General features: G+C 72.8%; 216 protein-coding genes, 2 tRNA genes and 1 pseudogene (1 of these 219 cut by a window edge). 115 read left to right on the forward strand and 104 right to left on the reverse strand.

The window, feature by feature from the left end; translation table 11 throughout:
• The first annotated feature begins 133 nt into the window (after positions 1 to 133).
• From ABD948_RS02420 to ABD948_RS02430, 3 genes are read left to right on the forward strand one after another with little or no spacing between them, the layout of a single operon-like run.
• Positions 134 to 346, forward strand: a complete 213-nt coding sequence (locus ABD948_RS02420; RefSeq protein ID WP_345262454.1) for a DUF4244 domain-containing protein — start codon at positions 134 to 136, stop codon at positions 344 to 346.
• Between the two features lie 47 nt (positions 347 to 393).
• The gene (locus tag ABD948_RS02425; protein WP_345262455.1) at positions 394 to 735 is read left to right on the forward strand and encodes a TadE family type IV pilus minor pilin; all 342 of its coding nucleotides are present in this window, start codon (positions 394 to 396) and stop codon (positions 733 to 735) included.
• The gene (locus ABD948_RS02430) at positions 732 to 1,088 is read left to right on the forward strand and encodes an Rv3654c family TadE-like protein (RefSeq protein ID WP_345262456.1); all 357 of its coding nucleotides are present in this window, start codon (positions 732 to 734) and stop codon (positions 1,086 to 1,088) included. Before ABD948_RS02425 ends, ABD948_RS02430 begins: the two co-directional genes overlap by 4 nt.
• 15 nt (positions 1,089 to 1,103) lie before the next feature.
• Here the strand turns inward: ABD948_RS02430 and ABD948_RS02435 are convergent, their stop codons facing one another.
• Positions 1,104 to 1,412: a hypothetical protein gene (locus ABD948_RS02435; RefSeq protein WP_345262457.1), complete on the reverse strand. Its 309-nt coding sequence runs from the start codon at positions 1,410 to 1,412 to the stop codon at positions 1,104 to 1,106.
• Between the two features lie 9 nt (positions 1,413 to 1,421).
• Positions 1,422 to 3,773: a DEAD/DEAH box helicase gene (locus ABD948_RS02440; protein WP_345262458.1), complete on the reverse strand. Its 2,352-nt coding sequence runs from the start codon at positions 3,771 to 3,773 to the stop codon at positions 1,422 to 1,424.
• A 190-nt stretch (positions 3,774 to 3,963) separates the two neighbouring features.
• On the opposite strand from ABD948_RS02440, the gene ABD948_RS02445 reads away from it, so the two are divergent.
• From ABD948_RS02445 to ABD948_RS02455, 3 genes are all read left to right on the forward strand, one after another.
• Positions 3,964 to 4,293: an anti-sigma factor antagonist gene (locus ABD948_RS02445; RefSeq protein WP_345262459.1), complete on the forward strand. Its 330-nt coding sequence runs from the start codon at positions 3,964 to 3,966 to the stop codon at positions 4,291 to 4,293.
• Between the two features lie 234 nt (positions 4,294 to 4,527).
• Positions 4,528 to 6,918 (forward strand): sodium-translocating pyrophosphatase, encoded by a 2,391-nt coding sequence (locus ABD948_RS02450; protein ID WP_345262460.1) that lies wholly within the window; start codon positions 4,528 to 4,530, stop codon positions 6,916 to 6,918.
• A gap of 80 nt (positions 6,919 to 6,998) precedes the next feature.
• Entirely contained in the window at positions 6,999 to 8,504 is a 1,506-nt protein-coding gene (locus ABD948_RS02455) for a DUF7059 domain-containing protein (RefSeq protein WP_345262461.1), read from the forward strand.
• Here the strand turns inward: ABD948_RS02455 and ABD948_RS02460 are convergent.
• Together ABD948_RS02460 and ABD948_RS02465 are read right to left on the reverse strand one after the other, a co-directional pair.
• On the reverse strand, positions 8,476 to 9,774 hold the full coding sequence (locus ABD948_RS02460) for an Ig-like domain repeat protein (RefSeq protein WP_345262462.1): 1,299 nt from the start codon (positions 9,772 to 9,774) through the stop codon (positions 8,476 to 8,478). The genes ABD948_RS02455 and ABD948_RS02460 overlap by 29 nt on opposite strands.
• 106 nt (positions 9,775 to 9,880) lie before the next feature.
• Complete coding sequence (locus ABD948_RS02465; protein ID WP_345262463.1) at positions 9,881 to 11,152, reverse strand: carboxypeptidase regulatory-like domain-containing protein; 1,272 nt, start codon at positions 11,150 to 11,152, stop codon at positions 9,881 to 9,883.
• A 192-nt stretch (positions 11,153 to 11,344) separates the two neighbouring features.
• On the opposite strand from ABD948_RS02465, the gene ABD948_RS02470 reads away from it, so the two are divergent.
• The 5 genes from ABD948_RS02470 (at position 11,345) to ABD948_RS02490 (ending at position 18,784) form a co-directional block, all read left to right on the forward strand.
• Positions 11,345 to 12,343 carry a DUF2510 domain-containing protein gene (locus ABD948_RS02470; RefSeq protein ID WP_345262464.1) on the forward strand — a complete coding sequence of 333 codons (999 nt, stop codon included), beginning with the start codon at positions 11,345 to 11,347 and terminating at the stop codon, positions 12,341 to 12,343.
• A 159-nt stretch (positions 12,344 to 12,502) separates the two neighbouring features.
• Positions 12,503 to 15,238, forward strand: a complete 2,736-nt coding sequence (gene topA / locus ABD948_RS02475; RefSeq protein WP_345262465.1) for a type I DNA topoisomerase — start codon at positions 12,503 to 12,505, stop codon at positions 15,236 to 15,238.
• Positions 15,239 to 15,321: 83 nt separating this feature from the next.
• The gene (gene tmk / locus ABD948_RS02480) at positions 15,322 to 15,981 is read left to right on the forward strand and encodes a dTMP kinase (RefSeq protein ID WP_345262466.1); all 660 of its coding nucleotides are present in this window, start codon (positions 15,322 to 15,324) and stop codon (positions 15,979 to 15,981) included.
• A gap of 35 nt (positions 15,982 to 16,016) precedes the next feature.
• Entirely contained in the window at positions 16,017 to 17,192 is a 1,176-nt protein-coding gene (locus ABD948_RS02485) for a DNA polymerase III subunit delta' (protein ID WP_345262467.1), read from the forward strand.
• Positions 17,189 to 18,784: an alpha/beta hydrolase gene (locus tag ABD948_RS02490; protein ID WP_345262468.1), complete on the forward strand. Its 1,596-nt coding sequence runs from the start codon at positions 17,189 to 17,191 to the stop codon at positions 18,782 to 18,784. Before ABD948_RS02485 ends, ABD948_RS02490 begins: the two co-directional genes overlap by 4 nt.
• Positions 18,785 to 18,821: 37 nt before the next feature.
• On the opposite strand, the gene ABD948_RS02495 is transcribed toward ABD948_RS02490, so the two are convergent.
• Positions 18,822 to 19,520: a GAF and ANTAR domain-containing protein gene (locus tag ABD948_RS02495; RefSeq protein WP_345262469.1), complete on the reverse strand. Its 699-nt coding sequence runs from the start codon at positions 19,518 to 19,520 to the stop codon at positions 18,822 to 18,824.
• A 99-nt stretch (positions 19,521 to 19,619) separates the two neighbouring features.
• Entirely contained in the window at positions 19,620 to 20,504 is an 885-nt protein-coding gene (locus ABD948_RS02500; RefSeq protein ID WP_345262470.1) for a sigma-70 family RNA polymerase sigma factor, read from the reverse strand.
• Between the two features lie 329 nt (positions 20,505 to 20,833).
• Between ABD948_RS02500 and ABD948_RS02505 the strand changes: the two genes are divergently transcribed.
• The 3 genes from ABD948_RS02505 to ABD948_RS02515 all read left to right on the forward strand — a co-directional run bounded on the left by ABD948_RS02505 (position 20,834) and on the right by ABD948_RS02515 (position 25,107).
• Positions 20,834 to 22,738: a SpoIIE family protein phosphatase gene (locus ABD948_RS02505; protein WP_345262471.1), complete on the forward strand. Its 1,905-nt coding sequence runs from the start codon at positions 20,834 to 20,836 to the stop codon at positions 22,736 to 22,738.
• Positions 22,739 to 22,854: 116 nt separating this feature from the next.
• Positions 22,855 to 24,420 (forward strand): DHA2 family efflux MFS transporter permease subunit, encoded by a 1,566-nt coding sequence (locus ABD948_RS02510; RefSeq protein ID WP_345262472.1) that lies wholly within the window; start codon positions 22,855 to 22,857, stop codon positions 24,418 to 24,420.
• Positions 24,421 to 24,438: 18 nt separating this feature from the next.
• Complete coding sequence (locus tag ABD948_RS02515; protein ID WP_345262473.1) at positions 24,439 to 25,107, forward strand: TetR/AcrR family transcriptional regulator; 669 nt, start codon at positions 24,439 to 24,441, stop codon at positions 25,105 to 25,107.
• Here ABD948_RS02515 and ABD948_RS02520 read toward each other — a convergent pair.
• Positions 25,097 to 26,008 carry a LysR family transcriptional regulator gene (locus tag ABD948_RS02520; protein WP_345262474.1) on the reverse strand — a complete coding sequence of 304 codons (912 nt, stop codon included), beginning with the start codon at positions 26,006 to 26,008 and terminating at the stop codon, positions 25,097 to 25,099. The two genes, ABD948_RS02515 and ABD948_RS02520, sit on opposite strands and share 11 nt — an antisense overlap.
• 119 nt (positions 26,009 to 26,127) lie before the next feature.
• On the opposite strand from ABD948_RS02520, the gene ABD948_RS02525 reads away from it, so the two are divergent.
• From ABD948_RS02525 to ABD948_RS02535, 3 genes are all read left to right on the forward strand, one after another.
• On the forward strand, positions 26,128 to 26,325 hold the full coding sequence (locus ABD948_RS02525; RefSeq protein WP_345262475.1) for a hypothetical protein: 198 nt from the start codon (positions 26,128 to 26,130) through the stop codon (positions 26,323 to 26,325).
• A 134-nt stretch (positions 26,326 to 26,459) separates the two neighbouring features.
• Entirely contained in the window at positions 26,460 to 27,860 is a 1,401-nt protein-coding gene (locus ABD948_RS02530) for an APC family permease (RefSeq protein ID WP_345262476.1), read from the forward strand.
• Positions 27,861 to 27,915: 55 nt separating this feature from the next.
• On the forward strand, positions 27,916 to 28,365 hold the full coding sequence (locus ABD948_RS02535; RefSeq protein ID WP_345262477.1) for a universal stress protein: 450 nt from the start codon (positions 27,916 to 27,918) through the stop codon (positions 28,363 to 28,365).
• A 36-nt stretch (positions 28,366 to 28,401) separates the two neighbouring features.
• On the opposite strand, the gene ABD948_RS02540 is transcribed toward ABD948_RS02535, so the two are convergent.
• Positions 28,402 to 29,640 (reverse strand): glucose-1-phosphate adenylyltransferase family protein, encoded by a 1,239-nt coding sequence (locus ABD948_RS02540; protein WP_345262478.1) that lies wholly within the window; start codon positions 29,638 to 29,640, stop codon positions 28,402 to 28,404.
• Positions 29,641 to 29,755: 115 nt separating this feature from the next.
• On the opposite strand from ABD948_RS02540, the gene ABD948_RS02545 reads away from it, so the two are divergent.
• The 7 genes from ABD948_RS02545 (at position 29,756) to ABD948_RS02575 (ending at position 36,046) form a co-directional block, all read left to right on the forward strand.
• Positions 29,756 to 29,828 (forward strand) — tRNA-Thr (locus tag ABD948_RS02545).
• Between the two features lie 354 nt (positions 29,829 to 30,182).
• The gene (locus ABD948_RS02550) at positions 30,183 to 30,734 is read left to right on the forward strand and encodes a TRAP transporter small permease (protein WP_345262479.1); all 552 of its coding nucleotides are present in this window, start codon (positions 30,183 to 30,185) and stop codon (positions 30,732 to 30,734) included.
• Positions 30,731 to 32,272 (forward strand): TRAP transporter large permease, encoded by a 1,542-nt coding sequence (locus ABD948_RS02555; RefSeq protein ID WP_345262480.1) that lies wholly within the window; start codon positions 30,731 to 30,733, stop codon positions 32,270 to 32,272. Before ABD948_RS02550 ends, ABD948_RS02555 begins: the two co-directional genes overlap by 4 nt.
• Positions 32,273 to 32,274: 2 nt before the next feature.
• Complete coding sequence (locus ABD948_RS02560; protein WP_345262481.1) at positions 32,275 to 32,658, forward strand: nuclear transport factor 2 family protein; 384 nt, start codon at positions 32,275 to 32,277, stop codon at positions 32,656 to 32,658.
• Positions 32,659 to 32,748: 90 nt separating this feature from the next.
• Entirely contained in the window at positions 32,749 to 34,014 is a 1,266-nt protein-coding gene (gene dctP / locus ABD948_RS02565) for a TRAP transporter substrate-binding protein DctP (RefSeq protein ID WP_345262482.1), read from the forward strand.
• A 110-nt stretch (positions 34,015 to 34,124) separates the two neighbouring features.
• Entirely contained in the window at positions 34,125 to 34,601 is a 477-nt protein-coding gene (locus ABD948_RS02570) for a nuclear transport factor 2 family protein (protein ID WP_345262483.1), read from the forward strand.
• The gene (locus ABD948_RS02575; protein WP_345262484.1) at positions 34,598 to 36,046 is read left to right on the forward strand and encodes an aldehyde dehydrogenase; all 1,449 of its coding nucleotides are present in this window, start codon (positions 34,598 to 34,600) and stop codon (positions 36,044 to 36,046) included. Before ABD948_RS02570 ends, ABD948_RS02575 begins: the two co-directional genes overlap by 4 nt.
• A gap of 70 nt (positions 36,047 to 36,116) precedes the next feature.
• On the opposite strand, the gene ABD948_RS02580 is transcribed toward ABD948_RS02575, so the two are convergent.
• On the reverse strand, positions 36,117 to 37,196 hold the full coding sequence (locus ABD948_RS02580; RefSeq protein WP_345262485.1) for a zinc-binding dehydrogenase: 1,080 nt from the start codon (positions 37,194 to 37,196) through the stop codon (positions 36,117 to 36,119).
• Positions 37,197 to 37,291: 95 nt separating this feature from the next.
• On the opposite strand from ABD948_RS02580, the gene ABD948_RS02585 reads away from it, so the two are divergent.
• The 8 genes from ABD948_RS02585 (at position 37,292) to ABD948_RS02620 (ending at position 45,195) form a co-directional block, all read left to right on the forward strand.
• A complete protein-coding gene (locus ABD948_RS02585; RefSeq protein WP_345262486.1) occupies positions 37,292 to 38,095 on the forward strand; it encodes an enoyl-CoA hydratase/isomerase family protein in 804 nt (267 codons plus the stop codon).
• The gene (locus ABD948_RS02590; RefSeq protein ID WP_345262487.1) at positions 38,092 to 39,774 is read left to right on the forward strand and encodes an AMP-binding protein; all 1,683 of its coding nucleotides are present in this window, start codon (positions 38,092 to 38,094) and stop codon (positions 39,772 to 39,774) included. The genes ABD948_RS02585 and ABD948_RS02590 overlap by 4 nt, the downstream gene beginning before the upstream one ends.
• Positions 39,775 to 40,656, forward strand: coding sequence for an HpcH/HpaI aldolase/citrate lyase family protein (locus ABD948_RS02595; RefSeq protein ID WP_345262488.1), 882 nt, complete (start codon positions 39,775 to 39,777; stop codon positions 40,654 to 40,656). It abuts the gene before it with no gap.
• A 1-nt stretch (position 40,657) separates the two neighbouring features.
• Positions 40,658 to 41,692: an alcohol dehydrogenase catalytic domain-containing protein gene (locus tag ABD948_RS02600; RefSeq protein WP_345262489.1), complete on the forward strand. Its 1,035-nt coding sequence runs from the start codon at positions 40,658 to 40,660 to the stop codon at positions 41,690 to 41,692.
• Positions 41,689 to 42,429, forward strand: coding sequence for an SDR family NAD(P)-dependent oxidoreductase (locus tag ABD948_RS02605; RefSeq protein WP_345262490.1), 741 nt, complete (start codon positions 41,689 to 41,691; stop codon positions 42,427 to 42,429). Before ABD948_RS02600 ends, ABD948_RS02605 begins: the two co-directional genes overlap by 4 nt.
• A 69-nt stretch (positions 42,430 to 42,498) precedes the next feature.
• Positions 42,499 to 43,506, forward strand: coding sequence for an LLM class flavin-dependent oxidoreductase (locus ABD948_RS02610; RefSeq protein ID WP_345262491.1), 1,008 nt, complete (start codon positions 42,499 to 42,501; stop codon positions 43,504 to 43,506).
• Between the two features lie 47 nt (positions 43,507 to 43,553).
• Positions 43,554 to 44,720, forward strand: a complete 1,167-nt coding sequence (locus tag ABD948_RS02615) for an acyl-CoA dehydrogenase family protein (RefSeq protein WP_345262492.1) — start codon at positions 43,554 to 43,556, stop codon at positions 44,718 to 44,720.
• 1 nt (position 44,721) lies between these two features.
• Positions 44,722 to 45,195 carry a MaoC family dehydratase gene (locus ABD948_RS02620; RefSeq protein WP_345262493.1) on the forward strand — a complete coding sequence of 158 codons (474 nt, stop codon included), beginning with the start codon at positions 44,722 to 44,724 and terminating at the stop codon, positions 45,193 to 45,195.
• 102 nt (positions 45,196 to 45,297) lie between these two features.
• Here the strand turns inward: ABD948_RS02620 and ABD948_RS02625 are convergent, their stop codons facing one another.
• From ABD948_RS02625 to ABD948_RS02640, 4 genes are all read right to left on the reverse strand, one after another.
• Positions 45,298 to 45,735, reverse strand: coding sequence for a universal stress protein (locus ABD948_RS02625; RefSeq protein ID WP_345262494.1), 438 nt, complete (start codon positions 45,733 to 45,735; stop codon positions 45,298 to 45,300).
• A 36-nt stretch (positions 45,736 to 45,771) separates the two neighbouring features.
• Positions 45,772 to 46,548 (reverse strand): crotonase/enoyl-CoA hydratase family protein, encoded by a 777-nt coding sequence (locus tag ABD948_RS02630; protein ID WP_345262495.1) that lies wholly within the window; start codon positions 46,546 to 46,548, stop codon positions 45,772 to 45,774.
• The gene (locus ABD948_RS02635) at positions 46,545 to 47,303 is read right to left on the reverse strand and encodes an SDR family NAD(P)-dependent oxidoreductase (RefSeq protein ID WP_345262496.1); all 759 of its coding nucleotides are present in this window, start codon (positions 47,301 to 47,303) and stop codon (positions 46,545 to 46,547) included. The genes ABD948_RS02630 and ABD948_RS02635 overlap by 4 nt, the downstream gene beginning before the upstream one ends.
• Before the next feature lie 64 nt (positions 47,304 to 47,367).
• On the reverse strand, positions 47,368 to 48,549 hold the full coding sequence (locus tag ABD948_RS02640) for a thiolase family protein (protein WP_345262497.1): 1,182 nt from the start codon (positions 48,547 to 48,549) through the stop codon (positions 47,368 to 47,370).
• A 106-nt stretch (positions 48,550 to 48,655) separates the two neighbouring features.
• Between ABD948_RS02640 and ABD948_RS02645 the strand changes: the two genes are divergently transcribed.
• From ABD948_RS02645 to ABD948_RS02660, 4 genes are read left to right on the forward strand one after another with little or no spacing between them, the layout of a single operon-like run.
• On the forward strand, positions 48,656 to 49,831 hold the full coding sequence (locus tag ABD948_RS02645) for an acyl-CoA dehydrogenase family protein (protein WP_345262498.1): 1,176 nt from the start codon (positions 48,656 to 48,658) through the stop codon (positions 49,829 to 49,831).
• A gap of 30 nt (positions 49,832 to 49,861) precedes the next feature.
• Positions 49,862 to 50,992, forward strand: a complete 1,131-nt coding sequence (locus ABD948_RS02650; protein WP_345262499.1) for an acyl-CoA dehydrogenase family protein — start codon at positions 49,862 to 49,864, stop codon at positions 50,990 to 50,992.
• Complete coding sequence (locus ABD948_RS02655; RefSeq protein ID WP_345262500.1) at positions 50,992 to 51,741, forward strand: SDR family NAD(P)-dependent oxidoreductase; 750 nt, start codon at positions 50,992 to 50,994, stop codon at positions 51,739 to 51,741. The genes ABD948_RS02650 and ABD948_RS02655 overlap by 1 nt, the downstream gene beginning before the upstream one ends.
• A gap of 19 nt (positions 51,742 to 51,760) precedes the next feature.
• Positions 51,761 to 52,561 (forward strand): amidohydrolase family protein, encoded by an 801-nt coding sequence (locus ABD948_RS02660; protein WP_345262501.1) that lies wholly within the window; start codon positions 51,761 to 51,763, stop codon positions 52,559 to 52,561.
• A gap of 36 nt (positions 52,562 to 52,597) precedes the next feature.
• On the opposite strand, the gene ABD948_RS02665 is transcribed toward ABD948_RS02660, so the two are convergent.
• From ABD948_RS02665 to ABD948_RS02680, 4 genes are read right to left on the reverse strand one after another with little or no spacing between them, the layout of a single operon-like run.
• Entirely contained in the window at positions 52,598 to 53,332 is a 735-nt protein-coding gene (locus tag ABD948_RS02665; RefSeq protein WP_345262502.1) for a FadR/GntR family transcriptional regulator, read from the reverse strand.
• A gap of 52 nt (positions 53,333 to 53,384) precedes the next feature.
• Complete coding sequence (locus ABD948_RS02670; RefSeq protein WP_345262503.1) at positions 53,385 to 54,368, reverse strand: alpha/beta hydrolase; 984 nt, start codon at positions 54,366 to 54,368, stop codon at positions 53,385 to 53,387.
• A complete protein-coding gene (locus ABD948_RS02675) occupies positions 54,365 to 55,576 on the reverse strand; it encodes a CaiB/BaiF CoA transferase family protein (RefSeq protein WP_345262504.1) in 1,212 nt (403 codons plus the stop codon). The genes ABD948_RS02670 and ABD948_RS02675 overlap by 4 nt, the downstream gene beginning before the upstream one ends.
• 12 nt (positions 55,577 to 55,588) lie before the next feature.
• The gene (locus ABD948_RS02680) at positions 55,589 to 57,211 is read right to left on the reverse strand and encodes a flavin-containing monooxygenase (RefSeq protein WP_345262505.1); all 1,623 of its coding nucleotides are present in this window, start codon (positions 57,209 to 57,211) and stop codon (positions 55,589 to 55,591) included.
• A gap of 494 nt (positions 57,212 to 57,705) precedes the next feature.
• Here ABD948_RS02680 and ABD948_RS02685 point away from each other — a divergent pair, with 494 nt between their 5' ends.
• Genes ABD948_RS02685 through ABD948_RS02695 form a run of 3 tightly spaced genes read left to right on the forward strand, consistent with a single transcriptional unit; the run spans position 57,706 to position 60,858 of the window.
• A complete protein-coding gene (locus ABD948_RS02685) occupies positions 57,706 to 59,052 on the forward strand; it encodes an NAD-dependent succinate-semialdehyde dehydrogenase (protein ID WP_345262506.1) in 1,347 nt (448 codons plus the stop codon).
• A gap of 13 nt (positions 59,053 to 59,065) precedes the next feature.
• Positions 59,066 to 60,232 (forward strand): alpha-hydroxy-acid oxidizing protein, encoded by a 1,167-nt coding sequence (locus ABD948_RS02690; protein ID WP_345262507.1) that lies wholly within the window; start codon positions 59,066 to 59,068, stop codon positions 60,230 to 60,232.
• A gap of 53 nt (positions 60,233 to 60,285) precedes the next feature.
• Positions 60,286 to 60,858, forward strand: a complete 573-nt coding sequence (locus ABD948_RS02695) for a hypothetical protein (protein ID WP_345262508.1) — start codon at positions 60,286 to 60,288, stop codon at positions 60,856 to 60,858.
• 16 nt (positions 60,859 to 60,874) lie between these two features.
• On the opposite strand, the gene ABD948_RS02700 is transcribed toward ABD948_RS02695, so the two are convergent.
• A complete protein-coding gene (locus tag ABD948_RS02700; protein ID WP_345262509.1) occupies positions 60,875 to 61,288 on the reverse strand; it encodes a PaaI family thioesterase in 414 nt (137 codons plus the stop codon).
• A gap of 81 nt (positions 61,289 to 61,369) precedes the next feature.
• On the opposite strand from ABD948_RS02700, the gene ABD948_RS02705 reads away from it, so the two are divergent.
• Positions 61,370 to 62,161, forward strand: a complete 792-nt coding sequence (locus ABD948_RS02705; protein WP_345262510.1) for a hypothetical protein — start codon at positions 61,370 to 61,372, stop codon at positions 62,159 to 62,161.
• A gap of 40 nt (positions 62,162 to 62,201) precedes the next feature.
• Entirely contained in the window at positions 62,202 to 62,681 is a 480-nt protein-coding gene (locus ABD948_RS02710) for an SRPBCC family protein (protein WP_345262511.1), read from the forward strand.
• A gap of 22 nt (positions 62,682 to 62,703) precedes the next feature.
• Here the strand turns inward: ABD948_RS02710 and ABD948_RS02715 are convergent, their stop codons facing one another.
• Complete coding sequence (locus tag ABD948_RS02715; RefSeq protein WP_345262512.1) at positions 62,704 to 63,270, reverse strand: TetR/AcrR family transcriptional regulator; 567 nt, start codon at positions 63,268 to 63,270, stop codon at positions 62,704 to 62,706.
• Between the two features lie 61 nt (positions 63,271 to 63,331).
• On the opposite strand from ABD948_RS02715, the gene ABD948_RS02720 reads away from it, so the two are divergent.
• Together ABD948_RS02720 and ABD948_RS02725 are read left to right on the forward strand one after the other, a co-directional pair.
• Complete coding sequence (locus tag ABD948_RS02720; RefSeq protein WP_345262513.1) at positions 63,332 to 64,381, forward strand: NAD(P)-dependent alcohol dehydrogenase; 1,050 nt, start codon at positions 63,332 to 63,334, stop codon at positions 64,379 to 64,381.
• A 61-nt stretch (positions 64,382 to 64,442) separates the two neighbouring features.
• Complete coding sequence (locus tag ABD948_RS02725) at positions 64,443 to 65,804, forward strand: flavin monoamine oxidase family protein (protein ID WP_345262514.1); 1,362 nt, start codon at positions 64,443 to 64,445, stop codon at positions 65,802 to 65,804.
• 15 nt (positions 65,805 to 65,819) lie between these two features.
• Here ABD948_RS02725 and ABD948_RS02730 read toward each other — a convergent pair whose 3' ends face one another.
• Positions 65,820 to 66,593, reverse strand: a complete 774-nt coding sequence (locus ABD948_RS02730; protein WP_345264445.1) for a dienelactone hydrolase family protein — start codon at positions 66,591 to 66,593, stop codon at positions 65,820 to 65,822.
• Between ABD948_RS02730 and ABD948_RS02735 the strand changes: the two genes are divergently transcribed.
• The 3 genes from ABD948_RS02735 to ABD948_RS02745 all read left to right on the forward strand — a co-directional run bounded on the left by ABD948_RS02735 (position 66,486) and on the right by ABD948_RS02745 (position 68,980).
• Positions 66,486 to 67,106, forward strand: a complete 621-nt coding sequence (locus ABD948_RS02735; protein ID WP_345262515.1) for a helix-turn-helix domain-containing protein — start codon at positions 66,486 to 66,488, stop codon at positions 67,104 to 67,106. The genes ABD948_RS02730 and ABD948_RS02735 overlap by 108 nt on opposite strands.
• A gap of 183 nt (positions 67,107 to 67,289) precedes the next feature.
• The gene (locus ABD948_RS02740) at positions 67,290 to 68,432 is read left to right on the forward strand and encodes a glycosyltransferase family 4 protein (RefSeq protein WP_345262516.1); all 1,143 of its coding nucleotides are present in this window, start codon (positions 67,290 to 67,292) and stop codon (positions 68,430 to 68,432) included.
• On the forward strand, positions 68,429 to 68,980 hold the full coding sequence (locus ABD948_RS02745; protein WP_345262517.1) for a DUF305 domain-containing protein: 552 nt from the start codon (positions 68,429 to 68,431) through the stop codon (positions 68,978 to 68,980). The genes ABD948_RS02740 and ABD948_RS02745 overlap by 4 nt, the downstream gene beginning before the upstream one ends.
• Here ABD948_RS02745 and ABD948_RS02750 read toward each other — a convergent pair.
• From ABD948_RS02750 to ABD948_RS02770, 5 genes are all read right to left on the reverse strand, one after another.
• Entirely contained in the window at positions 68,928 to 70,238 is a 1,311-nt protein-coding gene (locus ABD948_RS02750) for a GAF domain-containing sensor histidine kinase (RefSeq protein ID WP_345262518.1), read from the reverse strand. The two genes, ABD948_RS02745 and ABD948_RS02750, sit on opposite strands and share 53 nt — an antisense overlap.
• On the reverse strand, positions 70,235 to 71,368 hold the full coding sequence (locus tag ABD948_RS02755) for a fatty acid desaturase family protein (protein ID WP_345262519.1): 1,134 nt from the start codon (positions 71,366 to 71,368) through the stop codon (positions 70,235 to 70,237). The genes ABD948_RS02750 and ABD948_RS02755 overlap by 4 nt, the downstream gene beginning before the upstream one ends.
• Positions 71,369 to 71,559: 191 nt before the next feature.
• A complete protein-coding gene (locus ABD948_RS02760) occupies positions 71,560 to 72,318 on the reverse strand; it encodes a GAF and ANTAR domain-containing protein (protein ID WP_345262520.1) in 759 nt (252 codons plus the stop codon).
• On the reverse strand, positions 72,315 to 73,079 hold the full coding sequence (locus ABD948_RS02765) for a GAF and ANTAR domain-containing protein (RefSeq protein ID WP_345262521.1): 765 nt from the start codon (positions 73,077 to 73,079) through the stop codon (positions 72,315 to 72,317). Before ABD948_RS02765 ends, ABD948_RS02760 begins: the two co-directional genes overlap by 4 nt.
• A 134-nt stretch (positions 73,080 to 73,213) precedes the next feature.
• The gene (locus tag ABD948_RS02770; RefSeq protein ID WP_345262522.1) at positions 73,214 to 73,930 is read right to left on the reverse strand and encodes a thermonuclease family protein; all 717 of its coding nucleotides are present in this window, start codon (positions 73,928 to 73,930) and stop codon (positions 73,214 to 73,216) included.
• A 133-nt stretch (positions 73,931 to 74,063) separates the two neighbouring features.
• Here ABD948_RS02770 and ABD948_RS02775 point away from each other — a divergent pair, with 133 nt between their 5' ends.
• Positions 74,064 to 75,371, forward strand: coding sequence for an aspartate aminotransferase family protein (locus ABD948_RS02775; protein WP_345262523.1), 1,308 nt, complete (start codon positions 74,064 to 74,066; stop codon positions 75,369 to 75,371).
• A gap of 27 nt (positions 75,372 to 75,398) precedes the next feature.
• On the opposite strand, the gene ABD948_RS02780 is transcribed toward ABD948_RS02775, so the two are convergent.
• On the reverse strand, positions 75,399 to 76,451 hold the full coding sequence (locus ABD948_RS02780) for an LLM class F420-dependent oxidoreductase (protein ID WP_345262524.1): 1,053 nt from the start codon (positions 76,449 to 76,451) through the stop codon (positions 75,399 to 75,401).
• Positions 76,452 to 76,629: 178 nt separating this feature from the next.
• Between ABD948_RS02780 and ABD948_RS02785 the strand changes: the two genes are divergently transcribed.
• The 3 genes from ABD948_RS02785 to ABD948_RS02795 are packed head-to-tail and all read left to right on the forward strand — an operon-like array spanning position 76,630 to position 78,541.
• Positions 76,630 to 77,472, forward strand: a complete 843-nt coding sequence (locus ABD948_RS02785) for a 3-hydroxybutyryl-CoA dehydrogenase (protein ID WP_345264447.1) — start codon at positions 76,630 to 76,632, stop codon at positions 77,470 to 77,472.
• A gap of 54 nt (positions 77,473 to 77,526) precedes the next feature.
• Complete coding sequence (locus ABD948_RS02790; RefSeq protein ID WP_345262525.1) at positions 77,527 to 77,946, forward strand: VOC family protein; 420 nt, start codon at positions 77,527 to 77,529, stop codon at positions 77,944 to 77,946.
• 58 nt (positions 77,947 to 78,004) lie between these two features.
• Positions 78,005 to 78,541 (forward strand): DUF3995 domain-containing protein, encoded by a 537-nt coding sequence (locus tag ABD948_RS02795; protein ID WP_345262526.1) that lies wholly within the window; start codon positions 78,005 to 78,007, stop codon positions 78,539 to 78,541.
• On the opposite strand, the gene ABD948_RS02800 is transcribed toward ABD948_RS02795, so the two are convergent.
• The 5 genes from ABD948_RS02800 to ABD948_RS02820 all read right to left on the reverse strand — a co-directional run bounded on the left by ABD948_RS02800 (position 78,495) and on the right by ABD948_RS02820 (position 84,385).
• Positions 78,495 to 80,672, reverse strand: a complete 2,178-nt coding sequence (locus ABD948_RS02800; protein WP_345262527.1) for an MMPL family transporter — start codon at positions 80,670 to 80,672, stop codon at positions 78,495 to 78,497. The two genes, ABD948_RS02795 and ABD948_RS02800, sit on opposite strands and share 47 nt — an antisense overlap.
• Positions 80,673 to 80,783: 111 nt before the next feature.
• A complete protein-coding gene (locus tag ABD948_RS02805) occupies positions 80,784 to 81,644 on the reverse strand; it encodes a helix-turn-helix transcriptional regulator (protein WP_345262528.1) in 861 nt (286 codons plus the stop codon).
• Positions 81,641 to 82,609 carry an SDR family oxidoreductase gene (locus tag ABD948_RS02810; protein ID WP_345262529.1) on the reverse strand — a complete coding sequence of 323 codons (969 nt, stop codon included), beginning with the start codon at positions 82,607 to 82,609 and terminating at the stop codon, positions 81,641 to 81,643. The genes ABD948_RS02805 and ABD948_RS02810 overlap by 4 nt, the downstream gene beginning before the upstream one ends.
• Before the next feature lie 141 nt (positions 82,610 to 82,750).
• Positions 82,751 to 83,896 carry an NAD(P)-binding domain-containing protein gene (locus ABD948_RS02815; RefSeq protein ID WP_345262530.1) on the reverse strand — a complete coding sequence of 382 codons (1,146 nt, stop codon included), beginning with the start codon at positions 83,894 to 83,896 and terminating at the stop codon, positions 82,751 to 82,753.
• Between the two features lie 126 nt (positions 83,897 to 84,022).
• Complete coding sequence (locus tag ABD948_RS02820) at positions 84,023 to 84,385, reverse strand: winged helix-turn-helix transcriptional regulator (RefSeq protein WP_345262531.1); 363 nt, start codon at positions 84,383 to 84,385, stop codon at positions 84,023 to 84,025.
• A 116-nt stretch (positions 84,386 to 84,501) separates the two neighbouring features.
• Between ABD948_RS02820 and ABD948_RS02825 the strand changes: the two genes are divergently transcribed.
• The 3 genes from ABD948_RS02825 (at position 84,502) to ABD948_RS02835 (ending at position 86,004) form a co-directional block, all read left to right on the forward strand.
• Complete coding sequence (locus tag ABD948_RS02825) at positions 84,502 to 85,161, forward strand: FMN-dependent NADH-azoreductase (RefSeq protein ID WP_345262532.1); 660 nt, start codon at positions 84,502 to 84,504, stop codon at positions 85,159 to 85,161.
• 95 nt (positions 85,162 to 85,256) lie between these two features.
• The gene (locus ABD948_RS02830; protein ID WP_345262533.1) at positions 85,257 to 85,469 is read left to right on the forward strand and encodes a hypothetical protein; all 213 of its coding nucleotides are present in this window, start codon (positions 85,257 to 85,259) and stop codon (positions 85,467 to 85,469) included.
• A gap of 7 nt (positions 85,470 to 85,476) precedes the next feature.
• Positions 85,477 to 86,004, forward strand: coding sequence for a metallophosphoesterase family protein (locus tag ABD948_RS02835; RefSeq protein ID WP_345262534.1), 528 nt, complete (start codon positions 85,477 to 85,479; stop codon positions 86,002 to 86,004).
• Here ABD948_RS02835 and ABD948_RS02840 read toward each other — a convergent pair.
• Entirely contained in the window at positions 85,991 to 86,551 is a 561-nt protein-coding gene (locus ABD948_RS02840) for a PGPGW domain-containing protein (protein ID WP_345262535.1), read from the reverse strand. The two genes, ABD948_RS02835 and ABD948_RS02840, sit on opposite strands and share 14 nt — an antisense overlap.
• Positions 86,548 to 87,261, reverse strand: coding sequence for a SanA/YdcF family protein (locus ABD948_RS02845; protein ID WP_345262536.1), 714 nt, complete (start codon positions 87,259 to 87,261; stop codon positions 86,548 to 86,550). The genes ABD948_RS02840 and ABD948_RS02845 overlap by 4 nt, the downstream gene beginning before the upstream one ends.
• Before the next feature lie 205 nt (positions 87,262 to 87,466).
• Here ABD948_RS02845 and ABD948_RS02850 point away from each other — a divergent pair, with 205 nt between their 5' ends.
• Entirely contained in the window at positions 87,467 to 89,194 is a 1,728-nt protein-coding gene (locus ABD948_RS02850) for a DEAD/DEAH box helicase (RefSeq protein ID WP_345262537.1), read from the forward strand.
• A 120-nt stretch (positions 89,195 to 89,314) separates the two neighbouring features.
• Here ABD948_RS02850 and ABD948_RS02855 read toward each other — a convergent pair whose 3' ends face one another.
• Both ABD948_RS02855 and ABD948_RS02860 read right to left on the reverse strand, forming a co-directional pair.
• Positions 89,315 to 90,283, reverse strand: coding sequence for an MsnO8 family LLM class oxidoreductase (locus ABD948_RS02855; RefSeq protein ID WP_345262538.1), 969 nt, complete (start codon positions 90,281 to 90,283; stop codon positions 89,315 to 89,317).
• Between the two features lie 45 nt (positions 90,284 to 90,328).
• The gene (locus tag ABD948_RS02860; protein ID WP_345262539.1) at positions 90,329 to 90,838 is read right to left on the reverse strand and encodes a MarR family winged helix-turn-helix transcriptional regulator; all 510 of its coding nucleotides are present in this window, start codon (positions 90,836 to 90,838) and stop codon (positions 90,329 to 90,331) included.
• Between the two features lie 95 nt (positions 90,839 to 90,933).
• Here ABD948_RS02860 and ABD948_RS02865 point away from each other — a divergent pair, with 95 nt between their 5' ends.
• Together ABD948_RS02865 and ABD948_RS02870 are read left to right on the forward strand one after the other, a co-directional pair.
• Entirely contained in the window at positions 90,934 to 91,362 is a 429-nt protein-coding gene (locus ABD948_RS02865; protein ID WP_345262540.1) for a Rid family hydrolase, read from the forward strand.
• Between the two features lie 9 nt (positions 91,363 to 91,371).
• Positions 91,372 to 92,034, forward strand: a complete 663-nt coding sequence (locus ABD948_RS02870; RefSeq protein ID WP_345262541.1) for an NAD(P)H-binding protein — start codon at positions 91,372 to 91,374, stop codon at positions 92,032 to 92,034.
• A 442-nt stretch (positions 92,035 to 92,476) separates the two neighbouring features.
• Here the strand turns inward: ABD948_RS02870 and ABD948_RS02875 are convergent, their stop codons facing one another.
• Positions 92,477 to 95,335: an ATP-binding protein gene (locus tag ABD948_RS02875; protein WP_345262542.1), complete on the reverse strand. Its 2,859-nt coding sequence runs from the start codon at positions 95,333 to 95,335 to the stop codon at positions 92,477 to 92,479.
• Between the two features lie 131 nt (positions 95,336 to 95,466).
• On the reverse strand, positions 95,467 to 95,811 hold the full coding sequence (locus ABD948_RS02880) for a hypothetical protein (protein ID WP_345262543.1): 345 nt from the start codon (positions 95,809 to 95,811) through the stop codon (positions 95,467 to 95,469).
• Between the two features lie 548 nt (positions 95,812 to 96,359).
• Here ABD948_RS02880 and ABD948_RS02885 point away from each other — a divergent pair.
• A complete protein-coding gene (locus ABD948_RS02885) occupies positions 96,360 to 97,037 on the forward strand; it encodes a GOLPH3/VPS74 family protein (protein WP_345262544.1) in 678 nt (225 codons plus the stop codon).
• Positions 97,038 to 97,106: 69 nt separating this feature from the next.
• Here the strand turns inward: ABD948_RS02885 and ABD948_RS02890 are convergent, their stop codons facing one another.
• Complete coding sequence (locus ABD948_RS02890; RefSeq protein ID WP_345262545.1) at positions 97,107 to 99,395, reverse strand: catalase; 2,289 nt, start codon at positions 99,393 to 99,395, stop codon at positions 97,107 to 97,109.
• A gap of 147 nt (positions 99,396 to 99,542) precedes the next feature.
• Here ABD948_RS02890 and ABD948_RS02895 point away from each other — a divergent pair, with 147 nt between their 5' ends.
• Positions 99,543 to 100,154: a TetR/AcrR family transcriptional regulator gene (locus ABD948_RS02895; protein ID WP_345262546.1), complete on the forward strand. Its 612-nt coding sequence runs from the start codon at positions 99,543 to 99,545 to the stop codon at positions 100,152 to 100,154.
• A complete protein-coding gene (locus ABD948_RS02900; protein ID WP_345262547.1) occupies positions 100,151 to 101,317 on the forward strand; it encodes an SGNH/GDSL hydrolase family protein in 1,167 nt (388 codons plus the stop codon). The genes ABD948_RS02895 and ABD948_RS02900 overlap by 4 nt, the downstream gene beginning before the upstream one ends.
• Positions 101,318 to 101,347: 30 nt before the next feature.
• Here ABD948_RS02900 and ABD948_RS02905 read toward each other — a convergent pair whose 3' ends face one another.
• Positions 101,348 to 101,833: an Asp23/Gls24 family envelope stress response protein gene (locus ABD948_RS02905; RefSeq protein WP_345262548.1), complete on the reverse strand. Its 486-nt coding sequence runs from the start codon at positions 101,831 to 101,833 to the stop codon at positions 101,348 to 101,350.
• Complete coding sequence (locus ABD948_RS02910; protein WP_345262549.1) at positions 101,824 to 102,429, reverse strand: RNA polymerase sigma factor; 606 nt, start codon at positions 102,427 to 102,429, stop codon at positions 101,824 to 101,826. Before ABD948_RS02910 ends, ABD948_RS02905 begins: the two co-directional genes overlap by 10 nt.
• 345 nt (positions 102,430 to 102,774) lie before the next feature.
• On the opposite strand from ABD948_RS02910, the gene ABD948_RS02915 reads away from it, so the two are divergent.
• From ABD948_RS02915 to ABD948_RS02950, 8 genes are all read left to right on the forward strand, one after another.
• Positions 102,775 to 103,230: an Asp23/Gls24 family envelope stress response protein gene (locus ABD948_RS02915; RefSeq protein ID WP_345262550.1), complete on the forward strand. Its 456-nt coding sequence runs from the start codon at positions 102,775 to 102,777 to the stop codon at positions 103,228 to 103,230.
• A gap of 5 nt (positions 103,231 to 103,235) precedes the next feature.
• Positions 103,236 to 103,625 carry an Asp23/Gls24 family envelope stress response protein gene (locus ABD948_RS02920; RefSeq protein ID WP_345262551.1) on the forward strand — a complete coding sequence of 130 codons (390 nt, stop codon included), beginning with the start codon at positions 103,236 to 103,238 and terminating at the stop codon, positions 103,623 to 103,625.
• A complete protein-coding gene (locus ABD948_RS02925) occupies positions 103,622 to 103,909 on the forward strand; it encodes a hypothetical protein (RefSeq protein ID WP_345262552.1) in 288 nt (95 codons plus the stop codon). Before ABD948_RS02920 ends, ABD948_RS02925 begins: the two co-directional genes overlap by 4 nt.
• 22 nt (positions 103,910 to 103,931) lie before the next feature.
• A complete protein-coding gene (locus ABD948_RS02930; RefSeq protein WP_345262553.1) occupies positions 103,932 to 104,108 on the forward strand; it encodes a DUF2273 domain-containing protein in 177 nt (58 codons plus the stop codon).
• Positions 104,101 to 104,511: an Asp23/Gls24 family envelope stress response protein gene (locus tag ABD948_RS02935; RefSeq protein ID WP_345262554.1), complete on the forward strand. Its 411-nt coding sequence runs from the start codon at positions 104,101 to 104,103 to the stop codon at positions 104,509 to 104,511. Before ABD948_RS02930 ends, ABD948_RS02935 begins: the two co-directional genes overlap by 8 nt.
• Positions 104,508 to 105,068: a DUF6286 domain-containing protein gene (locus ABD948_RS02940; RefSeq protein WP_345262555.1), complete on the forward strand. Its 561-nt coding sequence runs from the start codon at positions 104,508 to 104,510 to the stop codon at positions 105,066 to 105,068. Before ABD948_RS02935 ends, ABD948_RS02940 begins: the two co-directional genes overlap by 4 nt.
• Positions 105,065 to 105,649 carry a hypothetical protein gene (locus ABD948_RS02945; protein WP_345262556.1) on the forward strand — a complete coding sequence of 195 codons (585 nt, stop codon included), beginning with the start codon at positions 105,065 to 105,067 and terminating at the stop codon, positions 105,647 to 105,649. Before ABD948_RS02940 ends, ABD948_RS02945 begins: the two co-directional genes overlap by 4 nt.
• 81 nt (positions 105,650 to 105,730) lie before the next feature.
• Positions 105,731 to 105,904 (forward strand): CsbD family protein, encoded by a 174-nt coding sequence (locus tag ABD948_RS02950; RefSeq protein WP_345262557.1) that lies wholly within the window; start codon positions 105,731 to 105,733, stop codon positions 105,902 to 105,904.
• A gap of 248 nt (positions 105,905 to 106,152) precedes the next feature.
• Here ABD948_RS02950 and ilvA read toward each other — a convergent pair whose 3' ends face one another.
• Positions 106,153 to 107,388, reverse strand: a complete 1,236-nt coding sequence (ilvA, locus tag ABD948_RS02955) for a threonine ammonia-lyase IlvA (protein ID WP_345262558.1) — start codon at positions 107,386 to 107,388, stop codon at positions 106,153 to 106,155.
• Positions 107,389 to 107,432: 44 nt separating this feature from the next.
• On the opposite strand from ilvA, the gene ABD948_RS02960 reads away from it, so the two are divergent.
• Positions 107,433 to 107,750: a Dabb family protein gene (locus ABD948_RS02960; protein ID WP_345262559.1), complete on the forward strand. Its 318-nt coding sequence runs from the start codon at positions 107,433 to 107,435 to the stop codon at positions 107,748 to 107,750.
• A gap of 27 nt (positions 107,751 to 107,777) precedes the next feature.
• Here the strand turns inward: ABD948_RS02960 and ABD948_RS02965 are convergent, their stop codons facing one another.
• The 7 genes from ABD948_RS02965 to ABD948_RS02995 all read right to left on the reverse strand — a co-directional run bounded on the left by ABD948_RS02965 (position 107,778) and on the right by ABD948_RS02995 (position 117,820).
• Entirely contained in the window at positions 107,778 to 108,068 is a 291-nt protein-coding gene (locus ABD948_RS02965; protein ID WP_345262560.1) for a YiaA/YiaB family inner membrane protein, read from the reverse strand.
• 43 nt (positions 108,069 to 108,111) lie between these two features.
• Positions 108,112 to 110,259, reverse strand: a complete 2,148-nt coding sequence (locus tag ABD948_RS02970; RefSeq protein ID WP_345262561.1) for an ATP-binding protein — start codon at positions 110,257 to 110,259, stop codon at positions 108,112 to 108,114.
• A gap of 127 nt (positions 110,260 to 110,386) precedes the next feature.
• Positions 110,387 to 111,709, reverse strand: coding sequence for a GAF domain-containing sensor histidine kinase (locus ABD948_RS02975; protein ID WP_345262562.1), 1,323 nt, complete (start codon positions 111,707 to 111,709; stop codon positions 110,387 to 110,389).
• A 109-nt stretch (positions 111,710 to 111,818) separates the two neighbouring features.
• Entirely contained in the window at positions 111,819 to 112,562 is a 744-nt protein-coding gene (locus ABD948_RS02980; RefSeq protein WP_345262563.1) for a helical backbone metal receptor, read from the reverse strand.
• A gap of 102 nt (positions 112,563 to 112,664) precedes the next feature.
• Positions 112,665 to 115,946 carry a fused isobutyryl-CoA mutase/GTPase IcmF gene (gene icmF, locus ABD948_RS02985; RefSeq protein WP_345262564.1) on the reverse strand — a complete coding sequence of 1,094 codons (3,282 nt, stop codon included), beginning with the start codon at positions 115,944 to 115,946 and terminating at the stop codon, positions 112,665 to 112,667.
• Positions 115,947 to 116,050: 104 nt separating this feature from the next.
• Positions 116,051 to 116,839, reverse strand: coding sequence for a thioesterase family protein (locus ABD948_RS02990; RefSeq protein ID WP_345262565.1), 789 nt, complete (start codon positions 116,837 to 116,839; stop codon positions 116,051 to 116,053).
• Positions 116,840 to 116,929: 90 nt separating this feature from the next.
• Complete coding sequence (locus tag ABD948_RS02995) at positions 116,930 to 117,820, reverse strand: alpha/beta fold hydrolase (protein ID WP_345262566.1); 891 nt, start codon at positions 117,818 to 117,820, stop codon at positions 116,930 to 116,932.
• Positions 117,821 to 117,955: 135 nt separating this feature from the next.
• On the opposite strand from ABD948_RS02995, the gene lon reads away from it, so the two are divergent.
• On the forward strand, positions 117,956 to 120,346 hold the full coding sequence (gene lon / locus ABD948_RS03000) for an endopeptidase La (RefSeq protein WP_345262567.1): 2,391 nt from the start codon (positions 117,956 to 117,958) through the stop codon (positions 120,344 to 120,346).
• A gap of 20 nt (positions 120,347 to 120,366) precedes the next feature.
• On the opposite strand, the gene ABD948_RS03005 is transcribed toward lon, so the two are convergent.
• The 10 genes from ABD948_RS03005 to ABD948_RS03050 form a co-directional block, all read right to left on the reverse strand.
• Positions 120,367 to 120,768 carry a carboxymuconolactone decarboxylase family protein gene (locus ABD948_RS03005; protein WP_345262568.1) on the reverse strand — a complete coding sequence of 134 codons (402 nt, stop codon included), beginning with the start codon at positions 120,766 to 120,768 and terminating at the stop codon, positions 120,367 to 120,369.
• Positions 120,765 to 121,601, reverse strand: coding sequence for an NAD(P)-dependent oxidoreductase (locus ABD948_RS03010; RefSeq protein WP_345262569.1), 837 nt, complete (start codon positions 121,599 to 121,601; stop codon positions 120,765 to 120,767). The genes ABD948_RS03005 and ABD948_RS03010 overlap by 4 nt, the downstream gene beginning before the upstream one ends.
• On the reverse strand, positions 121,598 to 122,347 hold the full coding sequence (locus ABD948_RS03015) for an SDR family oxidoreductase (RefSeq protein WP_345262570.1): 750 nt from the start codon (positions 122,345 to 122,347) through the stop codon (positions 121,598 to 121,600). Before ABD948_RS03015 ends, ABD948_RS03010 begins: the two co-directional genes overlap by 4 nt.
• A gap of 35 nt (positions 122,348 to 122,382) precedes the next feature.
• A complete protein-coding gene (locus ABD948_RS03020) occupies positions 122,383 to 123,843 on the reverse strand; it encodes an aldehyde dehydrogenase (protein ID WP_345262571.1) in 1,461 nt (486 codons plus the stop codon).
• Positions 123,840 to 124,496 carry a hypothetical protein gene (locus ABD948_RS03025; protein WP_345262572.1) on the reverse strand — a complete coding sequence of 219 codons (657 nt, stop codon included), beginning with the start codon at positions 124,494 to 124,496 and terminating at the stop codon, positions 123,840 to 123,842. Before ABD948_RS03025 ends, ABD948_RS03020 begins: the two co-directional genes overlap by 4 nt.
• Entirely contained in the window at positions 124,489 to 124,698 is a 210-nt protein-coding gene (locus ABD948_RS03030) for a ferredoxin (RefSeq protein ID WP_345262573.1), read from the reverse strand. Before ABD948_RS03030 ends, ABD948_RS03025 begins: the two co-directional genes overlap by 8 nt.
• A complete protein-coding gene (locus tag ABD948_RS03035) occupies positions 124,698 to 126,077 on the reverse strand; it encodes a cytochrome P450 (protein WP_345262574.1) in 1,380 nt (459 codons plus the stop codon). The genes ABD948_RS03030 and ABD948_RS03035 overlap by 1 nt, the downstream gene beginning before the upstream one ends.
• Positions 126,074 to 126,865 carry an SDR family oxidoreductase gene (locus ABD948_RS03040; RefSeq protein ID WP_345262575.1) on the reverse strand — a complete coding sequence of 264 codons (792 nt, stop codon included), beginning with the start codon at positions 126,863 to 126,865 and terminating at the stop codon, positions 126,074 to 126,076. The genes ABD948_RS03035 and ABD948_RS03040 overlap by 4 nt, the downstream gene beginning before the upstream one ends.
• Positions 126,862 to 128,103: a cytochrome P450 gene (locus ABD948_RS03045; protein ID WP_345262576.1), complete on the reverse strand. Its 1,242-nt coding sequence runs from the start codon at positions 128,101 to 128,103 to the stop codon at positions 126,862 to 126,864. The genes ABD948_RS03040 and ABD948_RS03045 overlap by 4 nt, the downstream gene beginning before the upstream one ends.
• A 67-nt stretch (positions 128,104 to 128,170) precedes the next feature.
• On the reverse strand, positions 128,171 to 128,761 hold the full coding sequence (locus tag ABD948_RS03050) for a TetR/AcrR family transcriptional regulator (protein ID WP_345262577.1): 591 nt from the start codon (positions 128,759 to 128,761) through the stop codon (positions 128,171 to 128,173).
• Between the two features lie 111 nt (positions 128,762 to 128,872).
• Between ABD948_RS03050 and ABD948_RS03055 the strand changes: the two genes are divergently transcribed.
• Positions 128,873 to 129,430, forward strand: a complete 558-nt coding sequence (locus ABD948_RS03055) for a GNAT family N-acetyltransferase (RefSeq protein WP_345262578.1) — start codon at positions 128,873 to 128,875, stop codon at positions 129,428 to 129,430.
• Between the two features lie 45 nt (positions 129,431 to 129,475).
• On the opposite strand, the gene ABD948_RS03060 is transcribed toward ABD948_RS03055, so the two are convergent.
• The gene (locus ABD948_RS03060) at positions 129,476 to 130,252 is read right to left on the reverse strand and encodes a hypothetical protein (protein ID WP_345262579.1); all 777 of its coding nucleotides are present in this window, start codon (positions 130,250 to 130,252) and stop codon (positions 129,476 to 129,478) included.
• A gap of 78 nt (positions 130,253 to 130,330) precedes the next feature.
• Here ABD948_RS03060 and ABD948_RS03065 point away from each other — a divergent pair, with 78 nt between their 5' ends.
• Positions 130,331 to 131,503 carry a zinc-binding dehydrogenase gene (locus ABD948_RS03065; RefSeq protein WP_345262580.1) on the forward strand — a complete coding sequence of 391 codons (1,173 nt, stop codon included), beginning with the start codon at positions 130,331 to 130,333 and terminating at the stop codon, positions 131,501 to 131,503.
• 42 nt (positions 131,504 to 131,545) lie between these two features.
• Entirely contained in the window at positions 131,546 to 132,364 is an 819-nt protein-coding gene (locus tag ABD948_RS03070) for a crotonase/enoyl-CoA hydratase family protein (protein ID WP_345262581.1), read from the forward strand.
• A 251-nt stretch (positions 132,365 to 132,615) separates the two neighbouring features.
• Here the strand turns inward: ABD948_RS03070 and ABD948_RS03075 are convergent, their stop codons facing one another.
• Positions 132,616 to 132,819, reverse strand: a complete 204-nt coding sequence (locus ABD948_RS03075; protein ID WP_345262582.1) for a hypothetical protein — start codon at positions 132,817 to 132,819, stop codon at positions 132,616 to 132,618.
• 235 nt (positions 132,820 to 133,054) lie between these two features.
• Between ABD948_RS03075 and ABD948_RS03080 the strand changes: the two genes are divergently transcribed.
• Positions 133,055 to 133,864: a sigma-70 family RNA polymerase sigma factor gene (locus ABD948_RS03080; protein WP_345262583.1), complete on the forward strand. Its 810-nt coding sequence runs from the start codon at positions 133,055 to 133,057 to the stop codon at positions 133,862 to 133,864.
• A gap of 171 nt (positions 133,865 to 134,035) precedes the next feature.
• Here ABD948_RS03080 and ABD948_RS03085 read toward each other — a convergent pair whose 3' ends face one another.
• Positions 134,036 to 134,311, reverse strand: a complete 276-nt coding sequence (locus ABD948_RS03085) for a hypothetical protein (RefSeq protein WP_345262584.1) — start codon at positions 134,309 to 134,311, stop codon at positions 134,036 to 134,038.
• Positions 134,312 to 134,401: 90 nt separating this feature from the next.
• Between ABD948_RS03085 and ABD948_RS03090 the strand changes: the two genes are divergently transcribed.
• The gene (locus ABD948_RS03090) at positions 134,402 to 135,517 is read left to right on the forward strand and encodes a MerR family transcriptional regulator (protein WP_345262585.1); all 1,116 of its coding nucleotides are present in this window, start codon (positions 134,402 to 134,404) and stop codon (positions 135,515 to 135,517) included.
• A 42-nt stretch (positions 135,518 to 135,559) separates the two neighbouring features.
• Here ABD948_RS03090 and ABD948_RS03095 read toward each other — a convergent pair whose 3' ends face one another.
• From ABD948_RS03095 to ABD948_RS03105, 3 genes are all read right to left on the reverse strand, one after another.
• Positions 135,560 to 135,958: a sigma-70 family RNA polymerase sigma factor gene (locus tag ABD948_RS03095; protein WP_345262586.1), complete on the reverse strand. Its 399-nt coding sequence runs from the start codon at positions 135,956 to 135,958 to the stop codon at positions 135,560 to 135,562.
• A 221-nt stretch (positions 135,959 to 136,179) separates the two neighbouring features.
• On the reverse strand, positions 136,180 to 136,887 hold the full coding sequence (locus ABD948_RS03100; RefSeq protein ID WP_345262587.1) for a GAF and ANTAR domain-containing protein: 708 nt from the start codon (positions 136,885 to 136,887) through the stop codon (positions 136,180 to 136,182).
• 116 nt (positions 136,888 to 137,003) lie between these two features.
• Positions 137,004 to 138,428, reverse strand: a complete 1,425-nt coding sequence (locus ABD948_RS03105; protein ID WP_345262588.1) for an FAD-dependent oxidoreductase — start codon at positions 138,426 to 138,428, stop codon at positions 137,004 to 137,006.
• Positions 138,429 to 138,663: 235 nt separating this feature from the next.
• Here ABD948_RS03105 and ABD948_RS03110 point away from each other — a divergent pair, with 235 nt between their 5' ends.
• Complete coding sequence (locus tag ABD948_RS03110; RefSeq protein WP_345262589.1) at positions 138,664 to 139,398, forward strand: HAD family hydrolase; 735 nt, start codon at positions 138,664 to 138,666, stop codon at positions 139,396 to 139,398.
• Positions 139,399 to 139,517: 119 nt separating this feature from the next.
• Positions 139,518 to 140,285, forward strand: coding sequence for a GAF and ANTAR domain-containing protein (locus ABD948_RS03115; RefSeq protein ID WP_345262590.1), 768 nt, complete (start codon positions 139,518 to 139,520; stop codon positions 140,283 to 140,285).
• On the opposite strand, the gene ABD948_RS03120 is transcribed toward ABD948_RS03115, so the two are convergent.
• From ABD948_RS03120 to ABD948_RS03135, 4 genes are read right to left on the reverse strand one after another with little or no spacing between them, the layout of a single operon-like run.
• Positions 140,219 to 141,115 carry a glycosyltransferase family 2 protein gene (locus tag ABD948_RS03120; protein ID WP_345262591.1) on the reverse strand — a complete coding sequence of 299 codons (897 nt, stop codon included), beginning with the start codon at positions 141,113 to 141,115 and terminating at the stop codon, positions 140,219 to 140,221. The genes ABD948_RS03115 and ABD948_RS03120 overlap by 67 nt on opposite strands.
• Positions 141,112 to 142,179 (reverse strand): glycosyltransferase, encoded by a 1,068-nt coding sequence (locus ABD948_RS03125; protein WP_345262592.1) that lies wholly within the window; start codon positions 142,177 to 142,179, stop codon positions 141,112 to 141,114. Before ABD948_RS03125 ends, ABD948_RS03120 begins: the two co-directional genes overlap by 4 nt.
• The gene (locus tag ABD948_RS03130; protein WP_345262593.1) at positions 142,176 to 143,279 is read right to left on the reverse strand and encodes a glycosyltransferase family 4 protein; all 1,104 of its coding nucleotides are present in this window, start codon (positions 143,277 to 143,279) and stop codon (positions 142,176 to 142,178) included. The genes ABD948_RS03125 and ABD948_RS03130 overlap by 4 nt, the downstream gene beginning before the upstream one ends.
• Positions 143,276 to 144,397, reverse strand: a complete 1,122-nt coding sequence (locus ABD948_RS03135; protein ID WP_345262594.1) for a glycosyltransferase family protein — start codon at positions 144,395 to 144,397, stop codon at positions 143,276 to 143,278. Before ABD948_RS03135 ends, ABD948_RS03130 begins: the two co-directional genes overlap by 4 nt.
• Positions 144,398 to 144,572: 175 nt before the next feature.
• Here ABD948_RS03135 and ABD948_RS03140 point away from each other — a divergent pair, with 175 nt between their 5' ends.
• On the forward strand, positions 144,573 to 145,337 hold the full coding sequence (locus tag ABD948_RS03140; RefSeq protein WP_345262595.1) for a GAF and ANTAR domain-containing protein: 765 nt from the start codon (positions 144,573 to 144,575) through the stop codon (positions 145,335 to 145,337).
• Here the strand turns inward: ABD948_RS03140 and ABD948_RS03145 are convergent.
• The 6 genes from ABD948_RS03145 to ABD948_RS03170 all read right to left on the reverse strand — a co-directional run bounded on the left by ABD948_RS03145 (position 145,320) and on the right by ABD948_RS03170 (position 150,576).
• Complete coding sequence (locus ABD948_RS03145; RefSeq protein ID WP_345262596.1) at positions 145,320 to 146,258, reverse strand: sigma-70 family RNA polymerase sigma factor; 939 nt, start codon at positions 146,256 to 146,258, stop codon at positions 145,320 to 145,322. The two genes, ABD948_RS03140 and ABD948_RS03145, sit on opposite strands and share 18 nt — an antisense overlap.
• A gap of 275 nt (positions 146,259 to 146,533) precedes the next feature.
• Entirely contained in the window at positions 146,534 to 147,730 is a 1,197-nt protein-coding gene (locus tag ABD948_RS03150) for an alcohol dehydrogenase catalytic domain-containing protein (protein ID WP_345262597.1), read from the reverse strand.
• The gene (locus ABD948_RS03155) at positions 147,727 to 148,836 is read right to left on the reverse strand and encodes a YihY/virulence factor BrkB family protein (RefSeq protein ID WP_345262598.1); all 1,110 of its coding nucleotides are present in this window, start codon (positions 148,834 to 148,836) and stop codon (positions 147,727 to 147,729) included. Before ABD948_RS03155 ends, ABD948_RS03150 begins: the two co-directional genes overlap by 4 nt.
• The gene (locus ABD948_RS03160; RefSeq protein ID WP_345262599.1) at positions 148,833 to 149,438 is read right to left on the reverse strand and encodes a DUF3618 domain-containing protein; all 606 of its coding nucleotides are present in this window, start codon (positions 149,436 to 149,438) and stop codon (positions 148,833 to 148,835) included. The genes ABD948_RS03155 and ABD948_RS03160 overlap by 4 nt, the downstream gene beginning before the upstream one ends.
• Positions 149,435 to 149,857 carry a phage holin family protein gene (locus ABD948_RS03165; RefSeq protein ID WP_345262600.1) on the reverse strand — a complete coding sequence of 141 codons (423 nt, stop codon included), beginning with the start codon at positions 149,855 to 149,857 and terminating at the stop codon, positions 149,435 to 149,437. The genes ABD948_RS03160 and ABD948_RS03165 overlap by 4 nt, the downstream gene beginning before the upstream one ends.
• A complete protein-coding gene (locus ABD948_RS03170) occupies positions 149,854 to 150,576 on the reverse strand; it encodes a hypothetical protein (RefSeq protein ID WP_345262601.1) in 723 nt (240 codons plus the stop codon). The genes ABD948_RS03165 and ABD948_RS03170 overlap by 4 nt, the downstream gene beginning before the upstream one ends.
• Before the next feature lie 126 nt (positions 150,577 to 150,702).
• Between ABD948_RS03170 and ABD948_RS03175 the strand changes: the two genes are divergently transcribed.
• Genes ABD948_RS03175 through ABD948_RS03195 form a run of 5 tightly spaced genes read left to right on the forward strand, consistent with a single transcriptional unit; the run spans position 150,703 to position 153,508 of the window.
• The gene (locus ABD948_RS03175; RefSeq protein WP_345262602.1) at positions 150,703 to 151,413 is read left to right on the forward strand and encodes a helix-turn-helix transcriptional regulator; all 711 of its coding nucleotides are present in this window, start codon (positions 150,703 to 150,705) and stop codon (positions 151,411 to 151,413) included.
• A gap of 55 nt (positions 151,414 to 151,468) precedes the next feature.
• A complete protein-coding gene (locus ABD948_RS03180) occupies positions 151,469 to 152,359 on the forward strand; it encodes a hypothetical protein (RefSeq protein ID WP_345262603.1) in 891 nt (296 codons plus the stop codon).
• Between the two features lie 35 nt (positions 152,360 to 152,394).
• A complete protein-coding gene (locus ABD948_RS03185) occupies positions 152,395 to 152,562 on the forward strand; it encodes a hypothetical protein (RefSeq protein ID WP_345262604.1) in 168 nt (55 codons plus the stop codon).
• Positions 152,559 to 152,717, forward strand: a complete 159-nt coding sequence (locus ABD948_RS03190; RefSeq protein ID WP_345262605.1) for an SDR family NAD(P)-dependent oxidoreductase — start codon at positions 152,559 to 152,561, stop codon at positions 152,715 to 152,717. Before ABD948_RS03185 ends, ABD948_RS03190 begins: the two co-directional genes overlap by 4 nt.
• The gene (locus tag ABD948_RS03195) at positions 152,714 to 153,508 is read left to right on the forward strand and encodes an SDR family NAD(P)-dependent oxidoreductase (protein WP_345262606.1); all 795 of its coding nucleotides are present in this window, start codon (positions 152,714 to 152,716) and stop codon (positions 153,506 to 153,508) included. Before ABD948_RS03190 ends, ABD948_RS03195 begins: the two co-directional genes overlap by 4 nt.
• A gap of 409 nt (positions 153,509 to 153,917) precedes the next feature.
• On the opposite strand, the gene ABD948_RS03200 is transcribed toward ABD948_RS03195, so the two are convergent.
• Entirely contained in the window at positions 153,918 to 155,429 is a 1,512-nt protein-coding gene (locus ABD948_RS03200; RefSeq protein WP_345262607.1) for a SulP family inorganic anion transporter, read from the reverse strand.
• 69 nt (positions 155,430 to 155,498) lie between these two features.
• On the opposite strand from ABD948_RS03200, the gene ABD948_RS03205 reads away from it, so the two are divergent.
• From ABD948_RS03205 to ABD948_RS03220, 4 genes are all read left to right on the forward strand, one after another.
• A complete protein-coding gene (locus ABD948_RS03205; protein ID WP_345262608.1) occupies positions 155,499 to 155,882 on the forward strand; it encodes a MerR family transcriptional regulator in 384 nt (127 codons plus the stop codon).
• A 73-nt stretch (positions 155,883 to 155,955) separates the two neighbouring features.
• Complete coding sequence (locus tag ABD948_RS03210) at positions 155,956 to 157,542, forward strand: peptide chain release factor 3 (RefSeq protein WP_345262609.1); 1,587 nt, start codon at positions 155,956 to 155,958, stop codon at positions 157,540 to 157,542.
• A gap of 466 nt (positions 157,543 to 158,008) precedes the next feature.
• Positions 158,009 to 159,271 carry an alpha/beta hydrolase gene (locus tag ABD948_RS03215; protein ID WP_345262610.1) on the forward strand — a complete coding sequence of 421 codons (1,263 nt, stop codon included), beginning with the start codon at positions 158,009 to 158,011 and terminating at the stop codon, positions 159,269 to 159,271.
• Positions 159,268 to 161,775 (forward strand): hypothetical protein, encoded by a 2,508-nt coding sequence (locus ABD948_RS03220; protein WP_345262611.1) that lies wholly within the window; start codon positions 159,268 to 159,270, stop codon positions 161,773 to 161,775. Before ABD948_RS03215 ends, ABD948_RS03220 begins: the two co-directional genes overlap by 4 nt.
• A 643-nt stretch (positions 161,776 to 162,418) precedes the next feature.
• Here the strand turns inward: ABD948_RS03220 and ABD948_RS03225 are convergent.
• The 3 genes from ABD948_RS03225 to ABD948_RS03235 all read right to left on the reverse strand — a co-directional run bounded on the left by ABD948_RS03225 (position 162,419) and on the right by ABD948_RS03235 (position 166,973).
• Positions 162,419 to 163,642 (reverse strand): McrC family protein, encoded by a 1,224-nt coding sequence (locus ABD948_RS03225; RefSeq protein WP_345262612.1) that lies wholly within the window; start codon positions 163,640 to 163,642, stop codon positions 162,419 to 162,421.
• Between the two features lie 49 nt (positions 163,643 to 163,691).
• The gene (locus ABD948_RS03230) at positions 163,692 to 166,049 is read right to left on the reverse strand and encodes an MrcB family domain-containing protein (RefSeq protein WP_345262613.1); all 2,358 of its coding nucleotides are present in this window, start codon (positions 166,047 to 166,049) and stop codon (positions 163,692 to 163,694) included.
• Positions 166,050 to 166,751: 702 nt separating this feature from the next.
• Positions 166,752 to 166,973, reverse strand: coding sequence for a helix-turn-helix domain-containing protein (locus tag ABD948_RS03235; protein WP_345262614.1), 222 nt, complete (start codon positions 166,971 to 166,973; stop codon positions 166,752 to 166,754).
• 134 nt (positions 166,974 to 167,107) lie between these two features.
• Here ABD948_RS03235 and ABD948_RS03240 point away from each other — a divergent pair, with 134 nt between their 5' ends.
• Both ABD948_RS03240 and ABD948_RS22100 read left to right on the forward strand, forming a co-directional pair.
• A complete protein-coding gene (locus ABD948_RS03240) occupies positions 167,108 to 167,671 on the forward strand; it encodes a hypothetical protein (protein WP_345262615.1) in 564 nt (187 codons plus the stop codon).
• Positions 167,672 to 167,802: 131 nt separating this feature from the next.
• Positions 167,803 to 168,759: pseudogene (locus ABD948_RS22100) on the forward strand (site-specific integrase); the annotation flags it as partial.
• A gap of 202 nt (positions 168,760 to 168,961) precedes the next feature.
• Here the strand turns inward: ABD948_RS22100 and ABD948_RS03255 are convergent.
• Positions 168,962 to 169,037, reverse strand: a tRNA-Lys gene (locus tag ABD948_RS03255).
• Between the two features lie 300 nt (positions 169,038 to 169,337).
• On the opposite strand from ABD948_RS03255, the gene ABD948_RS03260 reads away from it, so the two are divergent.
• The 6 genes from ABD948_RS03260 (at position 169,338) to ABD948_RS03285 (ending at position 173,029) form a co-directional block, all read left to right on the forward strand.
• Positions 169,338 to 169,541, forward strand: coding sequence for a cold-shock protein (locus ABD948_RS03260; protein WP_028650227.1), 204 nt, complete (start codon positions 169,338 to 169,340; stop codon positions 169,539 to 169,541).
• A gap of 272 nt (positions 169,542 to 169,813) precedes the next feature.
• On the forward strand, positions 169,814 to 169,987 hold the full coding sequence (locus ABD948_RS03265; protein WP_345262618.1) for a hypothetical protein: 174 nt from the start codon (positions 169,814 to 169,816) through the stop codon (positions 169,985 to 169,987).
• A gap of 109 nt (positions 169,988 to 170,096) precedes the next feature.
• The gene (locus ABD948_RS03270) at positions 170,097 to 170,399 is read left to right on the forward strand and encodes a metal-sensitive transcriptional regulator (RefSeq protein ID WP_345262619.1); all 303 of its coding nucleotides are present in this window, start codon (positions 170,097 to 170,099) and stop codon (positions 170,397 to 170,399) included.
• A gap of 37 nt (positions 170,400 to 170,436) precedes the next feature.
• Positions 170,437 to 170,643, forward strand: coding sequence for a heavy-metal-associated domain-containing protein (locus ABD948_RS03275; RefSeq protein WP_345262620.1), 207 nt, complete (start codon positions 170,437 to 170,439; stop codon positions 170,641 to 170,643).
• Complete coding sequence (locus tag ABD948_RS03280; RefSeq protein WP_345262621.1) at positions 170,640 to 170,795, forward strand: hypothetical protein; 156 nt, start codon at positions 170,640 to 170,642, stop codon at positions 170,793 to 170,795. The genes ABD948_RS03275 and ABD948_RS03280 overlap by 4 nt, the downstream gene beginning before the upstream one ends.
• Positions 170,792 to 173,029: a heavy metal translocating P-type ATPase gene (locus tag ABD948_RS03285; RefSeq protein WP_345262622.1), complete on the forward strand. Its 2,238-nt coding sequence runs from the start codon at positions 170,792 to 170,794 to the stop codon at positions 173,027 to 173,029. Before ABD948_RS03280 ends, ABD948_RS03285 begins: the two co-directional genes overlap by 4 nt.
• A gap of 95 nt (positions 173,030 to 173,124) precedes the next feature.
• On the opposite strand, the gene ABD948_RS03290 is transcribed toward ABD948_RS03285, so the two are convergent.
• Positions 173,125 to 174,207: a hypothetical protein gene (locus tag ABD948_RS03290; RefSeq protein ID WP_345262623.1), complete on the reverse strand. Its 1,083-nt coding sequence runs from the start codon at positions 174,205 to 174,207 to the stop codon at positions 173,125 to 173,127.
• A 57-nt stretch (positions 174,208 to 174,264) separates the two neighbouring features.
• Here ABD948_RS03290 and ABD948_RS03295 point away from each other — a divergent pair, with 57 nt between their 5' ends.
• The 5 genes from ABD948_RS03295 (at position 174,265) to pstB (ending at position 179,108) form a co-directional block, all read left to right on the forward strand.
• Positions 174,265 to 175,143: an NUDIX hydrolase gene (locus ABD948_RS03295; protein WP_345262624.1), complete on the forward strand. Its 879-nt coding sequence runs from the start codon at positions 174,265 to 174,267 to the stop codon at positions 175,141 to 175,143.
• Between the two features lie 198 nt (positions 175,144 to 175,341).
• Positions 175,342 to 176,316 (forward strand): PstS family phosphate ABC transporter substrate-binding protein, encoded by a 975-nt coding sequence (locus ABD948_RS03300; protein ID WP_345262625.1) that lies wholly within the window; start codon positions 175,342 to 175,344, stop codon positions 176,314 to 176,316.
• 47 nt (positions 176,317 to 176,363) lie between these two features.
• Entirely contained in the window at positions 176,364 to 177,290 is a 927-nt protein-coding gene (gene pstC / locus ABD948_RS03305; RefSeq protein WP_345262626.1) for a phosphate ABC transporter permease subunit PstC, read from the forward strand.
• 1 nt (position 177,291) lies between these two features.
• Entirely contained in the window at positions 177,292 to 178,206 is a 915-nt protein-coding gene (gene pstA / locus ABD948_RS03310; protein ID WP_345262627.1) for a phosphate ABC transporter permease PstA, read from the forward strand.
• 131 nt (positions 178,207 to 178,337) lie between these two features.
• Complete coding sequence (gene pstB, locus ABD948_RS03315) at positions 178,338 to 179,108, forward strand: phosphate ABC transporter ATP-binding protein PstB (protein WP_345264449.1); 771 nt, start codon at positions 178,338 to 178,340, stop codon at positions 179,106 to 179,108.
• A 359-nt stretch (positions 179,109 to 179,467) separates the two neighbouring features.
• Here pstB and ABD948_RS03320 read toward each other — a convergent pair whose 3' ends face one another.
• From ABD948_RS03320 to ABD948_RS03330, 3 genes are all read right to left on the reverse strand, one after another.
• On the reverse strand, positions 179,468 to 180,469 hold the full coding sequence (locus ABD948_RS03320; protein ID WP_345262628.1) for an inorganic phosphate transporter: 1,002 nt from the start codon (positions 180,467 to 180,469) through the stop codon (positions 179,468 to 179,470).
• A 6-nt stretch (positions 180,470 to 180,475) separates the two neighbouring features.
• Positions 180,476 to 181,093, reverse strand: a complete 618-nt coding sequence (locus ABD948_RS03325) for a DUF47 domain-containing protein (protein WP_345262629.1) — start codon at positions 181,091 to 181,093, stop codon at positions 180,476 to 180,478.
• 85 nt (positions 181,094 to 181,178) lie between these two features.
• The gene (locus tag ABD948_RS03330) at positions 181,179 to 183,344 is read right to left on the reverse strand and encodes an RNA degradosome polyphosphate kinase (protein ID WP_345262630.1); all 2,166 of its coding nucleotides are present in this window, start codon (positions 183,342 to 183,344) and stop codon (positions 181,179 to 181,181) included.
• Positions 183,345 to 183,419: 75 nt separating this feature from the next.
• Here ABD948_RS03330 and ABD948_RS03335 point away from each other — a divergent pair, with 75 nt between their 5' ends.
• Positions 183,420 to 184,472, forward strand: coding sequence for an alpha/beta hydrolase (locus tag ABD948_RS03335; RefSeq protein WP_345262631.1), 1,053 nt, complete (start codon positions 183,420 to 183,422; stop codon positions 184,470 to 184,472).
• 40 nt (positions 184,473 to 184,512) lie between these two features.
• Here ABD948_RS03335 and ABD948_RS03340 read toward each other — a convergent pair whose 3' ends face one another.
• Genes ABD948_RS03340 through ABD948_RS03355 form a run of 4 tightly spaced genes read right to left on the reverse strand, consistent with a single transcriptional unit; the run spans position 184,513 to position 187,363 of the window.
• Positions 184,513 to 184,920, reverse strand: coding sequence for a hypothetical protein (locus ABD948_RS03340; protein ID WP_345262632.1), 408 nt, complete (start codon positions 184,918 to 184,920; stop codon positions 184,513 to 184,515).
• Entirely contained in the window at positions 184,917 to 186,353 is a 1,437-nt protein-coding gene (locus ABD948_RS03345; RefSeq protein ID WP_345262633.1) for a hypothetical protein, read from the reverse strand. Before ABD948_RS03345 ends, ABD948_RS03340 begins: the two co-directional genes overlap by 4 nt.
• Positions 186,350 to 186,943, reverse strand: a complete 594-nt coding sequence (locus ABD948_RS03350) for a DUF3558 family protein (RefSeq protein WP_345262635.1) — start codon at positions 186,941 to 186,943, stop codon at positions 186,350 to 186,352. The genes ABD948_RS03345 and ABD948_RS03350 overlap by 4 nt, the downstream gene beginning before the upstream one ends.
• Before the next feature lie 60 nt (positions 186,944 to 187,003).
• The gene (locus ABD948_RS03355; RefSeq protein WP_345262637.1) at positions 187,004 to 187,363 is read right to left on the reverse strand and encodes a DsrE family protein; all 360 of its coding nucleotides are present in this window, start codon (positions 187,361 to 187,363) and stop codon (positions 187,004 to 187,006) included.
• A 205-nt stretch (positions 187,364 to 187,568) separates the two neighbouring features.
• Between ABD948_RS03355 and ABD948_RS03360 the strand changes: the two genes are divergently transcribed.
• The 4 genes from ABD948_RS03360 to ABD948_RS03375 are packed head-to-tail and all read left to right on the forward strand — an operon-like array spanning position 187,569 to position 190,043.
• The gene (locus ABD948_RS03360) at positions 187,569 to 188,063 is read left to right on the forward strand and encodes a heme-binding beta-barrel domain-containing protein (RefSeq protein WP_345262638.1); all 495 of its coding nucleotides are present in this window, start codon (positions 187,569 to 187,571) and stop codon (positions 188,061 to 188,063) included.
• A gap of 18 nt (positions 188,064 to 188,081) precedes the next feature.
• Entirely contained in the window at positions 188,082 to 188,549 is a 468-nt protein-coding gene (locus ABD948_RS03365) for a Fur family transcriptional regulator (RefSeq protein WP_345262640.1), read from the forward strand.
• Between the two features lie 31 nt (positions 188,550 to 188,580).
• Positions 188,581 to 189,555, forward strand: coding sequence for a CAF17-like 4Fe-4S cluster assembly/insertion protein YgfZ (gene ygfZ, locus ABD948_RS03370; RefSeq protein ID WP_345262642.1), 975 nt, complete (start codon positions 188,581 to 188,583; stop codon positions 189,553 to 189,555).
• The gene (locus tag ABD948_RS03375; RefSeq protein ID WP_345262644.1) at positions 189,552 to 190,043 is read left to right on the forward strand and encodes a thioredoxin family protein; all 492 of its coding nucleotides are present in this window, start codon (positions 189,552 to 189,554) and stop codon (positions 190,041 to 190,043) included. Before ygfZ ends, ABD948_RS03375 begins: the two co-directional genes overlap by 4 nt.
• A 64-nt stretch (positions 190,044 to 190,107) precedes the next feature.
• Here the strand turns inward: ABD948_RS03375 and ABD948_RS03380 are convergent, their stop codons facing one another.
• The 4 genes from ABD948_RS03380 to ABD948_RS03395 all read right to left on the reverse strand — a co-directional run bounded on the left by ABD948_RS03380 (position 190,108) and on the right by ABD948_RS03395 (position 199,740).
• Positions 190,108 to 194,079, reverse strand: coding sequence for a coiled-coil domain-containing protein (locus ABD948_RS03380; protein WP_345262646.1), 3,972 nt, complete (start codon positions 194,077 to 194,079; stop codon positions 190,108 to 190,110).
• Positions 194,080 to 194,460: 381 nt separating this feature from the next.
• Positions 194,461 to 198,000 (reverse strand): hypothetical protein, encoded by a 3,540-nt coding sequence (locus ABD948_RS03385; protein ID WP_345262648.1) that lies wholly within the window; start codon positions 197,998 to 198,000, stop codon positions 194,461 to 194,463.
• Positions 198,001 to 198,064: 64 nt separating this feature from the next.
• Positions 198,065 to 198,946 carry a mycothiol synthase gene (mshD, locus tag ABD948_RS03390; RefSeq protein WP_345262649.1) on the reverse strand — a complete coding sequence of 294 codons (882 nt, stop codon included), beginning with the start codon at positions 198,944 to 198,946 and terminating at the stop codon, positions 198,065 to 198,067.
• Positions 198,947 to 198,993: 47 nt separating this feature from the next.
• The gene (locus ABD948_RS03395) at positions 198,994 to 199,740 is read right to left on the reverse strand and encodes a response regulator transcription factor (RefSeq protein ID WP_345262651.1); all 747 of its coding nucleotides are present in this window, start codon (positions 199,738 to 199,740) and stop codon (positions 198,994 to 198,996) included.
• Positions 199,741 to 199,820: 80 nt separating this feature from the next.
• Between ABD948_RS03395 and ABD948_RS03400 the strand changes: the two genes are divergently transcribed.
• Positions 199,821 to 200,123 (forward strand): MoaD/ThiS family protein, encoded by a 303-nt coding sequence (locus ABD948_RS03400; RefSeq protein WP_345262653.1) that lies wholly within the window; start codon positions 199,821 to 199,823, stop codon positions 200,121 to 200,123.
• A gap of 9 nt (positions 200,124 to 200,132) precedes the next feature.
• Here ABD948_RS03400 and ABD948_RS03405 read toward each other — a convergent pair whose 3' ends face one another.
• A complete protein-coding gene (locus ABD948_RS03405; RefSeq protein WP_345262655.1) occupies positions 200,133 to 201,404 on the reverse strand; it encodes an oligosaccharide flippase family protein in 1,272 nt (423 codons plus the stop codon).
• A gap of 338 nt (positions 201,405 to 201,742) precedes the next feature.
• Here ABD948_RS03405 and ABD948_RS03410 point away from each other — a divergent pair, with 338 nt between their 5' ends.
• The 5 genes from ABD948_RS03410 to ABD948_RS03430 are packed head-to-tail and all read left to right on the forward strand — an operon-like array spanning position 201,743 to position 206,615.
• Positions 201,743 to 203,092 carry an O-antigen ligase family protein gene (locus ABD948_RS03410; RefSeq protein ID WP_345262657.1) on the forward strand — a complete coding sequence of 450 codons (1,350 nt, stop codon included), beginning with the start codon at positions 201,743 to 201,745 and terminating at the stop codon, positions 203,090 to 203,092.
• The gene (locus ABD948_RS03415) at positions 203,089 to 203,901 is read left to right on the forward strand and encodes an FkbM family methyltransferase (RefSeq protein WP_345262659.1); all 813 of its coding nucleotides are present in this window, start codon (positions 203,089 to 203,091) and stop codon (positions 203,899 to 203,901) included. Before ABD948_RS03410 ends, ABD948_RS03415 begins: the two co-directional genes overlap by 4 nt.
• 6 nt (positions 203,902 to 203,907) lie before the next feature.
• The gene (locus tag ABD948_RS03420; RefSeq protein WP_345262661.1) at positions 203,908 to 205,137 is read left to right on the forward strand and encodes a glycosyltransferase family 61 protein; all 1,230 of its coding nucleotides are present in this window, start codon (positions 203,908 to 203,910) and stop codon (positions 205,135 to 205,137) included.
• Positions 205,134 to 205,883, forward strand: coding sequence for an FkbM family methyltransferase (locus tag ABD948_RS03425; RefSeq protein WP_345262663.1), 750 nt, complete (start codon positions 205,134 to 205,136; stop codon positions 205,881 to 205,883). Before ABD948_RS03420 ends, ABD948_RS03425 begins: the two co-directional genes overlap by 4 nt.
• Positions 205,884 to 205,886: 3 nt before the next feature.
• Complete coding sequence (locus tag ABD948_RS03430) at positions 205,887 to 206,615, forward strand: O-methyltransferase (protein WP_345262665.1); 729 nt, start codon at positions 205,887 to 205,889, stop codon at positions 206,613 to 206,615.
• A gap of 252 nt (positions 206,616 to 206,867) precedes the next feature.
• Here the strand turns inward: ABD948_RS03430 and ABD948_RS03435 are convergent, their stop codons facing one another.
• Genes ABD948_RS03435 through ABD948_RS03450 form a run of 4 tightly spaced genes read right to left on the reverse strand, consistent with a single transcriptional unit; the run spans position 206,868 to position 210,517 of the window.
• Positions 206,868 to 207,608, reverse strand: coding sequence for a sugar transferase (locus ABD948_RS03435; protein ID WP_345262667.1), 741 nt, complete (start codon positions 207,606 to 207,608; stop codon positions 206,868 to 206,870).
• A 5-nt stretch (positions 207,609 to 207,613) separates the two neighbouring features.
• Positions 207,614 to 208,330 (reverse strand): hypothetical protein, encoded by a 717-nt coding sequence (locus ABD948_RS03440; RefSeq protein ID WP_345262669.1) that lies wholly within the window; start codon positions 208,328 to 208,330, stop codon positions 207,614 to 207,616.
• 2 nt (positions 208,331 to 208,332) lie between these two features.
• Entirely contained in the window at positions 208,333 to 209,520 is a 1,188-nt protein-coding gene (locus ABD948_RS03445; protein WP_345262671.1) for a glycosyltransferase family 4 protein, read from the reverse strand.
• A gap of 13 nt (positions 209,521 to 209,533) precedes the next feature.
• Positions 209,534 to 210,517: an NAD-dependent epimerase/dehydratase family protein gene (locus ABD948_RS03450; RefSeq protein ID WP_345262673.1), complete on the reverse strand. Its 984-nt coding sequence runs from the start codon at positions 210,515 to 210,517 to the stop codon at positions 209,534 to 209,536.
• 193 nt (positions 210,518 to 210,710) lie between these two features.
• On the opposite strand from ABD948_RS03450, the gene gmd reads away from it, so the two are divergent.
• Complete coding sequence (gene gmd / locus ABD948_RS03455) at positions 210,711 to 211,685, forward strand: GDP-mannose 4,6-dehydratase (protein WP_345262675.1); 975 nt, start codon at positions 210,711 to 210,713, stop codon at positions 211,683 to 211,685.
• A 267-nt stretch (positions 211,686 to 211,952) separates the two neighbouring features.
• On the forward strand, positions 211,953 to 212,906 hold the full coding sequence (locus ABD948_RS03460; RefSeq protein ID WP_345262677.1) for a hypothetical protein: 954 nt from the start codon (positions 211,953 to 211,955) through the stop codon (positions 212,904 to 212,906).
• Between the two features lie 91 nt (positions 212,907 to 212,997).
• On the opposite strand, the gene ABD948_RS03465 is transcribed toward ABD948_RS03460, so the two are convergent.
• Positions 212,998 to 213,708 (reverse strand): FkbM family methyltransferase, encoded by a 711-nt coding sequence (locus ABD948_RS03465; RefSeq protein ID WP_345262679.1) that lies wholly within the window; start codon positions 213,706 to 213,708, stop codon positions 212,998 to 213,000.
• 134 nt (positions 213,709 to 213,842) lie between these two features.
• On the opposite strand from ABD948_RS03465, the gene ABD948_RS03470 reads away from it, so the two are divergent.
• The 3 genes from ABD948_RS03470 (at position 213,843) to ABD948_RS03480 (ending at position 216,881) form a co-directional block, all read left to right on the forward strand.
• Positions 213,843 to 214,988, forward strand: a complete 1,146-nt coding sequence (locus tag ABD948_RS03470; protein ID WP_345262681.1) for a glycosyltransferase family 4 protein — start codon at positions 213,843 to 213,845, stop codon at positions 214,986 to 214,988.
• 82 nt (positions 214,989 to 215,070) lie between these two features.
• Positions 215,071 to 216,219 (forward strand): glycosyltransferase family protein, encoded by a 1,149-nt coding sequence (locus tag ABD948_RS03475; RefSeq protein ID WP_345262683.1) that lies wholly within the window; start codon positions 215,071 to 215,073, stop codon positions 216,217 to 216,219.
• Entirely contained in the window at positions 216,216 to 216,881 is a 666-nt protein-coding gene (locus ABD948_RS03480; protein ID WP_345262685.1) for a class I SAM-dependent methyltransferase, read from the forward strand. Before ABD948_RS03475 ends, ABD948_RS03480 begins: the two co-directional genes overlap by 4 nt.
• Before the next feature lie 208 nt (positions 216,882 to 217,089).
• Here ABD948_RS03480 and ABD948_RS03485 read toward each other — a convergent pair whose 3' ends face one another.
• The 7 genes from ABD948_RS03485 to ABD948_RS03515 all read right to left on the reverse strand — a co-directional run.
• Positions 217,090 to 218,085 carry a class I SAM-dependent methyltransferase gene (locus ABD948_RS03485; RefSeq protein ID WP_345262687.1) on the reverse strand — a complete coding sequence of 332 codons (996 nt, stop codon included), beginning with the start codon at positions 218,083 to 218,085 and terminating at the stop codon, positions 217,090 to 217,092.
• Positions 218,082 to 218,846 (reverse strand): 3-oxoacyl-ACP reductase FabG, encoded by a 765-nt coding sequence (gene fabG, locus ABD948_RS03490; protein ID WP_345262689.1) that lies wholly within the window; start codon positions 218,844 to 218,846, stop codon positions 218,082 to 218,084. Before fabG ends, ABD948_RS03485 begins: the two co-directional genes overlap by 4 nt.
• Positions 218,843 to 220,228, reverse strand: coding sequence for a class I adenylate-forming enzyme family protein (locus ABD948_RS03495; RefSeq protein ID WP_345262691.1), 1,386 nt, complete (start codon positions 220,226 to 220,228; stop codon positions 218,843 to 218,845). The genes fabG and ABD948_RS03495 overlap by 4 nt, the downstream gene beginning before the upstream one ends.
• Positions 220,225 to 220,845, reverse strand: coding sequence for a serine O-acetyltransferase (locus tag ABD948_RS03500; protein ID WP_345262693.1), 621 nt, complete (start codon positions 220,843 to 220,845; stop codon positions 220,225 to 220,227). Before ABD948_RS03500 ends, ABD948_RS03495 begins: the two co-directional genes overlap by 4 nt.
• Positions 220,842 to 221,669: an SAM-dependent methyltransferase gene (locus ABD948_RS03505; RefSeq protein ID WP_345262695.1), complete on the reverse strand. Its 828-nt coding sequence runs from the start codon at positions 221,667 to 221,669 to the stop codon at positions 220,842 to 220,844. The genes ABD948_RS03500 and ABD948_RS03505 overlap by 4 nt, the downstream gene beginning before the upstream one ends.
• Before the next feature lies 1 nt (position 221,670).
• Positions 221,671 to 221,946 (reverse strand): acyl carrier protein, encoded by a 276-nt coding sequence (locus ABD948_RS03510; protein WP_345262697.1) that lies wholly within the window; start codon positions 221,944 to 221,946, stop codon positions 221,671 to 221,673.
• Between the two features lie 107 nt (positions 221,947 to 222,053).
• Positions 222,054 to 222,819, reverse strand: partial view of an SGNH/GDSL hydrolase family protein gene (locus ABD948_RS03515; RefSeq protein ID WP_345262699.1) — the 3' portion only. The gene runs 116 nt beyond the window's last position; only the last 766 of its 882 coding nucleotides appear in the window; the start codon falls outside the window, past its right edge; it ends in the stop codon at positions 222,054 to 222,056.

Raw genomic sequence — 222,819 nt, forward strand, 5'->3', positions numbered from 1 at the left:
CGCTCCACGTCCACAGGCGCAGGTGGCGTCCGGTCCCCTCCACAGGCGGCGGCGACGCGCGTGCACGGCGGCGCGGCCGGTCGCAGGCTGGCCGTCGACGGTCCGCACCAGGCGGCCGCGGGGAGGAGACACCATGAGGAACCACGACGCACGTACCGCCGTCGTCCGCCGCACGCGACGCGCGGCGGACGACGAGCGAGGCATCACCACCGCCGAGTACGCGGTGGGCACGGCAGCCGGGGCGGGCCTGGCCGGCCTGCTCTACACGCTGCTCACCGGCGGCTTCGGCGACAAGCTGCTCAAGACGCTCTTCGACCACGTGCTCGGCCTGCTGGGCATCGGGTGAGCCGACGCCGCCCGTCGGCCCGGGGAGGCCGAGGCAGCCGGGGTGCCGTGACCGCCGAGCTGGCCATGGGGCTGCCGCTGCTGGTGGCGCTCACGGTCGGCCTGGTCTGGCTGCTCGCCGTCGGCATCGCGCAGATCCGGGTGCTCGACGCTGCGCGCGAGACGGCGCGAGCCGTCGCCCGGGGCGACGACACCGGTGCCGCGGTGGCGGTGGGTCGGCGGGTGGCGCCGGCGGGCGGCGAGGTGGTGGTGAGCATCGAGGGTGAGCAGGCCGTCGCGGTGGCCAGCGGGGAGGTGACCGGCCCGGGCGGGCTGTTCGCCTTCCTGCCGGCGGTCACCGTGCGCGGTGAGGCCGTCGCGGTGATGGAGGAGAACGGAGGAGGGCCGTGAACGGCCGGCCGGAGCGTCCCGAGCGCGGGGCGGCCACGGTGCTGGTGCTGGCCTTCGCCGGGGTGCTGGTGCTGGTGGGGGCCGCGTGCGCCGTCGTCGCGGCGCTGCTGCTGGCGCACCGCACGGCCCAGGCAGCGGCCGACCTGGCGGCGCTGGCGGCGGCGCAGGCCCTGGCCGAGGGCGGGGATGCCTGCGGTCAGGCGGGCTCCGTGGCCAGGCGCCACGGGGCCGAGCTGGTCGACTGCCGGCCCGCGGGCGCCGAGGTGCGGCTCACGGTCGTGGTGGAGGGCCCGCGGTGGCTCGGGCAGACCGGCGACGGTGTCGCCGAGGCACGGGCCGGGCCGCAGCCCTGAGCCGGGCCGGGGTCGTCAGATGCGCGGACCCTCGTCGTCGTGGTCGCGCCGCCGCTCGGCCTCGACGCGCTCCAGCTTCTCGGAGAGCTCGGTCAGCTGGTCGCGCTCGCGGCGCTTGCGCAGGGTGCGGCCGGCGCCCTTGCGGGCGACCACCGCGCCGAGCAGCACGGCCACCCCGGCACCGAGGCCGAGCAGGAAGAAGGTGGTCGCCGAGAGGTCGATCCCGAGGATCTCGAGCCGACCGGCGCTCACCTCAGCGGTGAGGAGCGCGGCGAGCACCACCAGGGCACCGGCGAGGAGGAGGAGCAGACCCAGCAGCAGCATGCGGGGAATCTACTCCGCGCCGGGCCCGGGTGGCGCGTCTTCCAGCAGCACGTCGAGCAGGCGCAGTGCGGCCGCCTTGTCGAGCGGCTCGTTCTGGTTGCCGCACTTGGGCGACTGCACGCACGAGGGGCAGCCGGTGGCACAGGTGCAGGAGGCGATCGTCTCGCGGGTGGCGCGCCACCACTCCTCGGCGGCGCGGTATCCCCGCTCGGCGAAGCCGGCACCGCCCGGGTGGCCGTCGTGCACGAAGACCGTCAGCAGCCCGGTGTCGGGGTGGCGGGCCGTGGAGACGCCGCCGATGTCCCACCGGTCGCAGGTGGCCACCAGCGGCAGCAGCCCGATGGCGCAGTGCTCGGCGGCATGCGCCGCGCCGGGCAGGTCCTCGGTGGCCAGCCCGGCGGCGCTGAGCGCCTCGTCGGGGACCGTCCACCAGACGGCGGTGGTGCGCAGGGTCTGCGCCGGCAGGTCGAGCGGGTGCTCGCCCACCACCTCGCCGCCCGGTTGGCGGCGCACCAGGTAGCCCACCACCTGGGTGCTCACCTCGACCTCCCCCAGGGAGAGTCGGCACGGTCCCCAGGAGCGGTGCTCTCGCTCACCGGCGATCGTGATGTCGGTGACCTCGCGGGCCGAGGTGGTGATGGCCAGGCGGCTGCGACGGAGCACGGCCACGCGCTCCTCGAGGTCGAGCTGCTCGACCAACCACGTCTCGCCGCGGTGGGTGTAGACCGCCCCCTCGTGCGCGGTCGAGTGCACCCGACCGCCGTCGACGGTGCCGATGACCCGGCCGGTGCCCTGCTCCAGCAGCGAGACCGGGGCGCCGAGACCACCGCGGATGTCGGTGAGCGCGGAGGCGGCGCGCCGGTCGGTCCAGAACCACGCGTCGGCGCGTCGTCGCAGCAGACCCGCCTGGGTCAGCTGGCGCACCAGCTCGAGGGCGCCGGGCGCGAAGCTCGCCAGCTCCTCGGGTCGCAGCGGGACCTCCTGCGCCGCGGCGCACAGGTGCGGCCCCAGCACGTAGGGGTTGCCGGGGTCGAACACCGACGCCTCGACGGGCCGGCCGAACAGTGCCTCGGGGTGGTGCACGAGGTAGGTGTCCAGCGGGTCGTCGCGGGCCACCAGCACACCGAGGGCGTCCTGGGCCTCGCGCCCGGCGCGCCCGAGCTGCTGCCACAGTGCGGCCCGGGTGCCGGGGAAGCCCGCCAGCAGGACGGCGTCGAGGCCGCTGACGTCGATCCCGAGCTCGAGGGCGTTCGTGGCCGCCAGGCCCAGCAGCTGCCCCGACCGCAGCTGCTGCTCCAGCTCGCGCCGCTCCTCGGGGAGGTAGCCCCCGCGGTAGGCCGCCACCCGACCGGCCAGCTCGTCGTCGACCTCGGCGACCAGCTCAGCGGCGGTGAGCGCCACGTGCTCGACACCCTGGCGCGAGCGCACGAAGGCGAGGGTGCGCACCTGTGCGGAGACCAGGTCGGCCAGCAGGTCGGCGGTCTCGGAGGAGGCGGCGCGACGGGTGGGGGCGCCGTTCTCACCGGTGAAGCCGGTGAACCCGGGCTGCCACAGCGCCACGCTGAGCCGGCCGCGCGGCGACCCGTCGTCGGTGACGGCGGTGACGGGCAGGCCCGTCAGGCGGGAGGCGGCCGCGGCGGGCTCGGCCGCGGTGGCGGAGGCGAGCACGAAGGTCGGATGGGCGCCGTGCGCGGCGCAGACCCGCCGCAGCCGGCGCAGCACGTGGCCGACGTGGGCGCCGAAGACCCCGCGGTAGTAGTGGCACTCGTCGACCACGACGTACTGCAGCGCCCGCCAGAAGTGGGTCCAGCGCTGGTGCCCGGGCAGCAGCGAGCGGTGCAGCATGTCGGGGTTGGTGAGCACGTACTCGGCGTGGTCGCGGGTCCACTCGCGCTCCTCGCGGCTGCTGTCGCCGTCGTGCGTGGCCGCGCGCACCCCCAGCCCGAGCTCGTGCAGCGCGCCCAGCTGGTCGTGCGCGAGCGCCTTGGTGGGGGCCAGGTAGAGCACGGCGGCGCCGCGGCGGCCCCCGGCACCCCGGGCGGCGTGCAGTGCCGAGAGCGCGGGCAGCTGGTAGGCCAACGACTTGCCGGAGGCGGTGCCGGTGGCCACCACCACGTGCTGACCTGCGTGCGCGGATTCGGCGGCCTGCACCTGGTGGTTCCACGGACGCTCGACACCGCGGGCGCGCCAGGCCGCGACGACCTCGGGCGCCGCCCAGGCGGGCCAGTCGGCGTGCCGGGCCTCCCGGGCCGGCACCTCCTCGAGGTGGGTCAGCCGCTCGGCCCGGCCGGGGGCGGCGGTGAGCAGGTCCAGCAGCGCCTGGCCGCGCGGGGCGGCGACGGCGGAGCGGCTGGAGGTCACCACGTCATCCTCGCAAGCGGCACCGACAGGAGCCGATCCCGCGCGTCTCCCCGGGGGGTCCGGCACGTGGCCAGGTGACGCCTTCGGGTGCGAGCGGTCGGGAGGCGTGATTACATATCCTCGGCCCCGTACTCTGCGACACCTGTGAGAGCTGCGAGCCGGTACCGCACACGCCTGCTTGGGAGAGTCCGTGGACCTGACGCTTGAGACCCGCGACGCCGGGGGACGCACGATCGTCTCCGTCGGTGGGGAGATCGACGTCTACACCGCGCCCAAGCTGCGCGACAAGATCACCGAGCTGGTCGGCGCGGGCGTCTACGACATCGTCGTCGACATGGAGGCCGTGGAGTTCCTGGACTCCACCGGGCTCGGCGTGCTCGTGGGCGGCCTGAAGAAGGTCCGCGCCCACGACGGCTCCCTGCAGCTGATCTGCAACCAGGACCGGCTGCTCAAGATCTTCCGGATCACCGGCCTGGCCAAGGTGTTCGTCATCCACGAGTCGGCCGACGCCCTCGCCTGAGCGGTCCCGCCACCGCTCCCGTCCCTCCCGACCCCGCGCCGCCACGGCGTGGGGCCCGTCGTGCGTCCGCGCGGCGCCGGGGTAGCGACACGACGTGACCTTGGCCACACGGAGTGAGACCTGCGCCACAACCTCTGCGTAGACTCCGGCGCGATCCATGACCTGACGTGCCGACCCTCGGGATCAGCCCGCGGTACCCCGGCTCGACTCGCCCTCGTCTCGCAGGAGGAACACATGACCGGGATCCATCCCGCCGTCGTGGACGTCTCCGGCGGCAACCTCGTCCTCGTGATCGTCGTGGCCCTGATCGCACTCGGTGCGCTCGCCCTGGGCCTGATGTTCCGCCAGGAAGTGCTCGCCGCCGGTGATGGCACCGACAACATGAGGAACATCGCCCAGGCGGTGGAGGAGGGCGCCAACGCCTACCTGCAGCGGCAGTTCCGCACCCTGGCGGTGTTCGCGGCGATCGCATTCTTCGGGCTGCTGCTGCTGCCCGCCGACGAGGTGTCGGTGCGCATCTTCCGCTCGGTGTTCTTCCTCGTCGGCGCGGGCTTCTCCGCCGCGGTCGGCTACCTCGGGATGTCGCTGGCGGTACGCGCCAACGTGCGCGTCGCCGCCGCGGCCAACGAGCAGGGCCGCGACCCGGCCATGCACATCGGCTTCCGCACCGGCGCCACCGTCGGCATGCTCACCGTGGGCCTGGGCCTGCTGGGCGCCAGCCTCGTGGTGATCTTCTTCCAGGACAACGCGCCCGAGGTGCTCGAGGGCTTCGGCTTCGGTGCCGCGCTGCTGGCGATGTTCATGCGCGTCGGTGGCGGCATCTTCACCAAGGCCGCCGACGTCGGGGCCGACCTGGTGGGCAAGGTCGAGAACAACATCCCCGAGGACGACCCGCGCAACGCCGCCACGATCGCCGACAACGTGGGCGACAACGTGGGCGACTGCGCCGGCATGGCCGCGGACCTCTTCGAGTCCTACGCCGTGGTCATCGTGGCCGCGCTGATCCTGGGCTCCCAGGCCTTCGGCGACGCCGGCCTGGTCTTCCCGCTGCTGATCCCCGCCATCGGCGCGCTGAGCGCCGTCGCCGGCGTCTACCTCACCAAGCCGCGCGCCGGTGAGAGCGGCCTGACGACGATCAACCGCGCGTTCTACCTCTCCGCGGCCGCGGGCGCCGTGGCCAGCGTCGTCCTGGCCTTCATCTACCTGCCCGGCGACTGGGCCGACCTCGAGGGGGCCAGCGGCCAGTCCGCGGACCTGAGCCCGGCGCTGTTCGCCTCGGGCGCCGTGGTCATCGGCATCGTGCTGGCGGCCGCCATCCTGGCGCTGACCGGCTACTTCACCGGCACGGAGTTCAAGCCCGTCAAGGACGTCGGTCGCACCTCGCTCACCGGTCCCGCCACCGTGATCCTCTCCGGCCTCGCGGTCGGGTTCGAGTCGGCCGTCTACACCGCCATCGTCATCGGCGCCGCCGTCTACGGCGCGGCGCTGCTGGCCGGTGGCGCCACGACGCTGGCCCTGTTCGGCGTCGCGCTGGCCGGCACCGGTTTGCTCACCACCGTGGGCGTGATCGTGGCCATGGACACCTTCGGCCCCGTCAGCGACAACGCCCAGGGCATCGCGGAGATGTCCGGCGACGTCAGCCCCGAGGGCGCGCAGATCCTCACCGAGCTCGACGCCGTCGGCAACACCACCAAGGCCATCACCAAGGGCATCGCGATCGCCACCGCGGTGCTCGCCGCCAGCGCGCTGTTCGCCTCCTACATCCAGACCGCCGTGGAGGCGGCCGTGGATGCCGGGGTCGACCTGCCGGTCGACATCTTCTTCGTCTTCGACGCCAAGGTGCTCGTCGGTGCCCTGCTCGGTGCCGCGGTGGTCTTCCTGTTCTCCGGCCTGGCGATCAACGCCGTCGGTCGCGCCGCCGGCGCGGTCGTGTTCGAGGTGCGCCGCCAGTTCCGCGAGATCCCCGGGATCATGGAGGGCACCGGTCGGCCCGAGTACGGCAAGGTCGTCGACATCGTCACCAAGGACTCGCTGCGCGAGCTGGCGACGCCCGGCATCCTGGCCATCCTGGCGCCGATCGCCGTCGGCTTCGGACTCGGTGTCGGCCCCCTGGCGGGCTTCCTCGCCGGCGCGATCGCCACCGGCACCCTGATGGCGGTCTTCCTGGCCAACGCGGGCGGCGCCTGGGACAACGCCAAGAAGCTGGTCGAGGACGGCAACCACGGCGGCAAGGGCTCGCCCGCCCACGACGCCACCGTGATCGGTGACACGGTGGGTGACCCGTTCAAGGACACCGCCGGCCCGGCCATCAACCCGCTGCTCAAGGTGATGAACCTGGTGGCGCTGCTGATCGTCGCGGCGGTGGTCAACCTCACCTACGGGGAGGGCGAGAACGACGTCGTACGCATCCTGATCGCGCTCGCGGCCACCGCCGTGATCGTCGCGGCGGTCTACATCTCCAAGCAGCGCTCGGTGGTGATCGGCGACGGCGACCCCGGCACGCCGGCCCCGCCCTCGCCGCCGCCCGCCGCACCCGCGGACCCGGTGACCCACCCGGCCGACCCGGGGGCCACGCAGCCGATGCCGACCACGCCGCCGCCGGCGGGGCCGCCGCCCTCGGCCTGATCCAGCGCGCCGCACCTCTCCACCACCGGCCCGTCGTCCTCCCGGACGGCGGGCCGGTGTCGTGTGCGTAGCCTCTGCCCGTGACCCCTGCACTGGCCGACTCGCTCCGCGACGCCCTGCTGGCGGCGGGCTTCACCTACGACGGCGTGCTGGAGGTGCTCGGACCGCGCGCCCACGAGGCGCTGCTGCGCAACGAGACCACGCCGGCCCGCCTGGCCACCGGTGGCGGCAGCCCGGTGGAGACGCTGGTGCGGCTCTTCCTGCTGCAGGTGGCCGTGCCGGCGGCCGAGGCCGAGCGGGCGCTCCCGGGGCTGGTGGACCGGATGACCACCGCCGGGATGCTCGACCGCAGCGTGGCCGAGGTGGCCGCGCGCCTGGACTGCCGGCCCTACGCCACCGACGACGACGAGCTGTGGGTCGTCTCGGACCTCACGCCCGGTCTGGACGGTGCCCCCGTGCGGGTCGGCGCCGACCACGTGCTGGGCATCAGCTCGGCCTCGACCTCGCTGGCACAGCTGACGCTGCGGGAGCAGGTGGGCTCGGCGCTCGACCTGGGCACCGGCTGCGGCGTCCAGGCCCTGCACCTGGCCCAGCACGCCCGCCGGGTGGTGGCGACCGACGTCAACCAGCGGGCGCTGCAGGTGGCGCGCTTCAACGCCGCGCTCAACGAGATGGCCGACGTGGTGGAGGTGCGCGACGGCTCCTTCTTCGAGCCGGTACGCGGGGAGCGCTTCGACCTGGTGGCCACCAACCCGCCGTTCGTCATCTCGCCGGCCACGCGCGAGCCGCTGGTGTACCGCGACTCCGGGCTGCCCGGGGACCAGGTGGTCGAGCACGTCGTGCGTCACGGGGCCCGCCACCTGGCCGACGGCGGGTGGCTCCAGGTGCTGGCCAACTGGGTCATCGAGCGCGACCGGCCGTGGGACGAGCGGTTGGGTGCCTGGCTCCGTGGCGGCGAGGCCGCCGAGTGCGATGCTCTCGTCGTGCAGCGCGAGGTGCTGGACCCGGCGGCCTACGTGGAGCTGTGGCTCAAGGACGAGGGACGGCACGGCACGCCCGAGTACGCACAGCGTTACGACACCTGGCTGTCGTGGTTCGACGAGCAGGGGATCGAGGCCGTCGGCTTCGGCTGGATCAACCTGCACCGCGTCGGTGCCGCCGACCCCGTGCGGGAGCTGCTGGAGTGGCCCTACGAGGTCGAGCAACCGGTGGCGCCCGCGATCGGCTCGTGGGGCACCTCGGTGCGTGCTGCGCGCGACGTCGACCCCGGCAGCCGGCTCGTGGCCGATGCGCTCGTCCAGGAGGCGACGGGCCCGGTCGGTGCCGCCGACCCCGAGGTGATCGTGGTGCGGCAGCAGCGCGGCCTGCGCCGTGCCTTCCAGGCCGACACGGTGCTGGCGGCCGTCGTCGGTGCCTGCGACGGCGAGCTGACCCTCGGCCAGATCCTCGACGCCGTCGCCCACCTGCTCGACCTCGACCCTGCGCAGACCCGCGACGACCAGCTCCCACGGTTGCGGGAGCTGGTCGCCGAGGGCTACCTGCGGGTGGCGGATCCGCTCAGCGGCGGGGCTTCCGCTTCTTCTTGACGATCGTGAGGACGACGGGCGCCGAGGTCGAGGCCTCGCGGACGGCGTCGCCGGCGAAGGTGGCGACCAGCCGGTGGGGGCCGGGCTTGAGCTTGGGCAGCTCGACGAGCAGCTGGCCGTTGTCGGCGGGTCGCACGCGGTAGCTGCGCAGCGCGCGGCTGCCGTCCATGACCTTCACCAGGCCGCTCGGGGCGGGCTGCCCGCCGCTGAGCACGATCCGCAGCGGCACGCGGGTGCCCTGCGGGGCCTTGCGGGTGCTCAGCACCAGCTGGGTGGTGGAGCTGCGCTTGGCGACCCGGGTGACCGCGTAGCTCAGACCGGGGCCGAAGCCCGCGGTGGTGGCCCGGACGACGACCGCCAGGACCTGGCCGGCGTCGGCGTCCTGCACCTGGTACCCCGACGCGGTGGCGCCGGGGATCTCGGTGGTGCCGCGGTACCACTGGTAGGTGAAGAGCGGGATCCCGAGACCCGACCAGGTGCCGGGGGAGGCGGTGAGAACGCGCCCGATGGCAGGTGTGCCGGAGATGCCGGGCTTGGTGAGAGCACTGATCACATCGCCCAGGAGACCGAGGACCGTGGTGCTCGTGGAGGTGCCGGTGAGATCGCCCTTGGTGCCGGTGGCGCGCACGGCGAGAGCAGTGCCCACGTCGGCGGCCTTCACCACGTAGCTGGGCGCGGCCGCCTGGGGGATGGGGGTGCCGTTGCGCAGCCACTGGTAGGTGGTGGCGACACCCGTCTGGTCCCAGGTGGGCGCGACGGCGGTGAGCACCGAGCCGACCTTGCCCACACCGGTGACGGTGACCGGCGAGGTCGCCTCGGGTGCCTCGGCCACCGGGTCACCGGGACCGGTGCCGCCGGGCAGCGGGATGCCCAGCGCCTCGGTGACCAGGGAGAGGGGGACCAGGCCGAGCAGGGTGCCGGTGACCCGGGCTGCGACCTGGTGCCCCGCGTCGAGGTCGGTGGGCACGTAGCTCCACAGTCCCGCCGTACCGGGGATCGGCACGCCGTCGCGCAACCACACGACGCTGTTGCTCACACCCAGCAGGTTCCACACGGGGGCGGTGACGGCGAGCGGGTCGCCGACGGCGGGCAGGCCGCCGCCCAGCACCGAGAGCAGCGGCAGCTGGAGGGGGATCAGCTGCAGGATGCTCTGCGGTGCCGGGTCGGCGGCTGCGCCGGCCGCGCCCCGCGCGGGAGCGGGGTGCGGGTCGGCGGCGGAGACGCCGGGGGCGCCTCCGAGCAGGAGGGCGGAGGCGGTCGCCGAGACCACCGCGGCACGTGTCCACCTCGAGCGGGGTGAGTGGTGGGTCATCGGGTCCTCCGGGACGTCGTGCGGTGAGTGGTGCTGGTGGGTTCAGGTTCAGCGGCGGGGTGGCTCAGCGGCGGCCGCGGCGCACGGGACGCACCCGGAGCGCGGTGGTGGCCTGGGAGGCGCTGACGTCGTCCCCACCGAGGTAGCGGACGACGAGCCGGTGGGCGCCGACCCGCAACCGCGGCAGCCGGACGCGCGCTCGACCGCGGTCGGCGGTCCGCAGCTGCACGCGGGCCAGGAGGCGCGAGCCGGTGCGCACCTCGACGGTGCCGGTGGCGGGAGCGCCCGTCGTCCGGACGGTGAGGGCCAGCGAGGCGCGCTGGCGGGCCGTGACGACGCGCGGTGCGAGGGCGAGGAGGGTGCGCGAGGCGCGGGGCTCCGTCGTCGGGTCGGTCGGGTCGGTCGGGTCGGTCGGGTCGGTCGGGTCCACGGGGTCGGTCGGGTCGACGGGGTCGGTCGGGTCCACGGGATCGACCGGGTCGACCGGGTCCACGGGGTCGACCGGGTCGACCGGGTCAGTCGGGTCGACGGGGTCGACCGGGTCCACGGGGTCGACCGGGTCGACGGGGTCGACCGGGTCCACGGGGTCCACCGGGTCGGTCGGGGGCAGCGGGTCACCCGGGCTCCCCGGGGCCGAGGCCAGGCGCAGGTCCGGGGCCACGACGTCGGAGATCGGGAGCAGGCGCGTGCCGGCCGCGGGGTCGCTGCCGCCGCCCAGCACCGTGAAGGCGTGGTCACGGGCGCTCGCCCCCACCGTGTAGGTGCCGCCGGGCAGGGCTCCCGGAAGCACGTAGCGGCCCTGGGCGTCGCTGGCCACGCGAGCCCGCTCCGCGTGGTCGTCGAGGTGGCCGTCGCCGTCGTGGTCGAAGAGGCGGATCAGGCTCACGGTGGCCGCGGCGAGCGGCTGGCCGGTGGCTCCGAGCACCCGGCCGGACACCCGGGACAGCGCGGCCGCCCGGAGCGTCAGGGTGCCGAGGTCGACCGGGCTCGTGCCCACGACGACCTCGAGCAGGTCGCTCTCGTGCGCACCGGTCGGGTCCTCGAGGACCAGCTCGAAGCCGCCCGGGGGCAGCGGGAGCGAGAAGGCGCCCCGGGAGTCGGTGACGGTCGCGGCGTCGCTCGGGCCGGCCAGCACGTAGACCTCGACGTCGGGCAGCGCCCCTCCGGAGGCGTCGCGCACCACGCCCGTGACCGCGACCGTGGCGGCGGCACGGGCCGGGGCGGCCAGTCCGGTCGCGGCGAGCGCGGCCAGGACCAGGACGACCGGCAGGAACCCCAGGCGTCGCCACCCGCGGGTGCGCGTCGGCTCGACGGCGCACAGGGGGGTGGGGGTCATGGCGGCCTCGCTCGGTCGGGGGGAGGCTTGGACACTAGGCACGACCGGGAGACCCACGAGGGGCTTCCTCGCAGGTGTGACCGTGTGCCCGCGGGGGGCACGTGGGCGGGCCAGGTCGACCCCACCCGCACGGGCCAGACCCGCCTGGCCGATCGGTCCACCGACCGCTCCGGCGGGGCCTACCCTGAGCCCATGGCGAGCCCCGGCTGGTACCCCGACCCCGGTGGGCAGCCCGGGCTGCTCCGATTCTGGGACGGCGCGACCTGGACCTCGCGCACGATGCCGGCCGCCCCGACCGCACCCCCGCCGGGCGTGCCGACCGGTCCGCCGCCGAACCGACCGCCCGCCGCCGCGCCGTCATCCGCCCCCTCGTCCGCGCCGTCGTTCCCACCGTCGCTCCCACCGCCGTCGCAGCCGCCGGCATCCGGGAGGGGACGCCGGCTCACCCTCGTGCTGCTGGCCGTGCTGCTGGTGGCCGGTGTCGGGGTCGGGGGCTTCTTCGGCGTGCGCGCGCTCACCGGCGACGACGAGCCCGCGGCCGGGGGAGGCGGGACCAGCGAGAGCAGCGAGCCCACCGACGAGCCCACCGACCAGCCGACCGACGAGCCGACCGACGAGCCCACCGAGGAGCCCACCGGGAGCGGCGGGGCCCCCGAGCCGATCCTCGACGCCTGCCAGGGCGCCGCCCCCGTGACGGGCGCGACCCGACCCGGCCAGGCCCTGCGCGGCGGCGGCCTGCGCGTCACGACGCCGCCGGGTTACGAGCCCAGCGCCGCCAACGAGGTCTTCACCTTCGGCGACGGCGTCGCGGCGGTCGGGCAGCAGGTGGAGGAGTTCTGGCTCTCCCTCTACGCGCTCGGCTCGCTGCCCGACATCGGGTACGAGAGCCCGCAGCAGGCCGCGGAGACCGTGGTGGAGTGCATGGTGCGCTCGGAGCTGTTCTACTCCGGCTTCCAGGACCGCACCGACCTGACGTCGGAGCCGGTGAGCCTCGCAGGTGCCGAGGGCTGGCGGATCACCACCGAGATCCGGGTCCAGGACCCCCGGATCACCGTGGAGGGTGACCACGCGACGGTCGTCGTCGCGCCCCGCGAGGACGGCAGCCTCAGCCTGTTCGTGAGCGTGGTGCCGATCGGCGACGACACCCGGATCGCGCAGCAGGAGGCGACGCTCGCCGAGCTGCTGGACTGACACCCGCGGCGCACGGGTGGGCGGGTGGCCGTGCCGCCTCCCGCCGCTCCGGCGCGGACCGATGGCACGGGGTGCTGGCCCCCACGCGCTACCGTGATCGGCGCCGAGCCCCGTCCGGGGCCCGGCACCTGCACGCGTAGCGAATGGAACTCCTCAGCTGTGGCACACAAGTTGGTGATCGTCGAGTCCCCGGCGAAGGCCCGCACGATCGGCGGGTACCTGGGCAAGGACTATGTGGTCGAGTCGTCCATCGGCCACATCCGTGACCTGCCCAACAACGCCGCCGACACCCCGGCCAAGATCAAGGACAAGCCGTGGGGGCGGCTGGCGGTCGACGTCGAGCACGACTTCACGCCCTACTACGTGGTGCCGCGCGACAAGAAGAGCCACATCTCCAAGCTCAAGCAGCTGCTCAAGGACGCCGACGAGCTCTTCCTCGCCACCGACGAGGACCGCGAGGGCGAGGCGATCGCCTGGCACCTGCTCGACGAGCTGAAGCCGAAGAACATCCCGGTCAAGCGGATGGTGTTCCACGAGATCACCAAGCAGGCGATCCTCGACGCCGCCGACAACCCGCGCGAGCTGGCGATGGACCTCGTGGAGGCGCAGGAGACCCGCCGCATCCTGGACCGCCTCTACGGCTACGAGGTCAGCCCCGTGCTGTGGAAGAAGGTCATGTCGGGCCTCTCGGCCGGGCGCGTGCAGTCGGTGGCGACCCGGCTCGTCGTCGACCGCGAGCGCGAGCGGATCAAGTTCCGCATCGCCTCCTACTGGGACCTCGAGGGCACCTTCGACGCCGGTGCCAAGCACGACGCGCGGATGTTCCCGGCACGGCTGTACTCGCTGGACGCCAAGCGGGTCGCCTCCGGCTCCAACTTCGGCCCCGACGGGCAGCTCAAGCCCGGCGCCGACGTCGTGCACCTGGACCGCACCCGCGCCGAGGCGCTCGTCGGGGCGCTCGACGACACCTCCTTCGAGGTGCGCTCGGTGGAGTCCAAGCCCTACAAGCGCTCGCCCTATGCGCCCTTCCGCACCACCACGCTGCAGCAGGAGGCCGGCCGCAAGCTCGGCATGACGGCGTCGGTGGCGATGTCGGTGGCGCAGCGGCTGTACGAGAACGGCTTCATCACCTACATGCGCACCGACTCCACCACGCTCTCCGCGGGTGCGGTGGAGGCGGCGCGCTCGCAGGTGCGCGAGCTGTACGGCAGCGAGTACCTGCCCGACAGCCCCCGCGTGTACGCCTCGAAGGTCAAGAACGCCCAGGAGGCGCACGAGGCGATCCGCCCGGCCGGCGAGAGCTTCCGCACGCCGGCGCAGACGGGTCTGCGCGGCGACCAGTTCCGCCTCTACGAGCTGATCTGGATGCGCACCGTGGCCTCGCAGATGCGCGACGCCACCGGCCAGTCGGTCTCGGTGCGCCTCGGCGGCGCCGCCTCCACCGGCGAGGACGTCGTGTTCTCGGCGTCAGGTCGCGTGATCACCTTCCACGGGTTCCTCAAGGCCTACGTGGAGGGCACCGACGACGGTGGTGCCAAGGACGACGCCGAGACGCGGCTGCCCGCGCTGGAGCAGGGCGACGCCGTCTCGGCAGCCTCGCTCTCGGCCAACGGCCACGAGACCAAGCCGCCGGCGCGGTACACCGAGGCCACGCTGATCAAGGAGCTGGAGGAGCGCGAGATCGGGCGTCCCTCCACCTACGCCTCGATCATCGGCACCATCCTGGCCCGCGGCTACGTCTACAAGAAGGGCACCGCGCTGGTGCCCGCCTGGCTGGCGTTCTCGGTGATCCGGCTGCTGGAGGAGCACTTCCCCCGGCACGTCTCCTACGAGTTCACCGCCGAGATGGAGGACGTCCTCGACGAGATCGCCTCCGGTCGCAAGGACCGGGTCAGCGAGCTCGGCGAGTTCTACTACGGCTCCGACGACGTCGTCGGCCTCAAGCGGCTCGTCGACGAGCTGGGCGACATCGACGCCCGCGAGCTGGCCACGTTCCCCGTCGGTGGTCCCGACTCCGGCATCAACCTGCGCGTGGGGCGCTACGGGCCCTACCTGGAGGGCCCCGACGACGAGGGCAACCCCGTCGGCAAGCGCGCCAACGTCCCCGACGACCTGCCGCCCGACGAGCTGACGCTCGAGAAGGCCACCGAGCTGTTCGCCAACCCCGCCGGCGAGGAGATCGAGCTCGGCGCCCACCCCGAGACCGGGCTGGCCGTCGTCGCCAAGAACGGCCGGTTCGGCCCGTACGTGACCGAGGCCCTGCCGGAGGACGCCCCCAAGAGCGCCAAGCCGCGCACGGGCTCGCTGTTCAAGTCCATGTCGCTCGACACCGTGACCCTCGAGGACGCCGTCAAGCTGCTCTCGCTGCCGCGCGTGGTGGGGGTGGACCCCGAGGACCCCGACGGCACCGAGATCACCGCCCAGAACGGCCGCTACGGCCCGTACCTGAAGAAGGGCACCGACTCCCGCTCGCTCACCACCGAGGACCAGCTCTTCACGATCACCCTCGACGAGGCGCTGAAGATCTACGCCCAGCCCAAGCAGCGCGGGCGCGCCGCGGCGGCCCCGCCGCTCAAGGAGCTCGGCAACGACCCCGTCTCGGGCCAGCCCGTGGTGGTGAAGTCGGGTCGCTTCGGCGAGTACGTCACCGACGGCGAGTACAACGCCACCCTCCGCAAGGAGGACTCGGTGGAGACGATCACCATCGAGCGCGCCGCCGAGCTGCTGGCCGACCGGCGCGAGCGCGGCCCCGCCAAGAAGGCGGCCAAGAAGGGCGCGGCCAAGAAGGCGCCGGCCAAGAAGACGGCGGCGAAGAAGACCGCAGCCAAGAAGACCGCGGCCAAGAAGACGACGGCCAAGAAGACGACGAAGAAGGCTGCTGCCAAGAAGTCCTGACGGTGAGGGTCGCGGAGACCTGCGCCACCCACGCACGTTCGCCGTGGTCATCCGCCGACACCCCGACCCGCTAGCCTCCGACCGTGCCTCCCTCCGCGCCCGCTCCCGGGCAGCCCACCGGCGTCTTCGTGTGCTTCGAGGGCGGGGAGGGGGCGGGCAAGTCCACCCAGTCGCGGCTGCTGCGCGAGGCGCTGGAGGCCCAGGGACGCGAGGTGGTGCTCACCTTCGAGCCCGGTGACACCCCGGTCGGCGCGCAGCTGCGGCGCATCGTGCTCAGCCCCGAGACCGGCGACCTGAGCCCCCGCACCGAGGCGCTGATCTACGCCGCCGACAAGGCCGAGCACGTGCACGCGCTGGTGCAGCCGGCGCTGGCGCGCGGGGCGGTGGTGGTGACCGACCGCTACGTCGACTCCACGCTGGCCTACCAGGGGGCAGGACGCGCCGTCACGGACGCCGACCTGGCCGAGGTCGAGCGGGTCGCGCGGTGGGCGACGCAGGACCTGCGCCCCCACCTGACCGTCGTGCTGGACCTCGACCCGGCCGCCGGGCTGGCGCGCTTCGAGGGCCGCGACCGGATCGAGGCCGAGGGGCCGCAGTTCCACGAGCGCGTGCGCGCCGCGTTCCTCCGCATGGCGGCCGCCGACCCCGAGCGCTACCTCGTCCTCGACGCCCGCGCGCCCGTGGACGAGATCGCCGCGGCCGTCACGGACCGGCTGGCCCCCCTGCTCGCACCGCAGGCCTGACCGACGTCGTCGGTGCCCTCCTCTACCCTGGCCCCGTGACCGTCTGGGACAGCCTCGTGGGCCAGGAGCGCGCCGTCGCCGCGCTGCGCTCCGCCGCGGCCGGTCACGGGATGAGCCACGCCTGGCTGTTCAGCGGCCCGCCGGGCTCGGGCCGCTCCAACGCCGCCGTCGCGTTCGCCGCCGCCCTGCAGTGCGAGGCGGGCGAGACGGGCCATCCGGGAGCCGAGGCGGGCTGCGGGCACTGCCTGGCCTGCCGCACCTCGCTGGCCGGCACCCACGCCGACGTCACGCTCGTGCGCACCGAGAAGCTCTCCATCGGCGTCGACGAGGTGCGCGAGCTGGTGCGCCGCAGCGCGCTCAGCCCGGTCGGCAGCCGCTGGCAGGTCCTGGTGGTCGAGGACGCCGACCGGCTCACCGACCAGGCGTGCAACGCGCTGCTCAAGGCCATCGAGGAGCCGGGCGCCCGCACGGTGTGGATGCTGTGCACCCCCACCGTCGAGGACGTGCTGCCCACCATCCGCTCGCGGTGCCGCCAGGTGGTGCTGGCCACGCCCTCGCCCGAGGCCGTGGCCGCCTTCCTGGTGGCCACCGACGGCGTCGGCGAGGCGCTGGCCGCCTACGCCGCGCGCGCCAGCCAGGGCCACATCGGCCGGGCCCGCGCGCTGGCCCGCGACGAGGCCACCCGCAACCGGCGCCGCGAGATCGTCGGCTACCCGGCCGGGCTCACCTCCCTGGGGGCCTGCATGCGCGCGGCCACCAACCTCGCCGAGGCCGCCAAGGAGGAGGCCGACGCGATCACCGCCGAGCTCGACGCGCGCGAGAAGACCGACCTCGACTCCGCCTACGGCGTCGAGGCCCGCGGACGCCGTCCCCGCGAGTACGGGCCCGCGCTCGCGGCGCTCGAGAAGGCGCAGAAGACCCGTGCCAAGCGCCGGGTGCTCGACGTCGTCGACCGCGGCCTGATGGACCTCTCCTCGGTCTACCGCGACGCCGTGGCGCTGCACCTCGGGGCGCCGGGCGCGCTGGTCAACGAGGAGATCCGCGGTGACGTCGTCGAGCTGGCGCGCCACACCTCCCCGGAGCTGAACCTGCGCCGGATCGGGTGGATCTTCGAGGCGCGCGAGCAGATGCTGGAGTTCAACGTGCCGGTGGCCCTGGCCCTGGAATCGATGATGGTGGCGCTGAAGGCGCCGCAGGGGAGCAGCCGATGACGCGCACGACCCGGGTGATCGTGCTGGTGCTGGTGGCCGTGCTGGTGCTGGGCAGCGTCGGCGCGGGGGTGTTCGCGCTCATCGACGGGGGCGCAGGCTCCCAGGGCGAGCGCGAGACCGACACCGACGCCGACGAGGACCGCGAGCCGGCACCGCCGCTGCCCGAGGAGGACGGCGCCCGCCAGCCGCCGCAGGCCGCGCTGGCGCCCTTCTACGAGCAGACGATCGCCTGGGAGCCCTGCGGCAGCCTGGACTGCGCGACGCTGACGGTGCCGGTCGACTACGCCGACCCGCAGGGGCAGACCTTCGAGCTCGCGCTCAACCGCCGAGCCGCCGAGGACCCGCAGAACCGGCTGGGCGCCCTCGCCGTCAACCCCGGTGGTCCGGGCGCCCCGGGCACCACCTACGTGGAGCAGGCCTCGCTCGCCTTCCGCGCGCCGCTGCTGGGGCGCTACGACCTGGTGGGCTTCGACCCCCGCGGCACCGGCGCCTCCGACCCGGTCGACTGCCTGCCCGACGAGGGCCTGGACGCCCTGCGCGCGCTGGACCCCGATCCCGACACCGAGGACGAGGTCAGCTTCTACGCCGACTCCTACGAGCAGTTCTTCGCCGGGTGCGTGCAGAGCTCCGACGAGCTCGTCGGTCACGTCACCACCGTCGAGACCGCGCGCGACCTCGACGTGCTCCGCGCGGCGTTGGGCCAGAACGAGCTGGACTACTTCGGGGCCTCCTACGGCACCAAGCTCGGCGCCACCTACGCCGAGCTGTTCCCCGCCCAGGTCGGCCGCTTCGTGCTCGACGGCGCCGTCGACGTCACCCTGGGGTCGCGTGAGCTCAGCCTGGCCCAGGCCGGGGGCTTCGAGACGGCGCTGCGGGCCTACGTGCAGGACTGCCTCGACACCCAGGGTCCCGACTGCTTCCTCGGCAGCACCCTCGAGGTGGGGCTGGCCACGATCGCGGGGGTGGTCGAGGACGCCGACGCACAGCCGCTGCCCACCAACAGCGAGGGCCGGGAGCTGAGCGCGGGGCTGGCCTTCTACGGGATCATCACCCCGCTCTACAACCGCGACTACTGGGAGCTGCTCACCCAGGGACTGCAGATGGCGTTGGACGGCGACGGCACGATGCTGCTGTTCCTCTCCGACGCCTATGCCTCGCGCGAGCCGAGCGGCTACGCCGACAACAGCGCCGAGGCGATCCTGGCCATCAACTGCCTCGACGACCCCTACAGCATCCCGCCCGAGCAGGTGCCCGGTCAGTACGCGGCCTTCGAGGAGGCCTCGCCGACGTTCGGCCGGATCTTCGCGTGGGGCCTGGTGGGCTGCCGCGGCATCCAGGTGCAGGCCAGCGAGCCGCCGCCCACGATCCGCGCGCGCGGTGCCGCGCCGATCCTGGTCACCGGCACCACCCGCGATCCCGCGACCCCGTACGCGTGGGCGGTCGCGCTGGCCGACCAGCTGGAGTCCGGGGTGCTGCTGAGCCGCGACGGCGACGGTCACACGGCCTACAACCAGGGCAACGGCTGCGCCGACGCCGCCATCGAGGCCTACCTGCTCGAGGGGTACGTGCCGACGCGCGACGTGGAGTGCTGAGCAGCCGGGGCGGTGCCCGGCGCGAGTCCGGAGGGACTCAGCCGACGTCGACGACCTCCTCGGGCAGCCCCCGGTCGCGCAGCACCTGCTCGGCGACGTCGCGCAGCTTGAGGTTGCGGTCGTTGGAGTGGCGCTGCAGCACCTGGAAGGCCCGCTCGTAGGTGATGTCGAAGCGCACCGCCAGCACGCCCTGCGCGATGCCGATGGTGTGCCGGGAGTCCAGGGCGTTGCGCAGCCCTGCGACCAGCTGGGAGTTGCTGAGCGCCGCCGCGGCGTGGCTGGCGAAGATCATCGCCACGTCGACGTCGTCGTCGAACGCGCACGGCGTGTCGCTGTAGAAGTTCAGGGCGCCGATGGTGACCTCGGCTGAGCTGAGCCGGATGGAGAGGGAGGAGCGGATGCCGAGGCCGGCAGCGCGCGCCGCCCAGCCGGGCCAGCGCTCGTCGGTGCGCAGGTCGCGCACCACGAAGTTCTGCTGCTCGAAGGCGGCGTCCAGGCAGGGCCCGTCCTGCAGGGTCTCCTGCAGCTCGTCGGCCTCCTTGGCCACCGCGTCGGAGGCGGCGACGGACTCGGCGCGGCCGCGACGGCGACGCAGGTGCAGGCCCGCGTGGTCGCAGCCGGGGACCATGGCCACGGCGCGGTCCACGACGCGCTGGAAGGTCACCGGGGTGTCGCTGCTGGCGATCTCCTCGCTGAACTCCGCCAGCGTGGCGGCCAGCCGGACGTCGTCGTTCACTCGGTGTCCCACCTCCCACGCACCTGGCGCACCCGCGCCGCACCGACGATGCCGGTGCGGCACGAACCTAGCCGACTCGGGCCAGGGAGGGAACGTGGATCAGCGGCGCGAGCGCGTGCTGCGGGAGGAGGGGCCCTCCTCGGCGTCGGGGTCGAGCTCGTCGCGCATGTCGTCGAGGATGCGGGCCAGCAGGCGCGAGACCTGCATCTGGGTGACGCCGAGGTCCTCGCCGATCTCGGCCTGGGTGAGGTCCTCGACGAAGCGCAGCTGCAGGATGCGGCGGTCGCGCTCGGAGAGGCGACGCACGACGGGGGAGAGCATGACCCGGGCCTCGCTGGCCTGGGCGTCGTGGTCGTCCTCGGGGATGAAGTCGCCCAGCGTGGTGGTGGAGTCGCCGGCGGCGGGCTGCTCGAGCGAGGTGGGCGCGAAGCAGCCGAAGGCCTCGACAGCCTCCTGGTAGTCGGCGTCCGAGATGCCCATGGAGGTCTTGATCTCGGTGTTGGAGGGCTCGTGGCCGAGGTTCTGCTCGAGCTCCTCGATCTTCTTGTTGACCCGCCACTGCAGCTCCTGCACGCGGCGCGGGGGCCGCACGGTCCACGAGTGGTCGCGGAAGTGGCGCAGGAGCTCGCCGCGGATGGTGGGCACCGCGAAGGTGAGCAGGTCGTTGGCGGTGCTGGGGTCGAAGCGGTGCACCGCCTTGGTGAGGCCCTCGTAGGCCACCTGGACCAGGTCCTCGCGGGCGACGCCGCGACCCTGGTAGCGCGAGGCGACCGCCTCGGCGACACCGCGGTTGAGCAGGATGACCTGCTCGACGATCTGGTCGCGCTCGGTGGGGGTCGCGTCGGTGAGCCGGGCCACGAGGGCCGCGGTGCGCTCCGAGCGCTCGGCGCGCGTGACTCCGCGGTCGCCGTCGGGGCGCCCCGCGCGGACGCGGGGCTGAGACGTCTCCTCGGCGGAGGAGGGACTGGGGGTGGGCTCGGACATGAAGGACGTCACCTACGTTCACTCGCAGAGTCGTCCTCGCCGTGGGCTCCAGCAAGGCTTTGATCGTGCACGTTCTTTCTCGACTGTACGGGAGGTGTCAACCGACGCCTCCTCGGGTACCGGCCTCGCGTCGGCGGTCGTCACTACCCGGGCTCACGCAGCCCGGCCGGACGGCTGTGGCGTTCCGCGGGACCACCGCCGACGCCAAGCCACCCTGGGCGACCGCCCCTGCGCCGACGGTCCTCGGGTTTTCACGGTGCGTGACCCCCCGCGGGACCACGCTCGCTCCCACCTATGCCGACGAGAGGCACCCCCATGGCTGGCCGCAGATGAGCGGCGCCGCCCCCGACGCCGATGCCGTCCTGGCGGCGTTCGAGCACGTCCCCATGATGGTCGCCGTGTGCGAGGGGGACCCCCTCGTGGTGAGCGCCCACAACGCCCTGGCGCGCGGTGCGTTCGGGGATCGCACCGGCCTGCCGCTGCGCGACGCCCTGGCCGACGTCGCCTCCTCCGGCATCGTCGAGCACATGGAGCGGGTGCGCGACTCGGGCACGCCGTTCACGGCCTCCTCCTGGCCGTTCGTCCTCCCGGGAGCCGACGGCGTCGCGGTGGAGCTGTACGCCGACGTGGTCATCTACCCCTACTTCGCCGACGACGGCACGGTGCGCGGTGTCGCCGCCCTGGCCGTGGACGCCTCGGCCACCCCGGCGAGCCAGGCGGCTGCCGCCCGCGCGGTGGAGGCGAGCCCCGAGCCGCGTCCGCGTGCCGCTCAGCAGGGCCCGCGCGACCTCGTGGCGGCGCTGCAGGACGCCATGCTTCCCCCTGGTCTCCCGGTGGTGCCGCAGCTGCAGATGGCGGCGCGGTGCCTGCTGCCCGCCGGCGAGGCCGGTGGTGACTGGTACGACGTCATCCCGCTCGACGACGGCCGCGTGGTGCTCTGCGTCGGCGACGTCGTGGGTCACGGGGTGGCGGCGACCGTCGTGATGGGCGAGCTGCGGGCACTGTTCGAGGAGCGGGTGCGCGAGGACGGCGACGTCGTCGCAGCTCTCGAGCTCCTCTGCCGACGCGCGCAGCGCTCGCTGCCGGCCCGCGGTGCCACCGTGTGCGCCGCCGTCGTGGAGCCCGCGAAGGGCGCCGTGCGCTACGTCACCGCCGGTCACCCGCCGCCGCTCGTGATCGACGCTCATGGTCGTGCGCGCTTCCTGGCTCCCTCCGGCGGAGGGGCGCTCGGCGTCGGGCACCGATTCCAGGCGGCCGACCACCGTCTCGCCGAGGGCGAGATGCTGCTGCTCTACACCGACGGCCTGGTGGAGCGGGTGCACCGCTCGGCCCCGGGCAGCACGCTCGACCTGGGCCACCGGGTCGCCGACGCCTGGCAGCGCGCGATGGACGGTGCGCCCACCTCGGCGCTGGTCGAGCGCGTGGCCACCGGACTGCTCGACGGGCCCGCCGGTCGCGAGCAGACCGACGACGTCGTCGTGCTGCTGGTGCAGCGCACCTCGCCGGCGGTGCCGCTGGAGCTGGACCTGCCGGCCGAGCCGGAGGCGCTGGAGGTGGTCCGCGACGCCCTGGGCACCTGGCTGGCCCCGCTCGGGATCAGCCGCATCGACCACACCGTCCTGCAGCACAGCGTCGGCGAGCTCGTGGCCAACGTGGTGGAGCACGCCTACGCCGGGCTGCCGCCGGAGCGCCGCGGTGACGTCGTGGTGCGGGCCAGCCACCTGCGCCAGGGCGTGCTGGAGGTGTCGGTCTCCGACCGCGGCACCTGGCGTCCCCCCGTCTCGGGGTCCGGGCGCGGGCGGGGGCTGGCGATGGTGCGCGGCTTCTGCGACGAGCTCGAGGTGGCCCACGGGCCCGCCGGCACCGAGGTGTGCCTGCGGCACCAGCCGCACGGCTCGGCCGAGCTGCTGCTCGGCGAGGCGAGCGGTGGCGCGGCGCGCACCGACCCGCTGCACCTCGACGACTCCGACGGCGAGCTCGCCGTGGGCGGTGTCGTGGACACCTCGGGTGCGGACCTGCTGCGCCACCGGTTGGCCAAGCGGAGCGCCGGCGGCCTGCACCCGCTGCTCGTCGACCTGAGCGCCGTCAGCCTGCTGGCCAGCGCCGGCGTCCAGGCGCTGGTGGACGCGCTGCAGGTCGACCAGGGGCTGCGGCTGCTGGCGCCCCTCGGCTCGCCGGCCCAGCGGGTGCTCGACCTCGTCGAGCTGCCCTACCAGGTGCGTCGCGAGGGCTGAGGCCGCACGGTCGGGCCCCGCGTCGACCCTGCGACGTGGCGGGTGGGCTGGCCCGTCCCACCTCGGGTCTTGACGGTGTCAACATTGCTCCGGCACCCTATGTTGACATCGTCCACATGGGGGTCCCTGTGCCACGCAAGCCGCTCGTCCTGCTGACCGTCTGCCTGGCGACGCTGACGATCAACCTGAGCACCACGATCGTCAACATCGCGCTGCCCACGCTCGCCGAGGAGCTGGACGCCGGCACCCGGTCCCTGCTGTGGATCGTGGACGGCTACAACCTCTCCTTCGCGGCCCTCGTGCTGGCCATGGGCAGCCTCTCGGACCGGTACGGCCGACGTCCGGCCCTGATCCTCGGCCTGGCGGGCTTCGCCCTCGCCAGCGCGGCCTCGGCGCTGGTCGACAGCAGCGGCGCGCTGATCGCGCTGCGCTTCGCGATGGGGGTCTGCGCCGCCGTCATCTTCCCCACGACTCTCTCGATCATCGCGGCCACCTTCACCGAGCGGCGTGAGCGCGCCTCGGCCCTGGGCCTGTGGGGAGCGGCCACCGGCGTCGGGGTCGCGCTGGGTCCGGTGGGCGGTGGCCTGCTGCTCGAGGACTTCTCGTGGCACTCGGTGTTCTGGGCGCTGGTGCCGATCAGCCTGCTGACGATGGGGCTGGCGATCCGCTTCGTCCCGGAGTCGCGCGACCCCAGCGTCCCGCCGATCGACCGCATCGGCTTCGTGGTCTCGGTCGCCGCGCTCGGCCTCCTGACCTACACCATCATCGAGGCGCCCGAGCACGGCTGGAGCAGCCTCGAGACCCTCCTCGGCTTCGCCGTCGCCGCGGGCCTGGTGCTGGCCTTCGTGCTCGTGGAGCGCGCCGTGACCCACCCGATGATCGACGTCCGGCTCTTCCTGGACCGCCGGTTCAGCGCAGCCTGTGCCGCGGTGACCATCGCGTTCTTCGCCCTGTTCGGCTTCATCTTCCTGATCACCCAGTTCTTCCAGTTCGTGCGCGACTACACGCCGCTGGAGACCGGCGTCCGGTTCCTGCCCGTCGCCCTGTCCATCGCGGTCGCCTCGGTCGTCGGCAGCCAGCTCGCGCCCCGGATCGGTACCCGGCTCGTCGTCACGCCGGGCCTGGTCGCCCTGGGGGCGGCGTTCCTGTGGATCTCGCAGATCACCGCCGACGTCGACTACGCCAGCGTGGTCGTCCCGCAGATGGTGCTGCTCGGCGTGGGGCTCGGCCTGGTCAGCACGCCGGCCACCGAGTCGATCATGCGGGTGCTCCCGCCGGCCCGGGCCGGCGTGGGCTCCGCGGTCAACGACGCCACCCGCGAGCTCGGCGGCACGCTGGGCGTCGCGGTCGTGGGCTCCCTGTTCGCCTCGCAGTACGCCGACCAGCTGCTGTCCGTGATCCGCGGGCGGGTCGACGACGCGATCGCCGAGGAGGCCGCCGACTCCGTCGGCTTCGCGGAGGTCGTGGCCAGCCGGGTCCCGGGCCTGGAGGCGGTCGTCGACGCAGCCTTCCTCGACGGGCTCGCGCTCGGGTGCACGGTGGTGGGCGTGCTCTGCCTGGCGGGCGCGGCGATGGCCGCCGTCTGGCTGCCCGGCAACGACTACGACCCCCAGGGCGGGGGCGGTGCCGCAGGCGAGCAGGCCGGCGGCTGGGGCGTTCCCGAGGCGACGACCCGCTCCTGACCCGCCTACGGTGGAGGCATGACCGGCAGCTCCTACCACCACGGTCGCCTCCGGGAGGCGCTGGTGGAGGAGGCGATCGCGGCGGCGCGGGAGCGCGGGCCGGCGGGTCTGGGCCTGCGCGAGCTGGCGCGTCGCGTCGGGGTCAGTCACAACGCCGCCTACCGGCACTTCGCCGACCGCGAGGACCTGGTCGCCGAGGTCGCCGCCCACGCGATGGAGCAGCTCGTGACCGCGATGCGGGTGCGGCTGGGGGAGGTGGACGAGGTCGCCGAGGCGGAGCCGGTGCTCCGGGCGCGGTTGCGCCTGGCCGCCGTGGGGCGGGCCTACGTGGAGTTCGCGCTGACCGAGCCCGGACTGTTCCGGGTCGCCTTCACCGCCGATCCCGAGGGTGCGGTGGCCGGGGCGATGCTGACCGAGGGGCCCTACCTCCTGCTCTGCCAGGTGCTCGACGAGATGGTCGAGGTGGGCTTCCTCGCGCCGCAGGCGCGCGAGGGCGCCGACGTCACCTGCTGGTCGCTGGTGCACGGCTTCTCGGTGCTCAACCTCGACGGCCCGCTCGCCGGCGCGCCGCCAGCCGCGCGGGCGGCGGCGCTGGAGCAGCTGCTGCTCGCCGTCGACCGCTCCTACGCCGCCAGCACGGGGCGCGGGGACACCCTCCCGAGGCAGGCGCTCCGGCTCAGCCCGTGACCTCCTGCACGTGCCGGGTGGCGACCTCGATGAGCACCTGCGCGGCGGGGGAGAGCGTGGCGCCGGCGCGGTGGACGATCGCCATCACGTCCCACTGGCGCGGGCGCAGCGACACGTAGCCGACGCCGGGCGCGAGCCGTGGCAGCAGCTGCTCGGCGGCGGCGCGGGGGAGCACGGAGTCGGCGTAGCCGCGGGCCACCAGCTCGACGGCGACCTCGAGGTCCTCCACCTCGATGCGGGTGGGTGGGTTGTGACCGGCCTCGTGCAGGAAGCCCCGCAGCACGGTGCGCACCGAGTCGACCGAGCGCCAGCTGGTCTCGGGCATCACCAGCGTGGCCCTGGCCAGCCGCGCGGCGGTGATCGGCTGCCGCAGGTTCTCGTGGTCGGCGGAGACGTAGACCAGCTCGTCGCGCGCCACCGGCGTGACCACCAGCCCCTCGCTCTCCAGGTGCGCGACGGCGACCAGCGCCGCCTCGAGCCGGCCGCGGCGCAGCATCTCCTGGACCTCGACCGAGTTCTGGCCCACCAGCTCGACGCGCACGCCGGGGTAGCGGTCCAGCACCTCGGCCACGATCTCGGCGCCGGCGTAGAGCCGGGCGATGCCGAACATGCCGAACCGCACGGTGCCGCTCTCCAGCGCCACGGCGCCCTGGACGGCGCGACGCGCCTCCTCCGCCGAGGCCAGGGTGCGCTCGGCGTGCGGTCGCAGGGTGTCGGCGAGGGTGGTGGGCACCACCCCCCGCCCCACCCGGCGGAAGAGCGTGGCGCCGAGCGACTTCTCCAGGGCGCGCACCTGCTCGGAGACGCTGGGCTGGGCGTAGCCGAGCTCCTCGGCGGCTCCCGTGATGGAGCCGTGCTCGTAGGTGGCCAGGAAGCAGCGCAGCTGGTGCAGCGAAAGCATAGGTATCCCCTGTGGTTTGTCTCGGAAAGAGAGGCTACCCCTGGTGCTGGCGATCCGTCAGGATGGAGTCACCGAGCGACGCATGACCGTGCGTCCCCCACCGCCCGAGGGAGGCCCCGATGTTCGACCACCACTGCCCCACCTGTGCCGCCCGTGTGCTGGTGTTCCCGAGCCAGGTGAGCGCGATGACGCACACCGAGGACGGCATCGAGCTCTCCTTCACCTGCTGGTGCGGCTCCGAGCAGACCCAGCTGATGAACCCCGCGCGCAGCGAGGCCCGCGGCGGCTCGCGGCGTCGCACCCCCGTCGCCGCCTGAGCGGCACTCGCCTGTCCGTCACCCCCGACTCCCCCCTGGGTCGGGGGTGAGGGTCGTGCCGCGCGGCGTGTTGCCGCGCCCCGGGAGGGGTTACCTGCTCTGGTAGGTCACACACCCAGCCTCGGAGGGCACCCATGACGCAGGCACCTGCAGGCGGCCCGGGCGGTTCAGCGCCCGCGGCCCAGACCGAGGAGCTCGAGCGGGCCATCACCGGCCGCATGCTCTTCTTCTACGTGCTGGGCGACGTGCTCGGCTCCGGCATCTACGCCCTCATCGGCGTGATGGCCTTCGAGGTGGGCGGCGCCTTCTGGATGGCGTTCCTGGTGGGCGTCTCCGTGGCGCTGCTGACCGGGTTCGCCTACGCCGAGCTGATCACCAAGTACCCGCAGGCCGCGGGAGCAGCTCTCTACGTGCACAAGGCCTTCGGCAACCGGCTCTTCACCTTCGTGGTCACCTTCTGCCTGCTGGCCGCGACGATCGCCGCGGCGGGAGCCCTCGCCCAGGTCTTCGCCGGCGACTACTTCAAGGGCGTCTTCGGGCTCGAGTACGGCGACGGCGTCATCGCGCTGATCGCGATCGGCTTCGTCGTCGCCCTCTCGGCGCTCAACTTCCGCGGCATCTCGGAGTCGGTGATCACCAACATGGTGATGACCGTCATCGAGACCACCGGGCTGATCATCATCCTGGTCATCGGCGCGATGGTGCTGGGCTCGGGCGACGCCAACCTCTCCCAGCCCTTCGAGCTCAACGACGGCAACCCGGCGCTGGTGGTGCTGGGCGGCGCGGCCGTCGCGTTCTTCGCCATGACCGGCTTCGAGAACGCCGCCAACGTCGCCGAGGAGGTGCAGAACCCCAGCAAGGTCTACCCCAAGGCGCTGCTGGGCGGCATGACGCTGGCCGGCGTGCTCTACCTCGCCATCGCGTTCATCGCCTCGATGGTCACCCCGATCGAGACCCTGCAGGAGAACGGCGGTGCCGACGGCAACCTGCTCGACGTCGTCAACGCCGGCCCGCTGCCCGTGCCCGCGGTCGTGTTCTCCGCGATCGCGCTGGTGGCGGTCACCAACACGGCACTGGTCACGATGGTCGCCCAGTCGCGGATCATGTACGGCATGGCTCGCCAGGGCGTGGTGCCCCGGCTGTTCGCCCGCACGCACGCCACCCGGCGCACCCCGTGGATCGCCATCGTCTTCACCGCCGCCTGCGTGGTGCTGCTGCTGCTCACCGCCGACGTCAACACCCTGGCCAACGTGACCGTGCTGTTCCTGATCACCGTCTACGGCATGGTCTGCCTCTCCGCCCTCGTGCTGCGCAAGAGCTCGGTGGGCCACGAGCACTACACCGCGCCGACGGCGCTGCTGGTCACCGGCGTCGTGGCCAACGCGGGGCTGCTCGTCTACACCGCCGCCACCGACCCCACTTCCATCACCTACTGCTCGGTGATGCTGGCCATCGGCGTGGCCCTGTACTTCGTCAACAACCTGTTCACGAAGGGCGACCCGCCGCCGATCGACGCCGAGGCCCTCGAGGTCTGAGCCCGGCGCCCACGCGCCGACACCGTCCACCACCCGCCGTCCCGAGGAGATCCCCGTGCACGTCATCGTCGCCACCGACGGCTCCGCCCAGGCCCGCGAGGCCGCCGCCTACCTGCGCTCGCTGGCGAACCCCGCCAGCGTCACGAAGGTGACCGTGGTGGCGGTCGTGAGTCCGCTGGCCGCCGTGCCCTTCGCCGACGACTCGCCGTCGGGGTCGCTGGAGGAGCTCTCGTTCCGCCGGTCGGCCGAGAAGGCGGTGGCCACCCTCGCCGAGCTGCTGGCCGACTGGGGACCGGAGATCACCACGCAGGTGCGCAGCGGCTCGCCCGCCGGGGAGCTGGTCAAGGCGGCCCGGACCCTCGACGCGCAGCTGCTGGTGGTGGCCAACCGCAGCGGCACGCTGGGCTCGCTGCTGCTGGGGTCGGTCTCGCACCGGGTGATGAACGACGCGCCGTGCCCGGTGCTCGTCGTCCGCCCGCAGAAGGGCGCCAAGCGCTCTCGCTGACGTCGGCGGCCGACCGGCCGGCGGTCGGTCAGGCGGTCAGGCGGTGGTGCCCGGCTCCAGCCGTGCGCCGGCCGCGACGACCGCGCCCGCGGCGATGCGTGAGTCGCGACCCACGAGCGTGAGCTGCTCGGCGTCGTCCAGGCTCGCCTGCTCCGACCCCACACGCGCGCCCTCGCCGACCTCGCAGCGGGTGTCGATGATCGACCTCGCCACGTGCGCGCCGCCGTGCACGACGGTGCCGGCCATCACGACGGAGTCCACGACGCTCGCCCCCGCGTGCACCTCGACGCCGGGGCCGAGCGTGCTGCGCACCACGCGCCCGGCCACCCGGCAGCCGGGGCTCACCAGGCTGTCGACGACCTCCGAACCCTGCAGCAGACGAGCGGGGGAGCGTTGCGGCTGGCGGCTGAGGATCGGCCAGCCGGGCACGTCGAGCACGCCGCGGCCCTCGGCCTGCAGCTCCTGGTGGGCGCGCAGGTACAGGTGCGGCTGGCCGACGTCGCGCCAGTAGCCCTCCAGCGGCACCGCGTGCACCCGCCCGCGCTCCAGCAGCCGCGGCACCAGGTGGTCACCGAAGTCGCCGAGCCCCGTGTCGCCCTCCTCGGCGTCGGCGCCGAGCTCGCGGTGCAGCTCCTCCAGGACCTCCCGCAGCACGCGCGGGTCGTAGGCGATCACCTCGGTGGCGATGACGTCGGTGGCCGGCTCGTCGGGCTTGTAGGCGAAGCCCGTCACCCGGCCCCCGCCATTGCCGTCCGCAGTCTCGACGACGGCATGGTCGCGGGCGTCGTCACCGGAGGGCGTGCGGGTGGTCAGCAGGGTCGCCTCGGCGCCCGCCTCCAGGTGCGCCTCCACCAGCTCGGAGACGTCGTAGGAGTAGACGTGGTCGGCGCTCAGCACCACCAGCACGTCGGGGTCGAAGGCGCTGACCTGGTCGCGCAGCCGGAAGAGCTGGTCGGCGTTGCCGCGGGCGAACCCCTCCTCGTCGAGCCCGCCGGTGCCCTCCTCGGGCATCAGCAGCCGCAGGCCGCCGCGGGTGCGGTCCAGGTCCCACGGCCGGCCGTTGGCCACCTGCTCCTCGAGCGTGGCGCCGAGGAACTGCACCGAGAGCCACACGTCGCTGATGCCGCTGTGGGTGAGAATGGAGAGCGGGAAGTCGATGAGCTGGTAGGCGCCGGCGAAGGAGAGGGCCGGCTTGGCGCGCTCGCGGGTGAGCACCTCCATCCGGCCGCCGGCCCCGCCGGCCTGCACGATCGCGAGCACGCGTGGACCTCGCACGGCGGGCCTCCTGGGGTCTGGTGGTGCTCGTACAGGACGCCATTTGGCGCCCTGCTCCTGTGCTCCGTTATCCTCCTCGTCGGTTGTCACACCCGCACGCTGGGGTGAGCCACCCGCCGCCTTAGCTCAGTCGGTAGAGCGTCTCACTCGTAATGAGAAGGTCGTCGGTTCGATTCCGACAGGCGGCTCCGATCACCCCCTCTGACCTGCGGGAACGCGCATTGCGGCTGGTCTCATCGTTCGTGGCGCGTCGCAGATGGCGATTTATTGGCGAGAAACCCGCACGGGTTGGTCTTACCTCGGACACAGGGCCCGTTGCGTTCCAGGCGCGAAGCAGGGTTCAGCTACGGCAACGAATCGTGTTCGGGATCGACCACCGCCACGTCTTCACAGGAGGCATGAGGGGGCGCCGAACTCTTGGCGTTGTCACGCGTTCGATAGAGAAACGCCCATCGGCAATGCGGTGCGTGAGTAGCGCTTGTGCGATGTGACCTGACGCACTACCGTCATTCATGCGTATCAATCGCACGGAAGGTGCAGGCATGAAGTCGTCCCAGTCCGGCCGCTCGGGCAAGGTCCTCGAACGCGTCATCGAGGTGCCTGCGGTCATCGTCGTGTTCGCCATGATGGGTCACGTCACGGCGAATGCGCTCTCGCGCTCACTGCTCGACCATCCCCTGCCGAACACGCTCGAGATCGTGCAGTACTGGTACCTGCCCATCGTGGCGCTCCTGGGATTCGTCGCTGCGCAGGCCCGCGGCCAGCATATTGCCGCGGACCTCATCTACGAGCGGCTGCCCATCGCGGCGCGAGCGTGGGTGCTGGGGTTCCTCCTCCTCGTCTCTGCGGTCGTGTGCGTCGCGGTCACGTGGTTCTCCTGGCCCGAGGCTCTCTCGGCACTCGAGACGCGTAGGACGGCCGGGGTCAGCACGGTCCCGGTCTGGCCGGTCGTGTTCCTCGTCCCGCTCGTCTTTGCGCTGCTGGCGCTGCAGCTGGCGGCCCAGGCCGTGCAGCTGGTCCGTGGGCGCGACGTGGTCGGGGACGACGAGTCAGTGCTCGACGAGATCGCCAACGCCGAGGGAGCGTCCCGATGACCGACCTGCAGAGCCCTGCCGTGGCCGACGGCGCCCAAGGCCCCACCGCCGGCGCGCAGGGGCCCGTTCGGCCCACCGAGTCGCCGGTGGTGCGAAAGCCTGACTCGGCGCGGTCGTGGATCCTGCTCGCCGTCACCGTGCTGGTGGTCGTGGGCAGTGGCGTCGCGATGTTCCTGCCGCTCGTTCCGCAAGCGATCGGAGGGTTCGCCTGCTTGATGATGCTGGCACTGATCTTCATGCGCATGCCCGTCGCCATGGCGATGCTGGTGCCAAGCCTGCTCGGTATGTACGCGCTGCGCGGTTCCCTGCTCGTGGAGAGCCAGCTGGCCACCTTGCCCTACATCCAGGTGGCGAGCTGGACGCTGAGCGTGATCCCCATGTTCATCCTCATGGGCCTGCTCCTCTGGAGGGCCGGATTGACGGAGAGCCTCTACGTGGCCGGCCGGCACTGGCTGGGCTGGATGCCCGGCGGCCTCGCCGTCGGGACGAACGTGGCGGGCGCCGGCCTGGCGTCGGTGAGCGGCTCCTCGGTCGGGACCACGTACGCGCTCGCACGCATCGGCATCCCCGAGATGCTCAAGGCCGGCTACGACAAGCGGCTGGCCATCGGAGCAGTCGTGGTCGCAGGTCTGCCAGGGCAGCTGATCCCGCCCAGCATCATGCTGGTCATCTACGCCGGCATCGCCGAGGTGCCCATCGGCCCCCAGCTTCTCGCGGGCATCGGTCCTGGGATCCTCGTGGCCGTCCTGTTCAGCATCATGATCGTGCTCTTCTCGCTGCGATGGGCACGCACCCAGCCCGAGGCCGCGGCTGCGGCAGCGGCGGCCCCGGTCGGAGCCCGAGAGCGAGTCATGTCGCTCGTCCGGATCTGGCCGATCCCCGTGATCGTGGCTGTCATCGTCGTCGGGACCTTCGCGGGCTTCTTCACAGCGACCGAGGCGGGTGCCGTCGCAGCGGTTGTCTCGCTGTTGGTCACTGTCGTGTGGCGTGCGCGCAGCGGTCCGTGGCGCGCGGTGGCCGAGGCCTCGATGGCGACCGTCAGCAGCGTCGGCGCGATCTTCCTCATGCTGATCGGCGTCGAGGCGCTCTCGCGGATGTTCTCCCTCACCGGGATCAGCACCGGCTTCGCCGACGTCGTGCAGGGCATGGATCTGGGACGGGTGGAGTTCCTGCTGCTGATGACGCTCGTCTACATCGTGCTGGGCACCTTCATGGAGCCGCTGCCGATGTTGATGCTGACGGTCCCGATCCTCCTCCCGACGTTGGCCGCGCTGGACATCTCCCTGCTCTGGTACGGCGTCTTCGCCGTGTTCATGGGCGAGCTCGCCGTGGTGACGCCACCGGTCGGCATCCTGGCCTTCATCATCCACTCGATCACCCGGGAGCCCGAGGTCAACCAGGGGCAGAAGATCACCCTCGGGGACGTGTTCGCCGCCGTGTGGTGGTTCATGCCGATGGCCATCGTGGTCACCCTCGTGCTCATCTTCTTCCCCGAGATCGCGACCGCGATCCCGGACATGGCCGGCGGCGGCAGCTGAGCGTGGTCAACCTCCAGCTGGCCGCAGAGGTGCACCAGCTGCTGGCCGCCTACGGGCACGCCATCGATCGCTGTGACGCGGTGGGGTGGGCGCATCTCTTCCACGAGGACGGCGTCTCGACGGGTCCGGGTCGACCGGACCTGCGAGGTCGTGCCGAGCTGGAGACGTGGGTGCGTGACCACCCGCGGCGCGACCTGCTCCACACCTGCACCAACATCGAGGTCGTGGGGGAGCGGGACGGTGTGATCGACGTCCGCTCCCACTTCGTCATCCACCAGCGTGACGAGACCGGCTACCGGGTGGCCGTCGTGGGCAGCTACGCGGACCAGCTGGTTCGCACCGATGGACGCCTGCGCTTCTGGCGACGGCACGCCACGGCGAGATGACCCGTGAAAGTTCTTGACACGTCAGATCATTATCATGATTATGAGCGAAGTGGCTGTGGTAACGGTCACCTTCCACGGAGGAGCACGAACATGAAGAACACGAGCTTGCGCACCGCCGGCAGCCTGGTGGCGGCGTCGGTGCTGGCCCTCGGTCTCGCCGGTTGCGCCGAGAGCAGCGGCAGCAGCGGGGCGGGCAACGGGGGTGGCGAGAGCGTCCCGGTCGGTGCCGACCAGGAGACCTATGTCGACGCCCTGGCGGACATGGACCCGGTGACCCTGCAGATGCAGAGCACGGCGCCGCAGGGCGCGGCCACCGGCCGCCGCTTCGAGGACTACGCCGCTGCCGTCGAGGAGTGGTCGGGGGGCAAGATCAGCTTCGAGATCGCCTACGCGAACGCCATTGCGCCGGTGCCCGAGGTCGATGACGCCCTCGTCGACGGGCGCCTCGACGTGGGCTCGGTGATCGCGGCACTGGAGCCCTCGAAGTTCCCGGTCAACAACGCCCTGTGGGACCTCTCCTTCATCGGCTCCCAGGAGCCGGTCGAGGGGCTGCTGCAGTGGCACGGCGCCATGATCCAGACCGCGGTCGAGAGCGACGCCGTCCAGCAGGAGTTCGAGGAGAACGGCCTGCACGCCCTGCTCCCGACTTTCGGCAGCGGCTCCTACTTCTGGGACTGCGTCGAGCCGGCCACCACGGAGGACGACTTCGCCGGCCGCACCGTGGCCAGCCAGAGTCGCATCCAGAACCTGCAGGCCGAGGCGCTCGGCATGTCGCCCTCGACCATCTCTTACGCGGAGATGTTCGAGAGCCTCGAGCGCGGCGTCGTCGACTGTGCGGCGTCGTCGATGACGACCTCGTCGCTCGGCGGCTTCATCCCCGCGGCGCCCTACTTCTCCTACGCGCCCGATGAGGGCATGGCTGCCCCGGGTGGCACGTTCGCCATCAGCCTCGCCACGTGGGAGCAGCTCCCGCTGGCTGCCCAGCAGCTCCTGCAGGACCGCATGGATGTGGTGCTCCAGGCCAACTTCGAGGCCACCTGGGAGAACATCGACGCCGGGCTCACCGCCATCGCCGACGCCGATGGCGAGGTCGTCCAGCTCGACCCGGCTGCCCAGGAGGTCATCGCTGGCGTCAACGACGCCGCCCTCGAGGAGGTTCGCGGCGACAACCCCGAGCTGGCAGACGCGCTGGTCGCGGCCGAGGACGCATGGGCGGAGCAGGTCGAGGGGCTGGGCATCGAGGGGGTCGACGTCGACTACACCGGCTACCAGGACTGGTACGCCAACGGGACGCCGGACCTGACGGCCTACTTCGAGCAGCTGCAGGACGTGCTCAGCAGCCAGCGTCCGTCCTGACGCAGCGCACAGCCCGGGCGGGCGGGGAGCCCCCCCGCCCGCCCGCGACACCACTCCCGGGACGGTGAGAAGCAGGTATGAAGAACCCCCTGACCGAGCTCGACCAGCGTGTGCGGCGCATCGAGGTGGAGCGGGCTGCTACGCAGCTGCTCCACGAGTACGCAGCACGGCTCGACGGTGTGGGCGGCGGCTCGGTCGGAGCGCTGTTCACCGAGGACGGAGTGCTCGAGCTGCCGGACGGCGTGCATCAAGGGCGCGCGGGTATCGAGTTCGTCCTGGCGGGTGCGGCGGCGGCAGCCGCGTCGACTCACCACGTCGTCACGAACATCCGCGTCGTGCAGGTGTCGGGGAGCCGGGTCTGGCTCGTCAGCAGCTTCCTGGCCATCCTCCGCAGGGTGGGGGCATCGGGAGTCGCCTGGGGTCACTACCACGACGTGGTGGAGCTCGACGCTGACCGGCCGCTGTTCGTGCGCAAGCGCATCGAGCCGCTCGTCCGGACCGACCTGGTCCGGGGGTGGCCCGCTGACCCCGGCGACCTCCCGGACCGCCATCGACACGACGAAGACGAGGGAAGGATGCACCCATGACAACCCAACAGCTCTGGATGGGCGGGCGCTGGGAGGACTCAGCGGGCGAAAACGTGGGCGAGGTGGTCAACCCCGCAGGACTGGCGACCGTCGCCACCGTGCAGCTGGCGAACCCGGCCGACATGGACCGGGCCGTGGGCCTGGCGCGGGAGAGCTTCGAGCAGGGCGAGTGGCGCGAGACGAGTGCCGCGGCGCGGGCCGCAGTCCTGCGCGACGCGGCCGGACTGATCGAGAAGCGTCTGCCCGAGCTCGCACGGACGCTCACCAGCGAGCTGGGGTGCCCACTGTGGTTCTCCGAGCGCGCCCACGTGCCGAACCCGGTGCGCCACCTGCGCTACTACGCCGACCTCGTCGAGCAGCGCGACTTCGACGAGGTGCGCACCGACGGCACGAACACCAGCATCGTCGTGGAGGAGCCCGTCGGCGTCGTCGGGGCCATCACCCCGTGGAACGGCCCGCTCAGCTCGCCGACCATCAAGGTGGCGCCGGCGCTGGCCGCCGGGTGCTCGGTGGTGGTCAAGCCGGCCACGCAGACCCCGCTCACGGTCATGGCCCTCGGGGAGGCGCTCGCCGAGGCAGGACTGCCTGCGGGCGTGCTCTCGATCCTGCCGGCCGGCCGCGACGCCGGCGAGGCGCTCATCGCCCACCCCGAGGTCGACAAGCTCGCCTTCACCGGCAGCACCCAGGTCGGCAAGCACATCATGCGCACGGCGGCCGACCGGGTCGCGCGGGTGACCCTCGAGCTCGGCGGCAAGTCAGCCGCCATCGTGCTGCCCGGTGCCGACGTCGAGGCGATGGCGGCCGCCCTGATCCCGATGGCGTTCAGCGTCAACGGGCAGCTGTGCATCTCCCAGTCCCGGGTGCTCGTGCCGCGCTCGATGGAGTCCGAGGTCACCGATGCGCTGGCCGCTGCCGTGCAGGCCCTCGTCGTGGGGGACCCGATGGCGCCGGAGACGTTCATCGGGCCGCTCGTGAGTCGTGCCCAGCAGGAGACGGTGAAGGGTTACATCGACGTCGCCCGCACCGAGGGGGCCACGGTGGCCGTCGGCGGCAGTGCGCCCGACGAGCTGGGCGAGGGGTTCTGGGTGCAGCCGACGCTGCTGACCGGCGTCACCAACGCCATGCGCGTGGCCCGCGAGGAGATCTTCGGTCCGGTCATGTCGGTGATCACCTACGACGACCTCGACGACGCCGTGCGCATCGCCAACGACTCGCCCTACGGCCTCTCGGGGTCGGTGTGGGGCGGCGACGTGGCGGAGGGCGTGGCGGTCGCCAGGCGCGTGCGCACCGGCATGGTGAGCGTCAACGGCGCTCCGCAGTCGTGGGGCACGCCGTTCGGTGGCTTCAAGCAGTCCGGGGTGGGTCGCGAGATGGGACCCGAGGGGCTGCTGGGCTACCTCGAGAAGAAGTCGATCGCGGTTCCGACCGGATCGCACCCCGCCTGACGCGGCGCGCACAACAGCACGACCAACGAGCCAGGGGCCCGCCACCGGCGGGGCCCTCGCTCGTTCCGCGTCAGAAGGTGACGACCGTGCGGGCCGCGGTGGAGGAGTCGATGCCCTCGAGCGCGTCGGCCAGGCCGTCGAGGCCGATGGTGCCGCCCAGCAGCGGGTCGAGCTGCAACCTGCCGCGCAGGTGCATCTCGGCGTAGAGCGGGACGTCGACGCGCAGCGACGTGCCACCCAGGCGTGACCCCTGAAGACGCTTCTCCTGCAGCAGGGCCGTAGCCGGGAGGACGACCTCGTCGCCGGGGTGTGGGAGGCCGACCACGGTCGCGGTGCCCCGGACGCCGAGCATGCCGAAGGCCTGCTGCACGGTGGCGGGCCGACCCACCACCTCGATGGCGTGGTCGACCCCGCCGGTCAGGTCGAGGACGGCGGCCTGGGCGTCGTCGCGGGACGCGTCGACCACGTCGGTGGCGCCCAGCTGGCGGGCCACCTCGAGCTTGGACGCCATCGTGTCGATCGCGATGATGCGTGAGGCTCCCGCGAGGAGTGCTCCCTGAACGGCGCTGAGCCCCACGCCGCCGCAGCCGATCACGGCGACGGTGTCGCCGAACCCGACGCCGGCCGTGTGCCGCACCGCACCGAGACCGGTGATGACGGCGCAGCCCAGCAGGGCGGCGGTCTCCCACGGGAGCTCCGGCGGGACGGCGACCAGGCTCGACTCGCGGACCAGCATCTCCTCGGCGAACGCGCCGATGCCCACGAACTGCGTGACCGGTCGGCCGTCGGCCTCGAGACGAGATGGCGCCCCCGCCTCGCGGGTGCGAGCGAGGTTCTGGCAGTGCTGCGCGTGGCCGCGGCTGCACCAGCGGCACAGTCCGCAGGACCCGGCCGGTGCCACGACCACGTGGTCCCCGACGCGCACCGTCGTGACGGCACTGCCGACCTCGACGACCTCGCCGGCCGCCTCGTGGCCCAGCACCACCGGCATCTCGAGGGTCGGGTTGCCGCCCACCTGGCCGAAGCGGTCGGAGTGACAGATGCCCGTCGCCGCGGTCCGGACCCGGACCTCCTGGGGCAGGATGGACGTGAGCTCGACGTCGGCCGGAGCGGGACGCCCGCCGAACTCCTGCAGCAGTGCTGCGCGCATGTGGACCTCCAGGTGGTGTTGCCGGTCACTCGATCGTAACGTAGATTGATGATCATCAACACCATAGATTGAAGTGAAGGGCAGGTGAGGGTGCGGTGGCGGCAATCGAGGTAGAGACGCGCGGGGGCATCGTGACGGTCACGATCAACCGACCCGAGCGGCGCAACGCCTACGACCTGGAGATGGCGCGGTCGATGATCGACGCCGTCGAAGGGGCGGTGGACGCCGAGGTCGTGGTCATCCGCGGTGCCGGTGGCGCGTTCTGCGCCGGCGGCGCCCTCGACCAGCTCGGCGAGCCGGACCCGCGCGAGCTGCGGGCGCTCTTCACCACCTCGCTCAAGCTCCTCGACGCCATCCGGGCCTGCCCCCGGCCGGTCATTGCCGCCGTCGACGGCGCAGCGGCCGGTGGCGGCAACGAGCTCGTCGTGGCCTGCGACTTCGCGATCGCCACGGAGCGCTCCACCTTCGGCCAGACCGGCCCGAAGGTTGGGTCGGCTCCTGTGCTGGGCGCCACCCAGCTGATGAGCCTGCAGATTGGCGAGAAGCGCGCACGCGAGATGGCGATGCTCTGCCGTCGCTACACCGCTGAGCAGGCGCTGGCCATGGGCCTGGTCAACGAGGTGGTCGCCGACGCCGCGGCGCTCGACGACGCCGTCGCACGCTGGGCCGACGAGGTGCACGCACTCTCGCCGCGCTACCTCGAGATCGTCAAGGTCAGCTCGAACCAGTGGTGGCACCAGTCACGGGACAACATGACCTCGGGGCTGGGCATGCTCATCCAGGCGATCGGCAGCGAGGACATGGTGGAGGGCGCCACCGCGTTCCTCGAGAAGCGACGGCCCGACTTCCGCGGCGCGCGCGCCGCGGCAGCGGACCCCCAGGAAGGACCCGACCAGTGACGTTCCGCTACTACCGCGACCTGCGGCCGACCTTCACCGACCGCACCCAGTGGGCGCTCCCCGCCGTGCTGCGCCACCAGGCGGCGGTCCGACCCCACGCCGTCTGGCTCGACTGCCCGGAGGAGCGCCGCACCTGGACCTATGCCGAGACCCTCCGTGCGGCCGAGCGGGTGGGTCGCAGCATGCTCGCCGCAGGCGCCGAACAGGGCGACCGCGTCGTCCTCGTGGCGCAGAACTCCTCGCAGTTCGTGCGCACCTGGGTCGGCACCGCGGTGGCGGGCCTGGTCGAGGTGCCGGTCAATACCGCCTACGAGCACGACTTCCTGGCCCACCAGGTCGGCACGGTGGAGGCCAGCCTCGCCGTGGTCGACGACGTCTACGCCGCCCGCTTCGTGGCTGTCGCCGAGGCCGCCAAGACGATCCGCAAGTTCTGGGTCATCGACACCGGTCACCGCGAGGAGGCGCTGCAGACCCTGCGAGCGGCCGGTTGGGACGCCGCGCCGTGGGAGGAGCTCGACGAGGACGCAACGCTCCCTGAGGTGACCGAGGGCCTGCTCCCGCTCCCCGAAGTCCGACCGCAGGACCTCGCCTCGGTGCTCTTCACCTCCGGCACGACCGGGCCCAGCAAGGGCGTGGCGATGCCCCACGCCCAGATGTACTTCTTCGCCGACGAGTGCGTCTCGCTCGTGCGGCTCACCGCCGACGACTGCTGGATGTCGGTCACGCCGCTGTTCCACGGCAACGCCCAGTTCATGGCCGCCTACCCGACGATGGTGGCGGGCGCGCGCTTCGTCACGCGCAGCAGGTTCTCGGCCAGCAGGTGGATCGACCAGGTGCGCGAGAGCCGGGTCAGCGTCACGAACTTCATCGGCGTGATGATGGACTTCATCCACAAGCAGGACCCGCGCGCCGACGACGCCGACAACCCGCTGCGCTGCGTGTTCGCGGCCCCGACCGCCTCGACGATCCTCGCGCCGATGCGCGAGAGGTTCGGCATCGAGGCGTTCGTCGAGGTCTTCGGGCTCACCGAGACGTCGGCGCCGATCATCTCCCCGTACGGCGAAGACCGCCCCGCGGGCGCGGCCGGCCTGGCGGCCGACGAGTGGTTCGACGTCGCGCTCGTGGACCCCGAGACCGACGAGGAGGTGCCGGTCGGGGAGATCGGCGAGCTGGTCATCCGGCCGAAGGTGCCCTTCATCTCCTCGATGGGCTACTTCGCGATGCCGGACAAGACCGTCGAGGCGTGGCGCAACCTGTGGTTCCACACCGGTGACGCGCTCCGGCGCGACGAGGAGGGCTGGTTCTACTTCGTCGACCGCTTCAAGGACGCCCTGCGTCGTCGCGGTGAGAACATCAGCTCCTACGAGCTCGAGACCTCCGTGCTGGCCCACCCCGCCGTCGTCGAGTGCGCGGTGATCGCGGTGCCCGCCGACACCGAGGCCGGTGAGGACGAGGTGATGGTCTACGTGGTCCTGAGCGAGGACGGGCTGCCGCCGACGCCCGAGGAGCTCTACGCCCACTGCGAGTCCCGCATCCCGTCGTTCGCCGTACCGCGCTACCTGCGCATCGTCGCGGAGATGCCGAAGACCCCGTCGCAGCGTGTGCAGAAGGCCAAGCTCCGGGCGCTGGGCGTCACTTCCGACACCCACGACCGGCTCGCCCTGACCCGGGAGGCATGAGTGCGCCCCTACCGCACCGTCCTGTTCGTCCCCGCCCACAAGCCCGCGTGGGCCGAGAAGGCCCTTGCCTCGGGTGCCGACTGCGTCGTCCTCGACCTCGAGGACTCCGTGCCGCACGACCTCAAGGCGCAGGCCCGCCACACGGTGCGCGAGACGCTGCCGCGGCTGCGCGCCGCGAGGCCGGACGTGGGGCTGTTCGTGCGTCCGAACGCGCTGGCCACCCGGCTGTCCGGCGCAGACCTGGAGGAGGTCGTCTGCCCCGAGCTGGACGGGCTCTTCACGCCGAAGATCAGGGATCGCGTCGACGTCCTGCGCTGGGAGACGCTCATCGACTGGTTCGAGGCGCGCAACGGCGCCAGCCGGCTGGAGATGATCGTCCCCGTCGAGATGGTCGACGCGATCACCAACTGCGACGAGATCGCCGCGGCGTCGCCGCGGGTCGGTTCCATGATCGGGCCGACGTCGGCGCACGCCGACATCGCCCGTGCGGTCGGCTACCGGCAGTCGCCGGAGGGATCGGAGACCCTCTACCTGCGCAGTCGCATCCTGCTCGCCTGCCGCCAGAACGGGCTGCACCCGCTGACCGGGCTCTGGGAGGACCTTGCGGACCTCGATGGCCTGCGCAGCTTCGCCGACTACGGACTGCAGCTGGGGTTCCGCGGCCAGATCGTGATCCATCCCAGTCACGTGCCGGTGGTGCACGAGGTCTTCACGCCGTCCGACGAGGAGGTGGCCTACCACCAGGAGCTGGTGGAGACGATGGAGCGCGCGGTGGCCGAGGGTCAGGGGGCCGTGCGCTTCCGCGGCCAGCACATAGACCTCGCCCACGCCGACAAGGCCCGCGACTGGCTCGAGCACGCCCGGCTGGTCCGGAGGGACTGACGTGCTGGCGCTGCAGCTGACGTCGGACGGCATGCGCCTGGCGGAGGTCCCCGAGCCCGAGCCGGGACCAGGGGAGGTGCTGGTCGAGGTGACGGCCGCCGGCCTGTGCCACTCCGACCTCACGGTCGCTGCGCGCCGGCCCGACGAGCTCGGGTTCGCCCTGCCCGTCGTGCTGGGCCACGAGCTGGCCGGCACGGTCGCCCAGGTCGGTGCGGGAGTCGACGGCTGGCAGGCGGGCAACGCCGTCGCCGGGTACGGCCCGCGCGGCTGCGGCACGTGCACCGGCTGCGTGGGTGGCCGGGTCAACTACTGCCGCGTCGGCTCCGACCGGAGGCCGCCGGGACTCGGCGCCGACGGTGCCCTGGCGCAGTACGTGGTCGTCGAGGCGGGCTCCCTGGTCGCTGCCGACGGCGTTCCCGCCCTGCAGGCCGCGGCCCTCACCGATGCCGGCCTGACCGCCCACCACGCGATCGCGCGCACCGGCGTCGGCGAGGGCGCGGTCGTCGTGGTCATCGGCGTCGGCGGTCTGGGGCACGCCGCCGTGCAGCTGCTGCGCGAGCGCGGCTGCCGGATCGTGGCACTCGACGTCGAGCAGGCGAAGCTCGACCTCGCCCTGTGGCTGGGGGCCGAGGCGGCGCTGACTTCCGTGCGGGGGGTCGAGGCCGACATCGCCGACCTCACCCACGGTGAGGGGGTCGACGCGGTCCTCGACTTCGTCGCGAGCGACGCGACGCTCGGCTTGGCCGCCGGCGTGCTCGGCCGTGACGGCGTGTTGTCCATCGTGGGCGTCGGCGCGGGCCGGCTGCCGGTGGGCATGCACGCCGTGGCGCTGGGCACCCGCGTGGACACGCCGTTCTGGGGCACGCGGGAGGAGCTCGTCGAGGTGCTCGACCTGTGCAGGTCCGGCCGGCTCACCCTGGAGGTCGAGTCCGTGGGCCTCGAGGACGTCGAGGCGGCCTACGCACGGTTGGCTGCAGGGCAGGTGCTCGGCCGCGTGGCCGCTGTGCCGCGAGCCGGGACGGCGGAGCGCCGGTGACGGCGCGCGTGGCGCTGGTGACCGGAGCTGCCAGCGGCATCGGGGCTGCCTGCGCCGCGCGGCTGGCGGCCTCCCACGAGGTGGTCGTGCTGGCGGACCTCGACGCTGCCCGTCTGCCCCAGGTAGCCGAGGCGGTGCGAGCGGCCGGCGCCGAGGCGGTGGAGGCCCCGCTCGACGTCTGTGACGAGGAGCAGGTGCAGGGCGTGCACGCCGTGGCCGCCTCCCGCGGCCGCCTGGTCAGTGCCGTGAACAGTGCCGGTGTCGGTGGCCCCGCGGTTCCCGTGGTGGAGTACTCGCTCGACGCCTGGCGCCGCGTGCTCGACGTCGACCTCACCGGGGTCTTCCTGTGCCTGCGCGAGCAGGCGCGGGCGATGATCGAGGCGGGAGGCGGGGGCAGCATCGTGGCGATCTCCTCGGTGCTGGCTCACCGGGGCGAGGCACTGGCGCCGGCCTACGCGGCGGCCAAGCATGGGCTCGAGGGCTTGGTGCGCAGCGCCGCCCTCGGGCATGCCGCCCAGGGGGTGCGGGTCAACTCGGTCGCGCCCGGCTTCATCGACACTGCGCTGCTGCGCGAGCGCCGCACGCCCGAGGAGCGCGAGCGGCTGGCGCACCGTGCGGCGCAGGACCGGCTGGGTGGGGTGGACGAGGTGGCGGCCGTGGTGGAGTTCTTGTGCTCCGCTGCCAGCGAATTCGTCACCGGCTCCTGCTACCGCGTGGACGGCGGCCTGCTGGCCTGATTGCTCTTGCCCTCGCGACCCCGTGCCGCTAATCTATGATTATCAATACTAGCAACTGGGAGAAGTGACGTGCTGCAGTTCGGTCTGGCGATCATGAACGACTTCCCGGCCGAGGTCGTGCCGGCCGAGCGGATCGCCCCCATGCGCGAGCAGGTGCGAGCGGCCTCCGACGCCGGGATCTCCTCGGTCTGGGTGCTGCAGCACTACCTGGGAGGCATGCCCACCCTGCAGCCCCTTCCCACGCTGGCGGCGCTCGCAGCCGATGCGAGTGAGATGACGCTGGGCACCAACATGTTCATCCTCCCGCTGCGTCACCCCGTCGAGGTCGCCGAGGAGTTCGCCACGCTCGACCACATCACCGGCGGCCGGGCGGTCGCCGGGTTCGGAATGGGCTACCGCGAGAACGAGTTCGAGTCCTTCGGTGTGGCGATGGGCGACCGCGTGGGTCGGTTCGAGGAGAGCATCGCGGTGATCCGCGGCCTCTGGTCCGGGGAGTCGGTCACCCACGACGGTGAGCACTTCCGCGTCAAGGACCAGCACATCAGCCTGCGCCCGGTGCAGCCCGGCGGCCCTCCCATCTGGATCGGCGCGGGACCCCACAAGACCGGTGCCCAACGGGCGGCTCGTCTGGGGGACGCCTGGATCGTCCCGCCCCACGTCACCCCCGAGCGACTGGCCGTCGTCCTGGGGCACTACCGCGCCGAGCGCGAGCGGTTGGGCAGGGCCAGCAGTGACCTGGTGGTGCGGCGAGAGCTGGTGCTCGACCACGATCCCGAGCGCGCCCGCGCGGTAGGGCTGCAGGCCCGTGGAGAGCTCACCAGCCAGTACGCGCAGTACAACGCGCCCCAGCAGGGGGAGGCCTACCAGCACCTCCAGACGGCGGAGAAGGCCGCGGAGGTCGCCGACGCGTCCTACCTGTTCACGGATCCGCCGACGGCGGTCGCGGCGCTCAAGGACCTCGAGGCCCAGGGCCTCACCCACGTGATCCTGCGCGCCCAGTGGTACGGCCTGCCCCAGGAGCAGGTGCTCGCCACGTTGGAGCTCTTCAAGAACGAGGTGCTGCCGGCCTTCCGCTGAGCACTCCGCGGACCGCAGGCGCCCGACACATCGAGAGACGAGGACCGATGGACTTCACCCCCGACCAGACCCATGACGACATCCGGCACGCCGTGCGCACGCTGTGCAAGGCGTACCCCGACGAGTACTGGGCCGAGCGCGACGACGCGCACGAGTTCCCCTGGGACTTCTACCGCTCGGTGGCCGACGGTGGATGGCTGGGCCTGACGATCCCGGAGGAGTACGGCGGGGGCGGTCTCGGCGTCACCGAGGCCGCCATCGTCGAGCGCGAGATCGCCGCGTCCGGCGCCGGCATGGGCGGGTGCTCGGCGGTGCATATCGGCATCTTCGGATTCGAGTCGATCATCGAGCACGCGAGCGAGGAGCTGAAGCAGCGGTTCCTGCCGCGTGTGCCCGCGGGCGACCTGCAGATCTGCTTCGCCGTGACCGAGCCGGACGCCGGTACCGACACCACGAACATCTCGACCTTCGCCACGAAGGTCGAGGGCGGGTGGTCGATCTCCGGCAAGAAGGTCTGGATCTCGAACGCCAAGCAGGCCGAGCGGATGATCCTGCTAGCCCGCACCACCCCCAAGAACGAGTGCGGGCGTCGCACCGACGGGCTCACGGTCTTCTTCGCCCCGGTCGACCGCGACCGCATCACGATCCGGTCGATCCCCAAGATGGGCCGCAACTCGGTCGACAGCAACGAGCTGTTCATCGACGATCTCTTCGTCCCCGACGAGGACGTCGTGGGTGAGGTGGGGCAGGGATTCAAGGTCATCCTCACGGGACTGAACGCCGAGCGCGTCGTGGCGGCCAACGCCATGCTGGGCATCGGCGAGGCCGCCCTGCGCCGCGGCACCGAGTACGCCCGCGAGCGCGTGGTCTTCGGCCGGCCGATCGGCCAGAACCAGGGCCTGGCCTTCCAGCTGGCCGAGGCCAAGATCCGGCTCGAGGCTGCCGATGCAGTGCTGCAGAAGGCCACGTGGATGGTCGACAAGGGTCTTCCGTGCGGGGCCGAGGCCAACTACGCCAAGTGGCTGTGCGCCGAGGCGGGCTACCAGGCGGCCGACGTCGCCCTGCAGGTGCACGGCGGCATGGGCTACAGCAAGGAGTTCCACGTGGAGCGCTACTTCCGCGAGGCGCGGTTGATGCGGATCGCACCGATCAGCCAGGAGATGGTGCTGAACTACGTCGCCGAGCACGTGCTCGGCCTGCCGAGGAGCTACTGAGATGCGCGGTCTGTACTTCGAGGAGTTCGAGGTCGGCAAGGTCTACCGGCACGCCTTCCGCCGGACCGTCACCGAGATGGACAACGTCATGTTTACGTCCCTGACGATGAACGTGGCGCCCATCCACCTCGACGCCGAGCACGCCAAGACGACGATCCACGGCCGCCCGCTGGTCAACAGCCTCTTCACCGTGGCCCTGATCGGTGCCTTCCACGTGCCCGAGCTGACCATGGGCACCACGCTGGGCAACCTCGGGTACGAGGAGGTCAAGTTCCCCGCGCCCGTGTTCCACGGCGACACCCTGCGCGGCGAGACGACGATCCTCGAGAAGCGTGTGTCCAAGAGTCGTGACGACTCGGGGATCGTGTGGTTCGAGCACCGGGGCTACAACCAGGACGACGTGCTGGTGATGACGTGCAAGCGTGCCGGACTGATGATGGTCCTGCCGCCGGACGGACCGCCTCAGGACTCCTGACGACGCCGCGCAGCACCAGGACGTGCGAGAGCCCGTCACCGCCCTTCGGGGCCGTGGCGGGCTCTCGTGCTTGCAGGTCGCGGAACCGGCTCGGACGTCGGCTCAGGACTCGGTGTTGACGATGTGCACGTCGCACGGCGCGTGGTGGGCAACGGCGGCTGGGACGCTCCCGAGCACCCGGGCGATGCCCTGCATGCGCTTGTTGCCGACGACGATCATGGAGGCGCCCAGTCGCTCGGCCTCGGAGATCAGCGCGTCGGCGGGACGGGCCTGCACCGCGGCCGAGGTGATCGCGGTGAGGCGCGGTGCCGACGCAATAAGGTGCTCGGCAGCACTGGCGGCGATCTCGGCGCTCTCCTCCGAGACGGCGACGGCCACCCGCTGGCCCTCGTCGTCCTCGATCTCGGCCACCTGCTCGCGCTGGAAGGCACAGACCACGTGCAGGGGTGCCCCCGTGGCCTGCGCGAGACGTGCGGCGGTCTCAGCAGCGGCAAGTGCTCGCTTGTTGCCGTCCACCCCCACGACGATGGGTGCGGTCATCTCGTCCTCCGTTCGTTGCTCGTCTGAGGCCACCGGTCACTCCCCGGTCCAGGAGGGCGGACGCTTCTCGACGAACGCGCGAGCACCTTCTTGGGCGTCCGCGGAGCGTCGGACCGGGTCGACGACGGCCTCCTGGCGCGCGAACTTCTCCTCGAGCGGCCAGTCGACAGATCTCACCAGCACTTCCTTCGAGGCCGTCAGCGCGAGCGGTGCTCCTGCCGCGACCTCAGCGGCGAGCTCCAGTGCGACATCGAGCGCGGCACCCGCGTCGGCGAGACGGTTGACCAGGTGCACCTCGGCGGCGTCGGTGGCCGGCCACATGCGGCCGGTCAGCACCAGCTCCATGGCCAGGTGGTAGGGGATCCGGTGCTGCAGGCGCAGCAGGCCACCGGCGGCCGCGGTGAGACCGCGCTTGACCTCCGGCAGGCCGAACCTGGCCTCGCGCGAGGCGACCACGAGGTCGCAGGCCAGCACGATCTCGAAGCCTCCGGCCAGGGCATACCCCTCCACCGCCGCGATCAGCGGCTTGCGCGGGGGAGCGGCGACGAGGCCGGCGAAACCACGCCCCTCGACGACCGGTCGTTCGCCGCGGGCGAACCCCTTGAGGTCCATCCCGGCGCAGAACGTGCCTCCGGCGCCGGTGATGACGCCGACCGAGAGGTCGGAGCGCGCGTCGAGTTCGGCCAGGGCCTCGGCGATCTGCTGCGCCATCGCCAGGGACATCGCGTTGCGCGCCGCCGGGCGGTCCATGGTCAGGACGAGGACCCGCCCGCGCGTCTCGACCCGCAGCTCGGGCCGCTGCTCCTCGCTCACCGCGGGCTCATCCGGATCGCGCCGTCGAGGCGTATCGTCTCGCCGTTGAGATAGGGGTTCTCGACGACCTGCTGGGCCATCATGGCGAACTCGTCGGGCTGCCCCAGCCGCGCGGGGTTCGGCACTTGGGCGCCGAGGCCGTCGCGGATCTCCTGGGAGAAGCGGGCGAGGATCGGGGTGTCGAAGACGCCGGGGGCGATCGAGTTGACCCGGATGCCCTTGGTGGCGAGATCGCGCGCCGCCACCAGGGTCATGCCGACGACGCCGGCCTTGGCCGAGGCGTAGGGGATCTGGCCGACCTGGCCCTCCCACGCGGCGACGGAGGCGGTCAGCACGCAGACGCCGCGCTCGCCGTCAACCGGATCGTTGGTCGCCATCCGCGCAGCGGCGAGGCGCAGGCAGTTGAACGTGCCGACGAGGTTGATGTCGATCAGCTGCCGGTAGAGGTCGAGGTCGCCCGGCGTGCCGTCCCGGTTGACCAGGCGGACGGTGCCGCCCTTGCCGGCGCAGTGCACGAGCGCACGCAGCGGCCCGTGCTCGACGGCCAGGTCGAGTGCCGCGTCGACGGCGGCGGGATCGGTCACGTCGCCGTGGGCGAAGCTGCCGCCGATCTCGTCGGCGAACGCGGTGCCGAGGTCGGTGTTGAGGTCGAGCACGACGACGTGAGCACCGGCCTTCGCCAGCCGGCGGGCGGTCGACGCGCCAAGGCCGGACGCGCCGCCGGTGACGAGCGCGGAGGCTCCGTGGACGTTCACTGTGGTCTCTCCTCGTGGGGTCGGGCCGGCGCGCCCCACTGGGGCGTCGCCAGGCGGGCGTGGGTCAGAGGCGCTCGAGGATGGTCGCGTTGGCCATCCCGCCCGCCTCGCACATGAGCTGCAGGCCGAAGCGTTGGTCGTCGTCCTCGAGGGCGTGCAGCATCGTGGTCATCAGCCGGGTGCCGGAGGCCCCCAGCGGGTGGCCCAGAGCGATCGCTCCGCCGCGAGGGTTGAGTCGCGCGGGATCGATGTCGAACTCCGCGAGCCAGGCCAGCGGCACCGGCGCGAACGCCTCGTTGAGCTCGACGTGGGCGATGTCGTCGATGGAGAGGCCCGAGCGGGCGAGCACCTTGTGGGTTGCGGGGATGGGGCCGGTCAGCATCAGCAGCGGGTCGTCGCCGACCACGCTCGTCGCGTGCACGCGCGCCCGTGGCCTCAGCCCGAGGGCCCGGGCGCGCTCGGCCGACATCAGGAGCACCGCGCTGGCGCCGTCGGTGATCTGGGAGGAGTTGCCGGCCGTCACCGACCACGCGATCTTCGGGAATCGCTCGGACAGCTCCTCGGTCTCGAACACGGCACGCAGGCCGCTGAGCTTGTCCACGCTGCTGCCCGGGCGGATGGTCTCGTCACGCTCGAAGCGGCCCTCCGGGGTGTCGATGCCGATGACCTCGCGGTCGAAGCCGCCGGACGCCTGCGTCGCGGCGGCCAGCTCGTGGGACCGAACGGAGTACTCGTCGAGCTCGGCGCGCGAGAGCTTCCAGCGGGCGGCCACGAGCTCCGCGGCCACGCCCTGGGAGACCAGGCCGGGGGAGTAGCGCGCCTGCACGCGCTCGCCGTAGGGGTCGGCGCCCATCCGCGCCGAGCCCATCACCACCCGGCTCATCGACTCGACCCCGCCGGCGACGACGACGTCCTGCTCCCCGGAGCGGATGGCCTGGACGGCGAAGTGCACCGCCTGCTGGCTCGAACCGCACTTGCGGTCGATGGTCGTCGCGGGCACGTGCGCCGGCAGGCCGGCACCGAGCCAGGCCATGCGTCCCGGCGTCGCCGACTGCTCACCGACCTGTGACACGCACCCGACAATGACGTCGTCGACCTCCGCGGGGTCGAGTGCGGGGGAGCGCTCCATCAGGCTCTGCAGCGTCTGCGAGAGCAGGTCCACCGGATGCACCTGTGCGAGGCCGCCACCGGCCTTGCCTTTGCCGCTCGGGGTCCGGATCGCGTCGACCAGCACCACGTCGTCCATCTCCACCTCCTCGTCCAGGTAATGCTTATCATGATTCGCACGAGTTGGGCCAGAGCCCTTGACGCTGCCCGGCGACAAATCTAGGATAATGATTACTAACGAGGAGGTGAGTGCCGTGCTCATGGTCGACGAGGACCCCGAGGTCGCAGAGATCCGCAGCCTGGCCGCGCAGGTGGCGCGGGAGGTGTACGCGCCGATGGCCGAGGAGCTGGACGTCAACCGGACCCCCATCCCGCTGGAGGAGCGCCTTCGTCTAGGCGAGCTGGGCTTCCTGGGGATCGCCCACCCCGAGGAGTACGGCGGCTCGGGAGCGCCGCTCTCGCACGCGCTCGCCGTGGTGGAGGAGCTCGGCAAGGTCTGCCGGCCGGCGGCCTTCCAGGTCTTCGAGGCCAACACCGGCCCGGCTCAGGTGGTCACGCACCTGGGCACCGAGCAGCAGAAGCGCGACTGGCTGCCCGACATCATCAGCGGTCGCAAGACGATGGCGGTCGCCATCTCCGAACCCGACGCCGGCTCGGCCGCGACCGACCTGCGCACCAGCGCCAAGCGCGACAACGGCGGCTACGTCATCAACGGCAGCAAGCGTTGGATCTCCAACGGCGGGGAGGCCGACCAGTACCTGGTGTACTGCCGGCTGACCGAGGCTCCGGGCTCCAAGGCCATCGGTGCGATCGTCGTCGAGAAGGAGATGACCGGCTTCTCAGCAGGCGCCTCCGAGCGGCTCATGGGTTTCCGCGGCATCCCGAGTGCGGACCTCTACTTCGACGCCGTCGAGGTGCCTGCCGAGAACCTCGTGGTGCCGGCCGGCGACTTCGGCAAGCTGTTCGGCATCTTCTCGATCGAGCGGATGGGCAACACCACGATGAGCCTGGCCATCGGCCAGGCGGCGCTGGACGCCACGCTGCGCTACGTCGAGGAGCGCCAGCAGTTCGGCAAGGACCTCGTGGAGTTCCAGAGCATCCAGGTGATGCTTGCCGACATGGTGCTGCAGGTACAGGCCGCGCGTCTCCTGCGCGACCAGGCCGCCGCCAGCGCGGTGGCCACCGGCATCCCCGACCCGCTCAAGGTCTCGCTTGCCAAGTGCACCGCCAACGAGATGGCCAAGCGCGTCACCGACCTGGCCATGCAGATCCACGGTGGGAACGGCTACACCGAGGAGTACGGCATCGAGCGGATGCACCGTGACGCCCACGGCTGGGCCATCGCCGGCGGCACGCCCACGATGCAGCGGATCCGGATCGTCTCCGAGGTCCTCGGACGTCGGTTCGACCAGCGCCGCTGAGGCGCCGGTCCCCTGAGGGAGGATGAGCAGATGTTCGACCTGAACGAGGAGCACCGCCGCGTGCAGGCGGTCGCCCGTGGGGTGGCCGCGGCCGTGGAGCCGTTCGCCGACGAGGCCGACGAGTACACCGAGGTGCACCCGAAGGTGCGCGACCTCCTGCGCGAGAGCGGCTTGGTGCGTCACGTCGTGCCGGCGGCCTTCGGCGGCGCCTCGGAGGTCCTGGACCCGCTGACGATCGCCGTCGTGCGCGAGGCGCTGATGGGCAGCTCGGCGCACGCCGACTCGATGTTCGGGATGCAGGGGGTGGGCAGCTACTCCCTCTCGGTCGGCGGCAGCGAGGAGCTCAAGCAGCAGTGGCTGCCGCTGGTTGCCTCGCTCGACGCCATCGCCGGCCTCGCCCTCACCGAGCCCGACGTCGGCTCGGACCTGCGCGCCGTCAGCACGCGCGCCGTGCTCGACGGCGACGAGCTGGTCGTCGACGGGCGCAAGTCCTTCATCACCAACGGTGGTGCAGCGGACTTCTACTGCACGCTCGTCCGTGAGGACGACGGTTGGTCGATGGTCCTGGTCCCCGCGGACACCCCCGGGGTGAGGGCCGAGCAGGGCTCGGACCTCATCGCGCCGCACATCCTGGGCGAGCTCACCTTCGACGGTGTGCGGGTGCCCGTGGGCAACCGGCTCGGCGAACCGGGCAAGGCGTTCTCGCTGATGCTGCAGACCCTGGCGGTCTTCCGAGTCACCGTCGCGGCATCCGCCGTGGGCCTGGCGCAGGCCGCACTCGAGGAGTCGCTGGCCCACGCACAGTCCCGCCAGCAGTTCGGCAAGCCGCTCATCGAGCTCGGCGCGGTGTCGCAGAAGCTCGCGCAGTCCTGGACCGACGTCGAGGCCGCCCGTGCCTTCGTCTACCGCGCGGCCGCGCTCGCTCAGGCCGACCCGCTCGGCCACCTCGACTACTCCTCGATGGCCAAGGTCCACGCGACCGAGGCGGCCGCCGCCGTCGTCGACCGGTCGATGCAGACGATGGGCCGCTTCGGGCTGGTCCGTGGCTCCAAGATCGAGCGGCTCTACCGCAACGCGCGACCCCTGCGTGTCTACGAGGGCGCCACCGAGGTGCTGCTGGACTCCCTGGCCCGCCGGATGAGCAAGAAGGGCCTGCGCTGATGGACCTCGGCCTGCGCGACACCGTCGTCCTCGTCACCGGCGCCAGCCGCGGACTCGGCGCGGCGATGGCGCTGGAGCTGGCTCGGGAGGGGGCGACCGTCGTCGCCGCCGCTCGGTCGAAGGACAGCCTGGCCGAGGTCGCTGCGCACGGCGAGGGCCGGATCTCCACCGCGACCGTCGACATGCGCGACGAGGACTCCGTCCGCGCCCTGGTGCCGGAGGTACTGGCCCGCCATGGGCGCGTCGACGCCCTGGTCAACAACGCCGGCATCGCGCCGGCCGGCAAGTTCGCCGACCAGGACCCCGCCGTGTGGAAGGACGCGATGAGCGTCAATGTCCTCGCGCCGATGATGCTCGCCCAGGCAGCGGGTGTCCGGATGATCGAGCAGGGAGGCGGCCGCATCGTCAACGTCGCCTCTACGACCGGCCTGCGCGGCAAGCCGTTCCTGGTGCCCTACTCCACCTCGAAGGGGGCGGTCGTCCGCTTCACCGAGGCCCTGGCCGCGGAGTGGGCTGCGAAGAACGTGCAGGTCAACTGCATCGCACCCGGTGCCTTCGTCACCGAGGCCCAGAAGGCCGTCACCCAGTCGCCGGACCTGCTCGCCAAGCGGGTGGCCAAGATTCCCGCCGGCCGGATGGCCGATCCCTCTGAGATCGTCCCGCTCACCTGCCTGCTGGTCTCCCCGCGCTCTCCGTTCACCACGGGCGCCGTCTTCGTCGTCGACGGCGGCGAGTCCGGCAAGCTGTGACCCACCTCGAGGAGAACGCGTGATCATCGACGCCCACGCCCACGTCTGGCCCGACAAGATCGCCGGGCTGGCGCTCTCGGCCAACCGACTCCCCGACCTGCGGGCCCGCGGTGACGGCACCGTAGGAGGACTGACGGCCGACATGGCGGCCAGCGGCGTCGACCTGAGCTGCTGCTTGGGGATCGCCAACGAGGCGCGCCACGTCGACTCGGTCAACCGCTTCGTCGCCGATCTCACCGGGCCCGGCCGCTTCGGCTTCGGCACCGTGCACGTCGACCTCCCGGTCGAGGAGAACCTGGCGAGCCTGCGCCGCCATGGCGTGACGGCGGTGAAGATCCATCCGCTCTTCCAGGGCTTCGCCCTCGACGACCCGCGGCTGTGGGCCATCCTGGAGGCCTTCGGCGACGAGATCGCGGTCATCACCCACGTGGGGGAGGGCGGGTCCGCCGAGGCGAACCGGCTCTCCAGCCCGCGGATGATCGCCGACATCGCCCGGCAGTTCCCGGCCCTGCGTCTGATGGCCTGCCACTTCGGCGGCTACAAGATCCTCGACGACGCCGAGGAGATGCTGGCCGGCGCCGACGTCGTGCTGGAGACCTCGTGGCCGCCCTCGCTCAAGACACTGCAGCCCGACCGGGTTCGTCGCCTCATCCGCAACCACGGAGCCGAGCGCATCGTCTTCGGCTCGGACTGGCCCATGACCAGCCCGGCCGAGGAGATCGAGGCGATCTCCGCACTCGGACTCACCGACGACGAGACCAAGCGGGTGCTGGGTGGCACGCTGGCACGCGTGCTCGGCATCGACTCGCCCTGGGTCTGACCCCTCGGTGCGTCGACGACGCACGGGCGTCCGAGCTCAGGCCTGCCAGACGATGGGGGCGGCGAGCACGTCTGGGAACTTCTTCTCCGCGTAGGTGAGGTATTGCGAGATGTGGTCGCGCATGGCCTCGGCCGACGCCTCGGGGTCGCGGGTGGCGATCGCGTCGTAGATGCTCGTGTGGGCCTTGACCACCGCCAACCGGCGCACCTCGGGGTAGTCGATGCCGATCGCCGAGCCGTCCAGGATCCCCAGAAGGGCGTCGACGAGGAAGCCGAACATGGCATTGCCCGAGCCGCGGGCGATGACGTCGTGGAAGCGCTTGTTCTCCTCCAGGAACACGACCTGGTCGTCGATGTGTTCCGCCATCGTGTCCACGCTGGCGCGCAGGTCGAGTAGCTGCTCGTCGGACATGCGCTCGGCCGCCAGCTGGGCCATCATCGGCTCGAGTCCGCCGCGCGCCTCGGCGATCGTGCGGAAGGGCGCGTTCGAGAATTGCAGCAGCAGGGTCAGCGAAGTCGCCAGGCTGGTGGCGTCCGGCTGCTGCACGACGGGCCCCCCGCCCGGGCCGGGCTTGAGGGCGATGACGCCTTGGAGCTCCAGGAAGCGCAACGACTCGCGGAGGGTCCCGCGGCCGACCTCGTACTCCTCGAGCATGATCCGCTCGGGCGGCAGCCGGTCGCCGACGGTGTTGCCGCGCCGGTTGATGTCGCCCACGATCCGCTGGGCGAGCAGCATCGCGGTCTTCTGGGGTCGCGTCGGCACGGTCGTCATCGGGACTCCCTGGATGTCGGCGGCGAGACCTGAGTGGCCCCTTCACGGTGCATCATAGGCAGAGTTTCGGCGCGGCGGTGGTCTCCGCCTGCGGCCACGCCGCGTTGGCGGCCCGCACCAGCCCTGCCAGCGCCTGACGAGCGGCCGCGCACGCACCAGTCACCCGCAGAAAACCGTGACACAGGGTCGCGTGCTGTTGCACGCTCACTCGCACTCCAGCGTCGGCCAGTCGTTGCGCGTGAGCCAGCCCCTCGTCGTGCAGTGGGTCGTGGCCGGCAAGCACGAGGTGTGTGGGCGGGTGTCCGGGCTGGACCGGAACGGAGCCTGGCAGGAGGTCCGGTGCGGAGACCTCGACGCCAGCGCGCCGGGACCCGCCGCCCGAGGTGTAGTGGTCCCAGAACCACTGCATGTCGTCACGTCCGACCGGGAAGGCGTCGGCGCACCGGTCGTAGGAGGCAGTCGCGCCCACCCGACCCAGCACGGGGTAGACGAGCAGCAGCAGGGCCGGGGGCGCGCCGCGCGCGACAAGACGATGAGTCAGGGCGGCGGCGAGGTGACCGCCAGCGCTGTCGCCGCCCAGGGCAAGCGGGCCGTCGCCGAAGCAGCCCTCGGCCCACCGCCAGGCTCCGTCCAGGTCGTCGAGGCCTACCGGGAAGGGATGTTCGGGCGCCAGCCGGTAGTCGACGCTGACGACGCGCAGCCCCACCCCGACGGCCAGGTGCCGGCACAGCTCGTCGGAGTACTCCAGGTCGCCGGTCACCCAGCCGCCGCCGTGCGCGTAGACCAGGGTCCCGCGGCAGGCCTCCGGCTCGTAGACCCTCACGCGCACCGGCGGTCCGTCGTCCTGAGGGTCCAGGTCGAGTGTGGGCACCTGCGGGCCGTCGCTGCACAGGCGATCGCCTGCCGTCACCCGAGCCCGCGCCTCCTGCGGTGAGAGCCGCACGAGCGGCGGACCCCCGGCAGCCGCGGCCCCCAGCCTCAGGGTCTCGAGCTCCGGGTCGAGTGGAGCGGCAGCCGGCTGCTTGGGGGCGGTCATGCCCCGGCGCTCACGACCCCGGCCGCGCTCAGCTCCGCGAGCTCCTGATCGCTGGTGCCCAGAAGCCCCGAGAGGACGCTGCGGGTGTGCTCGCCGACGGTCGGGACACCGTCGTAGGTGGGGCCGTCGTAGTCGCGAACGTGGAGGACCGGTCCCGGCGTCAGCGCCGGCCCCAGCACGGTTCCGGCCAGGTCGACCAGGGTGCGTTCGAGGAAGTGCTGGTCCTTCACGATGTCGCTCGAATCGTTGACCGCAGCCGCGACGACCTCGTGCTCGTCGAGGATGCGTAGGGTCTCGTCGCGGGGACGGGCGCGGACCCAGGCCACCACGATCTCCTGCAGCGAGTCGTTGTTGGCCATTCGTGCCGTGTTGGTCGCGTACCGCTCGTCGGTCTTGAGGTCGGCACGCCCCATCGCGTCGAAGAGTCGCATCGCGATCGCCTGGTTGCTGGCCGCGATCGAGAGCCAACTCCCGTCGGCGCTCTCGTAGATGCCTCTGGGCGATGCTGCGCCAGAGGCGTTGCCGTGCCGCTTCATCACGGTGCCGGTCGCCGTGTAGTTGAGCACCGCGTCGCCCAAGATGAACATCAGCGGCTCGTAGAGAGCGACGTCGACCTCGGTGCCGTGTCCGGAGATCTCGCGACGGTAGAGGGCCATCGCGGTGCCGAACGCCGCGGAGATGCCGGCGATGGAGTCAGCGAAGCCGAAGGGTGGCGAGGTCGGCGGGGTGTGCGGCCATCCGTTGAGGTAGGCGTAGCCACTCGCGGTCTCGGCGACCGTGCCGAAGCCGGGACGCTCTCGGTAGGGGCCTGTCTGGCCGAAACCGCTGACCCTGGTCATGACCAGGCCGGGATTCTCTTCCGCCAGCTCCTTGTACGACATCTGCCAGGCCTCCATGCGGCCGGGACGGAAGTTCTCGATGAGCACGTCGGCGCCGCTTACCAATCCTCGGACCAGGTCGCGCCCGCGCTCGGACCGCATGTCGATGCCCACCGAGCGCTTGCCGGAGTTGAGCCTTGCGAAACCGATGGACAGTCCCTCGTGCGCGGGCTGCCACTGGCGCGCGAAGTCACCCTGGCGCGGGTCTTCGACCTTGATCACCTCGGCGCCGAAGTCGCGGAGCATCCGACCTGCGGTCGGGGCGGCGTACATCGAGCCGAGCTCGACGACCTTGACGCCGGCGAGGGGGGCGGTGCTGGTGTCGCTCACTGGTCTCTCCGATCAGGACGGTGCGGTGCTGAGTGTGAAGCCCTCGTAGTCCTGGGCAGCGACACGGTCGCAGATGTCGCGGTAGTGACCCACGCCGCCGAGGTAGAGGGCGAAGACACGTGGCTTGCCAGGCACGTTGGCGCCGAGGTACCAGGAGTTGCCCTGCATGAACAGGGTGGGAGCCGCGACGTCGTAGACCTCCTGCGTCCAGCGCTCCTGGGCCTCGAGCTCGGCCTCGGCGACGTCGAGGCCGTTCTTGTACAGGTACTGCACCAGGTCGGTGATCCACTCGACGTGCTGTTCGATGGACACCAGCACGTTGGAGATGACCGAAGGGCTGCCCGCGCCGGCGACGACGTAGAGGTTCGGGAAGCCGTGGGTGCTGATGCCCAGGTAGGTGGCGGGGCCGTCGGCCCAAGCCTCCTCCAGGGTGCGGCCGTCCTTGCCGCGCAGGTCGATGGCGAACAGCGGCCCGGTCAGCGCGTCGAAGCCGGTGGCCAGCACTAGCACGTCGAGCTCGTGGCGGCGACCGCTCTCGAGGACGATGTCACGGCCCTCGACGCGCGCGATGGGGTCCGCCGCGACGTCGACGAGGTCGACGTCGGGACGGTTGAAGGTCGTGTAGTAGTCGATCTCGAGCACGAGACGCTTGGAGCCGAACGGGTAGCCCTTCGGGCACAGCTTCTCGGCGGTCTCGGGGTCCTCGACGATGTCGCGGATACGATCGCGCACGAACGCGCCGGCCTTCTCGGCGGCCTGCTCGTCGAAGCGGAAGTCCCGGTAGGCCGCGAGGATGTCCGGGCCGCCGTTCTCCCAATGGCGCTGGAAGGTCTCGTGCAAAGCCTGTGGGTCTACGTCGAGCGCCGACTCGGTGCCGATCTTGCGGTGCGTGCCGCCGGGGTGGTGGCGCGCAGCCTCCCGGTACTCCTGGAAGCGGCTCTTCAGGTCGGCCACGTAGTCCGGATCAAGGAGCTGGTTGCGAGCGGGGATCGCGTAGTGCGCCGTGCGTTGGAAGACTGTGGTGAGGGCTGCCTGCTTGGCGACCTGCGGGATCGTCTGGACGCCCGAAGAGCCGGTTCCGATGACACCGACCCGGCGCCCGCTCAGCTCGACACCGTCGCGCGGCCAGTCACCGGTGTGCACGAGCTGCCCGGCGAAGTCGGCGATGCCCTCGATGGCGGGCAGCTGCGGCTTGGACAGCTGGCCGCTCGCCATGATGACGTGTCGGGTGTTGATGCGGTCACCACGGTCGGTGTTCACCCGCCAGAGGGCAGCGTCGACGTCCCAGTGCATGCTGACGACTCGCGTCGAGAAGGAGATGTCAGGGCGGAGGGCGAGCCGGTTGGCCACGAAGCGGATGTAGCGCAGGATCTCCGGCTGCGCCGGGTAGCGCTCGGTCCACGTCCACTCCTGGACGATGCTGTCGTCGAAGGAGTAGCAGTAGTCGACGCTCTCGATGTCGCACCGGGCGCCGGGGTAGCGGTTGCGGTACCAGACGCCCCCGAGGTCGTCGTCGGCCTCGACGACGTGGACAGACCTCCCCATCTGACGCAGGCGATGGAGGCTGTAGAGCCCCGAGAACCCAGCGCCGACGACGAGTACGTCGAGGTCGGTGGGGACAGTGCAGGTAGCCACGGCATCCTCCTAAACAATGCTTATGAATATTAGCATTGCGTGACAGCGCGCCACAAGATCGCTGCACGCGCTCATTGGCAGCAGTCACACGCGCATTCGTGGTCCGAGACCTCGTGGTGAGCAAGGCTGCGCCAGGCTAAGTAGTCGGGGTCGGGGTGTGTCACCCAGTGGAGGTACAAGCGTTCTGGTCTGGCCGCAGTGGTCCAGTAGTGGACCGGCCAGTCACGTAGTGCATGGCGCGACGGCGTCGTGGGCTCGCAGGCTGGCGTGCTGGGCCGTTCACTGGCAAGCCCACCGCGCGGCGTCGTGGGCTCGCAGGCTGGCGTGCTGGGCCGTTCACTGGCAAGCCCACCGCGCGGCGTCGTGCTGGGCTCTCCGCGCTCGGGGATCTTCTCCGCGGGTGGTGCCCGGGGGATCGACCGGTCACGCGCTCCTCGTCGTCGGCACCACCGCCGCAGTAGCGTCGGCACCGTCCCTTCGACCCAGGAGCACCCATGAGCCTGTACGCCGTCACCGACCCCGCCACCGGCGAGGTCGTGAAGACCTACCCGACCGCCACCGACGCCGACGTCGAGGCCGCGGTCGCCGCGGCGCACGGCGCCTTCCGCAGCTGGTCGAAGGGCTCGACGGTGGCCGAGCGGGCCGCCCTGGTGGGACGGGTCGGCGAGCTGCACACCGAGCGCCGGCAGGCGCTGGCCGAGACCGCCCGGCGCGAGATGGGCAAGCCGCTGGAGGAGTGCCTCGGCGAGGTCGACTTCTGCGCCGCCATCTACGCGTTCTACGCCGAGAACGCCGAGCGCTTCCTGGCCGACGAGACGCTGGACCTGCTCGAGGGGGAGGGCTCCGCGGTGGTGCGGCGCAGCGCGGTGGGTGTGCTGCTCGGGATCATGCCGTGGAACTTCCCGACCTACCAGGTCGCGCGGTTCGCCGGGCCCAACCTGGCGCTGGGCAACACGATCGTGCTCAAGCACGCCCCGCAGTGCCCCGAGTCGGCCGAGATGCTCGAGGCCATCTTCCGCGACGCGGGCTTCCCCGAAGGCGCGTACGTGAACCTCTACGCCACCAACGAGCAGGTCGAGGGCATCATCGGCGACAAGCGCGTGCAGGGCGTCTCGCTCACCGGCTCCGAGCGTGCCGGGGCCGCCGTCGCCGAGATCGCCGGCCGCCACCTGAAGAAGGTCGTCCTCGAGCTCGGCGGCTCCGACCCGTTCCTGGTGCTCGGCACCGACGACCTCGACGCCACGGTCGAGCAGGCCGTCTCGGCCCGCCTCGACAACACCGGCCAGGCCTGCAACGCCGGCAAGCGGTTCATCGTCGTCGCCGACCTCTACGACGCGTTCCTCGAGAGGTTCACCGCGAAGATCCTCGACGCGGGCGACGGCATCGCGCCGCTCTCCTCGCAGGCCGCGGCCGAGCGCCTCGGTGAGCAGGTCGACCGCGCCGTCGAGCAGGGGGCGCACCTCGAGACCCGCGGCGAGCGCCACGGCGCCTTCTTCCCGCCAGGCGTCCTCACCGGTGTCAAGCCCGGTCACGACGCCTTCCACGAGGAGCTCTTCGGTCCCGTCGGCATCGTGTTCAAGGTCGCCTCCGAGGAGGAGGCCGTCGAGCTCGCCAACGACACGCCCTTCGGGCTCGGCTCCTACGTCTTCACCGACGACGCCGAGCAGGCCCAGCGCGTGGCCGACCGTATCGAGGCCGGCATGGTCTTCGTCAACGGCGTCGGCGCCGAGGGCGCCGAGCTGCCCTTCGGTGGCGTCAAGCGCTCCGGTTTCGGCCGAGAGCTCGGTCGGTTCGGCATCGACGAGTTCGTCAACAAGAAGCTGATCCGCACGGTCGGCTGAGCGGACACCTGCGGTGAGCAACTACGGCGACTGGCAACTCGGCACCTACCTCGCGGGCCTGGAGGGCACCCGGCCTGAGATCCCCATGCACTTCGCCGAGCTCGCGCGGCGGGCGGAGGAGCAGATGCCGCCGGAGATCTGGTCCTACGTCGCGGGTGGGGCCGGCGACGAGCACACCCAGGACGCCAACGTGCGCGCCTTCCAACGCTACGGCCTGATGCCCCGGATGCTCACCGGCGCCGGGGAGCGCGACCTGTCGGTGGAGGTGTTCGGCGAGCGCTGGCCGCACCCGCTGATGCTGGCCCCGGTCGGCGTCATCGCGCTCTGCGAGGCCGAGCGGCACGGTGACCTGACCACGGCCCGCGCCGCCGACTCGGTCGGCATCCCGATGATCGCCTCCACGCTGATGGAGGACCCGCTGGAGGACGTGGCCGCGGCCCTCGGTGGGACCACCGGGTGGTTCCAGCTCTACCCGCCGAACGACCGCGAGCTCACCGAGAGCCTGGTGCGGCGCGCGGAGGCCGCGGGCTACCGGGCGATCGTCGTCACGCTCGACACCCTGACGCTGGGGTGGCGTCCCCGCGACCTGTCCATCGCGAGCTTCCCGCAGCTGGGTGGGCTGTGCCTGGCCAACTACGTCAGTGACCCGGTGTTCCGCAGCCGGCTCGCGGTGCCTCCGGAGGAGGACATGACGGCGGCGACGATGCTGTGGGCCTCGATCTTCGGCAACCCCCGGCTCTCGTGGGACGACCTCGCCTGGCTGCGCTCCCTGACCTCGCTGCCGATCCTGCTCAAGGGCATCTGCTCACCCGACGACGCACGCCGGGCCGTCGATGCCGGGGTGCAGGGCATCTACTGCTCCAACCACGGTGGGCGGCAGGCCAACGGTGGGCTGCCGGCGATCGACTGCCTGGCCGACGTGGTCGACGCTGCAGGTGACCTGCCGGTGGTCTTCGACTCGGGGGTGCGCAGCGGCGCCGACGTCGTCAAGGCGCTCGCGCTGGGCGCCACGACCGTGGCGGTGGGCCGGCCCTACGCCTACGGGCTGGCCGTGGCCGGGCAGGCCGGCGTCGAGCACGTCGTGCGGTGCCTGCTGGCCGAGACCGACCTGATCATGGCGATCGACGGCTACCCGACGATCGCCAGCCTCGAGCGCTCCGCGCTGCGCGAGGTCCGGTAGGGAGGTGACGACGCGGGCTGGCGTCGGTCCACACGATGGGTGAGGGTGACCTCGTGGACGCCCCGAAGAAGTACCCCCACGCCGACCTGGCCGCAGCCAGCGAGGCGGTTGCCCGCGGATGGGCGCTGCTGGTCGGCGTCGGGGCCGCGCTGGCGCTCCCGGCGGTGTACCTGACCCGCGACGACGGCGACGAGTACGCCGACGACCTCAACAACCCCGCCACGCTGTTCAGCACGATCCCGCGCGTCGTCTTCCGCTCCGTCGACGCCTTCCAGCGAACCGGGTCCGGCAACCTCGACCTCAAGCTCGTGCTGCTACGGATAGCGCTCATGCTGACGCTGGTGGGGCTGCTCGTGGCCGCGGTCCTGGCCGTGCGGTGGATCGCGCGGGGCAGCCTCGAGTCGGTCCCGGCCGCTGTGCGGGTGCTGACCGGTCTGTCGCTGATCGTGTCGAGCGTGCTGGCCGCGCTGGTGTGCGGGCAGATCGAACGGCCCGACGAGGACGGGCTGGGGCTCGTGCTCGGGGTCGACGCCGGCGGCGGGCTGCTTATGGCGCTGTTCTGCGCGGCCGTGCTGCTGGCGAGCGTGGTCGGGCACCGCTGGAGCATCGCGCAGCGGCACGAGTGAGAGCGCGGGGACGAGGTCAGACGGCGACGACGGCCTTGACCACCTGACCGGTCGCGACGACCTTCTCGCCCACGAGCAGCCGACCGGAGAGGAACGCCTGGGTGCGGCCGAGCCGGTCGACGACCGCCTCCACGCGGACGACGTCGCCGGTGCGCGCGGCGGCGATGATCGAGGAAGCGGTGCTCACCGTGACGGCGTGCCGGTCCAGCGGCAGCCGCGGCAGCAGCGCGAGGAAGCCCGCGACGTCGAGCAGGAGCGGCACGAGTCCGCCGTGCAGGACCCCGGCCGGGTTCACGATCCCGGGGCCGACGGTGACCTGGACGCCGGCGGCGGGGTCGCCGTCGTCGACCAGGGCGATGCCGAGGGCGCGGTGCAGCGGCAGGCCCAGCACCTGCTCGAGCACCGCGGCGGTGCGCTCGTCGGGTGTCATCACGCCTCCTGGAGATCGGTGCTCGGACCGTACCCAGCCTCGGTCGCAGGCGGCTCGCCACCCCAGTCGTAGCCTGGGGGAGTGAGCACCAGCACCCGTACCGGCACCCGCCGCGCCGACGCGGCCACCGACCAGCACCGGCCGCTCGCGTGGGCGGTGCTCGCGACGGCGGTCCTCCAGGTGGTCGCGCCGGTGGTGACCATCAACGGGCCGGGCGCCTCGCCGGGCAGCGGATCGGGCGCAGAGCTCCTGATCACCCCCGTGGGCTGGGCGTTCTCGATCTGGGGCGTCATCTACACCCTGGCGATCGTGCAGGCCGTCTCGGCGCTGGCGAGCAGCGGAGTCCGGGTCTCGCGTCGCTTCCAGGTGGACCAGGTGGTGCTCTACCTCGCGGCCGTGCTGTGGATCCTCATGGCTGCCCTCGACAGCAGCACGCTGACCTTCCTGGCGCTGGCGGTGATGTTCGGTGCCGCGGTCGACGGCGTGCTGACCCTCGCCCGCACCGGGGTCGAGCCGCGACGCCACGGACTGCTCACCCGGGCCGCCTTCGGCCTGTTCGCCGGCTGGGTCTCGGCCGCGTTCTTCCTCAACCTCTCGACCGCGCTGGTCGGGTGGGGCGTGGTCGAGGCCGACCAGGTCGGCTGGCAGCTCGTGGTGGTGGCCGCCGCGACCCTCACCCTCGCGGCGCTGGTGCTGCGCACCCGCCTGGTCGCCTACGCCGCCGCCGGGCTCTGGGCGCTGATGGGCATCATCGTCACCGGCGCCTCCGAGGACACCACCGCGGTGGTGGTGGCCGGCGCCATCGCCGCCGTGGTGCTCGCTGGGACCGCCGTCGTCGCCCTGCGCGGCGCGAGCACACCTCACGCCCACTGACACCGCCACTGACACCACCACTGACGCCGAGGGAGAACCCGTGACCCAGCTCGAGGACCTGCGCAACACCGAGACCGTCCAGGTCGCGGCGTCGCCGGAGGTGGTCTACGCCCTGGTCTCCGACGTCAGCCGCACCGGTGAGTGGAGCCCGACCTGCCGCGAGTGCCGCTGGGAGGAGGGGGAGCCCGCCACGGTGGGCGCCGTGTTCGTCGGGCGCAACGAGACCCCGGAGCGCACCTGGGAGACGCGGTCGCGCGTCGTCGTGGCCGACCCCGGCACCGCCTTCGCCTGGCACGTCGGCGAGGGCTTCGTGCACTGGCGCTACGAGCTCGAGGCCGCCGACGGCGGCACCCGGCTGACCCAGCGCTGGGAGGTGCTGCCCGCGGGTGTGGAGCGCTTCGAGGAGCTCTACGGCGAGGAGGCCTGGACCCAGCTCGAGCAGCGCCGGAGGAGCGCGGTCGACGACATGCCCCTCTCCCTGGCCACGATCAAGGCCATCGCCGAGCGCGACGCCTCCTGACCCACCCCCTCATCCGCCTCCCTCAGGAGGCGGTGAACGCGCGGTCGACGGCGCGCGCGAGCGCTGCTCTCCGTCGCTCGTGGACGGCCTCGGGCTCGTCGCCGGAGGCGACCGTCATGATGGCGGCCTGCGCCCAGGTGGCGGCCATCGCGACGAGGAGGGCCCACAGGTCGCGTGGGTCGTAGGAGTCGTCGAGGCGGCCGCGTGCCTGGGCGCCCGCGAGGGCGGCGTACTTGTCGTCGTCGTGCTCGTCGCCGGTGAAGAGGTCGCCCGTGGGCGTGCGCTCGAGTCGCGCCCACACCACGAGCCGCACCAGCTTCGCGTCGGCGACGTAGCGGTCGTAGAGCCGCACCGCGTAGCCGGGCAGGTCGTCGGCGTCGAACGGGACGGCGTCGGTGAAGTGGCCGACGTGGTGGGTGAACGCGGCGTCGAAGAGTGCCTCCTTGTTGCCCACGTGGGCGTAGAGCTGCGCCTTGTTGATCGAGGCCTGGGCGGCGATGCGGTCGATGCGCGCCCCCGCGATCCCGTGCGCCGCGAACTCCTGCACCGCCGCCTCGACGATGCGCTGCCTCGTGGGTGCCTCCGCCATGGCCCGGACTGTACCCAACCAGGCAGTTGGTTGAATCCAACCAACCGGTTAGTGTTCTCGCATGACCGCCACGCGCACGACCACCGCCCTCCTCAAGTCCGACGCCGCCGCCCGCCTGACCCCCACCGCCATCACCCGCCGCGCGCTGCGCGACGACGACGTGCAGGTCGCGGTCAGCCACTGCGGCATCTGCCACACCGACCTGCATGCCCTGCGCGGGGGCGGTGGCCCGTGGCCGCTCGTGCCCGGGCACGAGTTCGTGGGCGAGGTGACGGCCGTCGGCCCCGGCGTCACCGCGTTCGCCGTGGGTGACCCCGTCGCCGTCGGCAACATCGTCGACTCCTGCGGCACCTGCGACATGTGCGTGCGCTCGCAGGAGAACTGCTGCCGGGAGTTCCCGCTGCTCACCTACGGCGGCACCGACGCCGAGGGTGCGACGACGCTGGGAGGCTGGAGCACCTCCTTCGTGGTCCGGGAGAGCTTCTGCTACCGCCGGCCCGCGAGCCTCGACGCGGCCGCGGTCGCGCCACTGATGTGCGCCGGCGTCACGGTCTGGGTCCCGCTGCGAACGCTCGGCGTCGGTCCGGGCACCCGGGTCGGCGTGGCCGGCGTCGGCGGCCTGGGCCACCTCGCCGTCAAGCTCGCCGTGGCGCTCGGGGCCGAGGTCACCGCGATCACCGGCACCGCCGCCAAGGTCGTGGAGCTGCGGTCGCTGGGCGCCACCCGCGTGCTCGTGACCAGCGACGCCCCCGCGATGGAGCAGGCGCGCGGGTCGCTCGACGTCGTCGTGGACTGCGTGCCGGTGGCCCACGAGCTGGCGCCCCTCCTCGACGTGCTCGACCTCGACGGCACTCTGGCCGTCGTCGGCTTCCTGGGCTCGTTCGACGTCGACGTGATGGACCTCCTCATGGGGCGCAAGCGGCTGCTGGGCAGCGGCAGCGCGGGTCGTGGCTCGACCCAGGAGCTCCTCGACTTCTGCGGCGAGCACGGCATCACCGCCGACGTCGAGGTCGTGCCCACCGCCGACGTCGAGCAGGCGCTGGAGCGCCTGGGCCGCGGCGACGTGCGCTACCGCTTCGTGCTCGACCTGGCCGACCTGCGACCCGCCTGACGGCGGTACCGTCGTCTCGTCCGGCCGGGTGGTCGGACGGGACGGTGAAGGGGTGTGGACGATGGCGGCGACAGGGGAGTGGGACGTCGACGTGGTGGTCGTGGGCGCGGGCGTGACCGGCCTGACGGCGGCCTACCGCCTGCACCAGCACGGGCGCAGCGTCGTGGTGCTGGAGGCGCGCGACCGGGTGGGCGGCCGGCTGCTCACCGAGGAGCGCGACGGCGTCCGGCTCGAGGTGGGCGGCCAGTGGGTCTCACCCGACCAGACCGCGCTGCTGGGCCTGCTCGACGAGCTGGGTCTGGAGACCTACGAGCGCTACCGCGCCGGTGCCTCGCTCTACATCGGGCGCGACGGCGAGCGGCGGCAGTTCACGGGCGACGCCATGCCGGTCTCCGAGAGCACTGCTCGCGAGATGGACCGCCTGACCGTCGAGCTCGACCGTCTGGCCGCGCAGATGGACCCGCTGTCGCCGTGGGAGCACCCCGACGCCGAGGCGCTCGACCGCGTCACGTTCGCAGCCTGGCTCGAGCAGCAGACCGACGACGTCGAGGCCCGCGACAACATCGGGCTCTACATCGGCCCCGCGATGATCACCAAGCCCACCCACGCGTTCTCCGCGCTCACCGCCGTGCTGATGGCCTCGAGCGCCGGTGGCTTCAGCCATCTCCTCGACGCCGACTTCATCCTCGACCGCCGGGTGGCGGGAGGGCTGCAGAACGTGCCGCTGGAGCTGGCCGCGCGCCTGGGGGACCGCGTGCGGCTCGGGTCGCCGGTCACGCGGATCGCCTGGGACGACGCCGGTGTCGAGGTGCACACCGCCGACGCGGTCCACCGTGCCGGCCGCGCGATCCTCGCCGTCCCGCCCACGCTGGTGAGCCGCGTGACCTTCGAGCCGCCGCTGCCGGCCGTGCACCAGCAGATGCGCCAGCACCAGTCCTTCGGGCTCGTGCTCAAGCTCCACCTCACCTATGCGACACCGTTCTGGCGCGACCACGGGCTCTCGGGCACCGGCTTCAGTCCCTACGAGACCGTCCACGAGCTCTACGACAACACCAACGAGGACCTCGCCACCGCCGGCGACGCCCGCGGCACGCTGGTCGGCTTCGTCTCGGACGTGCGCGCCGACGAGCTGCTCGCGCTGTCGGCGGCGGAGCGGCGCGAGCAGGTGCTCGCCTCGGTGGCCCGCTACCTGGGTGAGCAGGCGCTCGATCCCGAGGCCTACTACGAGAGCCCCTGGATGGCCGAGGAGTGGACCGCCGGCGCCTACGCCACCAGCTTCGACGTCGGCTCGCTCACCCGCTACGGCCCGCACCTGCGCGAGCGAGTCGGCCCGCTGGCGTTCGCCAGCAGCGACGTCGCCGGGCTGGGCTTCCAGCACGTCGACGGCGCGATCCGGATGGGCGAGGCGGCCGCGGAGGACTGAGCCGAGCCCGGTGGGTCAGACGCCTGCCAGGAGGGCCAGCGCGCGCTCGACGAGCTGGTCGGTGGCGGCGGCGTCGAACTCGGGCAGCGAGGAGTCGCTGAACAGGTGTGCGTCACCGGGGTAGAGGAACAGCTCGGCGTCCCCGGGGGCGGCGTCCACCAGCGCCCGGGCGGCGGCGAGGTCGCCGTCCTCCTCGGCGAAGAACGGGTCGGCGTCCATGCCGTGCACCTGCACGGGCACCCCGGCCGGCCAGCTCTGGCCGAACTCCGCGACCGGCAGGCAGCCGTGCAGCAGCAGCGCGCCGCGGGCGCCGGGTCGGGTCTGGGCCAGCTGCTGCGCCGGCATCACGCCCATCGAGAGCCCGGCGTAGACGACCCCGGGGGAGTCGAGGGCGTCGGCCGCCGCGACCCCGCACTCGGCGATGGCGCCGAACCCGATGCCGCGTGCGTGCGCCATGCCCTCCTCGATCGTGGGGAAGGTGTGGCCCTCGAACAGGTCGGGGGTGTGCACGGTGTGGCCCGCCGCGCGCAGTCGGTCGGCCAGCGCGACGACGCCCGTCGTCAGGCCCTGCACGTGGTGGAACAGCACGACGTCGGCCATGGTCGGCTCCTCGGGGGTCGGTGGGTAGAGAAGAACGAACCAATTCTTTGGAACGTTCTGTGACAGTAGTCTGAGGACGCCATGAGAGACAACCCCCCGCCGGGCTACGAGCTGGCCGACCGGCTCGCGCTGACGACGCCGGAGCAGGTGCGCGCGCTGGGCAACCCGCTGCGCACCACCGTGCTGCAGCTGCTCCTCGAGCGGGCGGCCACGGTCACCGAGCTGGCCACCGCCCTCGGGCGCCCCAAGAGCACGGTGGCGCACCACGTGAAGGTGCTGGCCGAGGCGGGGCTGCTGCAGGTGGTGTCGACCCGGCGGGTACGCGCCGTCGAGGAGCGCTTCTACGGTCGCACGGCGCGCCTGTTCTACGTGCCGGCGGCGGTGGCCGCGGGGGGCGCGGCCGGACGCGGCGGCGGGACCGACTTCAACGACTTCGAGGTCGCGGCCCGCGAGTCGGCGCCGGCCTTCGAGGAGGGCCGGCTGTGGGGCTTCGTCCGCCACGCCCGGATCAGCGAGCAGCAGGCCGGTGAGTTCTGGGAGCGGATGGCGGCGCTCGTGCGCGAGTTCGAGGAGCTGCCCCGCGAGGGCGACACCGTCTACGGCTTCGCCGTCGGCGTGTACCCCACCGACCACCCGCGGCTGCCGGAGGCGCACGAGCGCCGAGGCAGGAGGGCCGCCCCGGGGGCGGCTACAGTGGAGTGACGACCGCAAGTGCCTGCCCGTGCCGTGGCCCACGGTGATCACGGGAGCCACCAGCGGCGACACCCGAGCGGCGGCGCGATGTTCTCGCGACAGCACCCCAGTCCCCGGCTCCCTCCCTCCCAGACCGTCGCCCCGGGCGCGCGGGGCCTCGAACCACCGGGGTCGGCCCCGACGATCTCCTTCGTGTGGTCGCCCGGCGAGCGGCTCTCGGCGGGCACCGGAGGCTCGGAGAACTACACCGTCGGTCACGTGCGCGAGCTCCTCCGTCGCGGCGTCGCCGCCCGGGTCGTCACCGTCGGCCGGGGGGAGGACGACGGGCGCGCGGGCTTCCCGGACGTGCCCTTCCACGCCCTGGACCACTTCGGCCAGGTCGCCGAGCTGGACGACACGGTGGTCTTCGTCAGCGAGGCCCCGGCGGTGCGCACCCGCCGGCCCGCCTTCCAGGTCCTGCACGTGCCCCCAACGCTGCGGGCGCGCAAGCGCGCCCAGGTGGCGCAGGCCACCCGGGACCGGACGCTGATCGCGACCAGCCGCTACGCGGCGGGGCTGTGGGCGCACTTCCTCGACGTCGACCTCGAGACCGTCCACGTGGTCCACCCCTTCGCGGAGCCGGTCTTCGCCACGGTGCCCCGGCCGCCGCCCGCCGCCGGGCGCCAGCGGGTCCTGTACGCGGGGCGGCTGACGCCGGAGAAGGGCATCTACACCCTGCTGGCCATGCTGCACAGCGACCTGGTGGCCGGTGACCCGTCCCTGAGCTTCACGGTCACGACGGCGGGCACCGACCGCCCGCAGGGCCGGATCATCGCCGCGATGCTGCGCACCCACCCGGGCGTCGACCTCGTCGAGGCGCGGACGACGCCGGCCGGGATGGCCGCACTGATGGCCGAGCACGACGTCGTGGTGATGCCCTCGAACGGTCAGTACTGGCACGAGACGTTCGGCATCGTCTCGATCGAGGCCCAGCACGCCGGCTCCCGGGTGGTGGCCTCGGACGACGGTGGCCTGCCCGAGACCCGCTGCGGCGCCCTGGACCTGGTGGAGCCCGACCACGCCGAGGCGCTCGCCCACGGTGTGGTCGCGGCGCTCGCCCGGGGTCCGGTGCCCGCGGCCCAGCGGCTGGCGGCCGCCTGCCGCTTCACGCTCGCGGCGTCGGTCGACGCGCTGCTCGCGGTGCTGACCGGCCCGGCGACGCTGACGCCCCACCTGGTCGTGCAGGAGCTGGAGGCGCTCATCGAGCTCCCCTCCCCGATCCCGGCCGCGCTTCCCGTGGCCGTCCCCCTCGGCGCACACCCCGTGCGCCCCCAGCCCCTGGAGACGTTGCGATGACCCAGCCCCCGAGCCCGACCCGGACCGCACCGGTCGCGCGGTACCGGCTCAACCCCGAGGACCTCCGCTACCTGCGCGGTGAGCTCGCGGCGTTGCGCCAGGCGCGAGCGCCGAGCCTGGCGGCAGCCGTGGCCGCCGGGGACCCGGCGGTGCGAGCGCTGGCCGAGCAGGTCGGCGAGGTGCAGCTGCAGGGCATCCGCGCCCTGGTGGCGCTCCTGCGCGCCGAGGGTGTGCACGAGCTGGGCGGAGCCGAGCCGGCACCGGCTGACCGGCACGATGCTGCGGAGGCCGCGCCGGCGTCGCTGCCGCTGTCGGGCGCGGACCTCGACCTCGCTTTCGTCGCGCTGCTCGGGGAGCAGGCGCGCGCAGCCATCGTGCGCGCCAGCGCCGAGATGACCGGGGGCATGGATGCGGGCTGCCGCGGGCAGGCCGAGCAGACCATCCGCGACAGCTGGCGGGACCTGGCGGTCCTCGCCGATCTGGCACGGCGTCTGCTCAGTCCGGGCGTGGTCGACTCTCCGTCGGGCGCGCCGGCTCCCACGGCCTGAGTCGCTCCGGGTCGGCGAGGGCCGGCCCGCGCTGCCCGGGCTCGAGGAGCAGCGGCAGGTCGACGGTGAACACCGACCCCTCACCGAGCTGGGACCGCACGGAGATCTCGCCGCCGTGGTGCCGCGCCACGCTCGCCGCGATCGCCAGGCCGAGGCCCGAACCCTCGATGCGGGCGCTGCGGGCGCTCCGTGTGCGGTAGTGCCGGGTGAAGAGGTGGGGGAGCTCGTGGGCCGGGATGCCCGGACCGTCGTCGCTGACCTGCACGTGGGCCCGGGTGGCGACGACGGCGAGGCTGCAGTGCACCCGGCCGCCGGGCGGGGTGAACTTGAGGGCGTTGCCCACCAGGTTGGTCATCAGCGACTCCAGGTCCTGCTCGTCCCCGAGCACGGCGACCCGACGGTGCGGGACGGCGAACTCGGTCTCGATCCCGTGACGCAGGACGACGGGGGCGACGGCGGTCTCGACGGTGCGCACCACGGCGGCCAGGTCGACCTCGACGTGGCCGGACGCGTCGCGACGGTCGGGTCCCTGCGCGGACACCAGGTCCTCGGCCAGCGAGCCCAGCCGCAGGGTGTTGCGGTGGATGGCCTCGAGCCAGCGCTGCTGGTGGCCGCCCAGCTCCAGGTCGGCCTCGGCGAGCATCTCGAGGAAGCCGGTGATGCTCGTCAGGGGTGTCCTCAGCTCGTGGGCCACCGTCGCGACGAGGTCGCGCTGCGCCTGCCGGGCCTGGGCGTTGAGCACGTGGGCGGCGGCCACCTCGGCCAGGAGGTGGGCCAGGTGCAGGTCCTCGGACCGGAGGTCCCCGGGGTGGCTGCGCACGAGCTCGAGGGTGCCGACGCACCCGCGGTCGCCGTGCAGCGGCAGCACGTCGACCGCGAGGAGCCCCTCGCTGCGTGCGTAGCCGGCGAATGTCGGGAAGCGGTCGTCGGTGGTCAGGTCGCTGATGCTGAGCGCCTCGCCGCTGCGCAGCACGGTGAGGGAGGGACTCGGCTCACCGCTCCCGAGGTGCGAGAGCAGCTCGTGGTAGCAGGCGGCCAGGTGGCCGGAGGCTGCGGTGACCGCGGGGTCGGCGTCGGCGGAGGCGAGCGAGACCCCCGCGGCGTCGACGCGCAGCAGGCCCGCCACACCGTGGACCGCCAGGTCGAGCAGGTCGTGGAGCGCGGTCGGCCCGGCCAGCGTGCGGGTGAGGTCGAGCAGAACCTGGACGGTCCCGTCCGGGTGGGACGCCGGTCCGCCGGTCTGCGCCTGTGCGCTCACCGGGAGCCCGCTCGCCCCGGGATCCACCGGCGGGGGGAGACACCGGCCCCGGGCAGGGACAGGCGGAGGACCTTGTGCCAGGCGCTCGCCAGCTGACGGTGGAAGGGGGCGACGTGGTAGCGGAGCCCGTGGTCGTCGAAGACGGCGCGCACCGTGGGGGCGATGCGGGCGTAGTGGTTGCTCGGCAGGTCGGGGAAGAGGTGGTGCTCGATCTGGTGCGAGAGGTTGCCGGCCATCAGGTGCAGCAGCGGCGGGCCGGAGATGTCGGCGGAGCCGAGCATCTGCCGCACGTACCACTCCCCGCGGGTCTCCTCCTGGGGGAGGGCGGACCGGGTGAAGGTCTCGACCCCCTCGGGGAAGTGCCCGCACATGATCACCGAGTGGCTCCACACGTTGCGCAGCAGGCACGCCGTCGCGTTGGCGCTCAGCGTCGATCGCCAGCCGGGACCAGCCGCCAGGGGGTGGATCACGAAGTCCTTGAGCAGCTGTCGCCGGGCTTGCAGGAGCAGTGCTCTCAGATCGGTGCGCTGCTCCGCCGTGAGGGGCTCTCCGGTGCGCAGCGACTCGCCGACGCGGGAGTCGAACAGGGCGATGCCGTACTCGAAGATGCAGGCGGTCACGAGGTTCCACACGGGTTGCAGGAGGTGCACCGGGTGCCAGGGCTGGTCCTCGTCGACGCGCATGACCCCGTAGCCGAGGTCGTCGTCCTCGCCCAGGATGTTGGTGAACGCGTGGTGCCGCACGTTGTGGGAGCGCTGCCACTGATCGGGCGGTGAGACGTGGTCCCAGCGCCAGGTGGTCGAGGAGATCGCGGGGTCGCGCATCCAGTCCCACTGACCGTGGAGCACGTTGTGCCCGATCTCCATGTTGTCGAGCACCTTGGCGACCGCGAGGGTCGCGGTGCCCACCCACCAGGCGGGTCGTGAGCGGGCGCCCAGCAGGACCACCCGGGCGCCCACCTCGAGCAGCGTGTGGGCGCGGACGAGCCGACGGATGTACCGGGCGTCCGCCGCGCCGAGGCTCTCGAGCACCTCGGCGCGGATGGCGTCCATCCGCTCACCGATCGCCTCCACGTCCTCGGGGCCCAGGTGCGGCGCGGCAGCAGCGCCGGTCGGGGGTGCGTCGATCATCGCCATGGTGCCTCCGGGAGCAGGCTGGTACCTGTGCCGGGTCCGGGGCACGGCCGCGAGGGACGGCCGACACCACGGTAGCCCGATCCTCGCGCCGGCGCAGCGTGACCTGGACGTTCTTCACCAGCGTCGGGTCGGGCGCGCCCCGGAGTCAGCCGTGGGCCGCAGCCGCGTGGGCGAGGCCGCGCGAGTCAGTCGTGCGGCAGCAGACCCACCGTGCGGGCGTGCCCCAGCACCAGCTCCCCGGGGAGGCGCCGCTCGACCAGGGCCTCGGCGACCTCGCTCAGCTTGAGGCCGTGGTCGCGGGCGTAGCGGCGCAGCGCCTCGAAGGAGTGCCCCATCTCCAGGTCGCCCGTGTGCGCGAGGACGCCCTTGGCCTGCTCCAGCACGATCCGGCTGGTCAGGGCCGACTGCAGCTGGGTGGCCACCGCGGCGCGGTCCCCCGCCGAGCGGGCGTTGAGGATCGCCACGCTGGCCACGTGCGCCAGGGCCTGGGCCAGCTCCAGGTCGTCGGGGCCCAGCAGGCCGGTGCTGGCGCCGAAGAGGCCGAGCGTGCCGATCGACCGCCCGCCGAGCCTCATGGGCAGGGCATGCACCGAGCGGAAGCCCGCGGTCAGTGCGGCCCGGTTGAAGATGGGCCACCGGTCGGTCTGCGCGGCGAGGTCGGGCACGGTCACCGCTGCGTTGTCGCGGTAGCAGTCCAGGCAGGGTCCCTGGTTGCGCTGCAGCTGGAAGGTCTCCAGGTGGCCCGTGCCCTCCGAGGAGGCGGCCGCCAGGTGGAGCGTCCCGGTCGCGTCGGCCAGCAGCAGCCCGGCGGCGGCGACGTCGAGCAGGTCCGCGCAGTGCCCGGTCAGGGCGGTGAGCATCTCCACCGCGTCGTAGTCGTCGGTCAGCTCGTGGGACAGGTCCACGAACGCGCGGATGACCTCGCGCTCCCGGGTGGTGTTCACAGCCGCCTCCTCTCGCGGCCCTCCGGCCGTGGGTCCGCGTCGAGCACGAGCCGACGCTCGATGATGGCCCAGGCGACCTCGCTCGCCGTCTGGCCGGTGGCCACGGCGTGGGCACGCATGCGCAGCAGCGCCTCGCCCGCGTCGACGCCGAGCTGGGCGATGAGCATCCCGGTGGCCTGGTAGACCTCGATCCGGTCGGCCTCGGCCAGGTCGCCCCAGGCCTCCTCGCCGTCGCGCAGGAGGCGGCCGTCGAGGTCGTCCTCGCCGGCCCAGGTCTGCAGCAGCACGAGCGAGGCCATCTGGGCGGCCAGGAGTGCTCCCACGAGCTGCTCGTCGAGCAGCGGTCCCGGGTCGCTGCGGAACAGGTCGAGGGCGCCGATGCGCACCGAGGTCACGACGACGGGCAGCGCGAACACGCCACGGATGCCGCCGCCGAGGGCGGCCCGGGCGAAGCCCGGCCACCGCGACTCCTGCGGGTCCTCGAGGTCCGGCACCAGGATCGTCCTGCCGGTGGCGACCGCGTCCAGGCACGGCCCTTCGCCGTAGGTGAACTGGTACTCGTCCACCCGCCGGCTCGCGTCGTCGCTCGCGCCGAAGGTGCCCTGGGAGACGCCGCGGTGCACCACGGAGACGGCGGCGCCGTCGACCCCGAAGAGGCCGACGCAGGCCATGCACAGCTGGTCGGCCGCGGCGTTGCCGTGACCGGCACCGGCGACGGCCGACTCCAGCTCGGCCCGCACGACGTCGAAGGATGGCGACATGTGAGCCTCGCTCCTGGTAGTAACCCCCCACTGAAGCCCCCCCCGGAGATCCGACGCAAGTCGGCGCGCGATGCCGGGGGGGGGCGGATCGTGCTGGACAGCGGCTGCCGGTCGGGCCGGGACCGGCGCGCCCCTCACCAGCAGGTGCGCCAGCTGCCACGGTCCGCGCGCCGGGCCGCCGCCTGCGTGGCGGCGTACTCGCGGTGGCGTGCGACCGGCCGGCCCACGGTGTAGGTGCGCGCCATGCCGAGCCGCAGCTGGGCCTTCGAGGCGTCGACGCGACCGCGCACCACGTAGCGCAGCAACCGGTCGTAGCGGTCGGTGAGCGCCTGGCTGCGGTCGGAGACCAGCTGCACCCGCGTGTTGCGTGGCAGCAGCGTCCTGAGGGCCCTCGAGGCCTCGGGGCCGCCGCACTCGCGGCGGCCGTAGACCTCGGGCGTGTCGATGCCGAGCAGCCGGACGTCGCGGCGCAGCCCGCTGCGCGCGACGCGCACTCGCACGGTGTCGCCGTCGATGACCTTCAGGACGATCGCCGCGTCGCGCCGGATCGGCTCGGGGCGCGGCTCCTGGGGGCGCCCGTCGTTGCCACCACCCCCGCCGCCGCGGCTGTCCGAGCACGGGCACGGGTTGGACTCGCACGCGACGCCGTCGCCGTCGTCGTCGAGCCCGTGCGGGTCCGACCGCGGGCCGCCCTGGTCGAGGAAGAACCGCTGCGCCGCGGCCTGGGTGTCGAAGTCGCCGCAGTCGCGGTCGGGCACGGCGTGGGCCGGCGCCGCCAGGACAGCGGTGGCGAGCATGCCGGCCAGCACGAGGACGAGGCTGGCCAGGGCTGCGAGGGGACGGCGGCGCATGGGGCGACTCCGGGGGTGGGGCGACCCGGCGGGCCGCGGAGCCGTCGAGCGTAGGTGCCTCGGCCCGAGCGCGGGCGCGAACGCGGAGATCGTGACGCAGACGCGCCACGGTCGCCGCGACTACCGTGCGGCCATGCGCGACGACGAGTTCTGGACGACCGCCGATCGGCACCTGGTGCGCTACGGCGCCACCTGGACCCCGCGGATCATCGAGCGGGCCGAGGGCAGCCACGTGGTCGACAGCGAGGGGCGCGCGATCCTCGACTTCACCTCGGGCCAGATGAGCTCGATCCTCGGGCACGGGCACCCCGCGGTGGTGCGCACGGTGAGCGAGCAGGTGGCCTCGCTCGACCACCTGTTCAGCGGCATGCTGAGCCGCCCCGTCGTCGACCTCGCGGCGCGGCTGTCCGGCACGCTCCCCGAGAGCCTCTCGAAAGTCCTGCTGCTCACGACGGGGGCCGAGTCCAACGAAGCCGCCCTGAAGATGGCCAAGCTGGCCACGGGAGGCTACGAGGTCGTCTCCTTCGACCGCTCCTGGCACGGCATGACGTCGGGCGCCGGCTCGGCCACGTTCTCGGCCGGGCGCCGAGGCCACGGCCCGCCGCTGCCGGGCAACCTGGTGCTGCCGACCCCGAACGCCTACCGCTCGCCGTTCCGGCACCCCGACGGCAGCCACGACTGGCGCACCGAGCTGGAGTACGGGTTCGCGATGGTGGACCAGCAGTCCTCCGGCAGCCTTGCCGCCTGCCTGGTCGAGCCGATCCTCTCCTCCGGCGGCATCGTCGAGCTGCCCGAGGGCTACCTGGCGCGGCTGCAGCAGCTCTGCCGCGAGCGGGGGATGCTGCTGGTGCTCGACGAGGCCCAGACCGGGCTGGGGCGCACCGGGCACCTGTACGCCTTCGAGCGCGACGGCGTCGTGCCCGACGTGCTGACCCTCTCCAAGACGCTCGGGGCCGGGCTGCCGGTCGCGGCCGTCGTCACCACCGAGGAGGTCGAGCGCGCGTGCCACGAGCGCGGCTTCCTGTTCTTCACCACCCACGTCTCCGACCCGCTCGCGGCCTCGGTGGCGCTGACGGTGCTCGACGTGATCGAGCAGGAGGGACTGGTGGAGCGGGCGGCACGGGTGGGTGCCGTGCTGGGGGAGCGGCTCGCGGACCTGATGGCGCGTCACGACGTGGTGGGTGACGTGCGCGGTCGCGGCCTGCTGCGCGGCCTCGAGCTGGTCACCGACAAGGCGAGCAAGGCGCCCGCCGACGAGCTCGGCCGCGCGGTCACGGCCGCGTGCCTCGAGCGCGGGCTGCACCTCAACATCGTGCAGCTGCCGGGCATGGGCGGCGTCTTCCGCATCGCGCCGCCCCTCACCGTCGCCGAGGACGACCTGCACCGCGGCGTCGACATCCTCGACGCCGCCATCGCGGAGCTCGCCGGCAACAGTCGTTGACCGCGGCCGGCGAGCGCCGGAAGGGACTCAGCCGAGCTCGGCCGTCATCCGTGCGAGCGTGCCGACGTCGCTGATGCGCTGCTCCGGGGTGCTGGCCAGGGGCGTCGTCAGCAGGGTGGTGACACCCGCCTCGTGCAGCTCGCCGAGCTGGGCGCGCACCTCGTCCTCGGTGCCCAGCAGCGAGACCGCGCGCACCAGGTCGTCGGGCACCGCCTTGGCCGCCTCCTCCTTCTTGCCGTCGAGGTAGAGGTCCTGGATCTCCTTCGCCTCGGAGTCGTAGCCGTAGCGCACCGCGAGCTTGTTGTAGAAGTTCTTGTCGCGCGCGCCCATGCCGCCCACGTACAGCGCCAGCTGGTTGCGGATCATCTGCAGGGCCCCGGGGTCGGGCTCACCGATGGCGAAGGGGATCTGCAGCTGGATGTCGAGCGGGCCCATCTCGGGGTCGCGCTTGGCGTAGCCGGCCTCGAGCGACTCGGCCCAGGCCGTCTTGTACTTGCCGGGGTGGAAGAACAGCGGCTGCCAGCCCTCGGCCTTCTCGGCGACGAGCTCGACGTTCTTGGGGCCGAGCGCCGCCACGGCGATCGGGATCCGGTTGCGCACGGGGTGGTTGATCAGCTTCAGCGGCTTGCCGAGGCCCGAGCCGCCGTCCTCCTCGGTGAGCGGGATCGTGTAGTGCTTGCCGCGGTGCTCGACCTTCTCGCGCAGCCACACCTGGCGGCAGATGTCGATGACCTCGCGGGTGCGGCCCAGCGGCGCGTCGTACTTGAGGCCGTGGAAGCCCTCGATCACCTGCGGGCCGGAGGCGCCGATGCCGAGGGTGAACCGGCCGCCCGAGACGTAGTCGAGGCCGGCGGCGGTCATCGCCGTCAGGGTGGGCGTGCGCGAGTAGATCTGGAAGATGGCGGAGAGCAGCTCGATCTTCTTGGTGCGGGCCGCGATGAAGCCGAGCTGGCTGACGCCGTCGAAGGAGTAGGCCTCGGGCATGGCGACCAGCTGCAGCCCGGCGTCCTCGAGGGCGACGAGCTCCTCGACGGTCTCGTCGAAGCCGCCGGCGTAGTTGATGATCATCCCGGTCTTCACAGCAGTCTCCTCGTCGGTCGGCACTGGTTCGGCTCTCAACACGTGGGGCACAGCATGACGCACGGGCGTGCAGCGCCGCGGTGGCGTCCGCTTGGACTACTCACTGGTACCCAATACCGTCGAGCGGGACTGAGTGCCGTCGCCGACGGCCGGGTGACGACGAGGGAGCGTGGGCAGCGTGCAGCAGGTCGGTGTGGTCGGGTGTGGCCTGATGGGGGCGGGCATCGCGGAGGTGGCCGCGCGCAGCGGCGGGAACGTGGTGGTCGTCGAGTCGAGCGACGACGCCGCCAAGGCCGGCCTCGCCCGGCTCGAGACCTCGCTGGGCCGGGCCGAGGCCAAGGGCAAGATCGAGTCGGCGTCGGTGGTGCTCGACCGGATCGAGGTCGTCACCGACCTCGAGGCCCTGGCCGACCGCGAGGTCGTCGTCGAGGCGATCGTGGAGGACGAGGACGCCAAGACCGCGCTGTTCCGCCGGCTCGACGAGATCGTCACCGACCCCGGCGCGATCCTCGCCACCAACACCTCCTCGATCCCGGTCATGAAGCTCGGCGTGGTGACCTCGCGGCCCCAGCAGGTGATGGGCATCCACTTCTTCAACCCCGTGCCGGTGCTCAAGCTCGTCGAGCTCGTGCCCTCGCTGCTCACCGCGGACGAGACCACCGAGCGCGCCCGCGGCTGGGTCGAGGGGCAGCTGGGCAAGCAGGCCATCGACTGCCAGGACCGCGCCGGCTTCGTCGTCAACGCCCTGCTGATCCCGTTCGTGCTCTCCGCGATCCGGATGATGGAGTCCGGGTTCGCCACCGCCGAGGACATCGACCGCGGCCTCGTGCTCGGCGCCGCGCACCCGCAGGGCCCGCTGGCGCTGGCCGACCTGATCGGCCTCGACACCGTGCAGGCCGTGGCCGAGTCGCTCTACGAGGAGTTCAAGGAGCCGCTCTACGCCGCGCCGCCGCTGCTGGCGCGGATGGTCGACGCCGGGCTGCTCGGACGCAAGGCGGGTCGGGGCTTCTACACCTACTGAGAACGGGTCCCAAGAGTCGATCGTGCGCGACCGGTCGTGTGCCAGGCTCGCCACATGCCCATCACCACCACTGGATTCAGCCACGCCCGCCTGACCGTGCGCGACATCGACACCTCGCGCCGCTTCTACGACGCGGTCTTCGGCTGGGACGTCGCCTACGAGCTCCCCGCCGACGCCGACGAGCAGACCCGCGAGCAGCTCTGGTTCCTCTTCGGTGGCGTGATCTACCAGATCCCTGGCGGGCTGTTCGGCCTGCGCCCGGTGGCCGACGGCGACGACACGTTCTCCGAGGACCGCGTGGGCCTGGACCACGTGTCCTTCGCGGTCGCCGACCGCGCCGAGCTCGAGGCCGCCGTCGAGGTGCTCGACTCGCTGGGGGCCACGCACGAGGAGATCAAGGACGCTGGCGCCATGTACCTGCTGGAGTTCCGCGACCCCGACGGGATCGCGCTCGAGCTCACCGCGATGAAGTAGGGGTCGCTCGGGGAGCTCCCCGATGCCGAGGCGCGTGCGCGCGCCCTAGCGTCGAGCCGTGACCTCGCGGGCCCCGCACCACCCCTCGCTGAGGGTTGCCTGTGTCCTGGGTCTGGTCCACGCCGCCGCCAGCGCCTACTGGGCGGCCGGCGGCAGCTGGTTGGTCGAGACGGTCGGGCAGTGGGCCGTCGACTGGCGTCAGGAGTCGCCAGGCTCGGCCGCGCTGGTGCTGACCCTCGTGGCCGCCGTCAAGGCGGCCGGAGCCCTGGTGCCGCTGGCGGTGGAGTCGGGCCACCTGCCCGGACGCCGGTGGTGGCGTGCGGCGTCGTCGGCGGGTGCCGCGGTGCTCGTGCTCTACGGGACGGCCAACACGGTCGGCGCCTGGGTCGGCCTGGCCGGGTTGGTCGACCCGTCGGGGCCACAGGACGACGCGGCCCTGTGGGGCCACGCCGTCCTCTGGGATCCACTGTTCGCCTGCTGGGGCGTGACGCTCGCACTGGGACTGCGAGCCACCCGTCACGCGACGCCGGAGGGACCCCGCGGGGTGGCTAGCCCGCGCCCAGCGTCGCGTGCCGCACGGGCGCGTCCTCGCTGACCGGCCCGTCCGGTAGGTCGACCTCGGCCTCCACGGTGGGCAGCACCCGGTCCAGCCAGGCGGGGATCCACCAGGCGCGGCGTCCGAGCATCGTCATGGTGGCGGGCACGAGCACCAACCGGACGACGGTGGCGTCGAGCAGGACCGCGACGGCCATGCCGAAGCCCAGCTGGCGCACCACGAGGTCGAGCTCGGTGGCGAAGCCGAGGAACACCGCGACCATCACCGCGGCCGCCGTGGAGATGACGCGCCCGGTGGCGGCGACGCCGTGCACGACGCTGCCCACGGCGTCGCCAGTGGCCAGCCAGCGCTCCCGGATGCGGGAGAGCAGGAAGACCTCGTAGTCCATCGAGAGGCCGAACAGGATCGCGAACATCAGGATCGGCAGCCAGCTCGAGACCGGCATCGCCTGGTCGAGTCCCATGAGGTCGGTGCCCCAGCCCCACTGGAAGGTGGCGATGACGACGCCGTAGGCGGCCCCGATGGAGAGCAGGTTGAGTGCGGCGGCCTTCAGCGGCACCAGCACCGAGCGGAACATCATCGCCAGCAGCAGCATCGAGACGAGCACCACGAAGCCGACGACGAGCAGGATCCGGTCGACGAGCAGCACGGTGATGTCGGAGAACATCGCGGTGTTGCCCGTGACGACGGCGTCCGGCAGCTCGGCGCGCAGCTGCTCGAGCAGCGCCGGGGTCCGCTCGTCGGAGGGACCGAAGGCGGGCTGCGCCTCGACCACCGCCACGGCGCCGTCAGGCGAGACCACCGGGTCGGTCACGGCGACCACGCCCTCGGTGGCGCGCAGCCTCTCGACGGTGGTGGCCACCCCGGCGTCACCGACCGCGGCGCGGTCGACCACCACGGTGAGCGGGCCGTTGGCACCCGGGCCGAACTCGGCGGCGGTGATCTCGTAGGCCTGGCGGGTGGTGCTCTCGGCCGGGTTGTTCGCGACGTCGCGCGGCCAGGTGCGCATGTCGAGGGTCGGTGCCGCCAGCGCCAGCAGCAGGGTGACGGCGAGCAGGGTCCAGGCCACGGGCCGGCGCGCCACGGCGGCCGCCCAGCGGGCCGAGAGCGGCGGGCGCGCCGGACGGGGACGCCGGGGCGGGAGCCCGCGGCGCTCCCGCCGGGGGAGCAGTCGCCGACCCAGTAGTCCGCCGAGGGCCGGCACCAGGGTGAGCGCCGCCGCGGCGACGGAGAGCACCGCGATGGCGGTCGCGAAGCCGAACGAGGAGTAGACGGGCAGACCGGCGAGCGGCAGACCCATCAGCGACACCAGCACGATCGCGCCGGCGAAGAGCACCGACCGGCCGGCGGTGGCGGCCGTGCGCCCGGCGGCCTCGACGACCGGGACCCCGGCGCGGAGGAACTCCTGCTGTCGGGTCACCAGCAGCAGGGCGTAGTCGATGCCCACGCCGAGACCCACCATGATCGCCACCGTGGGAGCCGTCGTGCTCACGCTGGTGACAGCGGCCAGGAGCGTGACGCCCATCGCCGAGACGCCGAGCCCCAGGATCGCCATGAGGAGCGGCAGCCCGGCCGCCACGATCGTGCCCAGGACGATCGTCATGAGCAGCAGCGCGACGACGACGCCGACCAGCTCGCCGGTGCCCTGGACCTCCTCCAACCCCGCCGCCGCGAGCTCGCCGCCGAACTCGACCTGGAGACCGTCGAGGGCGCCGGCGGACTCGGCGTCCGCCACCGCGGCCTCGAGCGACTCGAGCCCGGCGCCACCGGTCAGGTCGGGGTCGGTGACCGGCGCATCGAAGACCACACCGAGCAGAGCAGTGCTCCTGCTCTCCGCGACGCGCGGCGGCGAGACGGAGGTGACGTGCTCGATCTCGGCCAGCTCGCGGTTGACGGTGGCGAGTGACTCCTCCGAGAGCACTGATCCGTCAGGATCGTGCACCACCACCTGGGCCGAGCTGCCGGCTGCGCCGGAGGCGGGGAAGTGCTCGCGCAGCTGCTCGACCCCGGCCTGGGCCGGCGCGTCGTCGATGTTGAAGTCGTCCTGGGGCGTGCCGCCGGAGGCGCCGGCAGCGGCGACCATCGCCACGGCGACGACGAGCCAGGCGGCGAACGTGCGCCACGGGTGGGCGGCCGTGCTGCGGCCGAGCAAGGTCAGGAAGCGGGTCATGGCGGAGGGTCCTCACAGGTCGTGTGGGCGGGCGTGCGGGCAGGGGCGTGCGGCCCCGCACCCGGTGCCGGGTCGGGAGCGGCGCGGCGGTGCCGCGCGGGAGGGGCAGGCTCAGGCCTGGGCGGAGCTCATCCGCTGTGCGCCGATGACGGTCAGCATCTGCAGCTTCTCGTGGCTCTCGGTGCCGGGGTCGGCGGTGTAGACGAGCAGCCGGTGGGACTGGTGCGGGTCGAGCAGCACCTGGCAGTTGAGGTCGAGCCGGCCGACCTCGGGGTGCTGGTAGCGCTTGACCTCGTCGGGCTCGAGGCCGATCTCGTGATCGGCCCAGAGGGTGGCGAACTCGTCGCTGTGCTGCAGCAGGTCCTGGGCCAGCTCGGCGGCCCGGGAGCCCGGCCCGCGCACAGCGGCGATGCCGCGCAGGCCGGCGGCGTACATGCGGGAGAGGAAGGAGCGGTCCTCGGCCACGTAGATCTCGCGCGTGGAGAGGTCGGTGAACCAGCGGTAGCCGTTGCTGCGCGCGTACCCGGTGAAGCGGGTCCAGTCGCCGGTCAGAGCCACCTTGGGCGGGGTCTGGCGCAACGTCTCCCCGAGCTCGGTGACGATCTCGGCCGGGGTGTCGCCGAGCCGGTCGAAGATGCGCAGCATCCCGGGGCTGATGTGCTCACTGCTGGCGCCGCGCGGCGGCGGCTGGTGGCCGGCCAGCCGGTACAGGTGGTCGCGCTCGGGAACGGTCAGGTGCAGGCCCTGCGCGATCGAGGCGATCATCTGCTCCGAGGGCTGCGGCCCGCGCTCCTGCTCGATCCGGGTGTAGTAGTCGGTCGACATATGGCAGAGCACGGCGACCTCCTCGCGGCGCAGGCCGCTGGTGCGGCGTCGCTGGCCGCGCGGCATGCCGACGTCCTCGGGCTGCAGCGCCTCGCGGCGTCGCCGGAGGAACTCGGCCAGCTGGGGGCGGTCGATGCTCACGGTCACGACGCCAGCCTGACACCGGGCTCCGGGGCCGGGAAGGTGACGCCGGTCAGCTTCTCCGAGGCAAGCCACACCCGGCGAGCCTCCTCCTCGTCGCGCAGGGGCTTGTAGAGACGCTGCTCGGCAGGCGCGCCACCCACGTGCTGGAAGCCGCTCGGGCCGTACATCCGGCCGCCCTCGGAGTCGAGGTAGGTGGCGGCCATCAGGGCGGGCAGGCCGGCGGTCACGGGCGTGCCGACGACCAGTCCGCGGGCCGAGAGCCAGCGGATGACCCGCACCTGGGTGGTGTCAGTGTCGCGCTGCAGCTCGGGGCGGGCCGAGAGCAGGCTGGTGGGCGCGACGCCGGGGTGCGAGAGGTTGCTCGTGATGCCCCAGCCGAGCTCGCGGCTGCGCCGGTCCAGCTCGAGGCCGAAGAGGCCGAACATGACCTTGGACTGGCGGTAGGCCTTCATGCCGTCGTAGGACCGCTCCCAGCTCAGGTCGTCCCAGTTGATCTCGCCACCGGCCGCGGCGATGCTCACCTGCGAGGTGACGCGGGCCCGGCCGGCACGCAGCAACGGCAGCAGGTGCGCGACGAGCGCCACGTGGCCGAGGTGGTTGGTTCCCATCTGCAGCTCGAACCCGTCGGTGGTGGTCTGGCGCTCGGGGGGCGTCATGACGCCGGCGTTGTTGACCAGCAGGTGCACCGGGGCTCCCTCGGCGCGCAGCGTCTGGCCGAACCCGGCCACCGACTCCAGCGAGGAGAGGTCCAGGTCGTGCAGCCGGACGACGGCGCCCGGGGCGGCGGCGCGGATCTCGGCGGCGGCCGCCTCGCCCTTGCCCCGGTTGCGCACGGGCAGCACCAGCTCGGCGCCGGCGGCTGCGAGCCGCCGGGCGATGCCGAGCCCGATGCCGTCGCTGCCGCCGGTGAGGACGGCGCGCTTGCCGGAGAGGTCGGGGACGGTGATGTCGATGTTCCTGCGAGGCATGGGGTGCTCCTGGTGTCGAGTGGTGTGCCGCCGGGGGAGTCCCGGGGGCGTGCCACCACCGTCGCGCAGTTCCCGAACCGGAGGCAGGGCCCGCTGATCCCCCCTTCGTCGGTCACCTCGCCGGTCAGCTCGCTGGGCAGGTCAGCGTGAGGTCAGTGCGCTGTCCCGCTGCCGCGCCAGGTCGGTCACGATGGCGCCGACGGCCTCCCGGCCGGCGCGGTTGGCCCCGACGGTCGACTGCGAGGGACCGAACCCGATGAGGTGGAGGCGCGGCTCCCGGTCGGCGCGGGTGCCGGTGACCGGGATGCCCGCGAGCGGCCCATGCAGGTAGAGCGGGTCGAGGTGCGACAGCGCGGGTCGGAAGCCGGTGGCCCACAGGATCGCGTCCACCGGGGTGAGGGTGCCGTCGGCCTCGCGGACCCCGGTCGGCTCGATCGCGACGAACATCGGTCGGCGGCTGAGCACGCCGCGCTCGCGGGCTGCTCGTACGTAGGGGATCGTGGCGGGCAGACCGGTGTAGGAGGCGATGCTGCGCCCGGGCCGACCGGCCTCGGCGTCGGCCGTCACCTGCGCGATGACGGCGCGCCCGGTGGTCTCCGGCTCGAACTCGCCCTCGAGGAACACCGGCTCGCGACGGGTGTACCAGAACGTGCTCGCACCGCGGGAGATCTCCTCGAGCAGCTGGACGCCCGAGATGCCGCCGCCGACGATCGCGACACGCAGCCCCGCGAGCTCCGCGGCGTCGCGGTAGTCGCGTACGTGCAGCTGCCGGCCGCGAAACGTCTCCTGCCCGGGGTAGCGGGGCAGCAACGGGTTCTCCCAGGTGCCGGTGGCGTTGACGACGTACCGCGCCAGCCAGGTGCCGCCGCTCGTCTCGACGAGCAGCCGCCCGCGCGGGTCGTCGTCGGCTCGCCGCACCGCGCTCACCCGCACCGGTCGGTGGATCGGGAGGGCCAGCTCGCGCTCGTAGGCGGTGAAGTAGCGCGGCACCGCCGTCCGGCTGGGCTCGTCGGGATCGGGCGGCTCCTGGACCCGCCCGGGGAGGTCGAAGATGCCGTTGACGGTGGCCATCGTCAGGGAGGGCCAGCGGTGCTGCCACGCACCGCCGGGTGCGGGGTTCGCGTCGAGCACCACGTAGGTCCCGGGCGAGCGACTCCGGTCCCCGCCCCCGGAGGGCCCGGCGCCGTCGGGACCGAGCCCCACGAAGCCGCGCCGCTGCAGGTGGTGCGCCGCGGACAGGCCCGCCTGGCCGGCGCCGATCACCACGACCGTTGCCGTGCGCAGCACCTGACCCATGCCGGAGGAACCAGGCGCCCCCGCACCGCTATTCCGCGGCCTCGGCGGACTGTGCGGCACCAGGGCACCTCTCTCGATGCGGCGCTGGCGCCGCGCATCCGGATGCGGAGACGTGTCCTAGGCGCGTCGGCTCTCCGGGTGGTCGCGGGACAGGTGGTCGCGAGCCCAGGTGCCGAGGTCGTCGAGCACCGGTGCAAGTGCGGCCCCGGCCGGTGCCAGCTGGTAGCGCACGGCGACGGGGGGACCCTCGTCCACGACGCGCGTCACCAGTCCGGCGGCCACCAGCTCGCCCAGCCGCTCGGAGAGCACGGAGTCGCTGATGCCGCCCGTGGCCCGCCGCAGCTCGGCGAAGCCCGCGGGCCCCCCGACGAGCGAGCCCAGCAGCACGCCGTTCCAGCGCTTGCCGAGCAGAGCGAACGCGTGGGTCAGTGCGGCATCGCAGGCAGGTGCCGAGTGCTCGACCTGCGCCTCCTCGCCCATGGACACCAGCGTAGTCGCGGCCGTGAACTTCTGGCGGGAATGCAACTTGGCATCTACAAGTTGCTAGGATTCTAGAAGCGCCGACGAGGTGCCCTGACTTCCACCGAGGAGAACCCATGACCCTGTTCCGGCTCGACGCCAGCATCCTTCCCGCCACCTCCAGCAGCCGCGAGATCGCCGACATCGTGGAGGCGGCCTGGACCGCGGAGCACCCCGACGACGAGATCATCCGCCGCCACCTGGGCACCCAGCCGCTGCCGGCCGACGCGTGGGCGGCTGCGGTCACCGCCGCGTACGTGGCCGAGGAGGACCGCACCCCCGAGCAGCGCGCCGCCCAGGCGCTGGCCGCCGAGCTCATCGAGGAGCTCACCTCGGCCGACGCCGTGCTGCTCGCCGTGCCCCTGTACAACTTCGGCGTCTCCCAGCACGTCAAGGCCTGGATCGACGTCGTGATCGCCGGTGCCGAGGCGGGCGCCCCGTTGCTGCAGGGCAAGCCCGTCGTGCTCGCCACCGTCCGGGGCGGTGCCTACGGCGCCGGCACCCCGCGCGAGGGCTGGGACCACTCCACCGCCTACCTGCGCCGCATCCTGGAGGACGTCTGGCAGGCCGACCTCACCGTCGTCGAGCGCGAGTTCACCCTGGTCGGGGTCAACCCCGCCCTCGACGAGTTCACCGACCTGGCCGCCGAGATGCATGAGTTGGCGCAGTCCGCCGCGCGCGAGGCGGGGGCCGCGCTGGCCAGGACGAAGCGAGCGAGCGAGACCGCTCGCGCCTGAGCGGCTCGCCGGCCGCCTCGCGCGGCCCGGCGGACGCGGGCGGACGGACGCGGCCCGGCGGATGCGGTCGGCGCCGCTCGGGGTACCGGCGAGGCATGACGAACCAGCCCGAGGAGCAGACCGGACGCCTGGACGACGCCGCCGAGGAGGCGGAGGAGTCCTCGACCACCGACGGCCCTGCCGCCGAGGGGGAGTACGACCCCGCCCAGGGGTCGCCCGGCGGCGCGCACCCCACCGCCGAGACGTTCCCGGAGGAGAGCGCCAAGAGCGGCGTCGAGGGGCACCCGCGCAGCGACGCCGCCGAGTAGGGGCGGGGTGGTCACCCGGCTCCTGGTCGTCGCCGACACCCACCTGCCCACGCGCGCGAAGGTGCTGCCGGAGCAGGTGTGGTCCGCGGCCGAGGCCGTCGACGTCGTGGTGCACGCCGGCGACTGGATGGCGGCCGGGCTCCTCGACGAGCTCGAGCAGCGGGCACGCCGGGTCATCGGCGTCTGGGGCAACAACGACGGCGACGACCTGCGGGCGCGCCTGCCCGAGGTGGCCCGGTTCGAGGTGGAGCGGGTGCGGTTCGGCGTCGTCCACGAGACGGGCCCGTCCAGAGGACGCGAGGAGCGGTGCGACGAGCTGTACCCCGACCTCGACGTCCTGGTCTTCGGGCACAGCCACATCCCCTGGGACACGACGACCGCGAGCGGGCTGAGGCTGCTCAACCCGGGCTCGCCGACCGACCGCCGCCGGCAGCCGCACTGCACCTACCTGACGCTGACCGTGGACGGCGGCGCCGTCACGCAGTCGACCCTGCACCGACTGCCGCCCAGGACGGCCGGCGTCAGGAAGCGGTGAGGCAGAGGCCGACCGCCGCCGCCAGCACCACGGTCGAGCGGAGGCCGGCCCGAGGTCCGGTGACAGCCCGTGCCGCGGCCACGCGCAGCCGGCCCGTCCATCCGGTGACCCCGACGGCCCGCGGTCCCCACCGGACGGCACCGACCACGAACAGGGCCGAGGCGATGACCGCCGAGGACCACAGGCCGACGGTGGTGGCCGTCCCGGCCAACGGAAGGCCCGGTCCCAGCCGCCCGCCGGCGACCTCGACCTGCGGGACGCGGAGATCGACGGTGTAGGCCAGCGACAGCACCACCAGCCACGCCGGCCCGAGCGAGGTCAGCGGGAGGCGCGGCCGCGTGGCGACGCCGGCGCGGACGGCGGTCAGGGCACGCGCCTGCGCCGGCTCGTACCAGCGCGCGGCCCACGCGTGCCGGGGGGCGAGCACCCGCAGCCCGGCGACGACGACGAGCGCTCCCGGCCCCGGCAGGGGCACCAGCGCCACCCCGACCACCAGCAGCGACCAGCCGGCCAGCGTCGTCAGGGCACCGCCTGGCCTCGCGGTCACGACCGCTCCGCCCAGGACGCCCGGCCGTCGCCGGTGATGGGGTGCGTCGGCCCGCCGGTCACCTCGGGGCGGACGACGGACTCGACCAGCCCGCTCACCCGGGCCAGCACCTCGCGGCCACGGCGCCCGCCCTCGCGGACGACGTAGCCCTGGGCCTCGATGCCGGCCGCGGCGGCGAGGTCGACCGAGCGGGCCGCGTAGGCGCCCTGGGTCACCACCACCGCCGTCTCGACGCCGAAGACCTCGCGGGCGCGGCTCATCGTGTCCCACGTGCTGAACCCCGCGTAGTCGGTGAACACGTCGGACGGCGGCACGCCGGCTGCCATTACGGCGTCGCGCATCGGGCCGGTCTCGTCGTAGCCGGCACCGCCGTGGTCCCCCGAGACCAGCACCTTCTCCACCGTGCCTGCGCGGTGCAGCGCCACCGCCGCCCCCACCCGCTCGGCCACCACCGGCCCGAGGGTCCCGTCCGCCCGCACGTGCGACCCCGGCACGATCACCACCTGGGCCGGCGCCAGCTCTCCGGCCCGCGTCGTCAGGTCGCCGTCGGCGCGCAGCAGCACCACGACATTGGCCGTCGCGACGACGCCGACGCCGAGGGCGCCGAGTGCGGCGACCACGACGACGGCTGCGCGCCGTGCCCGCCGCGCACCGCGGTGGGGACGGTGGCCAGGTGACGGGGGGCGGTGGCGGACGACGGCGTCGGTCATGCCTCCACGGTGACGCAGCGCAACCGCCGTGTTCAGGGTCTGTCGATCCCCCCCTTCGCGTCGGGGCCCGCGGTCGTCGGACGGCGATGACCGCCGCACACGCGCGGGTGCGCGCACCCCCGGTCGTGGAGGCGCGACCTCCTGGCCGCCAGCATCGTCGGCGAGCCGACCGGGCTCGCCCTGCGCGCGCCGATACCGTCCACGGGTGGCCAGCCCTCGACGATCCGGGGGGCGTCGTCGTCGCGCGGCGCGGCAGGCACCCCGGCCGCTGCCCGAGCCTGGTCCGGGTGAGCGGCTCTGGGTGCTCGACGTGCCCTACGGCACGCAGGTCGACGGCGCCGACTGGCACCCCGCCGTCCGGACCCACCTGCACGTCGGCCGCGCCCTGCCCGCCCACCTCGCGCCCTACGCGCCGGGTCCGCACACCCTGGGGCGGTTCGTCGAGCGCACCCTGAACCCCGACGACCAGACGCCCGGCGCCGGCCAGCACGCCGCGCCGCGGGAGACGCTCGAGCCGCGGCGCCTCCAGTTCGAGGCGGCCGACGCCATCGCGGCGCGGGCCCAGGCGGGCGGCCGCCAGTTCCTGCTGGCCGACGAGCCCGGCGTGGGCAAGACGGTCTCGGCGGTGCTGGGGGCGATCGCCGTCGGCGACCTGCGCGGAGCGCGACGCGTGCTGGTGGTCGCCGACCGGCCGGCGGCGATCACCATCGGGCACTGGTGCCGCACCATCTCCGGGCTGGGCGACGGCGGTCTGCAGTGGGTCGTCATCACCTGGGACCGCCTGGAGAAGGTCGTCGACCACGCGTGGGACGTGATCATCGCCGACGAGGCCCACGCGCTGCGCCGGACGACGACCAAACGCTGGCGGCTGTGGGCGCGGATCTCGGGCCACGGGAAGCCGCACGACCAGGCGCCGTTCGTGATCGCGACGACGGCGACGCCCGGCCACACCCCGCTCGAGCTGCCTTACCTCGCCCCGGCCTACGCGCAGGCCCACGAGGAGCCGATGCGGGAGTGGACCTCCGCCGCGCAGCCCGCCGCCACGTTCGCCACCGCGCTGGAACGGCACGGGGTGGGTGTCGAGCACGGTCGCCACGGCGCGACCTGGACCGCCGACCCGGTGCGACGCGCGACGGACCTGGCGCGGGTGCGTGGCTGGCTCGCCGACCAGGAGCCGCCGGCCATGCTGCACCGCGCGGCACCCTGGGGCCCGGTGCCGATCTCGGGCATGCCGGTGACGCTGACGCCGGTCGAGCGCACGGCCTACGAGGCGGAGTGGGGCGAGTTCTGCCGCGAGATGGACCTCGCCCGGCGCGGTCGCAACACCGCGAAGGGGCGCGCCGCGCTGCTGCGCTTCCGGCAGAAGGCCGGTCTCATCCGCGTCGACTCCACCGTCGACTGGATCGCCCAGCAGGTGGCCGCCGAGCGGCAGGTGGCGTGCTCGGTCGAGTTCGTCGCGACCGCCGCGGACCCCATCAGCGAACGGTTGCGCGAGGCCGGCATCGAGGTCGCCGCCATCTACGGCCGCGACCGCTTCGACCCGGAGGCCGAGCGGCTGCGGTTCCAGACCGGGGCGGCACGGGTGTGCGTGTTCACCACGGTCGCCTCGATCAGCCTGCACGCGGGCGAGACCCTCCCGGGTGGGGCCAGGGCCAGCACGGAGCCCCGGGTCGGCGTCTTCCACCAGGCCCGCTTCTCGGGTATCGCCGGCCGTCAGGTGACCGGCCGGACCCACCGCGACCACCAGGTCTCGCCGTGGCACGTCGCCTACGCCGAGGGCACCGTCGAGGAGCAGGTCGGCCGGGTGATGGTGGAGCGCATCGCCGCCGCGTCGGACACCGTGGGCGGTGACACCAGCGGCCTGACCGACGTCGCGGCGCTGCTCGGCGCGGACTGGCTGCCGCCCACGTCGCTGGTCGAGGACGTCGCCTGAGCGGGGGACCGATCTGGGGCTGCTCGACCAGGGCCTGCGGACCGCGACGTCGTCCTAGCTCCGGGTGGGATCCTGTCCGGGGGCCCCTCGGTCGTCAGGTCCTCGGACCGGCTGCCCCGCTCACGCCACCAGGTCGCGCAGCAGCCGGTCGGACTCGCGCAGCGCGTCGACGTCGAAGGTCGAGGTGCTGGCCATCAGCTCGTCCGCCCCGGTGCGGTCCGCCAGCTGCTCGAGGTGGCGCCGCACGCGGGCGGGGCTCCCGGCCACGGCACGCTCCAGCAAGGCCTCCACGCGCTCGCGCACCTGGGCGGGCCACGAGGCGTCGCGGATCGCCCGCACCGGTTGCAGCGGTGCGAACTCCCCGGTGCGCCGCGACTGCGCCATCGCCCACGCCTCGGGAAGGGCCAGGTCGCGGGCGGTCGCGTCGTCCTCGGCGACGGTCACGTCCAGTGACACCGTCACGGAGGGCGCGCTGCCGCGCCAGGGTCGGAAGGAGCGCCGGTACTCGCGCAACGAGGCGAGCACCTCGTCCGAGAGCAGGTCGGTCCCGCCGACCACGACGGGGAGGCCGAGCCGCGCCGCGATCGCGACGCCGTGGCGCACCGCGAGGACGTGCATCGGCACGTCACCGCGCGTGGCCGGTCGCGCGGTGACCTCGCCGTCGCCGGTCAGGAGCCCCCGCAGCTCCTGCAGGTCGGCCTCGAAGCCCGTGGCGGCCGCCTCCTCGCGGCGCAGGGCGCGGCGCACGGGAGGGGTGAAGCCGAGGGAGCGTCCGAGGCCGAGGTCGACCCGTCCGGGGTGCAGCGCCTCCAGCAGCAGGAACTGCTCGGCGACCACCAGCGGCTGGTGCAGCGGCAGCATCACGCCGCCGGACCCGATGCGCAGCCGCGAGGTCCGGGCGCCCACGGCGGCGAGGAGCACCGGCGGCGCGCTCGAGGCGATGCCGGGAACCGCGTGGTGCTCGGCCACCCAGAAGCGGTGGTAGCCCTGCGCCTCGGCCTCGACGGCGCGCTCGACCGTCGCGGTGACGGCGGCGGCGTCGGACCAGCCGGCCCGAGTGCGGGAACGGTCGAGCAGCGAGAGCCTCACCCCGGGACAACCACGAGGGGCGGCCTCCCCTTCCCGGTGGGCAGGTCAGTCGGCGGTGAGGTCCTCGGGGCGGGTGCGCAGCTTGGCGGCGATGCGCGCCATCGCCCGCTGGTCGGTGACCGACAGGGGATCGATGACGTGCTCGCGCACGGACCGGACGTGGACCGGTGCCGCCTCGACCACCTTCGCGTAGCCGGCGTCGGTGAGCGCGGCCATCGTGCGGCGCCGGTCGTCGGGGTCGGGGTACCGCTCGGCCCAGCCGCGCGACTCGAAGCGCTTCATCACGTTCGACAGGCGCGAGAGGGAGCCGTTCGCCAGGTAGGCCAGCTCGCTCATCACCAGGCGTCGGTCCGGGGCCTCCGACATGTGGCTGAGGGTGAGGTACTCGAACAGGGTCAGGCCGACCTCGCGCTGCAGGGGCGACTCGAGCCGGCCCGGTAGCAGGAGCATCAGCGAGATCGCGCCCGTCCAGGCCTCCTTCTCGCTCTCCGAGAGCCACGGCTGCCCGGGAGCGGCGCTCTCGCCGTGCTCGGGATCGTGCTCGGCGGCGGGCATGTGGCGATGCTAGCAGCGGCGTTTGACTTCACGCGTGAAATGATGCACGCTGCAGATCAGTTCACACGTGAAGCAAAAACCAGGAAGGGAACCCCATGACCACACCCCAGTTCATCGTCACGCCGGGCGTCGGCACCAGGCTCCGCGAGCAGAACAACCACAGCCAGGCGGTGCGCTTGGGCGACGTCGTCCACGTCTCCGGCCAGGGAGGGTGGGACGAGGACCTGCAGTTCCCCGCCGACCTCGGGGAGGAGGTCGTCCGGGCCTTCGACAACGTCGAGCGGGTGCTGGCCGAGGCGGGAGCCTCCTGGGCCGACGTCGTCGCGGTCGACAGCTTCCACGTGCCGCTCGCCGACGACGAGATCGGCGAGCTGCACGTCAGGGTCGCAGCCGAGGAGCTCGGCCGGCGGACGGGCGGGCGCGCGCCCGTCTGGACGGCGGTGGGCGTGCCGTCGCTCGCGGCGGTCGGGATGCGGATCGAGATCCGCGTCACCGCGGTCGCCCCCCAGCCCGCTGCCGGCTGAGGGGCGCCCGTGCAGACGTTCGTGATCGGCCTGACCGGCGGGGTCGGGCGACGGCTCGCCGGCGAACTGCTGGCCCACGGCGACGACGTTCGCGGCCTCGTCCGCCAGGGGAGCCAGCGGGACGACCTCGCGGGCCGAGGGGTCCGCGCAGCCGTCGGTGACCTCACGACCATGGACGCCGACGCGTTGGCGGCGGCGATCCGGGGGGCTGACGCACTCGTCTTCGCGGCGGGGTCCAACGCCGGCGCCCGGGCGGTCACCGACGCCGTCGACGGTTGCGGTCTCGCCACGGCGATCGAGGCCGCCCGGCGGGCCGGAGTGCCCCGGTTCGTCTCGGTGTCGGTGCTGCCCGAGGCCCAGCGCGAGCTGGTGCTCGACGAGGACGTCGAGCACTACTACGCCGTCAAGAAGGTCGGCGACGTCGCGCTCGCGGAGAGCGACCTGGACTGGGTGGTCCTGCGCCCGTCCCTGCTCGTGGACGGTCCCGGCGCGGGCACGATCACGCTGGGTCCCGCGGCGCTGCACGGCCAGGTCGCGCGCGCCGACGTCGCGACGACGGTCGCCGAGCTGCTGCACGAGCCGCGCATCGCCCGCCAGGTGCTCGAGCTGGACGCGGGCACGACGCCGATCCGCGACGCCGTGCGGGCCAACGTCCGCACCGCGCTCGGGTGACCCGGCGTCGCCGGTCACCCGACGCCCGCGCTGCAGGCACGGCGGGGAGGCTGGCAACGGACCCGACCCGTCCCCACTGACGGCGCCCGCGCCACCCCTCTGCACGTCCCCATGAGGTGCAGATCCGGCGGCGCGGGCGCGCGCCGGCCGGGGCCGCTGCGCCGCGAGGATCCTGGCGCACGCAGCCGGCGACAACATCACTCACCTGAGTGATCCTCGCGGTCCCGTCGTCGTCCACGATGATGTCGGGACCGGCGCGACCGGCGGGCACTCGCCCGGGGGCGTCGTGGGGGAGGGACACCAGGTGGACGTGCTGATCCGCTTCGCCGACGGCGATCCGCCCTCCGGCGTGCTGGTGGCGCCGGACGGCGCCGCCGTCGCCTTCAGCGGACGGCTGGCCCTGGTGCGCGCGATCGACGAGCTGGTGGAGCGCTGCTCGACCTCAGGAGGGCGGCCGGCGCGCGGCCAGGGCGGCGGCGAGCTCGACGCGGCTGCGCATGCCGAGCTTGGCGAGCGTGTGGGCGACGTGGGTGGCGACCGTGTGGCGCGAGACGACGAGCTCGGCGGCGATCTCGGGGTTGGAGAGCCCGCGGCCGACCAGCTCGGCGACGCGCAGCTCGCTGGCGGTGAGCGCGTCCCACCCGGTGGCCGGGCGTGAGCGCTGGCGTCGGCCACCCGGCACGCTGACGCCGGCCGCGGCCAGGCGGGCGCGCAGCCGGTGCGCCTCGCCGTCGGCGCCCAGCCGGTCGAACAGCTCGAGCGCCGAGGCGGCGGTGCGCAGCGCCTCGTCGCGCCGCGAGGCCCGCGCCAGGGCGAGCGCCGCCTCCTCGAGCGCGTGCGCGCGCAGGTGGTGCTTGGGGTGGTCGACCTCGGAGGCCTCGAGGACCGCGTCGACGTCGTCGGCGGTGACGCCGGCGGCCAGCAGGGCGAGCGCCCGCAGCGACTCAACGCCTGGGTTGGCGGTCGCGAGCCGGGCCAGCTCGTGGGCCACCTCCTGCAGCAGCGCGGCTGCGGCGTCGTCGTGGCTCCCGGCTCCGGTGAGCCTCAGCAGCCGCAGCAGGTCCGTCGCCAGACGCGGCAGCTCGGTGAGCGACGGCGCCTCGCGCACCCGTCGCCAGGCCGCGCCCAGGGTGGCCAGGGCCGCTGCCGGTTCGCCGCGGGCCTCGGCCAGGAGCGCGTCGAGCTGGTCGACCGAGGCCAGCCAGTGCGACGGCGAGCCCTGCGCCCGCAGCTCCCCGGCCCGGCGCAGGTGGTCGGCGGCGGCGTCGAGATGCCCGCGGCGCACGTGCAGCAACCCCGCCTCGGCCAGCATGTCGACCCTCCACCCGAGGCCGGAGCGGTCGGCGAGGTCGAGGGCCTCGGCGCAGGCCTGCAGGCACTCCTCCCAGCGGCCCGCGGCCTGGTGCACGAGCGCGGCGTACTGCGGCACCATCGCGAGCGCCGGCCACATGCCGAGGCGCTCGTAGGTGCGCCGGGCCGCCTCGATGGCGCGATCGGCCTCGGCGAGCTGGTCGCTGGCCACGAGCCCGAGCGCCCGGTTGACCAGGGGAGCGGGCTCGTGCGCCCACGCGGTGTCGGCCTGCAGCGCCAGGCGCGCGGCGCGCTCGGCATCGGCGGTGGACTCCACGAACAGGCCGTGTGCGGCGGTGACCAGCGCCCGCATGGTGAGGCCGTGCACCTGGGCCCCGACGTGGCCGGCCGCCTGCGCGGTGGCGAGGGACGACTCCACCGCGGGCCGCAGGGCCGTGAGGTCGCGTGTCACGAGGAACTCGACCAGCAACCAGGCCTCCGCCCGGGCCCGGTCGTAGGCCGAGAGGTGGGTCAGCGCCGCGGTGGCCCGCGCCTGCTCCACGACCTCGGGCACCCGTCCCTGGCGCATCAGTGCGTCGGCCAGGCACAGGCGCAGGGTGCCCTCCAGCTCGGCGTGCGGGGCGTCCTCGAGCACGGTGCGGGCCAGCTCCTCGGCGGCGCCGACCTGACCGCAGGCCACCATGGCCAGCGCCAGGCGTGCCTGCACGGCCGCCCGCCGCGGGTCGTGGTCGGTCATCAGGCGCAGCACCGCCTCCCACAGCTCGACGGCGATGCCGGGGGCGCGGGGCGCGGTCTGCTCGGCCAGCTCCCCGAGCCAGGCGATGGCGCGCGGGTCGCCGGGGCGCGCACCGCGCAGCAGGTGCTCGCCTACCCGCTCCAGCGGTGCCCCCGCGGCGTGCAGGGCCTCCGCGGCCTCCGCGTGCAGGGCCCGGCGCACGCCCGCGGGGAGGTCCTCGTAGAGCACCTCGCGCACGACGTCGTGCGCGAAGGCCAGGGACTCCTGCTCCGCGCCCTCGACCCGCAGCACGCCGGCCGTGAGCGCCTCGCGCACGCGGGGCCACAGCTCCTGCGCGCCGCGTCCGGTCGTGACGGCGAGGTCGGTCAGGGTGAAGGAGGAGCCGAGGATGGACGCCGCTGAGAGCACCAGCTGGACGGGCTCGTCGAGGTGGCTCAACCACGAGACCACCACCGGTCGCAACCACACGGGCGAGGCGTCCGGCGCCAGGGCGTGGCCGGGGGCCGCGTGGTCGGCCAGCGATCCCTCGGCCCGCAGCGCGCGCACGAGGGTCGCGACCAGGAGGGGGTTGCCGCCGCAGCGCTCGACCAGCGCGGCCAGCGGCGCCCCCGGCGGGGCGCCCAGCTCGTGTGCGACCAGGCGCGCGGTCTCGGCCTCGTCCAGCGGCCCCAGCGGGAGGTGCGCCGCGCCGGCCGCCACCGAGTCGGCGACCAGCCGGGCCAGCGCCGGGGGCCGGGTGGGCCGGGTGGCCGCCACGATGACGACCGACCGGCGGGTCAGCTGCTCCCAGGACCGCGCGAGCAGCTGCAGCGAGGACGGGTCGGCCCACTGCAGGTCGTCGAGTGCCAGCAGCACGGGCGCGGCCTCCGCGGCCTCGGCCACCGCTTCGAAGAGCAGCTCGGCGACCCGGTACTCGACGGCGCCGTCGAGCGGGTGGTTCGGCGCGGCGGCCTCGGCACCTGCGCCGGTGCGCAGCAGCTGCGCGGCCTGCCGGGTGCCGTCCAGGCCGGCCAGGCAGTCGGTGACGACGGCGAACGGGCGGTGGGCCTCCAGCTCGCGGGCGCTACCGGCGTGGACGGCGATCCCGCGACCCCGGGCCCGGGCTGCCGCCTCCGCCAGCAGGTGCGACTTGCCGATGCCCGGCTCGCCCTCGAGCCACACCAGGCCGCCCTCGCCGCGCTGGACCCGGTCGAGCGCCTCGACGACCACGGCGATCTCGGAGGCGCGCCCGACCGAGTGCACGCCTGACCCCATGAGGCCCCAGTGTGGCAGTCGGCGCCGACCGTCGTGGTCGCGGACCGGCAGGGGTGCGGCCCGGCCCGGGTCGCGTGCGGGGTCGCGTGCGGGGTCGCGTGCGGGGTCGCGTGCGGGGTCGTGTGCGTGCGTCAGGAGGGGGTCCCGGGCGTCACCACGAACGGCATCGTGCCGAGCATGGCGGCCGCGCCGGGGGTGCCGGGCCGGGCCGGGACGCGGACCAGGAGCTGACGCCCGTTGACCAGCATCAGCCGCCGCCCGACGGCGATCCCGGCCAGCAGGTCGACGGTCAGCGCCTCGATGGTCGGGATCGAGACCACGACGAGGTCCACGCGCGGGGGCAGCCGGCGCGCGAGCCGGGTCAGCTGGCCGATGACGGACCGGGCGCTGCTCGAGGCGGCCGCCGGCAGCTCGACCCGGGCGACCCTGCGGTCGTCCGGGTCGGTGCTGTCGACGTCGGCCCCGGACCTGTGCATGGGCTCCATCCTGTGCGGGTCGGGCGCCGGCGCGCATCCGGCGAAGGGCCCGCCCCGGGGGTTCTTTGGTCGGGGGGTGACGCACCCGTGGTCGCGTGCCGCCGGCGGGCGTGACACCACGTCACCGGTCACGACGACGGGCGACCCGGCCCGAGACCGCCCGCGGGAGGGCACTGCTGGACCGCGTGCGCGCCCGGACGAACACCCCCTACGCGCGCACGGCTGCGCAGCGGCTGGGGATCGCCCGCCGCGTCGCCGAGGTGGAGTCCCTCGTCCTGCGCACCGCGACCCTCGAGCTCGATGCCACGCTCCCCGTCGCCACACTCGCCGACCGCCTCCGGCGGTGCCTCGCCATCCCTGACCCGACTGCTCGCGTCGGCCCGCGGCCACTCGTGCGCGTGGGAGGACCCCGCCCGTGACGCTGCGTCACGTGCGAGCGGTGACAGCTGTCACCGGAACCGGTGACACGTGCGCCTGTGACCGGGGGCCACGGGACGCTGGGATGGAGACGTGCCCAGCCCGCCCATCTCCCGCCCCTGGAGGCACCCATGACCGCACCCACCGGCCCCGAGGACCCGACCCTGGCCGAGGACCTGCTCCTGCTCCTGTTCCAGCCGCCGTCGGGGACGATCGCCGGGGAGAACACGCTGTTCCACGTGCTGGGCGGCGCCGTGCTGGCCGAGCTGTCCCTGCGCGGTCACCTGCAGGTCGCCGCATCGGGTCGGCTGGAGACCGTGGGGGCCCGGGCTCCCGAGGACGTCCTGCTGCGCTCGGCCTGGGAGTACGTGGACGAGAAGCCCCGCCGGGCGCAGACCGTGCTCGCCGCGACCGGCCCGGCGCTGCGCGCGCCCGTGCTGGAGCGGCTGGTCGAGCGCGGCGACGTGGAGCGCACCGAGCGCCGTCGGCTGTTCCTGCGGACCACCTCGCTCGGCGAGGGCCGGACCGGACGACGCGACCGGCTGCGTGCGCAGGTGCGTGCCGTCCTCGTGGACGGGGTCGAGCCGACGCCGCGCACGGCCGCGCTGGCGGCGCTGCTCTCGGCCAGCGGGACGATGCACCAGCTGCAGCCCGTCATCCCGTGGACCTCGCCGGTGATCGAGCGGGCCGAGCGCCTGCGGCGGGGCAGCTGGGGGGCCGATGCCGCTGGTGAGGCCGTCACCCGGTCGGTGGTCGCGAACGTGGTCGGCAGCGTCGTCGTCGCGATGGTCGTGACCCCACCGTCCTGAGCCGGGAGCGGACGGGTGGGCCGCCGGGTCCGTCAGCGTGTGCCGGACCCGGCGGCCAGCTCGTGGGCGTCAGCCGAGCGCCGCTCCGAACCGGTCCCAGGCGCGGTGGGCGGCCAGCCCCTCCTGGACGCCGGCGAGCGCCTCCAGGGGCGTCTCGGCGGTCAGCACGCCGTCACCGAGGGGTACCCCGGCAGCCGCGAGCGCGTCGGTGCCGGCGCCCCACGCCCCGATCGCCTTGGCGTGGCGCCAGCACTCCTGCAGGAGCAGGGCGACCCGGGGGTCGAGGGCGGCGTCGGAGCCCGCTCCGGCCTTGGCGTCGCGGGCCGCCAGCGCGTCGGCGCCGGGGGCGGGGCAGCCGGCCAGCAGGACGGCGTCGTACTCGACCGAGCGCGTGGCGGCGAACGTGCGCTGCACGGTGGTGCCGTCGGGCAGCGTGCCGCCGGACGGCGCCATCACGAGCGGCACCATGCCGGCCGCGGAGATCGCCTCGGTCACCTCGCCCAGACCGCCGAGGTCGCCGTCGGGGTCGACGACGACGCCCACCAGCCGGCCGTCGGCGGGCCAGCTGCCACCGACCTGGGAGAGCGCCGGGCTCGGCGCGACGTCGGGCAGCGGCACGGTGGCGGCCGGTGCCGGCAGCCCCAGCCCGGTGGCCACCTGCGCGCACAGGTCGGCGTCGATGTTGGCGAGCGCCAGCAGCTGCCGCTCGCGCACCACCTGCTCGAAGCAGCGGGAGAGCTCGAAGGTGTAGGCGGCGACGATGTGCTCCTGCTCGACCGGCGTCATGCTCAGCCAGAACTGCCGCGCCTGGCTGAAGTGGTCGTCGTAGGAGGCGGGGACGTCGCGGGTCTTGGTCGACTCGGCGACCCGCACCAGGGCCTCCTGGAAGGCTCCGGTGTCGGCGCCGGCGTGGAACGGGCAGCCGCCGTCGAGGGTGTTGGGCTTGTAGGGCGCGACGCCGCCGTGCACCGCCTGCTGGCCGTAGCCGTCGCGCAGCATGTCGTTGACCGGCGCGTGCGGGCGGTTGATGGGCAGCTGCTGCCAGTTGGGGCCGCCCAGGCGCGTCAGCTGGGTGTCGACGTAGGAGAAGAGCCGTGCCTGCAGCAGCGGGTCGTCGGTGACGTCGATGCCGGGCACGAGGTTGCCCAGGTGGAAGGCGACCTGCTCGGTCTCGGCGAAGTAGTTGGTGGGGTTGCGGGTCAGCGTGAGCAGCCCGACCGGCTGCACCGGTGCGATCTCCTCGGGCACCAGCTTGGTGGGGTCGAGCAGGTCGATGCCCTCGAAGAGCTGGTCCTCGGTGTCGGGGAAGACCTGCAGCCCCAGCTCCCACTGCGGGTGCGCGCCCGCCTCGATGGCGTCCGCCAGGTCGCGGCGGTGGAAGTCGGGGTCGATGCCGCCGAGCAGCTGCGCCTCCTCCCAGGTGAGGGAGTGCACGCCGAGGCGCGGCTTCCAGTGGAACTTGACCAGCGAGGTGGCGCCGTCGGCGTCGACGCACCGGAAGGTGTGGACGCCGAAGCCCTCCATCGTGCGGTAGGAGCGCGGGATGCCCCGGTCCGACATGTTCCACAGGGTGTGGTGCTGGGCCTCGGTGTGCAGCGAGACGAAGTCCCAGAAGGTGTCGTGCGCGCTCTGGGCCTGGGGGATCTCGCGGTCGGGGTGCGGCTTGGCGGCGTGGACGACGTCGGGGAACTTGATGCCGTCCTGGATGAAGAACACCGGGATGTTGTTGCCGACCAGGTCGAAGGTGCCCTCCTGCGTGTAGAACTTGGTGGCGAAGCCGCGGGTGTCGCGCACCGTGTCGGCCGAGCCGCGCGAGCCCAGCACGGTCGAGAACCGCACGAACACCGGGGTCTCGACGCCCTCGCCGAGGAAGCCCGCCCGGGTCACGGTGTGCGCGTTGCCGTAGCCCACGAAGCTGCCGTGGGCGCCGGCGCCGCGGGCGTGCACGACGCGCTCGGGGATCCGCTCGTGGTCGAAGTGGGTGATCTTCTCGCGCAGGTGGTGGTCCTGCAGCAGCGTCGGGCCGCGCGGGCCGGCCTTCAGCGAGTGGTCGGTGTCGTGCAGCCGCAGGCCCGAGGCCGTCGTCAGGTGGGCGCCGCGGGCGGAGACGTCGACGGCGGGCACGCCCGTGGCCTCGCCGGTGGCGGTGCGGCGGTCGGGGCCGGCCTGGTCGGGCTTCGGCGGGAGTGGGCCCTGCGGCTCGGTGGGCTCCTCCAGCGGCGGTGTCGCGCTGCCGGGCACCCCCGGCACGCGCGGCGGGTCGAGGTCGGCCATCCATGAGCGGGCCCGCTCGGTGGCGGCCTCGACGGTGCTGCGGACGGCTCGGGTCAGGGCGCGGGCGGGGTGGGGCGTGGTCATGGTGCCTCCTGCGGTCATGGAGCGGGGCGGGCGGGCGCGCGCCAGTACCCGGCCCCCCGGCGCCGAGACGTCCCCCGGAGGGGTGGGGGCGGGCGCTCGGATCCTTGCCTATATGTTTTAGGAAACAACCGACATGATGGAGGCAACGTGCCGCGTCGAGGACTCAGCACCGACCAGGTCGTGCAGGCGGCCGCCGAGCTCGCCGACGCCGAGGGGCTGGCGGCCGTCTCGCTCTCCGAGGTGGCCCGGCGCACCGGCGTCCGCACCGCGAGCACCTACTCCCACGTGGCGGGCCTCGACGACCTGCTGGCCCGGCTCGCCGCGCTGGCGCTGACCGAGATCGCCGACCGTGCCGCGGCAGCGCTCGCCGGGGTCGCGGGCCGGGAGGCGCTCGCGGCGCTGTGCGACGCCTACCGCGACTACGGCCTCGCCCATCCCGGCCGGTACGCCGCCACCCGCCACCCGCTCGCGCCCGACGGGCCGGCCGGCGCCGCGGCACGTCGTCACGCCGACCTGACCCGCGCCGTGCTGCGCGGGTACGGCCTGGAGGAGCAGGCCCAGGTGCACGCGGTGCGCCTGGTCGGCAGTGTCGTCCACGGCTTCGTGACCCTGGAGCTGGCCGGTGCCTTCGCCCACTCCCAGCCCTCCAGCGAGCGCAGCTGGCGGCACGCCGTCGAGGTCCTCGACGACGCCCTGCGCCGTCTGTCCACCGCTGCCCCCGAGAGCACCGATCCCGAGACCACCAGGAGCACCCCGTGACCACCCCCGCCCCCCTCGTCGTCCACCCCGTGACCCCCGACCTGGTGCACGGCGCGCTCGAGCTCGAGCCGACCCCGCAGGGCCTGCGCCCGCATCGGCTGCCGGCCTGGGCTCGTGCGCGCAACGCGGACCCCCAGCTGGCGATGGTCGAGGCGCAGCCCGCCGGCGTCCGCCTGGCGTTCCGCACCTCCGCCACGCGGCTGGAGGTCGAGACGGTGCCCACCAAGCGCGTCTACGCCGGCATGCCGCCGCGGCCCGACGGGACCTACGACCTGGTGGTGGACGGCGAGCTGGTGGCCCAGGGGGTCGTGACCGGCGGCCGCGTGATGACCGTCGACCTCGCCGGCGGCGGCACCGCGCTGGAGGAGGGGGCGCCGGGCCGCTGCGTCTTCGCCGGCCTCGCGCCCGGCCCCAAGGAGGTGGAGGTGTGGCTGCCGCACGACGAGACCACCGAGCTCGTGGCCGTGCACGCCGACGCGCCGCTGACGGCGTCGCCGGCCGAGCGCCCGACGTGGGTGCACCACGGCAGCTCGCTGAGCCAGGGCTCCAACGCCGTGCACCCCACCGGCACCTGGCCGGTCGTGGCCGCCCGCAGCGCCGGGCTGGAGCTGGTCAACCTGGGCTTCGGCGGGGGAGCGCTGCTCGACCCCTTCATGGGCCGGGTGCTGGGGGAGGCCGAGGCCGACCTGCTGAGCGTCAAGGTGGGCATCAACCTGGTCAACGCCGACCTGATGCGGCGCCGCGCGCTCGGCCCCGCGCTGCACGGGTTGCTCGACGCGGTCAGGCACGGACACCCCGACACCCCGCTGGTCGTCGTCACGCCCCTGCTGTGCCCGGTGCACGAGCAGACACCCGGCCCCGCCGCGCCCGACCCGGCCGCCTTCGCCGAGGGACGGCTGGCGTTCGTGGCCACCGGGGACCCCTCCGAGGTGGCGGCCGGCCGGCTGACCCTCGAGGTGGTGCGCGAGGAGGTCCGCCGCGTGGTGGCGCAGCGCCAGGCCGAGGACCCGGCACTGGTCCTGCTCGAGGGACCCGAGCTGTTCGGCGCCGACGACGTCGCGGTGCACCCCCTGCCCGACAACCTGCACCTCTCGCCCGCCGGCCACCGGCTGGTGGGAGAGCGGTTCGCCGCCCGGCTGCCCGCGCTGGTCCCGGACCTCTGACCCGGGCCCGGCGTGCCCGGACCGGCCTGCTCAGACCAGGTTCGGGTCGCCCGGCACGACGTCGACGACCTCGATGGTGACGACACCGGGGCCGCCGGCCGCCTCGGGGCCGAGCAGCTCCTCCAGCAGGGCGACCACCTCGCCGCGCACCCGCGCGGCCAGGGCCGGCAGGTCGACGCCGTAGGCGCAGGCCAGGCCGATGCGGACCTCGAGCAGGCGCTCGTCGTCGACGTCGACCTTGATGTCGGTGGGGGCGTGCGTGGGCGAGCCCTGCAGCAGCCGGCGCAGCGCCGTCAGCACGACCCGCGAGGAGACGTAGGTGCGGTCCTCGCCGCTCCCCTCGGCCGGGGTCCTGGTCGCCTCGGTGAAGGCGCGGATCGGGTAGGAGGGGCGCACGGCCTCGCGCACCTTGGTCATGACGCTCTGGGAGAGCTCCTCCCAGGCAGCGGGCGGGGGCTCGTGGTCGCGCACCAGGTCGCGGGCGCGCTCCAGCGGGTCGGTCGGCTCTATCGCCATCTCGCCATCCTCTCGGCCAGGGTTCGGCGGCCGCGGTACAGGTGGCCGCGCACGCTGCCGACGGGCATCGACAAGGTGGCGGCGATCTCGTCGTAGCTGAGGCCCTCGACCTCGCGGAGCAGCCACGTGGCGCGCTGGTGCCACGGCAGCTCGGACAGCGCCTGCTGCAGGGCGCCGAGCAGCTCCTGGTCCAGCACGTGCTGCAGCGGGTTGTCCGCGGCGGGCTTGACCATCCGCGAGAGCAGCGCGTCGTCGATCGGCGTGGCCCTGCGGCGTCGCAGCTGGTCGGCCGCGCGACGGTGCACGAGCCGGAACAGCCAGGTCTTGAGGCTCGAGTGCCCGGCGAAGCTCTCCAGGCTCCGCCACGCCGAGATCAGTGCCTCCTGGGTGACCTCGGCGGCGTCGGTCTCGCTGCCGTTCATGAGGCGCTGGGCGTAGCGCAGCATCCCGGGGCCGTAGCGCTCCACGATCTCGCCGAACGCATCCTCGTCGCCGACCCGCGCCGCACGCACGAGCGCGTCGTCGGAGCGCTCGTACGCAGCGTCGGCACCGGCGAGGGCACCGGTGTCGGCCGGTGTGTCGGGAAGGGTGCTCATCCGGCGGTGCAGCTCCTGTCCCTGGCGGGTCGTCGTGGACGTGTTCTGCCCCAGCGGTACCCCCCGGTCGCCCCGCCCACCGCGAGGCCCGTCCCGAGTGGCCATCCCGGGCGGAGGGTGCGCCTTACTGAGGGTTCGCTGAAAGTGCACCAGACCAGTGGTGGATAGACCGGCGGCGGGGGATCGGTTGTGTACCACCAAGTAGTGCACGAGACGTGTTCCAGGTCACCTGGAACTTCTGTGACGAACAGGCGACTCGCTGCGACTAACCAGCACAACCGATCCAGGAGGGTCGGGGGCGGGGCATCGGGCCCCGTCAGAAGACGAGACGACAGAGAGGTCGACATGAGCGAGAAGCAGACCGCAGCCGGCACCCAGGTAGCCACCCGCGCCCAGGGCGCGCTGGCCTCCGAGCAGGGCAAGACCTCGATCGCGGACACCGTGGTCGCCAAGATCGCCGGCATCGCCACCCGCGAGATCAGCGGGGTCCATGACCTCGGCGGCGGTGCCGCCCGCACCGTCGGCGCCCTGCGTGAGCGCATCCCCGGTGCCCGCACCAGCCTCAGCCAGGGTGTCAGCGTCGAGGTGGGCGAGCGTCAGGCCGCCGTCGACCTGGACCTGGTCGCCGAGTACGGCGTCGCCATCGCCGACCTGGCCGCCGCCGTGCGCCGCAACGTCATCGGCTCCGTGGAGCGGATGACCGGCCTGGAGGTCACCGAGGTCAACATCACCATCCACGACATCTTCCTCGACGACGGCTCGGACGACGAGTCCTCGGACGAGGGTCGCCGGGTCGAGTGACCCCGGTGCCTCCCATCGACGGCGTCGATCGGGAGCCCGCCCCCGCTCGGGGGGGCGGGCTGGCCGGGGCGCAGGGCGCCCCGGCCGACCCGCAGACCGAGCCCGCAGTCCGCGAGGAGCACGACGACGTGTCCGACCGCGTGCTGGCCGCCGTGCTGGCGGTGCCCGAGGTGCGTGACGTGCACGCGGGCGTGGTCGGCGAGGTCGCCACCTACCTGCCCGGCCGCCGGGTCAACGGCGTGCGGGTCAGCGAGGAGGGTGACGCCGAGGTGCACGTGGTCCTCGAGTTCGGTTCCTCCATCCAGGAGGCCACCGACCGGGTCCGCGCCGCTGCCCGAGGTGTCGTCGGCGGTCGCGTCGACGTCACCGTCGAGGACGTGGCGGCCCCCTCGTGAGCGACGGTGACGAGCGCCGAACCCGCCGGCGCGCGGTGATCAAGGAGCTGCACCCCGACCGGGGTGGCGACGTCTCCACCTTCATCGCCGCGCTGGCAGAGCTCGACGCAGCCGGCCCCCCAGCCGACCGTGCGTCGGGTGCGTCCCTCAGCGCCCCGGTGCTCGTCACCACACGACCGCGCAGCCTGCGCACCCTCCGACGACGCTCCCGCTCGGCGCTCGCCGGCATCAGACGCACCATTCCCCGGCCGTGGCCCGGCTCCCGCCGCTACGGCCACCTCTGACGGAGCTTGAAGGAGAAACGACATGACCAACTCCACCATCGGCCTGATCACGGGCCTGCTGCTCACCCTGGCCGTCCTGGTCGGCGGCTTCACGGGCCTGCTGCTGGCCCTCGTGCTCGGCGGCGCCGGGTACGCCATCGGCGGCCACGTCGACGGAGAGTTCGACCTCTCCGCCATCACGCGGGGACGCCGTGGCTGACCAGACACTGACCGCCCCCGGCCCCGTGCACGCTCCGCGCGAGCTCGCACCGCCCGAGGACCGCGGCAGCCTCGAGGTCCGCCTCAAGGCCATCCGCCACGTGGTCGAGCGCGTCGCGCTGCAGACCCCCGGCGTCGTCCGGCACTCCACCGTGCTGGGTCGCGTCAGCGGTGGCGGCTCGCCGCACGCCGACGTGACGATGCGCGGCCGCAGCGCCCGTATCGCCCTGCGCGTCGCCGTGGTCTGGCCCGCTCCGGTCACCGCGGTGGCCGCCGAGGTGCGTGACGCCGTGCGCAGCGAGGCGGCCCGCCTGACCGGCGTGCACGTGGAGACCGTCGACGTCGAGGTGTACGCGGTCTCCGACGACGACATCGATGAACCGACGAGGAGGCGAGTCGAATGAGTGACCCCACCGTTGCCGCGCGGCCGGCCTCGCCGCCGCGCACCCCGCCCCGGGCCCGTCCCGCGGCCGTGACGACCTCCGCCGTCCTGGCGCTGGTGCTGATCGCGCTGGGCGTGGTGTCCGTGCACGACCTGGCCGCCAGCCAGGGTTGGAGCTCCGGCTCCTCGTGGACCCGCAGCGTGCTCGACAGTGTCGAGGGCCTGACCGCCTCCGTGCTCGTCGTCGCCGTGGCTGTCGTGCTCGTGCTGCTGGGTCTCGTGGTCCTCCTGACCGCCTTCCGGCCCGGCCGCCGCACCCACCTGCCCACGCAGGGTGACGCCGACCTGTGGGTCTCGGCCGGCGCGCTGGCCGCCCTGGCGGGCGCCTCGGCCGACCGCGCTCCCGGCGTCATCTCCGCCGAGGCGACCCGCATCCGCCCCCGTTCCATCACCGTCGACGTGGTGACCCACCAGGACCCCGGCACCGTGGAGGCAGCGGCCCGCGCCGCGGTCGACACCAGCCCGGGCGACCTGGCCAAGACCCGCATCGACATCCGCATCAAGGAGGTGCCGCGATGACCCGCAAGCTGCTCGGCATCGACCGGATCGTCAGCGCCCTCGTGGGCCTCGCCCTGCTCGCCCTCGGCCTGTACCTGCTCGACTGGCGCTTCGGCGTGGTCGGCAGCTATGCCGACGAGGTGCGCATCGACGCCGTCGGCACGGTCGCCGACTCCGGCTGGTGGCCGTGGGCCTTCGCCGCCGCCGGCGTGCTGCTGGGCCTGCTGGGCCTTTACTGGCTGCTCGCTCACCTGCGTCGCCCCGGCCCCGGCACCCGGCGCCTGAGCGGCAGCGGCGCCCACGGGCGCCTCGAGGCCGACCTGCGCAGCGTCGCCGACACCATCGCCGGCCGTCTCGAGAGCACTGCTCCCGTGACTGGTGCCCGTGGCACCACCCGCAGCGTGGGTGCTCACACCCTGCTGCTGGTCCGGGGCCAGGTGGAGCCCACCGCCGACGCCCGCGAGCTCGTCGCGGCGACCGAGGCGCTCGAGGCCGAGGTGGCCCGCGCCTTTCCCACAGACCAGGTGACCTGCCGTGTCGTCCTCGACGCACCGCGGCGTCGCCGCCTGGCGCGCACCAGCAACCGGGTGCGCGTGAGCTGAGGCCGGCCTCTCGGGTGGCCGACCACAGCACCAGCAGTAACCAACTCCGCACCATCAACCACACAGAGAAGGAGCAAGATCATGGGTCTCGCTGACAAGGCCAAGAACGCCGCTGAGGACGCCCTGGGCAAGGCCAAGGAGGTCATCGGCGACGCGACGGACAACGACAAGCTGAAGGCCGAGGGCAAGAAGGACCAGGCCTCCTCGTCCGTGAAGGACGCCGGCGAGAACGTCAAGGACGCCTTCAAGAAGTAAGTCCTTGCGCGTTCAGCGCAGCACCACCACAGGGCCGCCCGGCACTCCGCCGGGCGGCCCTGTTGCGTGCGTGGATGCCCTGGGGTGTGTCCGTGCGTGGGTCGGGAGGTGATCCCACGTCCACGTGGGATCACGGAACAGGGGGGCCGGAATACTGGCCCTCCGGTTCCGCGAATGGCCACCCGGCGTGACGGGTGAGGCTGGAGGGGCGCCGATCGTGGACAGTCCGTGCCCGCGCGGCGCCGACCTCAGACGACGAAGGTGAACAGCGGTGAGCCGGCGGGGATCTCCTCGATCGTCAGGCCGCTGGCCGCCATCCGCGCCTGCAGGCCCGGCAACCGGTCGCGGTGGTCGAGGTCGATGCCGATCAGCGCCGGTCCGGTCTCGCGGTTGCTCTTCTTGACGTACTCGAACACCACGATGTCCTCGCCCTCGGCGAGCACGTGGTCGAGGAAGCCGCGCAGGGCGCCGGGCTCCTGGGGGAAGGACACCAGGAAGTAGTGCCGCAGGCCCTCGTGCACCAGCGAGCGCTCCACCACCTCGGCGTAGCGGCTGACGTCGTTGTTGCCGCCGGAGACCACGCAGCAGATGCGCTCGACGCCCGTGAGGTCCAGCGTGCCCAGGGCGGCGGTGGCCAGGGCCCCGGCGGGCTCGGCGATGACGCCCTCCACCTGGTAGAGCGCCAGCATCTCCGAGCAGATCGCGCCCACCTCGACGGTCACGACCTCGTCCACGAGGTCGCGCACCACCGGGAAGGTGTGGTCACCGACCCGGCCCACCGAGGCGCCGTCGACGAAGGTGTCCAGGCGCGGCAGGGTGACCGGGCCGCCCGCGGCGAGCGCCGCCGTCATGCTCGCCGCACCCGCCGGCTCGACGCCGACGATGCGGGTGCCGGGCCAGGTAGCGCGCAGCCAGGTCGCGACGCCGGCGGCCAGCCCGCCGCCGCCCACGGGGAGCACGACGAGGTCGGGCGGCACCTCGAGCTGGTGGGTGAGCTCGTGGCCGACGGTGCCCTGGCCGGCGATGGTGCGCGGGTCGTCGAAGGGATGCACGTAGGTGGCCCCGGTGCGCTCGGCCTCGGCCCACGCCGCGGCGCCGGCGTCGTCGTAGGTGCGGCCGACGACGCTCAGCGTCACGTGCTCGCCGCCGAGCTGCACGATCCGCTCCCGCTTCTGGCGGGGCGTGGTGCCCGGGACGACGATGTGGCCACGCACGCCCAACCGGGCGCAGGCGATGGCGACGCCCTGCGCGTGGTTGCCCGCGCTGGCGCAGACGACGCCGCGGGCCAGCTCGTCCGCGGGGAGACCGGAGATCAGGTGGTGTGCGCCGCGCACCTTGTAGGAGCGGCCCACCTGGAGGTCCTCGCGCTTGAGCAGCACCTCGGCGCCGTGGCGCTCGCTGAGCCGGGTGGAGCGCTCCACGGGGGTGCGGACGGCGATGGTGGCAGCGGCCGCGCGTGCCACGTCGTCGGGGGTGGTGCTCACACCTCGAGTCTGCCGGAGCCGGTCAGGGTGGCTACGGTCGACCCATGAGCATGCTCGCGGGTCCTCGTGTCCGGCACACCGTCGTCTTCGCCCTGCGCCACCCGGCCGGCAGCGCCGAGGAGGCCTCGTTCCTGGAGGCTCTCGCGACGCTGGCCGAGATCGACGGCGTCGAGGAGCTGCAGGTGGCGCGAGAGGTGAGTCCGAAGAACGAGTACACCCACGCCGTCGCCATGGAGTTCGCCGACGAGCAGGCCTACCGCACCTACGACGCCGATCCCCGGCACCAGGGCTTCGTCACCGAGCGCTGGGACGCCGAGGTGAGCGCCTTCCTGGAGGTCGACACGGTGGCGCTGGAGGGCTGAGCGGGCCGACCGGCCGACCCTCACAGGTCAGGAGACGGCGCGGAACGGGTCGTGCTCGGCGAGCAGCTTGTCGACGCGGGCCTGGTCCAGGCGGCTGGCCACCGAGGTGGACTCCTGCGCGTCGCGCACGCACTTGGCGAGCGTGAAGCTCGAGGAGACCAGGAACAGCGTGGTCATCGCCAGGTAGGCGCGGACCCAGGGGTCGACGGGCAGGTAGAGCACGGCCCAGACGATGCCGATGAGCGAGACGGCGAAGGCGATGCCGGCCTGGGCGAAGAACGCGGTGGTGTTGGGGCTGGTGCGAGGAGTCGTGGTCATGCGACCAGCCTGCGCGAGCCCGGCGTCTCGCGCCTGAGCACCGCTACTCGGGTGGGGCCGGGTGTGCGGACCCGGACCCGGGCGCGGTGTCGGAGGCAGCGGCCGACCGCAGGGGCGCGGCGATGGCGGCGTCGCTCGACGACGTCGGAGCCGGGGTGGTGTCGGGTGCGTGGGCGGGGAGCGAGATCCGTACCGAGAGGCCGCCGAGGTGGCTGTGCCGCGCGACCACGTCGCCCCCGCACGCCTCGACGACCGTCTTGACGACGGAGAGGCCCAGGCCGCTGCCGTCCACGGTGTGCGCCCGGGCGTTCTCGGTGCGGAAGAAGCGCTCGAACAGGTGGGGCAGGTCGACGGTCTCGACGCCGATGCCGTCGTCGTCGACCTGGACGGTGGCGCGGCCGGCGGCGTCCCGCCCCACGACCACCACCACCCGGCCGCCGACGTGGCCGTACTTGAGCGCGTTGGCCACCAGGTTGTCGAGCGCCTGCCGCAGCCGGCGCGGGTCGACCCAGGCGGTCACGGCCGCCTCCACGGACATCCGCATCGCGATCTCGTGAGTGCGGGCGCGCGGTCGCCACTGCTCCAGCACCTCGGAGGTCACCTCGCGCAGCGGCACCGGGGCGGGCGCGAGGTCGCCACCGCCGTCGTCGAAGCGGGCGAGGTCGAAGAACTCGTCGACGATGTGCTTGAGCCGCTCGGCGCCCGAGGTCACGGCGCCGGCCCAGCGGGCGGCGTCGGTGCCGCGCGGCAGGTCGTCGGTGAGCAGCTCGCTGTAGCCGAGGACGGCGGTCAGGGGGGTGCGCAGCTCGTGGCCGGCGATGGCGATGAACTGGGTGCGCAGGTCGTCGAGACGTCGCCTCTCGGTGACGTCGACGGCGGTGCCGTCGGCCACCGTGCGTCCGGCCTCGTGCCGCACGGCGCCACGCCACCAGGTCCAGCGGGCGCGGCCGTGCAGGCCGAGCAGGCGGACCTCCACCTCGGCCGTCTCCTCGCGCAGGAGCCGCTCGTGGAAGTCGCGGACGGCGGCGTGGTCGGCCTCGGGGGTGCGACCGAGCAGCGCCGCCACCAGGTCGTCGCCGGGCTGGAGCCCGGCGTGGGCGGAGAGGCCCGTGGGGCTGCCCTCGCTGACGAAGTCCAGCCGCAGCCGCTGCGGCAGCACCTCCACCGACCACACCAGGTCGTCGAGCCCACCGACCACCCGGTGCAGCCGGGCGCGCGTGCTGTCGAGGTCGGCGCTGAGCCGCGCCTGGCGCTGCATGGCCAGCGAGATGCCGACGCCGAGCAGCCACACCAGCCCGACGAAGGCCTGCACGGTGAAGGCGCGGGCGAGAGGGTCGGCGACCTGCTCGACGCCGCCCCGCCCGGCGAGCGCGGCGGACAGGGCGGCCACCGCGGTCAGCGAGGCGAACAACGCCGCGGCGAGCGGCGAGAGCCGCACACCGGCCCACGCGACGGCGATGAGGACCAGGAAGGCCAGCGGCAGCCCGTGGTCGGCCCACAGTGCGACGACCGCGAGCGCGACCGAGACCACGAGCAGCGCGAGCTGCTCGATCCCGCCGGCGCGGGGGGTGAGGGGCAGGGGCTCGGGATCGCCCGTGGCGCTGCTGCGCCGGGCACGCCAGGAGCGGTGCGCCAGCAGGCCGGTGCCGGCGATCAGCAGCACCGCCAGGAGGTTGCGGGTGCACCACAGGGTGATCATCAGCCAGGCCGGGGCGGTGGCGGTCGGCGAGGTGACCACGAGGACGAGCGGCGAGGTGACCAGGCAGGCGACCAGGGTGGCGACGACCAGCCGGACGAGCGGCACCGGGAGGGTGAGGTCGAGGGCGGCAGCGGGCACGGGCTGCGCAGGACGGCCGCCGATCGCCCAACGCACGCCGAGCGCCACGAGGGTGTGCGCCGCCACCGCCACCGGCACGAGCTCGGCGGCGACCAACCCGGTCGCCGGGATCATCAGCGCACACCCGGCGGTGACGGCGACGAGGGCCTGCCAGCAGCGGCGCCCGTGGGTGAGGAGCAGCCAGAGCACGGACACGCCCACCGAGGGAGCCACCAGCAGCAGGGTGCTGCCGGGCGCCAACACCTTGAGTGCGAGCGTGAAGGCGGCGAGGTAGCAGGTCAGGCCGACCAGGGCGATGAGGGCGTCGCCGAGCCACACCTCGGCACGCGGGTGCCGTCCGTGGGAGGTGCGCATCTCGACCCGCCGTTTTCTGGCCGACGCATGGCGCGCGACCGATCGTGAGCCTGAGGGGGCTGCACGCGGCACCTGCCCACCCCAGGTCCCGATCCGGTACCCGGAGACCGTCACCGCGCCCGGGAGGTCAGCGACTGGTCTGGTCCACCACGGCGGTGACCGGCGCTTCGACGGGGCTGTCGAGAATGACGATCGGCGCCGGCGTGGGGAGGGAGACGACGAAGCGGGCTCCGCCGCCCGGAGTGTCGTGCAGGGTCAGGGTGCCACCCATCGCCTCCACGAGGTGGCGGCTGCTGGCGAGCCCGATGCCGTGCCCCCCGACCCCGACCCCGGTGCCGCTCAGCACGGTCCGCACCTGGTGCCCGAGCCCGAAGACGCGTTGCTGCTCGGCCTCCGGCACGCCCGGTCCGTGGTCCACCACGGCCAGGCGGCACCACCCAGCGTCGGAGTCCGCCTCCACGCGGACGCGCGGGTCGTGCGGGGCGGCGTGCTGGGCGGCGTTGAGCAGCAGGTTCTGCAGCACCACCCGCAGCGCATCGGCGTGGCCCACCACCGCGGGTAGCGGCGCGGCCACCGCGAGGTCGACGGCCACGAGCTCGCCGCGCAGGTCGTCGAGCACGTCGGCGAGGACCTCGTCGACGCGGACGGGGATCAGCGCCGTCACCGCGTCCCGCGCCTGGTCGAGCAGCATCTCGACGGTGGAGGCCATGCGCGAGGCGCTGCGCCGGGCGCGGGCCAGCAGCGGCGCGACCTCGTCGTGGTGGCCCGCGGCGAGCTCCTCGGCGGCGAGGTCGAGGGTCAGCCCGACCGAGGTGAGCGGGGTGCGCAGGTCGTGGCTGACGGTCTGGGCGAAGCGCGCCAGGCGCGCGTTGGCCTCCACCAGCTCGGCGTTGAGGGTGTGCAGCCGACGACTGCGCAGCTCCAGCTCCAGCACGTCGACCACGCGCTCCGCGAGCAGCACCAGCCGCGCGCGCTGCTCGTCGTCGATCTGCTGCGGGAGCGGGTCGAAGACGCACAGCGAGCCGATGGGCACCGCGGCGGGGGTGCGCAGCTGGAAGGTGGCGTAGAAGCGCACACCGTGGTCCGCGGTCACCCACGGGTTGTCGCGGAAGCGCTCGTCCTCGCGGGCGTCGGCCAGCACCACCGGCTCGGCGTCGTCGACCACCACCGCGCACATGGAGTCGCTGCGCTGGCTGACCGTGCCCTCGAACCCCACGCTCTCCACCTGGTGCTGGTGGTCCTCGGTGATCAGGTTGAGGGTCGCCATCGAGACCCCGCACGCCTGCGCCGCCAGCGCCACGAGGCTGCGCAGCTCGGGTCGGGAGACGGCGTGGGGATCGAGGAGCCCGTACTCGGCCAGCGCCTCCTGGCGACGTCGCTCGCGCACGGCCGGAGCCTCGACCCGCGGTGTCGGGGCGCTCTGCGGCGCCTCGGCGTGACGATCGGTCACGTGGTGATCCCCCTGGTGTGTGGCGCGCCGTGCCGCCGGCGTGCTGGCGTGCTGGCGTGCTGCGTTCCCGAGCCAGCGGTCACTCTAGTGATCCGCGACCGGGCGCGTCTCAGAACAGCGCGCCCAGCGTGGCGTGGGCCTGCACCAGCGAAGGCCCGTACCAGGTGAGCAGGCGACCGCCGACGTGACGCACCGGCGTGCTCGTGAAGGCCTCCGGGCCGTCGTCGGGGGTGAACACGTAGGGCTCGTCGGGCAGGAGGACGACGTCGGCGCCGGCGGCGTCGAGCTCGGCCGCGGTGGTGTGCGGGTAGCGCTCCGCGTGGTCGGCCAGGACGTTGCGCCAGCCCGCGCGGCGCAGCAGGTCACCGGTGAAGGTGCGCGACCCCACCGCCATCCACGGGTCGCGCCAGATCGGCACCACGACGCGGCCGACCACCGGCGGGAGCGGACCCGACCACAGCTCGCGGGCCTGCTCGAGCCACCCGGGTCGGTCCCAGCAGAGCACGTCGTCGAAGAGCTCGTCGTAGGCGGCGAACGCCTCCGGCACCGTCTCGATCCGCGTCACGTGCACCCGCACGCCGGACTCGCGCAGCCGGCGCACGTCGAGCTCGCGGTTCTCCTCGCGGTTGACGACGACGACGTCGGGCTCGAGTGCCCGGATCGCCGCCAGGTCGGGGTTCTTGGTGCCCCGCACCCGCCGGGTGCCGTGCGCCTCGAGGTCGGCCGGGTGGGTGCACCAGTCGGTGGCCCCCACCACGCGGTCGGGGTGCACCGAGGCGAGGGCCTCGGTGATGGAGGGGACGAGGCTGACGACGCGCAGAGCCGGGATGCCCTGGGGGGTGTCCTTGCGCATGTTACTGACCGTTGCGACTAGTAGATGGGGTCACGGTGACAGCTCCTACTACGCCCTGCGGTCAGTAACATGTGCCGCCGGCTCTGGTGCACGAAACGTTACTCACACGTTGCGACGGTACTGGCCGCCGACCTCGAAGAACGCCTCGGTGACCTGGCCGAGCGAGCAGACGCGGGCGGCGTCCATCAGCACGGCGAAGACGTTCTCGTCGGTGGTGGCAGCCTGCTTGAGGCGGGCGAGCGCCGCGGCCGCCTCCTGCTCGTGGTCGGCCTGGAAGGCGTGCACCCGCTCGAGCTGCGACTGCTTCTCGGTCTCGGTGGCACGCGCGAGCTCCACCGTGGCGGGGGTGCCGTCGTCGGCCCTGGGGTTGCGGAAGGTGTTGACACCGATGATGGGCAGCGAGCCGTCGTGCTTGCGGTGCTCGTAGAGCATCGACTCGTCCTGGATGCGCCCGCGCTGGTAGCCGGTCTCCATGGCACCCAGCACGCCACCGCGCTCGTTGATCCGGTCGAACTCGGCGAGCACGGCCTCCTCCACGAGGTCGGTCAGCTGGTCGATGACGAAGGAGCCCTGGAGGGGGTTCTCGTTCATCGCCAGCCCCCACTCGCGGTTGATGATCATCTGGATGGCGAGCGCGCGGCGCACCGACTCCTCGCTGGGCGTCGTGACGGCCTCGTCGTAGGCGTTGGTGTGCAGGCTGTTGGCGTTGTCGTAGATGGCGATGAGCGCCTGCAGCGTGGTGCGGATGTCGTTGAAGTCCATCTCCTGCGCGTGCAGCGAGCGACCGCTCGTCTGCACGTGGTACTTCAGCTTCTGCGAGCGGTCGTTGGCGCCGTACCTCTCCTTCATCGCGATCGCCCAGATGCGGCGGGCCACGCGGCCGATCACCGAGTACTCGGGGTCCATGCCGTTGGAGAAGAAGAACGACAGGTTGGGCGCGAAGTCGTCGATGTCCATGCCGCGCGCGAGGTAGGCCTCCACGTAGGTGAAGCCGTTGGCGAGCGTGAACGCGAGCTGGCTGATGGGGTTCGCTCCGGCCTCGGCGATGTGGTAGCCGGAGATCGAGACCGAGTAGAAGTTGCGCACCTCGTGCTGGATGAACCACTCCTGGATGTCGGCCATCATCCGCAAGCTGAACTCGGTGGAGAACAGGCAGGTGTTCTGGCCTTGGTCCTCCTTGAGGATGTCGGCCTGCACGGTGCCGCGCACGCTGGCGACGGCGTGGGCGGCCAGCATCGCGCGCTCCTCGCCGGAGGGCTCGCGGCCCTCCTCCTCGCGGAAGGCGGCGACCTGCTGGTCGATCACGGTGTTGAGGAAGAACGCCAGCACCGTGGGTGCGGGGCCGTTGATGGTCATCGAGACCGAGGTGCCGGGCGCGACGAGGTCGAAGCCGTCGTAGAGCACCTTCATGTCGTCGAGGGTGGCGACCGAGACGCCGGAGGTGCCCACCTTGCCGTAGATGTCGGGGCGCTCGTCGGGGTCGCGGCCGTAGAGGGTCACGGAGTCGAACGCGGTCGAGAGGCGCTTGGCGTCGCCGTCGGCGGAGAGGATCTTGAAGCGGCGGTTGGTGCGGGCCGGGTCGCCCTCGCCGGCGAACATCCGGGCGGGGTCCTCGCCGTCGCGCTTGAACGGGAAGACGCCGGCGGTGTAGGGGAAGTAGCCCGGCAGGTTCTCGCGACGCCAGAAGCGCACCAGCTCGCCGTGGTCGGTGTAGTGGGGCAGCGCCACCCGGGGGATCTTGTTGCCCGAGAGCGACTCGCGGGTGAGCTTGGTGTGGATCTCGCGGCCCCGGACCGTCACCACCTGCTCGTCGCCGGCGTAGGACTGCACGACGTCGCCCCAGCCCTCGATCTGCTCGGCGACCTCGGCGGGCACCGCACGGCGGGCCTGCTCCACGAGCGCGGGCACACCGCCGAGCGCGCCCTCGTCGTCGAGGCGCTCGAGCTCCTCGGCGGTGGTCTGCAGCCGCTGCAGGCGCGCGGCCGCCGCGGCCAGCTCCTCGGTGCGCGCGTGGTAGCCGCGCACGGTCTCGGTGATCTCGGCCAGGTAGCGCACGCGGTCGCCCGGCACCACCTGGCGGATGGTGGAGGAGTGCTGCACGTCGACGGCGGGCAGCGCGCCCTCGCCGAAGGAGACCCGCGGGGCGTCCGAGCCACCGCCGGCGGCAGCGTCGTCGGAGCCGGCGAGCAGCTCGCGCAGGTGCTGGTAGAGCGCGGTGACGCCGTCGTCGTTGAAGGTGGCCGCGGAGGTGCCGAAGACCGGCATGTCGTGCGGCTGCTTGCCGAAGGCCTCGCGGTTGCGCACCAGCTGGCGACCGACGTCGCGCAGGGCGTCGGCGGCGCCGCGGCGCTCGAACTTGTTGATGGCGACGACGTCGGCGAAGTCGAGCATGTCGATCTTCTCCAGCTGCGAGGCGGCGCCGAACTCCGGCGTCATCACGTAGAGCGAGGAGTCGACGAAGGGCAGGATGCCGGCGTCGCCCTGGCCGATGCCGGGGGTCTCGACGATCACGAGGTCGAAGCCGGCGGCCTTGGTGGTGGCGATGACGTCGGCCAGGTGCTCGGGCACCTCGTGCGCGCCGCGGGTGGCCAGGGAGCGGAAGAACACGCGGTCGCCGTCGAGGGAGTTCATCCGGATCCGGTCACCGAGCAGGGCACCGCCGCCCTTGCGGCGGGTGGGGTCGACGGCGATGACGGCGATGCGCAGCTTGTCGTGCTGGTCGAGGCGGAAGCGACGCACCAGCTCGTCGGTGAGCGAGGACTTGCCGGAGCCGCCGGTGCCCGTGATGCCGAGCACGGGGGCGTGGCTGGCGGCGGCCGCCTCGCGCAGTCGGGTGAGCACGTCGTCGGGGAGCCGGCCCTGCTCGGCGCCGGTGATCGCGCGGGCGAGCGCCGAGCGCTGGCCGCTGAGCACGTCCTCGACCTCGACCTGGCGCTGGGCCCACAGGTCGGTGTCGCAGGTGCGCACCACGGAGTTGATCATCCCGACCAGGCCCATCCGCTGCCCGTCCTCGGGCGAGAAGATCGTGACGCCGGCCTCGCGCAGCCGGGTGATCTCCTCGGCGACGATCACGCCGCCGCCACCTCCCACGACCTGCACGTGCCCGGCCCCGTGCTCGCGTAGCAGCTCCACGAGGTACTCGAAGTACTCCACGTGGCCGCCCTGGTAGGAGGAGACCGCGACGCCCTGCACGTCCTCCTCGAGCGCCGCGTCGACGACCTCGCGCACGGAGCGGTTGTGGCCCAGGTGGACGACCTCGCAGCCCTGGGACTGGAAGATCCGCCGCATGATGTTGATCGAGGCGTCGTGGCCGTCGAACAGCGCCGAGGCGGTGACCAGACGGACGGGGTGCTGCGGCACGTGCAGCTCGGGCTTCTCGGTCACGGCGCTCTCCCTGGCGAGATAGTTGGACTACCTAATAGATAGTAGGGGGTCCAACTAAATGCACCAAGCCGGTGAGGCGTGGGTCACGCAGGCACGCCGGGGAGTCAGCGCGGGCGCACGGTCAGCACCTGGGAGACCACGCCGAGCGGGCCCTGCTCGTCGTGCAGGGTGCTGGTGGTCAGGCCCAGCCCGCCCGGGCCGAACGTGACCCGGGTGTCGAGGCCCAGCCAGCCGGGGGCGGGCTCGCGCACCAGGTGCGCCGTCAGGTCGATGTTCGGGTAGAGCGCCTCCTCGGGCTCCACGCGGGCCACCATCCCGTTGGCGATGTCGACCAGCCCCGCCACCTCGGCCAGCCGGCTCACCGGCTCGCCCTCGATCAGGGCGACCGGGGTACGCACCCAGTACGCGCCCGCACCGGGGGTGTGGGGTCCGCGGCGCAGCTCGGCCGTGGCGATGAACCCGCCGGGCCAGACCTCCGAGGGGTGCCACGCCTCCCAGCGCGGGTGCGAGGGCGGGTCCAGCGGCTCGACGGGGGAGCCGGCGAGCGCGCGGGTGTCGTGGCGCTGCAGCAGCCACGCGCGCAGCCGGACCACCGCCCGCCCCCCGTGGCTCAGCGTCGCCTCCACCAGCTCGATGGTGCGACCGGGGCGCAGCACCTGCACCGCCACCTCCACCTCGTCCATCGGCAGCGTGCCGAGGATGTCGTAGCCCAGGCGGCCGACCACGAGGCCGTCGTCGCGCCGCGCGTCGCGGTCGGCTTCGATGGCATGGGCGAGCAGCCCCATGCCCGGTGCCACGTGCTGCTCGGCGGTGTTCCAGCCTCCGCTGACGTGCTCGGTGGGCCGGAAGGTGCGCGGGCCGGTGCGGGTGAAGTAGCTGCCGGGGGTGGTCACCGCGGGCATGTTACTGACCGCGGCGAGTACTAGATGGGGTCATGGAGAGGGCAGGTAGCAGTCGGGCGGGTCAGTAACATGCCCGCCCGCTCACCCCGCCCCCACGAAGTCCAGCACCGCACGGGCGACGGCGCCGGGCTGCTCGAGCGGCACGAAGTGGCCGGCGCCGGGGACGACCTCGACGCGCGACCCCTCGGGCAGGGCGCCGGTGGCGACGAGCGCGAATCGGCGGTCGATGCAGCCGTCGCGAGCGCCGTGCAGGTAGAGCAGTGGACGACGGGGGGCCGCGGCGGCGGGGCCGGGCCCGTGCCGCACCAGGTGGCGGTAGTAGGAGAGCGCTGCTCTCGCTCGAGCTGCGTCGGGGGTGGCGTCGCGCACGTGCGCGACGTCGTCGCCGGCGTCGTAGCCGGGCGACCACCGGCGCCAGAGCAGCGGCACCAGCCGGTGCAGCAGTCGCTCGGAGACGCCGGGCACGCTGTTGAAGCCGATGTACCAGGAGCGCAGCGGTTGGCCGGCCAGCGCACCCAGCCAGGTGGTCAGCACGTCGCGGCGCGGCAGCACCGCACTGAACGGCGGGACCGAGATCGAGACCACGTGAGCGAACGGCTGGTCGGCCAGACCGGCCACCGCGTTGGCGGTGATCGCGCCCCAGTCGTGGCCCACCAGCACCGCCCGCCCGTCGCCGCCCAGCGCGGCGTGCAGCGCCAGCGCGTCGTCCACCCGCCCCTGCACCGACCAGTCGTCGTCGCTCGGCAGGCCGGAGGGGGCGTAGCCGCGACTGAACGGCGCAGCCACCCGGTAGCCGGCGGTGGCCAGCAGCGGCGCCACCCGGCGCCAGGTGTGCGCGGTGTCGGGGAAGCCGTGCAGCGCCAGCACCAGCGGCCCGTCGGCCGGCCCCCACTCCAGCACGCGCGCGGTGTGCGTGGCCAGCTCCACGTCGATCTGGCGCTCGGGCACCCCGGACGCCTGGCTGTCGTTCACGCTCCCACTCTGCCCGATCCCGCGGGGGCCTCCCGGTTTCGCCCACGGAGAACACCGGAACAGCGGCAGCCGAGCGGGCCGTTGGGCCCTGCACACGCCCGGGTGCGATCCCGGCCGACCGAAAGCGAGACGACCATGTCCGCCAGCCAGACCTCGAACCCGACCTCCAGCCAGACCTCCAGCCTTCCCGTCCTCTTCGTCAACGACCTCGTGCTGCTTCCCGGCATGGTGGTCCCCATCGAGCTCGACGAGGCCGCCCAGGCCGCCATCGACGCCGCCCGCAGCGGCGGTCACGAGGCCGACGGCCGGGTGCTGGTGGCGCCTCGCCTGGAGGACCGCTACGCCTCGTACGGCGTCATCGCCGGCATCGAGCGAGTCGGCCGCTTCTCCGGCGGCGCCCCCGCGGCGGTCCTGCGAGCGGGCAGCCGCGCCCGGATCGGCAGCGGGGTCAGCGGACCCGGTGCCGCCCTGTGGGTGGAGGTCGAGCCCGTCGACGAGGTCGTCTCCGACGCCGCACGCGAGCTGGCCGAGGAGTACAAGCGACTCGTGGTCGCGGTGCTGCAGCGGCGTGAGGCCTGGCAGGTCATCGACCAGGTGCAGCGGCTCACCGAGCCCGCCGCGATCGCCGACACAGCCGGGTGGGCGCCCTACCTGGGCGACGAGCGCAAGCGCGAGCTGCTCGAGCAGCCCGACGTCGAGGAGCGGCTCACCCGGCTGCTGGCCTGGACCCGCGAGCACCTCGCCGAGGCCGAGCTGACCGACAAGATCGGGCACGACGTGCGCGAGGGCATGGAGACGACCCAGCGCGAGTACCTGCTGCGCCAGCAGCTGGCCGCGATCCGCAAGGAGCTCGGCGAGGGTGAGCCGGAGGGCTCGGAGGACTACCGCGCCCGCGTGGAGGCCGCCGACGTGCCCGACGGCGTGCGCGAGGCGCTGCTGCGCGAGGTCGACAAGCTCGAGCGCTCGAGCGAGCAGAGCCCCGAGGTCGCCTACCTGCGCACCTGGCTCGACACCGTGCTCGACCTGCCGTGGGGCGTCACCACCGAGGACTCCACCGACGTCGTCGCCGCGCGCGCCGTGCTGGACGCCGACCACCACGGTCTGGAGGAGGTCAAGGACCGGATCGTGGAGTACCTGGCCGTCCGTGCCCGCCGCGCCGAGCGCGGCCTGCAGGTGGTGGGCGGTCGCGGCTCGGGCGCCGTCGTCCTGCTGGCCGGGCCTCCGGGCGTCGGCAAGACCTCGCTGGGCGAGTCCGTGGCGCACGCGCTGGGCAGGAAGTTCGTGCGGGTGGCGCTCGGCGGTGTCCGCGACGAGGCCGAGATCCGTGGCCACCGCCGCACCTACGTGGGGGCCCTGCCCGGTCGCATCGCGCGCGCCGTCAAGGAGGCCGGCTCGATGAACCCGGTGGTGCTGCTCGACGAGGTCGACAAGGTGGGTGCCGACTACCGCGGCGACCCGGCCGCCGCGCTGCTCGAGGTGCTCGACCCGGCGCAGAACCACACCTTCCGCGACCACTACCTCGAGCTCGACCTGGACCTCTCCGACGTGCTGTTCATCGCCACCGCCAACGTGGTGGAGCAGATCCCGGGCGCCCTGCTGGACCGGATGGAGCTGGTCACCATCGACGGCTACACCGAGGACGACAAGGTGGCGATCGCGCGGGACTTCCTGCTGCCCCGGCAGCTGGAGCGCGCGGCGGTGGGCCCTGAGGAGTTCACGATCACCGACGAGGCCCTGCGCGAGCTGGCCGCCAACCACACCCGCGAGGCGGGCGTGCGCCAGATGGAGCGGCTGCTGGCCCGCGCGCTGCGCAAGGCGGCGACGCGTCTGGCGGGCGATGCCGAGCAGGTCGCGGTCGACGTCGCCGACCTGCCCGACCTGGTGGGCCGGGCCCGGTTCACGCCCGAGTCGGCCGAGCGCACGGCGGTGCCCGGCGTCGCGACCGGGCTGGCCGTCACGGGTCTGGGCGGCGACGTGCTCTTCATCGAGGCCTCGGCGCACGCCGGTGGCTCGGGGGAGGGCGGCCGCGGCGGGCTCACGATCACGGGTCAGCTGGGCGAGGTGATGAAGGAGTCCGCGCAGATCGCGCTCTCCTACGTGCGCGCCCACGCCGAGGAGCTCGGGGTCGACCCGGCGTTCCTCGACCGTGCGATCCACGTGCACGTGCCCGCGGGCGCGGTGCCGAAGGACGGCCCCTCGGCCGGCATCACCATGGTGACCGCGCTCACCTCGCTGGCCACCGGCCGGCCCGTGCGCTCCGAGGTGGGCATGACCGGCGAGGTCACCCTCGGTGGTCGGGTGCTGCCGATCGGCGGCCTGAAGCAGAAGCTGCTCGCGGCCCAGCGTGCCGGGCTCACCGAGGTGTTCGTGCCGTTGCGCAACGAGCCCGACCTCGACGACGTGCCGGCCGAGGTGCTCGAGGCACTGACGGTGCACGTGGTCGGCGACGTGCGCGACGTCGTCCGTGGGGCGCTGGAGCCGGTGGGCGCCGGGTCGGCTGCCGAGGGCGAGGCGGCCGCCGCCTGAGCGACGCCGCTGATCGACTACTACTCCGGCGGCCGGGCGGCCCGCGCGGCCTTCGCGATGGTCTCCTCGACGATCGCGTTGACCCGCGAACCGACCGGCCAGCCGGCGTAGTGGCACAGCAGGATCACGACCTCGCGCAGCTGCTCGTCGTCGAGCTCCCCGGCGGCGTGGGCAGCCGGGATCTGGATGGTCAGCACGTCGTGCCCGCCGCTGCCGGCGAGCAGCCCGATCAGCAGCAACCGGCGGTCGCGGTCGGTCAGGCCGGGGCGCTGCCAGATGTCGCCGAAGAGGTGCTCGGTGGTGTAGCGGAAGAAGTCGCCCTCGCCGTCGCTCATCTCGAAGCCGTAGACCTGCTCCATCTTCTCCAGCCCACGGCGCCGGGCCTCCGGGAGCCCGTCGAACTTCCCCGCTGACCCGCTCACAGTCCCAGCCCCTTCCTCAGTCGGACGTGTGCCAGCTCGGCGAGCGGCACCTCCACCCCCAGCTCCTCCGCGAGCTCGATGGCGAACCCGAGGTCCTTCTCGCCCAGGTCGGCGACGTGTCCGAACACCCCGTGCCAGAAGTCGTCCCGCGCGATCGGAGCAGTGCTCTCGCGGTACATGACGGCGCCCGGACCGCCCGTGATCGCGTCGGTGTGCCGCACCACCTCGCCCAGCTCCCGCAGGTCCAGGCCGGCCGCCTCGGCCAACCGCTGTGCCTCGGTGGCGGCGGTGAACGCCACGAAGTGCATCAGGTTGCGCGCCAGCTTGAAGCGGGTGCCCGCACCGATCGGCCCGGCGTGCACCACCTTGCTGCCCAGTGCCTCCAGCGCCGGCCGCGCCGCCTCGACGGCGTCCGCCGCCCCGCCCACCAGGACCGCCAGCGTGCCCTCCTCCGCTCCCATCGGGCCGCCGGACACCGGGGCGTCGAGCACCCGCACCCCGTGCGGCTCGGCGATGGCCGCCAGCTCGGCCGGCGTCCCGGGCGCCACCGTGGAGTGCACCACCACGACCAGCCCGGCGCGCGCCGTCGTCAGCGCCTCGTCGAGCACCGCGCGCGCCTGCCCGTCGTCGCGCACCATGACGCCGAGCACCTCGACCTGCGCGGCCAGCTCGGCCACCGACCCGGCGACCTCCGCTCCCGCGGCGGCCAGCTCGGCCACCGGACCGGGCGCCAGGTCGTGGACCGCGAGCTGCATCGGCGAGGCCGCGAGCCGCAGCGCCATCGGCTTGCCGATGTTGCCCAGCCCGACGAAGCCGACGCGGGGCGCGCTCATGCGCGGAACGTCTGGCCGCCGTCGACGGCCAGGATCTGGCCGGTGACCCAGGCGGCCTCGTCGGAGAGCAGGAACAGGCAGGCGCCCACCAGGTCGGCGGGCTGGCCCATCCGCTTGAGCGCGAGCCCCTTCACCAGCTCCGCGGCGGCGTCGCCGGCCTGGGTGCGGGTGGCGGGGGTGTCGGTGGGGCCGGGGGCGATGGCGTTGACCCGGATCCCCATGCCGCCCACCTCGTGCGCGAGCTGCTGGGTGAGTCCGTTGACACCGACCTTGGCCAGGCCGTAGAAGCCCGAGTAGAGGTAGGCGGCGGTGCTGGACTGGTTGACGATCGAGCCGCCACCCGCACGCTGCATGGCCCGGTAGGCGGCGCGCGTCATCACCAGCGCGCCGTCCATGTTCACGGCCATGAACCGGCGGTAGTAGTCCCAGTCGACGCTGATCAGCAGGTCGAACTGCATCTCGCCGTAGATGGCGGCGTTGTTGACCAGACCGGTCAGGCCGCCGTAGGTCTCGACGGCCGTGGCCACGCAGGCCGCGGCCGAGTCGGCGTCGGCCACGTCGGTGCGCACGAACGTGGCGCGCCCGCCGTCGGCCTCGATGTCGGCCGCGACGGCGCCGCCGGCCTCGGCGTTGAGGTCGGCCACCACCACGGCGGCCCCGGCGGCTCCCAGGGCGCGGGCGTAGGCCTCGCCGATCCCCTGCGCGGCCCCCGTGACCACCACGGTCTTCTCGGTCCAGTCGGTCATCGCGTCGTCCGTTCTGATCAGGTCACCCGGGCCACTCAGGCCGGGAAGGCCATCGTCTTGGTCTCCAGGTACTCCTCGAACCCGGCCACGCCCATCTCGCGCCCCAGGCCCGACTGCTTGTAGCCGCCGAACGGCGCGTCGGGGCTGAACCACACCCCACCGTTGACGGCGAGCGTGCCGGTGCGCACGCGCCGCGCCACGGCGGTGGCCCGCTCCAGCGACGCCGACTCCACCGACCCGGAGAGCCCGTAGGGCGAGTCGTTGGCGATCCGCACGGCGTCGTCGTCACCGTCGTGCGGCAGGACGACGAGCACCGGCCCGAAGATCTCCTCCTGCGCCACCCGGGCGGAGCTCGCCAGCCCGGCGACGACGGTGGGCTGCACCCAGAAGCCGTCCTGCTCGATCACCGAGCCGCCGGTGGCGAAGGTGCCGCCCTCCTCGATCGCCAGCCGCAGGTAGGACGCCACGCGGTCGCGCTGGGCTGCGGAGATGACCGGGCCGCAGATGGCGCCGGGGTCGGCGGGGTCCTTCACCCCGATCGACTCCATGGTCGCGGCGGCCACCTGCACGGCCTCGTCGTACCGCTCGCGCGGCACCACGAGGCGGGTGGTGATGGCGCAGCCCTGGCCGGCGTGGATGCAGGCGGTGAACGCCGCGGCACCGGCGGCGGCGGCCACGTCGGCGTCGTCGAGCACGATCGCGGCGGACTTGCCGCCGAGCTCGAGGAAGACGCGCTTCAGCGTCGGCGCGGCCGCTGCCATGATGGCGCGGCCGACGCCGGTGGAGCCGGTGAAGGAGACCATGTCGACGCGTGGGTCGGTCGTGAGCGCCGCCGCCACCTCGTTCGAGCGCGGTGTGACGACGTTGAGCACGCCCGGCGGCAGGTCCGTGTGCTCGGCGGCCAGACGACCCAGCTCGGCGGCCACCCACGGGGTGTCCGGTGCCGGCTTGAGCACCACGGTGCAGCCGGCGGCCAGCGCCGGCCCGATCTTCGCGAGGTTGATCTGGGTGGGCACGTTCCACGGGGTGATCGCCGCGACGACACCCACCGGCTCGCGGCGCACGGTGCGGCGCGAGGCGATGCCCATCGGCTCCGCGACACCGAGGTCGCGCTCGACGGCGTAGCCCTCGGCCAGGTCGGTCATCCAGGCCAGGCCCTCCACCGGGACGTCGAAGCCGGCCGCACCCATCATGAAGCCGGGCATCCCGACCTCCGCGGTGGTCAGTGCCCGGAACGGCTCGGCGTGCTCGAGCAGCGCCGCGTGCAGCTGGCGCAGGCAGCGCACCCGCAGCTCGAGGTCGGTCGACCAGCCGGTCTCGTCGAAGGCACGCCGCGCGGCGGCGATCGCGGCCTCGACGTCGTCGGCCGTGGAGTCGGGGGCGACGCCGATCTCGAGCCCGGTGGCGGGGTTCAGGACCGGGTAGCTGCCGTCGTCGGACGCCGGCCCGAGGACGCCGTCGACCAGCTGCTGCGCGGGGGGCGGGAGCGCGCTCACGCCTGCGCCTCGGAGGTCGACGGCGCGGGGGCCTGGGTCACGAAGTCGCCGCGCTCCACCGGCGGCGGCCACACGGTCGAGGGGATGTCGTCCAGGTGGTAGTGGCCGGGAACCCCGTGCCCGTGGATCTTCATCCGTTGCACCAGCGTGTCGGGTGCCTTGCCGTCGGCGAGGATCTGGAGGAACGTGTGCGCGGTCGACGGCATGTCGAACCAGTCCCGCTGCCAGGCCCACTTCAGCTGCCCGGCGTCCGGCCCCTCGGTCTGCCGCTGGACGCCGAACCACGAGCCGCCGATGCCCAGGATCTCGTACTCGCGACCGGTGGCCTCCTCGACGATGCCCGAGCGCTGCTTCCAGAAGCCCAGCACCATCTGCTTCTGCTCGTCGATCATCGTGCACACGTAGTCGTAGTGCCAGCCGTCGAAGCCGTCCATCTCGATGCCGATCGCCCAGTCGCGGATCTGTTCGCGGCCCACCGCCATGAAGTGCTCGTCGTGGCTGTACATCCAGCCGTAGCTGGCGTCCTCGGCGTAGTGGTCGGCCATGATCCGCCAGTCGCCGATCCGCTCGGCCTCGCGGTTGACCGCCAGCCAGCTCTCCCAGAACTCCTCGATCTCCGCGCGGGTCACGGGCTGGGTCACGGGGTCACTCATCGGTCTCCTCGATGCTCAGGGCCAGGGCGGGGCAGTAGCGGACGGCGTCCTCGACGCCGGGGCGCAGGGCGTCGGCGGGGTGCTCCTCGAGCACGGTCACGACGTCGGCGCCGGCGTCGAAGCCGAGGACCTCGGGCGCCTCGCCCTGGCAGAGCTGGTGGCCCTGGCACAGGTCGAGGTCGGCGACGACCCGGATGCCCATCAGGCACCCCCGCGCGAGGAGCGCCGTCGATACGCGACCCGGCAGGGCTGGGCGAGCTGGATGACCATCTTCGAGGTGTCGTCGCGGTAGTCCTCGGAGGGCTGGGCCATCTCGAAGGTGTACTCGCGCAGCACCACCGAGAAGATCGCCTTGAGCTGCATCATCGCGAAGGCGTTGCCCACGCAGCGGTGCTTCCCGGCGCCGAAGGGGATCCAGGTCCAGCGGTGCTGCAGGTCCTCCTGGCGCGGGTCGAGGTAGCGGCTGGGGTCGAAGGCGTCGGGGTCGGGGAAGTCCTCGGCGATCCGGTTGGAGACGCGCGGGGAGGCGGCCACCATGGTGCCCGGCGGGATGAGGTGACCGGCCAGCTCGATCTCCTCGGCCACCACCCGCAGCAGGATGATCAGTGGTGGGTGCAGGCGCAGCGTCTCCTTGAGCGCGGCCTCCAGGTGTGGGATGGCGCGGAGCGAGGCGAAGGAGACCTCGGCGCCCCCGGCGTAGAGGTCGTCGAGCTCGGCCACCACCTCGGCCATCGCCCCCGGGTGGCGCATCAGCTCGATGAGCGCCCACGCGGCCGTGCCCGAGGAGGTGTGGTGCCCGGCGAACATCATCGAGATGAAGATCCCGGTGATGTGGTCGGCGTCCATCTCCAGGCTGATCAGCACGTCGAGCAGGTCCCGCTCCTCGCGAGGCACCGTGCCGCGCTCGACCCGCCGGTCGATGATCTGCTGCACGAGGGCCACCAGCGCGGCGCGCGCCTCGTCACGGATGCGGAACGACTCGATGTCGGCGTAGGGGTCGACGTAGGCGATGGCGTCGGTGCCGCGCTCGAGCCGGTGGTAGTGGTGCGCGAAGGAGGAGTCGAGCTCCTCGCGGAACGGGGTGCCGATCAGGCACGCCGAGGTGGTGTAGATGGTCAGCTCGGCGAAGAAGTCGAGCAGGTCGATCTCGCCCTCCTCGCCCCACGGCGCGACCATCCGCCGGATCTCGCGCTCGATGGTGGCGGCGTGCCCGCGCATCATGTCGCCGCGCAGCGCCTGGTTCTTGAGCATCTGCTGGCGCTCCTCGGGCGAGGCGTCGAAGACCACCCCGGGCCCGAAGATCGGTGTCATGAACGGGTAGGCGGCTGCCTGGTCCAGCGTGGAGTCCGGCGCCCGGAAGAACTGCTCGTTGGCCTCCGCGCCGGAGACCAGGACGACGTCGCGGTCGGCCAGCCGGAACCGGCCGATGTCGCCGCACTCCTCGCGCACGCGGTGGAACAGTCCGATCGGGTCGACACGCATCTCGGCCAGGTGGCCGTGGCCGTCGTCGGGCACCTCGTCCAGCACGGCGTAGGAGACCTCGGGGATGGCGGTGACGGGGTCGGTCGTCGGGTCGGTCATCGGGACTCCTCGGGAGCGTCGACGGGTGCCTCGGGGTTTACCTCGATCAGGCTCACGTGCACGCCGCGCGGGGCCTGCACCACGTAGGTGATGGCGTCGGCGAGCGCCTGTGGCTTGAGGAAGTGCGGGTGGCGGGCCAGGCCGAAGCGCACCCACTGGTCGAGCACGAACGCGCCCTCCTCGGCGTCCCAGTCGCTGCCCATCTCGCTCCACGTGGGACCGGGCCGCACGATCGAGCAGCGCACGCCGGTGCCCTCGAGCTCCATCTGCAGCGCGTGGGCCATGCCCTCCAGGCCCCACTTGCCGGCGGCGTAGGCGGCCATGAACGGCCGCGCGCGCACGGCGACGTCGGAGGAGACGACCACCAGGTCACCGCGCTGCCGCTCCACCATGGCGGGCACGAAGGCGCGCACCAGTCGGTGGGCACCCACGACGGCGAGGTCGAGCTCGCGGGCGAAGCGCTCGCTGCTGACCTCGTGCGTGGTGCCGGGCGCGACGGCGCCGGCGTTGCTCACCACGGTCTCGATCTCGCCGAGGCCCTCCCGTGCCGCGGCGGCGAACGCCTCGACCGCGTCCGGCTCGGTGAGGTCGAGCGGGGCGACGACCGCCTCGCCGCCGCTCTCGCGGATGGAGGCGGCGAGCGCCTCGAGACGCTCGGTGCGCCGGGCGCCGAGCGCGACCGGGTGGCCGACGGCGGCGAGCGCCAGCGCGGTGGCCGCCCCGATGCCCGAGGAGGCCCCGGTGACGACGGCGGGCCGTCGCTCGGGCCGCGGGTAGCGGGCGCTCACCGGTCGGCACCCGGTCGGCCCGGGCGCAGGTGCACGGTCACGGGCAGGGAGGCGAACCCGCGCACGCTCACCGAGTGCACGCGCCGCGCGCGGTCGACGTCGACCTCGAACGAGGCGACCCGGCGCACCAGCTCCTCGAGCACGATGCGGGCCTCGAGCCGGGCCAGGTTGGCACCGAGGCAGAAGTGCCGGCCGCCGCCGAAGGAGACGCTGCGTGCCAGCTCGGCGGGGGCGCGGTGCAGGTCGAAGCGCGCGGGGTCGGTGAAGACGGTCTCGTCGCGGTTGGCCGAGCCGAGCACCAGCAGGAGCTTGGCACCGGCGGGCGCCGTCACGCCCTCGACCTCGACCGGCCGCAGCAGGTGGCGGGCCAGCATCTGCGTGGAGTTGTCGTGGCGCAACGTCTCCTCGATCCACGGCGCGACCAGGTCCGGGGAGCCCGACGGGCCGGAGAGCACCTCGTCGAGCTGGCGGCGGTCGGCGGCGAGGTGGAAGAGCGCGTTGCCGAGCAGCTTGGTGGTGGTCTCGTTGCCGGCGACGACCATCAGGGTCAGGAAGGCGATGATCTCCTCGTCGGCGAGCCGGTCGCCGCCGTCGAGCCGCGCCGCGATCAGCGCCGAGGTCAGGTCGTCGGTGGGCCGGGTGCGCCGCTGCTCGAGCATGTCGGCGTAGTAGCCGACCAGGTGGAGGAAGGAGTCGGCGGCAGCAGCCGGGATGTCGCGCAGACCGTCCTCGCGGTGGACCAGCAGGTCGGCGTGTCGCCGCACCTCGTCGCGGTCCTCCACGGGCACGCCCATCATCTCCGAGATCACGTCCATGGGCAGCCGGCCGGCGACGTCGGCGATCCAGTCGTGCTCCTCGCCGTGCACCAGGGCGGCGTCGAGGTAGTGGTCGGCGAGCTGCTGCACGCGGGGCGCGAGCTCGCGCACCCGGCGAGGCGTGAACGCGCGCGAGACCAGGGATCGCAGCCGCTGCTGGCGCTTCCCGTCGAGGGCCAGGAACGACATGATCCGGTGCGCGTGCGGCCCCCAGGCGCCGTTGTCGATCGAGACGCCCATCTCGTTGGAGAAGGTGCCCTCGTCGCGGAAGGCCGCAGACACCTCGGTGTGCCGGGTGAGGGCCCAGAAGTCCTGCTCGGGGTTGTGGTGCAGCGGCTGCTCGGCGCGCAGCCGGGCGTACACCGGGTAGGGGTCGTCCTGGAAGGCGTAGTCGTAGGGGTCCAGGAGCGCCGGCGTGCTCATGCGGTGTCCCCGCGGTGTCGTCCGTCGGAGGAGCGCAGCGGGGGAGTCGGAGAACGTCCTGGGGTGCTCATGCCGGGTGTCCCTCGAGGATCGCGGCGACGACGGCGAGCAGCCGCTCGCCCATCTCGGCGTAGCCGATGACGCCCATCCCGCCCTGCAGCAGCGCCCCGGTGAAGGCCAGCGTGACGGCCTCGAGCAGCACCGGGTCGGCGTCCTCGCCCAGGGCCCGCTGGAAGCGCTCGACCAGGTAGGTGCCGATCCGCAGCCGCAGGCGCTCGACGTCGGGGTCGGAGGAGAGCAGCGCGGAGGTGACGGCGGCCGCCAGCGCGGGTTCGGCGTCGAGGACCGCGACGAGGGTGCGCACCACGGACTGCACCCGCTCGGTGCGCGTGGCGCCGACCGGGTCGCCGTCGTCGCTGGCGGTGAGCGCGGCCCAGAACAGCTCGGCGAAGAGGTGGTTCTTGGAGGCCAGGTAGGTGTAGGCGGTGGCCGAGGAGACCTCCGCGCGCCGCGCGACCATGCGCATGGTGAGGGCCTGGTGCCCCGAGCGACGCAGCTCCTCGGCACCGGCGGCGAGCAGCCGCTCGACGGTCTCGGCCTGGCGCGGCGTCGCGTGGCGGCGGGGGAGGCCGGCGACGCTGGACACCTGGTTGGACATGTGTCCAAACTAGAACAGGTTCTCGACCGCGCGCAAGGGTGGCGGTCGTCGGGGTGCTCGGCCCCCTCCCCACCCGTCGGGGACGCCGACCCCGCCCGTCAGGATGGGGGCATGACGACGTTGGTGGTGCCCACGGTCCGGCTGCACGAGAGCTGGGCGGCCGCGGTCGCCGAGTTCGACAGCGTCCCCGCCATGCAGGGCGCCGGGCTCTGGAACCTGCCCCAGGACGAGCCGCTGGACACCACCCGGGCCGGCTGTGCGCGCGTCGTCGAGATGCTCGCCGAGCTGGCCGACACCAGCCTCGCGCCGCCGCCGGGGATGGTGCACTGCGACCACTACTGGATCACCGACGGGCAGGACGGGCACGACGGTGCCGGTGAGGGGCAGGTGGTCGGGTTCCTGGCGCTGCGGCACACCCTGAACGACTTCCTGTTCGAGCAGGGCGGCCACGTGGGCTACTCGGTGCGTCCGAGCCGGCGCCGGGAGGGGCACGCCTCCCGGGCGCTGCGGCTCTCGGTGGGCCGGGCGGCCGACCTCGGCATCCGGCGGCTGCTCGTCACGTGCGACGACGACAACCGCGCCAGTGCGGCCACCATCGAGGCCTGCGGGGGTGAGCTGGAGGACCGTCGGCAGGGCAAGCTGCGCTACTGGATCGACACCGCCTCCTGACACTGTGAGAGCGCTGCTCTCGCACCCGGGCAGGGGTGGACGGCGTCACTGCGGGCGGTAGCGCTGCAGCACCTCGGTGAACCGCGCAGGGTCGACCAGTCCGGCGTCGACGACGAACGGCCGGCGGGCGGTGCCGCGCCCCAGCACGACCTTCCAGCCACGGCGGCCGGGCCGACCGATCACCTCGACCGGCGTGTACGCGCTGGTGAGGTCGAAGGTGGTGCGACGGCCGCCCTGGTGCACGTGCAGCTGGCCGCCCACCACCTCGAGGGTGGTGAGCGCCGAGCCCGCCCGCACCGCCCACGTGACCAGGGTCAGCGTGGCCAGGGTGCCCAGCAGGGTGAGGCTCTCCACGTCGGGCTCCTGGTAGGCCGACCACCCGGCGAGACCCGTGGCGGTGAGCATGAGCAGAAGCGCCAGGCCGAGCACCCGGCGCGGGCCGCGGCGCGGGGGGAAGGTGACGGCGCTCGGCACGGGCGCCGGCTCCGGACTCCGGCTGCGCCGCGAGGGGCGGGCGGTCCGGGTGGGCGCGGGCAGCTCGGGCACCTCGGATGCCTCGGTGGTGTCGGGGTCGGTCGCGGACGGGGAGGCAGGTGCCGCCACCGGCTGAGCAGGAGCGGCGTCGCCCCACCACCCCTCGTCGGCCGGTGGAAGGGAGCCGGGGGCAGCCTCGGGTGGGCTGGCGACCAGCGAGGCGCCGTCGTCCGGGCGGGCGGGGGTCGGGGCCTCGCCGGCGTGGTGGGCCATCCAGCGGCCGAGGAGGTCCTCGCCCGGGTCCGCGGGCGCGGGGGCACGCCGGTCGCGGCGGCCTCCGTCTCCCATGACGCGGAGCGTACTTCCGTGCCGGCGCGGCTGCAGCGTGTCGGCGCAACCGGGACACGCTCTCGGTAGGTTGCGGCCATGAGAGCCGTCGTCTGCCAGCACGCCGAGCTCGCGGTGCGCGACCTGCCCGAGCCCGTGCCGGCGCGCGGGCAGGTGCTGCTGCAGGTGGAGGCCTGCGGCATCTGCGGGTCCGACCTGCACGCCCGTCACCACGCGGCTGAGCTCGCGCAGGCGGCCGCCGCCACCGGCTACGACCACGTGATGCGGCCCGACGACGCCGTCGTGATGGGCCACGAGGTGTGCGCGACCGTGCTCGACCACGGCCCGCGCACCCCGGCGCGGGTCCGGTCCGGCACGCGGGTGGCGGTGTTCCCGCTGCTGCGCGCCGCGGGCGCCGTCCACACCACCGGGTTGAGCCCGATGGCGCCCGGGGGCTACGCCGAGCGGATGCTCGCCGAGCAGTCCATGGTGCTGCCCGTGCCCAACGGGCTGGCCGCGGACGCCGCGGCGCTGACCGAGCCGATGGCGGTCGCGCTGCACGCCGTGCGCCGCGGTGCCGTGGGGAGTCGTCAGGTGGCCTACGTGGTGGGCTGCGGTCCGATCGGCCTGGCCGTCGTGGCGATGCTCAAGGCCACCGGCGTGCGCACCGTGGTGGCCAGCGACCCCTCACCCGGGCGTCGCGCCCTGGCCGAGCGGATGGGCGCGGACCTCGTGGTCGACCCCGCCGCCGGGTCGCCCTTCGAGCCGCACGCCGACCGCCACCTCACCGCCGCCGGCCTCTTCGAGCTGGCCGTCGGCAGCATGGAGAAGCTGCGCGCCCTGCCGCTGCTGCCGTGGTGGCAGGTGATGCGCGCGGCGGAGGCCGCGGGTGCCACGCCGAGCGGGCCGGTGGTCTTCGAGTGCGTCGGCGTGCCCGGCATCCTCGACCACCTGATCGCGACGGCGCCGCTGGCCTCGCGGGTGGTCGTGGTGGGCGTGTGCATGGGCCAGGACGCGATCCGCCCCGCGATCGCGGTCAACAAGGAGATCGACCTGCGCTTCGTGCTGGGCTACACGCCGCGCGAGCTGCGCGACGCGCTGCACCTGCTGGCCCAGGGTGAGGTCGACCCCACGCCGCTGCTCACCGGCGAGGTCGGGCTCGACGGCGTCGCCGGCGCCTTCGACGCCCTGGCCGATCCCGGCGCGCTGGCCAAGGTCGTCGTGCGACCCGGCCTCGCCGGCACCGACCTGCACCTGCCCCCGACGCCCTGACCCGGCTCGATCAGACCCGACCCGACACCCCGGAGGACCCCCGTGAGCGACCACCCCAGCCAGGCGGACCACGACAGCCGGCCCCCGGACCACCGGGACGACGTGGTGCTCACCGAGGTGCGCGACGAGCACGTCCTGGTGATCACCCTGAACCGGCCGGCGGCCAAGAACGCCGTCACCAGCGCCGTCGCGGCGGGCGTGGCGGCCGCCCTGGACCGCCTCGACGGTGACGACGCGCTGCGCGTCGGCGTGCTCACCGGCGCGGGCGGCACGTTCTGCGCGGGCATGGACCTCAAGGGCTTCCTCGCCGGTGACGTGCCCTTCCTGGAGGGCCGGGGCTTCGGCGGGTTGGTCGAGGCACCGCCTCGCACCCCGCTGATCGCGGCGGTGGAGGGGTGGGCGCTGGCGGGCGGCCTGGAGATGGTGCTGGCCTGCGACCTGGTGGTGGCCGCGGAGACCGCCCGCTTCGGCGTCCCCGAGGTCCGGCGGGGCCTGGTCGCCGCGGCGGGGGCGGCGATGCTGCTCCCGCAGCGGATCCCGCGGACCCTGGCGCTGGAGATGCTGCTCACCGGCGAGCCGGTGGAGGCGCGGCGGGCCGCCGACCTGGGACTCGTCAACCGTCTCACCGGTGAGGGCGGTGCGCTCGAGGGCGCCCTCGCGCTGGCGCAGACCGTGGCGGCCAACGGCCCGCTGGCCGTGGCGGTGACCAAGCAGGTGGCGCTGGCGGCCCCGGACTGGCCTGCGCAGGTGGCGTGGCGTCGTCAGGCGGAGCTGGTGGACCCGGTCTTCGGCTCCGCGGACGCCGTCGAGGGTGCGACCGCGTTCGCCGAGAAGCGCCCGCCGCGCTGGCAGGGTCGCTGACCCGGTACCGCTCCCTCGACCGGCCGCGACCGGCCTCGATCCTCGATCAGCACCGCTGACCCCGCCGGCACCGCCGGCACCGCCGGCACCGGATGACGCGTCGAGCGCCCGTGGCGGTCCAGACCGGTCTGGACCGCCGACAGCTGCTCGCGCACCGTGGCGGAAGCCACCGCCCGCGCCCGCGCGCGAGGGCGAATCGCGTCGCGGGTGGTGGCTGCGGCGTCAGCCGGAGCGACCGGTCGGCGCCGGCCTCAGACGCGGTTGAAGCAGGCCGGGGAGCAGGTGCCGCCGCGCCGGTCGACCGGGACCCGGTTGCACCCGGCGCAGACCGGACCGGCGGCGAGGGAGGCCAGTCGCAGAGCGGCTCCGGCGCCCGCGCCGACCACCCACGTGAGCGCCGCGAGCTGCCGCAGCGGCCGGCGGGAGATGGGTGCGGGATCGACGGTCTGGCTCATCGTGGGAGCTCCAGGAGTCTCGGTCCGACCGCGGGTGGGGGTCAGGGGGATGGGAGCGGCCACCTCATGACACCGGGTCGTCCGGACGGGCCGTGGTCTGGCCGGTACCCCCGGAGCCGGGGGTCCAGCGCGGACCGTCCGAGAAAAGTTGATGTGGAGGGTTTGTAGAGGGTTCAATTAAGGTACAGGCAGTTGCCCGCACTCGTGGGCCCCAAGGTTGAGAGGCGGTAGGACGATGTCGGTCACCCCCATGCGTCGAGACGGCGGACCAGCCCGGGCTGGGCGACTGCCCCGCGCGGAGCGCTCCGAGCGCACCACCGAGCTGCTGGCCCGCGCGGCCGCCGCCCCCGTCGGCAGCGAGGAGCGTCGGCTCCTGCTCGAGGACGTCGTCACGGTCAACATGCAGGTCGCCGATGCCGTGGCCCAGCGCCACGCCCGCCGTGGTGTCCCGACCGAGGACCTGCAGCAGGTGGCCTACCTCGCCCTGGTGCGAGCCGTGCAGAACTTCGATCCCGCCATGGACCGCGACCTGCTCAGCTACGCGGTGCCCTGCATGGAGGGCGAGCTGCGCCGCTACTTCCGCGACCACGGCTGGACCGTGCGGCCCCCGCGCGACGTGCAGCGTGCCCACGCGCGCATCCTCGGTGCCGGGCACTCCACCGATCGGCTCGACGCCGCCGGGGTCGAGAAGCTCGCCGCCGACGTGGAGGAGTCGGTGGAGGTGGTGCGCGAGGCCCTCAGCGCGCGCGGCCTCATCTTCGTGGTCTCCCTCGACCAGCCGGTCGGCGCCGGCGAGCTGGGGATCAGCGAGCTGGTGGCGGACCCGAACGACGAGGACCAGCGTCGCAGCGAGATGCGGCTGATGCTGGCACCCGTGCTGCGTCAGCTCAGTGCCCGCGACCAGCAGGTGCTCACCTGGCGCTTCGTGGACGAGCTCACCCAGCGCGAGATCGGCGAGCGGCTCGGCTGCTCGCAGACCCAGGTCTCCAAGCTGCTGCAGAGCGTGCTGGCCCAGCTGCGCGGTGCGCTCGCGGACGCGGGCTGACCACGCGCTGACCGCGTCGCGTCCCGACCTGCGCCACGGCCGCCCTCACCGGGGCGGTCGTGGCGTTCGTGCGTGTGGGCGCGGCCCCGCAGCACTCGGGCCCGCAGACGCGAACGCCCCTCACCACCGTGGGTGGGAGGGGCGTGCGTGCTGCAGGCGCTGCCGGACCTGTCAGTACAGGTCGCTGTCGCGCGCGTCGTTGCGTCGCGCCGGCGCGGGGTCGCTCGCACGACCCGGCATGTCGACCTGCGCCGCGGAGGAGTGCATGCCGACGCGCTCCATCCACGACAGTCCCGGCGACCACGCCGACCGCATGGAGACGGTCCCGTCGGCCTCGAGGACCTTGAGAAGGACGACTGCGCCGACGACGAGCTCCCCGTCGACGACCTCGCGTTGGACGCCGAGGGAGTCAAGCAGCGGTCCCACGGGCTGGAATTCCTCACCCATGTGTGTCACCTCCTGCTCGGTTTCCGGTGTCTATGGAACCACACCTGTCCAGGGTTTGTATAACCTCGGTACCCACGAGGAGGAGGCCGCATGAGCGTGGGAGCAGCGGATCGGTGGCGCATCGGCGTCCTGGCGTCGCGGGTCGGCGTCAGCGAGACGGTGCTGCGCGCCTGGGAGACCCGCTACGGGCTGCTCCAGCCCGCCCGCACCGCCGCGGGCTATCGCCTCTACGGTCCCGAGGACGAGCGCCGGGCCCGGGCGATGGTCGAGGCGCGGGGGCGCGGCGTGCCGGCCGCGCAGGCGGCCGCCGAGGTGCTGGCGGCCGACCGTGCGCGGATGCCGGCCGACGTGCCCGAGCCGGGTCACCCGCGCCGCCTGCGTGCGGTCGCGCCCTCCGAGCGAGCCCCGGTCACCGACCCCGACCCGCAGCCGGCGGTGCCTGCGCCAGCACGCGACCGGGCGGTGGACGGCCCGCCCGAGCAGGTGTCCGACCAGGTGGCCGACGACGCGTCGGACCACGTGCCGGGTGGCGACCAGGCGGCCGCGAGTCCGCCCATGAGCGGGCTGCGGGCGCAGGCGCTGACGGCGGCGCAGGCGGTCGAGGACCTGCACACCGCGATGGTGGCCTACGACACCGCGAGCATGCACGCGGTGCTCGACCGGGTCTTCGCCACGGTCTCGGTGGAGAGCGCGATCCGCGAGGTGCTGTTCCCGTTCCTGCGCCGCGTGGGCGAGGGGTGGGAGAACGGCCACCTCGACGTCGCCGACGAGCACTTCGCCAGCGACGTCGTGCGCGGACGCCTGGGAGCGTTGAGCTTCGCCGCCGGCTCGGCCTCCGGGCCGCTGGCGCTGCTGGCCTGCACGCCCTACGAGTCCCACGACATCGCGCTCAAGGCGGTGGAGGTGGTGCTGCAGCGGGCCGGGTGGCGCACCCGGTTCCTGGGAGCGCACACGCCGCTGGAGTCGTTGAAGGTGGCAGCCGACATCATCGAGCCCGACGTCATCCTGCTCAGCGGCTCGCTGCCCGCGGCCTTCACCGGCCTCGGCTCGACCGTGGCCGAGCTGGTGGCCGCCTTCGACGTCTACCTCGCGGGTCGGGGCGCCGACGAGACGGTGGCCGAGCGGCTCGGTGCCACCTACCTGCCCGGGGACCCGGTCGACGCGGCCCTGCGGCTCTCCCGGGTGCGCAACGGCGCCTCGCCCTAGGCGCGGCTGCTGCTGCCGGTGACGACCAGGGCACCGGCCCGGTCAGGCCAGGCGCCGGATCCGCCAGCCCGGACGACGGGAGGGTCGGGTGGCCGACCCGGCGTCGTGCGAGGTCCGCAGCCGTCCCCGGGGTCCTCGACCCCGGTCCCCGGAGTCGGTGGCGTCGGTGGAGTCGGGGTCGGCGCCGTGCGCCTCGCCGGCGCTCCCGTGCACGAGCCCGAGCAGCCAGCCGTGGGGCGAGACCCCCCGGGTGCGCACGGGGGAGTGGTGCCACGCAGCGGTGTAGGCGCGCACGACCGCCTGCTCCGCGGCCGTGGGGTCACCGGCGACGGTGAGGGCCAGGCGGTAGGCCGAGGCGGACGTGGCGTCGTAGAAGTCCGCGAACGCGAGGCGGTCGCCCTCGGCGGCACGATGGAGCAGCACGTCCAGGTCCTCGTCCACGCCCGCCCGGTGCCCCGCGAGGGTGCTTTTCAGTGCGCGCACCCGACTTCTCGAGGTGTGAGCCACACGTCGTCGCGAATCTCACCCGTGAGGGTGTGGCGCGCGTCCTCGTGGGGTACCTGTCGGCGGTTGCCCTCCTCCCCGCCCCCCAGCGCCACGGAGGGCTTCCGCCTGTCCGGGCACGTCCACGGTCAGGTGCGGTCAGGTGCGGTCAGGTGCGGTCAGGTGGGCGGGGCGTAGGTGGGGTCCAGGTCGGCCACGATGTCGCGTGCCACCTCGGACACCTTCACGTTGCTCTCGCTGGAGTACTTCTGCAGCACGGCGAACGCCTGCGTCGCGGTCAGCTGGTGGCGCGTCATCAGCACGCCCTGGGCGAGGCCGATCAGGTGGCGGCTGGCCAGCGCGGTGTGCAGCCCGTCGGCCACCTGGGCGTGGTTCATCGCGATCGCCGCGTGGGTGGCGTACAGCTTGGCCAGCTCGAAGGTGTCGTCGTCCCAGGCGCCGGTGTCCTCGGAGTACAGCGTCATGGCGCCGATGGTCTGCTGGCGAGCCCCGATCAGGCGCACGCACATCAGCGAGCGGATGCCCGACTCCTGCGCGAGCTGGGTCCAGGCGGGCCAGTCGCCCTCGGCGAGGTCCTGCAGCACGAGCGTGCGGTTCTCGTCGATCGCGGTGAGGTTGGGGCCCTGCTGCAGCTCGTACTGCGCGGCGTCGACCCGCTCGGCCACCGTCGAGGAGGCCGCGAGCGTCTGCGGTCGACCGCGCCGCGCCCGGATCGAGATGGAGGCGTGGGCGCAGGGCTGCACCAGCTCGACGGCGAGATCGCAGATGCGGTCGGTCGTCAGCGTCGGATCGACCTTCTCGGCCAGCGCAGCGGCGGCCCGGGCGAGGGCGCGTGCGTGGGAGGGGGAAGGGGGAGTGTCGGCCATCGGTCCTGAGGGGGTCGTGCGAGAGACCCCGCTGCTCGAGGCTGAGGGAAGAATTGGTCGTGCGCACTGGAGTTGTCAAGACGGGGGAGCTGCCCGAGGGGCGTGTGGGCGACCACTCAGGCGGGGCGCGCCCCCGGAAGGCGGCGCAGATCACGCACGGCGGGGCCGTCGAGCACCGCGCCCGCGCGGTCGAACCGTGACCCGTGCAGCGGGCAGTCCCAGGACTCCTCGGCGTCGTTCCAGCGCACCACGCCGCCCAGGTGGGGGCACACCCGGCCCCGGCCGGCGGCCCACGGGCGGATCCACCCGCGGGCCATCTCGAACCCGACGGCGGCGTTGTCGTGCACCAGCTGCGGAGCGGCCCGCAGCTCACGCAGGCGCCAGGGGTGCAGCGTCTCCGCCCACGACGGTGCGTCGCCGGCCAGCCGGCCCGCGAGCGCCATGGCCGCGGCGGGTCCGTTGGTCATGCCCCACTTGGCGAAGCCGCCCATCACCCAGATCCGGTCGGCCCCGGGCAGGACGGGCCCGGCGAAGGGCAGCTGGCGGGCGGGCTCGTAGTCCTGCGCGGACCAGGCGGCCAGCTCCTCGGCGTCCGGGAACCACTCGGCCGTCCACGCGCGCAGCTCGTCGAGCCGGACGGCGTGCTCGCGCACACGGCCCGTGGGGTGCCCCGCACCGCCCACCAGCAGCACGGGTCCCTCGGCGCGGTCCGGTACGTCGCGCAGCGAGCGGGAGGGCTGGTCGGCCGCGAGGTACATGCCGGCGACGGCGGGCAGCGGCGTGCGGAAGGCGACGGAGTAGGAGCGCTGGGCAGTCTGGCGGCCGAAGAAGGCGCCACGGTCGAGGATCGGGGTCCCCGTGGCGACGACGACCAGGTCGGCGTCGACCTCCCCGGCGCTGCTGACGACCCGGACGGGGTCCTGGCCCGCGACCCGGGTGACGCGCACCCCCTCCACCACCCGGACCCCGAGGGCACGCGCCTCGCGCACCATCGCCGTCACGAGGGCCGCGGGGTCGACCTGCGCCTGGTCCTGGAGTCGGACGGCGCCGGTGATCGGGAAGGGCAGGTCGTCGTCGCGCTCGATCCAGTCCACTGCGAGCCCCGCGCTGCGGGCCACCTCCAGCTCGCGCCGTACCGTCCGGGCGCCCGCGCTCGAGGTGGCGTAGGTGACGGCGGCGCGACGCTGCACCGGGACCTCGAGGCGCTCGCACAGCTCCAGCAGCCAGCGCTGGGCGGCCTGGTTGGCCTCGACGTAGGAGGAGACGACGTCGGCGGGGTGCTGGCGGGCGATCGAGGAGAGCCGGGTGCCCTGCAGGACGCTGAGCTTGGCGGTGCTGCGACCGGTCGTGCCCGAGCCGGCACGGCGTGCCTCGAGCACCGTCACCGAGCGGCCGGTCGCAGCCACCTGCAGGGCTGCGGCCAGACCGGTGATGCCGGCACCCACGACGACGACGTCGCTGGTGCCGGGCAGGTCCACCGGGTCGTCGCCGGTGGCGGCGGCCGGGTGGCCGTGCGCCCCCCACAGCGCCTGGCGGGTCACCGGGGGCCCGCCGTCGGGTCGGGCGAGGGCTGCGTCTGGCGCACGGGGTCTCCTACGGGGTGGGTGGGAGCCGCCGGTAACCCCCGCCGCGCACCGCATGCGGGCCGGTCGGCGGTGCTCCCGCGCGCACCCGACCGTGGGGTGCCACGGTGTGTGCGGGGCCGTCACGGGTACTGACGGCGATGCCTGCCACCACGCTGCCCGGGACCTCCACCGACCGGAGCGGGGTGCGGGCATGACCACCCTGCGTGCGGTGGTGCTCGACGTCGACGGCACCCTGCTGGACTCCGTCTACCACCACACGGTGGCCTGGACCCGTGCCCTGGCGGACACGCCGCTGCAGGTGCCGGCATGGCGCGTGCACCGTGCGATCGGGATGGGCGGGGACAAGCTGGTCGAGCACGTGGCCGGCGCCCGTGCCGAGCAGGAGTGGGGTCCGGAGCTGCGCGAGCGCTGGGAGCAGGAGTACGACCGGCTGCTCGAGGAGCCCCGGCTGCTGGAGGGAGCGCGCGAGCTGCTCGTGCACCTGCGGGCCTCCGGCCTGCTGGTGGGCCTGGCCAGCTCCGGCATCCCGCGCCACGCCGCGCGGGCCATGGAGCTGCTGGACGCCGACGAGCTGGCCGACGCGGTGCTCACCAGCGAGGACGCGGAGGGGTCCAAGCCCGACCCCGACCTCGTGACCCAGGCGCTCGAGGAGCTCGGCACCGGTGCCGCGGCCATGGTCGGCGACGCCGTCTGGGACGTGCGGGCCGGCACGGCCGCCGGCATCCCCACCCTGGCGGTGTGCAGCGGCGGCTACGGCCGTGACGAGCTGCTCGGCGCCGGCGCCGTCCAGGTCTTCGAGAGCCTGCCGCACCTCAGTGCCGGGCTCACCTCGGCCGTCAGCGCCTGCGAGCACTGGCTCGAGGGCTCGCGGCGGCCGACCTCCGCCGACCCACGACCGCGCAGGAGCCCCGGCTCCGAGCTGTGAGCCGGCAGTGGTCACCCGCCCACCCGTCGCGGTAGCGCGCGACGGGGTGTGGAGAGCCCCGACCGATTCTGGGAGTGTGGCGTGCAGCCGCAGCGCACCACCCGACGCAGGAGGACTCCATGCACCTGCACGACGCCATCGCGGCGCTGGCCCGCTCCGCGACCGCCCTCTCGGGCACGCCGGGGGAGGTGGCCTCCCCGCAGCGGGTCTGCGAGGTGGCCGTGGAGCTGATCGAGGACTGCGACGACGCCTCGGTGACCGTGCGCGGTCGCGGAGGTCGCGCCGAGACGCTGGCCGCCACCTCGACGCTGGCCGAGCAGCTGGACCTGCTGCAGTACTCCTCGAAGCAGGGGCCGTGCCTGGAGGCGGCGACCGAGGCCGGTCTGCTGCGCAGTCGCGACCTGCACCAGGAGAGTCGCTGGCCCCGGTGGACTCCGGCGGCCGCGCGCCAGGGGGTCGGCTCGTTGGTGTGCGTGCAGCTGCTGGCCGGCAACGACCTGCATGGTGCCGTCAACCTCTACGGCCGCCGGGAGGGGGGCTTCGACGACGAGGCCATGGACCTGGCCATGCTCTACACCACCCACGCCACCTTGGCCCTCAACGCCGCGCGGGTGACCTCCGGGCTCGCCACGGCGATGCACACCCGCCACCACATCGGCGTCGCCCAGGGCATCTTGATGGCGCGGCACGGGCTGGACCTGCAGCAGGCGTTCGCGGTGCTGCAGCGCTACTCCAGCGAGCAGAACATCAAGCTGGCGAGGGTGGCCGAGCAGGTGATCGACGACGTCGTCGCCGACCCGGGCGGCATGGCCGCCGGGGCTCAGCCCGGCAGCACCGAGCCGGGGTCCGCCGGCGCCGAGGCGGGGGCGGACCCGACCTCGGTGTGAGCCGGCGTCCGACCCCAGCCGCCGTCGTCGGTGCGGTGCACCAGGCCCAGCCCGGCGAGCTGCTCCAGCCACCCGCCCATCGGCGTCCAGCCCCACCGGGAGCGGAAGAGCGCGGCGTTGCGCACGATGTCGTCGACGTGCTCGACCGGCGGCCGCGAGACCGGGTGCCACTGGTGGTACGCGCGGGCGTCGCCCAGCCAGCCGTGCTGGAGACCCACGGCCACCACCTGCTGACCCAGGTCGGTGTCCTCGCCGCCGTAGCCCACGTAGGACTCGCAGAACCCGCCCGTGCGCTCCCAGGCCGCCGCGGAGCAGGCGAAGGAGAGCGACCAGAACAGCTCGGGGCTCGCGCCGAGCAGACGCTCGCCGGCGGCCGGCGCGGGTCGGGCCGGGTGGGGCGCGTCCAGGGCCGCGAGAGCGTCGAGGAGGTAGCCGCCCGCGGGCGGCGGGTCGAGGTAGGTGACCGGCCCGGACCACACGACCTCGGGCGCCTCCTGGACCGCCCGGCGGTAGCCCGGCACGAGACCCGGCCCGGCCAGGCAGTCGACGTCGAGGAACACCAGCACCTCGGCGCCCCGCGCCAGCGCCAGCGCGGCACCGGCGTTCCGCGCCGCGGCGACCGGCAGTCCCAGCGGGTGGCCGTCCACCGCGCTGACGACCGTGCCGGCGCCGGACCCGCGGGCCAGCTCGCCGGCCAGCTCGGGGTCGTCCACGGGCACGACCACGTGCTCGGCGTCGGGCCCCAGCTGGCCGGCCAGCGAGGCGCGCTGGGCGCGCAGGTGCTCGCGTCGCCCGCGCACGGGCGTCACGACGGCGACCCGCGCCGTCACCGGCTGGGCTCCACCGCGCGCGCGTGCGACGGCGATCGTGCCGGTGCCGTGGGAGGGCCGGCGACCCGTTGCACCACCGTCGCCAGCCGCTCGGCGCCCCCGTCGTCGTTCCAGGCGTGCCAGGCCGCGCCGTCGAGCGCCGCGGCGCTCGCGAGCAGCTGCGACCACCCCTGCTCGGGCCAGCGCTCGCGCACGAGCACCGGCAGACCCCCGTGCCGCACCAGTGCGGCGCCGGTGGTGCGCTGCTCGGCGAAGGGGCGGTCCCGGGGCAGCACCACGGCCGGACGGCGGGCCGCCGCCACCTCGGCGAGCGCGTTCTGGCCGGCGTGGGTCACCACGACGTCGGTGTCGCGCAGCAGCGGCCAGGGGTCGCCCACCCACCCGCCGAGCCCGCGACCCAGCAGCTGCCACTCCCAGCCGGGTGCGTCGGCCACCGCCGCCTGCACCTGGGCCGGCGTGGGGCCGGCGTCACCGGTGCCGGCGAGCAGCACGGCGCGCGGCGGCCCGGGGCGCCGCTCCCGGGGGGAGGTCGGGGCCGCCGTCGCGTAGCGGGCGACGGCGCCGACGGCGTCCACGCGGTCGCGCACGTGCCGCGGCGTCGTCGGCAGCAGGTGCTCGGTCCACCCCGGCGGCCAGGCGCCGACGACGGCGTCGGCGACCTCGAGCGCGAGCCGGTGCGCCTCGTCCTCGCGCCGGCCGGGAGGGACCACGGAGACGGTCGGGGTGCCGTGCAACCGGGCCAGCAGCGCGACCTCCACCGAGGTGTCCACCACGAGCACCCGCGGCGCCTCGCGGGCGATCCAGGCGGAGACCTGTGCCTGCCGACGGGCGAGCCCTGCGTCTCGGCGCGGCACCCAGTGCAGCCGACCGTGGGCGGTGGGGTCCTCGGGCGGTCCGCCCTCGTCGTCGCGCGCCAGCTGCAGCCAGCCGCCCGGCCAGGCCACCGGCCGCGGCAGCGAGGAGAGCCCGGTGACCGGCTCGCCGCGGGCGGCCAGCTCGAGTGCGACACGTCCGGCCCGGTGCAGGTGGCCGTGACCCTGGTGGTGCACGTACCAGCCGATCACGCGGCGACCCCCTGCAGGCAGGCGCCGCGGTAGAGGCGCTCGTAGTCGTCGACCATCCGGGTCAGGCTGGTGCGCTCGTGGGCGGCGGCGCGCACCCCGGCCCGGTCCAGCTCGCGCGCCTCGAGCAGCGCCCGGGCCAGGTCGGCGGGGTCGCCGGGCCGGGCGAGCCGGCCGGAGCGGTCGTCGAGCACCTCGGGCAGCGCGCCGCGCGCGTAGGCCGCCACGGGGGTGCCGCAGGCCATCGCCTCGGCCGCCACCAGGCCGTACGGCTCGTCCCAGGCGGGGGTCACCAGCGCCACGGTGGCCCGGCCCAGCAGGCCCGCCAGCTCCTGCTGGTCGAGGTGGCCCAGGTGCCGCACCGAGCCGCCGAGCCGCGGCACCACCATCCGGCGGTGGTAGTCCTCGTCCATCACGGGGCCGGCGAGCACCAGCGGCACCCCGGCCAGACGGGCGGCGTCGATGGCCTCGTGCGGGGCCTTCTCGGGGGTGATGCGCCCCGACCACACCGCCGGCCCGCCGCCGTCGCCGGCCGGCCACCGCGTGAGGTCGACGCCGTTGTGCACCACCTCGCAGTGCACGGTGGAGGCCCACGCCTGCGCGGTGTGCTCGGAGACCGCCACGAAGCGGGAGCGGCCGCCGTCGAGCTCGATGGCCGAGCGCAGCCACCACAGCGGAGGGGTGTGCAGGGTGGTGATCACCGGCAGGTCGCCCAGCGCCGGCGCCATCGCGACCGGCAGGTGGTGCAGGGAGTTGTTGTGCACGACGTCGAAGCGCCGGCTGCCGTGGGCGGCCAGGTCGAGCATGAGTGCCAGGTAGGCGTGGTGCTCCAGCATCTCGACGCCGGGAGGCGCGTCGGTGTCGAGGCGCGCCGTGCGCGGCTGCGCGGGGCCGACCACGGGCAGCTCGCGCACGTCCAGCGCCGGGTCCGAGCCCGGCGCGGCGAACAGCGAGACCTCGTGCCCGCGCCGCACGAGCTCGGCAGCCAGGTGGAAGGTCATCGCCTCCAGGCCACCGGCGAAGGGCTCGCACACCGGGTAGCGGGCGTGCGCCACCAGGCACACGCGCAGCGGTCGGGCCGTCACGGCCGGCACGGGGCTCACGCGCCCTCCCGCACGGCCCGGTACACCTGGGTATGCCGGGCCGCCAGCTCGCGCCGCTGCTGCAGCCGCTCGTCCAGCGAGGCGCCGAGGCGAGGACGGTCGCGGTGGGCGGTCTCGACGGCGGCACGCAGCGAGGCGGCGTCGAGGTGGTGCTCGTCGGCGGTGTAGGCCAGCACCGGCCCCTGGTCGGTGAAGTAGCCGCAGGTGGGCGCCGCGACGGTCGTCCCGAGGTCGCGGCACGCCTCGAGCCAGCCGGAGTGGGTGCCGAAGCGGTAGGGGAGCACCGCGAGGTCGAGCCCGGCGAGGTAGCGCCAGAGCTGCTCGTCGGTGAAGTAGTCGTGCACGTGCAGCTGCAGCAGTCCGGCGCGCTCCTCCTCGCGCAGCCAGGCGGTGAGCGCCGCGTCGTGCCGGGGGCCGGTCGCGCCCATGACGTCGTGGTGCACGTCGACGCGCAGCACGGCGTGCGGCAGCGAGGCCACCGTCTCCACCAGCACCGGGAGCACCCGCCAGGGGTCCATCGAGGCGCGCAGGCTCTTGAGGTGGACGCCGACCGTGAACGGGCGGTCGTCCTCCTCGCGGGCGGCCGGCTTCTGCTCGCGGGCGGCCAGCGTGGCCAGCGGCACCACGTGCGGGTGGGGCACCACGACCGGCTGCACGCCCCAGCGCCGCTCGATCTCGGCGGCCGCGCCCGTCGTCAGGGTCAGCAGGGCGTCGGCGGCCGGCACCAGCACGTCGAGCTGGCGGTCGTGCGCGGAGCGGTCGGCGTGGTGCGGGTTGCGCAGGTCGTGCACGGTGAACACCAGCGGCAGGCCGCGGCGGCGCAGCGCCGCCACCCAGCGCTCCAGGTGGGCGGGGTCGACGGCGTCGAAGCCGAAGTGCAGGTGCACCAGGTCGACGTCGGCGCCTGCCACCCAGTCCAGGTCCAGCACCCGCGGAGGCCACCAGGCCCCCGTCGCCGCGGCCGTCCCGGCCGAGCTGCCGCGCGGGGCCGGGTCCGGCAGCCGGCGGACGACGTCGCCCCGGTCGTCGGCGAGGTGGCGCACGTAGACGTGACCCGTGGGCACCGAGGCGACGAGCAGGGTGGAGGCAGGAGCCGGCGGGCGTTGGGTCACGGTCACGTGGCGCTGGTACCCGGGCCCCCGGGGAGCAGCCTCACCCCAGCGGGTGGGGCCCGAGCGCGCGACGGGCTCGGCTATCCTCCTGCTCGGCCTGAGGAGAGGGCTGGACCACGGTCCTGGCACACCCTCTTTCGGCGTCCGGGACCTCCCTCTGGCTCGATGGAGACGCCCCCCGATGTCCGACCTGGACCTGGCCCTGGTCACCGCGCTCGTGCACGCCGCACGTCGGCTGGCAGCCACCCGCTCACTGGAGGAGGCCGGCGAGGAGGTCGTGCGCGCCGCCACCTCCGCCGTGCCCGGCTTCGTGTCGGCGGCCCTCGTCGTGGGAGATGCCGACGGCGCGAGCGCCGTCGTCGCCGCCAGCGACGAGACGGCGCGTGCGCTCGCGACCTACCAGCTGCACCTGGAGCAGGGGCCGCTCGCGCTCGCGCTCGACCAGGCCCGCACGGTCCAGACGGCGGACACGCGCCGCGACCCGCGCTGGCCGCGGCTGGCCCGCTCCCTGGTCGTCCGGGCCACCGCCCCGGTCGCCGCGCAGCTCTGCACGCCGCTGGTCGTGGGCGGACGCGTGCTCGGCGCGCTCGACCTGAGCGCCCCGGTGACCGGCCTCCCGGCGGAGCCGTGGGTGCGCGCCGCGGAGCTGCACGCGACCCAGGCGGCCATGGTGCTCGAGCGCCTGCAGGTGGAGGCCCAGCTGGCCTCGGCCGTCGACAGCCGCACCGTGATCGGCCAGGCCGTCGGCCTGCTGATGGAGCGGCTGCGCGTCGGTCGCGACGAAGCGGTGGAGCTGCTCAAGCAGCACTCGTCCATCTCCAACACGCGGGTGCGGACGCTGGCCGACGAGCTGGTGGCCGAGGCCGACGAGCTCTACGGCGCCTCCCCTCGTGCGGGGGACGCCGCCGTGCCGGCCTCGCCGTCGGCCCTACCCCGCCTGCGGTAGCTCCGACGGCTCCTGGTCCTCGACCGCGGGAATCGCCGCGGCCTGGCCGCTGCTCGTGCCGGTCCCGTCGAGCTGGTCGCGCAACCGGTCCATGATCCGCCCGAGCAGGCGGGAGACCTGCATCTGGGTGACGCCCAGCTCCTGACCGATCTCGCGCTGGGTGAGGTCCTCGACGAACCGCAGCTCCAGGATGCGCTGGTCGCGCGCGGGCAGACGACGCACCAGGGGCTGCAGCGCCACCCGGGCCTCGACCGCGGCGGCGGCGTCGCCCTGCGGCTCGTCGGGCAGGAAGTCGCCCATGCTGGAGAACGAGTCGGCCGCGACGGGCTGGTCGAGCGAGGTGGGCTGGAAGCACCCGAAGGCCTCCACGGCCTCCTGGTAGTCGGCGTCGTCGACGTCGAGTGCCTCCTGGACCTCACGGTCGGTGGGCTCGCGACCGAGCTGCTGCTCGAGCTGCTCGATGGCCACGGTGAGCTTGCGCTGCAGCTCCTGCACGCGCCGCGGCGGACGCACCGTCCACCCGCAGTCGCGGAAGTGGCGCAGCAGCTCGCCGCGCATGGTGGGCACCGCGTAGGTGAGCAGGTCGTTGCCGGTGCTGGTGTCGAAACGGCGCACCGCCTTGATCAGCGCCTCGCAGGCGACCTGCTCGAGGTCCTCCTTGGAGATGCCGCGGCCCAGGTAGCGCGAGGCCACCGAGCGGGCGACGCCGCGGTTGAGCACGACGACCTCGTCGAGGATGCGGCGGAGCTCCTCCCCGTGGGCGTGGGTGCTGCGCTCGAGCAGGATGCGGGTGCGGTCGGAGCGCTGCTGGCGGGTGACGCCGGCGTCGCCGTCGCGGCGGGCCCGTGGGGCCGCGGGGGCAGGGGAGCCCGGTGCGGTGGGTGCGTGCGTCGTGATGGTGGTGGACGTAGGAAGAGTCATGGCGCTGACCTCCGAGCGATCGCCAAGATGTGGGATCCGCCGTGGTCTCCAGCGAACAGTGCGCGGCCGACGGCCGCGGTGCCCCGCTGAGGGGCATGTCTTCGACCGTCCTCGCTTTGGCGGTGGGTGTCAAGGCGCGAGCCGCGGGTGCCCCGGCACGGGTCTGCGACCCCCACCCCCAGGGGTGACTGTGGGCGTCACGCACGACGCCACCGCCACCCCGTGGGGGGTGGCGGTGGCGCGGGGCTCGTGCGGGTGAGCCGGGGTGTGCGGGGTCAGCGAGAGGCGGTACCCGGCGTGAAGACCGCCTTGACCATGCCCTGCTCCTTGTCGCGGAACTGGCGGTAGGCCTCGGGGGCGTCCTCGAGGGGCAGGTGGTGGGTGGCGAAGGCGTCGACTCCGAGCACGTCCTCCTCGGTGTCGAGCAGCGCGAGGATGTCGTCGCTCCAGCGGCGCACGTTGGCCTGGCCCATCCGCACCTGCAGCTGCTTGTCGAACATCTGCAGCATCGGCATGGGGTCTGCGGCTCCGCCGTACACGCCGGAGATGGAGACCGTGCCGCCGCGACGCACGGAGTCCAGTGCCACGTAGAGCGCGTCCATGCGGTCGACGCCCATGGTGGAGAGCACCCAGCCCTGCAGTCGCTTGGGCAGTAGGCGCAGCGACTTCTGCGCCATCTCGGCCGCGGGGGAACCGTGGGCCTCCATGCCCACGGCGTCGATGACGGCGTCGGTGCCGCGGCCCTCGGTGAGCCGGCGCACCTGCTCGGGCACGTCGTCGGTCTGTCGGGCGTCGATGATCTCGGCGCCGCGGGCAGCGACGCGCTCGAGCCGCTCGGGCACCCGGTCGACGACGATCACCCGCACTCCGCGGTGCAGCGCGATGCGCGCCGCCATGTCGCCGATGGGGCCGGCGCCGACGACGAGCAGGCTGTCGCCGGCCTGCACACCGGCGTACTCGACGCCCTGCCAGGCGGTGGGCAGGACGTCGGAGAGGAACAGGAACCGGTCGTCCGGCGGGCCGTGCGGCACCTGGATCGGCAGGTGGTCGCCGAACGGCACCCGCATCAGCTCCGCCTGGCCGCCCGGCACCTGGCCGTAGAGCTTGCTGTACCCGAAGAGCCCGGCGCCGGTGCCCTGGTCGCGGTTCTGGGTGGTCTCGCACTGGCTCTGCAGACCACGCGTGCACATCCAGCACGTGCCGCAGCTGACGTTGAAGGGCACCACCACGCGGTCACCGGCGGTCAGGGTGGTGACGGCGCTGCCGACCTCGCGCACCACGCCCATGGGCTCGTGACCCACCACGTCGCCGGGGGTCATGAACGGCGTCAGCGGGTCGTAGAGGTGCAGGTCCGAGCCGCACAGGCCGGTGGAGGTGATCTCCACCAGCACGTCCGTGGGGTCCTGGAGCGTCGGGTCGGGAACCTCCCGCACCTGCATGTCGTTGCGTGCCTGCCAGGTCACTGCCTTCATCGGGATTCTCCTTCGTCGTCGATCTCGGATCGTGCGTCGTCGGTCGAGGTGGTCGAGGTGCTGCGCGCGGCACGGCGCCGGATGGCGCGGCCCTCCGCGCGCTGGTCGGCCTCGCGGGCCCGGAGCTTGCGGATCCCGCGGTCGTCGCGGGGCGGCAGCTGCAGCTGCTCCTCGGCGGGGAGCCCGGACTGCAGTTCCCGGCCCCGCTCCAGCTCGGAGTCCAGCTCGGCACCCAGCAGCAAGGCCACGTTGGTGATCCACAGCCACAGCAGGAAGGCGATGACGCCACCGAGCGCGCCGTAGGTCTGGTCGTAGGAGGAGAAGTTGGCGACGTAGAGGCCGAAGCCGGCCGAGGCCACGGCCCAGACCACGAGCGCGAGCACTGCCCCCACGCTGATCCAGCGGAACGCGGGCTGCCGGATGTTCGGCGTCAGGTAGTAGAGCAGCGCGATGACGAGCACCACGATGCCCAGCAGCACCGGCCACTTGGCGATGTTCCACGCGAGCACGGCGCCGTCGCCGAGGCCGAGCTGGCCGCCGATGGCCGAAGCCACCGGCCCGGAGACCACGAGCAGCAGCAGCGTGAGCGCCACCAGCAGCACCAGGCCTGCGGTGAGGGCCAGCATGGCGGGGCGCAGCTTCCAGACCGGTCGCCCCTCGCGGATCTCGTAGATGCGGTTCATCGCCCGGGAGAAGGCGTTGACGTACCCGCTGGCCGACCACAGGGCGCCGGCCAGGCCGAGCACGAACGCCCAGCCGGCCGCGCCGCTGCTGCTCACGGCGAGCAGCGGCTCGCGCACCCCCTCGGCGACCGAGCCGGCGCCGACGTCGTCGAGCACCTCCAGCAGGGTCTCGACCGAGCTGGTGCCCTGGCCCACGAGGCCGAGCAGCGAGGTGAGCGCGATGACGGCCGGGAAGAGCGCCAGCACCGCGTAGTAGGTGAGGGCGGCAGCGAGGTCAGTGCACTGGTCGTCGAGGAACTCGTGCACCGTGGTGCGGGCCACCAGCCGCCACGAGCGACGGTCGAGCTCGCTCGGGGAGTCCGGTGCGTCGGACGCCCCGGACTCGCCGGCCGAGCCCTCCGCGACGTGGGCGCCGGTGCTCACGTCGAGGTGCCCGGTGCGGCCTCCTGCGCCTGGTCGCGCACGGTGCCGACGGCGTCACCCGCCTCGGAGCGCAGACGCTGACCGGCCTCGGCGCCCGTCGAGGCCACCTCCTGCGCGGCGCCGGTCGCCTGGACACGCAGCTGGTCGCCGAGCTCGCCGGCAGCCTGCTTGGCCTCGTCGAGCACCGGCTGCCCCTGCTGCTGGACGGCGTCGAGGACGGCTGCGCCGGCCTTCGCCTCGCGGTGCGTCGCCGGCAGCAGCGAGGCGGCCAGCAGCCCGGCGCCGAAGGCGACGAGCCCGGCGGCGATGGGTGACCCCTGCACCTGCTGGTGGGCGCGGTCGACGCCGGTGCCGGCGGCCTCGCGCGCCCCCTGGGCGGCCCGACCGGCGGCCTCACCGGGTGCGGGGACGGCGTCGGCGGTGCGCGACGCGGAGCCCATGACCTTCTCGCGGGCGCCGCCGAGGCGCTCCTTCGCCGCGCGGGTGCGCCGGCCGACGACGGCCGAGGGGCTCACCTTCTCCTGCAGGGCCTGCAGGTCGGTGCGCAGCTCGGCGCGCCGGCGGGCGGCCTGCTCGGACAGTTCCTCGGGGCTCTGGCTCATCGTGCGTTCTCCTTCAGGGATTGCAGGGACTGCTGGGTACGGGGGAGCTGCGGGTTGCTGCTCTGGAGCTCGCGTCGTCCGAGCAGCGCGAGCGCCGCGGCGACGGCCGCCCAGAGGGCGGTGACGATCAGCGCTGCTGCCCACAGCGGCAGCGCCAGGTCGAGCAGCGCGATCACGACGACCGACAGCAGGGCCAGGACCAGGTGGCCGGCCACGGCCGCACCACCGAGCATCCCGGCGCCCTTGCCGGCGCGCCCCGCCTCCTGCTTGAGCTCGGCCTTGGCCAGGTCGAGCTCGGTGCGGAAGAGGTCGGTCAGGTCCTCGGCCACGGCGCCGAGCACGTCGGACAGGCTGCGCTCCTCGGGCGGCGGTGTCGTGGCCGCGTCTCCGGTGGCGCCGGGGAGGTGCTGCTGGCTCACCGGAGACCACCGCCCGGCAGCGGCTCGCCCGGCGTCGGGGTCGCCGTGGAGGGGGTGATGGGCGCCTGCGTCGGGAGCGAGGGCGGCGGCATCGTGGGCGCACCGTGCGGCGCGTCGTAGGCCGGAGGCAGCGCGGCGCCGGGCCCGGGCACCGGCGCCACGGCCGCCGTGTCGGTGCCTGTGGCGGTGGGCTGCGCGCCCGTGGTGCCGGTCGGACCGGTCGCACCGCCGTCGTTGGTGGCGGCGTCGACGCCCTCGGCCACCCCGCGGGTCAGCCGGCCGACGACGACCCCGGCGGCCAACGCCCCCAGCAGGAAGGTGCCGGGTCGGTCGCGGGCGAAGGAGCGCACGTCACCGAGGAGCTGCCCCGGCTCGCGCGACTCCAGGTAGGAGCCGACCGTGCGGGAGTGGTGGGCGACCTCGCCGGCCACGCGACCCGCGAGCCCGTCGGACTGCTGGGACATCTGGTCGAGGTCCTGACCGACCGTGTGCAGGGTCTCGGCGAGACGGTCACGCTGTGCGCGGGTCTGGTCCTCGAGCGTGGCGGCCACCTGGGAGTGCGCCTCACGGGCGACGCCGCGTGCCTGGTCGGCGGCCTCCTGGGCGACCTGGCCGGCCTGCTGGCCGGCCGAGGAGGCGAGGTGCTTGCCCTCCTCGGCGGCGGTGGCCGCGGTCTCCCGTGCTGCGGTGGTCGTGCTGTCGTCGTGCTGTTGGCTCATCGGTTCCTCCTGGAACGTGTGGGGCCCGTCAGTGCCCGCGGGACCGCCGTCCATGCATCACCGGCACGTGGGAGTCCGCCCAGCGAGAAGGGGGGATGGACCTGCCGGAAGTGGCTACTGGCGCGCGTGCTCGAGACCCTGCCGTCGTTGCCCGGCCCACCCGCGCCGGCGCCGGTCCGGGTGTGGCCCCCGACGGCTGGCGCTCCGGGCAGCGAAACCCTGAGCGACGTCGACGGGGTGGTGGCGGGACCCGCCCGCGTGGTGCTCGTGGGTCTGTGCGACCTCGCCAGCCACGGTCTGGAAGCAGTGCTCTCGCAACACCCGCTCACGGCGGTCCTGCTCGACGCCGAAGCCGGCGAGGTGATCGACGTGGACCTGGTCCTGCACGCCGGGGGCCGGTCGAGGAGCCTCGACCCGTGGCGCTCCCACCAGTCTCGACCGCGCCTCGTGCTCTGCGGGTGGGGGCCCGCCTACGGTGCTTCCCCGGGAGGCGGTCACCGGCTCGACCTCTCCCTCCCCGTTTCTGACCTGGTGGCCCGCCTGGTGGCCCTGCGCTCCTGTCTTCCCACCGACGAGCCCGTCGCCGACCAGCAGGAGTCGGTAGGACCGGGCTCGGACGGCGTCGGACTGGTCGGGCAAGCCGGCCTCGGACCGCGCGAGGCGCAGGTCCTCGAGCTCATCGGCCAGGGACTCAGCAACGCCGAGATCACTGCTCGGCTGCACGTCAGCATCAACACCGTGAAGACCTACATCCGCACCGGATACCACAAGATCGGGGTGTCCAGCCGCACCCAGGCTGCCCTCTGGGTGGTCGCGGCACGCGCCACGACCCCGTGACAGCGGGCGTGCTGGCGACGGCGCGCGGACGACGCCCGATCGGGTACTGACGTCGATGGAACCCGACTCCGGCACCGGCGACGACGCACCTCCGCGGATCCTCCCCTCGCCGAGCGGCGCGGGACTCGCCGGACTGGTCGACCGAGCCGCCCTCGCGGTGGGGCTGGCCTTGGCCGCGGTCGTGCGCGTGGTGGCGGTCGTCCGCGCGTCCCCGCGCCCCCTGCACCCGCGCGGAGAGCTGCGGCTCGCCCGGGTCGAGCGACTGGGGCAGTACGGACCCCGGCCGGGGTGGGGGGTGTCCTGGCTGGACGAGCCCGGCGAGGAAGCGGCACTGGTCCGCCTCTCGCGCAGCATCGGCCTGCCTCGGCTCCTGCCCGACGTCGCCGGCCTGGCGCTGCGGGTCTGGCCGGGAGACGGGGACGACCCCGGCGACCTCCTGTTCTCCAGCACCGGGCAGGGGCCGGTCTCGCGGTACCTGCTGCGGCCCACCCGCCACGACGACGCGCCCATGACGACCCTGATGCCCTTCAGGACGGTGCGCGGCCCGCTGGTGCTGGGCGCACGCCGGACGGGTCCCGACGAGCTGGTGGTCGTCGCGGCCGCCGGCCTGGCCGGCGCCTGGCGGCCGGTCGCGAGGATTGTCCTGGGGGATCCTCTGGCCGAGGAGTCCGTCGACTTCGACCCCGTGCTCAACCGGGTCCCCGGGCTGGGGGCCTACCCGTGGGCCGTCCGGTTGCGTCGTCCGGCCTACGCGGTGGCGCGGGCCGGTCGGGGTGGGGACGTTGACCGACCTCGTGACGTGGGCCCGGGCCGCCACCCGGAGGTGGTGGGTCCGCCACGGTCCGTGACCCCGGACGACGAGCCGGCCGACCAGGCCGGCGAGGACTCGTCCCCCGGCAGCGATCCGCCGTCCAGCTGGGCGGGTCCCGACCTCGGCCCGCGCTGACGGAGGACTCCGGTGAGGGCAGGGTACTGGCGGCGATGACACTCCACGACCGGGCACCCACCCACCACCGCGCCGGCCCTGCCGCGGACGTCGTGTCCCTCGAGGACGCCGACGACGGGCTGCGCCTCGGCCCGGGCCCGCTCGGTCTCGGAGCCCAGGGATGCTCCGACGTTCGCGGCCACGAGCTGCCCGGCACCGCGTGAGCGGGCAGGTCGTCGTCGTCACCGGCGCCTCGAGCGGGATCGGCCGTGCCGTGGCGCGCCTGAGCGCCTCGTCCGGACACCACGTGGTGCTGGTCGCCCGTGACGCCGGCGCGCTCGCTGCTGCCGCGGCGCAGTGCCGGGGCGCTGCTCGGTGACCACGCTCAGCGCCGACGTCGGCGACGACGGACAGGTGCGTGCGATGGTGCGGGAGGTGGTGTCGACGCACGGCCGCCTCGACGTCGTCGTCAGTGCCGCGGGAGTGGTGGCGTACGGCCGCACCGAGGAGGTGCCGGTCGAGGTGTTCGACGGGGTCCTCCGCACGAACCTGCTGGGTTCCGCCAACCTCGCACGCCACGTCGTCCCGCAGCTGCGGGCCCAGCGCTCCGGCACGCTGCTGCTCGTGGGCTCGGTCATCGGGCACGTCGCCGTCCCGACCATGTCGGCCTACGTGGTCAGCAAGTGGGGCGTGCGTGCCCTGGCCCGCCAGCTGCGCATCGAGAACCGTGACCTGCCCGGCGTCCGGGTGCTCTACGTCGCGCCCGGTGGCGTCGACACACCGATCTACGACCAGGCGGCCAACTACGCCGGGCTGGCCGGGCGGCCGCCCCCGCCGGCCGTGAGCGCCGCGCGCACCGCGCGACAGGTGCTGCGGCGTGTCGAGGGCGCCCGTGCCCCGGAGCAGCTGAGCCTGCTCAACCACGGCCTGGTGGCGGCCTTCCAGTGGCTGCCCCGCCTCTACGACGCCCTGGTGGGAGCGGTCTTCCCGCTGGGCGCCACCGACCTGCGCCGACCCGTGCCCCCCGGGCCCGGCAACGTGCTCACCCCACGGCCCGAGGTCGACGCCGAGGACGGCCACCACGGCAGCAGCGTCCTGGGGGTCCTCGGCAACCTGGTGGCGTCGCGACGAGGTCCCCGACGCGACCGTGGTGGCGACGCGGGCGGATGAGGCTGGCGGAGCACGTCGGTGACGCACCGGGACACGCTCCGGGGCGCCGACTGCAGGTGGTCCACACCACAGGACGCGGTGCGTGACGCGGGTGCCCCGTCCAGCGTTGGGGTAGTGGCGCAGGCGAGACGTGCGCAGCCTCCGGGACAGGGAGGCTGTCGGGCTCGTCAGGGGTTGCGCGCTGGCTTCGAGGACGAGCGACAAACGGGGGTGGGCCGTGATCTTCGGCCGGATGAGTGACGAGACGATGCAGGTGGCCCGGCAGCACCGGGCCCTGGTGGTGACGCATGCCGCGGACGAGGACCGGGGCGCCGCGACACAGCGGTGCACGCCCGAGCACCCGGCAGCGACGACGAGGCGGACCGGCAGCTCGTAGGTGCCCGGGGTCCGGGGTCCGCCCCGGCCGACGTCAGTGCGTCGGGAGCCGTCCGGTCAGGCGCTCGTGCCGCTCGGCACTCGCGTCGTCCAGACCGATCATCTCGACGGTCTTGCCCAGTCGCTCGTGCTTGGTGGTGATGGCGTCCAACGCGGCGACCGTGGAGGCGTCCCAGATGTGGGAGTCGGTGAGGTCGACGACGACGCCCGCCGGGTCCGCGGTGTACGCGAACTGCGTGTAGAGGTCGTTGCTCGAGGCGAAGAACAGCTCGCCGGTCACGTGGTAGACCGCGGTGGGCGCGCCGAGCCGGTCGGTCACGACCTCGCGCCGCACGTGGGTGAGGTGGGCGACGCGACGGGCGAAGAGCGTCATGGCCACGAGCACGCCGACCACGACGCCGATGGCGAGGTTGTGGGTGGCCACGGTGACGGCCACGGTCGCCACCATCACGGTGGTCTCGGACTTCGGCATGCGTCGCAGCGTCGAGGGCTGCACGGAGTGCCAGTCGAAGGTGCCGACCGAGACCATGACCATCACCGCGACCAGCGCCGCCATCGGGATGATGGAGACCAGGTCGCCGAGCCCGACCACGAGGACGAGCAGGAAGACGCCGGCGAGGAACGTGGAGATCCGCGTGCGGGCCCGGGAGACCTTCACGTTGATCATCGTCTGGCCGATCATCGCGCAGCCGCCCATGCCACCGAAGAAGCCGGTGATGACGTTCGCGGCCCCCTGGCCCCAGGACTCGCGGGTCTTGTCGGAGCGCGTGTCGGTGATGTCGTCGACCAGCTTGGCCGTCATCAGCGACTCCAGCAGGCCCACCACCGCCGTCGCGACGGCGTAGGGCGCGATGATCTGCAGGGTCTCGAGGTCCAGGGGCACGTCGGGCAGCAGCAGCGCGGGCAGGCTGTCGGGCAGCTCGCCCTCGTCGCCGACGTCGGGCACGCTGATCGCGGCCAGGACGGTGAAGCCGGTCAGCGCCACGATCGTCACGAGGGGCGCGGGCACCACGGTGGTCACGCGGGGGAGCCCGACCATCACCGCGATGCCGACGGCGACCATGGCGTACACGGCCCACGGCACGTCGACCAGGTAGGGCACCTGGGCCAGGAAGATCAGGATCGCGAGCGCGTTGACGAAGCCCACCATCACCGAGCGCGGAATGAAGCGCATCAGCCGGCCGAAGCCGCCCAGGCCGAGCGCCACCTGCAGCAGCCCACCGAGGATCACGGTGGCGATCAGGTAGTCCAGGCCGTGCTCGCGCATCACCGGGGCGATCACCAGGGCGATCGCGCCGGTGGCGGCTGAGATCATGGCCGGGCGACCGCCCAGGAAGGCGATCGAGACGGCCATGGTGAACGAGGCGAACAGCCCGACCTGCGGGTCCACACCCGCGATGATCGAGAAGGAGATGGCCTCGGGGATGAGGGCGAGGGCGACGACGAGACCCGCGAGCACCTCGGTGCGCAGTGCCGTCGGGTTGCGCAGGGTCGCGCGCACCGAGTGGTCCGGTGCCGGCGTGGGTGCGGGATCGGGCGAGGACATGCGCGCAACCCTAACCTCACGTAAGGGTAGAGTTGCAATCCACCGTCGCGCCGGGGGGAGTCACGCCGCATGACCGACTTCATGCACATCGGCGAGGTCGCCGCCCGCACCGAGCTCTCCCTGCGCTCCCTGCGCCACTGGGAGGAGGTCGGGCTGCTCGTGCCCAGCGGCCGCAGCGAGGGCGGCTTCCGCCTCTACACCGAGGAGGACGTGCAGCGGATCCTGCTGGTGCGCCGGATGAAGCCCCTCGGGTTCAGCCTCGAGGCGATGAAGGAGGCGCTCGTCGACCTCGAGACGCTGCGCGACGGCGACGCCTCGGCCACCGCGGTGGCCACGGCCACGGAGCGGATCGCGGGGGTGCGGGCGGAGGCGCTCGAGCGACGGGCGGCGCTGGTGCGCCAGCTCGAGATGGCCGACGAGTTCATCGAGATCCTGGGCCGCGAGACCCCGTAGACGCCTCCACGGGCTGGTGGGGCGGCCCTCGTCGAAGCCGGGGAGGGGCTCCTCCGGAGGTAATCTCGGCACGATGTCCACCTCCTCCGCCGTCGCCGGCGCGACACCGCGCCGCACCTTCGCCGTCATCAGCCACCCCGACGCCGGCAAGTCGACCCTCACCGAGGCGCTCGCGCTGCACGCGCACGTGATCTCCGAGGCCGGAGCCGTGCACGGCAAGGGCAACCGTCGCGGCACCGTCTCGGACTGGATGGAGATGGAGAAGGCGCGCGGCATCTCGATCACCTCGGCCGCGCTGCAGTTCGAGTACGACGGCCACGTGGTCAACCTGGTCGACACCCCGGGCCACTCCGACTTCTCCGAGGACACCTACCGCGTGCTGACGGCGGTGGACGCCGCCGTCATGCTCGTCGACGCCGCCAAGGGCCTGGAGCCGCAGACGCTCAAGCTGTTCCAGGTGTGCGCGCACCGCGGCATCCCCGTCATCACGGTCATCAACAAGTGGGACCGGCCGGGCCGCGACCCCTTCGAGCTGATGGACAGCATCGAGCAGGAGATCAAACTGCGGCCGACGCCGCTCACCTGGCCGGTGGGGGTGGCCGGCGACTTCCACGGCGTCGTCGACCGGCGCCAGGGGCGCTTCATCCGCTACTCGCGCACCGCCGGCGGTGCCAAGCGGGCCCCGGAGGAGCACCTGGACGCCGACGCGGCGCTGGCCGCGGCGGGCGTGGACTGGGCCGACGCGCTGGAGGGACACGAGCTGCTGGAGGCCGACGGCGCCGACCACGACCAGAAGAGGTTCCTGGCCGGCGAGACCACCCCGGTGCTGTTCGCCTCGGCCCTGCTCAACTTCGGTGTCGCGCAGCTGCTCGACGTGCTGATCGAGCTGGCCCCGCCCCCCGGCCCCACGGTCGACGTCGAGGGTGGGCGCCGAGCGGTGGACGACGACTTCAGCGCCTTCGTGTTCAAGGTGCAGAGCGGCATGGACTCCTCGCACCGCGACCGCCTCGCCTACGCACGCGTCTGCTCCGGGGTCTTCGAGCGCGGCATGATCGTCACCCACGCCGACTCCGGCCGACCGTTCTCCACCAAGTACGCCCAGGCGGTCTTCGGCCGCGAGCGGACCTCGGTGGAGACCGCGTTCCCGGGCGACATCATCGGCCTGGTCAACGCCTCCGCCCTGCGGGTCGGCGACACCGTCTACGACGGCACCCCAGTGCGATTCCCGCGGATCGAGGCGTTCGCGCCCGAGCACTTCGCCACCGTCAGCGTCACCGACACGGGTCGGTGGAAGCAGTTCCGCAAGGGCATCGAGCAGCTCGACGAGGAGGGCGTGGTCCAGGTGCTGCGCTCGGAGCTGCGCGGCGACCACTCGCCCGTGCTGGCCGCGGTCGGCCCCATGCAGTTCGAGGTGGTGGCAGCGCGGCTGCAGACCGAGTTCAACGCCCCGGTCCGCCTGGAGCCGCTGGGCTACAGCCTCGCCCGCCTCGTCGACGCCGACCAGCGCGACCGCCTCGGCGGCATGAGCGGCGTCGAGGTGCTCGAGCGGCGCGACGGCGAGCACCTCGCGCTGTTCGTCGACAAGTGGCGCTTGCAGACCGTGCTGCGCAACAACCCCGGCCTGGAGCTGCGGGCCATGGCGGCCGCGCACGACCGCTGAGCGGGCTGAGCCTGCGAAGCCCTGCTGGTTGGTGGTCGAGTAGCGAGGCGCTGATGAGCCCGCGAATCCGCGCGGAGCGGATCGGGACCCGCCCACTCACGAAGGGGAGCGCAGCCGGCGGAGCCGTCGCGGTCTCGAGTGCTGGTAGGCCCTGTGGGGCTCGAACCCACAACCAACGGATTAAAAGACTCCGAAGCGATGTCCGACCCGACGTCTCCTGAGCCACCGCGTGTGCATTGAACAAGCTGCTGGCCGCTTGCGGGGGCCGGTCAGTCCAGCAGGTAGTGACTGGTCCGCACCTTCCGTTAGCGCCAGCGTTAGCCAAACCCGGATCTACCTCCGGATTCGGTGGTACGTCGGGCGCATGGCACGGCATCCGTCTGTCCGCCCCGGCATGTAGTGAGGACACGTCAGTCAGCAAACGCCGAACTTGCGTGCGCCACTGTCGCCGCCAGTACTGTTGCGAATGTCGGAAGGGGACGTGTTGCCAAAGTTCTGGGCCGAGGCTCCCGCGCCCCGACCGTTCGATGACAGTGGGTTGCATGTACATCGCTACGAGGGGGTAACCGGACATTCACTCGTTGTCTTCGTGCATGGGTGGGGCGGCAGCGGATACACAACCTGGGGCGAGTTGCCCAACCAGATATATGACGACCCAACTCTGCCAGCCGACGTGGCTCTCTTCGACTACGTCAGCGGTGCGCGTCGTCGTGTCAACAACAACCCAGACCTCGAGACTGTTGCGGAGGAACTGCAGACTCAGGTCGAAAGCACGCCGTACGAGCGCATCGTTTTCGTCTGTCACAGCATGGGCGGGGTTGTTGCCTCCGCAGCCCTCCGTCTCTCGCTCGAGTCGGTGAGTTCGAGAACTCGGCAACCGCTTGCCCACCGCACAATCGGCATCGTGTTTCTGGCTAGTCCGAGGGCAGGTGTTCGACCGCTTATATTCGGCCGTTCCAAGGACGCCCGATTTCTTCGCTCGCAGAACGACGTAGTCGCGCGCAATGATCGGTTTTTCACGAACCGCGTCGATCCTCACTTAGAGCGGAGCGCGCCGACGAAGTTGTGGATACCACTTTGGGCTGGGCGGGCGACCAGCGATGCAATTGTCACCCACTTCAGTTCCGCTTACGGGATTCCCTCTGACCAGAGCGTCCCCTTCAGGGGCGATCATCGGAGTTTCCTCCATAAACAGGATCTCCGAGATTGGGTCCTCAAAGCATGTCGTTCGTCGCTGCTACACGTCGTGCAGGCTCCTCCGGACTCGGCAACTCCGGCCATAAGAACTCAGTTCCGTGGCCATCCGGAACATAGTCACTGGGAGGATGCGTACCACGAGGCGGTCACCAAATTTCAAGAGAAGTCGAAGGGCATCGTCGTTTTCGACGCGACGCACGGGCAACGCCGTGGCGAGCCGCTGGATCTCCGGGTCCGGGTAATTCCGGCGGACTTGTTCGACGTTCGAGACTACGCTGTTGATTTCGAAAGGTACGCTCAGGAACTCGCGTCGGGCCTCTTGCACACTCTGGGTGTCGTTCCGTTTGGTGGCCTTGGTCTCGCAGTCGCCTCGGAGGTCGCGGCGCAGTTCGTCGAGATTCCTGCTTGGGTGTCCCCTGCTGACACTAGCGAAAATCTGGAGGAATTGATCGTACTTTGGCTCGAACGTACTAAGCGATCGCTGATATTCGCTCACCGACTTTCGCGGGTTGACACAGGGGATGTCTCATGACCATTGCTAACGCTAGTCCAAACGTGCAGCCGGAACTGGGTTGGCTCGCCGCCCTACTTGCCCCACGTGACGTAGCGCCGCATCCGAACTTCTGGACTGGGGACGTCGTCACTCCCTACGGGGTTCTCGGCCTACTAGCGGCGGGCCGGCGCTCTGACTACGGACGGTTAACGACCTTTGATCGCGATGCTGACAAGGCTGCGTCCGTATCGCGATTTGGCCCGCTCTACGAAGCGTTCCTGGATTCGATGACGGTGGGAACGGTCGAGCAGGGCGCAGTGCAACTTCGCGAAATGTCGTTGAATGGACTTGGAGATTACCGTGACATTGGCTTCCGTTGTGCGTGCGCTGTATTGGCTGCGTCCGCCTTGTCTGAGGTCGAGAAGTTCGCAGAAGCCGACCAAGCGCTGCGCGGAGTGCTGAAGAGTTTGGACGTAGAAAGATCGGCAGCCGAGGGTTTGCTTGCTGCCTGGCTTCTGTGCGTTCGATCCCTTCATTACTGGGATTCCGGACAGGATCCCCGCAGACTAGTTCGAGACGCGCTCCGTCTTTGCGAGCAACTTGATGTTGAGTCGCTTCCTGAGTTCGAAGTCAGCACGGGCAGCCCGCGAGATGTCCGTGAGATAACGATCGATCTGATCGAATCGATCGAGTGGGTGGGGCACAGTTACCTCGCTCGAACCGCGACGTCCGTCGATGAGCGGCTCGCGCCCCTGCGGCGGCGCACCCCGATAGCTGTGTGGCGCTCCCGAGGTCATGCGGCGGATTCGCTCAGCGAACGGCTCAAGCATGACTTCAAAAGATTATTCTCGAGCGCGGTAGAGATTACCTATTCATTCGGTAATGTCAATATTCCTGGAGATCGCGACCTCTCGGAGAGTTTGCTGTGGCACGAGTACAGTGGCAGCTCGGTCGCACATCACTATAGGGAACTCCTCGGCTTGGCCCGATTCCGGCAAGGCAGAGCAGACGGCGAAAGTTGGCTCATGGCGGAGGGGCTGCGCCTTCTCAGGCAAGCAAACTCTGAAAAGAATGTTGAGTTTGCCTGCGCATCCCTTCTTCGAGAAGGTCCGCTGCAGGTCCTTCAGCAGGATGCCAGTCTAGTGATACGCCGCTTGCACGAAGGGCAACTGCGCCAAGTCGAGTTGGTCGTGCTGAAGTACGCCGCTCCGGTTCTCGACGAGGGGGCCCGCGTCGAGGCGCTGAACGGATTGTTCGAGATTCGCAACGTCCCGCCTGTGCAGCGCGGAGCGTCTTGGCAACATTCAGGTGTCTATGCGGAGAAGGTTTGGACGGCCATTCGGGAATTGGCTCGCGCCAACGGAAGCGGAGTCGAGAAACTGTCCGTGCTTCTCTCGGATATCGTGCGTCTCGCCGATGCCAACGAGGAAGGCGGGATCGACCACTTTATGGCTAGGGTGCTCGACCGCTGGTCCGCCGAGGACTGGAAGGACCACGGGGTCATGGAACAGGTCCGGTCGATGCGCTTGCACGCGAGCTTGGCCGAATGGAAACAAGTGCGGGTGAGCTTAGAGAGGGTTGCCGATTCGAATCCCGAGTTGGCTGAGTACAATTTCGCTGCGCCAACTGATGTTGCCTCTGTCGCTAGGCGAGTCGACCGTTCGTTGCACGATGTAGAGAGTTTAGACCAAGGTGTTGTGGAGACAGCCATGGGCATCATTCGAGACGACTTACGCCGTCTTGAAAGTACCGCGTCCTCCGGGATTTTTACGGGAGGATCGATTGCAACGGCGGACGTAGCCGTCGCGCTGATGCTGCAGACCGGTCGCGACGATCTTTGGCCCGACGTCCTAAGGACCCTGACCGATCCGGAGGTTCAGCGCGATGACAAGACCGCCGCTCTCGAGCGAATGACAAGGAATGTCAAGAAAATGCCAGTTCTCGTGGCCGAGTGCGCCGCCGAGCGGACGGGAGAGTTGTTAAGCGGAGGTCCGGCCTTCGCTGATGACGTCCTGTCGCCTTATCCAGCCGCTGTTCGATTTCTGGCCGCGATCGGGGTGCTTGAGCCAGCAGAAGCGGTGCAGTTTGTTGCTGGGCTCATGGCACGCAGGACCAGTCAAGCCATGCGGGAGGCGGCGCACACGGTCGTAGTGCTTGCTCCTGACGGCGACGGACAGCCGTGGGTGACAACGGTCTCTGTATGGCTTACGTTCGACAGCGATGTCGAAGTACGGTCCTTGGCCGGGCAAGCGCTAGGTCTCGCTGCTGAACGATTATCAGGTGCTGAGCTGGATCGGCTGCGGGCGCTGCTCGAGCAGGACGGGACTTCTGTTCCCCGTCATGTGATCGCGGGTCTCAGCGATAGTGGGTTTCGGTTGCCAGAGTCGATCAAAGCAACAATGCAGAGCCTAGCTGGGACGCACCTGAGCGCAGATGTGCGTGCAGAGGCCGCCGTGCTTTTGGAACGGGACGCCAAGTTGCGGAGGGAACAAGCCGAGAAGGATGCCGAGGGCCAGCAACGACGGTGGTGGAAACGGTCGTAGGAACGGGCCGACTCGTCGCACGCTCTTGGGAAAGGCGATCGTGAACGTTCGTTCAACGAGCGTGCGTTCGATGAATCGAAAAAAACTGTGGTGCCACTTGGCGAACTGGTCCTCCGCGGTCTTGCTTGTGATCCGGAAAACCGGGGGGATGAGCCATCTGCAACCTACGGTCCCTGGAACCGTGCGTACCCCCAAAGCCGAGTTGAGTAAGCCGCGCTAGGTGAAGATGAAGGGTTGGAGCGACGAGTGCATCTATGTGATGGATCCGAGCTGCTGTGCCACGTGCCTAAACGCGACTAGTGGGCTGAGAGAGCACGCGGCGCCTCGAAGAGTAGACGCGATGTTGACCTGCGGAGGCTGATCGACCGAGGCTTCCTGGCGCAAAGGAGGAAACGCATGTTCCCTACAGGGGCAAATGCCACGTAGCGGTCGTGCAGCGAGATAGGGCTCTCAGGGTGGCAGGACGGTACCGCGACACGCCTACCGGCGCAGCGATGCTGGTGAGCGACACTTCAACGAACGGCTGGACGTTCTGACGCAACGGTGCGGGGGACACGCCGGCTCATTTGCGCAATCGTCTCTAACTGAGCCAGCGGATTTGGTATCCGCGGACAGGGCTCTGACCTGCGGAAACGCGGCTACGCTAACCAGTTGCTAACGCCAACGCCTCCGGATGACCGCTCGCCGGTTCCCGGGTCGGCAGCCAGTCCCTCACGTCCTCAACGACGCGCTCGGCGGCTGTCTCGTAGGGGGTCTCGTCGCGTGCGTCCCAGCAGATGTTGGTCACATCCACGTCACCGATCTGGAGTGATGGCCGCGCGGTCTCGCCATCACGGAACGTGATGACGAGGGCGTGCGACGCTCGGTAGCCGGTGGCGAAGGTGGTCGCCTGGTAGATGTGCCCGGTGTCCCAGTCGGTGCCCTGCAGCTGGTACTTCACGTCGCCGACGGCCGACCCGTTGTCGAAGACCAGGTCGGGGTTCAGGGTCTTTGTCGAAGGCGTGAGCTGCAGGCCCTTCTTGGTTACGGCGCACTCGTCAGCCAGACCTCGGGTCAGGAGGCTGCGAAGGCCCGCCTCGACGGCCTCGGGGGTGCGCAGAAGGAAGGCCGAACCGCCCAGACTGCCCTCGCGCAGGGTGAGAGCGAAGCCGGCAAGGATCACGTTTGCCAGTTGCAGTGCGTCGCGGTAGTACCAGGTCTGCCGGGTGACTGCTGCCGAGGCATCCCCGCGTCGCAGGTCTCCCACGCCTTGAAAGTGCACGAGGAGCTGAGTTGCTGTCCGGCGAAGCGTGGATTGTGCAAGTGGCGATCGGGCGATCCTGGCTACGGCTGCCCTCAGTACGCGGTTCGTTGGATTGTCGATGTCGAGGTCGTCGAACTCGCAGTCCACCTGGGGCCGTCCGCGGAGCAACAGCCCCGCAGTCTGCGCTGGGTTGATGCGGCCACGGACGTGAGGAAGCACTTCGCGATGGGTCTGGAACTGCTTGATCAGATCACCGCGAAGTACGGTTTGGGTCGCTGTGAGAAGCCAACTGGCGATCAGGTCGAAGAGATGCGCGCCCGCAGAGACCTGCACGGGGGCTGAGGATGTTCTGGGCAGAGTGCCTGCCTCCGAGAGCAGCCCTAGTACGTGGCCCATCGGAATCTTGGGTTGCACGACGAGTGTCTGATCGCCGACCCGGATGACACCGATGGCGTCACTGACTCGCACCTCCCAAAGGTCCGACTCGGCCTTGCGCACGTGGATCGCTGACGTGGCCCCGCCGCTCTCGCTGGCGTCCGCGCCGCTGTCGCTACCCCACCAGGTGGACTGGCCAGCCAGCTCGCGCCCCAGGGCCTTCAGCGATTCAGCCTCGGCGTCACGCATCGACACCAGTTGTCGTCGGGACTCACGAATGGGGACTGGCGCGGCTGCCTCAGGCATCGGGCCAGAACTCGTTGATCTGCAGCGTGGCAATCACGTCGGGCCTGTCGAAGAAGTACTCCTCGAACAGTGGGAGCAACTGACGCTGCCAGGTGGCACGGAGGGCGGCGGCGTCGAAGAGCTCACGCATGAAGAACGAGTGCCCCACCGTGTGGTGTCGGTCGAGCAGGTCGGTCAGGTGAGCGTTCAGCCGCTCGAATCCGTCCACGAGACCGTCCACCGTGCAGGTTCGCGTCTCGTAGTAGCGCCGGAGGATGTCGTGGTCCGGTGGGCAGTCGAAGACCTCGAACCTGCGGCGCAGCGCCAGGTCGATGCTGCGGATGCTGCGGTCAGCGGTGTTCATGGTGCCGATGAAGAGCAGGCGGTGGGGGAGGGAGTACTCCTGTGTGTACAGGAGGTCGATCGGCTCATCGCGGTACTCGAGTGCGTACATGAGTTCGCCGAAGACCCGGGGCAGGTTGGCGCGATTCATCTCGTCGAGCACGAGGACGTGTCGTTGGTCAGACTCCGGATCGATCTCGCCGGCCATGCGCAGCACGGCGCCGTCGACGCGCGTGAAGCCGATGCTGCCTCCTTCTGCTGTGGGCCTCAGGCCCTCGATGAATTCTTCGTACCCGTAGGAGGGGTGGAACTGCAGGACGCGGTGAGTGAGCGGTTCGTCCTGGGTCATGTAGCGGGCTACTGCCCTTGCCACCCAGGTCTTGCCGGTTCCCGGGGGGCCAGCAAGCACCACCTGCGGTCGGCGGTCCAAAGCCTCAATGAGCGACTCCAGCCAGGCGCGCTCGCAGAGAGTCTCCTCTTCCAGCCATGCCATGGTCAGCGGCTCCCGAGGGGCCCCAGCGTCCGGGCCTGCCGGGGTGCCCGGCTCGCCGACGAGTTGCGTGCTCTCGACCGCGAGGGTGACGTGTTGGTCAGGGGCCGGTGAGGCTGACCAGAGTTGGTAGACCATCAGGGGGCTGGTCTGGTTGCTCAGAGCGCCTGGCGTCGCATCCGGCGTGGCGTTGGTGGTCAGCACCAGGTTGTCGAAGGCCCATTCGGGCGGCATCGACTCGAAGTTGCTGAGTCGTAGGTACAAGGTGTGGTGCTCGTCGCCGTAGTACGACGGCACCCTCTCCTCATCCACCTCCGCTCGTGACGTCACGACCTCCTTCAGCTCGGTCCGCCAGATCTCGCCGGTGCGATAGAGGTAGCAGTAGGTGGTGCGCCCAGCGGCCAGCTGCCCGTTGACGAGCTGTAGTCGTTGCGGGCTCATGGCGCTGGTCCCGGGCTTGCCGAGCTTTCCCCACCAGACGCTTCCCGATTGCTCAGCGACTTCTCGGTGCCGCGTGATCGTGTCTGGTCGAATGTCGCGGCTCCACTTCAGGACGAGGTGGACGGTCTCTTCCTGTGATCGCTCGGTGAGGCCGAGGGAGTCCACTTGTTGAAGCAGGGTGAGCATCCGATCGAGATCGGCATGGAACTGGTCGAGGTTCGGCAGCGCTTCGGCCCGGTATCGGACCGCGTAGGCCGAGCCAGCCTCGTACGACTTCGGGCGGGGGTTTGTCGACCGCAGATCGATGCGGGCTTGAAGCCCAGTCTGCAGGCCAAGAGCCCTCCGGATGTCCCAACACCGCTTGTGAAGTATCTGGCTGCCGCCGGCCACTTGGGTCGTGCCCTGCGCCAGGCTGAGGTAGGCCGATGATCCATCCGCTGCGAAGAGGTAGACCAGGTACACGCCGTCTCGAGGAGAGGCTGAGCCACGGATTGGCAGAATCGCGACCCACGGGACGTCGGCGTCCGACCCGTACCCAGTACTGGCTGTCACGGTGAATCCCTCTGGGACTCGCTGAGTCAGAGTGTGGACGAGATCTTCTTTGATGGTCTGTTTCGCGGGGGAGGCGATGGAGCCGCTGCCACCACGATCCGACAAGCCGGCCAGGGCGAACTCGATGAGTGTTCGGAGATCACCTGCACGCGGAGGTGCTTGGGGAGCGACCGGCACATCTGACAGCTCGTCCTCGGCAGGGGTCTTCTCGTTGAATCGGGGCAGCAGTTCCCCCATCAACTCAAACTTGCGTCGAGCTGGAGCGTCACTGGACTCCGCGGCGAACGTGCAGGAATTTAGCCAGTCACGGATCTCGTCGCGTTGAGCGCGCCGGCCCAGTTCTCGATCCAGGAGCCGGCCGACCTTCTCGTGGAGGATCGACGCTTGCCTGTCGCCTGACAGGTGCTGCAACAACCGCGTCCTATTTCGTTGGCTGAGCCCGACGAAGAGGCAGCGTCCGCTTGCGTCCCAGACGACATGAACCCCCGGCTTGTCGTCGACCAGTCGCACACTGTCTGCGCTGAACGGTTGAGGCTCGAAACTCACGCATCCCCCTTCTGGCATTCACGAGGGCCTCATGCAACCTCACTTCTGCGCCCGAAGGAAGCAACCCCGACGCTGGTTCCAAGGCAATTCCGGGGGTGCTCCGGCGTCCCTTCGGGACCGAGCCACCGCCCCCCGGACCCCCAGGCGGCGCGCTGCGCTCGCGATCGAATGACAAAGCCAGGCCCCCGAATTCGAGGGCCTGGCTCAGGTGGGTGGTCAGATCAAGAGTCAATCGATTGTTTGTGCAGGTCAGAGAGGTCTTCCGACACCCGTGATGACTACACGCGACATGCCTGGGGTAGCAGGTGTGTGCTGGTCGTCACACCCATCGTCCAACTCGGTGCTCGGCGCACCTCCCAGAGCCAGTGCCGCGGGTCCAGAGGGAGGGGGAGAGGATCAGGCAGCGCAGTCGAGAAGTTTCTTCGACAAGCTCGAGATTCTTCGCTCGACGGATCGCTCCCCAGACCTGCTGCCGGCTCGGCACTGTCAACATGCTCGGTGAGTCGCCGCGCGTGACCTTGAGGAGGTCGGCCAGCTCGCCCTTGGCGAACTCAGCGTGGCCGACCCGGTTGGCCCTGGACATGGCGGCGAACATGACGCGATAGGGCATGGGCTGAAGAGGGCTTCTTGCGATGCGAAGAGCCTCTCTCTGGTTGATCGCGCCCCACTCCTCGAAGTCGATGCCTCTCGTAGTCGGGCGAGTCACGGAAGGTCGTCCCAGTCGGCGGGGTCGATCCCCAGAGACTCCAGGAAGGGGATCTTGGGGATCACGATGCGCCGGCCGATCGGGCGGCTGGGGATCTCCCCTGAATGGACCGCTGCGTAGGCCGCGCTGCGGCTGATGCCTAGGAGGGTTGCTGCTTCCTCGACCGTGAAGGTCGCTCGTCGAAGTGCCAGGCTGATGTCGGTAGTCAGTTTGGTCATGGTGAGAGCATGGCAAGACTGAGCATGTCTTGCCAAGACATGCTCAGTCTCGTTAAGGTTGTCAGGTCCGGGCAGGGTGCCCGAGTTGAGAGCGGCGGAGCGGGCAAATGGCTATGGAATTGGTGAACCACCGAGTGACCGAGCTGCGGCTCGAACGGGACGACCGCACCTGGATCGTTGGCGTCGAGTGGGGAGAAGTCGACGGTGCGGTCGAGGCTGTTGGCCTGGTTCTGCGCCAGCCCTCGGATGCGCAGCGCCCCATCACCGCTTCCGCCCTCCGACGGCTGCAACCCGCCGCGGTCATCGCTGCCGCTCGCCAGCAGCGATACGAGGCGCTCGGTGGATCGATGGTTGAGGCCTATCGGGCAGCGGAGGCTGGTGATCCGGACAACGCTCATCTTCTCGATGACGTCAGCCCAGGGCTGGTCGACCACGCAGAGCGGGGGAGTGCGCCCTGGGGGCCAAACGGCCGAGGTCGGCCGAAGGAGTACGGGGAGGAGCACTTCGAAGACGTGGCGCGGATCTACAACGAGGCGGTGGATTCGGGACGCTACCCGCTGCAGGCCGTGATGGAGACACGCTTCGTAACCCGATCCACCGCGTCGCGCTGGGTCAGGCAGGCCCGCGATCGGGGGCTGCTGCCCGCTACGAGCCAGGGCAAGATGGGCCGAGGTTCGCAGATGGAGGGGCCTCGGTGAGCGGGACAGGGCACGTCTCTCGTCGATGCGGTTGTCCGCTCCAGCGAGACGGCGATGGCGCTCTCGTCCGAGATGCGGAGGGTGCTTCTGTGCGGAACCACCGTCCTGGCTGCCTGCCCAAGTGGCAGTTCGTGCACGACCTGCCCTCCGGCTCAGGCGGCAAGCGGAGGCAGACGACCAAGGGCGGCTTCCGCACTCGAAGGGATGCGCAGCGGGCGCTGCGGGCTTCACTCGACGCCGTTGACCTGGGGATCCTCCCCGCTGGGCGCACGATGACGGTTGGTGAGTTTCTCGACAGCTGGGTCGCTGGCCGCGTCGACCTTCGACGGAGTACTCGCAACTCCTACGAGGGACACATCCGGCTCTACCTCAAGCCGGGCATCGGCCACGTTCGCCTCGACGATCTTCGCCACGAACACGTTGAGCACCTCTTCGCAGTGCTGGCGTCACGGACTGAGCGACCGCTGAGCGCCACCACGCTGCACCGGATCAAGGCCACCCTTCGCAAGGCACTCAACGACGCTGTGAAGCGACGTCAGATGCTCCACAACCCGGCGCTGCACGTGGACCTGCCGCGCGCTACGCCCTACGTGTATTCCACCTGGACCCCGGCGGAGCTCCGTTACTTCCTCAATTTCATCCGCGATGACGATCTCTACGCCGCCCTTCACTTGGCGGCTCTGACCGGCATGCGTCGTGGAGAGGTGGCGGGGCTCCAGTGGGCCAACGTCGATGTCGAGAGGGGCCGCCTCCGGGTCATCAACTCGCGCGTGGAAGTGGGTGCCTCCATCGAGGATGAGCTGCCGAAGTCCTCCAGTGGCGAGCGCTTCGTGTACCTCGACGACGGGACGCTGCAGGCTCTGTCGGCTCACCGCCAGCGGATGGCGGAACTCTGGGGTGGTGAGGCGCTCGAGGGGCATTGCTACGTCTTCCCGGGTCCCAAGGGTGGTCCGATGCGCCCCGAGCTGATCTATCGACGTCTCCAGCGCCTCGCCGAGCGTGCTGGTCTGCCCAAGCTCAGGCTCCACGACGTGCGGCACACCCACGCAACGCATGCCCTGGAGGCGGGGGTGCCCATGAAGGTCGTGCAGGACCGGCTGGGCCACGCATCCATGTATCTGACGGCAGACACGTACAGCCATGTTCAACCCGCGGTGGCCGATCGCGCCGCGGCCGATGTCGCGCGCCTCGTCTTCGACTCCCACGGCCTCGCGTTAGCAGGCGGTGAGCAGATCCCGGCCCCTAGCGACAGGGATGGTCGCCAAGAGTCGCGTGTGCGCAGGTCAGACGTGGTAGGCCCTGTGGGGCTCGAACCCACAACCAACGGATTAAAAGTCCGGAGCTCTGCCAGTTGAGCTAAGGGCCCGGGTGCGGTCCCGAGGGTAGTAGGGCCTCGCGGGCGGCGCCGTCACGGGCGTGTCGCCCAGTGTTCACACGCCGGTCCGACACGGGTGTGGAGCGGGGGTTTCGGACGGGGACCTAGTTGGTACTGTCGTGGCAGCAACGGGTGCAAGTCTTTAGCTGGTCTGACGCCTGCGGAGTCTGTGATCCAACGGCGTTTCTGGTTTGTGGTGTACCAATCACGGGTCGGAGCGACGTGTCACCGCACCTGAGTGCGGGTCGCCGAGGTGGCGGCTCTCGCCCCGATGAAGGAGTAACGAGCGCAATGGCTCAGGGCACCGTGAAGTGGTTCAACGCCGAGAAGGGTTTCGGCTTCATCGCACAGGAGGACGGCGGCGACGACGTCTTCGTGCACTACTCGGCGATCCAGTCGCAGGGCTACAAGTCCCTCGACGAGAACCAGAAGGTCGAGTTCGACGTGACCCAGGGGCCCAAGGGCCCCCAGGCCGAGAACGTGCGTCCTCTCTGACGATCAGCCGCTGCCCCACGCGTGGGGTTGTCTGACGCCGAGGCCCCGCCGGTTCGCCGGCGGGGCCTCGGTGCGTCCGGGCCGGCTGCGTCCGGCTGCGTCCGGCTGCGTCCGGCTGCGTTGGTGGAGGCCGTAGTCATCCGGAACCCTCCGGATGACTACTTCGGGCCAGTGGGTTTTCAGGGGTTTGGCCGTACGCTGGCGGGGAAGTTCTTTTCTCGGGCCCATGCTCAGCGTTGGTCCTGCGTTCACCAACTCAAGGGGGAGTCGCCATGCACGACCAGTTCGACGTGACCCTCGAGGACGTCGACCTCCTCGGCGAGGTGGAGCTGACCACGAACCTGATCATCGCCGCCTCCGAGGCCGACGCGCACCTCAACCAGGACGAGATCGACCGGATCCTCGGCGTCGTCCCCGAGCCACCCGCGCCGCGCCGCGAGGCCTGAGCCCGCTCCGACCGAGCACCGTCGTCCGAGCCCGTCCCTGCTGGGGGCGGGCTCGACGTCGTCCTGGGGTTCCTTGAGTTAGGTACCCTAGGGGGGTACCGTAGGTGGCATGACCGAGCAGGCGGAGCACCAGCACGGCTACATCCACCGCAAGGACGACTACCTCAAGCGGCTGCGCAGGATCGAGGGCCAGGCTCGCGGCCTGCAGCGGATGGTGGAGGAGGAGCAGTACTGCATCGACATCCTCACGCAGGTCTCGGCGATGACGAAGGCGCTGCAGGCCGTCTCGCTGGGGCTGCTCGAGGAGCACATGCACCACTGCGTGGTCGACGCCGCCCGCACCGGCGAGGTCGAGGGTCGCGCCAAGGTGGAGGAGGCCCTCGAGGCCATCAGCCGGTTGGTGCGCTCGTGACCCACCCACACCCGTCGACGAACCCCGGAGGAACCCCATGAGCCAGACCCAGCAGTTCACCGTCACCGGCATGACCTGCGGCCACTGCGAGGCCTCGGTCCGCGAGGAGGTCGGCGAGCTCGACGGCGTCGAGCAGGTCACCGCGGACCACACGACCGGCGAGGTCGTCGTCACCAGCACCCAGCCCCTCGACCGCGACGCCGTCCGCGCCGCCGTCGAGGAGGCCGGGTACGCGCTGTCGTGAGCGCGCTCGCCCGGATCGCGGGCTTCGTGCTGCTGCTCGCGGTGGTGCTGGCCGCCGGGTTCGGGACCGGCCGCCTCGTCGGGCCGCTCGACGACGACCCGACGCCACCGGCCGAGCACTCGGGCGGCGGCCACGCGGGAGCAGATCGATGACCGCCGCGGGCACCGAGGTCGACCTCGACATCACCGGCATGACCTGCGCCTCGTGCGCCAACCGGATCGAGCGCAAGCTCAACAAGCTCGACGGGGTGAGCGCCTCGGTCAACTACGCCACCGAGCGCGCCAGCGTCACCTACGCCGCGCCGGTGACGCCGGAGGAGCTCGTCGCCACGGTCGAGGCCGCGGGCTACGGCGCTCAGGTGCCGCAGCCGCGGGGCGCCGCTGGCGGTGCGGGGCAGGAGACGGACGGAGACGCCGACCCCGAGCTGACCGCGCTGCGGCAGCGGCTCGTGGTCTCGGCACTGCTCAGCGTGCCCGTGATCGCCATGGGCATGGTCCCGGCGCTCCAGTTCCAGAGCTGGCAGTGGCTCTCGCTGACCCTGGCCGCCCCGGTGGCGGTGTGGGGTGCCTGGCCGTTCCACCGCGCGGCGCTGCGCAACGCGCGCCACGGCGCCACCACCATGGACACCCTGGTCTCGGTGGGCGTCACGGCGGCGTTCGCGTGGTCGGTGGTGGCGCTGTTCTTCGGCACCGCCGGCGAGCCCGGCATGACCCACGGGTTCACGCTCGTGGCCGACCGCTCCGCGGGGCTCGGCAACATCTACCTCGAGGCCGCCGCCGGGGTGACCACGTTCCTGCTGGCGGGCCGGTTCTTCGAGAAGCGCGCCAAGCGCGAGGCCGGTGCCGCGCTGCGGGCGCTGATGGACCTCGGCGCGGTTGAGGTGAGCGTGCTGCGCGCCGGCCGCGAGGAGCGGGTGCCCGCCGACCAGCTCGTCGTCGGCGACCGCTTCGTCGTCCGGCCCGGCGAGAAGGTGGCCACCGACGGTCACGTCGTGGCCGGACACTCCGCCGTCGACGCCTCGCTGCTGACCGGTGAGTCCGTGCCGGTCGAGGTGGGCCCCGGCGACGAGGTCACCGGCGCCACCCTCAACACCAGCGGCCGGCTCGAGGTCGAGGCGACCCGGGTGGGCGGCGACACCGCGCTGGCGCAGATGGCGCGGCTCGTGGAGGAGGCGCAGACCGGCAAGGCCGCCGTGCAGCGGTTGGCCGACCGGATCTCGGGCGTCTTCGTGCCGATCGTGATCGCGCTCGCCGTCGGCACGCTCGGCTTCTGGCTGGGGACGGGCGCCGGGGCGTCGGTGGCGTTCACGGCCGCCGTCGCGGTGCTGATCATCGCCTGCCCGTGCGCGCTCGGGCTTGCCACGCCCACGGCGCTGATGGTGGGCACCGGGCGGGGCGCGCAGCTCGGCATCCTGATCCGCGGACCCGAGGCGCTCGAGCAGACCCGGCGCGCGAGCGTCGTCGTGCTCGACAAGACGGGCACGGTCACCACCGGGCAGATGCGGCTGCTCGACGTCGTCCCCGCTGCCGGTGAGGACGCCGAGCGGGTGCGGGCGCTCGCGGCCGCCGTCGAGTCCGGCTCCGAGCACCCGGTGGCGCGCGCCGTGGTCGGCGACCTCGAGGTGCCGGCGGCTGACGGCTTCCGGAACCACGAGGGCCTCGGCGTCGAGGCCGAGGTCGACGGCGTGCGGGTCCTCGTGGGGCGGCCCTCGCTGCTCGAGGAGCAGGGACTGGCGGTGCCCGCCGAGGTGGCGGACGCCGTCGAGCACGCGGAGGCGAGCGGTCGTACCGCCGTCGTGGCGGGCTGGGAGGGTGAGGCCCGCGGCGTGCTGGTGGTGGCCGACGAGGTCAAGCCCACCTCGGCCGATGCGGTCGCCCGGCTGCGCGAGCTGGGCCTGCGCCCGGTGCTGCTCACCGGCGACCACGAGCGGGCCGCCCGGGCGGTGGCCGCCGAGGTGGGCATCGACCCCGCCGACGTCGTCGCCGGGGTGCTGCCACGCGGCAAGGTGGAGCACGTGCGGCGCCTGCAGGAGCAGGGCGAGGTGGTGGCCATGGTGGGCGACGGCGTCAACGACGCCGCCGCGCTGGCCCAGGCCGACCTCGGGATCGCGCTCGGCACCGGCACCGACGTCGCCATGGCCGCCGCCGACCTGACGCTGGTGCGCGGCGACCTGAGGGTGGCGGCCGACGCCGTCCGCCTCTCCCGGCGCACGCTCGGCACCATCCGCGGCAACCTCGTCTGGGCCTTCGGCTACAACGTCGCCGCCCTGCCCGTGGCCGCCGCAGGCCTGCTCAGCCCGATGCTCGCCGGTGCCGCGATGGCGCTCTCCTCGGTCGCCGTCGTCGCCAACAGCCTGCGCCTGCGCACCTTCCGCCCCACCGACTGACCGCGCGCGTCGGGAGGGGCGCGAGTCGGCGCTTGTGCGCGTTCTGGGGAGTCAGGGGAGCGCGCGTTGGCGCCGACTTGACCTCCCGCGGGCGGTCAGCAGGTGGCGACGAGGAGCGGCCCGGTGGCCAGGTCGGAGAGCAGGAAGGTGCCCTCCACCGGCGACAGGTCCATCCGGACGACGCGCTCGCGCGCGGTCACCGCGCCCAGGGTGAAGCGGTCGGCGAAGCTGCCGCCCTGGCCCGGCGCCGGGCCGGCGGCCAGCGTCGCCCGGGTGTCGGCGTTGGTGCGGGCCTCGGCCTCGGTGTCGAACGACATCGAGAGGCGGCCCTCGCCGTCGGGCAGGATGCCGAGGGCGAACCCCCGCACCGGCGTGACGGCGCCCGCGGCGTCGAGCAGCTGGGCGGCCTGGTCCTGGTCGACGGTGTCGGCCTGCTCCATCGAGAGCGCCGTGCACGCCTGCTCGCCGGTGTACACCGAGGCGGCCAGCGGCTCGCCGGCGTCGGCCACCACGGCGGCGAGGTCGGCCGGGGGCTCCTCCTCGGCACGCACCGCCGCCACTCCGGCCTCGGCACCGGAGAGCGTGTCGGAGGTGACGACGACGCCGCGCTCGGCGTCGAGGGCCACGAACTGCAGCTGGGGGGTGAGGTCGCCGGCCCGCGTGATGATGACGGGATCGCCCTCCCACACGCCGTCGGGTTTCTCCGGCTCCGCGTAGCCGAGCACCCGCAGCTGCTCCGCGATCGACTCCACGCGCGCCTCGACGTCCTCCTCGGGCAGTCCGACCAGCACGACGGAGGCCGCGGTGGACTGGCTGAACAGCTCCCACTCGATGCTGGCGGGGGAGAACCCGAGCCGCTCCTGCATGGACAGCGCCGACTCGCGCAGCGCCGTGGTGGCGGTCAGGTCGGCGTCGAAGCCGCGGTCGAGCAGCTCCTGCACGTCGCCGATGGGGGAGTCGGCGTCGAGGTCGAGGCCGAGCTCGTCGCGCACCCCGCCCCAGTCGGTCCACGAGTACCGCAGCGCGTCGTCGGGCGCGAGCGCGAAGGCGCGGGCGAGGGCGGTATCGGGTTCGTCGCGCAGCGTCCGCACCCCGACGACGACGGCGACCGCCACCAGCGCGAGGACCACGGCGACGACGACCAGGCGCAGCGCGAGCCGACGGCTGATCGCAGCCATCGCTCACCCCCGGGGTCTCGGTCGCCGGGGAGCCCCGGGTGGTGTGAGACTACTGCCGTGGTTGAGCCGACCCCGGTACGCGCTGCGGGCGCGGTCGTGTTCCGTCCCGGTGCGCGGGTGCTGCTGGTGCACCGCCCCAAGTACGACGACTGGTCCTTCCCGAAGGGCAAGCTGGACCGCGGCGAGCACGCGGTGGTGGCCGCCGTGCGCGAGGTGGCCGAGGAGACCGGGCTGCACGTGCGCCTGGGCCCGCCGCTCGCCAGCCAGCGCTACCCGCTGGAGAGCGTGCCCCGCGAGAAGTGCGTCGACTACTGGACCGCGCGGGTGGTCGGTGACCCCGACGCCTCCGACTTCGTGCCCAACGACGAGGTCGACGAGGTGGTGTGGCTGCCGGCCGACGAGGCACGGCGCCGGCTCACCTACGACCGCGACCGCGAGACGCTCGACGACGCCCTGGGTCGCCGTCAGCGGACGACGGCGGTGGTGGTGCTGCGTCACGGCGACGCCCGCTCGCGGCGCGCGTGGCGCCAGGACGACCGCGAGCGGCCGCTGGTGGTCAAGGGCCACCTGCAGGCCCAGCGGCTGGTGCCGCTGCTGGCTGCCTACGACGTGCGACGCGTCGTCTCCTCCACCAGCGAGCGGTGCGTGCAGACGATCGCGCCCTACGCCGACGTCCGCGGCGTCGAGATCGACCGCCGACGTCGGCTGAGCGAGGAGGACGCGACGCCGAAGCGCGCCCGGCGGCTGGTCGAGGAGCTCGCCGAGGAGGCGCAGGAGAGCAGTCAGGGCGTCGTCGTCTGCTCCCACCGGCCGGTGCTGCCCGCCCTGCTGGACGGGCTCGGGCTGCCCGAGGTCGCGCTGGCGCCGGCGGAGATGCTCGTGGCGCACCTGCGCAAGGGCCGCGTCCGCGCGGTCGAGCGGCACGTAGCCGGCTGATCGCCCGGCTCCGCGCGCTCCTGAGGCGCCGTTCACGTGACGTCCGTCTCGTCGCTGCCGATGCTTCGTCGAGTGGGCGGGGTGCGTTCACCCCTGGTTCACCATCGGCGACGAATCAGTACACCTGCCGACTCCACAGTTCCTGACGTCATCGCTCGGGCGACACGTGAGCAGAACACAGACCTTCAGGAGAATGTTGTGAAGCGCAGTTCCATCCGCCGGGCCGTCGTGCCGGGCATCGCCGCTCTTGCCCTGACCCTCTCCGCCTGCGGTGGTGGCGACGCCGGGCAGACCAGCGGAGGCGGCGGCGAGGGCGAGGCCGGCGGTGCCAGCGGCAGCGTCATCGTCGACGGCTCCTCGACTGTCTTTCCGATGAGCGACGCGGCCGCCGAGCTGCTCAGCGAGGAGAACCCCGAGGTGCAGACCACCGTGTCGGAGTCGGGCACGGGTGGCGGCTTCGAGCGGTTCTGCAACGGCGAGACGGACATCTCCGACGCCTCCCGCCCGATCGAGGAGGACGAGATCGCGGCGTGCGAGGAGAACGGCATCGAGTACACCGAGCTCCAGGTGGCCACCGACGCGCTGACCATGGTCGTCAACCCCGACCTCGACGTCGACTGCCTGACCGTCGACCAGATCACCGCGCTGTGGGGCCCCGACTCCACGGCCACGAACTGGAACGAGATCGACCCGAGCTTCCCCGACCAGGAGATCGCCCTGTTCGGTCCCGGGACCGACTCCGGTACCTACGACTACATGGCCAACGACGTGATCGGTGCCGAGTCCGAGGCGACCCGGTCGGACTACGAGGCCTCCGAGGACGACAACGTCATCGTGCAGGGCGTCGCCGGCACCGAGGGCGGCACCGGGTACTTCGGCTACACCTACTTCGAGGAGAACGCCGACTCGCTCAAGGCGCTTGCCATCGACAACGGTGAGGGCTGTGTCGAGCCTTCCGCGGAGACCGCCCAGGCCGGGGAGTACACCCCGCTGGCCCGGCCGCTGTTCATCTACGTGAACAACGCCAAGTACAACGACAACGCCGCGACCGCCGAGTACGTGGACTTCTACATCGAGAACCTCGCCGACATCGCCGAGGTCGGTCAGTTCATCCCGCTGAGCGAGGACCTGTACGCCGAGACCCAGGCCAACCTCGAGGGTATCGCCGGCTGATCTAGCCTCATCACGTCCACGCACCAGAACCAGGAGGAGCTCACCTCGTGAGTGCCACCACCACGGCAGGCCCGTCCGGAGGGGCGGGCCTGCCTGGCGCACCCGACCTGCGCCGTCGTACCCGTCCGGCCGAGGCTGTCATCAAGGTCGTGCTGCGCACCTCGGCGCTGCTGTCCATCGCGATCACCGTCGGCATCGTGCTGGCGCTGATCGGGCCGGTCATCGACTTCTTCGGCGAGGTCACGTTCGGTGAGTTCTTCAGCACCGAGGGTCGCTTCGCGGTGATCCCGCTGGTGACGGCGACCTTCATGGTCACCGTCATCGCGCTCCTGGTGGCCGTTCCCCTGGGGCTGGGTGCTGCGATGTACCTCTCGGAGTACGCCTCGCGCCGTGCCCGCAAGTTCTTGAAGCCCACGGTCGAGCTGCTCGCCGGCGTTCCGTCGGTGGTCTACGGGTTCTTCGCCCTCACCTTCGTGACGCCGAACCTGCTGCAGGACATCCTCAACCTCGACGTGGGCTTCACCAACGCCCTGGCGGCCGGGCTCGTGCTCGGGGTGATGATCATCCCGACCATCGCCTCGCTCGCCGAGGACGCCATGAGCGCGGTGCCGCAGGCGATGCGTCAGGGCTCCTTCGCCATGGGCGCCAACCGGATGCAGACCACGCTCCGGGTCGTCTTCCCAGCGGCACTCTCGGGTATCGCCGCGGCCATCGTGCTGGGACTCTCGCGCGCCGTCGGGGAGACGATGATCGTGGCGCTGGCGGCAGGCGCCGTGAAGAACATGTCCCTGGACCCGCGCGACGGCATGCAGACGATGACGGGCTTCATCGCCCAGACGGCCGGTGGCGAGAACCCCGTCGGCAGCACGGCCTACAACACGCTCTTCGCCGTGGGGCTGCTGCTCTTCGTCCTCACGCTCATCATCAACGTCATCAGCATCGCGCTGGTGCGCCGATTCCGACAGGCCTACTGACATGAGCATCGCCACCACCACGGCCCGCCGCACCGTCGAGCGCACCGAGGTCGCGACCGGCAAGAGCAAGGAGCGGTCCCCGGGATCGATCGCCTTCCTAGTCGCCCTGTGGTTCTCGCTGTTCTTCGGTGTGATGGTCCTGATCGTCCTGATCGTCGATACCGCCATCAACGGGGCGCCCCGCTTCGACACGGAGCTGATCACCAACTACGCCTCGCGTGTGAGCCCCGAGACCACAGGCTTCCGGGCAGGCATCCTGGGCACCATCTTCCTGATGGGCTTCACGGCCCTGTTCGCCGTGCCGTTGGGCATCGCGGCCGCCGTGTACCTGGAGGAGTTCGCCGACAACGAGAAGTGGTACAACCGGGTCATCGAGGTCAACTTGCAGAACCTGGCCGCGGTCCCCGCGATCGTCTACGGCCTGCTGGCCGTCGCCACCATGGCCCTGATGGGCTTCTCGGAGACGGGCACCGTGCTCGGCGGCTCGCTCGCGCTGGCCCTGCTGATCCTCCCGGTTGTCATCATCACGACGCGTGAGGCGTTGCGATCGGTGCCGCGCGAGATCCGGGACGGCTCCCTGGCGCTGGGCGCCACCACGTGGCAGACCACGTGGCGCAACACGCTGCCCGCTGCCATCCCCGGCATCGCCACCGGCACCATCCTGGGCCTCTCGCGCGCCATCGGTGAGGCAGCCCCGTTGGTGGTCGTCGGACTCGCGGGCTCCCTGAGATTCGATCCGGAGGGCCTGATGAGTCAGATCACGGCCCTGCCGATGCAGATCTACTCGCTGACCTCGCAGTCCCAGGAGGACTTCCGAGTCGCTGCCTCCGCTGCGATCATCGTGCTGCTCGTCCTCGTCCTTGGCCTGAACGCACTGGCCATCATCATCCGCAACAAGTTCCAGCGATCCTGGTAGGAGAGCACCACATGTCGACCCAGCCCGCCACCGCGAGCACCCGTCGCTCCGAGCCCGACCACGAGGTCGGCTCGTTCGCCGAGGCGCGCGAGCAGTCCCGCGAGGTGCCCGCCGCACCCCCGGAGCCGGTCATGGAGGTGCTCAAGCTCAACGTCTACTACGGCGGCTTCCACGCCGTCCACGACGTCAACCTCCAGTTCGGCAAGAACGAGATCACCGCGCTCATCGGTCCCTCCGGCTGCGGCAAGTCCACCGTGCTGCGCTGCCTGAACCGGATGAACGACCTGGTCGCCGGTGCCCGCGTCGAGGGCGAGGTGAACTACCACGGCACCAACATCTACGCCCGCGAGGTCGACCCGATCGCCGTGCGCACCAACATCGGCATGGTCTTCCAGAAGCCCAACCCGTTCCCTAAGTCCATCTACGACAACATCGCCTACGGTCCGCGGGTCACCGGCATGAAGGTCGAGAGCATGGACGACCTCGTGGAGGAGGCGCTGCGTGGCGCCGCGCTGTGGGACGAGGTCAAGGACAAGCTCAAGCAGTCCGCCTACGGCCTCTCCGGCGGTCAGCAGCAGCGCCTGTGCATCGCCCGCACCATCGCGACGCGTCCCGACGTGATCCTGATGGACGAGCCCTGCTCGGCCCTCGACCCGATCGCGACCTCGCGCATCGAGGACCTGATGCTCGACCTGCGCAAGGACTACACGATCATCATCGTGACCCACAACATGCAGCAGGCGGCCCGCGTCTCCGACCGCACGGCGTTCTTCACCGCCCGCCCCGACGAGACCACCGGCGACCGCACCGGCCTGCTCGTGGAGTTCGACCGGACGGCCGACCTGTTCGCCCGCCCGCACGACAAGCGCACCGAGGACTACATCTCCGGTCGCTTCGGCTGAGTCGACACCTCTCCCAGCACCCAGGAACCCGGCGAGCCGCACCGCGGCCGCCGGGTTCCGGGCGTGTGCGCCGTAGAAGTGGGGACACGTTCGCTCTCGAGCGCGTGGTGACCCCCGGCCCTACGCGGCGGGTCGGCGGGTGGGGCCGCAACGTGTCCGCAGTTCTACGCCTCAGGGGGCGCGGCGGGATGGCCGACGCCAGGCCGGCTCCCGCGGTCGGCACGATTTCCCCGGTCGACCGGTGACCGTGCCGCTTGTCGGCCAATATTCAGGCCGACAAGTGAGGGAATCACCGGTCGACCGGGTAAATCTGAGGCGCGTGGGGCCCGTGTGACCGCACCGCCACGGCGCTCGAGGGACTACAGCACCTCGAGCAGCACGTGCAGCACCCAGTAGCTGCCGGCGGCGACGGCGGCCGCGGCGGGGAAGGTGAGCACCCAGGCCACCAGGATCGAGCGGGCGACGCCCCAGCGCACCGCCGAGAGCCGCTTGGTGGCGCCCACGCCCATGACCGCGGAGGTGATGGTGTGGGTGGTGGAGATGGGGGCCGAGAAGACGTAGGCGGTGGTGTAGAGCACCGAGGCTGCCACCGACTCGGCGGCGAAGCCGCGCGGGGGGTCGAGGTGGATGATGCGGCGGCCCAGGGTGCGCATGATGCGCCAGCCGCCGGAGTAGGTGCCCAGCGAGATCGCGGTGGCGGCGGCGAAGATGACCCAGAGCGGGAGCGGGTCGCCGGGGCTCACGTACTCGCCGGCCAGCAGCGCCAGGAAGATGACGCCCATCGTCTTCTGGGCGTCCTGCAGGCCGTGGCCGAGCGCCATCGCGGCGGCGGAGAAGGTCTGGGCGAGGCGGAAGCCGCGGCCCGCCTTGCGCGGGTTGGCGCCACGGAAGATCCACATGATCGCGAGCATCACGCCGAAGCCGAGGCTGAAGGCCACCAGCGGCGAGATGATCATCGGGAGCACGACCTTGGTGAGGACGACGTCCCAGTAGGCCGTGGCGCCCGCGGCGACAGCAGCGCCCACCAGACCGCCGATGAGGGCGTGGCTGGAGGAGGAGGGCAGGCCGTAGTACCAGGTGATCATGTTCCAGGTGATGGCGCCGATCAGGCCCGCCATCACGATGATCAGCGCGTGCGTGCCGGTGCCCGGGTCGATCGTCTCCGAGACCGTCTGGGCCACCTTCTGGCCCAGGAACGCACCGATGAAGTTCATCACCGCCGCCATGGCCAGCGCCGCGCGCGGCGTCAGCGCACGTGTGGAGACCGAGGTGGCGATGGCGTTGGCGGCGTCGTGGAAGCCGTTGGTGTAGTCGAACACCAGGGCGACCACGACCACCGCGATGATGATCGCGAGCTCCACGGGAGGTCAGCTCTCCTTGACGGAGATCTGCTCGACGATGTTGGCCACCTTCTCGAACGCGTCGATGGCCCCCTCGAGCGACTCCACGATGTCCTTGAGCTTGAGCACCTCGATGGTCTTGAACTCGCCCGAGAAGAGCTTGGCCAGGATGCGGCGGTGGTTCTTGTCGCCCTCGTTCTCGAGGCGGTTGATCTCGATCCAGTACTCGTCGAGGGCCTTCATGCCCTCCAGGCCGGGCATCGCGGCGGCGGTGATCTCGGCACAGCGCTGCAGCACCTGCACCTGGCCGGCCAGCTCGGGCGGCAGCACCTTGACCTCGTAGAGCAGGATCAGGTCGACGGCCTCGTCCATCATGTCCATGACGTCGTCGAGACCCGAGCCCAGCGCGTAGATGTCCTCGCGGTCGAACGGCGTCACGAAGGTGCTGTTGACGCGACGGATCAGCTGGTGGGTGGTCTCGTCCGCGGCGTGCTCGGCGGCGCGCATGCGCTCGGCGACGTCGGCCTTGTTCGAGGTCTCCGAGAGCATCTCGGCCAGCAGGTCGGCACCGCCCACGAGGTGGTTGGCTGCCTCGGAGAACAGGTCGTAGAACGACCCGTCCACGGGGCGGAAGCGGAAGCGCACGTGTGAACTCCTGGTGAGGCGGAGGTGAACCCGATCATGCTAGGGGTAGCACTCCGCCCGAGCGCAAACCCGCCCCCGGGCCTGCTCAGCTGCCGGCGTGCCGACGCCGCCGCTGGCGCTCGATGAGCGTCTCCTGCAGGTGCACCGAACCGCCGTTGCGGGTCCAGTCGCCGTCGGGGCCGAGCTGCCAGGCGTCGGTGTCGGACTCGAAGGCCAGCTCGAGCAGGTCGCGCACCGTCTCGGTGGTCGGCCCCTCGGGCAGGCGCACGAGCACCTCGACGCGGCGGTCCAGGTTGCGGTGCATCATGTCGGCCGAGCCGATCCACGCCTCGGGCTCGCCGGCGTTCTCGAACCAGAAGATCCGGCTGTGCTCGAGGAAGCGCCCCAGCACCGACCGCACGGTGATGTTCTCCGAGAGGCCGGGCACGCCGGGGCGGAGCGCACAGATGCCGCGCACCAGCAGCTCCACGGGCACGCCGGCCTGCGAGGCGGCGTAGAGCGCGTCGATGACGGCCTCGTCGACCACCGAGTTGGCCTTGAGCCGGATCCGGGCGGGGACGCCGTCGCGGTGGTGACCGATCTCGCGGTAGATGCGCTCCACCAGGCCGGTGCGCACCGAGTCGGGGGCCACCAGCAGCTGGGAGTAGCTGGCGTTGCGCGACCAGCCGCTGAGGTTGTTGAACAGGTGGGCGACGTCCTCGCCGATGGTCTCGTCGGTGGTGAGCAGCCCGAGGTCCTCGTAGAGCCGTGCGGTCTTGGAGTTGTAGTTGCCGGTGCCGATGTGGGTGTAGCGACGGATGCCGTCGCCCTCGTCGCGCACCACCATGGCCAGCTTGCAGTGGGTCTTGAGGCCCACGAGGCCGTAGACCACGTGGCAGCCGGCCTGCTCGAGCTTGCGCGCCCAGCGGATGTTGGCCTGCTCGTCGAAGCGCGCCTTGATCTCGACGATCACCAGCACCTGCTTGCCGGCCTCGGCGGCGTCGACGAGGGCGTCGATGATGGGGGAGTCGCCCGAGGTGCGGTAGAGGGTCTGCTTGATGGCGAGCACGTGCGGGTCGGCGGCGGCCTGCTCGATGAAGCGCTGCACCGAGGTGGCGAACGAGTCGTAGGGGTGGTGCAGCAGCACGTCGCGGCGTCGGGTGGCCTTGAAGACGTCGACGGGGGCGGCCGACTCGACCTCGGCAAGCAGCGTGTGCGTGGTGGGCACGAACGCGCGGAACTTGAGGTCGTCGCGGGAGAGGTCGGCGATGCCGTGCAGGCCGCGCAGGTCGAGCGGGCCGGGCAGCCGGAAGACCTCCTCGGCGCGGACGTCGAGCTCGGAGACGAGCAGGTCGAGCACGGTCTGCGGCATCGACTCCTCCACCTCCAGGCGCACCGGCGGGCCGAAGCGACGCCGCAGCAGCTCCTTCTCGAGCGCGGCCAGCAGGTTCTCGGCGTCGTCCTCCTCGACCTCGACGTCCTCGTTGCGGGTGACGCGGAAGGTGTGGGCCTCCAGCACCTCCATGCCGGGGAACAGCCGCTTGAGGTGGGCGCCGATGACGTCCTCGAGCGGCACGAAGCGGGCGTTGCCGAGGGCCACGAAGCGGTCGAAGATCGGCGGGACCTTGACCCGGGCGAAGTGCTCCTTGCCGCTCTTGGGGTTGCGGATCAGCACTGCGAGGTTCAGCGAGAGCCCCGAGATGTAGGGGAAGGGGTGGGCGGGGTCGACGGCGAGCGGCGTCAGCACGGGGAACACGCGGTCGCGGAAGAAGCGCTTGGCCTGCTTCTGCTCCTCGCGGTCCAGGTCGTCCCAGCGCACCAGCTCGATGCCCTCGCTGACCAGCGCGGGCACCACTGTGTCGCGGAAGTAGCGGGCGTGGCGCTCGCTGAGCTCGCGGGCACGGGTCCAGATCTGCTCGAGGACCTCCAGCGGCATCAGCCCGGAGGCGGCCCGCACGGCCAGGCCGGTGGCGATGCGGCGCTTGAGGCCGGCCACGCGGACCATGAAGAACTCGTCGAGGTTGCTGGTGAAGATCGCCAGGAAGCGGGCCCGCTCCAGCAGCGGCAGGGACTCGTCCTCTGCGAGCTCGAGCACCCGCTGGTTGAAGCGCAGCCAGGAGAGCTCGCGGTCCAGGAACCGGTCGTCGAAGGCCGTGACGGCGGCGAGCGTCGCCTCGTCGGGCTCGTAGGGGGCCTCGACGTCGTAGGGCTCGTCGGGGGTGCGCTCGTCGCTCGCGAGGTCCTCGAGGTCGGGCACGCTCTCCAGTGTCATGGGCCAGAGTCTGGCACCGTCGGGTGAACGTGCGGTGACGCCGATACCGTGGTGGGTGTGGACGCGAGAGCACGCATGGGGACCTCGCTCGGGGTGGCGCTCGCCGCCGTCGAGCCGCCGCTGCTGCAGGGCCTGACGGCGCTGCCCGACCGGGTGAAGCGACTGCTGGCCGGGTCGCCGGTGGTGATCGACGGGCAGACGCTGGACCTCGACACCCAGCTGCTGCTGCGGGTGATGAAGGTCGCCCGCAAGCCGGTGGTCGAGCAGATCCCGGTGCCGGAGGGGCGCCTGGCGCTGCGGGCGCAGTCGGCGGTGGTCGGCGGCAGCCAGCCGATCGGCGCGGTGCGCGAGCTGGAGGTGGCCGGGCTGCCGGCGCGTCTCTACGTGCCGCGCGGCGTGGTCGACGACGGTCCGCTGCTGCTGTTCTTCCACGGCGGTGGCTTCGTGTGGGGCGACCTGGAGAGCCACGACGCCAGCTGCCGCTACCTGGCCGAGCAGGCACAGGTGCGGGTGCTCGCCGTGGACTACCGGCTGGCCCCCGAGCACCCCTTCCCGGCGGCGGCCGACGACGCCGAGGCGGCGCTGCGGTGGGTGACCGAGAACCCCGGCGCGGTGGGGGCCGACCCTGCGCGCATCGGCGTGGGGGGCGACTCCGCGGGCGGCAACCTGGCGATCGTGGCCGCGATGGCGGCCGCCCGTCACGGCTGGCCGCTGAAGTTCCAGCTGCTCGTCTACCCCGCCGTCGACCAGACCCGCGACACCCGCAGCCTGGCGCTGTTCCGTGAGGGCTTCTTCCTCTCGGCGCGGTTCATGGAGGTGGCGACGGCGAGCTACTCACCGCCCGGCACCGACCTGCGCGACCCGCGTCTCTCGCCCGCCTTTGCCGACCTGGCCGAGATCGGCGAGCGGCTGGCCCCGGCCTACGTCGCGACGGCGGGCTTCGACCCGCTGCGCGACGAGGGCGAGGCCTTCAGCCGGGCGCTGGCCGAGGCCGGTATCGAGGTGCGCCTGCAGCGCTTCCCCGACCTGATCCACAGCTTCTTCAACATGCTGGCCGCGGGGCGCGCCGCCCGCGCCGCCAATCGCGAGATCGCGCACGCGCTGCGGGTGGGGCTGCACGGGTCATAACGGGCGCGGTGCCAGTGCGGTGCGCGGTGCCAGCGTGAGGTCAGTCCTGCTCGGGCGGCTTCTCGCGCGGGATCTGGGCCATCCGCTCGATCTGCAGGTTCGTGACGGCGCGCAGCAGCCGCAACCCGCCGGCCTCGGCCTGCGGGCGGCGCCAGAAGTCGGTCCAGGTCAGGCGGCCCTCGCTCACCCGGCGGTTGAGGGACTTGAACTCCAGAGGTGCGTCCGGAGCGCCGGTGACCTCCTCGAGCAGCGTGATGGTGCCCTCGTCGAGCCCCTCCTCCTCGAGCTGCTCCTCGTAGGTGGCGACGAGCCCCTGGATCCGGTCCATCGCGCGCTCGAGGTCGGAGGTGGCCTGGCGCTGCCGTGCCTCGCGCAGCTCCTCGCGCACGTCGGGCTCGTCGGGCGGCGGGGCCGATGCGTCGAAGAAGCCCGGTGGCAGCCCGCTCATACGACGGGCCCCGTGCTGCTGCTGCCGCCGTCGGGGCCGAGGGGCCCGGGCGCCATCAGCATCTCGTCGTCGTCGGGCTCGTAGCTGCTGTCGTCCGAGTCGCTCTCGCCACCGTCGGACTCGGCGGCGTCCTGACCTGTCTCGGAGTCGGGACCGTAGTTCTCGTCGAGGTCGTTGAGCTCGTCGTCCAGCGCATCCTGACCCTCGCCCTCGTTGTCGCCGAAGCTGATGTCGATGCCCATCTCGTTGAGTCGCTGCTCCAGCGCAGGGAGGTCCACCGTGGGCAGGTCGTCGAGGTTGCCACCCTGCACCGTCACCGGCAGGGTCTCCATCAGGTCCTGGATCTCCTGGAAGGTCTCCAGGCGCTGCGCCTGCTCCTCGGCCCACGCCTCGATCGCGTCCTTGAGGTCGAAGCAGGCCTGGATGATCTCGATGCAGGTGCGCACGTCGTCGACGATGTCGGTGATGGCCTCGGCGCCGCGCTCGATGATGTCCTTGGCCAGCATGGCCCAGCCGAACCAGCCGAGCACGCGGGTCGCGATCTTCGCCGAGACCCTGCCGAGGATGCGCAGCATGGTGACCAGGGCGTTCTCGACCTGGACGGCGATCCGCTCCGAGACCAGGGCGATCGAGTCGAAGACCTCCGACCCGGCGCCGACCACGAGCCCGATCGCCTGCATGACGGCGTTGTAGGCGTTGATGTGGGCGATGAGCGAGGCCTCCACCTGACCCTGCAGCGCCAGTGTCACCTCGCCCGAGACCAGGGTGAAGTTCATGCCCCACGTGCTCATGTCGGTCTGCACCTGGTTGCAGGCGTTCGCGTTGCCGCCGATGGCGAGGTAGTCGCCGGAGAGCGGGTACACGACGAACTCGTCGAGGCTGGTCTCGGGGAGCCGGTCGATGCTGACGACGCCGAGGGAGTTGATCCGGTCGATGCCGGTGTTGATGGTGTCGCGCAGGCTGTCGTAGCCGCCGGACAGCGACTCCCACTGCTCGTTGTGGTTCAGCTGCCCGTCCTCGGGGCGCTCGGGCTCGTCGAGGGCGAGGTCCTGGAGGTCGAAGAGCGCCACCTCGACGGTCAGCGGTGGGAAGTCCTGCGGGACGTAGGGGCCCATCTCGCCCATGTAGCGACCGAAGTCGACGTCGACCTGGTTGTCCTGCTGGTCGATCAGGCGTGCCGAGGCCTCGACGGTCTGCATGACCCCGAGCCACTTCTCGCCGAAGAAGTCACGTGCGTCGGCGAACCAGCCACCGACGGTGCCGAGCTGGTCGCCGATCGGGCGCAGGACGCACGCCGGGTAGTCGAACCCGGCGTTCGAGCACATGTGGTCGTTGACGTAGGTGGTGATCTCGGTGCTCTGCGTGTCGATCTGCTGCATCGCTGCGAACATCCGGTCGAGGTTGGCCCACTCGACGGTGATCTGCCCACTCATGCCTTCTCCTCCTCGATCAGGACGACGGCCAGGTCGCGGGCGACCTGGACCAGCTCTCGGTCGGTGACGGTGGCGTCCGACGCCCCGTCGTCGCCCGTCTCGACGACGAGCGTGCTCTCACCCACCACGGCGACCACCGAGGCGAGACGGTTCCCGGAGACGACGCCGTCGAGCAGCCACGCCGGCGTGCCCGCGAGCTCGGTGCGCTCGCGCTCCAGCCCGTTGAGCTGGGCGTTCTCCCCCTCGACCTGGAAGGACCCGATGAGCGGGCGGCGCTGCCACTCGACGATCAGCCCCGTCGGGTCGTACGTGCTGCGGCAGGTGAAGCCGTCGGCATCCTCCTCGGAGCGGCCGAGCTCCTGGGACCGGCCGGTGATCTGCTCGAGGTCGGGAGCGCCGACGCCGCCGCACGTCCCGGCCGCCGGCGCAGGCGAGCTGGTGGGCGCCTCGCTGGTGGGGGCCTCGGAGGTGGGTGCCTCGCTGGAAGGGGCGGGCGAGGGATCAGTGGCCGCGCCGTCGTCCGCGTCGGTGCCGCACCCGCTGAGCGTGAGAGCCGCAGCGGCGAGGAGGGCCGTCGTCCGGGGGAGCATACGTGCAGGGTTACCCATGCAGGGGCCGGTCGAACCCTCCGTGGGGGATCCGTGCGGTGGTCAGTAGACCAGTGCCTGCACCTCGGGTTGCAGCACCTGCTCGGCGAAGACGGCGGCGCCGGCGATGCGCACGCCGGGACGCAGCAGGTCCTCGGTGATCGCGCGGCGCGCCGCGCACTGGCTGCACACGACCACGTCGCCGGACTGCGCCACCAGCTCGAGCAGGTCGGCGAGCGGGGTGGCCAGCGGCAGGTCGAACGCCTCGGCGCGCCCCGGCAGCCCGAGCCAGGCGGCCTCGCCGGTCAGCCACAGCGTCACGTCGGCGCCGGCGGCCGCAGCCGCCCCGGCCACCGTGAAGGCCTGGTTGCAGCGCTCGGCGTCCTCGGCCCCGCACGTCACCTTCACCACCAGTGGTCTCACGTTGACACTGTAAGTCGTCCTCGTCACCTGCTCCTCGTCGCCGACCTGTCGTGAACAGGCGTCAACAACGCACCGACCCGTCGTCCGTGCGGCCGGGTCGGACGCCGACCCGTCGTCTGTGCGGCCGGGTGGGACGCCGAGCCGGTACATCCTGCGCCGGGTCGGCGAGCGAGCGGCGGGTGAGGAGCGGCCCTAGAGTGGTGGGGTGCCTTTCGAGCTTCCCGACAACCTGCACCCCCACTGCGCGCCCGTGGCGTGGCTGCTGGGCACCTGGCAGGGCAACGGCCACGGCGACTACCCGACGATCGAGCCCTACCAGTTCGGCCAGGAGCTGATCTTCACCCACGACGGGCGACCGTTCCTGCACTACTTCTCCCGCGCGTGGATCGTCGACGAGCAGGGCGAGAAGGTGCGCGACGCCGCGCTCGAGACCGGCTTCCTGCGCTGCGGCGAGGAGGGGAAGGTCGAGTTCCTGCTGACCCACAACACCGGGTTCGTGGAGATCTGGCACGGCACCGCCGAGGGCGGCAAGCTCGAGCTGACCACCGACGCCGTCGCGCGCACCGAGACGGCCAAGGAGTACACCGGCGGCACCCGCCTCTACGGCAACGTGGAGGGCGACCTGCTCTACGCCTTCGACATGGCCGCCATGGGCCAGGCCCTGCAGCCGCACGCCTGGGCCCGGCTGCAGCGGCAGTGAGCACCCGATGAGCACCCGATGAGCACCCAGGCCGACGACGACTGGCGCGCCCGGCTGCGGGCGCGCGGCTACCGGCTGACCCCGCAGCGCGAGCTGATCCTCGGCGCGGTCGACGTGCTGGGCCACGCCACGCCCGACGACGTGCTCACCGAGGTGCGCCGGCACTCGGCCGCCGTCAACCTCTCCACCGTCTACCGCACGCTCGAGGTCCTCGAGGAGCTCGGGCTCGTGCGGCACACCCACCTCAGCGACCGGGCACCCACCTACCACTCGGTGCGGGGTGACCATGCCCACTTCCACCTCGTGTGTCGGAAGTGTCAGCGCACCGTTGCTGTTGACCAGGAGAAGGCACGGGCGCTCACCGAGCTGCTGCGCGCCGAGCACGGGTTCGTGGCCGACGTCGGCCACCTCGCGGTGTTCGGCGAGTGCGTGGAGTGCGAGCCGCTCGCCGACGACCAGCCGGACCAGCCAGACCTCGCCGACTGACCCGCAGATCCCCGACCCGAGGAGCGACCTGATGAGCAGCCCTCTGCTGCACCTGCCCGGCGCCGTCGCCGCGGAGGGCCTCGACGCCGCCGTGGCCGCCCACTACGGCTCCTTCAACACCGAGCAGCGCTCGCTCAGCGCGGGCGAGGGGTTCGTCGACCTCTCCCACCGCGACGTCGTCCGGGTCGCCGGCCCGGACCGGCTGACCTGGCTGCACTCACTGACCACCCAGCACCTCACCGGCCTGGCTCCCGGCCAGGCCACGGGTGCCCTGGTGCTGAGCCCGCAGGGTCACGTGGAGCACGCGTTCTTCGGCACCGACGACGGCGAGGCGTTCACCGCGCACACCGAGCCGGGCCGCGGCGCCGAGCTCGCGGCGTGGCTGGACCGGATGCGCTTCATGATGCAGGTCGAGGTCACCGAGGTGACCGAGCAGCTGGCCGTCACCTGGCGGCCCTCGCGCCGCGGCGCGGGCGAGGCCGACGAGCCCGCGGGCGCCTACGCCGGCTACGAGTTCGTGCCGCGCGACCAGCTGGAGGCCTACGCCGAGGCCGCGGGCCCCGCTGCCGGCCTGTGGGCCTTCGAGGCGCTGCGGATCGCCCGCGGGGAGCCCCGGGTGGGGCTCGACACCGACACCCGCACCATCCCCAACGAGGCGGGCTGGATCGGCCCGGCCGTGCACCTCGACAAGGGCTGCTACCGCGGCCAGGAGACCGTCGCCCGCGTGCACACGCTGGGCCGCCCGCCGCGCCGGCTGACGCTGCTGCACCTCGACGGCTCCGAGAACCGGCTCCCCGCCGTGGGCACCGAGCTGCGCCACGGCGAGAAGACCGTGGGCTTCGTGGGCACCTCCGCCCGCCACTACGAGCTCGGGCCGATCGCGCTGGCCATGGTCAAGCGCAACGTGCCGACCGACGCGGTGCTCGAGGTCGACGGCATGCCCGCCGGCCAGGAGGTCATCGTCGACCCCGAGGTGGGGCTGCACGTGCGGGCGCGGCTCTCGTGAGCCCGGGCCTGGTGGTGCTCGTCGTCGCCGTGCTGGCCACCGCGGCCGTCGGCGTCTGGCGCGCCACGCACGACGGACGGTTCCGCACCCGCCGCGCTCGGGAGGATTCCGGCAGCCCGGGGAGCCCGGCTCAGCAGGCCGCGGCGGACGCGCCGGCCGCGCCCACCGCCTGGGAGTCCGTGGCGGCCTCCGTGCCCGACGTCGCACCGGGCTCGGTGGGCACCCTGCTGCAGTTCTCCTCCGCGTTCTGCGCCCCGTGCCGCGCCACCCGACGGGTGCTCGGCGAGGTGGCCGAGGTCGTGCCCGGAGTCGCCCACGTGGAGGTCGACGCCGAGGAGCACCTGCAGCTGACCCGCACCCTCGGCATCCTGCGCACCCCCACCACGCTGGTGCTCGACGCAGCGGGCCGCGAGGTCTCCCGGGCTGGGGGTGTCCCCGGCAAGCCGCAGGTGATCAACGCCCTCGGCGCCGCCGCCGAGCCGCGATAGTCAGCAGCACGATGGTCGTCGTCAGCGGTGCGACGCGACCACGATGCTGCCGACTACCCAGGGATCAGGACTCGGCAGAGGTGAGCGAGCCCGCGGGGCGCCAGCTCTCGACGGCCTCGGTGAACGGCTCGGGGTCCACGATCTTGGCGGTGATGACCACCGGGCTGAGCCCGCGCCGCGAGATCTCCATGCGCCAGTCGGAGTCGCCCGGCTCGCCGTGGGTGCTGACCTGGGTGGTTTCGGCCCGCAGGTCGAAGCGGTGCCGCAGGTCGCCCTGGACCACCTCGAGGGTGCCGTCCTTGAGCGAGACGCGGCTGCTCTGGGCGCCGGTGCGCAGCACCAGCAGCACCGCCGCGAGCGTCACGAGCGCAGCCGCGATGCCGGAGTAGCTGACCAGCTGACCCTGGATCGCGATGACGCCGACCACGACGGCGCCGATCGCCGCCACCGCCTGACCGCCCAGCAGCAGCGGACGGCGGGTGTGGGCGGCGTGGTAGCCCATCGAGCCAGCCGCCGCAGGCTCCACGGCGTCTGTGTCCACTGCCCCCGCTGCCTCCACGGACGTCGTCTCGACCGCGGTGGCAGCGGCGACCGGCGTCTGCTCGGGCTCGGGCGTCGGCTCCGGCTCGTCGGCGACCTCGATCACCGCGGTGGCGGTGGCCTGCTCGTCGTCGTGGTCCTCGGGGGCCGGGGGCAGCGCGTCGTCGTCCGGTGACGCGACCGCACCGGTCGGTGCCACCACCGGTGCGGGGTCGACCTCGAGGTCGAGGTCGTGGTCGTCGGCGGCGAAGATCGTGGGTGGGGCGAGCGCCGCAGCGCGCCAGGGCGCGGAGTCGTCGGCTGCGTCGTCGGCTGCGTCGTCGGCTGTCTGGTCGGTGGGCTCCTCGGAGGAGGGCTCGGCGTCGTCGACGACGTCGGTGATCTCACCGGGCACCACCCGGTCCAGGCCGTGCGTGACCGTGGCGGGCTCGCCGGCCTCCTCGTCGGGGAGCGTGGCGAGCGTGGCGTCGGTCTGGGCATCGGCGTCTGCGTCGTCGGTCTCGGCGACCTCCGGTGCCGGGTCGTCGTCGAGCTCCTCGGCGGCGAGGGCCTCCTCCGCCTCGGCGAAGATGTCGGCCTCGATCTCCTCGGGGGTCGGCTCCTCGGCCGGCTCGTCCACCTGGTCGAGCTCGTCGGCCTCCGTGACCTCGGTGACCTCGTCGGTCTCGTCGACCTCGACCGCAGGCTCGGCGACCTCGGCGGGCGGGTCCTCGACCAGGTCGCTGCCCACCTCGGGGGAGTCCTCGTCGGGCTCGACGAGGTCCGGGACGACCTCGCCCACCACGATCTCGCCGCGGGCCGCCGTCAGCGGTACGGACTCGTGCGGCAGGTCGGCGTGGTCGCCGTGGTCGGCGTGGTCGTCCTGCTCGTCGACCTCGGGGGTGGGGGACTGCTCGGTGCCCTCGGCCGGCGCGTCGGTGCGCGGGTCGAGGGGCACGGTGGCCCGAGCCGTGGGCTGCGCGGTGTCGAGCAGCGGGCGAGCCGCCCGGAACCATCCTCGCTTCTTCTGGGCGGGAGCCGCAGAAGACGGAGGGAGGACCGGACGCTCAGGAGGGTTTACCGAAGAACCGCTCCCGGTGGGCTGGGGCTCGTCGTGCACCTCGGGCTCGGTGCCGTTGCTCGGGGCGTCGACCGACTGGCCCGAGGACTCGGCGGGCTCCTCGTCACTGTCGGGCGCGCCGGCCTGCTCCTCAGGCGCTGCCACCGGGTCCGGTGGCGGTGCGGGCGGTGGTGCCGACGGCGCGGCGGCCAGCGAGGAGACGCTGCCACGACCCAGGGCCCCGGGGCCGGACGCGCCGGAGCCGGCCGAGCCCAGGCGCACCAGCTGCGCACGGGCCTCGGCGAGCTGGATGGCGAGGTCGGCGGCGCGGGTCTCGGCCTCGGCGCGGGCCTGGGCGTGGCGGGCGGCGGTGCGCTCGGCGTCGGCGCGGGCCTGGGCCTGCTCGGCGGCGACGCGCTTGCTGCTGGCCAGCTGCTCCTGGGCCTGGCGCATGACCTCGCGGTGGTCGCCCAGGGAGACCTCGGCCTGCACCTGGGCGTCGCGGGCGCGCAGCTCGGCTTCCTCGCGCTCCTTGGCGGCGGCCTCGGCGGCCATCGCCTGCGAGCGCGCGGACTCCTCGGCCTCCAGGCGCGAGCGGGCGGCCTCCTTGGCGGCCTCCTCGAGCGACTTGCGGGCCTGGCTGGCCAGGCGCGCCTCCTCGGCGAAGGCGGCGGCCTGCTCCTGGCCGGCGGCGGCGGCGCGCTGCGCCTCCTCCACCAGCTCCACCTGGGCCTGGGCGAGCGCCTCGGCCTCGCCGCGGGCGCGGTGGGCGGCCTCGGCCTGGCGCAGCGCCTCGGCCGCGGCCTGCTCGGCGGCCTGCCGCTCCTCCAGCGCCCGGGCGGCGAAGGCCGAGTACTCCTCGGCGTTGGCCGCGGCCGCGTCGGCGACGGTGCGGGCGCGCTCCTCGGCCTCGGCGGCGGCCTGGTGGGCCTCCTCGGCGAGCGAGGCGTGGCGGGCAGCGGCACGCTCGGCGGCGGCGCGCGCCGTCGTCTGCTCCAGCGCCGACTTCTGCAGCCGGTCTCGCTCGGCCTCGGCGTCGCGCACGAAGGTGGCGTACTCCTCGGCGGCCGCGGAGGCGGCCTCGGCGATCTCGCGGGCGCGGTCCTCGGCGCGGGTGCGCTCGGCCAGGGCCTCCTCGGCCAGTGCGGCCTGGGCGGCGGCGGCCTCGTCGGCGGCGCGCCGGGCCTCGGCCTGCTCGACGGCGGTGGCCTCGGCGGCCTGCCGGTCGGCGAGGGCCTGACGGGCGAAGGAGCTGTGCTCCTCGGCGTCGACCGCGGCCACGTCGGCGACGGTGCTGGCGCGCTCCTCGGCGGCGGCGGCGGCCTGGTGGGCCTCGGCGGCCAGCCGCGCCTGCCGCTCGGCCTCGGCCTCGGCCGAGGTGCGCGCGGTGGTCTGCTCGAGCGCGGCCTGCTGCAGCCGCTCGCGCTCGGCCTCGGCGTCGCGCACGAAGGCGGCGTACTCCTCGGCGGCCGCGGAGGCGGCCTCGGCCACCTGGCGGGCGGAGTCCTCGGCGGCGATCCGCTCGGTGAGGGCGCCCTCGGCGGCCTCGGCCTTCGCGGCGGCGGCCTCGTCGGCGGCGCGCAGCGCCTCGGCGGGGGTGGCGGCGGCCTCCTCGGCCTCGCGGCGCTCGGCCACGGCCTGCGTGGCGAAGGTCTGGTGCTCCTCGGCCTGCCGGCCGGCGGCCTCGGCGAGGTCGCGGGCGCGCTGCTCGGCGGCGAGTGCCGCCTCCTGCGCGGCCTGGGCCAGCGCGACGTGACGGGTGGCCTCCTGCTCGGCCGCGATCCGGCCCTCGGTGGCCGCGGCGGCGGAGTCCTGCAGCTCGGTGCGCAGCTGCTCGGCCTCGCGCACCATCGCCGCGTACTCCTCGGCGGCGGCGGCGGCCTCCTCGGCCAGGGCGTGCGCACGCTCCTCGGCGGCGGCCTGGTCGGCGATCGCCTTCTCGGCACGGGCGGCCAGCTCGCGGGCCGACTCCTCGGCGCGGGCGCGCGCCTGCGAGGCCTCGGCGGCGACGGCGGCCTGCTCGCGGGCGGCCTCCTCGGAGGCCTCCCGCTCGACCATGATGGCGACGACGCGCTCGGCCAGCTCGCTGGCGTGCCGCTCGGCGGACTCGCGGCGCGAGGCCTCGGAGTCGGCCAGCGCGATGTGCTCGCGGGCGGCGCGCTCGGCCTCGCTGCGCGCGCGTGACTCGCGCTCGGCGGAGGCCTCCGCGGTCTCGCGGCTGCGCACGGCCTCGGCCACGGCTCGCTCGGCCTCGGTGCGCGCGGCCATCGCCTCGGTGGCGGCCTGGGCGTGGGCGGTGGCGGCACGCTCAGCCTCGGCGCGGGCCTGGATGGCCTCGCGCGCCACCTCCTCGGCCACGAGTCGCTCGGCGGCCTGCTCGGCGGCGGCCAGCTCGGCGTCACGACGCAGCTTGACGGCCTGCTCGGTGGCGCTGGAGTAAGGGGAGGATCCAGTCATCTCGTCCGTTGTCTCGTTCGGTCGCTGGGCTCGGTCGGGCGCTCGTGCCGATCGCTGGCGCGGGCGGGGTCGCGGTGGCCCGTTCCGGATCTGCGGCACGGGCCGTGCCCCCGGTGTGCTCCCACCCAGCCCACCGTCGGACGGGGCCGATGCTACTCATCACCACCGACGTGCGGGCCGGCAGTCCGCAAGTGGTGCGGACCGCCGCGCTCCACCAGCGGCGTGAGCCGGGTCACGGGCTGGGCGTGGGGTGGGTCACGCCGGTGGGGCCGGCGTGATTTCCCCGGTCGACCGGTTGCTCCCGAGCTTGTCGGCCAACGCGTTGCCCGACAAGCTGCACAGCGGACCGACAAGTACGGGTGCGGGGCGGGGCGACGACGCTCAGAGGTCGGGTCGCCAGTGCCGCACGGCGGCCACGAACGGCTCCGGGTCGACGCTGGAGCGGTCGATGACCACCGGCTCCATCCCGCGCCGCAGCACCTGCAGCCGCCAGGAACGGTCGCCGGGCTGGCCCACCATCTCCAGCTGGGTGGTGGCGCTGGTCAGGTAGAAGGTGTGGTGCCGGTCGCCGAAGACCAGCTTCAGTGCGCCCTCCTCGACCGAGACGCGCTTGCCACCCGAGGGACGCAGCAGGGTCACCAGCAGCATCACGCCGGTCACCACCGCGACGGCCAGACCGATCGGGGTCAGCAGGGCATCGCGGGTCACGAGCAGGCCCAGCGTGCCGAGCCCGGCGAGCGCCAGCACCGCCACCGCCCCGCTGAGCAGGCCCGGTCCGCGCTTGGCGTGGTAGGTGCCTGCGGAGCTGTCGGCCTCCCGTGCTGCTGCCGGTGCCGGTGCCGGTGCCGGTGCCGGCGTCGGTGAGGTGGTCGGTGCGGCCTGGACGACCGGCTCGTCGAGGGGCTCCTCGTCGGCCGGCTCGTCCGGCTGCGTCGCGACGTCGTCCCCGACGACGGGCTCCTCGGCCTCGGCCTGGACCTCGACGTCGGCTCGATCGCCGTCGAGCGGTGAGGGCTCGCGCGCGTCGTCGGTCACCGGATCAGGCAGGACGTCGGCCTGGACCGGCGGCTCGGTGACCCCGGCGGCTGCCGCGGAGGCGGCAGGGTCATCCTCGACCTCGGGCGCCGTGTCCTCCACCGGGGTCGACGACGCGTCCGCCTGCTCGTCGGCCTCCGCCTCGACCGGCGGCTCGGGGACCTCCACGACCGTGCCCGGCCCGTCGGTGACGGGCTGCTCGTCGATGTCGTCGACCGCCTGGCCGGGCCCCAGCGCCGGTTCGCCGGCCGGGACCTCGGGCACCTCGTCGATCGTCTCGAGGTCGCTCTCCTCGACGCGTGACTCGGTGTCGTCGACCTCGGTGCGCACCCGGTCGAACAGCGGGTCGACGAGCAGTCGCACCTCGTCGGTGCTGACGCCGTGCTGCTGCGCGAACGACCCCGGCTCGTCCGCGGCCGGCTCCTCGGCCGATTCCTCGGGCGGCGCCGGCTCCGACGACACCGGCTCCGACGACACCGGCTCGTCGGTGCCGGAGCGTGCCGTCGCGAGCTCCTCGCGCAGCTGGTCCAGCTCCTCCCGCAGGGCACGCATCTGCTGCTCGGCCTGCATCTCGACGGCAGCGACGCGCCCCTCGGCCTCGATGCGTGCGGCGCCGGCGACCCGGCTGGCCTCGGAGGTCGACTCGCCCAGTGCCGACTCCAGCTCGGCCAGCTCCTCGGCCAGCCGGGCGGACTCGGCGCGTGCGGCCGCGAGCTCCTCGGCCGCGCCGGCTGCCTCCTCGGCAGCGCGCTCGGCACGTTCGGCGCGCTCGAGGGCGACGGCGAGCGACTGCTCGAGGTCGGCCACCTCTGCGCCGGCTCCGACGGCCTCGCCGGCCCCGCTGGCCTGCGCGGGCTCGCCGGCCTCCACGGGAGCTGCCTGCTCCCGGGCGGTGGCCAGCTCCTCGCGCAGGCGCTCGGTCTCGGCCACGTGCTGACGCCGCTCGGCCTCGCGCTGCTCGCGAACCAGCTCGAGCTCGGCGAGAGTCTCGTCGAGCCGCTGCGGTGCGTCGTCCGCGACCGACGCCGCGACCGACGCCGCGAGCGCCGCCACCTGCGCCTGCGCCTGCTCCAGGTCCTCGCGCAGCCGCGCGGCCTCCGCCTCGTGCTGGCGCTGCTCGGCGTCGCGCTGCTCGCGCACCTGCTGCAGCTGCCCCCGGACGTCGGCCAGCTGCATCTCGGTGTACGCAGCCTGGGTGCCGGCGGTCTGCGCCCGGTCCAGCTCGGTGCGCAGACGTTCGGCATCGCCGAGGGCGGCAGCGAGCCGCTCGGCCAGCTCGGTTGCCCGCTGCTCCGCCTCCGGGTCGGGCACGACGGCCTGCTCCAGCTCGGCGCGGAGGGTGGTCAGCTGGGTGGTCAGCTGGTCGCGCTCGGTGGTGAGCTGGTCGGTCTGCTCGCGCAGTGCCGCGGTGTCGGCGGTGGTGTCGTCCAGCCGGGCGGTGGTGGTCTCGAGCTCGGCGCGGAGGGTGGTCAGCTGGGTGGTCAGCTGGTCGCGCTCGGTGGTGAGCTGGTCGGTCTGCTCGCGCAACGCGTCGGCGTCGGCGGAGCCCGCCGCGAGCCGGGCGGTGGCCGACTCCAGGTCGGTGCGTGCGGCGCTCAGCTGCTCGGTCAGAGAGTCGCGCTCGGCCGTGAGGGCGTCGGCGTCCTCGGTGGCGGTGCGCAGGGCCAGCGAGGTCTCGGCGAGCCGGGACGAGGCGGCCTCGAGCGCCGTCCGGAGTCCGGAGAGCTCCTCGACGAGCGCGTCGCGCTCGGCGGCCAGGCTCTCGTCGGAGGTCAGGCGGGTCTGCGTCTCGGCGCGGGCGTCGTCGCGCTCCCGGACGAGCTGCTCGACCTCAGCCCGGTGCTGCGCGGCGGCCTGCTCGGCGGCGTCGGTCGCGGCCTCAGCGGCCTCGGTGGCCTCGGCCAGGCGGGCACCGGCCTCGTCCAGCTGCTGCGCGACGGCGTCGCGGGCCGTCCCCTGCTCGGAGGCGAGCCGGCGGGCCTCGTCGAGCGCGGCGGTGAGCGACTGCAGCGCCTCGTCGTGCTCGCGCGACTGCTCGCCCGCGGTGGCCAGGGCCTGCTCGGCCCGGCCCTCGGCGGCCTCGAGGGCCAGCTGCTGCTCCTCGGCCCGGCTGCGTGCCCGTGCCAGCTCCTCGGTGGCGGACTGCCACGCGGTCTGGCGCTCGGCCAGGGCGGCCTCCACCTCGGCCACCCGTGCGGCGACGGTGGCGAGCTGCGCCTCCGCGGCGCTCGCCCGGGACTCGGCCTCCTCGCGGGCACTCAGCACCAGCGCGGCGGACTCGCGCGCCGCGGACTCCTCGACGGCGGCGAGCGCGGCGCGCGCCTGCTCGGCCAGGCGCGTCTGCTCGGCGAGCTCGGCCCGCAGCCGGGCGCGCTCGTCGTCGACCTGCACGGCGCGGGCGGCCAGCGCGTCGCGCTCGGCACGCAGGGCGGCCAGGTCGGCCAAGGCGGTCGGGTCGGTCGGGTCGGCGTCGGTGTGGGGCACGCCGGCCGGAGAAGAGGCGGCGGACTCGGGTCGCCCGACCCGGTGCGTGGGTTCGGGGGCGACGGCGCCGCGGCGGAGCAGCCCGCGGCGCTCGAGCGGCACGGGGTCGGCGAGCCCGACCTCGAGGGCGTCGGCGATCACCCGCCGCGCCGCGTCGTCGTCCTGCAGGGGGGCTGTGGTCCCCGGGGAGTCGGCCTCCGGTGTGGACGGTGAGGTCGAGGTGGCGGAGCGGCGCACGAACGCGGCGGCGGCGTCGGCGTCGAGGTCGGCCACCTCGGGCTCGGCCTCGCGGCGCCGCCAGCGGCCGCGCCTGGCCGGTCCGGCCGCGGGCGCGCCGGCACCGGGCGCACCGGTCGGGCCCTCGGGGGGAGGCGTCCGGCCGTCGTCCTCGGCGGCGTCCACCCGCCGATGCTACCGAGGAGTCAACCTCGGCGCCGGTTGAACGCGCCCAGTGGGAAGCCGGCGCTCAGGCGCGGCGGTACTGCACGTGGGTGTCGGCGGCAGCGTGCGTGAAGCCGAGCCGGCTGTAGGTGTGCACGGCGGCGTGGTTGTCGCTCTCCACGTACAGGTGCACCTCGCCGACGCCGCGCTCGTGCAGGTGGTGCAGACCGGCCAGCGTGAGCAGGCGACCCAGCCCGCGACCCTGGGCGCGCGGGGCGATGCCCACCACGTACACCTCGCCGAGCTGGGGCGAGTGCTGCTTGGTCCAGTGGAAGCCGGCCAGCCCCTCCTCGTCGTGGGCGAGGATCAGGCCGGAGGGGTCCCACCACGGCTCGGCGGTGCGCTCGACGAACCCGTGGGCGTCGAGCGACCCCTGCTCGGGGTGGTGGGCGAAGGCGGCGGCGTTGACGGCGAGCACGGCGTCGCGGTCGGTGTCGGCCTGCGGACCGGGGGCGGCGTGGAAGCCGCGCACGGTCAGCCCGTCGGGCACCTCCACCGGGGGCAGCGGCTCGGAGGCCGGGCGGCGCATCACCCACAGCTCGCGGGCCCGCGCCAGCCCGTGGCGCTCCGCCAACGCGCGAGCCGCGGGGTGGTCGCCGTGCGACCAGGCGGTGAGCGGACCGGGCTCGGCGAGCGCCTGCGCTGCCAGTCCCGCGCCCACGCCGGCGCCACGGTCGGCGGGCGCGACGGCGAGGTCGAGCTCGGTGTCGCGGCGCAGCGCGAACCCCTCGCCGGTCGGTCCGCCGGTCGATTCGCCGGCCGACGACGGCGTCCAGGCCCGGACGCCGTCCAGCCCGCGGTGCTCGAGGGCCAGCACGGCCGCCTCGTCGAGCGGGTCGTTCTCACCGGCCGCGGTGCAGGCCTCGCGCACCCGGGTGACCAGCGCCAGCACGTCGTCGTCGCTCACGCGCCCAGGCTAGGCGTCGGTGCGTGGGGGGGCCCGGGTGACCCGCCTCAGGCGTCCTGGCGCGCGCCACCCTCGCTGGTGGACCGCGCGGCGTCGGCGGAGGCCGACTTCTCCTTGCTGGGCAGCACGAAGCGGTAGCCGACGTTGCGCACGGTGCCGATGAGCGTCTCGTTCTCGGGGCCGAGCTTGGCGCGCAGGCGGCGCACGTGCACGTCGACGGTGCGGGTGCCGCCGAAGTAGTCGTAGCCCCACACCTCCTGCAGCAGCTGCTGGCGACTGAAGACGCGGCCGGGGTGCTGGGCGAGGAACTTGAGGAGCTCGAACTCCTTGAACGTCAGGTCGAGGGGGCGGGAGCCGAGCCGGGCGGTGTAGGTGGCCTCGTCGACGACGACCTCGCCGGAGCGGATCACGTGCGCCTCGGGGTCGTCCGCGTCACGCGCGGCCTTGAGCCGGCCCAGGGAGAGCTTGACGCGGGCCTCGAGCTCGGCGGGGCCGCAGGTGTGGAGCACGACGTCGTCCATGCCCCAGTCGTGGGCGACGACGGCGAGCCCGCCCTCGGTCACCACGAGCAGCACGGGCACCTCGGAGCCGGTGGTGCGGATCAGGCGGCACAGGTCACGCGCGCCGGCGAGGTCCTGACGACCGTCGACCAGCAGCAGGTCGGCGTCCGGGGCCTCGAGCAGGGCGCTTCCCTCGGCTGGCAGGATCTTGACCTGGTGGCCGAGCAGCGTCAGCGCGGGCAGTACCTCCGCAGAGGACTGCAGACTGTTGGTCAGCAGCAGCAGAGTGCTCATGAGTAGTGGTTCCTCCCCCTCGGGTGGGACCGGGACGCGACACTGGGCCTCGGAACCTCAAGTGGCAAGGATAACGACACATGGCCGTCACCGCCCCGCTACCTGCCGGTAGTGAGACCGGCGTCATCCGCGTCAACTACTGGGCAGCGGCCCGCGCGGCCGCCGGCGTCGCCCACGACGACCTCCCCGCGGGCGCCCCGATGACGCTCGCCGAGGTGCTGGCCGCGGCGGTCGCGCTGCACCCCGGCACCCGCCTGCCCGACGTCGTCGGCGTGTGCTCGGTGCTGGTGGGCGAGCAGCCCGTGGGCACCGAGGACCCCGGGGCGGTCGTCGTCGAGCCGGGCGACGTCGTCGAGCTGCTGCCGCCGTTCGCGGGGGGCTGAGCGACAGGATCAGGCGCGGTGCCTGGCCCGCGACGACCTCGCCGGTCCCCGCCAGATGGCCAGCTGCAGCGAGACCACGCTGAGCAGCCCGACGACGGCGAGCGAGACGCCGACCAGCACCAGCTCGGAGGCCAGTGCGGCCGCCACGATGGCTGCGACCAGCACCAGGGTGAGGACGAGCTCGATGCGCGACGCGGTGCCACCGCGGCCCTGCGCCTGCAGGACGGCGCTCTGGACGCGACGGAAGCCGAGCAGGCCGTCGGCCAGGATCAGCCAGCGCGCGACATCGATGGCCGGCGCGAACTCGGCGCCGAAGGCGAGCCGGACGACCGGGTCGACGACCAGCTGCAGGAAGCCGACGACGAGCAGCATCAGGATCGCGGTGGCCGGCAGCCACTGGCGCCGCAGCGCCTTCGCCGCGACCGGGTCGTCGCGGACCGCCGAGAGCCGGGGGAGCAGGACGGTCGAGACGCCGGTGCCGATCACCGAGCACAGGTTGGCCAGGGCCAGCGCCGTCGCGTAGAGGCCGAGCTGGGCGGCGCCGAGGATGGCCCCGACGAGGTTCCGGTCCAGGCCGATGCTGTTGATGCTGCCGACGGCGGTCACGTAGTTGGAGCGTGACACCCGGGAGAGCTCGCGCCGGTCCAGGCGGCGGCTGTCGCCCGACGGCGCCCGGAGCAGCCACCAGCACAGCGCCAGCGCCGGTACCGCGGCGCCCACCTGCAGGGCCACCACGCCGGGCGCGTCCGTGGTCCACCCCAGTGCGAAGAGCACGACCAGCAGCACGAAGAACGGTGCCTGCAGCGCCAGGCCGCCGACGACGAGCTTGGGCGGGCTGGCCAGCTCGCCCTGCAGCGCTCCGGCCACGATCCCGCCCAGGATCGTCTGCACGGTGAGCAACCCGGCCCCGACGGCGAGGACGGAGCGCGCGGTGGGGTCGACGCCGTCGAGCGTGGCGGCCACGTACACGGCGACGAACACGCCGAAGAGGAGGCTCTGCCCCAGCCACCGCGGGAGCAGGTGTCGGGCGGCGTCGCGCGCGAGCAGCCCGTCGCGGGCGAGCAGCTGTGCGATCGCGACCGGCAACGAGGCCCCGAGGGTGAGCCGGGCGACCATCGCGGAGGCGGCGACGACGAGGGCGACCTGCCCACGGCCCTCGACGCCGAGCAGGCGCGCGGTGATGATGCCGGTGCCCAGCGCCATCAGCTGGACGCCGAAGGTGCCCGCCACGATCACTATGAAGCCCGATGCGCCGGACCGCGGGCTCTCCCCGTTCGCCACACGACCTCCTCGGGCTCCGGGCGCCGTCATCGTAGGGGTGCCGCGGGTGGTGCGCTGGGAAGTGCGGGTTGCCGGCCACCCGCGGGGTGGCGGTGCGTGGGTGCCCGTTCTGGGGCGATGTTCGGTGGCTGAGGCACCGCTGCCCGGGGGTGGCGGTGGCTGAGTGCCCGTTCCGCCGGACCGATCGGTCACTGGGACACCGCCCGCCCGCCCGCGCACGTGACCACCAGCGACTGCGCTCGTTGTGCGGTCGGCGAGGCCCCGCGGCCACTAGCCTGCTGACCACCCAGCACCCCGCCCCCACCACCCACACCGCGACCACCCCCTGGAGTCGGCCTGTGACCCCCCGGATGCCCGTGCAGCTCTACGCCGCAGCGCTGCTGCTGGTGGCTGTGCTGGTGTGGGCGTCGTCGGCGGGCGGGATGCTCGTCGCCGCGGCCGGGGTGATGCTGGTACTCGGGGTGGTGGCGCTCTCCCTGCTCGGCGCGCACCGCGCGGGCGTGCTGGTGCTGATGGGCGCCTACTTCACCGCGCCCTTCTACAAGGGTGTCGCGATCGGTGGAGCGGCCTCGCTCGTGACCGCCACCGATCTCCTGCTGTTCGCCGGCTTCGCCCTGCTGCTGCCCCAGCTGACCCGCGGGCGGGTCAGGTTCCCAGCCTCGTACGTCGTGGGCGTCGGCATCGTGCTGGTGTGCGGGCTGCTGTCCTCGGCACTCTCGCCGCGGTACGTCGAGAGCTTCATCGCGGTCGTCTTCTGGATGATCGTCATGATCGGGCTGCCGATCGCCTTCGCCCTGTGGGGGCCCCTGGCGCGACAGATCGACCTGCTCGCGGCCAGCTTCGTCGCCGGCCAGGCCTTCAGCCTCGTGCTGGGCATCGCCCAGGGCAACGAGGCGATGGGTCGACAGGCAGGGCTCTCCACCCACCCCAACTACCTGGCGCAGTCCGGTGTGATGGCCGTCTGCCTCCTGCTGTACCTGGCCCACCGCCACCTCGGGCGCACCGTGCTCATCACGACGGCACTCGTGGTCGGCGGCCTCGTGGCCGCGACCTCGGTGTGGATGAGCGGCAGCCGCGCGGGCACGGTCGTCGTCGCCGTGCTCGTGCTGATGATCCCGTTCGTGGAGCGATCAGCGGTGGGTGGCTTCGTGATGGCGGCCCTGGGCGCCCTGGGCCTGCTCCTGCTGCCCTACCTCGCCAGCCTTGCCGGACCGAACTCGGTGCTCGCGCGGCTCTCCGGCGACACCAGCGCCCAGTACGCCACCTCGGCCCGCTCGCTCGGCCTCGAGGGCGGCATCGACCGGTTCTGGGAGCATCCGCTGCTCGGCTCGGGACTGGTGGACCTCTTCGACATCCACAACAACTTCCTCGAGGTCGCCGTCGGGATCGGCATCCTCGGGCTGGTGGGCTACCTGCTCGTGCTGTACGCCCTGGCCCGTCCCCTGTTCGGCGCCCACGAGCACCGGCGGCTCGCCTACGCGGTCTGGGCCTACATCGGCTTTGGCGCCACGGTGCCGAGCCTCTACGACCGCAGCGTCTGGGCCGTCGTCGCGCTCGGCGCCATCCCGATGGTGCTCGCCGCCCGCGAGCGCGCGACACCGATGTCTGCCCGCACGACCACACCCACCCCCGCAGGCGCGGCGCCTGCCCCCCATGTCCTCGCCGCCGACCCTCGGAGCCCCTCATGAAGACCGCCCGCGGCACCTCGCACATCGCCACCCGGATCAAGCAGACGCCGTCGCTGTTCCGCAACTTCCCCCGCGTCCTGCTCGACATCGCCGCCGCCGAGACCCCCTGGCGTCGCGACGAGCTGACGTTCCGTCTGCGTAACGGCTACACCGTGGTCTCGCCGAACGCCGACGGCGCGCGCTTCCCGCTGTACGAGATCTTCGCCGACGACGGCTACCGCCTCGACGAGCTGTGCGCCGGAGTCGACGCGGATGCGGTCGTGCTCGACGTCGGCGGCCAGATCGGCTGCTTCGCGCTCGCGGTGGCCCAGCACCTGCCGGCGGCGCGCATCCACGTCTACGAGGCGTCGCCCACCAGCGCCGGCTACGTCCAGCGCAACGTCGACGTCAACCGGCTGGGCTCGAGGATCACCGTGCACGCCGAGGCGATGGCGGGGGAGGCCGGCACGTTCACGTTCGTGGACAGCGGTACCGCCAGCGGCCACAACGGCTTGACGGCGCCCGAGGGTCTCGGCACCGAGGTGACGGTCCCCTGCAGCACCTTCGACGCCGCCGTGGCCGGCGCGGGCGGCCCCGTCCAGATCGTCAAGATGGACATCGAGGGCGCCGAGTACGACGTCATCCTGCGCAGCGACCCCGCCTCGTGGGCCGACGTGCGCAAGGTGGTCATGGAGTACCACCCGGTCGAGGGCCACTCGCTCGCCGAGCTGACCGACTTCCTCGCAGCAGTCGGCATCCACGAGGTGGCGCACGACCCCGGCACCCGCGCCGGGCTCGGCGTCATGTGGCTTGCACGTCGCGACGCGTAACGACGGATGACACGTCTTCCGCCTCGCCTGCAGCCGCTGTGGCCGGCGGTCAAGGTGGCGCACCGTGCAGGGGCCCGCGGCGTCGGGACGGTGACGCGGCGGATCCGACCCGACGACGTGCCGACTGCCGCCACCCCGTCGTCGCGGGAGACGGCGTTGCTGGAGCCGGGATCGGCGCGCTACCACCTGGCCACCAGGCCCGTCCGACTGCAGCGGCCCGCGCCGGTCGGTCGACCGGTCGGCCATCCCTGGTTCGCGAGCCTCGGGCCGCACGAGGTCCCGGAGACGTTCGTGCTCGAGCTGCGCGACGGCAGCGTGCTCGGCCCCCACTGTGCCGTCGTGACGGCGGGCAACCGCATGGACCACGAGACCAGTCACTACTTCGGCACACGAGGCTGGCGTGAGCACCCGGTGTACCTCGACCCCCTCCCGCGGAGGGCTGCCGAGCGGGAGCAGGTCTCGGGGACCCTGGTCACGTTGGCGAGCAGGGCCACGGGCCACAACTACTACCACTTCCTCATCGACGCGCTGCCTCGCCTCGGCATCCTCGAGGACGCCCTGCCGGGCGCCCTGCGTGGCGCGGACGCCGTCCTGGTCGACCGGGCGACGCGGTACCAGCGCGAGCTCGTCGCGATGCTGGGGCTGGATCGTCTGCGCGTCCTCGAGCCGCGCCGGCGACTCGCGGTGCGAGCAGATCGCCTGCTGGTCCCCTCGCTCCCGAACAGCAGCACGGTGGTCGCCCCGGAGACCACGCGGTGGCTGCGCGAGGCTCTGCCGCCGTCGCGCACGACGGGGCTGCCCGAGCGGCTCTACGTGACGCGCGGGACGACGCCGCACACGCGGCGGGTGGTGCGTGAGGAGGAGCTGCGTGAGCGGCTGGAACGGCGCGGGTTCGCCGTCGTCGACCCCGGGCGGCTCTCGGTGCAGGAGCAGATCGACCACTTCGCCGCGGCCAGGGTCGTCGTCGCGCCGCACGGTGCCGCGCTGACGAACCTGGTCTTCTCCCGACCGGGCGTGCGGCTGCTCGAGCTGTTCGCGCCCACCTACCTGAACCCCGGCTACTGGTCGATCGTGGCCAACATCGCGGATTCCCGCTACCGCTACCTGGTGGCCTCGGAGCCGCACTCGCCGCGGGCCACGGCCCGTCAGCTGGGGGTCATGGACGACATCGACCTCGACCCCGCCGAGGTGGAGGATGCTCTCGACGAGCTGCTGAGCGACCAGGAGGCCGCGTGACCAGTCCCGACCAGACCCTCGCGAACAGGCTGCGCGAGCGCGCCAAGCTGCTGGTGCGCGGTGCGTTGATGCGCGCCGACCTGGAGGTCTCGCGCGGTGCCTACGCGACGCGGCTGTCCCGGGCGCTGGCGGCCCGCGACGTCACCGCCGTGCTCGACGTCGGTGCCAACGTGGGCCAGTACGCCACGCTGCTCCGGCGCGCCGGGTACACCGGGAGGGTCGTGAGCTGCGAGCCGCTGAGCGGCGCCTTCGAGCAGCTGCAGCGGCGCGCCGCGGGAGATGCGACGTGGACGACGCTCCGCACCGCCGTGGGCCGGGAGCGGGGCGAGACGACCATCAACGTCTCAGCCAACTCGTTCTCGTCCTCGCTCCTGCCGATGACCGATGCTCACCGCGAGAGCGCGCCTGGCTCGGCGTACGTGGCCAGCGAGACCGTGCCTGTGACGACGGTGCGGGCGCTGATGGCGGGCAACGAGCTGGAGCCCGAGCGGACGCTGCTCAAGATCGACACCCAGGGCTACGAGGCCGAGGTGCTGGCGGGTGCGGGAGAGCTCGTCGAGCAGCTCGGTGCCGTGCAGCTGGAGCTCTCCTTCGTGGAGCTCTACGAGGGTCAGGAGCTCTTCGACGCCCACTACGCACGGATGCGGGAGCTGGGCTTCCGGTTGCACATCATCGAGCCGGGTTTTTCCTCTCCCGACGATGGCAGGATGATGCAGGTCGACGGGCTGTTCGTGCGCCAGGATTGAGGCGTGAACGACAGCAGGACCCTCACCGAGAGGGTGATCGAGCGAGCCTGGCAGCGCCGCCACCCCGCCTGGGCACAGGGCAAGCCCGGTCAGGAGCAGCCGCACGTGCGGCTCCCCGCCACGGCCCTGCCCCGATACGTGGCCACTCGCGCGTCTCTGCAGCTGCGGGCCAGGTGGGGTGCCCGCGAGCCGTGGATCACCGCTGAGGCGCGGAGCCTCCTCGACCAGCTGCTCCGACCCACCGACCACGGCCTGGAGTTCGGAGCCGGCAGCACGACACCGTGGTTCGCCTCGCGCGTGGCCTCCGTGCGCTCCGTGGAGGGTGTCGAGCGGTGGCACGAGGCGTTGCAGGAGGAGCTGAGGCGCCAGCGGGTGTCCAACGTCGAGCTGGTGCTGGTCTCGTCGGCGGAGATGGGCTACGAGACCGACGAGCACCGGGCTGCGTACAGCGGCGCCTTCGCAGCACTGAGCCCGTCATCGCTGGACTTCGTGTTCGTGGATGGCGAGTACCGCGACGCCTGCGCGTTGCGGGGCATCGAGCTGCTCCGGTCGGGCGGACTGCTGATCCTGGACAACGCCGACACCTACCTCCCGGGCCCGACCCGTTCGCCCTGGCACGTCTCCGCTCCGGCGACCGCGGGGTGGCGCGAGTTCTTCGAGCGCACCGCGCAGTGGCGCACGATCCGCACCACCAACGGCGTCTGGGACACCCAGCTCTGGTTCAAGCCCTGAGCGGCTGGTGGGGGAGCGGTGTGCGGGTGACCGTGCGGCCCGCGTGATCGGTCACTGGGGCACCGCCGGCCGGTGGGGGCGGTGTGTGGGTGACCGTTCGGCCCGCGTGATCGGTCACTGGGGCACCGCCGGCCGGTGGGAGCGGTGTGCGGGTGACCGTTCGGCCCGCGTGATCGGTCACTGAGGCACCGCCACCCCGCGCGCAGCGCCCTCGCCGCCGTCAGTCGGACGACGACAGGTGGCTGGGAAGCGTCACTCCGCCATCGCCTGCGCAGGAGCGACGACGTCGACAACGGTGGCCGACTCCGGCGCGAGCACGGTGACAGTGCTGCGACGGCGGCTGCGGCGCTCGATCAGGTCAAGCGTGCCCTGGTAGCCCAGCGCCTGCCGCACGCCGAGCACGATCATTACGGTGGAGAGCAGGATCGAGAGGTCGAGCCACATGGAGTAGCCGTGGCGTGCGGCGTGGCAGTAGGCGCTCTCGAGCTTGAGCCGCTCGGAGTCGGTGAGCGACTCGCGACCCACCAGCTGAGCGGGGCCCGTCAGCCCCGCCTTGGTGAGGAAGCGGTCGTCGGCGTAGGGGTACTCCTCGCGCAGGCAGCTCATCACGTTCTCGGGGAGCGGCCGGTTGCCCACGATGCTCATGTCACCGCGCAGCACGTGCACCAGCTGGGGCAGCTCGGTGATGCCGCCCCGCTCGAGCAGGCGGCCGACCGGCGTGTAGAGCGGCGAGTCCGGCGGGATGTTGAGGAAGCGCACGTTGTTGTCGATCGCCACGGTGTTGCGGTTGGCAATCTTGTCGGCGTTCTTCACCATCGTGCGAAACTTGGTGAGCTTGATGACCTCGCCGCCGGAGACCCGACGGTTGCTCTTGTAGTAGACGGGCCGCCCCTCGCGGAGCAGCACCATCAGCGAGGCCAGTGCCAGCACCGGGACCCAGACCAGGGCTCCGAGCACCACCAGCGTCAGGTCGAACGCGCGCTTCTTCCCCATGATGCTTACCTCTCACCGTGCTGCTGCTGGGTGGGACGACGTCGTCCCGGTGTTGCAAGGGCCTGCCGCACGCGGCCTCTGGCGAGCAGCCAGAGCCGGGCGTCGAGACCGATGACGTGGCGGGACCCGTCGTCCCTGACGGCCGCCGTGAGGACGTCGGCGAGGTCGCGGTAGCGCGTGTGCAGGCGCTGCTGCGGCCGGCCTCGGTCATGGTCGTGCACCAGTCGTCCGGGGTGGACGACGGCAAGATCGTGGGTGGCACCCTCGGCGGAGAGCACTGCTCGCAGGTCGCGCTCGACCCGCTGCTTCCAGCCGCCGTAGTGCAGCCGGTCGCCGGAAGGTGCGAGGGCGATCACCGAGGAGACGTGGACGACGCGCACCGGCGTCCGGGCCGCGACGGCGCCGCGGACCACGCGGCGCACCAGGCTCAGCTCGCGCTCGTAGCGCTCCTCGTCGTCGTCAGCCGCGGCCACCGGGTGCGATGGTCCGAGTGCGCACACGTAGACGCGCACCTCGGCGGCGTCCTCGATGCCGGGCACGTCGACAGCGGCCAGCTCGCGCCGGTCGTCACCGCCGACCCGCGAGAGCAGTGCGACGCCGAGCCGGCTGCGGTGGCCGAGCACGACGTGCAGCACGCCGGCGTCGTCGCGCAGGGTCAGCGCGGCGGAGCGGGTGAGGGGGCGGGTGGGGGAGAGGGGGGTGACGGGGGGAGTCGGGCTCATCGCTACCGGGCGACCTCCGTGAGGATCCGCTCGAAGCGGTCGGCGCAGCCGGCCAGTGCGAACTCCCGCTCGGCGAGGTCGCGCGCGGCGTGGCCCAGCTCGCGGCGGCGCTCGGCGTCGCCGAGCAGCTCGGCGGCCCAGGCGCCGGCACCGGCGAGCGAACCGGGCTGCGGGGGCAGCACCAGTCCGCCGGCCTCGCCGACCAGCTGGGAGGCGAGGTTCTCGGCCGGCATCAGGCCCAGCACGGGGCGCCCGGCGCAGAGGTAGGAGAGGGTCTTGGAGGGCACCGAGAACGCGCCGGCGTCCTGCTCGAGCAGCACCACCAGCAGGTCGCCGGAGCCGAGCACCTCGGGCAGCTGCTCGTAGGGCTGGAAGGGCAGCAGCGTGGTGGGCACGTCGAGTCGCGCGGCCTCGGCACGCAGCACCTCGACGGCGGGGCCCTCGTTGACGACGACGAGCCGCACGGGCCGGCCGGCGTCGATGACCTCGCGGGCCAGGCCCACCAGCAGCGCCGGGTTGTGCTTGAGGCCCAGGGTGCCGGAGTAGAGCAGGGTCAGCTCGTCGTCCAGCTCGTGCTCGACGGCCCAGTCGTTCTTGCGCTCCACCGGGACGATCTCGTCCAGCGGCGCCCAGTTGGGGATCACGGTGGTCTTGTGGGCGGTGCCCCACGCCTCGTGCACCGGCACGAAGGAGTCGGCGATGGCGACGACGGCCGCGGCGCGCCGGGCGCTGAACCGCTCACCCACGGTGAAGCCGGCGGCGACGGCGCGGAAGGCACGACCCAGCTTGGCGCCGGCGAACGACTTGACCGCGATCGAGTAGACGTCCTGGTGCCAGAGCACCCACGGGACCCGACCGAAGACCATGAGGGCGGCGAACACGAACAGGGTGGGGATCTGCACGTTGCTCAGCAGCGCGACGTCGGGGCGCTCGGCGCGCACGTGACGGGCCAGCTCGACGCCGCCGCGCAGCTCGGCGAGCAGCCGGGCGGCGAAGCGGTCCTTCTCGACCGGGCGCGACCCGAGGGTCTCGAAGCGCAGGGTCTCGCCCGGCTCGGCGGTCAGGTGTCCCTTGCCGGAGACGTAGGCGGCGCAGTAGGAGTGCACCACCTGGTGCCCGCGCCGGGCGAGCTCACGGCTGAGCTCGACCTGGAACGGGTGACCGCTGTAGTCGTGGACGAGGATGCGCATCGGGTAACGCGCCTCAGCCCTGGGAGCGCTTGACCTGGTCGTAGACCCAGGCGTAGGTCTGGGCCAGGCCGTCGGCCAGCGTGATCGAGGGCTCCCAGCCGTAGATCTCGTTGATCAGCGTGTTGTCGGAGTTGCGGCCGCGCACGCCCTGCGGGGCGTCCAGCTGGTAGTGCCGCTCGCAGGAGACGCCGGCGATCTTCTCGACGATGCTCACCAGCTGGTTGATGGAGACCAGCTCGGAGCTGCCCAGGTTGACCGGCTCGGGGCTCTCGCCCGCGAGGATCATCTGGCTGCCCTGCACGCAGTCGTCGATGTACATGAACGAGCGGGTCTGCTCGCCGTCGCCCCAGATGTCGATGTGGTGCTCGCCGGAGATCGAGGCCTCAGCGATCTTGCGGCACACCGCGGCCGGGGCCTTCTCGCGCCCACCGGTCCAGGTGCCCTCGGGGCCGTAGACGTTGTGGTAGCGAGCGACCCGCGTCGTCAGGCCGTAGTCCTCGAGGAAGTGGCGGCACATCCGCTCGGTGAAGAGCTTCTCCCAGCCGTAGCCGTCCTCGGGCTGTGCCGGGTAGGCGTCGGCCTCGACGAGCGCGGTGACGGCGGTGTCGGTCTGCTTGCCGGCGGCGTAGACGCAGGCGGAGGAGGAGTAGAAGTAGCGCTCGACGCCGTGCGCCTGCGCGGCCTGCAGCATGTGGGTGCTGGTGAGCACCGAGAGCATGCACAGCGCCTTGTTGTTCTCGATGAAGCCCATGCCACCCATGTCGGCGGCGAGCATGAAGACCTCGGAGGCGCCCTCGGTGCCGCTCATCGCCGCGTCGAGCAGCGAGAGGTCGGCCTGGAGGTTCTCCGCGTCCGGGTGGACCTGGTACCACTCGTCCTGCGGCTTGATGTCGATGCTGCGGACGGTCTTGCCCTGCTTCAGGAGGTCGGCCACGAGGTGACCGCCGATGAAACCGCCGCCGCCTGCGACGAGAACGTCTACCTGCCGAGATGCCACGTGCTCTCTCCCTCTGGTTTGCCCCCCGGCGTGCCTTGCCGGGAAGAACGAGGCGGGTCCGTCGCGGTCACGGGGCCTGCGTCACTTATCTAGACATTTCTCGTGCGCGACCGACGGCGGGTCGGACGACGTCGATCGACCGTCGCGGCGGGCTCTGCGGGAGCCGGCGCGGAGGTGCCCTAGGCTCCCGAGGATGAAGCGGGCATTCGTCACCGGCATCACCGGGCAGGACGGCTCCTACCTGGCCGAGCTGCTGCTGGAGAAGGGCTATGAGGTGCACGGGCTGGTGCGCCGTTCCTCGCTCCTCAACCGCAGTCGGATCGACCACCTGCACGACGACGCGCGGCTGCACCTGCACTACGGCGACCTCACCGACGGCGTCAGCCTCGTGAACCTGGTGCGGATGATCGAGCCGCACGAGGTCTACAACCTCGGCGCGATGAGCCACGTCAAGGTGTCCTTCGAGATGCCCGACTACACGGCGTCGACCAACGCCATCGGCACCTTGCGGCTGCTGGAGGCCATCCACGCTGCGCGCCTGGAGTGCCGCTTCTACCAGGCATCCACCTCGGAGATGTTCGGCTCGACGCCGCCCCCGCAGGACGAGCAGTCGACGTTCCACCCGCGCTCGCCGTACGGCTCCTCCAAGCTGCAGGCGCACTGGGTGACCATCAACTACCGCGAGGCCTACGGGATGTTCGCGGTCTCGGGGATCCTGTTCAACCACGAGTCGCCGCGCCGTGGCGAGAACTTCGTGACCCGCAAGATCACGAAGGCCGTCGCCGCCATCGAGGCCGGCATCCAGGACCACGTCGAGCTCGGCAACCTCGACGCCGTCCGTGACTGGGGTTACGCGCCCGAGTACGTGGAGGGCATGTGGCGGATGCTGCAGCAGGACGAGCCCGACGACTACGTGCTCGCCACCGGCGTCGGGCACACGGTGCGCGACTTCTGCGCCGCCGCCTTCGAGCACGCAGGCCTGCGGTGGGAGGACCACGTGAAGCACAACGAGAGCTTCGAGCGCCCTGCCGAGGTGGACGCGCTCATCGGCAACGCCTCCAAGGCGCACGGCGCTCTCGGCTGGCGCGCTGAGACGCACGCCCTCGACCTCGCGCGGTTGATGGTCGACGCCGACCGCGGCGACGTCTCGCGGTTGCTCGGGGGCTGAGCCCCCCTCTGTTGCGCCCGGGGGAGCGGTGTCTCAGCAACCGGTTGTGCGCCTGGAACGGTTACTGGCTCACCCCCGCCCCCGGGCGGCGGTGGCTGAGTGATCATTCGCCGCTGGCGTTCGGTCACTGAGACACCCCCAACCCCGTTGCCGTAGCAACCGTCCCGGCGGCCCATTCACCCTCCACAGGGCAGCGTGCGAGGGTCGTTCTCCACAGCGCCCACCGCACGGCGCCGCCCGTCGCTCTCGACGACGTGCACTGGGGCGGTGCGAGAGATCCCGGAGGCCCTGCTCGAGGGCCCTTTCAGCCACGAGCAGGCGCGCGCGCTCGGCGTCACGGCGCGGATGCTTCAGGGCAGGCGCTTCGTTCGCATCTTCCCGCGCGTCCACTGCCTGAGGGACGCGGAGCTGAGCCTCGAGCAATGGGTGCGGGCAGCCGTGATGACGCTGCCGGCCGACGCACGGGTCACAGGTGTCACGCGCCTGCAGCTGGCGGGGCTGCCGCACGGTCCGCTGAGGCCCCTGCACTTCGTCGTCGCACGCGACCACCACGTGACGCCGTCGGGCATCTTCTTGCATCGCACCGAGGCGATGCCTCCCTGCGACGGAGTCGGAGTCACCGTCGCGGCGGCGTTCGTGGAGCTGTGCCGGTGGGCGCGGACCATCGACGCCATCAGCACCGGCGACTGGTTGCTGCGCAATCGGCTGATGGCCGTGCAGGAGGTCCGCGAGCTCTGCCTGGCTCAGCTGTGGAGGGCGGGCAGCGACGAGGCGCTGTGGGTCCTGCCGTACCTCGTCGCGACATCGCGCTCTCGTCCCGAGAGCGAGCTGCGCGCGATGATGGAGTTCGCCGAGCTGGCGCGGCCGGAGCCCAACCCGCTGCTGCAGCTGAGCGACGAGGACGTCGTCATGGGCGACCTGGTGCTGAACGAGCCGCGCGTGGTGATCGAGTACGAGGGCACCCACCACCAGACCGACCGCCGGCAGTACTGCTCGGACATCGACCGCTACGCGCTGCTGCGTCGCCACCAGCTGCCCTACATCCAGGTCACCAAGGAGCGCGCGGCACGACCGCAGCGGATGATCACGTGGTTGCACGAGCAGCTGCTCGAGCTCGGGTACCGCGGCCCGTCGCCTCGCTTCGACCGACGTTGGCCGTTGCTCTTCCTGCCACTCGCGGTCGCCGTCGGCGAGCGCAGCTACGGCCAACGGCGTCGGTGACCGGCCCCGGGTAGCGGTGCCTCAGTGACCGAACACGGCCGGAGAACGGTTGCTGAGGCACCGCCGCCCCCCCAGCCACCGCCCAGCAGCCTCACACCCGGAAGAACACCCCGTCGGCCTGGAGCACCTGCCCGTCGGGGTCGGCGAAGCCGGGCTCGAGCCCCACGAGGTGGAACCCGGCGCCGTAGGCCATCGAGACGGCCTCGTCCACGAGCAGGCCGCCCTCGTAGAGCGGCACGAAGGAGAGCTCGAGCTGCAGTCCCACGCAACGCGCCAACGTCTCCGGGCCGCCGGCGAGCACCTGCTTCTCGAAGCCCTGGGTGTCGAGCTTGAGGAAGGGACGCCGGCTCGCCGACAGGAGGGGCCCCGCGACGTCGTCGAGCCGTTCGACCCGTACCTGCTCGGTGCCCACGTAGTCGACGGCGGGCGCAGCGGCGCGGTGCCGGTCGGCCATGGGCAGCAGTGAGCTGGAGTCGCTGTTGCTTGCGACGTTGATCTCGGCGGTGCCGGGCTCGGCACCCAGCGCGCACTGGTGTGCGTCCCAGGCGTCGTCGCCGGTGCGCGTCGCGGTGAGCCGGTCGAACGCCGCCCGCATCGGCTCGAAGGAGACGATGCGGCCGCGGTAGCCGAACTCGCGCAGCTCGCTGCCGTAGCCGCCCCCGGCGGCCCCGACGTCGAGCACCAGGTCAACGCCGTGCCGGGTCAGCATGCGTTGACGGCGCGCCGCGGGGTGGCGGCGCAGCGCCAGTCCGCGCCTGGCCAGGCCGCGCGCTGCGACCCCCATGACTCGCTGTGCGACCACGACCCGCCGTCCTTCCAGGTTCGGCCCCCGCCGCTGCGAGGCGCCAGTAGTGTGACGTGCCGCTGCCCTCGAGGCAACGCACCCCCCAGCACACCCACCGTGCAGCACCCTGGATCTCCCGCAAAGGACCCCCCGTGCGCATCGCCCTGTTGATCAACGGGATGACCGGCTACCTCCACGCCGAGTTCGACGCGCTGTCCCGGTTGGGTCACGAGCTGCTCGTGGTGACGCCCGGGTCGCCCGAGGTCGCCGTCGGGGCGATGGCCGACACGGCGTTCGGTGACCTGGGCACCGCGGACTTCGCCCGCGTCCACGCCTGGCAGGAGCCGCCGGAGTCCTCGTCGCTCGTCGCCATGGTGTCGGACTTCGCGCCCGACGCCGTCCTGATGACCTCGTGGAACTTCGCCGAGGCCTACCGCGCGGTCATGCGTGCCGTGCCCAGCACGGTCGTGCGGGTGCTGATCATGGACAACCTGTGGCGCGCCGCACCGCGGCAGTGGCTCGGTCGCGCCACCCACCGCTGGTACGTCGACAACGTCGCCGACGCGGCGCTGGTGCCCAGCGATCGCAGCGAGTTCTACGCGCGCCGCCTGGGCTTCGGGCCCGCGGATGTCATCCGGGGTTCGATCAGCGCCGACACCCGGCTGTTCACTTCCGGCCCGCGGAACGCGGAGGAGCTCGGCAGCCGGCGCAGCTTCCTCTCCGTCGGCCGCCTGGTCGACCACAAGGGCGCCGACGTGCTCGCCGCCGCCTACCGCCGCTACCGGGAGCTGGTCGACGATCCGTGGACGCTCGACGTGGTCGGCATCGGGCCGATGCGGCCGTTGCTGGAGACCGTTGCGGGGGTGAGGCTCCACGGTTTCCGCGCCCCGGCCGAGGTCGCGATGATGATGCGCGAGGCGGGGTGCTTCGTGCTGCCCTCGCGCATCGAGCCGTACGGCGCCGTCGTGCACGAGGCGGCCGCGAGTGGGCTCCCGCTGCTCTGCTCGGACTTCACCGGCGCCGTGCCCGGCCTGCTGCAGGACGGCTACAACGGCTGGCAGGTGCCCAGCGGCGACGTGGAGCACTGGGCCGAGGCGATGTGCCGGATGAGCGCCGTCACGCCCGAGCGGCTCGCCGAGATGTCGCACATCAGCCGCGCGCTCGCCACCCGACTGAGCCCGGACGGGTGGGCGCGCAACCTGACCGAGGAGCTCGAGCGACGGCGAGCGGCCGGGGGTGGGCGGCTCACCCGGCCGGGCCCTCGCCGCCTATCCCGTCGTCACGGGGTGGCGACGTGACCCGGCGGCAGCGGGGTCGTTGGCACGTCGAGGCGGGCGCCGACGGTGCGCCCCGAGGCGGGAAGACCCCGGAGGTGTGCGCGTGGCGGTGACCGTGCTGGTGGAGCCGGACCCCGGCGGGCACCGGTTCCAGGCCGTCGCCAACGTGGCCCGGGTGGCCGCGCGCACCGACGACGTCGTGCTGCTCACGTCGCGAGGAGTCCGCGAGCTGCCGGCGTTCGCGGAGTACCTGGCCGGCGAGCTGGACGCCCTGCGCCTGACGGTGCGCGAGATCTTCGACGAGATCTACCCGCCCACCCGCGCGATGGCGGAGGCGGTGGCGGACGAGTGCCGACGGGCGGAGGTCTCCACCGCCGTGGTGATGGACGCCGACCAGTCGCTCAAGCGCTGGTGGCTGGTGGCGCCCCGCGCCTTCCGCGGGGTGCGGACCCCACGGGTGGTCTTCATGCTCACGCGCTACCCGGCCAAGCTGCGGTTGCGCGACGTCCAGGGCTGGAAGCTGCGGGTCCCCAAGGCCGCGCTCACCCTGGCGGCCATGGGGACCGGCTCGCTGCACCGCGCCGCCGGGTTCGCCGGCCGGGACGACCTGACCGAGGGGTGGGTGGTCAAGCGGGCCCGCGACCCCGACATCTGCTCGGCACACTCACGCGACCGTGCCACGCTGCGCGCGGAGCTGGATCTGCCCGCCGACCGCCGGATCGCCGGGATCTTCGGCGTCATCTCCGCGCGCAAGCACGCCCCGCTGATCTGGGAGGCGCTGGGCACGGCCGGCCTGGACTGCGACCTGCTGCTTGCCGGGGGCCTCGACCCCGACGTCGCTGCGTGGGCGGCGTCCGTGCCCGAGGAGCCGCGGGGCCGGGTGATCGTGCGCGAGGGCTTCCTCCCCAACGACGTGCTGGACCGGTTGGTCGCCGCCGTCGACGTCGTCCCGATCGCCCTCACCAACAACGGACCCTCGGGGATCATGGGCAAGGCGCTCGCCGCCGACGTCCCCGTCGTCACCGCCGGCTCCGAGGTGCGCGCCCGCGAGCTGGTCGCCACCGACGGTGGGGAGCTGGCCGAGCTGGACGCTGTCAGCATCGGCGCCGCCGTCGCGCGGGTCTTCGCCCGCGAGCCCGGCCGCACCCGTCGCAGCACCGTCCCCCCGGCCACCGCGGAGGAGTTCGCCGAGCGGCTGCTCGGCGTCCGGCCCGCCCGCCACCTCCCCGCCGCCGTCAGGAGCAACCCGTGAACCCCCTGGACAACCCCCGCATCCGCACCGTGGTCCGCTCGGCCGTGCTCGCCGTCAACACGCCGCTGGCCCGGCGCCGTGCTGCCTCGGCGGTCGCCGACCTGCCGCGCCCGATCAAGCTCGAGATCGGCGGGCTCACGCAGCGCCCCGGGTGGCTGATCACCAACGTGAACGCCACCACGCGCCACTACCTGGACGCCACCGCGCCGTGGCCGTTCGAGGACGGGTCGCTCGAGCTCGTCTACGCCGACAACATGATCGAGCACGTGCCGCTCGAGGCGGGGCGGGTGATGTTCGCCGAGGCGTTCCGGTGCCTGCGCCCCGGCGGCGTCATCCGGTTGGTGACACCCGACCTGCGCAAGCACGTGGAGCTCTACCTCGCCGGCGCCCCCTCGGTGGACGGCGAGGTGGGGACGTTCTACCGGTCGTTGGGGCTGACGGTGGCCCACCCCGTCGACCTCGTGCGCGTGCCCATCGCCTCGTTCGGCCACCACACCGGCTACCTCTACGACGTCGCCACCCTCTCCGCCGAGCTCGAGCGAGCGGGGTTCACGGGGGCCAAGGAGTGGGACCTCAGCGAGAGCTCCCACCCCGCCCTGCGGGACCTCGACAAGCGCACCGACGAGGGCGGCGCCCAGATGGCGGTCGAGGCCACCCGCTGAGGCTGGTGTGGTGGCGGTGTGTCAGTGACCGTTCCCGGCGGCTGTTCGGCATCTCAGGCACCGCCGCTCCGGGCGGCGGTGGGTCAGTGACCGATTCTGGCGGCTGTTCGGTCACCCAGGCACCGCCGCCCCGCGGCAGCGGTGCGTCAGCGACCGATCCCAGCCACGATTGGGTCACTCACACACCGCCCCACCCCCACCCGCGACGTCAGTCCCGCCGCCGGATCCACAGCGACGACGGCGGGTTGGGGTCCTCGGCGAGGGGGGTGTAGTCGGGGAAGCGGCCGGTGAGCACCGACTCGTCGTGGTGGCGCAGCAGCGGGGTGGAGAGCAGGATCTCGAAGGCGGAGTTGTGGCTCAGGAACGCCTGCACCACCATCGCCTCCTGCCAGAACACCGGCCACCGCTCGCCGAAGAGCCAGAAGTCGGCGGGGAAGGGGGTGTTCCACGGGAAGGGCACGTCGTGGATGTGCACCAGCACGCCGGGCTTCACACGCGGCACGACCTCCATGAAGAGGTAGGCGACGTCGCTGTCGATCTTGAGCGCGTGCGAGGAGTCGATGAACAGCACGTCGCCGGCCTCGAGCTCCTCGAAGCGTGAGACGGGCACGTTCTGCACCACGTCCTCCACGAGCGCGACGTCGGGGATGCCGCGCAGCGCGTCGTAGGGATAGGGCTCCACGCAGGTGATCTCGAGCGGCGACCCCTCGGCGGCGTTGGCGGCACCGGCCAGGTGCGCGTAGTAGGTCGAGAGGCCCGAGCCCACCTCCAGATAGCGCCGCGGCTTGTGCTCGCGCAGCACGTAGTAGAGCGTCCGCGAGTCGAAGGCGGGGTAGCCGGGGCCGAACGCGCCGGAGGTGTTGGTCTCCCACGACCCTGCACGCTGCCGGTAGTCGTCCTCCCACCGGTCGGCGAGCTCCAGCAGCCGCGCCCCCAGGGCGTCGGGGTCGACGTCGATGCCGGGCAGCCCGGACGGCTTGTCCCACCGTGCCCGCGTCTGCTCGATCTGCTCCAGCTCGGGCAGCACGGAGTAGTAGTCGTCGCGCTTGTCGGGGTTCAGCCCGACGACGCCCGCCGCGCGCCGGGTGCCACGCACCCGCGCCCGTCGCGCCGCGAACACCACGCGGTCGAGCCGCTCGACGACGCCGCCGGGCAGCACCTGGGCCGCCCGCTGCTTGGGGGAGAGGTTCGAGGAGGAGCTCACGCCGTCAGCCCCCCGTCCACGACGATCACCTGGCCGGTCAGGTAGTCACACCCGGGCGCGGTGAGGAACTGCACCACCCGTGCGATGTCGTCCGGGTCCCCGAGACGTCCGGCCGGCGTGCGGCGCACGATCTGCTGCAGCTGGTCCTCGTCGAGGCCGTGGCTCATCTCGGTGCGCAGGTAGCCCGGAGCCACGCTGTTGACCGTGATCCCGCGCGAGCCGAGCTCCCGCGAGAGCGCCCGCGTCAGACCGTCGAGTGCCGCTTTGGTGGCGCTGTACACCGCGAGCCCGCGGTAGCCCGAGAGCCCCACGATCGAGGAGATGTTGACGATCGCCCCCGAGCGCCGGGCCAGCATCCGCCGGCTCACCTGGCGCGTCACGTACAGCGTGCCCTTGAGGTTGAGGTCGATCACGGTGTCGAGGTCGTCGTCGGAGACCATGCCGAGGATGCCGTCACGCGCGACCCCGGCGTTGTTCACCAGCACGTCGATGCGGCCCCATCTCTCGATGACCGCCTTGACGAAGCGGTCGGCGTCCTCGCGCTGGGAGAGGTCGGCCTCCTCGAAGAGGAACCGGTCAGCCGTCTCGGCGTCGGAGGCCCAGGCCTCGACCTCGGGCGTGCTCGAGCGCGAGCAGGTGGCCACGAGGTCGCCCGAGGCCAGGTAGGAGCGCACGATGCCGGCGCCCAGGCCGCGGCTGCCGCCGGTGACGACGACGACGCGCGGCTCGCTGGCTGGACCAGCGGATGGTGCAGTGCTCACGGCTCTCTCCTGAGGATCTTGCTGCCGAGGGTGGCGATCTGGTCCACGAACGCGATGCTGCGCGGTCGGGCGGCGGCGGGCAGGTCGGCGCACGCCTCCTTGATGGCGGCGCGCAGCTGCTCGTGGTCGGCGCCGGGTGCGGCCACCACCTCCAGCGCGACGATGGAGCCGGTCAGGCGGTTGGGGCGGCCCCACACCCGGGCGACGTCGACGCCGGGCACGGCGCCGACGCGCTCCTCGACCGGCAGCGGGTGCACCTTGACGCCACCCACGTTGATGATCTCGCTGGAGCGGCCGCGGAACTCCACGCGATCGCCCACCACCTCCACGAGGTCGCCGGTGGGCCGCCAGGCGTCGGGGTCGACAGGCGGCTCGCCGTGGTAGCCGAGCATGCCGGTGGCTGAGCGCACCCACAGCTCGCCGTCGACGATCCTCATGTCCACCGGCGCGTCCTCGCCGCGCTCGAGCACGTCGACGGAGAGCCCTGCTCTCGTGTCGCGCATCGACCCGCTGGAGCCGAACTCGGAGGCGGCGTAGATCTGCGAGATCCGCGCCTCGGGAAAGGTGTCGCGCAGCTGGCCGAGCAGCGGCTCGGGCACGGCCTCGCCGCCGAGAGTCACCTGCCGCAGCGCGGGCACCGAGCCGCCGTCGGAGCGCAGCTGGGCCAGCAGGAACCGCCAGTAGGTGGGGGTGGCGCTGGCGTGCGTGACGCCGAGTGCCCGCATGGCCTCGAGCCCCTCGATGGGCCGGCGGGGCGCGGGCGCCACGAGCGTGGTAGCCGCAGCGGCCACGTGCTGCACGATCTGCAGCCCGGCGAACTGGTGCAACCCGTAGGCCAGCAGCCACCGCTGGTCGTCGTCGGTGTCCTGGACCTGCTGTACGCGCTCGACGCCGCGCACCAGGCGGCTCCAGTCGTGGCGCACCCCGCGCGGCAGACCGGTGGTGCCGGTGGTGAGCACCAAGTGCGGACGCGACGACGGCAGCGCGTCGCCCGAGTCGTCCGACTCGAGCGAGCCCGTCAGCCAGGCCCCCGTAGGCACCACCTCGACTGCGTCCGAGGCCGCCAACCCGGCAAGGTCGACGCGGTCGCTCACCAGCACGTTGTGCTCGAACCGCTCGGCGAGAGCACCGATCTCGGCGGCCTCGGACGGCGGGTACACGCACGCCTCCGCACCGGCCAGGGAGGCGCCGGCCAGCAGCGGCAGCACCACCTCGGCCTCGACGTCCACCACCGCGAACCGCTCGACCCCGGCAGACCGCAGAGCGGCGGCCACCGAGCGAGCACGCGACAGCAGCGAGGCGTAGGTCAGCGAGCAGGTGTGCGTCAACACCGCCACCCGCTCGGGATGCGCGGCGGCAGCGCGCGCGACCAGCTCGATCACGAGGTGGGCTCCCGCTTCCCTACCCGGCGGGCGGGCACGCCCAGCACCACGGTGTCGTCGGGCACGTCGGAGAGCACCACCGAGTTGGCGCCCACCGTGGCGTTGCGGCCCACGTGCACCCCACCCACCAGCACGGCGTGCGCGCCCAGCGTGACGCCGTCGCCGACGACGGGGAAGCTCTGCTCGCCACCGTGCCGGACGGCCTCGTCGGCGTCGTAGTAGCGCGCCGCGAGCACCACCCCGCCGGCGAACGTGACGCCGGAGCCCACCCGGGCGCCGAAGCCCATCGTCACGCCCACGGGGTGTGCGAGCAGCAGGCCGGGGCCGACCACCATGCCGGCGCCGAAGTCGGCCCCGACCCAGCGGTTGCCCAGCGTGCGCAGGGCACCGGCCAGGCGACGTCGTCCGGCGCGGTGCAGGCACTGCTGCGCGCGCAGCAGGATCGAGGCGGGCACGCTGGGCTCGAACGGGATCCGCACCAGCACCCGCAACCACGACGCCGTGCCGGGGCGGATCCGCGAGACGTCGCTGAACACCAGCTCGCTGAAGCTCAGGGCCAGCGACTCGTCGCCGACCCCGACCAGCTCCTCGGGGCCGGAGCCCGTCACGGAGCTCACGCCGGCTTGCCCGCCGCGAGGATGCCGTAGCCCAGCGTGCCGTCGTCCCAGAAGGCCTCGAGGATCCGGCAGGACTCCTCGAACTCGGCCACGCTCTGCTCGCCGAGGATGCCGGTCACCTCGGCGCGGTGCGCCTCGGCGTTGGCGAGCCAGCGGTCGAAGGTGGGGCGGGTCTCGGTGGTGATGTCGCGCTCGAGGTCCACCTGGAGCCCGTGCGCCGAGGCGAGCGAGGCGTAGGAGGACAGAGGATCCATCCGCGCCGCACCGAAGGCGGCACGCAGCACCGCGAACTCCCGCCGCCGGGATCGCAGCTCCAGGAAGGGGATCTCGCGGCGCCGCACCAGGTCGCACAGCACCATCCGTCCGCCGGGGCGCAGCACCCGGGCGCACTCGGCCACGAGTGCCTCGCGGTCGGGCATCAGGTGTGAGCTCTCCATCACCCACACCCGGTCGAAGGAGGCGTCGGGCAGCTCGTTGGCGGTGCCGTCGCGCTGCTCGAAGCGGGCACCCTCCAGGCCGAGCCCGCGGGCGCGTTCCGTGGCCGCGCCGACCCCCACCGCGCTGGTGGTGATGCCGAGCACCTCGACGCCGTGCTCCTGCGCCAGCCGGCAGGCGGGCGCGCCGGAGCCGCAGCCGACGTCGAGCACGCTCAGGCCGGGTCCGAGCCGGGCGGCGTCGATCATCGCCTCGGTGAGCGCCGCGGTGGCGCGGGCCAGCGGCTCCTCGCCGGTGGTGAAGAGCCCGTAGTGCAGCTCCTCACCCAGCAGCAGCCCCCACGCCTCGGTCACCCGGTCGTAGTGGGCGGCCGGGTCGTAGGTCTCCACGTCAGAGGGCGGCGGCGGCAGACTCGCCGGCGTCGGCGCTCGCGCCGTAGAAGTCGAGCACCTCGCCCACGGTCTGCGGCATCTCGTCGGCGGCGCTGAAGGGGTCCTCGCCCAGCGCGTCCTCGAGCACGGCGGAGAGCTCGGCGGTCTCGAGTGAGTCCAGGCCGAGGCCGTCGGCGAACAGCGGTGTGGCGGCGTCGACGTCGGCGGGCTTCTTGGCGCCGGTGAGGAAGCTCTGCAGCGCGGCGAGCGCCTGGTCTCTGCGGGAGGTGGTCATGGGGGTCCGCCTTCGTTTCGTGCTCGTTCTCGGGGGAGGTCCGGGTGTGGGGGGTGGGTGCTCCTCCGGCCGGGCCCGGGGCCGGCGCGTGGTGCCGCTCGAGCACCCTAACGAGGCGGGGCCCCGAAGGTGCCGGAATGCGCGGCGTCGCTTCGCAGGGTCTCGGTGGCCGGCGCCAGATGCCCCTGCTCCGCCACCCACCCGGCCACCTCGTCGGCCAGTGCGGCGCCGAGCAGCCGGTGGGCGGCGGGGGTGAAGTGCGCGCCGTCGGGGTTGACGTCGACGCCGGTCGTCGTCAGCGGAGCGATCACCCGCTGGGTCTCGAAGAAGCGCACCTCGGGCCGCCCGACCCGCTCGACCATCGCGCGCAGCAGCCGGTTCATCTCCGCCATGCGCGCCCCCATGCCGGGGAACCACGACTCGTAGTTGGCCCCCGGCGGCGTCAGCTCCATCACCAGCACCAGCGGGCCGCCCACCATCAGGGCCCGGTCCACGAGCCGCTCGAGGTCGAGCACGGCGCGCCGTGCCCGCCGCTGGAAGACCTGCTCGGGCACGTGGGGGGCCACCCGCTGCTGACCGCGCGCCAGCAGCTGCCAGGCGGGCCGCACCACCCGTTGCCGGTAGGGGTCGCGCAGCGGCCCGGGTCGGGCGTTGATCTTCTGGGCGTGCCGCTGCAAGGCCCGCGGCAGCAGCAGGTGGATGCACTCCATGTGGCCGTAGTGCAGCACCACGGCGTCGGGGCTGAAGTTGACGACGTCACGCGGCCAGCCGGCGAGCCCCTCCTTCGGGTGCTCGGCGGCCAGCGAGGTGTCGTGCACGACGGCGGTCCAGCCGGCCGCCGTCAGCTCGCCCTCGAGCACGCGGGGGTAGGCG

Origin of the sequence: Nocardioides nanhaiensis, assembly GCF_039542785.1 — a bacterium.
GTDB lineage: Bacteria > Actinomycetota > Actinomycetes > Propionibacteriales > Nocardioidaceae > Nocardioides > Nocardioides nanhaiensis.

Excerpts from the sequence above, each read along its gene's own strand:
- ABD948_RS03140 (WP_345262595.1), top strand. The coding sequence starts at position 144,573 with ATGTCCGACCTGGACCTGGCCCTGGTCACCGCGCTCGTGCACGCCGCA.
- ABD948_RS02810 (WP_345262529.1), bottom strand. The coding sequence starts at position 82,609 with ATGCCTCGCAGGAACATCGACATCACCGTCCCCGACCTCTCCGGCAAG.
- ABD948_RS03180 (WP_345262603.1), top strand. The coding sequence starts at position 151,469 with ATGGAACCCGACTCCGGCACCGGCGACGACGCACCTCCGCGGATCCTC.
- ABD948_RS02575 (WP_345262484.1), top strand. The coding sequence starts at position 34,598 with ATGACAACCCAACAGCTCTGGATGGGCGGGCGCTGGGAGGACTCAGCG.
- ABD948_RS02665 (WP_345262502.1), bottom strand. The coding sequence starts at position 53,332 with ATGACGACCGTGCCGACGCGACCCCAGAAGACCGCGATGCTGCTCGCC.
- ABD948_RS02700 (WP_345262509.1), bottom strand. The coding sequence starts at position 61,288 with ATGACACCCGACGAGCGCACCGCCGCGGTGCTCGAGCAGGTGCTGGGC.
- ABD948_RS02950 (WP_345262557.1), top strand. The coding sequence starts at position 105,731 with ATGGGTCTCGCTGACAAGGCCAAGAACGCCGCTGAGGACGCCCTGGGC.
- ABD948_RS03345 (WP_345262633.1), bottom strand. The coding sequence starts at position 186,353 with ATGAGTGGGCAGATCACCGTCGAGTGGGCCAACCTCGACCGGATGTTC.
- ABD948_RS03330 (WP_345262630.1), bottom strand. The coding sequence starts at position 183,344 with ATGACACTGGAGAGCGTGCCCGACCTCGAGGACCTCGCGAGCGACGAG.
- ABD948_RS02880 (WP_345262543.1), bottom strand. The coding sequence starts at position 95,811 with ATGCACAGGTCCGGGGCCGACGTCGACAGCACCGACCCGGACGACCGC.
- ABD948_RS02735 (WP_345262515.1), top strand. The coding sequence starts at position 66,486 with ATGAGAGACAACCCCCCGCCGGGCTACGAGCTGGCCGACCGGCTCGCG.
- ABD948_RS03340 (WP_345262632.1), bottom strand. The coding sequence starts at position 184,920 with ATGAGCGGGCTGCCACCGGGCTTCTTCGACGCATCGGCCCCGCCGCCC.
- ABD948_RS02790 (WP_345262525.1), top strand. The coding sequence starts at position 77,527 with ATGCCCATCACCACCACTGGATTCAGCCACGCCCGCCTGACCGTGCGC.
- ABD948_RS02875 (WP_345262542.1), bottom strand. The coding sequence starts at position 95,335 with ATGGGGTCAGGCGTGCACTCGGTCGGGCGCGCCTCCGAGATCGCCGTG.
- ABD948_RS03170 (WP_345262601.1), bottom strand. The coding sequence starts at position 150,576 with ATGAGCCAACAGCACGACGACAGCACGACCACCGCAGCACGGGAGACC.
- ABD948_RS03215 (WP_345262610.1), top strand. The coding sequence starts at position 158,009 with ATGTCGGAAGGGGACGTGTTGCCAAAGTTCTGGGCCGAGGCTCCCGCG.
- ABD948_RS02515 (WP_345262473.1), top strand. The coding sequence starts at position 24,439 with ATGACCGGCAGCTCCTACCACCACGGTCGCCTCCGGGAGGCGCTGGTG.
- ABD948_RS02865 (WP_345262540.1), top strand. The coding sequence starts at position 90,934 with ATGACCACACCCCAGTTCATCGTCACGCCGGGCGTCGGCACCAGGCTC.
- ABD948_RS02820 (WP_345262531.1), bottom strand. The coding sequence starts at position 84,385 with ATGGGCGAGGAGGCGCAGGTCGAGCACTCGGCACCTGCCTGCGATGCC.
- ABD948_RS02685 (WP_345262506.1), top strand. The coding sequence starts at position 57,706 with ATGAGCCTGTACGCCGTCACCGACCCCGCCACCGGCGAGGTCGTGAAG.
- ABD948_RS02555 (WP_345262480.1), top strand. The coding sequence starts at position 30,731 with ATGACCGACCTGCAGAGCCCTGCCGTGGCCGACGGCGCCCAAGGCCCC.
- ABD948_RS02845 (WP_345262536.1), bottom strand. The coding sequence starts at position 87,261 with ATGACCGACGCCGTCGTCCGCCACCGCCCCCCGTCACCTGGCCACCGT.
- ABD948_RS02825 (WP_345262532.1), top strand. The coding sequence starts at position 84,502 with ATGACCCTGTTCCGGCTCGACGCCAGCATCCTTCCCGCCACCTCCAGC.
- ABD948_RS03435 (WP_345262667.1), bottom strand. The coding sequence starts at position 207,608 with ATGGGGAAGAAGCGCGCGTTCGACCTGACGCTGGTGGTGCTCGGAGCC.
- ABD948_RS02530 (WP_345262476.1), top strand. The coding sequence starts at position 26,460 with ATGACGCAGGCACCTGCAGGCGGCCCGGGCGGTTCAGCGCCCGCGGCC.
- ABD948_RS03210 (WP_345262609.1), top strand. The coding sequence starts at position 155,956 with ATGTCCACCTCCTCCGCCGTCGCCGGCGCGACACCGCGCCGCACCTTC.
- ABD948_RS03400 (WP_345262653.1), top strand. The coding sequence starts at position 199,821 with ATGGCCGTCACCGCCCCGCTACCTGCCGGTAGTGAGACCGGCGTCATC.
- ABD948_RS02580 (WP_345262485.1), bottom strand. The coding sequence starts at position 37,196 with ATGCGCGCAGCACTGCTGCAGGAGTTCGGCGGGCGTCCCGCTCCGGCC.
- ABD948_RS03025 (WP_345262572.1), bottom strand. The coding sequence starts at position 124,496 with ATGAGTGACCCCGTGACCCAGCCCGTGACCCGCGCGGAGATCGAGGAG.
- ABD948_RS02620 (WP_345262493.1), top strand. The coding sequence starts at position 44,722 with ATGCGCGGTCTGTACTTCGAGGAGTTCGAGGTCGGCAAGGTCTACCGG.
- ABD948_RS02745 (WP_345262517.1), top strand. The coding sequence starts at position 68,429 with ATGACCCAGCCCCCGAGCCCGACCCGGACCGCACCGGTCGCGCGGTAC.
- ABD948_RS02775 (WP_345262523.1), top strand. The coding sequence starts at position 74,064 with ATGCGCGACGACGAGTTCTGGACGACCGCCGATCGGCACCTGGTGCGC.
- ABD948_RS03275 (WP_345262620.1), top strand. The coding sequence starts at position 170,437 with ATGAGCCAGACCCAGCAGTTCACCGTCACCGGCATGACCTGCGGCCAC.
- ABD948_RS03205 (WP_345262608.1), top strand. The coding sequence starts at position 155,499 with ATGACCGACTTCATGCACATCGGCGAGGTCGCCGCCCGCACCGAGCTC.
- ABD948_RS02550 (WP_345262479.1), top strand. The coding sequence starts at position 30,183 with ATGAAGTCGTCCCAGTCCGGCCGCTCGGGCAAGGTCCTCGAACGCGTC.
- ABD948_RS02720 (WP_345262513.1), top strand. The coding sequence starts at position 63,332 with ATGACCGCCACGCGCACGACCACCGCCCTCCTCAAGTCCGACGCCGCC.
- ABD948_RS02765 (WP_345262521.1), bottom strand. The coding sequence starts at position 73,079 with ATGTCGCCATCCTTCGACGTCGTGCGGGCCGAGCTGGAGTCGGCCGTC.
- ABD948_RS02980 (WP_345262563.1), bottom strand. The coding sequence starts at position 112,562 with ATGCGCAAGGACACCCCCCAGGGCATCCCGGCTCTGCGCGTCGTCAGC.
- ABD948_RS02860 (WP_345262539.1), bottom strand. The coding sequence starts at position 90,838 with ATGCCCGCCGCCGAGCACGATCCCGAGCACGGCGAGAGCGCCGCTCCC.
- ABD948_RS02670 (WP_345262503.1), bottom strand. The coding sequence starts at position 54,368 with ATGACCGCCCCCAAGCAGCCGGCTGCCGCTCCACTCGACCCGGAGCTC.
- ABD948_RS03110 (WP_345262589.1), top strand. The coding sequence starts at position 138,664 with ATGACCACCCTGCGTGCGGTGGTGCTCGACGTCGACGGCACCCTGCTG.
- ABD948_RS02715 (WP_345262512.1), bottom strand. The coding sequence starts at position 63,270 with ATGGCGGAGGCACCCACGAGGCAGCGCATCGTCGAGGCGGCGGTGCAG.
- ABD948_RS02490 (WP_345262468.1), top strand. The coding sequence starts at position 17,189 with ATGACGCGCACGACCCGGGTGATCGTGCTGGTGCTGGTGGCCGTGCTG.
- ABD948_RS02640 (WP_345262497.1), bottom strand. The coding sequence starts at position 48,549 with ATGGACGACGTGGTGCTGGTCGACGCGATCCGGACCCCGAGCGGCAAA.
- ABD948_RS03290 (WP_345262623.1), bottom strand. The coding sequence starts at position 174,207 with ATGGCTGCGATCAGCCGTCGGCTCGCGCTGCGCCTGGTCGTCGTCGCC.
- ABD948_RS02965 (WP_345262560.1), bottom strand. The coding sequence starts at position 108,068 with ATGACCACGACTCCTCGCACCAGCCCCAACACCACCGCGTTCTTCGCC.
- ABD948_RS02960 (WP_345262559.1), top strand. The coding sequence starts at position 107,433 with ATGAGCATGCTCGCGGGTCCTCGTGTCCGGCACACCGTCGTCTTCGCC.
- ABD948_RS03055 (WP_345262578.1), top strand. The coding sequence starts at position 128,873 with ATGACGACGTTGGTGGTGCCCACGGTCCGGCTGCACGAGAGCTGGGCG.
- gmd (WP_345262675.1), top strand. The coding sequence starts at position 210,711 with ATGAAGCGGGCATTCGTCACCGGCATCACCGGGCAGGACGGCTCCTAC.
- ABD948_RS03220 (WP_345262611.1), top strand. The coding sequence starts at position 159,268 with ATGACCATTGCTAACGCTAGTCCAAACGTGCAGCCGGAACTGGGTTGG.
- ABD948_RS03060 (WP_345262579.1), bottom strand. The coding sequence starts at position 130,252 with ATGGGAGACGGAGGCCGCCGCGACCGGCGTGCCCCCGCGCCCGCGGAC.
- ABD948_RS03185 (WP_345262604.1), top strand. The coding sequence starts at position 152,395 with ATGACACTCCACGACCGGGCACCCACCCACCACCGCGCCGGCCCTGCC.
- ABD948_RS03265 (WP_345262618.1), top strand. The coding sequence starts at position 169,814 with ATGCACGACCAGTTCGACGTGACCCTCGAGGACGTCGACCTCCTCGGC.
- ABD948_RS03010 (WP_345262569.1), bottom strand. The coding sequence starts at position 121,601 with ATGAGCGCGCCCCGCGTCGGCTTCGTCGGGCTGGGCAACATCGGCAAG.
- ABD948_RS03445 (WP_345262671.1), bottom strand. The coding sequence starts at position 209,520 with ATGCGCATCCTCGTCCACGACTACAGCGGTCACCCGTTCCAGGTCGAG.
- ABD948_RS03115 (WP_345262590.1), top strand. The coding sequence starts at position 139,518 with ATGCACCTGCACGACGCCATCGCGGCGCTGGCCCGCTCCGCGACCGCC.
- ABD948_RS02915 (WP_345262550.1), top strand. The coding sequence starts at position 102,775 with ATGAGCGAGAAGCAGACCGCAGCCGGCACCCAGGTAGCCACCCGCGCC.
- ABD948_RS03015 (WP_345262570.1), bottom strand. The coding sequence starts at position 122,347 with ATGACCGACTGGACCGAGAAGACCGTGGTGGTCACGGGGGCCGCGCAG.
- ABD948_RS02755 (WP_345262519.1), bottom strand. The coding sequence starts at position 71,368 with ATGATCGACGCACCCCCGACCGGCGCTGCTGCCGCGCCGCACCTGGGC.
- ABD948_RS02505 (WP_345262471.1), top strand. The coding sequence starts at position 20,834 with ATGAGCGGCGCCGCCCCCGACGCCGATGCCGTCCTGGCGGCGTTCGAG.
- ABD948_RS02520 (WP_345262474.1), bottom strand. The coding sequence starts at position 26,008 with ATGCTTTCGCTGCACCAGCTGCGCTGCTTCCTGGCCACCTACGAGCAC.
- ABD948_RS03395 (WP_345262651.1), bottom strand. The coding sequence starts at position 199,740 with ATGAGCACTCTGCTGCTGCTGACCAACAGTCTGCAGTCCTCTGCGGAG.
- ABD948_RS03420 (WP_345262661.1), top strand. The coding sequence starts at position 203,908 with ATGACACGTCTTCCGCCTCGCCTGCAGCCGCTGTGGCCGGCGGTCAAG.
- ABD948_RS02940 (WP_345262555.1), top strand. The coding sequence starts at position 104,508 with ATGAGTGACCCCACCGTTGCCGCGCGGCCGGCCTCGCCGCCGCGCACC.
- pstA (WP_345262627.1), top strand. The coding sequence starts at position 177,292 with ATGAGCATCGCCACCACCACGGCCCGCCGCACCGTCGAGCGCACCGAG.
- ABD948_RS03090 (WP_345262585.1), top strand. The coding sequence starts at position 134,402 with ATGAGCGTGGGAGCAGCGGATCGGTGGCGCATCGGCGTCCTGGCGTCG.
- ABD948_RS03225 (WP_345262612.1), bottom strand. The coding sequence starts at position 163,642 with ATGCGTGACGCCGAGGCTGAATCGCTGAAGGCCCTGGGGCGCGAGCTG.
- ygfZ (WP_345262642.1), top strand. The coding sequence starts at position 188,581 with ATGAGCAGCCCTCTGCTGCACCTGCCCGGCGCCGTCGCCGCGGAGGGC.
- ABD948_RS02725 (WP_345262514.1), top strand. The coding sequence starts at position 64,443 with ATGGCGGCGACAGGGGAGTGGGACGTCGACGTGGTGGTCGTGGGCGCG.
- ABD948_RS02890 (WP_345262545.1), bottom strand. The coding sequence starts at position 99,395 with ATGACCACGCCCCACCCCGCCCGCGCCCTGACCCGAGCCGTCCGCAGC.
- ABD948_RS02435 (WP_345262457.1), bottom strand. The coding sequence starts at position 1,412 with ATGCTGCTGCTGGGTCTGCTCCTCCTCCTCGCCGGTGCCCTGGTGGTG.
- ABD948_RS03415 (WP_345262659.1), top strand. The coding sequence starts at position 203,089 with ATGAAGACCGCCCGCGGCACCTCGCACATCGCCACCCGGATCAAGCAG.
- ABD948_RS02945 (WP_345262556.1), top strand. The coding sequence starts at position 105,065 with ATGACCCGCAAGCTGCTCGGCATCGACCGGATCGTCAGCGCCCTCGTG.
- ABD948_RS03030 (WP_345262573.1), bottom strand. The coding sequence starts at position 124,698 with ATGGGCATCCGGGTCGTCGCCGACCTCGACCTGTGCCAGGGCCACCAG.
- pstB (WP_345264449.1), top strand. The coding sequence starts at position 178,338 with ATGGAGGTGCTCAAGCTCAACGTCTACTACGGCGGCTTCCACGCCGTC.
- ABD948_RS02510 (WP_345262472.1), top strand. The coding sequence starts at position 22,855 with ATGGGGGTCCCTGTGCCACGCAAGCCGCTCGTCCTGCTGACCGTCTGC.
- ABD948_RS02525 (WP_345262475.1), top strand. The coding sequence starts at position 26,128 with ATGTTCGACCACCACTGCCCCACCTGTGCCGCCCGTGTGCTGGTGTTC.
- ABD948_RS02885 (WP_345262544.1), top strand. The coding sequence starts at position 96,360 with ATGACCGCACCCACCGGCCCCGAGGACCCGACCCTGGCCGAGGACCTG.
- ABD948_RS03285 (WP_345262622.1), top strand. The coding sequence starts at position 170,792 with ATGACCGCCGCGGGCACCGAGGTCGACCTCGACATCACCGGCATGACC.
- ABD948_RS02930 (WP_345262553.1), top strand. The coding sequence starts at position 103,932 with ATGACCAACTCCACCATCGGCCTGATCACGGGCCTGCTGCTCACCCTG.
- ABD948_RS03235 (WP_345262614.1), bottom strand. The coding sequence starts at position 166,973 with ATGACCAAACTGACTACCGACATCAGCCTGGCACTTCGACGAGCGACC.
- ABD948_RS03510 (WP_345262697.1), bottom strand. The coding sequence starts at position 221,946 with ATGACCACCTCCCGCAGAGACCAGGCGCTCGCCGCGCTGCAGAGCTTC.
- ABD948_RS03145 (WP_345262596.1), bottom strand. The coding sequence starts at position 146,258 with ATGACTCTTCCTACGTCCACCACCATCACGACGCACGCACCCACCGCA.
- ABD948_RS02420 (WP_345262454.1), top strand. The coding sequence starts at position 134 with ATGAGGAACCACGACGCACGTACCGCCGTCGTCCGCCGCACGCGACGC.
- ABD948_RS03200 (WP_345262607.1), bottom strand. The coding sequence starts at position 155,429 with ATGTCCTCGCCCGATCCCGCACCCACGCCGGCACCGGACCACTCGGTG.
- ABD948_RS02470 (WP_345262464.1), top strand. The coding sequence starts at position 11,345 with ATGGCGAGCCCCGGCTGGTACCCCGACCCCGGTGGGCAGCCCGGGCTG.
- ABD948_RS03160 (WP_345262599.1), bottom strand. The coding sequence starts at position 149,438 with ATGAGCCAGAGCCCCGAGGAACTGTCCGAGCAGGCCGCCCGCCGGCGC.
- ABD948_RS03045 (WP_345262576.1), bottom strand. The coding sequence starts at position 128,103 with ATGAGCACGCCGGCGCTCCTGGACCCCTACGACTACGCCTTCCAGGAC.
- ABD948_RS02650 (WP_345262499.1), top strand. The coding sequence starts at position 49,862 with ATGTTCGACCTGAACGAGGAGCACCGCCGCGTGCAGGCGGTCGCCCGT.
- ABD948_RS02970 (WP_345262561.1), bottom strand. The coding sequence starts at position 110,259 with ATGCGCACCTCCCACGGACGGCACCCGCGTGCCGAGGTGTGGCTCGGC.
- ABD948_RS03075 (WP_345262582.1), bottom strand. The coding sequence starts at position 132,819 with ATGAGCCAGACCGTCGATCCCGCACCCATCTCCCGCCGGCCGCTGCGG.
- ABD948_RS03380 (WP_345262646.1), bottom strand. The coding sequence starts at position 194,079 with ATGACTGGATCCTCCCCTTACTCCAGCGCCACCGAGCAGGCCGTCAAG.
- ABD948_RS02830 (WP_345262533.1), top strand. The coding sequence starts at position 85,257 with ATGACGAACCAGCCCGAGGAGCAGACCGGACGCCTGGACGACGCCGCC.
- ABD948_RS02500 (WP_345262470.1), bottom strand. The coding sequence starts at position 20,504 with ATGTCCGAGCCCACCCCCAGTCCCTCCTCCGCCGAGGAGACGTCTCAG.
- ABD948_RS03335 (WP_345262631.1), top strand. The coding sequence starts at position 183,420 with ATGGGGACCTCGCTCGGGGTGGCGCTCGCCGCCGTCGAGCCGCCGCTG.
- ABD948_RS02655 (WP_345262500.1), top strand. The coding sequence starts at position 50,992 with ATGGACCTCGGCCTGCGCGACACCGTCGTCCTCGTCACCGGCGCCAGC.
- ABD948_RS03085 (WP_345262584.1), bottom strand. The coding sequence starts at position 134,311 with ATGGGTGAGGAATTCCAGCCCGTGGGACCGCTGCTTGACTCCCTCGGC.
- ABD948_RS03100 (WP_345262587.1), bottom strand. The coding sequence starts at position 136,887 with ATGGCCGACACTCCCCCTTCCCCCTCCCACGCACGCGCCCTCGCCCGG.
- ABD948_RS03050 (WP_345262577.1), bottom strand. The coding sequence starts at position 128,761 with ATGTCCAACCAGGTGTCCAGCGTCGCCGGCCTCCCCCGCCGCCACGCG.
- ABD948_RS02910 (WP_345262549.1), bottom strand. The coding sequence starts at position 102,429 with ATGAGCACCCTTCCCGACACACCGGCCGACACCGGTGCCCTCGCCGGT.
- ABD948_RS03260 (WP_028650227.1), top strand. The coding sequence starts at position 169,338 with ATGGCTCAGGGCACCGTGAAGTGGTTCAACGCCGAGAAGGGTTTCGGC.
- ABD948_RS02770 (WP_345262522.1), bottom strand. The coding sequence starts at position 73,930 with ATGCGCCGCCGTCCCCTCGCAGCCCTGGCCAGCCTCGTCCTCGTGCTG.
- ABD948_RS03035 (WP_345262574.1), bottom strand. The coding sequence starts at position 126,077 with ATGACCGACCCGACGACCGACCCCGTCACCGCCATCCCCGAGGTCTCC.
- ABD948_RS03350 (WP_345262635.1), bottom strand. The coding sequence starts at position 186,943 with ATGCTCCCCCGGACGACGGCCCTCCTCGCCGCTGCGGCTCTCACGCTC.
- ABD948_RS02625 (WP_345262494.1), bottom strand. The coding sequence starts at position 45,735 with ATGACCGCACCCATCGTCGTGGGGGTGGACGGCAACAAGCGAGCACTT.
- ABD948_RS03150 (WP_345262597.1), bottom strand. The coding sequence starts at position 147,730 with ATGAAGGCAGTGACCTGGCAGGCACGCAACGACATGCAGGTGCGGGAG.
- lon (WP_345262567.1), top strand. The coding sequence starts at position 117,956 with ATGTCCGCCAGCCAGACCTCGAACCCGACCTCCAGCCAGACCTCCAGC.
- ABD948_RS03080 (WP_345262583.1), top strand. The coding sequence starts at position 133,055 with ATGTCGGTCACCCCCATGCGTCGAGACGGCGGACCAGCCCGGGCTGGG.
- ABD948_RS02800 (WP_345262527.1), bottom strand. The coding sequence starts at position 80,672 with ATGACCCGCTTCCTGACCTTGCTCGGCCGCAGCACGGCCGCCCACCCG.
- ABD948_RS02450 (WP_345262460.1), top strand. The coding sequence starts at position 4,528 with ATGACCGGGATCCATCCCGCCGTCGTGGACGTCTCCGGCGGCAACCTC.
- ABD948_RS03065 (WP_345262580.1), top strand. The coding sequence starts at position 130,331 with ATGAGAGCCGTCGTCTGCCAGCACGCCGAGCTCGCGGTGCGCGACCTG.
- ABD948_RS02615 (WP_345262492.1), top strand. The coding sequence starts at position 43,554 with ATGGACTTCACCCCCGACCAGACCCATGACGACATCCGGCACGCCGTG.
- dctP (WP_345262482.1), top strand. The coding sequence starts at position 32,749 with ATGAAGAACACGAGCTTGCGCACCGCCGGCAGCCTGGTGGCGGCGTCG.
- ABD948_RS03270 (WP_345262619.1), top strand. The coding sequence starts at position 170,097 with ATGACCGAGCAGGCGGAGCACCAGCACGGCTACATCCACCGCAAGGAC.
- ABD948_RS02465 (WP_345262463.1), bottom strand. The coding sequence starts at position 11,152 with ATGACCCCCACCCCCCTGTGCGCCGTCGAGCCGACGCGCACCCGCGGG.
- ABD948_RS02905 (WP_345262548.1), bottom strand. The coding sequence starts at position 101,833 with ATGGCGATAGAGCCGACCGACCCGCTGGAGCGCGCCCGCGACCTGGTG.
- ABD948_RS03365 (WP_345262640.1), top strand. The coding sequence starts at position 188,082 with ATGAGCACCCAGGCCGACGACGACTGGCGCGCCCGGCTGCGGGCGCGC.
- ABD948_RS03440 (WP_345262669.1), bottom strand. The coding sequence starts at position 208,330 with ATGAGCCCGACTCCCCCCGTCACCCCCCTCTCCCCCACCCGCCCCCTC.